Annotated in this window: 182 protein-coding genes and 1 tRNA gene (1 of these 183 cut by a window edge); 97 read left to right on the forward strand and 86 right to left on the reverse strand. The window is 57.5% G+C overall.

From position 1 onward, the window contains the following. Both ahcY and BCF46_RS15105 read right to left on the reverse strand, forming a co-directional pair. Nucleotides 1-593, reverse strand: the 5' end (the start) of a protein-coding gene (ahcY, locus tag BCF46_RS15100) for an adenosylhomocysteinase (RefSeq protein WP_121026070.1). Its footprint begins 793 nt before the window's first position; the window shows 593 of its 1,386 coding nt (coding positions 1-593); it begins with the start codon at nucleotides 591-593; its stop codon lies beyond the left edge, outside the window. 64 nt (nucleotides 594-657) lie between these two features. Continuing rightward, complete coding sequence (locus BCF46_RS15105) at nucleotides 658-972, reverse strand: S-adenosyl-L-homocysteine hydrolase (RefSeq protein ID WP_211332826.1); 315 nt, start codon at nucleotides 970-972, stop codon at nucleotides 658-660. Nucleotides 973-1,045: 73 nt separating this feature from the next. Here BCF46_RS15105 and BCF46_RS15110 point away from each other — a divergent pair, with 73 nt between their 5' ends. Together BCF46_RS15110 and BCF46_RS15115 are read left to right on the forward strand one after the other, a co-directional pair. Then, a complete protein-coding gene (locus BCF46_RS15110) occupies nucleotides 1,046-1,636 on the forward strand; it encodes an HD domain-containing protein (RefSeq protein WP_121026073.1) in 591 nt (196 codons plus the stop codon). Beyond that, the gene (locus BCF46_RS15115) at nucleotides 1,633-2,106 is read left to right on the forward strand and encodes a GNAT family N-acetyltransferase (RefSeq protein WP_245990174.1); all 474 of its coding nucleotides are present in this window, start codon (nucleotides 1,633-1,635) and stop codon (nucleotides 2,104-2,106) included. The genes BCF46_RS15110 and BCF46_RS15115 overlap by 4 nt, the downstream gene beginning before the upstream one ends. A gap of 153 nt (nucleotides 2,107-2,259) precedes the next feature. Here the strand turns inward: BCF46_RS15115 and BCF46_RS15120 are convergent, their stop codons facing one another. Then, nucleotides 2,260-3,132 carry a LysR family transcriptional regulator gene (locus BCF46_RS15120; protein WP_121026076.1) on the reverse strand — a complete coding sequence of 291 codons (873 nt, stop codon included), beginning with the start codon at nucleotides 3,130-3,132 and terminating at the stop codon, nucleotides 2,260-2,262. 104 nt (nucleotides 3,133-3,236) lie between these two features. Here BCF46_RS15120 and BCF46_RS19800 point away from each other — a divergent pair, with 104 nt between their 5' ends. Both BCF46_RS19800 and BCF46_RS15125 read left to right on the forward strand, forming a co-directional pair. Continuing rightward, nucleotides 3,237-3,401, forward strand: a complete 165-nt coding sequence (locus BCF46_RS19800) for a hypothetical protein (RefSeq protein WP_162848086.1) — start codon at nucleotides 3,237-3,239, stop codon at nucleotides 3,399-3,401. Continuing rightward, a complete protein-coding gene (locus tag BCF46_RS15125; RefSeq protein ID WP_121026079.1) occupies nucleotides 3,395-3,643 on the forward strand; it encodes a DUF6552 family protein in 249 nt (82 codons plus the stop codon). The genes BCF46_RS19800 and BCF46_RS15125 overlap by 7 nt, the downstream gene beginning before the upstream one ends. On the opposite strand, the gene BCF46_RS15130 is transcribed toward BCF46_RS15125, so the two are convergent. From BCF46_RS15130 to BCF46_RS15140, 3 genes are all read right to left on the reverse strand, one after another. Then, nucleotides 3,633-3,959 carry a hypothetical protein gene (locus tag BCF46_RS15130; protein WP_121026081.1) on the reverse strand — a complete coding sequence of 109 codons (327 nt, stop codon included), beginning with the start codon at nucleotides 3,957-3,959 and terminating at the stop codon, nucleotides 3,633-3,635. The genes BCF46_RS15125 and BCF46_RS15130 overlap by 11 nt on opposite strands. Beyond that, complete coding sequence (locus BCF46_RS15135) at nucleotides 3,956-4,510, reverse strand: ActR/PrrA/RegA family redox response regulator transcription factor (RefSeq protein ID WP_121026084.1); 555 nt, start codon at nucleotides 4,508-4,510, stop codon at nucleotides 3,956-3,958. Before BCF46_RS15135 ends, BCF46_RS15130 begins: the two co-directional genes overlap by 4 nt. 87 nt (nucleotides 4,511-4,597) lie before the next feature. Further along, on the reverse strand, nucleotides 4,598-5,218 hold the full coding sequence (locus BCF46_RS15140) for an SCO family protein (protein WP_121026088.1): 621 nt from the start codon (nucleotides 5,216-5,218) through the stop codon (nucleotides 4,598-4,600). A gap of 99 nt (nucleotides 5,219-5,317) precedes the next feature. Between BCF46_RS15140 and regB the strand changes: the two genes are divergently transcribed. From regB to trxA, 8 genes are all read left to right on the forward strand, one after another. Beyond that, complete coding sequence (regB, locus tag BCF46_RS15145) at nucleotides 5,318-6,706, forward strand: sensor histidine kinase RegB (RefSeq protein WP_121026608.1); 1,389 nt, start codon at nucleotides 5,318-5,320, stop codon at nucleotides 6,704-6,706. A 65-nt stretch (nucleotides 6,707-6,771) separates the two neighbouring features. Beyond that, nucleotides 6,772-8,340 (forward strand): PAS-domain containing protein, encoded by a 1,569-nt coding sequence (locus BCF46_RS15150; RefSeq protein WP_170157950.1) that lies wholly within the window; start codon nucleotides 6,772-6,774, stop codon nucleotides 8,338-8,340. Nucleotides 8,341-8,383: 43 nt separating this feature from the next. Further along, nucleotides 8,384-8,914: a tRNA (adenosine(37)-N6)-threonylcarbamoyltransferase complex ATPase subunit type 1 TsaE gene (gene tsaE / locus BCF46_RS15155; protein WP_121026094.1), complete on the forward strand. Its 531-nt coding sequence runs from the start codon at nucleotides 8,384-8,386 to the stop codon at nucleotides 8,912-8,914. Next, nucleotides 8,911-9,927, forward strand: a complete 1,017-nt coding sequence (locus BCF46_RS15160) for an aminoglycoside phosphotransferase family protein (RefSeq protein ID WP_121026097.1) — start codon at nucleotides 8,911-8,913, stop codon at nucleotides 9,925-9,927. Before tsaE ends, BCF46_RS15160 begins: the two co-directional genes overlap by 4 nt. Continuing rightward, entirely contained in the window at nucleotides 9,920-10,615 is a 696-nt protein-coding gene (locus BCF46_RS15165) for a nucleotidyltransferase family protein (protein ID WP_245990176.1), read from the forward strand. Before BCF46_RS15160 ends, BCF46_RS15165 begins: the two co-directional genes overlap by 8 nt. After that, the gene (gene addB / locus BCF46_RS15170) at nucleotides 10,608-13,523 is read left to right on the forward strand and encodes a double-strand break repair protein AddB (RefSeq protein WP_121026100.1); all 2,916 of its coding nucleotides are present in this window, start codon (nucleotides 10,608-10,610) and stop codon (nucleotides 13,521-13,523) included. Before BCF46_RS15165 ends, addB begins: the two co-directional genes overlap by 8 nt. Beyond that, nucleotides 13,520-16,858, forward strand: a complete 3,339-nt coding sequence (addA, locus tag BCF46_RS15175) for a double-strand break repair helicase AddA (protein ID WP_121026103.1) — start codon at nucleotides 13,520-13,522, stop codon at nucleotides 16,856-16,858. Before addB ends, addA begins: the two co-directional genes overlap by 4 nt. A gap of 66 nt (nucleotides 16,859-16,924) precedes the next feature. Continuing rightward, nucleotides 16,925-17,245: a thioredoxin gene (gene trxA / locus BCF46_RS15180; RefSeq protein WP_121026106.1), complete on the forward strand. Its 321-nt coding sequence runs from the start codon at nucleotides 16,925-16,927 to the stop codon at nucleotides 17,243-17,245. Nucleotides 17,246-17,319: 74 nt separating this feature from the next. Here the strand turns inward: trxA and BCF46_RS15185 are convergent, their stop codons facing one another. Continuing rightward, nucleotides 17,320-18,639, reverse strand: coding sequence for an ammonium transporter (locus tag BCF46_RS15185; RefSeq protein WP_121026109.1), 1,320 nt, complete (start codon nucleotides 18,637-18,639; stop codon nucleotides 17,320-17,322). Between the two features lie 23 nt (nucleotides 18,640-18,662). Then, nucleotides 18,663-19,001: a P-II family nitrogen regulator gene (locus BCF46_RS15190; RefSeq protein ID WP_121026112.1), complete on the reverse strand. Its 339-nt coding sequence runs from the start codon at nucleotides 18,999-19,001 to the stop codon at nucleotides 18,663-18,665. A 257-nt stretch (nucleotides 19,002-19,258) separates the two neighbouring features. On the opposite strand from BCF46_RS15190, the gene BCF46_RS15195 reads away from it, so the two are divergent. Continuing rightward, nucleotides 19,259-21,460 carry a transglycosylase domain-containing protein gene (locus BCF46_RS15195; protein WP_121026115.1) on the forward strand — a complete coding sequence of 734 codons (2,202 nt, stop codon included), beginning with the start codon at nucleotides 19,259-19,261 and terminating at the stop codon, nucleotides 21,458-21,460. Here BCF46_RS15195 and BCF46_RS15200 read toward each other — a convergent pair. Together BCF46_RS15200 and BCF46_RS15205 are read right to left on the reverse strand one after the other, a co-directional pair. After that, entirely contained in the window at nucleotides 21,457-22,050 is a 594-nt protein-coding gene (locus BCF46_RS15200) for an MlaC/ttg2D family ABC transporter substrate-binding protein (RefSeq protein ID WP_170157951.1), read from the reverse strand. The genes BCF46_RS15195 and BCF46_RS15200 overlap by 4 nt on opposite strands. Next, nucleotides 22,043-22,795: an MlaA family lipoprotein gene (locus tag BCF46_RS15205; protein ID WP_121026121.1), complete on the reverse strand. Its 753-nt coding sequence runs from the start codon at nucleotides 22,793-22,795 to the stop codon at nucleotides 22,043-22,045. Before BCF46_RS15205 ends, BCF46_RS15200 begins: the two co-directional genes overlap by 8 nt. Nucleotides 22,796-22,978: 183 nt before the next feature. On the opposite strand from BCF46_RS15205, the gene BCF46_RS15210 reads away from it, so the two are divergent. The 6 genes from BCF46_RS15210 to BCF46_RS15235 are packed head-to-tail and all read left to right on the forward strand — an operon-like array spanning nucleotide 22,979 to nucleotide 28,774. Further along, on the forward strand, nucleotides 22,979-24,715 hold the full coding sequence (locus BCF46_RS15210) for a type I secretion system permease/ATPase (RefSeq protein WP_121026123.1): 1,737 nt from the start codon (nucleotides 22,979-22,981) through the stop codon (nucleotides 24,713-24,715). Next, nucleotides 24,712-26,013, forward strand: a complete 1,302-nt coding sequence (locus BCF46_RS15215; protein ID WP_121026126.1) for an HlyD family type I secretion periplasmic adaptor subunit — start codon at nucleotides 24,712-24,714, stop codon at nucleotides 26,011-26,013. Before BCF46_RS15210 ends, BCF46_RS15215 begins: the two co-directional genes overlap by 4 nt. Nucleotides 26,014-26,025: 12 nt before the next feature. Further along, nucleotides 26,026-26,490: a RidA family protein gene (locus BCF46_RS15220; protein WP_121026128.1), complete on the forward strand. Its 465-nt coding sequence runs from the start codon at nucleotides 26,026-26,028 to the stop codon at nucleotides 26,488-26,490. Further along, complete coding sequence (locus BCF46_RS15225; RefSeq protein WP_121026131.1) at nucleotides 26,487-27,242, forward strand: glycerophosphodiester phosphodiesterase family protein; 756 nt, start codon at nucleotides 26,487-26,489, stop codon at nucleotides 27,240-27,242. Before BCF46_RS15220 ends, BCF46_RS15225 begins: the two co-directional genes overlap by 4 nt. A gap of 30 nt (nucleotides 27,243-27,272) precedes the next feature. Continuing rightward, nucleotides 27,273-28,478 (forward strand): GNAT family N-acetyltransferase, encoded by a 1,206-nt coding sequence (locus BCF46_RS15230; RefSeq protein WP_121026134.1) that lies wholly within the window; start codon nucleotides 27,273-27,275, stop codon nucleotides 28,476-28,478. Continuing rightward, nucleotides 28,475-28,774 (forward strand): 4a-hydroxytetrahydrobiopterin dehydratase, encoded by a 300-nt coding sequence (locus tag BCF46_RS15235; protein ID WP_121026137.1) that lies wholly within the window; start codon nucleotides 28,475-28,477, stop codon nucleotides 28,772-28,774. Before BCF46_RS15230 ends, BCF46_RS15235 begins: the two co-directional genes overlap by 4 nt. 30 nt (nucleotides 28,775-28,804) lie before the next feature. On the opposite strand, the gene BCF46_RS15240 is transcribed toward BCF46_RS15235, so the two are convergent. Together BCF46_RS15240 and BCF46_RS15245 are read right to left on the reverse strand one after the other, a co-directional pair. Then, nucleotides 28,805-29,317: a GNAT family N-acetyltransferase gene (locus BCF46_RS15240; protein WP_121026140.1), complete on the reverse strand. Its 513-nt coding sequence runs from the start codon at nucleotides 29,315-29,317 to the stop codon at nucleotides 28,805-28,807. Nucleotides 29,318-29,479: 162 nt separating this feature from the next. Continuing rightward, on the reverse strand, nucleotides 29,480-29,968 hold the full coding sequence (locus BCF46_RS15245; protein ID WP_121026143.1) for a peroxiredoxin: 489 nt from the start codon (nucleotides 29,966-29,968) through the stop codon (nucleotides 29,480-29,482). Between the two features lie 79 nt (nucleotides 29,969-30,047). On the opposite strand from BCF46_RS15245, the gene BCF46_RS15250 reads away from it, so the two are divergent. Beyond that, entirely contained in the window at nucleotides 30,048-31,250 is a 1,203-nt protein-coding gene (locus tag BCF46_RS15250) for an NAD(P)/FAD-dependent oxidoreductase (protein WP_121026145.1), read from the forward strand. Next, nucleotides 31,247-31,807: a 16S rRNA (guanine(966)-N(2))-methyltransferase RsmD gene (rsmD, locus tag BCF46_RS15255; RefSeq protein WP_121026149.1), complete on the forward strand. Its 561-nt coding sequence runs from the start codon at nucleotides 31,247-31,249 to the stop codon at nucleotides 31,805-31,807. The genes BCF46_RS15250 and rsmD overlap by 4 nt, the downstream gene beginning before the upstream one ends. 44 nt (nucleotides 31,808-31,851) lie before the next feature. On the opposite strand, the gene BCF46_RS15260 is transcribed toward rsmD, so the two are convergent. Continuing rightward, complete coding sequence (locus tag BCF46_RS15260; RefSeq protein ID WP_121026152.1) at nucleotides 31,852-32,889, reverse strand: TRAP transporter substrate-binding protein; 1,038 nt, start codon at nucleotides 32,887-32,889, stop codon at nucleotides 31,852-31,854. Between the two features lie 196 nt (nucleotides 32,890-33,085). On the opposite strand from BCF46_RS15260, the gene recQ reads away from it, so the two are divergent. From recQ to BCF46_RS15290, 6 genes are all read left to right on the forward strand, one after another. Next, complete coding sequence (gene recQ, locus BCF46_RS15265) at nucleotides 33,086-35,125, forward strand: DNA helicase RecQ (protein ID WP_121026614.1); 2,040 nt, start codon at nucleotides 33,086-33,088, stop codon at nucleotides 35,123-35,125. 45 nt (nucleotides 35,126-35,170) lie between these two features. Next, complete coding sequence (yaaA, locus tag BCF46_RS15270; protein ID WP_121026155.1) at nucleotides 35,171-35,953, forward strand: peroxide stress protein YaaA; 783 nt, start codon at nucleotides 35,171-35,173, stop codon at nucleotides 35,951-35,953. A gap of 129 nt (nucleotides 35,954-36,082) precedes the next feature. Beyond that, on the forward strand, nucleotides 36,083-37,567 hold the full coding sequence (locus BCF46_RS15275; RefSeq protein ID WP_121026158.1) for an FAD-binding oxidoreductase: 1,485 nt from the start codon (nucleotides 36,083-36,085) through the stop codon (nucleotides 37,565-37,567). A 4-nt stretch (nucleotides 37,568-37,571) separates the two neighbouring features. Next, a complete protein-coding gene (locus BCF46_RS15280) occupies nucleotides 37,572-37,979 on the forward strand; it encodes a hypothetical protein (protein ID WP_121026161.1) in 408 nt (135 codons plus the stop codon). Next, entirely contained in the window at nucleotides 37,976-39,031 is a 1,056-nt protein-coding gene (locus BCF46_RS15285) for a hypothetical protein (protein ID WP_121026164.1), read from the forward strand. Before BCF46_RS15280 ends, BCF46_RS15285 begins: the two co-directional genes overlap by 4 nt. Further along, the gene (locus BCF46_RS15290; RefSeq protein ID WP_121026167.1) at nucleotides 39,032-39,292 is read left to right on the forward strand and encodes a hypothetical protein; all 261 of its coding nucleotides are present in this window, start codon (nucleotides 39,032-39,034) and stop codon (nucleotides 39,290-39,292) included. A gap of 51 nt (nucleotides 39,293-39,343) precedes the next feature. Here the strand turns inward: BCF46_RS15290 and BCF46_RS15295 are convergent, their stop codons facing one another. Then, nucleotides 39,344-39,964: a hypothetical protein gene (locus BCF46_RS15295; RefSeq protein WP_121026170.1), complete on the reverse strand. Its 621-nt coding sequence runs from the start codon at nucleotides 39,962-39,964 to the stop codon at nucleotides 39,344-39,346. Nucleotides 39,965-40,177: 213 nt separating this feature from the next. Here BCF46_RS15295 and BCF46_RS15300 point away from each other — a divergent pair, with 213 nt between their 5' ends. The 4 genes from BCF46_RS15300 to BCF46_RS15315 are packed head-to-tail and all read left to right on the forward strand — an operon-like array spanning nucleotide 40,178 to nucleotide 43,972. Continuing rightward, nucleotides 40,178-40,867, forward strand: a complete 690-nt coding sequence (locus tag BCF46_RS15300; protein ID WP_147436003.1) for a hypothetical protein — start codon at nucleotides 40,178-40,180, stop codon at nucleotides 40,865-40,867. Continuing rightward, entirely contained in the window at nucleotides 40,864-42,372 is a 1,509-nt protein-coding gene (locus tag BCF46_RS15305) for a hypothetical protein (protein WP_121026176.1), read from the forward strand. The genes BCF46_RS15300 and BCF46_RS15305 overlap by 4 nt, the downstream gene beginning before the upstream one ends. Beyond that, on the forward strand, nucleotides 42,369-43,133 hold the full coding sequence (locus BCF46_RS15310) for a hypothetical protein (RefSeq protein WP_121026179.1): 765 nt from the start codon (nucleotides 42,369-42,371) through the stop codon (nucleotides 43,131-43,133). The genes BCF46_RS15305 and BCF46_RS15310 overlap by 4 nt, the downstream gene beginning before the upstream one ends. Beyond that, nucleotides 43,130-43,972 carry a DUF4123 domain-containing protein gene (locus tag BCF46_RS15315; RefSeq protein WP_121026182.1) on the forward strand — a complete coding sequence of 281 codons (843 nt, stop codon included), beginning with the start codon at nucleotides 43,130-43,132 and terminating at the stop codon, nucleotides 43,970-43,972. The genes BCF46_RS15310 and BCF46_RS15315 overlap by 4 nt, the downstream gene beginning before the upstream one ends. Here the strand turns inward: BCF46_RS15315 and typA are convergent. Next, nucleotides 43,969-45,786: a translational GTPase TypA gene (gene typA / locus BCF46_RS15320; RefSeq protein WP_121026185.1), complete on the reverse strand. Its 1,818-nt coding sequence runs from the start codon at nucleotides 45,784-45,786 to the stop codon at nucleotides 43,969-43,971. The genes BCF46_RS15315 and typA overlap by 4 nt on opposite strands. 289 nt (nucleotides 45,787-46,075) lie before the next feature. On the opposite strand from typA, the gene BCF46_RS15330 reads away from it, so the two are divergent. Further along, entirely contained in the window at nucleotides 46,076-47,296 is a 1,221-nt protein-coding gene (locus BCF46_RS15330) for a helix-turn-helix domain-containing protein (protein ID WP_121026191.1), read from the forward strand. A 399-nt stretch (nucleotides 47,297-47,695) separates the two neighbouring features. After that, entirely contained in the window at nucleotides 47,696-47,866 is a 171-nt protein-coding gene (locus tag BCF46_RS19805; protein WP_170157952.1) for a hypothetical protein, read from the forward strand. A gap of 92 nt (nucleotides 47,867-47,958) precedes the next feature. Here the strand turns inward: BCF46_RS19805 and BCF46_RS15340 are convergent, their stop codons facing one another. Next, entirely contained in the window at nucleotides 47,959-48,192 is a 234-nt protein-coding gene (locus tag BCF46_RS15340; protein WP_121026196.1) for a hexameric tyrosine-coordinated heme protein, read from the reverse strand. A 56-nt stretch (nucleotides 48,193-48,248) separates the two neighbouring features. Further along, the gene (locus BCF46_RS15345) at nucleotides 48,249-49,007 is read right to left on the reverse strand and encodes a hypothetical protein (RefSeq protein ID WP_211332827.1); all 759 of its coding nucleotides are present in this window, start codon (nucleotides 49,005-49,007) and stop codon (nucleotides 48,249-48,251) included. 87 nt (nucleotides 49,008-49,094) lie between these two features. Here BCF46_RS15345 and BCF46_RS15350 point away from each other — a divergent pair, with 87 nt between their 5' ends. After that, the gene (locus BCF46_RS15350; RefSeq protein ID WP_121026199.1) at nucleotides 49,095-49,637 is read left to right on the forward strand and encodes a MarR family winged helix-turn-helix transcriptional regulator; all 543 of its coding nucleotides are present in this window, start codon (nucleotides 49,095-49,097) and stop codon (nucleotides 49,635-49,637) included. A 119-nt stretch (nucleotides 49,638-49,756) separates the two neighbouring features. Continuing rightward, nucleotides 49,757-50,365, forward strand: a complete 609-nt coding sequence (locus tag BCF46_RS15355) for a hypothetical protein (protein ID WP_147436004.1) — start codon at nucleotides 49,757-49,759, stop codon at nucleotides 50,363-50,365. 300 nt (nucleotides 50,366-50,665) lie between these two features. On the opposite strand, the gene BCF46_RS15360 is transcribed toward BCF46_RS15355, so the two are convergent. After that, nucleotides 50,666-51,283, reverse strand: coding sequence for a dihydrofolate reductase family protein (locus tag BCF46_RS15360; protein ID WP_121026205.1), 618 nt, complete (start codon nucleotides 51,281-51,283; stop codon nucleotides 50,666-50,668). A gap of 170 nt (nucleotides 51,284-51,453) precedes the next feature. Here BCF46_RS15360 and BCF46_RS15365 point away from each other — a divergent pair, with 170 nt between their 5' ends. The 5 genes from BCF46_RS15365 to BCF46_RS15385 are packed head-to-tail and all read left to right on the forward strand — an operon-like array spanning nucleotide 51,454 to nucleotide 53,816. Next, nucleotides 51,454-52,116, forward strand: coding sequence for a TetR/AcrR family transcriptional regulator (locus BCF46_RS15365; RefSeq protein ID WP_121026208.1), 663 nt, complete (start codon nucleotides 51,454-51,456; stop codon nucleotides 52,114-52,116). A gap of 2 nt (nucleotides 52,117-52,118) precedes the next feature. Further along, nucleotides 52,119-52,598, forward strand: coding sequence for a VOC family protein (locus BCF46_RS15370; protein WP_121026210.1), 480 nt, complete (start codon nucleotides 52,119-52,121; stop codon nucleotides 52,596-52,598). Then, on the forward strand, nucleotides 52,591-53,127 hold the full coding sequence (locus tag BCF46_RS15375) for a GFA family protein (protein WP_121026213.1): 537 nt from the start codon (nucleotides 52,591-52,593) through the stop codon (nucleotides 53,125-53,127). Before BCF46_RS15370 ends, BCF46_RS15375 begins: the two co-directional genes overlap by 8 nt. Beyond that, on the forward strand, nucleotides 53,120-53,425 hold the full coding sequence (locus BCF46_RS15380; RefSeq protein WP_121026216.1) for a DUF6958 family protein: 306 nt from the start codon (nucleotides 53,120-53,122) through the stop codon (nucleotides 53,423-53,425). Before BCF46_RS15375 ends, BCF46_RS15380 begins: the two co-directional genes overlap by 8 nt. A 43-nt stretch (nucleotides 53,426-53,468) precedes the next feature. Continuing rightward, the gene (locus BCF46_RS15385) at nucleotides 53,469-53,816 is read left to right on the forward strand and encodes a VOC family protein (RefSeq protein ID WP_121026218.1); all 348 of its coding nucleotides are present in this window, start codon (nucleotides 53,469-53,471) and stop codon (nucleotides 53,814-53,816) included. Here BCF46_RS15385 and BCF46_RS20115 read toward each other — a convergent pair. The 3 genes from BCF46_RS20115 to BCF46_RS15395 form a co-directional block, all read right to left on the reverse strand. Next, a complete protein-coding gene (locus BCF46_RS20115; protein WP_281272105.1) occupies nucleotides 53,813-53,938 on the reverse strand; it encodes a hypothetical protein in 126 nt (41 codons plus the stop codon). The two genes, BCF46_RS15385 and BCF46_RS20115, sit on opposite strands and share 4 nt — an antisense overlap. Before the next feature lie 387 nt (nucleotides 53,939-54,325). Next, nucleotides 54,326-54,697 carry a GFA family protein gene (locus BCF46_RS20215; protein WP_121026221.1) on the reverse strand — a complete coding sequence of 124 codons (372 nt, stop codon included), beginning with the start codon at nucleotides 54,695-54,697 and terminating at the stop codon, nucleotides 54,326-54,328. A gap of 496 nt (nucleotides 54,698-55,193) precedes the next feature. Beyond that, entirely contained in the window at nucleotides 55,194-56,606 is a 1,413-nt protein-coding gene (locus BCF46_RS15395; protein ID WP_121026224.1) for an RtcB family protein, read from the reverse strand. A 279-nt stretch (nucleotides 56,607-56,885) separates the two neighbouring features. Between BCF46_RS15395 and BCF46_RS15400 the strand changes: the two genes are divergently transcribed. Continuing rightward, nucleotides 56,886-58,445, forward strand: a complete 1,560-nt coding sequence (locus tag BCF46_RS15400; protein ID WP_121026226.1) for an RNA repair transcriptional activator RtcR family protein — start codon at nucleotides 56,886-56,888, stop codon at nucleotides 58,443-58,445. A 333-nt stretch (nucleotides 58,446-58,778) separates the two neighbouring features. On the opposite strand, the gene BCF46_RS15405 is transcribed toward BCF46_RS15400, so the two are convergent. Together BCF46_RS15405 and BCF46_RS15410 are read right to left on the reverse strand one after the other, a co-directional pair. Next, nucleotides 58,779-59,534, reverse strand: a complete 756-nt coding sequence (locus tag BCF46_RS15405) for a truncated hemoglobin (protein ID WP_121026229.1) — start codon at nucleotides 59,532-59,534, stop codon at nucleotides 58,779-58,781. Nucleotides 59,535-59,723: 189 nt separating this feature from the next. Next, a complete protein-coding gene (locus BCF46_RS15410; RefSeq protein WP_121026232.1) occupies nucleotides 59,724-60,659 on the reverse strand; it encodes a pirin family protein in 936 nt (311 codons plus the stop codon). Nucleotides 60,660-60,847: 188 nt separating this feature from the next. Between BCF46_RS15410 and BCF46_RS15415 the strand changes: the two genes are divergently transcribed. Then, on the forward strand, nucleotides 60,848-62,368 hold the full coding sequence (locus BCF46_RS15415; RefSeq protein WP_121026620.1) for a VOC family protein: 1,521 nt from the start codon (nucleotides 60,848-60,850) through the stop codon (nucleotides 62,366-62,368). Nucleotides 62,369-62,464: 96 nt separating this feature from the next. After that, a complete protein-coding gene (locus BCF46_RS15420) occupies nucleotides 62,465-62,791 on the forward strand; it encodes a GNAT family N-acetyltransferase (protein ID WP_121026235.1) in 327 nt (108 codons plus the stop codon). Between the two features lie 84 nt (nucleotides 62,792-62,875). Here BCF46_RS15420 and BCF46_RS15425 read toward each other — a convergent pair whose 3' ends face one another. The 3 genes from BCF46_RS15425 to BCF46_RS15435 form a co-directional block, all read right to left on the reverse strand. Continuing rightward, a complete protein-coding gene (locus tag BCF46_RS15425; RefSeq protein WP_121026238.1) occupies nucleotides 62,876-63,415 on the reverse strand; it encodes an NADPH-dependent FMN reductase in 540 nt (179 codons plus the stop codon). Next, entirely contained in the window at nucleotides 63,408-64,583 is a 1,176-nt protein-coding gene (locus BCF46_RS15430) for a low temperature requirement protein A (protein ID WP_121026241.1), read from the reverse strand. Before BCF46_RS15430 ends, BCF46_RS15425 begins: the two co-directional genes overlap by 8 nt. Nucleotides 64,584-64,697: 114 nt before the next feature. Next, a complete protein-coding gene (locus tag BCF46_RS15435; RefSeq protein WP_121026243.1) occupies nucleotides 64,698-65,639 on the reverse strand; it encodes a ring-cleaving dioxygenase in 942 nt (313 codons plus the stop codon). Between the two features lie 117 nt (nucleotides 65,640-65,756). On the opposite strand from BCF46_RS15435, the gene BCF46_RS15440 reads away from it, so the two are divergent. Together BCF46_RS15440 and BCF46_RS15445 are read left to right on the forward strand one after the other, a co-directional pair. Continuing rightward, the gene (locus tag BCF46_RS15440) at nucleotides 65,757-66,674 is read left to right on the forward strand and encodes a LysR family transcriptional regulator (RefSeq protein WP_121026246.1); all 918 of its coding nucleotides are present in this window, start codon (nucleotides 65,757-65,759) and stop codon (nucleotides 66,672-66,674) included. 137 nt (nucleotides 66,675-66,811) lie between these two features. After that, nucleotides 66,812-67,132, forward strand: coding sequence for a DMT family transporter (locus BCF46_RS15445; RefSeq protein ID WP_121026249.1), 321 nt, complete (start codon nucleotides 66,812-66,814; stop codon nucleotides 67,130-67,132). A 270-nt stretch (nucleotides 67,133-67,402) separates the two neighbouring features. Here BCF46_RS15445 and BCF46_RS15450 read toward each other — a convergent pair whose 3' ends face one another. The 4 genes from BCF46_RS15450 to dapE all read right to left on the reverse strand — a co-directional run bounded on the left by BCF46_RS15450 (nucleotide 67,403) and on the right by dapE (nucleotide 72,841). Further along, on the reverse strand, nucleotides 67,403-68,761 hold the full coding sequence (locus BCF46_RS15450; protein ID WP_121026252.1) for a lytic murein transglycosylase: 1,359 nt from the start codon (nucleotides 68,759-68,761) through the stop codon (nucleotides 67,403-67,405). 64 nt (nucleotides 68,762-68,825) lie between these two features. Then, nucleotides 68,826-71,069 carry a ribonuclease R gene (gene rnr / locus BCF46_RS15455; protein ID WP_121026255.1) on the reverse strand — a complete coding sequence of 748 codons (2,244 nt, stop codon included), beginning with the start codon at nucleotides 71,067-71,069 and terminating at the stop codon, nucleotides 68,826-68,828. Nucleotides 71,070-71,100: 31 nt separating this feature from the next. Continuing rightward, nucleotides 71,101-71,700 carry a TIGR04282 family arsenosugar biosynthesis glycosyltransferase gene (locus tag BCF46_RS15460; RefSeq protein ID WP_121026258.1) on the reverse strand — a complete coding sequence of 200 codons (600 nt, stop codon included), beginning with the start codon at nucleotides 71,698-71,700 and terminating at the stop codon, nucleotides 71,101-71,103. Next, on the reverse strand, nucleotides 71,693-72,841 hold the full coding sequence (gene dapE / locus BCF46_RS15465; protein WP_121026261.1) for a succinyl-diaminopimelate desuccinylase: 1,149 nt from the start codon (nucleotides 72,839-72,841) through the stop codon (nucleotides 71,693-71,695). Before dapE ends, BCF46_RS15460 begins: the two co-directional genes overlap by 8 nt. Nucleotides 72,842-73,187: 346 nt before the next feature. Between dapE and BCF46_RS15470 the strand changes: the two genes are divergently transcribed. After that, nucleotides 73,188-73,835, forward strand: coding sequence for a Hint domain-containing protein (locus tag BCF46_RS15470; RefSeq protein WP_121026264.1), 648 nt, complete (start codon nucleotides 73,188-73,190; stop codon nucleotides 73,833-73,835). Here the strand turns inward: BCF46_RS15470 and BCF46_RS15475 are convergent. Further along, nucleotides 73,832-74,170: a hypothetical protein gene (locus tag BCF46_RS15475; RefSeq protein WP_121026623.1), complete on the reverse strand. Its 339-nt coding sequence runs from the start codon at nucleotides 74,168-74,170 to the stop codon at nucleotides 73,832-73,834. The two genes, BCF46_RS15470 and BCF46_RS15475, sit on opposite strands and share 4 nt — an antisense overlap. 35 nt (nucleotides 74,171-74,205) lie before the next feature. Then, on the reverse strand, nucleotides 74,206-75,033 hold the full coding sequence (dapD, locus tag BCF46_RS15480) for a 2,3,4,5-tetrahydropyridine-2,6-dicarboxylate N-succinyltransferase (protein ID WP_121026267.1): 828 nt from the start codon (nucleotides 75,031-75,033) through the stop codon (nucleotides 74,206-74,208). Nucleotides 75,034-75,121: 88 nt separating this feature from the next. Here dapD and BCF46_RS15485 point away from each other — a divergent pair, with 88 nt between their 5' ends. After that, complete coding sequence (locus tag BCF46_RS15485) at nucleotides 75,122-75,925, forward strand: LOG family protein (RefSeq protein ID WP_121026270.1); 804 nt, start codon at nucleotides 75,122-75,124, stop codon at nucleotides 75,923-75,925. Nucleotides 75,926-76,032: 107 nt separating this feature from the next. Here BCF46_RS15485 and BCF46_RS15490 read toward each other — a convergent pair whose 3' ends face one another. The 5 genes from BCF46_RS15490 to BCF46_RS15510 all read right to left on the reverse strand — a co-directional run bounded on the left by BCF46_RS15490 (nucleotide 76,033) and on the right by BCF46_RS15510 (nucleotide 80,578). Continuing rightward, complete coding sequence (locus BCF46_RS15490; protein ID WP_121026273.1) at nucleotides 76,033-76,722, reverse strand: phytanoyl-CoA dioxygenase family protein; 690 nt, start codon at nucleotides 76,720-76,722, stop codon at nucleotides 76,033-76,035. A 107-nt stretch (nucleotides 76,723-76,829) separates the two neighbouring features. Beyond that, nucleotides 76,830-77,714, reverse strand: coding sequence for an esterase-like activity of phytase family protein (locus BCF46_RS15495; RefSeq protein WP_121026276.1), 885 nt, complete (start codon nucleotides 77,712-77,714; stop codon nucleotides 76,830-76,832). Further along, nucleotides 77,687-78,517 (reverse strand): penicillin-insensitive murein endopeptidase, encoded by an 831-nt coding sequence (gene mepA / locus BCF46_RS15500; protein WP_425454430.1) that lies wholly within the window; start codon nucleotides 78,515-78,517, stop codon nucleotides 77,687-77,689. The genes BCF46_RS15495 and mepA overlap by 28 nt, the downstream gene beginning before the upstream one ends. Nucleotides 78,518-78,543: 26 nt before the next feature. Beyond that, nucleotides 78,544-79,947, reverse strand: coding sequence for an MFS transporter (locus tag BCF46_RS15505; protein ID WP_121026279.1), 1,404 nt, complete (start codon nucleotides 79,945-79,947; stop codon nucleotides 78,544-78,546). A 103-nt stretch (nucleotides 79,948-80,050) separates the two neighbouring features. Then, complete coding sequence (locus BCF46_RS15510; protein WP_121026282.1) at nucleotides 80,051-80,578, reverse strand: thioesterase family protein; 528 nt, start codon at nucleotides 80,576-80,578, stop codon at nucleotides 80,051-80,053. A 127-nt stretch (nucleotides 80,579-80,705) separates the two neighbouring features. Here BCF46_RS15510 and BCF46_RS15515 point away from each other — a divergent pair, with 127 nt between their 5' ends. Beyond that, complete coding sequence (locus BCF46_RS15515) at nucleotides 80,706-80,993, forward strand: YggT family protein (protein WP_121026285.1); 288 nt, start codon at nucleotides 80,706-80,708, stop codon at nucleotides 80,991-80,993. 10 nt (nucleotides 80,994-81,003) lie between these two features. On the opposite strand, the gene msrA is transcribed toward BCF46_RS15515, so the two are convergent. From msrA to BCF46_RS15530, 3 genes are all read right to left on the reverse strand, one after another. Next, complete coding sequence (gene msrA, locus BCF46_RS15520) at nucleotides 81,004-81,642, reverse strand: peptide-methionine (S)-S-oxide reductase MsrA (RefSeq protein WP_121026288.1); 639 nt, start codon at nucleotides 81,640-81,642, stop codon at nucleotides 81,004-81,006. Between the two features lie 81 nt (nucleotides 81,643-81,723). Continuing rightward, nucleotides 81,724-82,782 carry a M48 family metallopeptidase gene (locus tag BCF46_RS15525; protein WP_121026291.1) on the reverse strand — a complete coding sequence of 353 codons (1,059 nt, stop codon included), beginning with the start codon at nucleotides 82,780-82,782 and terminating at the stop codon, nucleotides 81,724-81,726. 3 nt (nucleotides 82,783-82,785) lie between these two features. After that, on the reverse strand, nucleotides 82,786-83,850 hold the full coding sequence (locus BCF46_RS15530) for a YjgN family protein (protein ID WP_121026294.1): 1,065 nt from the start codon (nucleotides 83,848-83,850) through the stop codon (nucleotides 82,786-82,788). 130 nt (nucleotides 83,851-83,980) lie between these two features. On the opposite strand from BCF46_RS15530, the gene BCF46_RS15535 reads away from it, so the two are divergent. Beyond that, a complete protein-coding gene (locus BCF46_RS15535; protein WP_121026297.1) occupies nucleotides 83,981-84,889 on the forward strand; it encodes a D-amino acid aminotransferase in 909 nt (302 codons plus the stop codon). Continuing rightward, entirely contained in the window at nucleotides 84,886-85,587 is a 702-nt protein-coding gene (locus BCF46_RS15540; protein WP_121026300.1) for a sulfotransferase-like domain-containing protein, read from the forward strand. Before BCF46_RS15535 ends, BCF46_RS15540 begins: the two co-directional genes overlap by 4 nt. 143 nt (nucleotides 85,588-85,730) lie before the next feature. Here the strand turns inward: BCF46_RS15540 and BCF46_RS15545 are convergent, their stop codons facing one another. Continuing rightward, nucleotides 85,731-86,957, reverse strand: coding sequence for an argininosuccinate synthase (locus BCF46_RS15545; protein ID WP_121026303.1), 1,227 nt, complete (start codon nucleotides 86,955-86,957; stop codon nucleotides 85,731-85,733). Nucleotides 86,958-86,988: 31 nt separating this feature from the next. On the opposite strand from BCF46_RS15545, the gene BCF46_RS15550 reads away from it, so the two are divergent. Continuing rightward, on the forward strand, nucleotides 86,989-87,861 hold the full coding sequence (locus BCF46_RS15550; protein WP_121026306.1) for a hypothetical protein: 873 nt from the start codon (nucleotides 86,989-86,991) through the stop codon (nucleotides 87,859-87,861). Continuing rightward, the gene (ilvA, locus tag BCF46_RS15555; protein WP_121026309.1) at nucleotides 87,858-89,105 is read left to right on the forward strand and encodes a threonine ammonia-lyase IlvA; all 1,248 of its coding nucleotides are present in this window, start codon (nucleotides 87,858-87,860) and stop codon (nucleotides 89,103-89,105) included. The genes BCF46_RS15550 and ilvA overlap by 4 nt, the downstream gene beginning before the upstream one ends. On the opposite strand, the gene BCF46_RS15560 is transcribed toward ilvA, so the two are convergent. Then, nucleotides 89,102-89,404, reverse strand: coding sequence for an Hpt domain-containing protein (locus BCF46_RS15560; protein ID WP_170157953.1), 303 nt, complete (start codon nucleotides 89,402-89,404; stop codon nucleotides 89,102-89,104). The genes ilvA and BCF46_RS15560 overlap by 4 nt on opposite strands. 134 nt (nucleotides 89,405-89,538) lie before the next feature. On the opposite strand from BCF46_RS15560, the gene BCF46_RS15565 reads away from it, so the two are divergent. Beyond that, complete coding sequence (locus BCF46_RS15565; protein ID WP_121026315.1) at nucleotides 89,539-90,855, forward strand: PP2C family protein-serine/threonine phosphatase; 1,317 nt, start codon at nucleotides 89,539-89,541, stop codon at nucleotides 90,853-90,855. Nucleotides 90,856-90,870: 15 nt separating this feature from the next. On the opposite strand, the gene BCF46_RS15570 is transcribed toward BCF46_RS15565, so the two are convergent. Beyond that, complete coding sequence (locus BCF46_RS15570) at nucleotides 90,871-91,311, reverse strand: NUDIX hydrolase (RefSeq protein WP_121026318.1); 441 nt, start codon at nucleotides 91,309-91,311, stop codon at nucleotides 90,871-90,873. Between the two features lie 100 nt (nucleotides 91,312-91,411). On the opposite strand from BCF46_RS15570, the gene hslO reads away from it, so the two are divergent. From hslO to BCF46_RS15610, 8 genes are read left to right on the forward strand one after another with little or no spacing between them, the layout of a single operon-like run. Continuing rightward, entirely contained in the window at nucleotides 91,412-92,410 is a 999-nt protein-coding gene (gene hslO / locus BCF46_RS15575) for an Hsp33 family molecular chaperone HslO (RefSeq protein ID WP_121026321.1), read from the forward strand. Next, complete coding sequence (locus BCF46_RS15580) at nucleotides 92,397-92,996, forward strand: CoA pyrophosphatase (protein ID WP_121026324.1); 600 nt, start codon at nucleotides 92,397-92,399, stop codon at nucleotides 92,994-92,996. Before hslO ends, BCF46_RS15580 begins: the two co-directional genes overlap by 14 nt. A gap of 2 nt (nucleotides 92,997-92,998) precedes the next feature. After that, entirely contained in the window at nucleotides 92,999-94,138 is a 1,140-nt protein-coding gene (locus BCF46_RS15585) for a CCA tRNA nucleotidyltransferase (protein WP_121026327.1), read from the forward strand. Continuing rightward, nucleotides 94,135-94,719, forward strand: a complete 585-nt coding sequence (locus tag BCF46_RS15590) for a LysE family translocator (RefSeq protein WP_121026330.1) — start codon at nucleotides 94,135-94,137, stop codon at nucleotides 94,717-94,719. The genes BCF46_RS15585 and BCF46_RS15590 overlap by 4 nt, the downstream gene beginning before the upstream one ends. 38 nt (nucleotides 94,720-94,757) lie before the next feature. Then, entirely contained in the window at nucleotides 94,758-96,599 is a 1,842-nt protein-coding gene (locus tag BCF46_RS15595) for an ABC transporter ATP-binding protein (RefSeq protein ID WP_121026333.1), read from the forward strand. Beyond that, nucleotides 96,596-98,467 carry an ABC transporter ATP-binding protein gene (locus BCF46_RS15600; protein WP_121026336.1) on the forward strand — a complete coding sequence of 624 codons (1,872 nt, stop codon included), beginning with the start codon at nucleotides 96,596-96,598 and terminating at the stop codon, nucleotides 98,465-98,467. The genes BCF46_RS15595 and BCF46_RS15600 overlap by 4 nt, the downstream gene beginning before the upstream one ends. A gap of 6 nt (nucleotides 98,468-98,473) precedes the next feature. Next, nucleotides 98,474-99,670, forward strand: coding sequence for a class I SAM-dependent RNA methyltransferase (locus BCF46_RS15605; RefSeq protein WP_121026339.1), 1,197 nt, complete (start codon nucleotides 98,474-98,476; stop codon nucleotides 99,668-99,670). Between the two features lie 21 nt (nucleotides 99,671-99,691). Next, nucleotides 99,692-100,465: an ion transporter gene (locus BCF46_RS15610; protein ID WP_121026343.1), complete on the forward strand. Its 774-nt coding sequence runs from the start codon at nucleotides 99,692-99,694 to the stop codon at nucleotides 100,463-100,465. On the opposite strand, the gene dxs is transcribed toward BCF46_RS15610, so the two are convergent. Genes dxs through BCF46_RS15640 form a run of 6 tightly spaced genes read right to left on the reverse strand, consistent with a single transcriptional unit; the run spans nucleotide 100,462 to nucleotide 105,675 of the window. Further along, nucleotides 100,462-102,390, reverse strand: coding sequence for a 1-deoxy-D-xylulose-5-phosphate synthase (gene dxs, locus BCF46_RS15615; protein WP_121026345.1), 1,929 nt, complete (start codon nucleotides 102,388-102,390; stop codon nucleotides 100,462-100,464). The two genes, BCF46_RS15610 and dxs, sit on opposite strands and share 4 nt — an antisense overlap. A gap of 12 nt (nucleotides 102,391-102,402) precedes the next feature. Then, a complete protein-coding gene (locus BCF46_RS15620; protein ID WP_342768437.1) occupies nucleotides 102,403-103,263 on the reverse strand; it encodes a polyprenyl synthetase family protein in 861 nt (286 codons plus the stop codon). A gap of 5 nt (nucleotides 103,264-103,268) precedes the next feature. Then, nucleotides 103,269-103,511 carry an exodeoxyribonuclease VII small subunit gene (locus BCF46_RS15625; RefSeq protein WP_121026348.1) on the reverse strand — a complete coding sequence of 81 codons (243 nt, stop codon included), beginning with the start codon at nucleotides 103,509-103,511 and terminating at the stop codon, nucleotides 103,269-103,271. Next, on the reverse strand, nucleotides 103,504-104,445 hold the full coding sequence (locus tag BCF46_RS15630; protein ID WP_121026352.1) for a histone deacetylase family protein: 942 nt from the start codon (nucleotides 104,443-104,445) through the stop codon (nucleotides 103,504-103,506). Before BCF46_RS15630 ends, BCF46_RS15625 begins: the two co-directional genes overlap by 8 nt. A gap of 9 nt (nucleotides 104,446-104,454) precedes the next feature. Further along, nucleotides 104,455-105,156 (reverse strand): response regulator, encoded by a 702-nt coding sequence (locus BCF46_RS15635; RefSeq protein ID WP_121026631.1) that lies wholly within the window; start codon nucleotides 105,154-105,156, stop codon nucleotides 104,455-104,457. 6 nt (nucleotides 105,157-105,162) lie between these two features. Further along, nucleotides 105,163-105,675, reverse strand: coding sequence for a MarR family winged helix-turn-helix transcriptional regulator (locus BCF46_RS15640; RefSeq protein WP_121026355.1), 513 nt, complete (start codon nucleotides 105,673-105,675; stop codon nucleotides 105,163-105,165). Between the two features lie 151 nt (nucleotides 105,676-105,826). On the opposite strand from BCF46_RS15640, the gene BCF46_RS15645 reads away from it, so the two are divergent. Next, the gene (locus BCF46_RS15645; RefSeq protein ID WP_121026358.1) at nucleotides 105,827-106,696 is read left to right on the forward strand and encodes a branched-chain amino acid aminotransferase; all 870 of its coding nucleotides are present in this window, start codon (nucleotides 105,827-105,829) and stop codon (nucleotides 106,694-106,696) included. Between the two features lie 341 nt (nucleotides 106,697-107,037). After that, a complete protein-coding gene (locus BCF46_RS15650) occupies nucleotides 107,038-107,328 on the forward strand; it encodes a DUF3892 domain-containing protein (protein WP_170157954.1) in 291 nt (96 codons plus the stop codon). 47 nt (nucleotides 107,329-107,375) lie between these two features. Here the strand turns inward: BCF46_RS15650 and BCF46_RS15655 are convergent, their stop codons facing one another. From BCF46_RS15655 to BCF46_RS15670, 4 genes are all read right to left on the reverse strand, one after another. Then, complete coding sequence (locus BCF46_RS15655; protein ID WP_121026364.1) at nucleotides 107,376-107,564, reverse strand: hypothetical protein; 189 nt, start codon at nucleotides 107,562-107,564, stop codon at nucleotides 107,376-107,378. Between the two features lie 90 nt (nucleotides 107,565-107,654). Then, complete coding sequence (locus BCF46_RS15660; RefSeq protein ID WP_121026366.1) at nucleotides 107,655-107,990, reverse strand: DUF1294 domain-containing protein; 336 nt, start codon at nucleotides 107,988-107,990, stop codon at nucleotides 107,655-107,657. A 1-nt stretch (nucleotide 107,991) separates the two neighbouring features. Then, on the reverse strand, nucleotides 107,992-108,936 hold the full coding sequence (locus BCF46_RS15665) for a DMT family transporter (protein WP_121026369.1): 945 nt from the start codon (nucleotides 108,934-108,936) through the stop codon (nucleotides 107,992-107,994). After that, complete coding sequence (locus BCF46_RS15670; protein WP_245990183.1) at nucleotides 108,937-110,088, reverse strand: HupE/UreJ family protein; 1,152 nt, start codon at nucleotides 110,086-110,088, stop codon at nucleotides 108,937-108,939. Here BCF46_RS15670 and BCF46_RS15675 point away from each other — a divergent pair. Together BCF46_RS15675 and BCF46_RS15680 are read left to right on the forward strand one after the other, a co-directional pair. After that, nucleotides 110,087-110,896, forward strand: coding sequence for a DUF4198 domain-containing protein (locus tag BCF46_RS15675; protein WP_121026374.1), 810 nt, complete (start codon nucleotides 110,087-110,089; stop codon nucleotides 110,894-110,896). The two genes, BCF46_RS15670 and BCF46_RS15675, sit on opposite strands and share 2 nt — an antisense overlap. 252 nt (nucleotides 110,897-111,148) lie before the next feature. Continuing rightward, on the forward strand, nucleotides 111,149-111,490 hold the full coding sequence (locus BCF46_RS15680) for a DUF2794 domain-containing protein (protein ID WP_121026637.1): 342 nt from the start codon (nucleotides 111,149-111,151) through the stop codon (nucleotides 111,488-111,490). Here the strand turns inward: BCF46_RS15680 and BCF46_RS15685 are convergent. From BCF46_RS15685 to BCF46_RS15695, 3 genes are all read right to left on the reverse strand, one after another. Further along, nucleotides 111,487-112,314 (reverse strand): C40 family peptidase, encoded by an 828-nt coding sequence (locus BCF46_RS15685; RefSeq protein WP_121026377.1) that lies wholly within the window; start codon nucleotides 112,312-112,314, stop codon nucleotides 111,487-111,489. The genes BCF46_RS15680 and BCF46_RS15685 overlap by 4 nt on opposite strands. Then, nucleotides 112,311-113,708 carry a leucyl aminopeptidase family protein gene (locus tag BCF46_RS15690; RefSeq protein ID WP_121026380.1) on the reverse strand — a complete coding sequence of 466 codons (1,398 nt, stop codon included), beginning with the start codon at nucleotides 113,706-113,708 and terminating at the stop codon, nucleotides 112,311-112,313. The genes BCF46_RS15685 and BCF46_RS15690 overlap by 4 nt, the downstream gene beginning before the upstream one ends. A gap of 79 nt (nucleotides 113,709-113,787) precedes the next feature. After that, a complete protein-coding gene (locus tag BCF46_RS15695; RefSeq protein WP_121026384.1) occupies nucleotides 113,788-114,168 on the reverse strand; it encodes a hypothetical protein in 381 nt (126 codons plus the stop codon). 145 nt (nucleotides 114,169-114,313) lie between these two features. Between BCF46_RS15695 and BCF46_RS15700 the strand changes: the two genes are divergently transcribed. From BCF46_RS15700 to BCF46_RS15710, 3 genes are read left to right on the forward strand one after another with little or no spacing between them, the layout of a single operon-like run. Continuing rightward, entirely contained in the window at nucleotides 114,314-114,961 is a 648-nt protein-coding gene (locus BCF46_RS15700) for a carbonic anhydrase (RefSeq protein WP_121026386.1), read from the forward strand. A gap of 24 nt (nucleotides 114,962-114,985) precedes the next feature. Further along, nucleotides 114,986-115,963, forward strand: a complete 978-nt coding sequence (locus tag BCF46_RS15705; RefSeq protein ID WP_121026389.1) for a sodium-dependent bicarbonate transport family permease — start codon at nucleotides 114,986-114,988, stop codon at nucleotides 115,961-115,963. 3 nt (nucleotides 115,964-115,966) lie between these two features. Further along, nucleotides 115,967-116,278, forward strand: coding sequence for a P-II family nitrogen regulator (locus tag BCF46_RS15710; protein ID WP_121026392.1), 312 nt, complete (start codon nucleotides 115,967-115,969; stop codon nucleotides 116,276-116,278). A gap of 1 nt (nucleotide 116,279) precedes the next feature. On the opposite strand, the gene BCF46_RS15715 is transcribed toward BCF46_RS15710, so the two are convergent. Together BCF46_RS15715 and BCF46_RS15720 are read right to left on the reverse strand one after the other, a co-directional pair. Then, nucleotides 116,280-117,920: a DUF4139 domain-containing protein gene (locus BCF46_RS15715; protein ID WP_121026395.1), complete on the reverse strand. Its 1,641-nt coding sequence runs from the start codon at nucleotides 117,918-117,920 to the stop codon at nucleotides 116,280-116,282. A gap of 66 nt (nucleotides 117,921-117,986) precedes the next feature. Continuing rightward, the gene (locus tag BCF46_RS15720) at nucleotides 117,987-119,009 is read right to left on the reverse strand and encodes an aspartate-semialdehyde dehydrogenase (protein ID WP_121026398.1); all 1,023 of its coding nucleotides are present in this window, start codon (nucleotides 119,007-119,009) and stop codon (nucleotides 117,987-117,989) included. Between the two features lie 151 nt (nucleotides 119,010-119,160). On the opposite strand from BCF46_RS15720, the gene BCF46_RS20175 reads away from it, so the two are divergent. Then, nucleotides 119,161-121,839, forward strand: coding sequence for an FkbM family methyltransferase (locus tag BCF46_RS20175; RefSeq protein WP_121026400.1), 2,679 nt, complete (start codon nucleotides 119,161-119,163; stop codon nucleotides 121,837-121,839). On the opposite strand, the gene BCF46_RS15730 is transcribed toward BCF46_RS20175, so the two are convergent. The 7 genes from BCF46_RS15730 to BCF46_RS15760 all read right to left on the reverse strand — a co-directional run bounded on the left by BCF46_RS15730 (nucleotide 121,836) and on the right by BCF46_RS15760 (nucleotide 127,906). Beyond that, nucleotides 121,836-122,564 (reverse strand): glycosyltransferase family 25 protein, encoded by a 729-nt coding sequence (locus tag BCF46_RS15730; RefSeq protein ID WP_170157955.1) that lies wholly within the window; start codon nucleotides 122,562-122,564, stop codon nucleotides 121,836-121,838. The two genes, BCF46_RS20175 and BCF46_RS15730, sit on opposite strands and share 4 nt — an antisense overlap. After that, a complete protein-coding gene (locus BCF46_RS15735; protein WP_121026406.1) occupies nucleotides 122,561-123,622 on the reverse strand; it encodes a glycosyltransferase family 4 protein in 1,062 nt (353 codons plus the stop codon). The genes BCF46_RS15730 and BCF46_RS15735 overlap by 4 nt, the downstream gene beginning before the upstream one ends. A gap of 51 nt (nucleotides 123,623-123,673) precedes the next feature. Continuing rightward, nucleotides 123,674-124,042: a hypothetical protein gene (locus BCF46_RS15740; protein WP_121026409.1), complete on the reverse strand. Its 369-nt coding sequence runs from the start codon at nucleotides 124,040-124,042 to the stop codon at nucleotides 123,674-123,676. 8 nt (nucleotides 124,043-124,050) lie between these two features. Continuing rightward, nucleotides 124,051-124,737, reverse strand: coding sequence for a cupin domain-containing protein (locus tag BCF46_RS15745; protein ID WP_121026412.1), 687 nt, complete (start codon nucleotides 124,735-124,737; stop codon nucleotides 124,051-124,053). Between the two features lie 89 nt (nucleotides 124,738-124,826). After that, nucleotides 124,827-125,795 (reverse strand): DMT family transporter, encoded by a 969-nt coding sequence (locus BCF46_RS15750; RefSeq protein WP_121026415.1) that lies wholly within the window; start codon nucleotides 125,793-125,795, stop codon nucleotides 124,827-124,829. A gap of 10 nt (nucleotides 125,796-125,805) precedes the next feature. After that, nucleotides 125,806-126,912, reverse strand: a complete 1,107-nt coding sequence (leuB, locus tag BCF46_RS15755; RefSeq protein WP_121026640.1) for a 3-isopropylmalate dehydrogenase — start codon at nucleotides 126,910-126,912, stop codon at nucleotides 125,806-125,808. A 67-nt stretch (nucleotides 126,913-126,979) separates the two neighbouring features. Continuing rightward, the gene (locus tag BCF46_RS15760) at nucleotides 126,980-127,906 is read right to left on the reverse strand and encodes a LysR family transcriptional regulator (protein ID WP_121026418.1); all 927 of its coding nucleotides are present in this window, start codon (nucleotides 127,904-127,906) and stop codon (nucleotides 126,980-126,982) included. A gap of 92 nt (nucleotides 127,907-127,998) precedes the next feature. Between BCF46_RS15760 and BCF46_RS15765 the strand changes: the two genes are divergently transcribed. After that, nucleotides 127,999-128,943, forward strand: a complete 945-nt coding sequence (locus BCF46_RS15765) for a Rossmann-fold NAD(P)-binding domain-containing protein (protein ID WP_211332829.1) — start codon at nucleotides 127,999-128,001, stop codon at nucleotides 128,941-128,943. Here BCF46_RS15765 and BCF46_RS19630 read toward each other — a convergent pair. The 3 genes from BCF46_RS19630 to BCF46_RS15780 form a co-directional block, all read right to left on the reverse strand. Continuing rightward, the gene (locus tag BCF46_RS19630; RefSeq protein WP_147436005.1) at nucleotides 128,842-129,762 is read right to left on the reverse strand and encodes an endonuclease/exonuclease/phosphatase family protein; all 921 of its coding nucleotides are present in this window, start codon (nucleotides 129,760-129,762) and stop codon (nucleotides 128,842-128,844) included. The genes BCF46_RS15765 and BCF46_RS19630 overlap by 102 nt on opposite strands. Before the next feature lie 50 nt (nucleotides 129,763-129,812). Beyond that, nucleotides 129,813-130,742: a hypothetical protein gene (locus BCF46_RS15775; RefSeq protein WP_245990186.1), complete on the reverse strand. Its 930-nt coding sequence runs from the start codon at nucleotides 130,740-130,742 to the stop codon at nucleotides 129,813-129,815. Between the two features lie 213 nt (nucleotides 130,743-130,955). Then, nucleotides 130,956-131,963, reverse strand: a complete 1,008-nt coding sequence (locus BCF46_RS15780) for a helix-turn-helix domain-containing protein (protein ID WP_121026426.1) — start codon at nucleotides 131,961-131,963, stop codon at nucleotides 130,956-130,958. A 134-nt stretch (nucleotides 131,964-132,097) separates the two neighbouring features. Here BCF46_RS15780 and BCF46_RS15785 point away from each other — a divergent pair, with 134 nt between their 5' ends. Further along, nucleotides 132,098-133,117, forward strand: coding sequence for an alpha/beta hydrolase family protein (locus BCF46_RS15785; RefSeq protein WP_121026429.1), 1,020 nt, complete (start codon nucleotides 132,098-132,100; stop codon nucleotides 133,115-133,117). 69 nt (nucleotides 133,118-133,186) lie between these two features. On the opposite strand, the gene leuD is transcribed toward BCF46_RS15785, so the two are convergent. Then, complete coding sequence (gene leuD, locus BCF46_RS15790; RefSeq protein WP_121026432.1) at nucleotides 133,187-133,792, reverse strand: 3-isopropylmalate dehydratase small subunit; 606 nt, start codon at nucleotides 133,790-133,792, stop codon at nucleotides 133,187-133,189. Further along, nucleotides 133,792-135,198, reverse strand: coding sequence for a 3-isopropylmalate dehydratase large subunit (gene leuC, locus BCF46_RS15795; protein ID WP_121026435.1), 1,407 nt, complete (start codon nucleotides 135,196-135,198; stop codon nucleotides 133,792-133,794). Before leuC ends, leuD begins: the two co-directional genes overlap by 1 nt. Nucleotides 135,199-135,438: 240 nt before the next feature. Here leuC and BCF46_RS15800 point away from each other — a divergent pair, with 240 nt between their 5' ends. Then, on the forward strand, nucleotides 135,439-136,854 hold the full coding sequence (locus tag BCF46_RS15800; RefSeq protein WP_121026438.1) for a mechanosensitive ion channel family protein: 1,416 nt from the start codon (nucleotides 135,439-135,441) through the stop codon (nucleotides 136,852-136,854). A 1-nt stretch (nucleotide 136,855) separates the two neighbouring features. On the opposite strand, the gene BCF46_RS15805 is transcribed toward BCF46_RS15800, so the two are convergent. After that, the gene (locus tag BCF46_RS15805) at nucleotides 136,856-137,074 is read right to left on the reverse strand and encodes a helix-turn-helix domain-containing protein (protein WP_121026441.1); all 219 of its coding nucleotides are present in this window, start codon (nucleotides 137,072-137,074) and stop codon (nucleotides 136,856-136,858) included. After that, nucleotides 137,074-137,604, reverse strand: a complete 531-nt coding sequence (locus BCF46_RS19875) for a hypothetical protein (RefSeq protein WP_211332830.1) — start codon at nucleotides 137,602-137,604, stop codon at nucleotides 137,074-137,076. The genes BCF46_RS15805 and BCF46_RS19875 overlap by 1 nt, the downstream gene beginning before the upstream one ends. A gap of 123 nt (nucleotides 137,605-137,727) precedes the next feature. Between BCF46_RS19875 and BCF46_RS15815 the strand changes: the two genes are divergently transcribed. Next, on the forward strand, nucleotides 137,728-138,198 hold the full coding sequence (locus tag BCF46_RS15815) for a hypothetical protein (protein WP_121026443.1): 471 nt from the start codon (nucleotides 137,728-137,730) through the stop codon (nucleotides 138,196-138,198). 57 nt (nucleotides 138,199-138,255) lie between these two features. On the opposite strand, the gene BCF46_RS15820 is transcribed toward BCF46_RS15815, so the two are convergent. Then, complete coding sequence (locus BCF46_RS15820) at nucleotides 138,256-138,675, reverse strand: c-type cytochrome (protein ID WP_121026446.1); 420 nt, start codon at nucleotides 138,673-138,675, stop codon at nucleotides 138,256-138,258. A gap of 173 nt (nucleotides 138,676-138,848) precedes the next feature. On the opposite strand from BCF46_RS15820, the gene BCF46_RS15825 reads away from it, so the two are divergent. From BCF46_RS15825 to BCF46_RS15845, 5 genes are all read left to right on the forward strand, one after another. Further along, nucleotides 138,849-139,601 (forward strand): SDR family NAD(P)-dependent oxidoreductase, encoded by a 753-nt coding sequence (locus BCF46_RS15825; protein WP_121026643.1) that lies wholly within the window; start codon nucleotides 138,849-138,851, stop codon nucleotides 139,599-139,601. A 5-nt stretch (nucleotides 139,602-139,606) separates the two neighbouring features. Beyond that, nucleotides 139,607-140,143 carry an isopentenyl-diphosphate Delta-isomerase gene (idi, locus tag BCF46_RS15830; RefSeq protein WP_245990188.1) on the forward strand — a complete coding sequence of 179 codons (537 nt, stop codon included), beginning with the start codon at nucleotides 139,607-139,609 and terminating at the stop codon, nucleotides 140,141-140,143. Nucleotides 140,144-140,348: 205 nt separating this feature from the next. Next, nucleotides 140,349-140,744, forward strand: coding sequence for a ribosome silencing factor (rsfS, locus tag BCF46_RS15835; RefSeq protein ID WP_245990190.1), 396 nt, complete (start codon nucleotides 140,349-140,351; stop codon nucleotides 140,742-140,744). Nucleotides 140,745-140,755: 11 nt separating this feature from the next. Then, complete coding sequence (rlmH, locus tag BCF46_RS15840) at nucleotides 140,756-141,226, forward strand: 23S rRNA (pseudouridine(1915)-N(3))-methyltransferase RlmH (RefSeq protein ID WP_121026449.1); 471 nt, start codon at nucleotides 140,756-140,758, stop codon at nucleotides 141,224-141,226. A gap of 87 nt (nucleotides 141,227-141,313) precedes the next feature. Continuing rightward, a complete protein-coding gene (locus BCF46_RS15845; RefSeq protein ID WP_121026452.1) occupies nucleotides 141,314-141,574 on the forward strand; it encodes a spike base protein, RCAP_Rcc01079 family in 261 nt (86 codons plus the stop codon). 4 nt (nucleotides 141,575-141,578) lie between these two features. Here BCF46_RS15845 and BCF46_RS15850 read toward each other — a convergent pair whose 3' ends face one another. After that, nucleotides 141,579-142,808, reverse strand: a complete 1,230-nt coding sequence (locus tag BCF46_RS15850) for a polysaccharide pyruvyl transferase family protein (protein WP_121026455.1) — start codon at nucleotides 142,806-142,808, stop codon at nucleotides 141,579-141,581. Then, entirely contained in the window at nucleotides 142,802-144,028 is a 1,227-nt protein-coding gene (locus BCF46_RS15855; protein ID WP_147436007.1) for a Coenzyme F420 hydrogenase/dehydrogenase, beta subunit C-terminal domain, read from the reverse strand. The genes BCF46_RS15850 and BCF46_RS15855 overlap by 7 nt, the downstream gene beginning before the upstream one ends. Nucleotides 144,029-144,121: 93 nt before the next feature. Between BCF46_RS15855 and BCF46_RS15860 the strand changes: the two genes are divergently transcribed. Beyond that, a complete protein-coding gene (locus BCF46_RS15860) occupies nucleotides 144,122-145,429 on the forward strand; it encodes an oligosaccharide flippase family protein (protein ID WP_121026462.1) in 1,308 nt (435 codons plus the stop codon). Beyond that, a complete protein-coding gene (locus BCF46_RS15865; protein ID WP_121026467.1) occupies nucleotides 145,426-146,325 on the forward strand; it encodes a hypothetical protein in 900 nt (299 codons plus the stop codon). The genes BCF46_RS15860 and BCF46_RS15865 overlap by 4 nt, the downstream gene beginning before the upstream one ends. On the opposite strand, the gene BCF46_RS15870 is transcribed toward BCF46_RS15865, so the two are convergent. Both BCF46_RS15870 and BCF46_RS15875 read right to left on the reverse strand, forming a co-directional pair. After that, nucleotides 146,322-148,553 (reverse strand): hypothetical protein, encoded by a 2,232-nt coding sequence (locus BCF46_RS15870; RefSeq protein WP_121026470.1) that lies wholly within the window; start codon nucleotides 148,551-148,553, stop codon nucleotides 146,322-146,324. The two genes, BCF46_RS15865 and BCF46_RS15870, sit on opposite strands and share 4 nt — an antisense overlap. 192 nt (nucleotides 148,554-148,745) lie before the next feature. Continuing rightward, nucleotides 148,746-149,321, reverse strand: coding sequence for an acyltransferase (locus tag BCF46_RS15875; RefSeq protein WP_121026473.1), 576 nt, complete (start codon nucleotides 149,319-149,321; stop codon nucleotides 148,746-148,748). A 176-nt stretch (nucleotides 149,322-149,497) separates the two neighbouring features. On the opposite strand from BCF46_RS15875, the gene BCF46_RS15880 reads away from it, so the two are divergent. Beyond that, nucleotides 149,498-150,796 (forward strand): O-antigen ligase family protein, encoded by a 1,299-nt coding sequence (locus tag BCF46_RS15880; RefSeq protein ID WP_121026476.1) that lies wholly within the window; start codon nucleotides 149,498-149,500, stop codon nucleotides 150,794-150,796. After that, nucleotides 150,793-151,752 carry a glycosyltransferase family 2 protein gene (locus tag BCF46_RS15885; protein WP_170157957.1) on the forward strand — a complete coding sequence of 320 codons (960 nt, stop codon included), beginning with the start codon at nucleotides 150,793-150,795 and terminating at the stop codon, nucleotides 151,750-151,752. Before BCF46_RS15880 ends, BCF46_RS15885 begins: the two co-directional genes overlap by 4 nt. On the opposite strand, the gene BCF46_RS20220 is transcribed toward BCF46_RS15885, so the two are convergent. The 4 genes from BCF46_RS20220 to BCF46_RS15905 form a co-directional block, all read right to left on the reverse strand. Next, the gene (locus BCF46_RS20220) at nucleotides 151,707-152,279 is read right to left on the reverse strand and encodes a glycosyltransferase (protein WP_121026482.1); all 573 of its coding nucleotides are present in this window, start codon (nucleotides 152,277-152,279) and stop codon (nucleotides 151,707-151,709) included. The genes BCF46_RS15885 and BCF46_RS20220 overlap by 46 nt on opposite strands. Continuing rightward, nucleotides 152,168-152,599 (reverse strand): glycosyltransferase family protein, encoded by a 432-nt coding sequence (locus BCF46_RS15895; RefSeq protein WP_121026485.1) that lies wholly within the window; start codon nucleotides 152,597-152,599, stop codon nucleotides 152,168-152,170. The genes BCF46_RS20220 and BCF46_RS15895 overlap by 112 nt, the downstream gene beginning before the upstream one ends. A gap of 88 nt (nucleotides 152,600-152,687) precedes the next feature. Next, nucleotides 152,688-153,248: a polysaccharide biosynthesis/export family protein gene (locus BCF46_RS15900; RefSeq protein ID WP_147436008.1), complete on the reverse strand. Its 561-nt coding sequence runs from the start codon at nucleotides 153,246-153,248 to the stop codon at nucleotides 152,688-152,690. Between the two features lie 50 nt (nucleotides 153,249-153,298). Next, nucleotides 153,299-153,994: a sugar transferase gene (locus BCF46_RS15905; protein ID WP_121026491.1), complete on the reverse strand. Its 696-nt coding sequence runs from the start codon at nucleotides 153,992-153,994 to the stop codon at nucleotides 153,299-153,301. Between the two features lie 290 nt (nucleotides 153,995-154,284). On the opposite strand from BCF46_RS15905, the gene BCF46_RS15910 reads away from it, so the two are divergent. The 9 genes from BCF46_RS15910 to BCF46_RS15950 all read left to right on the forward strand — a co-directional run bounded on the left by BCF46_RS15910 (nucleotide 154,285) and on the right by BCF46_RS15950 (nucleotide 162,625). Beyond that, a complete protein-coding gene (locus BCF46_RS15910; protein WP_147436009.1) occupies nucleotides 154,285-155,295 on the forward strand; it encodes a GumC domain-containing protein in 1,011 nt (336 codons plus the stop codon). 9 nt (nucleotides 155,296-155,304) lie between these two features. Next, on the forward strand, nucleotides 155,305-156,114 hold the full coding sequence (locus BCF46_RS15915; RefSeq protein WP_121026496.1) for a CpsD/CapB family tyrosine-protein kinase: 810 nt from the start codon (nucleotides 155,305-155,307) through the stop codon (nucleotides 156,112-156,114). 280 nt (nucleotides 156,115-156,394) lie between these two features. After that, nucleotides 156,395-156,679: an LbetaH domain-containing protein gene (locus tag BCF46_RS20125; protein ID WP_281272106.1), complete on the forward strand. Its 285-nt coding sequence runs from the start codon at nucleotides 156,395-156,397 to the stop codon at nucleotides 156,677-156,679. Then, on the forward strand, nucleotides 156,679-157,557 hold the full coding sequence (locus BCF46_RS15925) for a glycosyltransferase family 2 protein (RefSeq protein WP_121026502.1): 879 nt from the start codon (nucleotides 156,679-156,681) through the stop codon (nucleotides 157,555-157,557). Before BCF46_RS20125 ends, BCF46_RS15925 begins: the two co-directional genes overlap by 1 nt. A gap of 70 nt (nucleotides 157,558-157,627) precedes the next feature. Further along, complete coding sequence (gene gpmI, locus BCF46_RS15930; protein ID WP_121026505.1) at nucleotides 157,628-159,148, forward strand: 2,3-bisphosphoglycerate-independent phosphoglycerate mutase; 1,521 nt, start codon at nucleotides 157,628-157,630, stop codon at nucleotides 159,146-159,148. Next, entirely contained in the window at nucleotides 159,145-160,272 is a 1,128-nt protein-coding gene (locus tag BCF46_RS15935; RefSeq protein ID WP_121026508.1) for a murein hydrolase activator EnvC family protein, read from the forward strand. Before gpmI ends, BCF46_RS15935 begins: the two co-directional genes overlap by 4 nt. 7 nt (nucleotides 160,273-160,279) lie before the next feature. Beyond that, nucleotides 160,280-161,623: a S41 family peptidase gene (locus tag BCF46_RS15940; protein WP_121026511.1), complete on the forward strand. Its 1,344-nt coding sequence runs from the start codon at nucleotides 160,280-160,282 to the stop codon at nucleotides 161,621-161,623. 36 nt (nucleotides 161,624-161,659) lie between these two features. Then, the gene (locus BCF46_RS15945; RefSeq protein WP_121026514.1) at nucleotides 161,660-162,142 is read left to right on the forward strand and encodes an RNA pyrophosphohydrolase; all 483 of its coding nucleotides are present in this window, start codon (nucleotides 161,660-161,662) and stop codon (nucleotides 162,140-162,142) included. Between the two features lie 9 nt (nucleotides 162,143-162,151). After that, nucleotides 162,152-162,625 carry a hypothetical protein gene (locus BCF46_RS15950; protein ID WP_121026517.1) on the forward strand — a complete coding sequence of 158 codons (474 nt, stop codon included), beginning with the start codon at nucleotides 162,152-162,154 and terminating at the stop codon, nucleotides 162,623-162,625. Nucleotides 162,626-162,686: 61 nt separating this feature from the next. On the opposite strand, the gene gltB is transcribed toward BCF46_RS15950, so the two are convergent. Beyond that, nucleotides 162,687-167,225, reverse strand: coding sequence for a glutamate synthase large subunit (gltB, locus tag BCF46_RS15955; protein ID WP_121026520.1), 4,539 nt, complete (start codon nucleotides 167,223-167,225; stop codon nucleotides 162,687-162,689). Nucleotides 167,226-167,377: 152 nt separating this feature from the next. Continuing rightward, entirely contained in the window at nucleotides 167,378-168,811 is a 1,434-nt protein-coding gene (locus BCF46_RS15960) for an NAD(P)-dependent oxidoreductase (RefSeq protein WP_121026523.1), read from the reverse strand. A gap of 210 nt (nucleotides 168,812-169,021) precedes the next feature. Between BCF46_RS15960 and BCF46_RS15965 the strand changes: the two genes are divergently transcribed. Next, complete coding sequence (locus BCF46_RS15965; RefSeq protein ID WP_121026526.1) at nucleotides 169,022-169,825, forward strand: undecaprenyl-diphosphate phosphatase; 804 nt, start codon at nucleotides 169,022-169,024, stop codon at nucleotides 169,823-169,825. Here the strand turns inward: BCF46_RS15965 and BCF46_RS15970 are convergent. Further along, entirely contained in the window at nucleotides 169,816-170,805 is a 990-nt protein-coding gene (locus tag BCF46_RS15970) for a complex I NDUFA9 subunit family protein (protein ID WP_121026529.1), read from the reverse strand. The genes BCF46_RS15965 and BCF46_RS15970 overlap by 10 nt on opposite strands. A 179-nt stretch (nucleotides 170,806-170,984) precedes the next feature. Here BCF46_RS15970 and BCF46_RS15975 point away from each other — a divergent pair. From BCF46_RS15975 to BCF46_RS15995, 5 genes are all read left to right on the forward strand, one after another. After that, nucleotides 170,985-171,070: transfer RNA gene (locus BCF46_RS15975), tRNA-Leu, on the forward strand. A gap of 567 nt (nucleotides 171,071-171,637) precedes the next feature. After that, the gene (locus BCF46_RS20225; protein WP_425454429.1) at nucleotides 171,638-172,141 is read left to right on the forward strand and encodes a recombinase family protein; all 504 of its coding nucleotides are present in this window, start codon (nucleotides 171,638-171,640) and stop codon (nucleotides 172,139-172,141) included. An 85-nt stretch (nucleotides 172,142-172,226) separates the two neighbouring features. Next, nucleotides 172,227-173,969, forward strand: coding sequence for an SIR2 family protein (locus tag BCF46_RS15985; RefSeq protein WP_170157959.1), 1,743 nt, complete (start codon nucleotides 172,227-172,229; stop codon nucleotides 173,967-173,969). Further along, the gene (locus BCF46_RS15990) at nucleotides 173,966-174,595 is read left to right on the forward strand and encodes a hypothetical protein (protein WP_121026535.1); all 630 of its coding nucleotides are present in this window, start codon (nucleotides 173,966-173,968) and stop codon (nucleotides 174,593-174,595) included. The genes BCF46_RS15985 and BCF46_RS15990 overlap by 4 nt, the downstream gene beginning before the upstream one ends. After that, entirely contained in the window at nucleotides 174,588-177,020 is a 2,433-nt protein-coding gene (locus BCF46_RS15995) for an AAA family ATPase (RefSeq protein ID WP_121026538.1), read from the forward strand. Before BCF46_RS15990 ends, BCF46_RS15995 begins: the two co-directional genes overlap by 8 nt. Before the next feature lie 144 nt (nucleotides 177,021-177,164). Here BCF46_RS15995 and BCF46_RS16000 read toward each other — a convergent pair whose 3' ends face one another. Both BCF46_RS16000 and BCF46_RS16005 read right to left on the reverse strand, forming a co-directional pair. Then, nucleotides 177,165-181,100, reverse strand: coding sequence for a HEAT repeat domain-containing protein (locus tag BCF46_RS16000; protein ID WP_211332831.1), 3,936 nt, complete (start codon nucleotides 181,098-181,100; stop codon nucleotides 177,165-177,167). A gap of 425 nt (nucleotides 181,101-181,525) precedes the next feature. Next, complete coding sequence (locus BCF46_RS16005; RefSeq protein WP_170157960.1) at nucleotides 181,526-182,890, reverse strand: ISNCY family transposase; 1,365 nt, start codon at nucleotides 182,888-182,890, stop codon at nucleotides 181,526-181,528. Nucleotides 182,891-183,061: the final 171 nt, after the last annotated feature.

Below are 183,061 nucleotides of genomic sequence, written 5' to 3' on the forward strand. Positions count from 1 at the left end.
AGATCATAGAGACGGTGAACACCCGTGGTGGTCTCCTCGGAGACACCCTTGATCTGGTCGCGCATCTTGGTGAACCAACCGGGGCTGGCTTCCATGCGCTTCTTGATCTGGGCTTGAATGGCTTCTTCTTCCTCGGAGGTCGCAACGCCAAAGGCTTCGCCGCCTTCGATGCGAGCACCCAGAAGAATATACAGCGTCGCGTCGCCGCCATCGTCGAGGATCAGGTTCGGGCCGTCAGGGAACATGAAGGATTTGTCGAGGTAGTCCCAATGCTCTTCCAGAGACTGGCCTTTGATCGCGAACACAGGCGTGCCGCCAGCCGCAATCGCAGCCGCAGCGTGGTCTTGCGTCGAGAAAATGTTGCACGACGCCCAGCGCACGTCAGCGCCGAGTGCCACCAATGTTTCGATCAGCACGGCGGTCTGGATGGTCATGTGCAAAGAGCCAACGATGCGCGAGCCGGCCAGTGGCTGGCTTTCACCGTACTCGGTACGCAGCGCCATCAGGCCCGGCATTTCGGTTTCAGCAATATCAAGCTCTTTGCGGCCAAAGGCGGCAAGGTTGATGTCTTTGACGATGTAGTCGTTGGCCATTGTATCACGGTCCTCATGGGAATTTGCGCTTCGCGTAACAGCTAAACGCCCCGATCTCAATAGGTCACGACCCTGTGGTGCCTTGTTCGTTGGGCAAGCCAGCCATCAATGCGTCAGCATCCATACGGGGTGACCAGTTGTCGCCTTGGGCCAGCGCGCAGCTTGTCCCGTTATCGTTGTAGCTCACCACGGTCCAAGTCCCGCCAATACCTGACGCCCAGACGATTGTGCCGTCTTCGTCCATCACAGCGGGGGTTTCGTCATACCAATCGACAAGGGACGCCTCCATCTCTTCCGTGGCCATGCAGACCACGTCGTCCTGCGCGAACGCAGGCAAGGTGCTAAGGGCAAGTACAGCGGCTGTAAAAAGCGGTTTCATCGTTTTCTCCTTCGGGGGTAGAACAGTGAAACCGCGCAGAAGTTCCGGACGATCACGAAAAGGTGGGATAGACATGAAACAACCCCGCGCATGGCAACGTATGCTGTCCGGCCGCAGGCTGGACCTGCTGGACCCGACCCCGATGGACATCGAGATCGAGGATATCGCCCACGGGCTGGCCTTCGTGGCGCGCTGGAACGGGCAGACCATGGGCGAATTCGCCTATTCCGTGGCGGAGCATTCCGTGCTGGTCGAACGGCTCTACTCTGTCGCAAACCCCAATGCGCCGGTGAAATGGCAACTGGCCGCCCTGCTGCATGACGCGCCGGAATACGTGATCGGGGATATGATTTCGCCGGTGAAAAACGCCGTGGGGCCGGGATATGCAGAACTCGACGACCGGCTGACCGCCGCGATCCACCTGCGCTTTGGCCTGCCTGCAGCGATTCCGGTGGCGGTGAAAAAGCAGATCAAGAAGGCCGACAAGCTGTCCGCGTGGCTGGAGGCGACGCAGATCGCGGGGTTTTCCATTGAGGAGAGCAACAAATTCTTCGGCGCACCACGTGGCAGCATACCCCTGCCCGACAAGCTGGTCCCGCGCCCGCCGATGGAGGTGAAGGCGGAGTTTCTGGCCCGCTTCAACGCATTGTCGGAAGCGTTGTGATTATCCGCAGGGTGAAGCCGCAAGACCGCGACGCCATGACTGCGATCCTGAACGAGGTCATCGCGATTGGTGGCACCACCGCCTATCAGAAGCCGATAGGCCCATCGCATTTCGACCGGTTTATCACTCCCGAAGATGACCAGACTTTTCTGCATGTGGCGGAGGCTGATGGCGAGGTTGTCGGCTTTCAATGGATGAGCCCCGACAAGGAAGGAATGGGGATCATCGCCACCTTTGCACGACCCGGAACCGTGCAACGCGGTATCGGCTCGGCGCTGTTTCAACAGACGCTGAAATGTTGTCGTGACGCAGGGTATACGCTGCTCGATGCCACCATCCGCGCCGACAATACTGGCGGGCTGGCCTACTATTCCAAGATGGGGTTCGAGGACCATTCGGTGACCCGCGCGGTGCCTTTGGCCGACGGAACACCCGTGGACCGCGTCCACAAGCGGATGCACCTGAGGTAACCCATGGGTTACGCTGCACTGTAGCGGTCGTTAACCAGCTTTTGCAGGCCCGCAAGGCGATGGCCCTCCGTGCGTTTACACCTGTTTCGGGGTGGTTAACTCAATCAAATCAAAAAGCGGGTGTTTTTGATTTGATTAGCGCCGCAGCCATATTCATCCCGCCGCCGATTTCAGCCATCTGGTGAAGGTTTTCAGCGCGTCCGACCGAGGCACAGGGCGGGTCGCTAGGTAGTAGCCGAGCGTGGAAACCGGCGCTTCTTGCAAGCAGACCAGCGAGCCGCGTTGCAGGTCGCCCTCCACCATGGCGCGGGTCTGGATGGACAAACCAGCGCCCGCCCGCGTTGCCGACAGCACCAGCGAATTGGTGGGCAGGTCGGTGCTGGGGGTACAGGACAGGTCCAGCCCGACCTCCTCGGCCCAGACGCGCTGCTCCATCCGTCCGGCCTCGAACACCCATGGCAGGGAACACAGGCCCAGCATGGAGGTGTCGGTCGCTTTGGCCGCCAGTTCAGGGCAGGCCACGACGACATAGTTGGCGTGGACCAACAGCTCCGCCTCTAGCCCTGCCCAGTCGCCGTGACCGTAGCGGATCGCCAGATCGAAGCCGTCGCGGCGCATGTCGACGACTGCGTTGGACGGCTGCAAGGCGACCTCTATGTCGGGATGCTCTGCCCAGAACGCGCCGATGCGCGGCATCAGCCAGTTTTCCGCGAAGGTCGAGGTTAACGCGACCCTTAGCGGCTGGTTCTGCCGCAGCGCACGGATGTCGCGCACGCCGCTGGCAATGGTTCCAAATCCCTCGCCCAAGGACAGCGACAACGCCCGCCCAGCCTCTGTCAGCGCCATGCCGGTGCCTTCGCGGAAGGCCAGTTCCGCGCCGAACTCCGCCTCCAGCCCGCGCACATGCTGGGCGATTGCAGCATGGGTGACGTTCAATTCCCGCGCTGCCGCCGAGAAGCTACCAAGCCGTGCGGTGGCTTCGAACGCCTTGAGCGCTGACAAAGACGGAATATCGCGCCAATCCATCAGATATATGAAAGTTGAACTAACATATGTGAAATCATACTGACGTGCATGGCAAAGGCAAGAGGCGCATATTGGGTCATCACTTCATAGAAGGACTACCACCCATGTTTAGTATCATCGCCGAAAGTATGCTCACAGCCATCCGCCGCCGCGCGGACTTTCCCGATCATCTGAAAGATCACGCCGACCGCTATATCCGCAGCCCCCGCGCGGCGCGGCGGGACGGCGTGTCGCGACGCTCCGAGCGGTATGGACGCGACCTATGGTAGCGACCTCCCTCGGAGTGCTGGACCGTGAGGCCGCCACGTTTGCCCTGAAATGGGCGGCCTCACTGGTCCAGATCGCAGGCTACACCACGACAGCGTTCGGGATGGCACCTTTAAACATCTACCTGTTTCTAGTCGGCCTGATCGGCTGGTTCGCCGTGGGTGTTCTCTGGAAAGACCGCGCCATCATGCTGATCCACGCCGTCGCACTGGCGGCGATGGGGGCGGGGCTACTTAGCAGCTAAGCCCTGCGCTACCTGCTGCGTTGGTCCAGCCGCGGAACTCCCCCGCGGCGAAGACCAGCGTGGTGCCGTCGGGCCATTCGACCTGTTGCCTGCCGCCCGCGCAATCGCGCGTGGCGGTGGGTCCGCGTCCGACCAGTTTGGTCATGGCAGGGACGGTGGAATGATCCGTGCGCCCGAAATCAATACGCTGCGCGCGGTCGGACAGTTGAACACCGTTCGCATCAAGTGTGTAGGGGATCGGGTCTGAGCGCGGTGCCGTTGGGACCGTCGGGGCGCAGGCCGCCAGCAGCAGGACAGCCGCCAGCGCACGTTTCATTTCGGCGACCGCTTGGCGAGGATGCGTTGCAGTGTACGGCGGTGCATGCTCAGACGGCGCGCGGTTTCGGAGACGTTGCGGTCGCACAACTCATACACCCGCTGGATATGCTCCCAACGCACACGGTCGGCGGACATCGGGTTTTCCGGCGGGGGCGGCAACTCGTCACCATTGGCCAAAAGCGCGTTGGTGACGTCATTGGCGTCGGCGGGCTTGGACAGGTAGTCCGTCGCGCCGATCTTCACGGCAGCAACTGCGGTGGCAATCGCGCCGTAACCGGTGAGCACCACGATCTTGGCGTCTGGCCGCTTCTCGCGCAGCACTTCGACCACATCGAGACCGTTGCCGTCACCAAGGCGCAAATCAATCACGGCATAGGCAGGCGGACGGGCCGTTGCGATGGCGCGACCGCCGGCAACAGTCTCAGCCATCTCGGGGGCGAAGCCGCGTTTTTCCATGGCACGTGCCAATCGGCGCAGAAAGGGTTCATCATCATCGACAAGCAGCAACGAATTGTCTTCGCCAATCTCTTTTAGCGCATTGTCGCCCATGGAAAATTCCTTGAATTGCTGCTCTGTTACAAGGTTTAGGTCGCAAGGGGAGGCACGTCAAACATTACTGCGACAGCCTGCCGCGCATCAGCTACCCGCTTGGGCGTAACATTGGACGGTATCAGCGATCTGCTCGGACGTGGTTTCGCGGCGGAAAAATTCGACAAAGCCTTTTTCCGGCAGCACCAGATAGGTGAAGGTCGAATGGTCCACTAGGTAGTATTCCGGATCGCCGGGCTGCTTTTTGTAGTAGGTTTTGTAAGCCTGCGATGCGGCCTTCACTTGCTCTGCCGAACCGGTCAAGCCAAGCATTTTGGGGTGCATCACCTCGGTGAACTCGGCGACGACCTCTGGCGTGTCTCGCTCTGGATCGACCGAGATGAACAGCGCACCCGCATCGACGCCACGCTCCGCCAGCACATCCAGCGCTTCGGCGTTGCGTGCGGAATCCAGCGGACAGACATCAGGGCAGAAAGTGTAGCCGAAATAGACCAGCGTAGGCTCGGTGATTACATCCGTGTCGGTCACGGTTTCACCAGTTTCGCTGACCAGTTCGAAGGCACCGCCAATATCACCACCAGCCACGGCGGAGGACCGGCAGGACGCAAACTCGTCCCCGCCACCACGGTTCAGCAAAACATAGGCTGCGGTTCCACCAAGCATGGCAACGACAAGCCCGATCGCGGTGGCTGAATATATCTTGTTCATGAGGGTACTCCGCAGACAATTGAACGCGTTAGTTGATCCCCTATCCCGCGCGAGGTATCAATCTGCCATTATGACGCTGCCCCTCACTTCTTCGCGATGATGGTAGACACCTCGCTTGGCCTCACAGTCGCGGGTGCGCGGGACGGTGTTGTCCGGCTTCGTACGCTTATTATTTTGCGATGGTTTGCCGTGTTCGGCCAGATCTTTGCCGTTGCCGTCGCCAGCTTCTTTCTTGATCTGAAAATCGAGCTTGGCCTGTGTTTTATGGCAATCGGGGCCTCGGTCATTACCAATCTCGTGGCGCATTTTGTGTACCCGGAGAACCGCCGCATGCCAGAGCGCGAGGTTCTCATCACCCTGCTGTTTGATATTAGCCAGCTTGCGTTCCTGCTGTATCTGACCGGTGGTTTGAACAACCCGTTTGCCCTGCTGATGCTGGCCCCCGTGACCGTGTCCGCAATGACGTTGCGTGCTGGCTCTACGTTTTTCCTTGGCGGGCTTGCCGTGTTGCTGGTGACACTTCTGGCCTACTACTACGTCCCCCTGCGTAGCGACCTTGGGTTCGTGCTGCGTATGCCCCAGCTATTCGTGGTGGGGTTTTGGGTCGCCATGGTCATCGGCATCGGCTTTCTAGGCATTTACGCCGCGCGTGTGACTGCAGAAACCACCTCTATGAGCCAAGCATTGCTGGCCACACAAATGGCACTGTCTCGGGAGCAAAAACTGACGGATCTGGGCGGCGTGATCGCGGCGGCGGCGCATGAATTGGGCACGCCGCTCGCCACCATCAAGCTTGTCAGCGCGGAGCTTCTGGACGAGTTGGAAGATCAGGACCTGCGCGAAGACGCAGCCTTGATTCGTGACCAAGCGGATCGTTGCCGCGATATTCTTCATTCGATGGGCCGCGCCGGTAAGGATGACCGTCACCTACATACAGCCCCGCTGAGTTCGGTAATAAAAGACGCAGCAGAGCCGCATATGAACCGCGGCAAAACACTGCATTTCCAGTTCGGCCCCAAGCAGGGAGCGGACGACAAGACCCCCAACATCTACCGACGTCCCGAAATCATCCATGGGGTGCGCAACCTGATACAAAACGCGGTGGACTTCGCGGTGTCGCAGGTCTGGATCGAGGTGAAGTGGAGCGATCATGAGGTAGCGGTGCGGGTTCTGGATGATGGGCCGGGCTACCCCTACGGCCTGCTTGGCCGTATCGGTGATCCGTTTATCAAGCATGGCGGCAAGCGAGAGAAAGACGCCTCCAGACCCGAATACGAAGGCATGGGGCTTGGCCTGTTCATTGCCAAAACCTTGCTGGAACGGTCCGGCGCCAAGATCAGTTTTGCCAATGGGTCTGGTCGCCAAAAAAACCCAAGCGCCCCCCGATATGGCGCAATCGCCGAGGTGATCTGGCCAATCGACACCATCGTGGAGTCGCGCAACGGCACCTCGAAGCCACTGGGCGAAAACAAACCCAACGAGTTTTAATCTACCCTTAATGAATCTGCGTTCAGGTCATCGCCAAACCGATGTCAGCATCAAAGGCGACCCTGATGGCAGAATTATTGTTCGAATACGCAGCGATCATGGCGCTTGGCATCCTTCTTGGCGCGATGATCGCTTACTCTTGGGCCAAACTTCGCGCACCGACAGGGCGTATGTCGAAAACCCAACTCGAATTCCGCTTTGAGAATCGCGAACTGGTCGGGGCCTGCACCCGCGCGCGCCGCTCGCTCAGCCTCGAAGATCTTGACGAAGACATCTACCACCAACTGATTGACCGGCTGTCCAGAGTATTCCCCGATTTGCCGCGGCGACTGAATGATGCCGCCAATCACAACGCCAGATTCCGGCTATGCGAAGCCACCCAAGCCGGCCCCGCAGAACTGGACGTGGAAGCCCATGGCAGTATCGTGCGTCTTCGGATATCCGGCATCGCGGCCCCCCTATCCCGCAAGGTTTTGGTGGATAGCGATCAGGCCACTGCCGCCGCGTCAGAACTGGCGGTGTTACGTGCCACTGCCGACGCCGCACCTTACCTGTCATGGCGCGAGACCGCAGAAGGGACCGTGGATTGGGTCAACAAAGCCTACGCCGCCACGGCCGAGCAAGCGAATATCCCGCAAACCGGCGAGACATGGCCACCTGCGCGCTTGTTTCATGGCGGGCAGGTGGCACAGACCGGCGACGAACCCCAGCCAAAACGCTCCACGCTGGAAATGGCGTCTGGCATCCACAAGACCTACGAAGTCCTGCGCTTTGGCAGCGGCAATGGGACACTGAATTTCGCCATCGACGTTGGCGCAACCGTCAAGGCCGAGGAAACGCTGCGCAGCTTTTTTCAAACACTTACGCAGACCTTTGCCGTGCTGCCCATCGGGCTGGCTATTTTTGACCGGTCGCGATCACTGGTGATGTTCAACCCCGCCCTGATCGACCTCACCAATTTGGAACCGGAATGGCTCAGCGCGCGTCCGACGCTGTATGACTTCGTGAACCAGCTTCGCGAAAAACGTATGCTGCCGGAGCGTCGTGATTTTGCCGATTGGCGCAAAAAGATCACCGAGCTGGATAAATCAGCCGCTGATGGCACCTATTGCGAGACATGGACGCTACCCACAGGCCAAACCTACCGCGTGACAGGTAGGCCGCATCCCGAAGGTGCCGTCGCTTTCCTGCTGGAAGACATTACCGCCGAGATGAGCCTGACCCGCAAGTTCCGCCGCGAGCTGTCAATGAACCAAGCATTGCTGGATCACCTGCCCGAAGCATTGGTAGTGTTCGCCGACGATGGCGTGATCACCATGACCAACGCGGCATATGATGCGATGTGGGGAACCGACCCGGAGGATCCGCTAAGCCAAATCACGATCACGGATGCCGCGCGCCTCTGGCAGGCCAACAGCGCCCCCAATCCCGTTTGGGGTGACGCGCGGGATTTTGTAAGCCAACGGGGCGACCGTTCCGAATGGACCGACACCGCAACCCTGACCAACGGGCTGTTCGTGACGTGCCGGTTTCAGCCTTTGACGGGCGGCGCCACCTTGGTCGGGTTCACCACCACACATCAAAACGCACTCCCGCCACAACGATCTACACATCTAGCGGCGATTTCGTCCTGATCAGCGCTTGAAGGCAGGACGGGTTGGCGTAAGACTGCGCGCTATGACACCTCCCGCCTCATCCCAGCACCCCTCAGACGAAACGCTGTCCGTTTGGACGCGGGATTTGGCACGCCCGGAGGCGACCGCAGCACTTGCGCGCGCGTTCTCAACCATTGCTGCACCGGGGCTTTGCGTGTTGCTCAACGGCCCCGTTGGAGCGGGGAAGAGTTTCTTCGCGCGCAGCGTCATCCAGACCCTAATGCAGCGGAATGGCGAAGTGGAGGACGTCCCCTCCCCAACTTTCACGCTGGTGCAAACCTACGAGTTGGGCTCGTTGGACGTGTGGCACGCTGACCTGTACCGCCTGACAAATCCCGATGAATTGATCGAACTAGGGCTGGAGCAAGCCTTCGACACCGCGCTGTGCCTGATCGAGTGGCCCGACCGGCTTGGCGGCTTGCGACCTGACGGCGCGATCGAGATGACCTTGACGCCGAGTCTCAGCGGCGAAGATCGCCGTGACATGCGGATTACCGGGCCTGAACACCTGATTGGCCGCCTGCAAGCGGCGATGGAAAGCACTGCAGAATGACCCGAACCCGACACGATCTGGCGCAGGATTTTCTTGCCACTACAGACTGGCGCGACGCGACGCGGGTGCCCTTGGCAGGCGACGCCTCGAACCGCAGATACGACCGTATAATCGCGGACGGACTCCCCCCTGCCGTGTTGATGGATGCGCCACCCGAAAAGGGGGAGGACGTTCGTCCGTTTACTGCGATCGCGCGACATCTGACGAGTCTGGGGCTTAGCGCCCCGACAATTTACGCCGAGGACATCGCGCACGGATTTTTGCTAATCGAAGACCTTGGCGACGACCTGTTCGCACGTGTTGTGAAAGCCCGGCCTGAACTCCAAAAACGGCTCTATCAAACCGCAATCGATGCGTTGATCATAGCTCAACAAGCCAAACCACCTGTGCTTGCACCATACGACGCCAAAGCAATGGCTACGACGGCGATGCTGCTTACCGACTGGTATCTGCCGCATGGCACGGGCCGCGCGACCTCTGACTCTACACGTCGCGAATTTGACCGGTTGGTTAGTGATATGTTAGCGCGGAATATGACCGATGACGTGGTTTTGGTGCAGCGTGACTACCATGCCGAGAACCTGCTCTGGCTGCCCAGGCGAGAGGGTGCCGCTCGTGTTGGGTTGCTGGATTTTCAAGACGCCATGCTAGGGCATCCAGCCTACGATCTTGCCTCATTGCTGAAAGATGCGCGACGCGACGTGGATCCGCACGTGCAACGCGACATGCTGCGCTATTACATAGCGCAAACCGGCGCGGATGCCGCGAAGTTTCCCGCGGCTTATGCCGCCTGTTCGGCACAGCGAAATCTGCGGATCATGGGCGGTTTCGCGCGGCTTTGCGTCCGGGGTGGAAAACCGAACTACCCCAATCTGATGCCGCGTGTCTGGGGCAATTTGGTGGATGATCTGGCTCATCCCGCGTTGAAAGAACTGCGCTATTTCATCGAAACCCACGTTCCTGCGCCCAGCGTAGATGTCATCGCCCGCATCAAGGCCGCAGCACATGGGTGAACCAACCGCTGCCATGGTTTTCGCCGCAGGGTTCGGCACGCGGATGGGCGCATTGACCCAAACCCGCCCGAAACCGCTGATCGAAGTTGCCGGGCGCGCGTTGCTTGACCATGCGTTGGAGGTAGCCCACGCGGCGGGCCTGCGCGCGATGGTCAACGCACATTACAAGGCCGAGATGGTCGCGGCGCATTTACAGAAGCGCCCCGAGGTGGAGGTAGTGATTGAACGGCCCGATATTCTTGATACGGGCGGGGGGTTGAAGGCCGCTTTGCCACTACTGGGCGGTGACCCCGTGTTTACCTTGAATTCTGACGCTGTGTGGGCGGGTCCGAACCCGCTCGATTGCCTGCGCGACGCATGGCGACCCGAACAGATGGGCGCGTTACTGCTGCTGGTCCCGCTGGAGCGCACCGTCGGGTACACCCGCGCAGGCAACTTCGCCGCTGATGCGCAACACCGTTTGACGCGCGATGCTGGTGGCATGGTCTACACAGGCGCGCAGGTGCTGCATACCGGCGGGCTGGCGGATATTGATGAGGCGAGCTTCTCGCTTAACGCTCTGTGGGATCAGATGCTGCCCGAACACCAGCTTTTTGGTATCGAATATCCCGGGTTTTGGGCTGATGTCGGCACGCCGGATGGCATCGGGTTGGCGGAGAAAATGCTGGAGCAACACGGCCATGTTTGACCCCACCGATCGCCCCCGTGTTTTCGCACTACCTTGCGGTGTGGATTTCCCAGCAGCCTTGGTTCAGGGCTTACTGGATCGCATGACTGGCACGGCACCACACGAGATGGCGAAGGTGCAGCTATTCGTGAACACCGCCCGCATGCAACGCCGCATCCGCGCCCTGTTTGCGCAGCAAAATGCAAGCTTCCTGCCACAACTGCGACTGATCACTGACCTGGGGCGCGACGACGTAGGCGCAGATCTTCCCGATGCGGTAAATCCGTTGATGCGACGATTGGAACTTGCGCAATTGGTGCGCAAATTGATCGAGGCGGAGCCTGATGTGGCGGCGCGCGCGCATACCTTTGATCTGGCAGACAGCCTCGCCGCGTTGATGGAGGAGATGCAAGGCGAGGGGGTGCATCCTGACCGATTGGGCGAGTTGGACGTCGAAAGCCATTCCGCCCACTGGGAGCGTAGTCAAAAGTTTTTGAGATTGGTGACCAAGTTTTTCGCGTCTGACCAGCCATTGAATGCCGAAGCGCGGCAACGCGTGGTGGTGAACCGGTTGATCGCACGTTGGGCGGAAACGCCACCGGCCCATCCGGTGATTATCGCCGGCTCAACCGGATCGCGGGGCACCACAAGGTTGCTGATGGAGGCGGTGGCGAAGTTGCCAGAAGGCGCGTTGATTTTGCCCGGATTCGACACTGATATGCCTGAAATCGTGTGGAACCAGTTGGATGATGATCTGGCCAGCGAAGACCATCCGCAATATCGGTTCCATCCGTTGCTTAGGGCGTTGAACCTGACAAAAAACGACGTTTCACTTTGGCATGACACCCCACCAGCCAGCACAGAGCGCAATGCACTCGTGTCGCTGGCGCTGCGCCCTGCACCTGTGACCGACGAGTGGCTGCTGGAAGGCCCTAAGCTGCAAAACTTGGCCACGGCGACCAGTGCAGTGACGCTGATCGAGGCCCCAACGGCCCGCCACGAAGCGCTCGCCATTGCACTGCGACTGCGCAAGGCCGCCGAGGGTGGCCAAAGTGCCGCCCTGATCTCACCCGACCGGATGCTGACCCGTCAGGTTACCGCCGCCCTACAACGCTGGGGGATAGAGCCGGACGACAGTGCCGGCATTCCGCTGCCCCAAACGCCAAGCGGTCGCATTTTGCGGCAAACGGCGGAGTTGATGGGGCGTAAGCTGCCGTCGGACAAATTGCTGGCCTTACTAAAACACCCGCTGGTGGCACATGGAAACCGAGGTGATCACCTTAAGCGCACCCGCGATCTTGAGCTTGAGCTGCTACGGGGCGGGCCACCCTTTCCGTCCCGCGACGACGTTCTGGTGTGGGCGGAGAAACGCAAATCTGACGAGGGCGCACAGATTTGGGTCACTTGGGTCTGGAACATCCTTGACGCGTTGGCCGCGTGTGCGCCCGCCCCGCTTCCAGAACTGCTGGAGACCCACATCGCGTTGACCGAGCAGCTTTGCACGGATGTCTTATGGGACAAGCCAACCGGCGAAGAGGCCACAAAAGCCGTCGCCGAGCTGCGCGAAGCGGCGGACGCGGGGGGCGAAATGAGTTGCGCCGACTACGGCGACCTGATGCATTTCGTGCTGAACCAGCATGAAGTCCGCGACCCGAATGCGCCGCATCCCGGCATCATGATTTGGGGGACGTTGGAAGCACGGGTTCAAGGCTCTGACATGGTGATCCTTGCAGGGCTGAACGACGGCGTTTGGCCGGAACTTCCCGGCCCTGACCCATGGCTGAATCGCCAGATGCGCCGCGACGCGGGGCTTCTGTTGCCGGATCGGCGTATCGGATTGTCAGCGCATGATTTCCAGCAGGCGATTGCCGCGCCCGAAGTGTGGTTGACCCGAGCCAAACGCAACGCGGAGGCCGAGACCGTTCCGTCGCGCTGGATTAACCGTCTGACCAACTTGTTGAACGGGCTGGAAGGCGAGGGCAAACCGGCGTTGGAGGCGATGCTGGCGCGGGGCGCGGAATGGGTGACGCTTGCCGCGACGCTCGACACCCCACGCGTGCAGGTTTCACCCGCCCGGCGTCCATCGCCGATCCCGCCTGTCGCTGCTCGCCCCAAAAAACTACCTGTCACGCAGATTGAGACGCTGATCCGCGACCCCTATGCAGTCTACGCGCGCTATGTGCTGCGGCTGCGTCCGCTCGATGCGCTGCATGCCTCGGCGGATGCGCCGTTGCGTGGGTTGGCCCTGCATGATGTTTTGGAGCGTTTCATTGCAGACACCGCGACCCACCTGCCGGAACACGCCGCCCAGAAACTGACTGATATGGCCGATGAAATTTTCGCGGAAATGGTCCCATGGCCCGCAACCCGCGCCATGTGGCGGGCCAAATTGGCCCGCGTAGCACCGTGGTTTATCGACACTGAACATAACCGCCGCCAATATGCCCGACCCTTGCGCCAAGAAGACAAGGGCGGCGTTATGCTGGACGGTATGGATTTCACCTTGGAAGGCCGCGCAGACCGCATCGACGAGGCCACTGACGGGGCGTTGTTCTTGTATGATTACAAGACGGGGGCTTTGCCGACGAAGGCGCAACGCGAGCACTTCAACAAGCAACTTCCACTATTGGCTGCAATTGCCGATCGCGACGGATTTAAGGGTCTAACACGGCGCAAAGTGATCGCTGCGGACTATATCGGGCTTGGCTCCGATCCCAAACAAGAGGGCGACCGGTTCGACTTCGGCGATCTGGATAAAGTTTGGGAGGATCTGACAGCATTGATCGGCGCCTATATGGAACCCGACAAGGGGTTCTCGTCGCGCCGTGCGGTGTTCGAGACCCGCTGGGAGCAAAACTACGATCACCTCGCCCGCTTTGGCGAGTGGGATGAGACCGACGACGCGGTGGCGATGGAGGTGGGGCAATGAGGCGGGACGCGGCCACGCAAGCGCAGGTTGCTGCGGCCAATCCGAAGGCATCGACATGGCTCGCCGCCAATGCGGGATCAGGCAAAACACGGGTGCTAACGGACCGTGTGGCGCGGTTGCTGCTGGATGGTGTGCCACCACAGCGGATTTTGTGTCTAACATACACCAAAGCAGCCGCCTCCGAGATGCAGAACCGCCTGTTCCAGCGCCTAGGTGACTGGGCGATGATGCCCGACGCCAAGTTGCGGGAAAGCCTGACGGCGCTAGGTGCGTCCGAAATTGCTCCGAATGTACTGTCCGACGCACGGCGGTTGTTCGCGAAGGCAATCGAGACGCCGGGCGGGTTGAAAATCCAGACAATTCACTCGTTTTGCGCGTCTCTGCTACGCCGGTTCCCGCTGGAAGCCGGCGTATCGCCCGCTTTTTCCGAAATGGACGATCGCGCCGCGAAAGCCTTGCGCGAAGACGTGATGGAGGAGGTTGCATTGCAAGCGCCCGACGCCATGGCCGCCTTCGCCCAATACTTCAGCGGCGCGGAGATGGACGGGTTCTTGCAAGAACTTCTAGGGCGCAAGGAGCTGTTCACCCAAGTCACCTCGGACGCCGACCTGCGCGCGGCGGGTGGGCTTGCCGCTGGTCTGACCGAAGACGCGATTTTACAATCTGTTTTTCACGGCAACGAGGCCGCGATGCTACGCGACGCGGCGGCCGTGCTGCAAAGCTGCACAGGCAAGACCGACATGGCGCTTGGGCAAAGCTTGGCGATGCTGGATTGCTCCACCCCCAGTTTTTCATTGCTGACGCAGTTGGAAAAACTGTTCCTGTCGGCGTCCGGCAAATCCGAAGGTTTACCGAAGGCGCATCCACCGACCAAGGGCGCAAAAGATGCGCTTGGGGCCTTGTTAGACCCTTTTGATGCGCTTCGAATGCGTGTCTCAGAGGCGCGCCCAATGCGGCAGGCACTGGCGGCCCATATGCGCAATGTGGCGCTGCACAGGTTTGCGCAAGCCTACCTGCCGCGGTTGGAGGCGCATAAGCAGGCGCACGCATGGCTCGACTTTGACGACCTGATCCTAAAGGCACGCGGGTTGTTAACCGATCCAAATGTCGCGGCGTGGGTTCTGTTCCGGCTGGATGGCGGCATTGACCATATTCTGGTGGACGAGGCGCAGGATACCGCACCGCGCCAATGGGACGTGGTGCGCTTGCTGGCGCAGGAATTCACCGCCGGACAGGGGGCCCGGGCAGACACGGAGCGGACGATCTTCGTGGTCGGCGATCAGAAGCAATCCATCTACTCTTTCCAAGGGGCTGACCCCGATGAGTTCGAAGCGATGCGCGCGCATTTTGACAAAAAACTGAGCGCCATCGGGCAGCCGTTGCAGCGTCAGGATTTGTTGCATTCGTTCCGGTCTTCAAAGGCGGTTTTGAGTCTGGTGGACGCCAACTTCACCGGCGACCTGATGCGCGGCATGGGCGACCGTGTGGAGCACGTGGCGTTCAAGCAAGACCTGCCCGGTCGGGTCGACCTGTGGGACTGGATTGACGAAACCGAAAAAGCCGAGAAGAAGGAATGGTTTGATCCGGTTGATACTGTCGGCGATGACCATCATTCCGTCATTTTAGCCCGCCAGATCGCCGCAACCATCAAAGACCGGCTGCTGCATGGGCAGATCACCGAAATCAAGCGCGTGAACGGGCAGGACGTTCCGGATACGCGCCGGATTGAGGCAGGGGATTTCCTGATCCTTGTCCAGCGCAGATCGACCCTATTCCACGAGATTATCCGCGCTTGCAAGGATGCGAACCTGCCGATGGCGGGTGCTGATCGGCTTAGGATCGGGGCGGAGCTTGGGGTAAAAGACCTGACCGCGCTAATGCGCTATCTGGCGACGCCGGAGGATGATTTGTCGCTGGCCGCCGTGCTGCGATCCCCCCTGTGCGGAGTGTCGGAAGCCGAACTGTTTGATCTTGCCCATGGCCGCCCAAACTACCTGACCCGCGCGCTTGAGGATCAAAAAGACCGGTTCACGCGGGTGAACGCCATGTTGCGCGACCTGCGCGACAATGCCGACTATCTACGCCCCTACGACCTGCTGGAGCGCGTGCTGACCCGTCACAATGGCCGCGAGAAGCTGCTGGCGCGGCTGGGCATTGAGGCTGACGAGGGCATTGCAGCACTACTGGATCAGGCGATGGCCTATGAGCGGGCCGACATCCCGTCACTGACCGGATTTCTGGAATGGCTGGCGCGTGACGAGGTGACGATCAAACGCCAGATGGACAGCGCCGGTGACGCCATTCGGGTGATGACCGTGCATGGGGCAAAGGGGCTGGAAGCGCCGATCGTGATTTTGCCCGATACCGGTCAGGTGACCAACACCGTGCGCGATGACGTTTTGCATCGCGACGGGGTGGCGTTCTGGAAGGCGGGCTCTAAGGACATGCCTGCGGTTCAAATCGAGCTGACTAACGAGATCAAAACCCGTCAGCGCGAAGAACGGATGCGGCTGCTTTATGTGGCGATGACGCGGGCAGAAAGCTGGCTGATTGTCTGTGGCGCGGGCAAGCCTGCGAAGCTGGACGATGGTGGTTGGTATGCCGTGGCAGAAGCGGGAATGGCGGCGGCTGGCGCGAATGACGGGCGACTGGAGCATTTGCAATGGCCCGCAGACGTGACCACCCGCGAGGCGGACGTTTCAGTTGAACCCGCGGCCTTGGCCGATTGGATCATGACCAAAGCTCCCGATCGACCAGAGACATCAGAGCCGCTTTCGCCGTCGAAACTGAACGGCGCGAAAGCGTTGCCCGACCCCAGCGGCAATGCGTTGTCGGAAGACGACGCCAAGTTGCGCGGAACGGTCTTGCACCGGTTGCTGGAACACCTGCCACATGCCACCGACCCCATAGATCTGGCGAACCGCTTGGGCAGATACGGCCCGAATGATGAAGACCTGCTGCCGCTGGCGCAATCTGTTCTGGCCGCGCCAGCGCTTGCTCATATCTTCGCGGATGGGAGTTTGGCAGAGATCACGCTGACGGCAAAATTGCCCTCGCTTGGCGGGCAATCTGCCTTGGGCACCATCGACCGGTTGATCATCGACGGCGACCGAATCCTAGCCGTGGACTTCAAGTCGAACATGGTCGTCCCAAGCACGCCGGAAAAAACTCCGTCGGGCATTTTGGCACAGATGGGGGCCTATCTGGAGATGCTGGAGCAACTGTATCCGGAAAAATCTATAGAGGTTGCAATCCTTTGGACACAAACAGCGCAATTAATGACGCTTCCGCACGACATCGTGAGGTCGGCACTGGTCGCAGCCCATACATCTTGACGTGCGCCCTTGGGATACCTAGGTTCCACTCAACCTTAATCACACACATTTTGGAGGGCTAATCACATGGCCACCGTCGCAGTAACCGATGCAACTTTTGATGCCGAAGTCCGCAACTCTGACATTCCTGTCATGGTCGACTTCTGGGCCGAATGGTGCGGTCCTTGCAAACAAATCGGACCAGCTTTGGAAGAGCTATCTTCTGAGTACGAAGGCAAAGTCAAAATCGTCAAAGTGAATATCGACGAAAACCCCAATGCTGCTGCAGCGGTCGGCGTCCGCTCCATTCCAGCATTGTTCATGTTCAAGGACGGCGAAGTCGTCTCGAACAAAGTCGGCGCTGCTCCGAAATCCGCTTTTGACGGCTGGATCAAAGAGACTATCTAAGCTGATCACTTAATCGAATAGATAAGGGCGCAGCCGGTTGGCCGCGCCCTTTTTCTTTGCGTAGAGGTTAGCGCCTAGTTTTTGAACTCTGGGTACGCCTCCATACCCAGCTCTGCCATGTCGAGGCCCATGACCTCGTCCTCCTCGGAGACGCGGATACCCGTGGTCGACTTCAAGATGAACCAGATCACGCTGGACACCGTGAAGACGAACACGCCAACCACGGCAATCGCGTAAAGCTGCGTGCCAAGGCTTGCGTCGCCGTTGGTGAAAGTCACTGCGATGGTGCCCCAGATACCCGCCATCAAGTGAACAGGTATCGCGCCGACCACGTCGTCGATTTTCAGCTTGTCGAGGAAAGGCACCGCAAAGACCACGATGATGCCGCCCACCGCGCCGATCAAAGTCGCGGCACCCAGCGATGGGGTCAGCGGCTCCGCAGTGATGGAAACCAGACCGGCGAGTGAGCCGTTCAGCACCATGGTCAAGTCGACCTTCTTGTAAAGCAGTTGGGTCAGGATCAGCGCAGCCACAGCCCCACCGGCCGCCGCCGTGTTGGTATTGGCGAAGATGCGGCTGATGTCTGCCACGTTACCAGCGGTGTTCATGTACAGCTGAGAGCCACCGTTGAAGCCGAACCAACCCATCCACAGGATGAACGTCCCCAACGTTGCCAGCGGCAGGTTGGACCCCATGAACGGAACCGTTCGGCCGTCTTTGTATTTGCCGATGCGTGGACCAAGGATCAACGCGCCAGCCAAAGCCGCCCAGCCCCCGACCGAGTGCACAACAGTGGACCCCGCAAAATCCTGGAAACCCATCCCGTCAAGAAAGCCGCCGCCCCATTTCCAAGAGGCCTGGATCGGGTAGATAAACGCAGTCAGCACAACCACGAAGGCCAAGAAGGGCCACAGCTTGATCCGCTCGGCCAACGCACCGGACACGATCGACGCGGTGGCGGCGCAGAACATCAGCTGGAAGAAAAAGTCGGAACCAACAGAGGCGTAGGTCAGATCAGGTTCGGAACCCTCAAGGCCAACATTCTCAAGGGATGTCGTGGAAAATGCGCCAAGGAGACCGTCCATGCTCCAGCCATCCCCCGGATACATCAGGTTGTAACCGACAAGGTAATACGCAATCGCCGACAGCGCGAAGAGCGCGATGTTCTTGGTCAACTGCATGGTCACGTTCTTCGAGCGGACCAGCCCCGCTTCCAACATGGCAAAACCCGCCGCCATAAAGAAGACAAGGAAGCCCGCCACGAGGAACATAAACGTGTTCAGGATGAAGCCGATTTCGGCGAAGGTCGGAAGCGCGTCCGCATCTTGCGCCAGCCCCATGGTCGGCTGCGCGATAAGCGCGACAACAACGGGCAGTGTTCTAGTGAGTTTCATATGTCTTATCCCCTTGCGGCGCCCTAAAGCGCATCTTCATTTGTTTCACCGGTGCGCACGCGGACGGCTTGCGTCACGTCGAGCACAAGGATTTTGCCATCCCCGATTTTGTCCGTGCGCGCGGTGGATGCGATGGTCTCGACCACTTGGTCGGCCATGGCAGCGGTCACCGCGATCTCCAGCTTTACCTTCGGCACAAAGTTCACGGCGTATTCCGCGCCGCGGTAGATTTCCGTGTGACCTGACTGAGAGCCAAAGCCCTTGATCTCGGTCACCATCATCCCGCGCACGCCGATGGCGGTCAGCGCCTCGCGGACCTCCTCCAGCTTGAACGGCTTGATTGCTGCAATGATCAGTTTCACTGTCTTCCCCTTCAAATTTGCCCCGATTGCCGGGGCGCGTCTGGGTTAAAGACAGTCGCTGCACGTGACCGCAGCAATGCTGTGGACCCTGATTTTGGAGAAAATGCTGCTCTGCGGCATGAATTCTTGCACAAATTTTAGCCGCTGCACGCTAATTAAGCGAAATTGAGACGAAGCCTGCACAGACTTCCCCTCCACATCTGTCCCAAGCCGCCCTATATTGATCCCAACAAAAAGCAGCTTTGAAGCGCAGGTACATGAGCAATTCTGGAAGAAAGAAGCCCCCTTTGGTGGCCGAAAAACGCTATAGCAAAGCCGCTAAGGCGAAACCGAAGCCAAAGGCCAAGCCGAAACCCCGCGTGACCAAGCGCAAGGCCGCGCCGCGCAAGCGTGGCGTTATCGGGTGGATTCTGTTCCCGTTTGTCTGGACCTTCCGGCTGATCTGGCGGCTGACATGGCGGATCACCGCCGTCGCCGCGATCCTGCTGGCCGCTGCCGTGGCCTATACCTATGCGCAACTCCCTCCGGTTGAGGAATTGCTGGACGGGCGGACCCGTGGCTCGGTCACGGTTCTGGACCGCGAGAACGTGGTTTTCGCATGGCGGGGTGACAATTTCGGCGGTGCGGTCCGCGCGGAATCCGTGGCGCCTGCGTTGAAAAACGCCGTGGTCGCGACCGAGGACAAGCGGTTCTACTGGCATCTGGGCATCTCGCCGCGTGGTATCGCATCGGCGATGCGCATCAACATGCGCGAGGGGCGCAAACCGTGGAAAGGCAACGGCGGCTCGACCCTGACGCAACAAACGGCCAAGCTGCTGTGCCTTGGTGTGAAGTTTGACCCCACCAAATGGAAGAACGAAACAGAATACGAAGCCGACTGCCGCCGCACCACATTGGCCCGCAAAGGCAAGGAAGCGCTCTACGCGCTGGCGATGGAGGCCAAGTATTCGAAGAACGACATCCTGTCGATCTATCTGAACCGCGCCTATTTGGGCGGCGGCGCGCGTGGGTTCGAGGCCGCATCGCAAATCTATTTCGGCAAACACGCCGCCAAAGTCAGCATCCCGGAATCTGCAATGCTGGCGGGCTTGTTGAAGGCCCCGTCGACCTATGCGCCGACAAACAACCTGCAACGCGCCCAAGATCGCGCGGCGACGGTCCTGAAGCTGATGCGAGAGCAGGGTTATATCTCGTCTTCCGACGAAGCAGCCGCGAACGCCGCCCCTGCGACCCTGTCCAAAGCCGCGCAAGCGCGGGCCGGTGGCTATTTCGTAGATTGGGTGATGGACACCGCGCCGGACTTTCTGGCGAACGATACGACCGAAGACGTGATGATCCGCTCCACCTTCGACACGCGCCTGCAAAAGGCCGCGGAAGACGCGCTGGATTACATCTTCGAGGAAAAAGTGCGCGAAGGCTCCGAAGCGCAGGCCGCGATTGTGGTCATGTCTGCCGATGGCGCGGTGCGCGCGATGGTGGGCGGGCGTCAAGCGAAGGTCTCTGGCGCGTTCAACCGCGCAGTGCAGGCCAAGCGGCAAACCGGATCGGCCTTCAAGCCGTTCGTCTATGCCGCCGCGATGGATTTGGGCTTCCAGTATGACAGCATTGTGGTGGATGAACCCTTCACTATCAACGTCCCCGGCTCGGGCCCCTACACGCCGAAGAACTATACACGCAACTTCAAAGGCGAAATGACGCTGACCGATGCGCTGGCGCAGTCCATAAACACCGTAGCCGTGAAAGTGTCCGAAGCCGTGGGCCGTGACAACGTGCGCGATGTGGCCGAAAGATTCGGCATCGACAATGAACTGGCCGCCGGCCCCGCGCTGGCGCTTGGCGCGTCTGAAAGCACACTGTTGGAGATGACAGGGGCCTACGCAGGCATCCTGAACGGCGGGCGTGCAGTATCACCTTACGGCATTCGCGAACTACGCCTGAAAGGCGACCAGGACGCGCTGTTCGGCCAAGGCGGCGGCTACGGCGAGCGGGTTATCACCGAAAGTGCCGCGCAACAGCTCACCTACATGATGTACCGCGTCGTCAATGACGGCACGGGACGGCGTGCGAAGCTGGGCGACCGCGAAGTCGCGGGCAAAACCGGCACCACAAGTGCCGCGAAGGATGCTTGGTTCATCGGTTTCACCGCTCAGTATGTCGTGGGCGTCTGGATGGGGTATGATGACAATACCCCGCTAAACGACGTGACCGGCGGAGGATTGCCGGCGGACATTTGGAAAGAGACCATGGTGCGTGTAACGGACGGCCTTCCGGCGGAACCGCTGCCCATGATCCGGCCGGCAAATCCACCGCGCGTGACGCGGCCAGAACCCGTCCAGCAGCCCCGTGTGGCGCAAAGCAGGCGTGGCAACACGCAAGGCAACCAAAATTTGGAAAACGTCACCGAGCAGATCATCCGCGATGTGGGCAATCTGCTCGGGAAACTGTTAGGCGGGAATTAACCCAGCTTTTTGAGGTCGGCGGTCAGCGCGCCGATGTCGCCGCGCCGCTTGTCGAGCATGGCACCGATTTCGGCCCGCTCCGAGGTCAGCGTATTCACGCCCTCGATGATGATATTGAAGATCTTCGGCTTGCCGGATTTGTCCGACACAAGCCAAGTCACCTTGAACGGCGCAGAACCACGCAACTTGGCGGTGGACTTGACCTCCACGTTGCTTTTCGACGCGCGAGAGCCTTCGACGATGATTTGACCACCGACGAACTCGTTGAAACGCTTGCCATATTTGCGAGTGAAGTAACCTTTGAAGGCGGACACAAACGCCGAAACCTCAGCCTTGCTGGCACTACGGCGTGCAGGCCCAAGCGTCGTCAGGGCAATGATATTCACGTCGGCATACCGCTCGAACACGCGCTGGAAATCACGCAGCATCGCATTCTCGGACTTGCCCGAAGCGATGATCTTGTTGATGTCGCCAACTGCGCTCTCGACAAGCTTTTCGGCGGCAGAGCCGGACAACGCAAAGGCCGGAAGCGGCAGTGTCAGCGCAGCAAGGCTTGCGACGAATGTACGACGTGAAAAGAGATTATTCATTACCATAGACGTCCTCATAGGGGTCAATATAGTCCGGCTGCGCCCCGCCCGAGAGCTTGAAGCGCCGGTTTTGCAGATAAAGAAGCCGCGCCTGCGCGTAGCCGTCTTCGCTTTCATATAGAACCGAGTCTACCAAATCTGAATAGCGGTAGCGATCACCAAACCGTGCGGCCACGCTGGCACCGGTCCCGGCACTTCTTAGCGGGCCGTCTACGGCAAAATTAAGCGGGTTCATCAAAATATCCACGACCCGACCTGCAGCATGGCGCTCGGTCGATGGCCCGACGAGTGGAAGTTCCAGATACGCGCCTTCAGGCGCCCCCCAGACATGCAACGTCTCGCCAAAGTCGGTACGACGATTTTCCAAGCCTGCTTCCGTGGCCACGTCGAGCAGACCACCAAACCCGAACGTCGTGTTCATAAGGAAACGGAACGTGTTGTGGCCTGCATTCTCGATGCGAAATTGCAGCAGGTTGTTGAGTACTTGCCCCGGCAGATTCAGGTTGGACGCGAAATTCGACACGCCCGTGCGCACAGGTGACGGCACGAATGAGCCATAGCCATTTGATGCAGGACGCACCAACGCCCTATCAATCGAAAGATTGGCGGCATGGGTGTCGCGGTTCTGATCTTCGATAGGATCGTTAATCCCAACACCAATGGGGGCAGCGGTGCACCCGGCAACCACAACGGCCACAAGCACGGCGCAAATCCGCTTCGACAAAACATATACCATTTTATTCATTTGCCCCCATCCGGGTCGTCTAAAGTCCAAGTGTGGCGCTATATGAGACGATGTTGCAAAGTTCCAGATATTCAAGCCACGGCCTAGCACTCTTTATAACAATAGAGGATTGAAAGGCACAATCGAATGTCGATATCACAACGCACTGGCGCGATGCATGTAAAATAGGGTTAGAACTTTCGCATGAGAAGAGAGCACAACCACCTTGGCCGAGCCGAACTAATTGCCGCGCGCCGCGAAAGCCGCCCGCTGTTTATTGCCGCATTTGTCTTCAGTATCTTTGTGAACCTGTTGATGCTGACCGGCCCGCTTTACATGCTTCAAGTCTACGACAGGGTTCTTGGGTCACGATCCGAGGAAACGCTGGTCGCCCTGTCGATCTTGGTCGTGTTCCTCTATGCCATGATGGGCCTGCTGGACTACGCCCGTGGCCGCATCCTGTCACGGATCGGGGCGCGGTTTCAGGATAAGCTGGACCGCCGCGTCTTTTCGGCGATGCAGCGTAAATCCAACCTTGCCCCGCAATCCGGCGACAACAACACCGGCTTGCGCGATTTGGAATCGGTGCAAACCCTGCTGTCCTCCCCCGCGCTTCTGGCGTTGTTCGACATGCCTTGGACCCCCGTTTTCGTTGCCGCCATCTTCATTTTCCACCCCTGGCTGGGCTATCTGGCCGTCGCTGGAGGCACGTTGCTGGTCATCTTGACCCTGATAAACCAACGCATGACGCGTCAGCCGCAACTGGAAGCCGGAATATCCAGCCTTCAGGCAAATCGCCTGTCCGACGAGATTATGGAAGAGACCGAAGTCATCGCCGGCCTTGGCATGCGCGAGGCTAGTTTTGACCGTTGGCAGGTACTCCGCTCCGAGTCGCTGCAAAAATCCATACTGAAAGCCGACCGCGGTGGCGCCGTCACAGCCACAACCAAGACGCTTCGGCTGTTTTTGCAATCGGCGATGCTGGGCCTTGGGGCCTATCTGGTGCTGCAAAACGAAATGACCGCAGGCGCAATGATCGCGGGCTCTATCCTGCTGGGCCGCGCACTTGCCCCAATTGAAATGGCCATCGGCCAATGGGCATTGGTGCAACGCGCGCTGATGGGTTGGGAAAGCCTCAAAGCGCTATTGTCCGAGGTCGCCATTTTGCCAGACCGCACACCCCTGCCACGCCCGGAAGCACATCTAAGCGGCGAGCAGATCACCGTTATCCCGCCCGGTGAGAAACAGGCCACGCTGCGGATGGTTTCCTTCGACCTGCCGCCCGGACAAGCCATGGGTGTGATCGGGCAATCCGGCGCGGGCAAGTCCACATTGGCCAAAGCGCTCACCGGCATTTGGCCGACCGCTGGTGGCAAGATACGTCTTGGTGGTGCTGCGCTGGATCAATACGACCCCGACACATTGGGAAGCCATATCGGCTATCTGCCGCAAAAGGTGACGTTGTTCGACGGTACAATTGGCGAGAACATCGCGCGGCTTCAGCAAAACGCCGACCCGAAGGCCATCATCAAAGCCGCCCAAAAGGCGGATGCGCATGAGATGATCCTGCGCCAGCCGCAAGGCTATGACACGCATATCTCCGCCACGCGGGGTCGGATGTCCGGCGGCGAATTGCAGCGCATCGGGCTAGCACGCGCCTTGTATGGCGAACCGGTTTTGCTGGTTTTGGACGAGCCGAACTCAAACCTCGACAATGACGGCTCCGTCGCATTGAATACCGCCATTCGTGCGATGAAGGCCGACGGTGGTTCGGTTATCATCATGGCGCACCGCCCCTCTGCCATCGTCGAGTGCGAGCTGTTGATGGTTCTGGAACAAGGCCAACGCCGTGCCTTCGGCCCCCGCGACGAAGTTCTGAAAGGCACCGTGGCCAACCACAAAACCATTGCCGAGAAATCCGGACCGGGAGGCGTAACATGACCGACGCAAAGACATGGTCCGCCCGCCTGCCCGTAAGCATCGGTCTGGCTGCCTTGGTGGTGCTGCTCGGCGGCTTTGGCCTGTGGGCCGTTGAAGCCAACATCGCAGGCGCAATCATCGCACCGGGGCGCATCGAGGTCGACCAGAACCGTCAGGTGCTGCAACACCCCGATGGCGGCGTGGTCGCTGCAGTTCCCGTGCGTGAAGGGGATCGCGTAAAGAAGGGTGACCTGTTGGTTAAGCTGGACGACACCCGCCTGCGGTCTGAAATGCTGATCGTTGAAGGGCAGCTGTTCGAGATCCTCGCGCGCAATGGCAGACTGAAAGCCGAACGCGACGGGACACGCGAAATCACCTTTGACCCACTGTTGCTTCAGGCCGTGCAGTCCCGCCCACAACTCACGGAGCTTGTAGACGGCCAGCAACGGTTATTTGAAACCCGCGTGGACTCTGCCAATCAATCAATCGAACAACTCGAAAAGCGCAAAGCACAGATCACAAATCAGGTGGACGGGGTACGAGCCCAGCAACAGGCGTTGGAAACGCAACTCAGCCTGCTGCAAGAGGAATTGTTGGCCCAACAGGGTCTGCTCGACAAAGGTTTGGCGCAATCCAGCCGTGTTTTGGCATTGCGCCGTGAAGATGCGCGCCTGCGTGGGACGGTAGGGGAATTGACTGCCTCCGTCGCTGAAAACGAGGGCCGGATCACCGAGATCGACCTTGAAATCCTGCGCTTAGCCACCCTGCGCAAGGAAGAGGCGATCACCCAGCTACGCGACCTGCAATACCGCGAATTTGAGTTGCGCGAACAACGCCTTTCGCTGCAAGAACGCCTGTCTCGCCTTGATATTACCGCACCGGTTTCAGGGTTGATTTTCGGCCTTACGGTTTTTGCCGAACGCGCGGTAATTCAACCCGCCGAAGCGCTGATGTTTATCGTACCGCAAGACCGCCCGATGGTGATTACCGGTGAAATAGAGCCGATCCATGTAGACGAGGTCTATCTGGGTCAAGACGTCACCCTGCGCTTTGCCACCTTTGACGCCCGCACCACGCCGGAGGTGTTCGGCACCGTCTCGTCCATCTCTGGCGACGCATTCCGCGACGAGGCAACGGGCCGCAGCTTCTACCGTGTCGAGATGACTTTGAAAGAAGGCGAGATCGACCGCTTGGGCGATGTGGACCTTGTACCGGGGATGCCGGTGGACGGTTTCATCCGCACCGCCGACAGATCACCGATGACATATCTGCTGAAACCTTTTACCGATTACTTCAATCGCGCCTTCCGCGAGACCTGAACGGAGATCACCATGTCACATCACGAAACCCGCCTTGCCGAACTTGGCGTCACCCTGCCCGACGCCCCTGCGCCCGCCGCCAATTATGTGCCGAGCGTTATCGTTGGCGACACGGTGTATATCTCCGGCCAGATCAGCCAGAACGACGACGGGTTCATCACCGGAAAAATCGGTGCAGACCTGACCGTCCAGCAAGGGGCCGCAGCCGCCCGCACCTGCGCAATCTCGCTTCTGGCGCAACTGAAAGCCGCTTGCGGTGGTGACCTGAGCCGCCTTGTGCGCGTTGTGAAGTTGACCGGATTTGTGAACTCCACACCCGATTTCACCGAGCAGCCGAAGGTTATAAACGGCGCGTCGGATTTCCTTGTCGAAGCACTGGGTGACGCTGGAAAACACGCCCGCTCCGCCGTGAGTGCTGGTGCGTTGCCCTTCAACGTCGCCGTCGAGATCGAAGGCATTTTCCAGATCAAACCATGACCCTGCCCGCCGCGTTCTTTGCGGGACCGATCACGCATCGGGGATTGCACGACCGCTCCAAGGGCGTGATCGAAAACTCTATGCCTGCCTTCAAGGCGGCCATCGGCGCAGGCTACGGGATCGAGCTGGACGTGCAACTGTCTTTCGATGGGCAATCCATGGTGTTCCATGACTACGACATGGCGCGTCTGACCGGCGAGGGTGGCCCGATCCAGACCCGCACCGCCGAGACCATACGGGGTATGACGCTCAGCGATAGCGACGACACGATCTTCGACCTGCCCGCCGTGCTGGACCTTGTCGGCGGGCGCGTCCCGCTGCTCATTGAGTTGAAAGACCAAGACGGCGCGATGGGCCCGAATGTCGGCCCGTTGGAACGCGCCGTTGCCGATGCGCTAGGCGGCTACCGTGGCGACGCCGCGGTGATGTCGTTCAACCCGCATTCGACAAGAATGATGTCGGAACTCTGCCCCAACCGCCCCCGCGGACTGGTCACCAGCGCCTACAAGCCGTCCGACTGGGCGCCCCTATCAACCGAGGTGTGCGACCGCTTGCGCGACATTCCTGACTACGAGCGGAGCACGGCCTCGTTCATCTCGCATGAGGCCGCCGATCTTGGCCGCCCCCGTGTGGCAGAGCTGAAGGCCAAGGGCGCACAAATCCTGTGCTGGACGATCAAAAGCCAGGCGCAGGCGGACGAGGCTTTGAAAATCGCGCAAAACATCACCTTCGAGGGGTTTATCCCCGCTTGACCCCACATCTTGAAGGCCCATCTTTCAGTCATGCATGACGGGACCGATGATAAGGCGGAGACGCAGGTAGAGATCAGCGTGATCGGGAGCCTCGCGCAGATTGATGCCGCCGATTGGGACGCCTGTGCTTGCCCAGAGGCCGCAGATGGTCGCCCTGTCGACCCCTTCACCACGCACAGGTTTCTGCTGGCTTTGGAACGCTCTGGGTCCGTTGGCGCTGGCACCGGTTGGCAACCGCAATACCTGCTCGCCCGCCAGAACGGCACGTTGATCGGCGCAGCGCCGCTATATGCCAAAAACCACTCGCAGGGCGAATACATCTTCGACCACAACTGGGCGCATGCCTTCGAGCGCGCGGGCGGAAACTACTACCCCAAGCTGCAAATGGCCGTACCGCATACTCCCGCCACAGGCCGCAGGCTTTTGGTGAAGCCCGAACACGAAGCGGTGGCGCAATCTGCGCTGGTGCAAGGTGCTGTGCAACTGGCGTCACAAAACCACGTCTCGTCCCTGCACATTACGTTTTGCACCGAGGGTGAGGCCGAAGCAGGCACGCAGATGGGCCTGATGCCAAGGCTCAGCCAGCAGTTCCACTGGGTGTCGAGCGGGTACGCCAGTTTCGACGATTTCCTTGCCTCGCTGTCGGCGCGCAAACGCAAAAACATCCGCCGCGAACGCGCGCAAGCGGCGAAGTTTGGCGGCAGCATCCACGCGCTAACCGGCGACCAGATCCGGCCTGAACACTGGGACGCCTTCTGGTTGTTCTACCAAGACACCGGTGCGCGCAAATGGGGGACGCCCTACCTCACCCGCGCGTTCTTCGACGAGGCACAGGAAACCCTGCGCGACGACATGATGTTGCTACTGGCGGAGCGTGACGGGCAGTACATCGCGGGCGCGCTGAACTTCATCGGGCGCAACACGCTTTACGGCCGCTATTGGGGCTGCATCGAGGACCACCCCTGCCTGCATTTCGAGCTGTGCTATTACCAAGCCATCGACTGGGCGATCACCCATGGGCTGACCCGTGTCGAGGCGGGGGCACAAGGCGCGCACAAGCTGGCACGGGGGTATTTGCCGGTCGCCACCCATTCGCTGCACTGGATTGCCGACGAAGGCTTCCGCGACGCGGTGCAGCAGTTCCTTGATGCAGAACGCGCGGCCATCGACGAGGATATCGAGATCATGACCGAATACGGCCCGTTCAAGAAATCTGACCAAAAGGTGGACCCATGACCGACGCCCTCAGTGACGACGCTCGCAAAACCGACCTTCAGGAACTGTTGCAAAACGGGTGGGAAACCCATCCCGACCGCGACGCCATAGTCAAAACCTACAAGTTCAAGAATTTCATCGACGCTTTCGGCTTCATGACCCGCGCCGCCATTCATGCGGAAAAGCTGAACCACCACCCTGAATGGTCCAATGTCTATAACAAAGTGGAGGTCACATTGATCACTCATGACGTAGACGGTTTGTCAGAGTTGGATGTGATACTGGCGCGAAAAATGGACCGATTGCGAGAGAGCTAAATGCAAAACACCCTACCAATACGGCAATATCTAAAGAATTTGGTGTTCAAGGTAGACGAGATACGGGTCCAATTCTGGAGGATTTGCGTTCTCGGAATAACGCGGAATATACCTAAATCCGTATTTTTCATACATGGACAGCATCGCAGTATTGCCCGTTATCGTATCTGCATAAATAAGTTTGCAGCCCATATTTCGCGCTTCTGCAATTCTCATCTCAAAGAGCTGCCGCCCCAATCCCAAGCCCTGCGCGTCACGTCGAACATACATACGCTTAAACTCGGCTGCATCAGGACGAATTTTTCGAATAACACCGCAGCCAACTAGTGTTCCGTCATCCAGCGTTGCCAACAGCGAGCGCCCATTTGGTGGTGTCAGGTCGTCCATATGCGCCATCGTGTCGGCAGCCAACTCAGTAGCAGAGTGGAGCGGCCCCCCTGCGTTTACTAACTTGTCGATCATGACCTGATAATATTCCCGCATCAGGGCTTCAAACCCCAAGGGATCAGGTAATTCTGTGACAAATTTTAGCGTATAACCCATGTTATCTGTTAGTAATCTATTCGGCGCAATGCAGACACCTAGATATAAAAATATGGCCCTCCATTGTGGGCTCCCAACCGTCTCTCGAGCCGTTACTGCCCGCGCAGACACAAGTTCTAACACTTGGAAAAGGCCCCACCATTCCGGCGGGGCCTTCGTCTTTTACAAACTGTCGAGCAGCGCCTCGCCGCCGGAGACTTCGCACACACCGGGGCTTTCCTCGGCTTGCAGGACTTTCACCACCCCGTCCTCGGCATACATCGCGTAGCGCTTGGAGCGGGCAATCAGCCCGGCGGGTGGCGCGTCGAAGTCCATGCCAATCGCTTTGGTGAACTCGGAGCCTGCGTCGGACAACATGCTAATGCCAGCCTCGGATGCACCTGTGGCCTCGCCCCATGCCTTCATCACGAACGGGTCGTTGACCGATACGCAAACGATCTCGTCCACGCCCTTGGCATCGAAATCGCCCTTGGTGCGGATGAAACTTGGAACATGGGCGGAATGGCAGGTCGGGGTATAGGCCCCCGGCACAGCAAAGATCACAACCTTGCGGCCTTTGGTCAGGCTGGACAAGGAAACCGCTTCCGGCCCCTCGGCGCCTAGTCGAATAAGATTTACGTCGGGCAGTGTGTCGCCTGTGGAAATGGCCATGTCGTTTTCCCTGATTGAGTTTTGGCTCCCCTTACATATAGGTTCGCAGCGAACGCTAGACCAGAGAAAGGCACTCTGCATGAGCCATATTGTTGTGATCGGCGCGGGGCAGGCCGGGTCTTCATTGACCGCCAAGCTGCGCAATTCAGGCTTTGACGGGGACATCACGCTGATCGGGTCCGAGGTCGTGCCGCCCTACCAACGCCCGCCGCTGTCTAAGGCATACCTGCTAGGTGAGATGGAGAAGGAACGCCTGTTCCTACGCCCCGAACAGTTCTACGTGGACCAAAACATCACCCTGCGCCTTGGCGCCCCCGTGACGGCCATCGACCCGGCGGCGAAGACAGTCACCGTCGCAGGCGAAACGCTGCCATATGACCAACTTGCACTGACCACCGGCTCCAACCCGCGCCACCTGCCCGCCAGCATCGGCGGCGCGTTGAACGGTGTGCATGTAGTGCGCAGCCTTGATGATGTGGACGTCATGGGGGCTGATATGGCCCCCGGCAAACGCGCCTTGATCGTCGGTGGCGGATATATCGGACTGGAAGCGGCTGCCGTCGCATCCAAGATGGGGCTGCAAGTCACCGTGATCGAAATGGCCGACCGCATCCTGCAACGGGTCGCGGCCCCCGAAACCTCCGGCTACTTCCGCAAACTGCACGAAGCACATAGCGTCGATGTCCGCGAAGGTGTCGGGCTAGACCGCTTGCTGGGCGAGTCCCATGTCAGCGGTGCAAAGCTGACCGATGGCAGCCATATCGACGTCGACTTGGTGATTGTTGGTGTCGGCATCACGCCGGGTGACGCACTGGCGGCAGACGCTGGGCTGACCATCAACAACGGCATCGAAACGGATACCCACGGCCGCACCTCCGATCCGAACATCTGGGCCGCTGGCGACTGCGCCTCCTTCCCGTGGCAGGGCGGGCGCATTCGGCTGGAGTCGGTGCAAAACGCCATCGACCAAGCAGAACTGGTAGCCGAGAACATCATGGGCGCGGGCAAGGAGTACGCTCCGATGCCGTGGTTCTGGTCCGACCAATACGACGTCAAGTTGCAGATTGCGGGGCTGAACACCGGCTACGACAAGATCGCCGTGCGCCATATCGGCGACACGGTGTCCTACTGGTACTACAAAGGCGATAAGCTGCTCGCCGTCGACGCGATGAACGACCCGCGCAGCTACATGATCGGCAAGAGGTTGATCGAGGCGGGCAAAAGCCCCTCGGCTGTTGAGATCAGTGACCCCGACACCGACATGAAAGCGCTGCTCAAGTGAGGATCATCGGCGGCATCCACCGCTCCGTCGCCCTCACGCCCGTTGGCAAAGGCGATGAGGCGGGCCACCTGCGCCCCACCACCGACCGCATCCGCGAAAGCCTGTTTAACGTGCTGGCGGGCGGGCGCTATGGTGACCCCGTAGACGGCGCACGGGTGCTGGACCTGTTCGCAGGCACCGGCGCGCTTGGGTTGGAAGCGCTGTCACGTGGGGCTAGTCAGGTTTGCTTTATCGAGAAGGGCCGCGCGGGCTATAAAATCCTCAGCAAGAACATCGCCAAACTGCGCGCGGGCGAGGTCACAAATGCCCTGACATGGGACGCCACGCGCCTGCTTGCCAATCCGTACAAACCGTTCGATCTGGTGTTCCTTGATCCGCCCTATGGCAAGGCCCTCGGCCCCGCAGCGCTCACCAATGCCAAGGCGCAAGGCTGGATCGCCGACGATGCGCTGATCGTCTGGGAAGAAGAAAGCCCGCAATCCGCGCCCGAGGGTTTCGCGGTGTTGGAGAGCAAAAAATACGGCTCCACCCACATCACGTTTCTGGAGACCGCATAGAAAAAGCCGCCCCGAAATTCGGGGCGGCTGGGTACTGGTACTCGTTACTTAGGTAATAACTGGCCTTCGGCGACAAAGCCTCTGGCATCCTCTACAAGTGCTGCCCCATCGAGACCCTTCTCAGTCGCTTCGACGATCCACTCTGCGGTGACTTCTTCGCCAAGCGCCATGATGCGGGCCGTTTCTTCCTCGGACAGAACGCCGATTTCGTTGCCGTCAGCTGTCATCACCTGCTTGCCAACCACATCACCCTCGTCATGAGCGCGACCGGCCCAAGCGGATGCGAACTCGCCAGAGTTGGCGTCGATTATAGCCTTCAAATCAGCGGGCAGGCTGTCGTATTTGTCCTTGTTCATCGCCCAGATGAAATACAGGTTATACAGCGCCTGATCACCTGCCACGTCGGTGTGGCTGTCGGTCAATTCGTCCAGCTTCAGCGAGGGCGACATTTCCCACGTGATCACTCCACCATCCACAACGCCTTTGGACAGCGCCTCGGGGAACGCCGGAACCGGCATGCCGATTGGCGTGGCACCCATTTTATCAAGCAACAGCGTTGCAGGGCGCGACGGGCCGCGCAGTTTCAGACCATTGAAGTCCTCGACCGTTTTGATCGACGGGCCTTTCTTGTGCACGATACCTGGCCCATGCATGTGTGCCGCGATCAGGTGCACGTCCTTGAAGTCGTCCATCAGGTATTTCTGGGTGAATTTCCACGCGGCCACCGATGCGGCCTCGCCGGACTTGGTGGTCATGAAGGGCAGTTCCATGGCCTCCGCCTCGGGGAAGCGTCCGGGCTGGTAGCCGGGGATCACCCAGCCGCCATCCACCGCGCCGTCGCGGATCAGGTCATACTGGTTCGGGGCTTTGCCACCCAATTGCATGAACGGGTACAATTCCACTTTAATGCGGCCATCCGAGTCCTTCTCGATCTTGTCCGCCCATGGCTGCATGAAATATGTTGGGTTCGCCGATTTTGGGGACACGAAGTGCTGGAAACGTAGTGTCACGTCCTGTGCGAAGGCCGTCGAGGCGCTCGCCATGGTGAAAAGGGCGAAAGTCGTGGTTTTGAGAAAGGTCATCTTAAGACCTCCTTTTGCAAGATCGATTAGCGACGCTTTAGCTGCATCGCAGCAAGTATGTAAGTAGTGATAGTCTTTTTGCAAGTCATTCGCAAAAACTTCTTCTAGATGTAGTGGTCGCGGGTATTGTTTGCACAAGTAAAATATGGGAGTTTCGGTCAAAATCGAGCAAATGACAAAAACAGGCGAAACCCCCATGCAAGACCCGCAAACGCTGCTGGCCGATATATTCGGATTCGACGCCTTCCGTTCCGGCCAACGCGACATTGTGGATGCCGTTTGCGCAGGAAAGAACACGCTCGCCATCATGCCGACAGGCGGCGGCAAGTCGCTGTGCTTCCAACTGCCCGCCCTTGCCCGCGATGGTTTGACTGTCGTGATTTCACCGCTGATCGCCCTGATGCGAGATCAGGTCCGCGCCTTGCGGGCGGCTGGCGTTCAGGCCGGTGCTCTCACCTCCGGCAACACGGAAGAAGAGACCGACATGGTCTTCGACGCGCTGCAAGCAGGCACCTTGAAGCTGCTCTACATCGCGCCAGAACGCCTTGCCTCAACTGGCACCCGAGACATGCTGAGCCGCGCCAATTGCACCATGATCGCCGTGGACGAGGCGCATTGCGTCAGCCAATGGGGCCACGACTTCCGCCCCGACTACCTGCGCATCGGCGAACTGCGCCGCGCCCTTGGCGTGCCGCTGGCCGCCTTCACCGCGACAGCCGACGCCGAAACCCGCGAGGAAATCGTCACCCGCCTGTTCGACGGGGTACAACCCGAAACCTTCATGCAAGGCTTCGACCGCCCCAACCTGAACCTCGCGTTCGAGGTCAAGGACGGTCCCCGCCGTCAAATCCTCGACTTCGCCAATGCGCGTCGCGATCAGGCGGGCATCGTCTACTGCGGCACCCGCGCCAAAACCGAAACGCTGGCTCAAGCCCTGCGCGAGGCTGGCCATTCCGCCTGCCATTATCACGGCGGCATGGACAAGGACGACCGCCGCGACGTGGAGCGTCGTTTCTCCCAGGAAGACGGCCTTGTCGTCGTCGCCACCATCGCGTTCGGTATGGGCGTCGACAAACCCGATATCCGCTGGGTCGCGCACGCGGACCTGCCGAAATCCGTCGAGGGCTACTATCAGGAAATCGGCCGCGCCGGTCGCGATGGCACCCCCGCGGATACGCTGACGCTCTACGGTCCCGACGACATCCGCTTCCGCCGCCAACAGATCGACGAGGGCCTTGCCCCCGACGACCGCAAAGCCGCCGACCACGCCCGCCTGAACGCGCTGCTCGGGCTGGCCGAGGCGCTGGAATGCCGCCGCAAACCTCTGCTGGAATATTTCGGCGACACCGACATCACCTGCGGCAACTGCGATCTATGCGAAAAGGCCCCCGACACGTTCGACGGCACGGTCGCCGTGCGCAAAGCGCTGTCCGCCATCCTGCGCACCGGCGAATATTTCGGCGCGGGGCACCTGATCGACATCCTTCTGGGCAACTCCACCGACAAGGTGCAGGCCCGTGGCCATGACCAACTGCCGACCTTCGGCATCGGCGGCGAATACGACAAACGCGGCTGGCAGGCGGTGTTTCGCCAGATGATGGGCCGAGACCTGATCCGCCCCGACCCGTCCCGCCACGGGGCCTTCCGCATGACCCAAGCCGCCCGCCCGATCCTGCGCGACGAGGCGACGATCACACTGCGCAAAGATACCATTAAGAAGGGCGCGAACCGCCCTGCCGTCAAAACGCTGGTCTCCGACGAGGACGCGCCGCTACTCTCGGCCCTCAAGGCCAAGCGCCGCGCCTTTGCCGAGGCGGCCCGCGCGCCCGCTTATGTGATCTTCAACGACAAAACGCTGATCGAAATGGCCGAAACGCGGCCCGCCGATCTGGACGAATTCGCCCGCATCTCCGGTGTCGGCGCCAAGAAGCTGGAAAGCTTCGGCGCAGCCTTCCTCGAAGTCATCAACGGCGCGCCAACCCCAGAGTTGCACCCGACCCGCCGCAAGCTGGCAGGCCGCGACAGCGGCGCGCTTTATGACCAGTTGCTGGAGGCGCAGGCCAACCTGTCACGCGGCCCCGAGGGCTACGACAAACCCCTCAGCTGCTCCGCCTCCCTGATCGCCAAGGTGGCAGAGGTCAAACCAAGCGACACCACCTCCATGGCCCGCCTTCTGGGCGACCGCCGCGCGGAGCGTTTCGGCGAGGCGTTCCTGAATGTGCTGAAAGCCTCTTGAGGCGACGGCCAACCCGACTACATTGCCTCCCAAAGGAGACCGCCTATGCTGACTGTGATTTCGCCCGCCAAGAAACTGGATATGTCCGCCGTGGACGTCACCCCGACTCTGCCGGAGTTCCAGACACAGGCGAACGAGCTGGCCAATGTGGCACGCAAGCTGTCCGTCAATAATCTGCGCAAGCTGATGGACATCTCCGAAAACCTCGCGACGCTGAACCGCGACCGCTTCCGCGATTTCGCCGACGCCAGCACACCCGAGAACGCCAAAGCCGCGATGTATATCTTCGCAGGTGACACCTACACGGGCCTTGAGGCCAAAAGCCTCGACCAAGACGAAATCACCTTCGCCCAAGACCAGCTGCGCATCCTGTCCGGCCTCTACGGCCTGCTGAAACCACTCGACGCGATCCAGCCCTACCGGCTGGAAATGGGCAGCCGCCTGAAAACAAAACGCGGCAAATCGCTCTATGACTACTGGGGCAGCACCATCAGCGAGGCGCTGAACGCGCAGGCGAAAGACGTGCAAACCGATACGCTGATCAACTGCGCCAGTCAGGAATATTTCGGCGCGGTGAAGCCCGACGCGTTGACGCTGAATGTCGTCACCCCGCAATTCTACGAGGACAAGCCCGGCGGCCCAAAGATCGTCAGCTTCTTTGCCAAGCAGGCCCGTGGGGCCATGGCGCGGTTCATCATCCAGAACCGCCTGACCAAGCCGGAGCAAATCCGCGACTTCGACACCGGCGGCTATGCCTACCAGCCGGATCAATCCACACCGGACCGCCCCGTCTTCCTACGCGCCGAAGCGCTTGCCAAGGCTTCCTAGTTTGCCAGCAGGTGGCAACGCATCTTTTGCCAAACAGATAGAATCCGCTTAATCTGCCGCTAACCGTTACAACCTCCGCGAAAATATCAACGACGGGGTCGAAACAAAAGACGGGGCAGAGGACACCAGATGAGCAATACAAGACGCGCATTCCTGCTCGGCACCGGCGCTTTGGCTGGCGCATATGCAACCCGCAAATATTACACCACGCCCGACCCGTCCGGTCGTCTGCTTGGTGGCGTCTCGAATGATCCGCTTGTCCTCAATGACGCGTCCGAGTTGTCGCCGACGCGGGTGGCCAAGCATCTCACGCTCACTGACCGGTTTGAGACCCCGCAAATTGACGCGCTTAGGGCCGAGCTGACCGATGCCAAACAAGCGGGCCGCCCTGTCATCGCCTCCGCCGCGCGGCATTCGATGGGCGGGCAAAGCATGGCCGTTGCTGGCACCACCATCACCATAGACCACGACTGGCTGGAGATGGACAAAACCGCGCTCACCTATCGCTGCGGTGCTGGTACCCGCTGGTCCACCGTGATCGCCAAGCTGGACGCGGAAGGGTTCTCCCCCGCCGTCATGCAGTCCAACAACGACTTTGGCGTGGCCGCTACGTTTTCGGTCAACGCCCATGGCTGGCCAACGCCCTATTCCGGGATGGGGTCGACCGTCACCAGCCTTCGCATGATGCTGGCCGACGGGTCCTATATCAACTGCTCGCGCGACGAGAATGCCGACATCTTCTTCGCCGCAATGGGGGGCTACGGGCTGTTTGGCGTGATCACCGACATGACCGTCAAGATGGTGTCCAACTCCCGCCTGCAACCGACCTTTGAGAAGATGGACGCCGAGCTGTTCGGCCCCCGCTTCGTGCAAGCCGTCAAGGGGGGGACAGGCGTGCAGATGGCCTATGGTCGCCTCGATGTCAGCAAGGACCGTTTTTTCGAGCGGGCGATGATGATCACCTACCGCCCAACCCAGGACCAAAGCGACCTGCCCCCCGCCCCCGGATCGGGCTTTATGTCCAAAGCGGCGCGGTCGGTCTTCCGCGCACAGCTCGGCTCCGACAGCGCCAAGCATCGTCGCTGGTGGTTCGAGTCCGGCCTTGGGCCTTGGATCGGCGGCGGCGAGGTCACCCGCAACACGCTGTTGAACGAGCCGGTCATCACGCTGGATGACCGCGACGACACCCGCACCGACATCCTGCACGAATATTTCATCGCCCCCGACAAATTCGCAGGCTGGATACATGCCTGCCGCGAGGTGATCCCCTCAAGCTATCAGGAGCTGCTCAACATCACGCTGCGCTATGTCGCCCAGGACGGCGAAAGCTGGCTCAGCTACGCACCCGCCGACCGCATCGCCTGCGTGATGCTGTTCTCTCAGGAGAAGACCCATCGCGGTGAGGAGGACATGAAACGCATGACGCAGGAACTCATCGACCGCACGCTGGATCTGGGCGGCAGCTACTACCTGCCCTACCGCCTTCATGCGCGCCAAGACCAGATCATCAAGGCCTATCCCGGCCTGCGCCCCTTCGTGGCCAAGAAACGCGCCATGGACCCCACCAACCTGTTCCGCCACGCGATGTGGGACACCTACATGGCAAGGGGTTAACCCGATGACCACATTGCGCCTGATCACACTCGGCTACTTCGTCTCGCTGCTCATCGCGGCGTCGCTGAACTACCTGCCGATCCCCGGCATCATCGACGACCAAGGCTACGCCTTCGGCATCTTCGCGCTGGATGTGTTCGACGATCTGCTGCACGTGGCCTCTGCCCTCTGGGCGCTGGCCGCCGCGCTGATCTCGCACCGCGCCAGCCGCATCTTCCTGACCTATTTCGGCGCGTTGTATTTCGCCGACGGCCTGCTCGGCCTCGCCACAGGTTCCGGCTTTCTGGACGCGGGCATCCTGATCTACGGCTTCTATGAATACCCCAGCTTCGCGATCAAGCTCGCCGCCAACATCCCGCACCTGTTCTTAGGTGGCGTCGCCCTTGCCGCCGCCTATTTCGGCCGCAAATGAAGCGCCTGCTCAAATGGCTCGGGCTTGCCTTGCTAGCACTGGTCCTGCTGATCGCCACGCCCATCACCTACACCGAAACCATGTGCCGCGGTACACCGTTGGAGCAAGCCGAGGCGAAATACATAACCGACCCCGCATGGCAGCGGGCCGAGGCGCGGACCTACCTGACCTACCCCGAATGGCACATCGTCTACGCCTATGAAGGCTATGCCGAGGTGCTGAAACGCGCCGACCCGCATAACTTTCCCTACACAACAGCCGTTACAGGCTTCTGGTCCTCGCTTTGCGCGTTGACCGAAAAAGCAGATGAGTTGGGCGAGGCAGGCACCGACGCCAAGCTGACGATCTACACCATCGGTGCCAGCTTCACGCTGGAGATGCTGTTCAAGGCCGCCTACGAGGAAACCATCGGGCGCGTCGCCTCTTGGACCTCCGACACCTCGCCTCAAGACAAGGTCGAGATGGCGATGGCCGCCGACTACGCCACCTTCCTGCAGGAAATCCCGTGGTACAAATACGACTTCGACGCATGGTACGCCAAGCTCATGGCCGCCCCTACGGAAGGCATCCGATCCTATGAGCGCCGCGTCGCACTGGGCATCGAGTGGAAAGCCAAGGCCGCCTACGCGCGCCTCATCGCCAAGGCCGCAGGTGCGGTGGGCGTGGACGAGCTAATCATGCGCATTGCCATCCAAGGCGTCACACCCGACGATCTGACGGCCTATCCCGAGATCACCGTGATCTCTAGCGAGGGCGGCACCATCATCGCCGAAGTCCCCCGCTACCGCACCTTCACCAAACTCGTCGAAAAGCTCCTCTTCGACTACAGTCAGGCCCGCATCGTGGAAATCGCGGGCAATGACGACATCCTAATCAGCCTCGACGCCCGCGCAAATCCTGTCCTCCGTGACCATCTGAACGTGCTGTCCATTACCAATCGCGTTGGCTTTTACGAACGAACCCGCGTGCTGGTCGCCATGAAAGTCGACCAGTTGCACACGCTCACCCCCACATTGAAGCTGACCGGGCTGGAGCACATATATGACTACTAGATGCGCCCGATCCTGATCATATGCACCATCGTTGCCGCGTGGGTCGCCTTGGCACTTGGTGCCATGCTCACCGGCACAATCGCCACGGCGGCGGTCCCCAAAGGCACCCGCATCCCCGCAAATGTCGCAATCATCGGCACCGCCCCCGGCTTGCTCATTCTGCGCAGCGATGATCCGGACTACGTGAGCAAACTATATAAAGCAGGCGCGGCCTTCGTGCTGCCTGCCCGCCGCAAGACCTGCCTCGACCTGCAACGCTGAAGACGCAGGGACACGCCCTATCTCCATTTGGTCAAAAATACTCAAATTCCATCAGCAGCCGAACAACCCGCAATCTCGGTATTTCAGAACCGCCTCAAAGGTCTTCGGCAAAGTGCCGGACGGCTGAAGAATCTCCACCGTCGGCACGACAAGTTCCACCACGGTCCCGTCCTCGGAAATTGTCCCGTTAGAGCTTTCCACTTCCAGCGCACGCAAGCGCATCACAATCTCCGAGCCCTCAAGTCCGCCGGTGATCATTCCGAACATCGGATTGTCAGCTGACAATTCCGCCGGCTTGCCCTCGATATTCTCAAAATCCAGCGGAAGGCTGATCTTCAACCGCTCGTCATCCAAACGCACGAACACCATCTCGCCAAGAAACGGGTCTTCTTTTTTCGCCGCATCGGCTTGCTCGATCGCCTCGTCGATGGTCATCGTATCTCGGGATTTGCACGACACGCTTTCCGGCGTCTCGATCTTCTCTGCCTCGGGTGGGCATAGCCCGGCACCCTGCTCGCCCGTCATCTGCATCATATCGAACAACTGCCGCCCCAGAACCATGGTTGTGTCGGCGGTGATCACCTCATCCTCGCCAATGGTGACATCGGATTCGACGTCCAGACACGCGGCCAAGGGCAGCATCAGAATCAGGGCAAGTCTACGCAATAACATCGGCTGGTCTCCATTAGGGTCCGGCAGATAATGCCCGCGATAGGCGCGCATGAAAAGCGGCAGGCCCCAGATCGCCGTGAAAAAGCTTTGTGCATCGCCGGCGTAGCCCTAGAGTACTCTCAATTGGAAAATTTTATTTACCTTCTCCCCAATTTTGGGAAACTATAAATGCTTGTTTCTAAAGTATTATCTGAGCGCGGCACGGAAGCCCTCATGCAAGAACGAGTCGCCGACTATGAACAGCGTGCCCTCGGCTACCTGAAAACCACATTCCCCCTGCATCACCAGTTGCACGGCAACGATACGGAATTGGCACTTGTTCGCGCAACCTACCAAACGGCGCGACGGCGCGGCATCAAACGCATACGCGATCATCTGCAATATCTGGGCCTGACCGTCTATCTCGGCGCCGGTTTCGAGCGCAATCCATTGCATCTTCATCCCGTCAGGCGGGCGGGTTGGCTGGCGCCTGACGGGACCGCCCATCGGATATCGAACTTTGACATGCTGTTCGCATGGGCAGAACGCTGGCAGGAACTCACCGCGCTGGACTGCGAAGAATGGCCGTCGCAAAGCCTCTATGACGAGGTGTTGCGCCTTGGCGCGTGGCCGGACGAGCGTGCCGTATACGAAGCCCTCTGCACGATCTGGCCCAATCGCACGATGGCGGTGCCTCAACCCGATTTGCTGGATTTCATCCGCGAAACCCAGGCCTTCGCCCAATCCATGGCTCTGCCGCAGGAAGAAACAATCTTGTGGATCACGGCGGCACTCCAATTGGGCAGTCGTTTTGCGCAAGACCCGCGTTATCAACCGCTCGCTGCGAAGCTGCACCCGAACAGCAATGCCCCGCGACCAACCGCCAAGAGTATCATGGCTGATCTGAAGGCTGCATCCACATGACCAATCCCGCAGATGCACAAGCCACGGCGCAAGCCACCGGGGAGGGCGAAGTTGAAAGCGCCGCGATCTCCTGCCCCGCCCCTTGCGTTGTCACAGTTGTCACACGCGCAGGCGAAGTGCCCGTCGAAGGCGTTTACGTCGAGGGCGACGGCGCACGCATCGGCGTAACCAACAGCAACGGGCTCGCCATGGGGATGGTTTCAACCTGTGACGGCACGACAACCATAAAGGTGATCTATGAGAACGCCGACGCTCGGGTGAAAAGCGAGGAGGCCACGTTGGAGGTCACCGGCCTGACCCTGCCGCTCACCAGTGCCACCGGCGGGCAGGCCCGCAACTTCATCGCCAAGGTGCAGGACGTGTTCGGCTCCGGCGATGGCGGCTTCCCCGGCGACAAGGATTTCGAGGACACCTATGACGGCGCAGCGCAGGTATCCGTGGTCGCAGGCACCCTGCATGTGACGATCAAGCTGGCCACGATCTCGCTGGTCGTGCCCTACCGAAATCAAAACGATTCCGCCGAAACCATCAGCAACGTGGCGCAGCGCGGCGCAATTCTGTGTATGCCAACCTCGGGCGAGATGCAGGGCCAGTACTGGGGCATCGAGAAGGTCACAGCCGCCACCACCACGACACCTGAAACGCGTGCCGACATCACCCGCTACGACATCATGATGGAGGCTTATAACCGCAACACCAACGGCTTCCGGCTAGGCGTTTTCCCGCGCCACTGGCAGAACTGGGACAACCTGCGCGCGGCGGTCCGAACGCTCGTCGATGCCTCGCACCCCAATACTTACTCCGTTGGCAGCGGCCCCGCAGGCGGCAACGTTGAAACAATTCCCAGCGCCTACGCGGACGGGCTGACGGAACTTTTGGGCAAAGGCGTGCCGACTGTGACCTCCACTTACGCGACAGACGGCCATGTGATGATCGTCACTGGCGCGGTGGTGAAACATGACGACGAGTCCGAATGGCTGATCCTGAACGACCCGAACGGCACGTTGTCCAGCACCGACTCGATCTATGGTGATCTGGACGTCCAGAACCCTGTTGGCGCGCGCGGCACCTCTACGGCGGCAGTGATAAACAGCGCGCCAGATGTGCGCGCGGTGCAGGAGGTCCTGACACGGACCGGCCACTACACGGGGCCGACCAACGGCGTCATAAACGAGGCAGACCCCAACGATCCCACCATCGCCGCCATTCGCGCCTTCCAAGGCCGCAATGGCGACGGGCGCGTCGATCCCGGCGGCGGCGCAGAACGGCGGATGAACGCCCAGATCGACCGCGGTACCAGCTCTAAATACTCGAATGTCGAGAATGAGCGGAACGGTGCAAATGGTGACCGCGGGCGTCATGTCTACTATAATGGCGGAACCGAAGGCGCGCGCGCAGGTCAGTTCAGGCTCAAAGGCCAGCCGTGGAGCTGCGTCGTGGAGCCTGACACAGATCTGACCACCACCGAGATTGCCGACCGCCTGAACACAGGAACACGCCGATGAAAAAGTCACTGATCCTTTGCGCCACACTGGCAAGCCCCGCCATTGCGGGTGATGCAACATGGAGCGCCTGCGACGGTGCCTGCACGGTGACCCAAGACGCACAGGGGGCGACGGTCGCCTTTCAAAGCGGGGCCAAAACTACCCTTCCGGATCTGCTGTTCGCGCATGGTCAAAAGCCAACCGAGTGCCTGAACACAGCGCTGGCCTTCACCAATGCTGACGGCACTATGGTGCAACTGTTCAACCTGGATCCCGAGGCAGAAACGCTGACGCCCGCCAAACAGCTAGAGATGGAAGACGTCACGGTCTTCCCGGACTCCGCTTACCTGTCTTGCGACGGCAAACGGCTGATTGCGCAGGATGTGTATGGCAACGGTGGAGAGGTCATCTTGTCCACCTATGAAGGCACGTTCATCGCGCCCTCGGTTGACGAGACCAATTGGCTTACTACCGCCGCTGGGGGCCGCTACGGGGTGGAGGTCGTGCTCTCCGACACATTCAACGGCTACCGCGTCGTGGATTTCGAGACCGGCACGGAAGCCAAGTTTGAAGCGCTCCACGAGATTGACCAACCGGTGTTCGGGGAACACGGCGAATTTGCCCTCATCCGCCATTCCGTCACGCCAGTTGTCACTGACATCTACCGCCTAGCCGACGGGGCGCTCCTCCTGTCCCTCGACGAGGCAATGCCCGGCGGGCAGGCCTTTATGGTCGATGACGCGGGCAAGTTGGTCACCATGCCAGACCCTGCACAAAAATGAGGAATGCATCGGTTTTCGTCTTCCAGTTGGATTGCGAGAAAGATGGACTAACCTATCACCGGATGGCCGTCGCAAGCGGCCCAAGCCAAACACCCGCACAAAACGCTGCCGAGGCTTTATGTCAAAGCCTTGGCCAGACCGTAACAGGCGCAACCGCGACACCGCTGAACAAGGCAGGGCTGTCCGCCGCCCGTGAAATGGCCACAACGCTTACCGAAGACACAAATGCAGCGCTTGGACCGGACTACTTTGCACGGGTAGAGGATTGTGACAGCACCCGCCCGTTTGCGGCCAGAACGCTAGAGATGTCCCCGCTTGACGGCAGCACCGACGACATTGTCCCGGAGGAGTTCACCCCTTTCCTGTTCGACGACGCTGGAACCTACGCGCTGCTGGATGGGGCGTTGATTATGGGATTGCCGGAACGGCTGGAAGCCTCCGGCCTGCCCTTCGCCTGCCTCTATGACGGTGACGCTGCCGAAGAATTCGCCGACAGCGCGCCCTATATCGTACAACTCGCCCCCGATGCGACGCTAACGCGGGCGCTGTTCTCGAAGTTCAAAAAAGACGGCATCCAACGCGGGTTTTGGGCGGACGAGGCGGGTATCATCGTGCAAAGCCCCGCCAGCCTGCGCGCCCTACGGCGCCACTTCCGGCGCTTCACATATCTTGAGGGTGAACACGGGAAACGCGTGTTCTTCCGCTTCTACGCGCCAGTAACCCTACGGGCCCTGATCGCGAATATGGAGCCGGAAGACCTTGCCGATTTTGGCAAAGGGATCACGCGGTTTGTCTGCCCCGGCAAACCTGCCGGGGCGTTTATCTTAGAACGCTCTTAAGCTGCACGCGACGCACGTTTGCGCTCGTGCGGGTCAAGGTGACGCTTGCGCATACGGATGGCGTTCGGGGTGACCTCAACCAGTTCGTCATTGTCGATATAGGCAATCGCCTCTTCCAGCGACATGCGCACAGGTGTGGTCAGGCGCACCGCTTCGTCGGTACCGGAGGCCCGCACGTTGGTCAGCTTCTTGCCTTTCAGCGGGTTCACTTCCAGATCGTTCTCGCGGGAATGCTCGCCGATAATCATGCCCTGATACACAGCCTCCTGCGCGCCGATGAAGAACTTGCCACGGTCTTCAAGGTTGAAGATCGCATAGGCCACGGAAACACCGCTTTCCATCGAGATCAGAACACCCGCGCGGCGGCCAGGAATGGTACCCTTGTGTGGCGCCCACTCATGGAACACACGGTTCAGAACACCGGTCCCGCGCGTGTCGGTCAGGAATTCGCCATGGTAGCCGATCAGACCACGCGACGGCACATGCGCGATGATGCGGGTTTTGCCCGCGCCCGCAGGCTTCATCTCGGTCATCTCGCCCTTGCGAACACCGGTCAGCTTTTCGATCACCACGCCGGAATATTCATCATCCACGTCGACAGTGACTTCTTCGATTGGCTCGTGACGCACGCCGTCAATTTCTTGGAACAACACCTGCGGGCGAGAGATCGACAGCTCGAACCCTTCACGGCGCATGTTTTCGATCAAAACGCCCATCTGCAATTCGCCACGACCGGCAACCTCAAAGGCGTCTCCGCCCGGGGTGTCGGAAATCTTGATGGCGACGTTGGACTCGGCCTCTTTCATCAAGCGGTCACGAATGACGCGGGACTGCACTTTCTTGCCGTCCTTGCCCGCCAACGGGCTGTCATTAATCCCGAAGGTCACAGTGATAGTCGGCGGATCAATCGGCTGCGCGGGAAGCGCGTCGCTCACGTCCACGGAACACAGCGTATCAGCCACAGTCGCCTTGGTCATACCGGCCAGCGAAACAATGTCACCAGCTTCGGCCACATCAATAGGCTCTTGGGTCAAACCGCGTGCTGCCAGAATTTTCGTAGCGCGGAACTGCTCGACCTTGGTGCCATCAAGTGACAGGGCCTTGACGGTTTCGCCAACTTTCAGGGTGCCCGTTTCAACACGGCCCGTCAGAAGGCGACCAATGAACGGGTCGGCGCCCAACGTAGTCGCCAACATGCTGAATGGTTTGCCGCGATCAGCAACCTGCGCAGGGGCAGGCACGTGCTCAACAATCAGGTCCATCAGTGCGGACAGGTCTTTGCGTGGCCCGTCAAGTTCCATATCAGCCCAGCCAGAACGGCCAGAGGCATACATGGATGGGAAATCCAGTTGATCGTCCGTCGCACCAAGGTTCGCGAACAAATCGAAACATTCGTCCAAAGCACGGTCCGGCTCGGCGTCGCCTTTGTCTACTTTGTTCAAAACCACAATCGGACGCAAACCCAAGGCCAGCGCCTTGGAGGTCACGAATTTGGTTTGGGGCATCGGGCCCTCAGCCGCATCGACCAGCAGCACAACACCGTCCACCATTGACAAGATACGCTCCACCTCGCCGCCGAAATCGGCGTGGCCGGGAGTGTCGACGATGTTCATACGAATGCCCTTCCACTCAACCGAGGTGGCTTTGGCAAGAATCGTAATCCCGCGCTCGCGTTCCAGATCGTTGCTGTCCATGGCGCGCTCTGCCACGGCTTGATTTTCACGGAAAGAGCCGGATTGCTTGAGCATTTCGTCCACAAGCGTCGTTTTGCCGTGGTCAACGTGAGCGATAATCGCAATATTGCGAAGGTCCATTAGACTAACCTTGTAAGGAGTGTTTGCGCGCGACCTAACGCACTAAGCCTACAAACGCCAGCTAAAACGGGTGAAGTGGGCAGGTGACGCATGTGGGGGCTAGGAAAGTCCGGTTTGCAAACCAATTCGCCTACATCGGCCTCATTTTAGACGTTGAGTACGCGTTCGGTCTCATGTTGGACAGGAATATGGAATGTACATTGTCCGTTTCCGCAGGGGCGGACAGATTTTGGGGCACTAACCGCATCGGCCCTCTGGCCTACTCGCACGGTTTGATGCAGCTTGCGGCATGGACCTAATCATCGCGGAAATGATCAGTACGGCCACCATCGCCATTGCGGTGTTCGGTATCGTCTTCTGTCTCATGCAGGCAGAATTTACCCGCGTGAGCCGCAGTTTTGCGGCGTTTCTTGCCGCGGTCGCCGTGAACAACCTGCCCGGCGTACTCAATCGCTTATTCCAGTCCACGCAAAACATGCATCTTCAGCCAGCTGACCTGATCTTATGGTTGTCCAGCTCATTGTGCCTTGCACCGCTGTTTTGGATCTATGTCGTTACCTTGACGTCATCAGCGCAGAAGGGTCCCGCGCATCTTTACCGACACTTTGTGCTGCCTGCACTGGCGGTGCTGGTCGGATTGGTCATGATCCTATCGCCACAGGGTCTATGGGCGGAGGTCATCACCGAAGATATCTTGCAAACCTACGGCTGGTGGTCTGGGCTGATAGTGGCGGCCGCGCTTTTGGAGTTAGCAGTCTATCCACAAATGGCCATCTACCTGTTCTTGATCATACGCCGCATGATGCGCTACCGCCTTTTGCTGCGCGATGTATACGCCAGTACCGAAGAGCACGAAATGCGTTGGATTTATGTGATTGGCGGTTTGGGGGCGCTCTTCTGGGTGGCTCAGGCGCTTATTTTGCTGATCGCCTTCGACTTGGAACAGCCCCGCACACCGCCTGCAGTCGTGACCATTGCCGGTCTGGCGGGTCTTGGCTTGGTGGCCACAATGACCCTCTGGGGGCTGCGGCAACGCCCGCCCTTGGTGCCCGACCCCGACGACAGACACCCACCCGAAAACGCCGAAGATCAAACGGGCGAGAAATACGAAAAATCCGCCCTCAGCACGGAGGCATCGACACGCATCGCGCGAAAACTTCGTGCTGCTATGGAAAAGGACCATTTGCACCGGGACCCGAACCTGTCGCTATGGGTTTTGGCCCGGCACATCGGGGCTTCTCCAAATTACATTTCCCAGACCCTGAATGAGGTAGTCGGCGAGAACTTCTTTGATTTCGTCAACGGCTACCGCATCGCAGAAGCCAAGGCGCGTCTCGCTACAACCGACGACTCCGTGTTAACGATTACCTACGATGTCGGCTTCAACGCGCGATCCTCGTTTTACAACGCCTTTAAGCGTGTCACCGGCGAGACCCCCACACGTTATCGCAAAACACTGTCTCATCGTGATGGGATGGACGACGTCAGGGACGGATTGCGCGACTTCTGATCCCATCTCGATTGATCAGAAAGGACCCTCAATGAAAAGATACCTAGTTTTAGCTGTGCTTGGACTAAGCGCATGTGAATCACCCGCTGAGATATCAGCACGCGAACAACTCGACGCCGCCTGTGTGGCCGGAAACCTTCAAGCCTGCACTGCCGTTCAACAGAGAGTTGCCGCAGAAAATCAGGCCCTTGCAACCACCGCTGCAGGATTCTGATAAACGCAGCAACGCATCTGAAAATAACTTTTGCCAGCACAGGAAGGTTTTGGGCGGTTGCAACGGGAAGGAATTCATCGTTTGCACCGCTCGGCCCCTCACTCCGCTATCCTCAACTCGAAACGCGTTTGGTGAGTACCAGAAGGTTTCCTCTCCAATAATCTGCCCCGCAATGGAGCAGACCCGTGACGAGCGACCGCAAAGGGCTGGATCTTCTGCGCATGATCTATCCGTTCTCTGAAACCAGCCTAAGCTGCGACACAGAAAATCGGCAAACTGGGCTCGAAATCGCGATCGCGCCATTGTCTTGGGCATGGAACCGGCGCCATCCGCATCTACGCCAACCGGAAGGGTGATCCGGTATTCACCACAAAGGTTTACTGCACTTTTTATGTCGGTAGTAATCCGTGTTGAGCCATTGCGAGACGCTAAGTTCAGCGGCTTGCCCCTATGATGCCTTCCAATAGGCGTTGGCCTTTGCGATCGTTTGAAAATGCGTGGCGACCACGGATGACGCGAGGATCAGGGAATTGGCGTCATGCTCGTATACGCTTCGCAGCTCGGCGCGAATTTCCGGGTCAGGTTGCGTCATTTTGACAGCGACGCGAGACATCTTGACGGCGAGTTCATAGCCCTCTTGTGGGGTAGAGGTAATCAGGGATGGAAGCCAGACATCAGACATAACATATTCCTTTCTTGGAAGAGGTGAGCCGCGACGATGCACGGCTCTTGAAGCGCTTAATCGAGCCTACCGGGTAAGCTAAGATCGCCGGATGCTACGTCAAAGACATCGACAACGCAAAGCAGCGGTGAATGGATGTTGGCGTTCACGCGTAGGGCGGCTGTGACGCCATCATATGCAGCACCTTGCAGGTCAACATCGTGGTTGAATGCAACGTTGACTGCTATTTCAGGGCCATCAAAAATCGGGGTAAAACCTGGGCTATCCAAGAAAATCGGAAAGCCTGGCCATGTTGCCGGTAACCTCGGTGTGGTGCCTTCGGGGATGTCGCGCACCGCCAATGCACCAGCACCGCATGCCTCGGTTGGGGATAGAACAACCCAATGGCTGTGCCAGATAACACCGTCATTCGATGGATCGCCGTCCAGGTTTTCGTCATATAACGGCGTGTCATCAAAATCTGGATGGCTGGTCGCGGCCAATGCAAGGATGCCAGTCCCACCTTCGAATCCAACCGAAGAAGGATCAAGCGACGTCGGCCAGACATATGACAACACGTCAGAGCCCCCCACAGCCCCTGTCGCCGTGGGTACATCGGAACCTGCGACTCCGTTTGTCGTCATGTGGAAGGTGACCGTGTTGGCGTTGCGATGCGCATGTGCGCCAAGAATATCGAACGCTGCAATCTTTGAAGCGTCTGCGTCTGACAAGATCGCACCGTCTTGCTTAACGGCATGGCCATGATCACCTGCGGCGAACACCATACTGGCTGTTAATGTGAGCGTCGCAAACAGGGGAATGAATTGGCGTTTCATGTGATGTCCTTTCAATGATATCGACTCACTATTAGTATCGAGTCGAAACTATTGCAATGAATATTTCGAGTCGATACTACTTGAGATATGAAGCAAGACTTAGAAATCCGAGAACTGATCAATCGCCTCACGCGCCTTGATGCGGCGACCGCATGGGGCGGCGATTTGAACCCGACCCAACGCGCTGTTCTGGACTATCTCGGGCGGGCCAATCGGTTTTCGCGCAGCCCCTCGCATGTGGCCGAATATTTAGGATCTACACGCGGGACCGTGTCGCAATCTTTCAAGTCGTTAGTCCAAAAGGGCTACGTGACCGAGCGCCGATCAAAGCTTGATAAGCGCGCGATTAGCTTTGAATTGACTGAGACTGGGAATGCCGTCGCAAGTGCACAGAATCCTTTAACCATTGCGTTGGCTGATTACCCGGAAGGCGAGAAGGATAACCTATTGGCATCTCTGAGGGGGGTGCTTGGGGCAATGCTATCGCAAAATAAGAGTCGTCCGTTCGGGATATGCAGCTCATGTATGCACCACGAAACGACATCCAATGGCGGCTATTGCAGGTTGCTGTCCAAACCGCTTCTACCGTTCGAAACACATCAGATTTGCTATGAACACGAAACCACGTGAACTGTCTGACGTCAGCGCAACTCGAGATCGCCAAAGCGCGGGGTACCACGCTCGTCACCGTGCGAACTCAGTTTCAGAGAATAATGGAAAAAACCGGCGCGCACAGTCAGGCCGAGTTAATGCGAAACACGCTCGCCATCAGTCAGTTTTTCCAAGACATGGCTCCGATTGCCGATGTCGCAGGCCACCCGTTCAGAAAGCAGTTCGATATTATACGCCCCGGTGGTCGCAGCCTGGACGTTACGTTGGCTGGCGACATGTCAGGTTTGCCGGTAATAATCTTGTCGACCTTGTGCCGTCACACCTATCCAGCGTGGTACGAAGAGGAGTTGGCCAACGGCGGAATTTTAGCAATTCACATGTGGCGACAAGGACATGGGCGCAGCGATCCGTTGCCAAACGGCAGCGACATTGTGCAAGGTATGGCCGACGATCTTATCGCGCCATTGGATCAACTCGAGATCAAGCGCTGTCCGGTGACTTGCTTCGACGCCTCTCTGGTCGACATGCCGGGCGTCAGCTTAGCGCTAGAGGAAGCGTTGTTAGGCTCAATTGCGCAAGGCATCGAAGAGAACTGCCGAACGCTGCACGACGCATTCGGAGACTGGACGGCCGACCTCTTGGCCTGCCCATTGCCGCTAGAGAGATACATGGCGACGAAGACCCTTGCATACCGCTGGAAGACATCAAGCAGGCCATCCAGAACCACATCCCTCGCGCCACCTTAACGGTGGTGAAAACAGCGGCTATATGATGGCCTACCGCAGCCCACAGGTACTTATCGACCGAGTCCGGGCAGCTCATGGGATGCAGGATTAGCCCGGCGATACTCACAACCCAATGGCACCCTAAGAGCAGGTATCCGGCTCGAAACAGAGGTCCGCAACTTGAGCTCAGTGCGCCCATTCCGTGCATGATTCATCAATGTCTGTTCTACGGGCAGGGCAGACATTGGCGACAACGCTATAAATGCTGGCTTTCGAAACCAGACGGTCACCAATGGCCATTCTACGCAACCGGCAAAAGCACTATTCTTTCAGAGCAAACGACCCGACCTTCACGTCTCCAGCTGCTCGGTAGCGGGCCATGGTCACTCCGGTTGTCGACGTTTGTGTGTCCGCCAGTTCAAAACCCTGTGGTATCGCTCCACCGCCAAACAGTCGCTTACCCGACCCCAGAACGACCGGAAAGGTCCAGATAAACAGCTCATCCGCCAGTAGGTTTTCAAGTAGCGTCTGGATCAACTGGCTGCTGCCTTGCACGCTAAGTGGCAGGCCGTCACCTCGTTTCAGTTCTGCGACACCCTTCGCGACATCGTCGGTGATCGCCTGACTGTTCTCCCAATCCAGCGCGGCGGATGACGAGGTGGCAACATATTTGGTGGCTTTGTTGAACTTTTGAGTGACGGGATTGTCGTCGCCTGCATTCGGCCAGTGGGCCGCGAAAATGTCGTAGGTCTTGCGTCCAAGAAGCAAATCATACTCCTCCGACATGGCTCGCCCCATAACCTCTCCCATCATGTCATCCCAATAGGGCTGCGACCAGCCGCCGAGCGTAAACCCGCCAGATGTATCCTCGTCCGGTCCACCGGGCGCCTGCATCACGCCATCGAGGCTCATGAAGGTCTGGATTTTGATCGGTCTCATGTTGTGCTCCTATCCATCAGGCGTCGAGTTTGTCTGCGTGATCAGTGAAGGTCCGCTCATTCGCCATCGGAACCGCGAGAATGAAACCGTCGATGTAGCCTATTGCCTCTTTCCATTCGGGTTTGTTGTTTCGTTGACAGCATACCGACCGTATAGTATGTATATCAATTATGTCAAGACCGACCAAAAACTCCCCTGAGCGCGGTGATGCGCGGACACGGCTGCTGGAAGCCGCCCGCGATGTGATCCGCAAGAAGGGTTTCGCAGCGACTTCTGTTGATGATTTGTGCCAGTCGGCAGGGGTGACGAAGGGCGCATTTTTCCACCACTTCAAAACGAAGGACTCGCTTGGAGTGGCTGCGGCAAACTACTGGGCGGAGACAACCAGTGCCTTTTTTGCTAGCGCACCCTATCATGAGCCGGACGATCCGCTGGACCGGATTTTGGCGTATCTTGATTTCCGCAAAGCGATCATCGACGGCGAGACCTTCGAATACACTTGTCTGGTCGGAACCATGACGCAGGAGGTGCATGACAGCGCCCCAGCGATCCGCGATGCCTGCTCCGACAGCATCTTTGGTCATGCCGCGACTCTTGAGGCTGATATTCAAGCGGCCCAAGAGCAGCGCTGCATCAATGTGGACTGGTCCGCCGAAAGCCTCGCCCGTCATACGCAAGCTGTTCTTCAGGGCGGTTTTATTCTTGCCAAGGCCGCTGGCGATCCAAACCTTGCCCGCGAGAGCGTTGATCACTTGATCCGATATTTCCGCCAGATTTTTAACGTCGCTGATACGGCGTCACAGAAGGAATACGCTAAACCTAAGGAGACTTGAAAATGGATCATGCGTCCAAAGTGCGAACCTGTTTCTGGTTTGAAAAAGGCGGTGTAGATGCGGCCGAAGAGTATGTTTCTCTCTTACCGAACAGCAAGATTGATGCCGTCCGCGACAGCGGTCGTCCCGATGACCCGATGATCGTAGAATTCACGCTTGCGGGCGCGCCGATGATGATCCTGACGGCAGGGCCGCACTATGAATTGACGCCTGCCGCGTCGATCAGCGTTCTCACCGAAAATCAGGAGGAAACCGACCGACTTTGGGCCGCGTTAACTGAGAAAGGTGGTGAAGCCCGACGGTGTGGGTGGTTAGTGGATCGCTTCGGTGTGTCTTGGCAGATCGTGCCGAAACGTTTGCCGGACCTTCTGGCTCACACGGATGCGACCATTGTGCAGCGCGTCAGCGAAGCCATGATGCAGATGGGCAAGATCGACATTGCGGCGCTTGAGGCAGCGGCGAAGGTGCCAACTCATGGGTGACAAAACCGAGATCGCATGTTCCTGCGGGCAGACTCGCCTTGAAGTGCGGGGCAAGCCTATCGCCAGTGTCGAGTGCTGCTGCTTGTCGTGCCGCGAGGCCGCCGCGCGGATGCAGAAACTTGATGGCGCGCCGCACATCCTGACGGATTATGACACCACGCCCTTCGTAATGTATCGGAAGGATCGTGTGCAGTTCGTGGCAGGGACCAAAAACCTCGCATCGTTTCGCCTGAAAGCTGACTCATCATCGGAACGGGTGATCACCACTTGCTGCAACTCTCCAATTTATCTGGATTTTAAGCACGGCCACTGGTTCAGCCTTTACGGCGCGCTCTGGCCCGAAGGCGCGCTACCGCCGCCCGAAATGCGCACGATGGTGTCGGACTTTCCCGATGGCACGCATCTGCCGAACGACATTCCCAATGCCAAGAAGCAGAGCCTTGGTTTCTTCGCCAAACTCTTCGGTGCGTGGGTCGCGATGGGATTCCGCACTCCAAAAACACCCGAGACAGGAGAGATCAATGTCTGATGCAGACGAAAAGATTGCTATCGAGAGCATCACGTCCCCCGGTAGGACCGAACGTGTGAACCGGGCAAAATACATGGCGATGCGCGAGGCCTTCCTTCCGGTGCTACCGACCGAAGCCCCTGGAATGACCGTCGCCGAGGCGAAGGCCGCGCTGCTTCCGAACCTGTCGCAAGAGCTGTTTCCCGGCGGAGAGAAAGCGGGTTGGTGGCTTAAAGCCGTGCAACTCGATTTGGAGGCCAAAGGCGTGATTGAGCGCGGCGGCAAGGGGCCAGTCCGGCTGTTCAAGGCAGAAAAATAGGCGCTACCGAGATCCCTAACCAGCGACAGCATGGAGCAAAGCCATGAAGATCAACCACATATTTCTCAGCATCAACGCACGGGATTTTGTAGTGCAGTCCAACTGGTGGACAAGGCTCATCGGACGGCCCTGGGACCAGGAACCGATGCCTTCCTGCCACGAATGGAACCTGACCGACGACGTGCTGTTCCAAGTGCTCGATAGTGGCGAAAATCACGGCAGCACGAGAGTGACCTTGCATGTCCACAGCCTCACTGCCGAGATCGAACGCCTCAAGAGCGCAGGCATCGACGTGCCGGAGCCGGTGAAGATAGAAGGCTTCGAGACCTTGCGCTACGCCGAGTTTGCCGATCCCGAAGGCAATACAGTCGGGCTGCTAGACGGAAGCTAACCTAGGCGATCCAGACATTCGCGCCAGCTTTCTTTATAGCCGTTGCGGCTATCGGCGTTGTCGATCACGGCCTGCCCCGCCTTCGCAAAAGTCACAGTCGAACTGCGTTGCGGCAAAGGCATTTGGTCCCCATCAGCGCCTAACCTTTGCCAGATTGGGCCACGCCTTGAAGGCAGGCCGACATCGAAGTGTTCAGCCTGTTCGCCGACCGTTGCGTCGCCCTTCGCAAGCTTTGCGATGATCTCGCGACTCGTAGGATCGCGAGCGCGGCAAGGGGTACGCTGAACCGATCTGTTTCCATTAGTTTGTAGTCATCTGTGCAACTAGTAGCTGCGCAGTTGATGAAGTATTGGCCAGATTAATCGCCAGTTGTTCAGAACTGGTCCTTTCGCAGGGCCAAAACCATCAGGTTTTGACCGATTTTGGTATCAAATTTGATGCTCGCGTTGCTTCACCGGGTGGTCACTATGCAGGACAAAGCTGCCATCTGTAGGCCACCATTAACTTAGTTACATGTCCCAAACTCTTCGGCAGTCTTCAAAGACCTTCTGAAATGGCTCATCCACCAAATCTACCGCGAGCGATCCTGCGCAAAGAAATTTGACGTCGGGCATTTTTGAGGTCGCCTTGTACAATGGAGAACCGCAATCGCCACAAAACGAAACCTCAACCGTGTTACCGGCATCAGATTTTGTTTGATAAGTTTTGACATTGCCGCGCGGGGAAAACGCTTCGGATGGCACTGCAATTTGTGGAAGGTGGCCACCTCCAGATATCTGCTGGCAGTCACGACAGTAGCACCGGATTGCAAACTTCACATCATTGGAAAACTCGTATCTTGACGCACCACAAAGACAACGACCACTCACGATGGAATTCATCCAATTTCCTCTCTGGTTGGAAGAGTTTCTTTTACGCTAACCGGAAACATCAGATCAGCAAAGTGAGGTAGGCCATAGGCTCAACGCCAAATCTTTGCTGCGACCGCGAGCGGAGTGACTGCTTGAACCTTTGCTACGCTGGCGAGGCATCACTTAAACAATCACTGCTGAGTGGCGGTATTCCGAGAGATCGCTAGGCGACGCATCTACCAAGTCACAAGTACGCGAAAATATGTTTGCTCATTCAATAAAGTGGCTACTTGCCTTCGGCTTGCCGTCTGTAATCCTCGGAATCAAACCACCCCCGCGACGCCTTTACCTTGAGGTCGTCACCAACCTCCCACTCTTCCCAGCCCCGGACGTATAGTGGATTTCCACTGCTAGCGTCGTGGCCATTGATTGCCCAAACGAAAATCACTTTGGCGATGCTCAAGCGCGCCTGACAGCTTTTCCATCAGATAAGCCCAAATTCTATAAATCTGGGCTTATCTACATCTTATCTTCGACCCTTTGGTCGACGTACAAAGCGAGGCATCTCTCCCGCCATGATACATCCGTAAGGATCAATCCAATCCACAATCTCGGCCAAATCTAGCGACTCGATCTGGGCAGAAACCGCAGCCGCCGGTTTGTAGCTTGACGGAAGCTCAGACGCGTCAACCTTGCCTGCATGGAAGCGCACATCAAGACCAACGGTTTCCTCAATCAACGCCTCATTCGCAGTCTTTGCACCCAACCTGCGCATGTGCTCTGTCCGCGACCAGTTCCGGCCCGCACCATGTGGGCTGAAGCCCAAGGCATGAGACGCATCTTTGCCCCGAACAATCAACACCGGCTCCGCCATGTTCAGCGGAATGATGGTACGTCCTTGCGGATCAGCATCTGCCGCAAAGCCAAACCAACCCGGCGTTGCACCTTTGCCGTGCAGATAGATATCGCCGCGCCGGAAGACAAAGTTATGTTCATTCCAGAACCTTTCACCCGCAGATGCGCCTGACGCTTCCATCGTTGCCTGATGGATTGAGTTGTGGTTGGTCTTTGTCCACTTACGAATGAGCTGCAACGCATCCCAATAGGCGCGCCCATCGTCGCTGTCAGCGGGTATCCAAGCGTTTTGCTTCAAGGTTTGCGGCGAATGACGGCGACGGTATTTCTCCGCGACCTCCATCCCAGCCTTATAGAGCTTTGCGCCCGGACCACGTGACCCGTGATGTGTAATCAAAGTGGTATGGCCCGTTTGGCGTGACCGACCAACGAACAGAAAATGGTTCCCATCGCCCTGCGTCCCCATCTGTTCTTGCGCGGCGCGAATGGTTTTCGCGTTATTCAAGAACGGGTTGGCACGAAAAGCATCCAACAAATCAAGTGATACAGTGAAGCGTTGGCCTTGAGGCCGCCCACCGGGGCCGAAATGCGTAACTTTGGATGCTGCGTCCAAAACGGTCGCGGAATCTGCGTCACCCAAGTCTGTCAGCATAAGCGAGCAACAGATGTCAGCTGAGTGCATTCCAGGGTGGATTGCATTTTGTGCCGCAACAACACCGCCTACCGGAATAGTCCCGATAGGGCCTGCAGGGCAGGCATCAGGCATGATTGCCCCGCCAATAACGGTCGGTGTCCGCATGACCGCACGCATGGTTTCGCGCACTTTGAGAAGGTTTTTCTCTTCATCTGCATCGGCAGGAATCAGGTTCTCGTCAAATGTGACCGCACCATCCTCGTGCAATTCAATATGCTCAGGTGGGATGGGGATTTCTGATGCCAATTTCGCACGAATGTCTGCAACATCAACACCGTCGTCCTGCATCCGATTGGCGCGGCCTAAAAGGTCGGGGAACTGTGGCCCCGGTAGGTGCCCCCAGTTTTTCAAATCACGGCCAGTCAAACGCGTTATTGTCAGGTCTTCCATAGTCTTATCCTTTGGTCATTGCTCCCCGGCGGGGTGACGGTTCCGACGCAGCGGATTGGGAATAGGCCCAATCCGCTGCCTTTCCGGATGCGAATTCATCCGTTTGCTCTGCTTGCTCTCTTTCGGTGGATCAGTTTTCGCATTGTTTGATATCGGCCCAAAGACAAAAGCGAATTCCGTGTAATTCATTGATATTATGAATATTTAATTGGATTTGCGTTAATCAGCTCAGCTAGATACGATATAAAATAATCGTATTGTATTATTTTGGATCATTAGATGCGTAACGTCGTTCTTGGATTTTTGGGCACTCAGCTCGACCGCGGCAAAAGAGGCGGCTGGAAGCCCACACTAAGCCTATGCCAGGTGGACGGCTTCACCGTCGACCGTCTTGAACTTCTATATGACAAAAAATTCAGCCGCATCGCCAACGGGCTGAAAGCCGAGATCGCACTGATATCACCAGAAACCGAGGTGATCCTTCATCACATGGATATGGATGATCCATGGGATTTGGAGGAGGTTTACGCCAAGCTTTTCGATTTCGCCCAAACTTATGGATTTGATGAAGATCGCGAGAGGTATCATATTCACCTGACAACAGGGACACATATCGGTCAGATATGTTGGTTCCTTCTGTCAGAGTCGCGCCATATCCCTGCCGCGTTGATCCAAACTGGACCACCGCGTGGCGAAGCAACGACAGGCACGTTTGATCTGATTGATCTGGACCTTGGCCGATACGACGCAATTCAACAGCGGTTCGATCAGCAAACACGCGAATACGGGGACTTACTCAAAGGTGGGATCGAAACCAAGAACGCGACTTACAACAATCTGATCGACCGTGTGGAACAGGTCGCTGGTCTGTCTGATGCACCAATTCTGCTTCTAGGCGAATCTGGAACTGGTAAGTCAGAGCTTGCACAACGAATTTACGAACTCAAGCTACAGCGCCGCCGTGTGAAAGGACGTTTGGTGCAAGTGAATTGCGCGACGCTTCGCGGCGGTGGTGCTATTCCGACCCTTTTTGGTCAACGGCGGAGCTATACCGGACAAGCCGGAACGGAACGCGCAGGGCTTTTGCGCGAAGCCGACGGTGGTGTGTTATTCTTGGATGAAATCGACGAACTTGGTTTGGAAGAACAAGCGCTTCTGCTGCACGCAATTGAGGCGGGTCGATACTATCCGCTTGGGTCTGATTCCGAAGTGACAAGCCGGTTTCAAGTGATCGCTGGTGCCACGAATGACCTGACAGCCCTCGCGGCTGCCGGGAAATTCCGGCTCGATCTGCTATCACGCCTCAACCTTTGGACATTCCGTTTGCCCGCGTTACGTGATCGACCGGAAGATCTTGATGCAAACTTACGATACGAGCTGACCCGTGCAGAGAAGGCACTTGGGATCAGAGTTGGGTTCAATGCGGACGCCTCAGATGCTTGGCTTCGGTTCGCAAAAGCGCCAACAACACTATGGCCCGGAAACTTCCGTGATTTTAGTGGTGCTATCTTGCGGCTTTGCACACTTGCGCCGCGTGGTCGCATCACCCGCGCGCAAGTGGATGAAGAGATATCAACTCTACAACGCAGGTGGCGTGCGGCAGACAGCGACGCTGACGGCAAAGTCATCGCTAATTTCGTAGATGTGACGTTAGATCCTTTTGATATCCCCCAGTTGGCAAATGTCATTCGTACTTGCCAAAGATCGAGTTCAATAAGCGAGGCTGGTCGCATTATTTTTGCCGTTTCAAGAGAAGAACGCGCAAGCCGCAACGATGCTGATCGTCTGCGCAAGTATCTTGCAAGATTTGGCTTGGTGTGGGCAGATTTAGTGGGGTGATGATCAGGTAGAGGCCCGAATGGCGCAATGTTGTTGCCATCAGGTCCCCAGTTGAGGAAGGCGTGGAATCCCAAGTTAACGCGTTTGCAGACATTCATCGCAGGCGCAGAATTTTTCACACTGGGCTCAAAGCGGACTTCGCTACGCTTAGGGCAAACTCACCTTCCCAGTCACATATCGCCTATCTCAGTCCAATAATGGTTGGCATCGTTTTTTTACTAAATTCAAGCACACCCAAACCCCAATCAGTGGGGCTTGGGTGAAAAATTGACGATATTCCATTTGTCTAATACCGCCGGTAGGTCCGTACTTGGGACGATCAAATCCCGATAGTCACATCATCAGGGCCTTGTTAACGAGGTTTTCTTTTCCAAGGTAATTTGAAACATCGACCCCTCGCTCCTCGAGCGCGCTGCTAATTTCTTCTTCGGATAGAGCCTCTATCGCCTCTTTCGACATCTTCAAGAAATTGACCTTTTTCTTAAGAGGCCCGTTGGTTTTACCAAAGACGTTACGGTCTTCGAAGTCGAACTCCGTCGCATATTTGGTCATAAAGTGGCCCAAGAATGTGTTGATGCTTGTCCTGACACGCGGATCGTCGGTCATAACGTCCGCAGATGCATCAAGCGTGTCCAACATCAGTTGCGTCCACCTCTCTGCGCCCTTGTCGTTCATTAGCTGCATCGCATTATGCGTGTGGTGAAAGTTCAGCCGAAAATCGGCTCCATGATAATATGGGCCACCGCCCATCACATCTATCCACATGGCGGCCTGCGTGTTGACATGATGACCAATGCCACCAACCCGCTCGAAAACGGATGTGAACCAGTCTTCATCCTCAAAGACGCGCTCGTAGAATCTTTCAACGATTTTAACGATCGGACGTTGACCCAGCACCGAATAGAGTTGCCAGAACTGAATGGGCTTGGATGCACTCTCAGGAGCGCTCAAGGACACGATTTCCGGAACACGGTACGCGTTCTTTGGGAGCAGGTCTTTGGTGATTGCCGAAGCAATGTAATCACGCTGCGTTTTCTCGGTCATGTACCCAAGCTGTGTTGGGTGGTTTTGACTTACAAAATCTTTCATTGGTCGCTCCTTTCTTGCAATTTTCAATGCAGGTTTTTGGCCTCTCTCAGACCTAAAGACGTTTTGTTCCCCGATGGATCACGCTTGTCGTGTAGTTTGGAGGTGCCCGGGGGCATTGTTGCGGTTCATGACCTCGCGCCTTTGAGATGGCGGGACCGGTTCGATCATTTTAGTCGGCTTGGACCGCGATCAACCCGGCAACGGGATAAACTCGTCACGGTCGTTTTCGGGAAGATCGAACAGACCGACGCCCCAACGCGTAGCGCGCCATTCTTCTTTGGCTGCTTCAATCTTGTCTTTGCTGGACGCCACGAAGTTCCACCAAACGTGACGTGGCCCGTTCAATGTCGCCCCGCCAAGCGCCATGAGGCGCGCACCCTGCGGGCCTGCGGCCACGGTGATCTTGTCGCCTGGACGGAACACCATCATCTGACCCGCCGCAAAGTCCTGACCTGCGATGTTGACCGCTCCTTGCGTAACATAGAGCCCGCGATCCTCATGATCATCGGGCAGCGGAAAACGCGCATTGGGTTGCAACGTGACATCAAGATAGAAGGTATCCGAGAACATCGTCGCAGGCCCGTTCTCGCCATAAGCCGTGCCTAGGATGAGCTTAGCATTGATGCCCTCCGCTTCGATCTCTGGAATCGTCTCTTTGGCGTGGTGTTCAAAAATCGGGTCCATATCTTCTTTATCTTCAGGCAATGCCATCCAGGTCTGAATCCCAAAAAGCGAATGCGGCCCGCTTCGTCCTTCATCCGATGTGCGCTCCGAATGGGTCACGCCTTTGCCTGCAACCATCCAGTTCACCGCACCGGGGCGGATGATCTGGTCAGTGCCAATACTGTCACGATGATGGAAATCGCCTTGATAGAGATAGGTCACGGTGCCCAAGCCGATATGCGGATGGGGACGTACGTCGATACCTTGGCCAGTCAGGAACTCCGCAGGACCCGCCTGATCGAAAAAGATAAACGGCCCGACCATCTGACGTTTTGGCGCGGGCAAAGCTCGCTTGACTTCAAAACCGCCAAGGTCGCGCGACCGTGGAATAATCACTGTCTCGATAGCGTCCATCCCGATTTCATCAGGATTTCCGGGGATCAGGGTAGGGTTCCAGCTCATAACAATCTCCTATCAAACCTTGGATTAATATGGACAGCCAGCATGAACATTGTAACCACTTCGGCGTTCGCCACAAAAGAACACGGCGTTCGGCAAGACCCCATTAGAGATAGCTAAGTCAGTGGTTAACTTGAGACTGGCATCAATGCCGAGCCACTATGAACAAACCAGATGAGAGGGAGACCATGATGACCACGGGTATTCATCATGTGACGGGTATCACTGCCAATGTGCAAGCGAACGTGGACTTCTATGCGGGCTTTCTAGGCCTGCGATTGGTGAAACGCACCGGTGGGTATGAGGATGCCGAACAACTGCATCTATTCTACGGGGACGCAGCAGGATCGCCCGGCTCGCTTGTCAGTTTTTTGGTTTGGGAAGGCGGCGGGCGTGGTCGCGCCGGTCATGGACAGGTGGCAGAGATCGGCTTTGCCGTTCCGTCTGCCAGTATTGGTGACTGGATTACCCGCGCGATGAGTGCACAAATCACGGTCGAGGGCCCAAAGCGCGAGTTCGGTGAACCTGTGCTGCGCCTCAAAGATCCTGACGGTTTAAACATCAAGCTTGTAGGCATTGATCGGAAATCACAGGCACCGCTGCCCGATGCAAATGCTCCGACGCACATACATTCCGTGACGCTGTTGTCCGAGACCCCCGATAAGACGGCTGAGTTTGTCTCTCGTTTCGGGTATCGCGAAGAACGGGTTGAAGGCGCAGTTCATAGGCTGGTTTCGGACAGCGATGTCGTTGACGTGCGCGATGCTTCCGGCTTTGTTCCTAGCGTTTCCGGTGCGGGTATTCTGGATCATGTGGCATTCCGGGCTTCCGACGTTGGGGCTGTGCGCGAAATGCGACTTGCCATGAAAGGCATCGCCGGCATTACCAACGTCCATGATCGCAAGTACTTTCTGTCGCTGTATGTCCGCGAACCTGCCGGCACGCTGATCGAATACGCCACCGACGCGCCTGGGCTCACAGTCGACGAACCTCCAGAGCATCTGGGTGAGACATTGTTTGTGCCGTCACACGACATGAACCGCGCAGAAGATTTAAAACTTATCTTGCCCCAGTTCGCCCTTCCGGGTGAAGAAAGATTCCCAATGCGTGACCTTCCTTTCATACACCGCTTTCACCAACCAGAAGACCCTGATGGCAGCACCATTGTGTTGCTGCACGGAACAGGCGGCAACGAGTCCGATTTGATGCCAATGGCTCATAAGATCAATCCGCGCGCTACCCTTCTTGGGGTGCGTGGACGCTCGACAGAGGAAGGGATCAATCGCTGGTTCCGCCGCTTTGATGCGGTGACTTACGATCAAGCCGATATTCGCGCGGAAGCTGAAGCATTCGCGGCTTTTGTTGAGGGTGCAATAACCGGATACGGTCTGGATCCGCAAAGCATGACGTTCCTCGGCTATTCCAACGGCGCGAACCTGTTGGGAGCAGTTATGCAACTGCACCCCCACATTGTGCGGCGCGCCATCCTGCTTCGTTCGGTTCATGCGCTTACGGATAGTCCAGCAAATGATCTCGCGGGCTTAAGCGCGCTGATGCTGAACGGGGCAGACGATCCGTTTGGAAGCTTGTCGCCAGCGCTGGATCTGGCTTTGCGAAACGGTGGGGCGACAGTAGACGCGCACACGGTATCAGCGGGACATGAGCTGACGTCAGAAGACATTGATCGAGCAAAGGAATGGCTTGGGCTCTGAATCTCGTTGGCCGCTTGATATGTCTACACCTAGCAGTTGAGACGGTCTTAGTCATAACTCCGGCAACGGGGCGAGCAACTTTAGGAGGAGGCAAAAATGCCCGAACTTGTAATTACAAAGGAAAATCGGGGCGAACATCACGGTCGTTATGTCGCTCGTTTTGACGGTGTCGAGGCTGAGGGGGAAATAACGTTTACCAAACGCGGCCCCGATATTATCGGTGCAGATCACACGGGTGTGCCAGACCCGATGGCTGGGCAAGGTGTCGCCAAGGCGCTGCTAGACTTCATGCTGACTGACGCACGAGACAACGGGTTTCGCATAATTCCAATTTGCCCATACGTGCGCAAACAGTATGCGCGCCATCCCGAATGGGCAGACCTGTTCACAACTGCTCCCGGGGAAGCCCCCAAACCTCTGTAGCAGTACCCGAACTCGTGCGTATCCAGGCGCTGCCCACTGATTTTAAGGGGCTGCGAGACATAACGGTGCCGCAGCTCGTTGTTGTCAGATTGCCCGAGAGAACCCCGCTAAGAACTTGGACAGGTGGTCGCGTGTGCTCTCATCCACAAGGTTTCCACCCTCGTCAAATAGCGGCTGCGCACGTGACACCATAAGGCGCCCTTCCATCCACGGTCGTGTGCGCAGTGTGCGCAAGACCGGCAGCCAGTGGTCTTGCCCCAACACCGTGCCGAACCCGCCCGGAGATGCGCCGATGACCGCCACTGGTTTCCCCACAAACATTTCCAAGCCCGGCCCGCGCGACATCCAATCTATGGCATTTTTGAAAACGCCCGGAATCCCATTGTTGTATTCTGGCGTTACCAGTAACAGCCCGTCGGCTGAGGCCAGCTGATCCTGCAAGGTTTGGACCGCTTTCGGCAATCCAAGTTCTGCCTCCATATCGGCATCATAAAGCGGCACGTCACGGATTGAACCAATCTCGATTGCGACGCCTTCAGGAACAAGTTCAGATGCCGCACGCAGCAACCCTGTGTTGTAAGATGCGCGGCGCAGACTGCCAGACAGGCCAAGAATGTTAGTCATGTGACATTTCCTTTTGTTGAAGGGTTAACCGTCGGCGAACCAAAGCGGTCAGCACCAGAAGCACAGCGATAAGTTCCAGCGCCATTTGCGGCGCGGCAAACCCGATGAGAAGGATGGTTCCTGCAATCACCGGTAAGGTCCACTGCCACGCGCCGTCGAGGTGCAAGCGGTCTCGGATCAGCCAAAGCGTCCCCACGTAGACTGCGATAGGTATGGCGGTTGCCAATACGGCAACCCGAAGCTCGACGTGAGCCGAATGATCGACGACTTGCAGCATAACGAGCATACCCGCACCAGTCGCGGCTCCTGCGGCAAACAGAACGAAATGGCCGTACCCCCACAAAAGTGCATGGCCCATCTCGTCACCGGACAGATGGTCCTCATCCGTAAAATACAGCCCCCATAGTGAAAACGAAATTACTGCTGACAAAACCGCCAGCCATAGCAATGCAGGGTCCGGGAATGCGGAGCCGTCATTGATTTGGATCATTGCAGTAATAGCGATGAAGGTTTCGCCCAAAACAATGATGTTCAAAAGGCCGTAGCGCTCGATCATATGATGGCGGTGCCAACCTGTTGTGCCGTGTCGTTCTGCAAACACCGGGACAAACAATTCACCGGCAGCGCCGACAATAAATAGCGGCAAATACATCGCCGCCGTCGGCGGCACAAACACGACGAGAGCGACCCAGTAAACCTGCATTGCAACAATGCCGGCTGCGTATCGCAACGCTGTTTTGCGACGTTCGAGATGCGCCCTTGCAGCACCTAACCAAAATACGGCCATTCCCAGTCGCATGACGACAAAACCCAAGAGCGCCAGCCAAATTCGTTCATTCGCAAACACTGCGTTGATGCCCGCCGCCAGCATCAGGGCTCCGAACATGATCACCATCGTTAAAATACGAAATGCAGTTGAATCGTCGTCATATGCCGAGGCGAACCACGTGTAGTTCATCCACGCCAACCAAATCATAAAGAAGCTACACAAGAATCCAATGATACCCTGCAAGCTGTGTGCTCCTTCCACAGCGTGCGCAAGCCCGTGTGCGGCTGCTGCGATTGCGATCACCGATGCAAGGTCAAACATCAGTTCAAGCGGGGTTGCCGAGCGGTGCCCTTCCTTAGGGTCGCGCGCGGGGAAGTGAATAAAATCGTGTAAAATCATATTGGTCCAGTTTCAATGAAGTGAGGGCGACTGCGTATTCACTTCTTGTTAGCAGTTTTGCGTGGAGAATATGAGTGAAGAACGGGCCGCCGGGCGTGTCCGGCGGCCCTTAACTTAGTCAAGTGGCTTGAGACCCGCTTCGATCTCATTGCGGCGATCTTCAAGAAATGGCGGCAATGCGAGACTTTCACCAAGCGTTTCCATTGGCTCATCTACGGCAAAACCCGGCCCATCCGTCGCGATTTCGAACAGGTTTCCACCGGGTTCACGGAAGTACAGGCTTCGGAAGTAATACCGCTCTACCTCTCCCGAACTTGGAACTTGGAGCGCGGTCAGTTTCTTTGCCCACTCGGAAATACTGCGCAAGTCCGGCGTGCGGAATGCTACGTGATGCACGGCGCCCGCACCTTGGCGCGCGGCTTGAAGTTCAGGCTGAACAGCAACATGTAATTCGGCAGCAGCACCGCCCTCGCCCATTTCAAATACATGCACTTTGCCGATGCCATCAGGGCTAGGGTATTCGCGCACTTCCCTCATATTTAGCACTCTCGTTAGCATCACCTGTGTCGGAGCAAGATTTGGGACTGAAATCGTAATCGGCCCCAGACCCTTGATCTGATGCTCAGGTGGCACGGGGCTTCCGTCCCACGGATGTACGTCGTCGTTGCTATCTGCAGTGAAACGAAAACGCTGCCCTTCGGGATCTTCGAAATCCAGCGTTGCGCGGCCATCCAGCACCGTGACCTCGCCGTGCAATAAGCCTGCGACGGCAAGCCGGTCGGCCCAGAATTCAAGGCTTCCCTCGGCAACCCGCAGCCCCGTACGGCTGATGGAGTTTGTCCCTCGGCGCTCTCGTTGGGTTGGCCAATCAAAGAAGGTTAGGTCGCTGCCGGGCGTCGCTTTCCCATCAGCGTAAAACAGATGATAGGCGGATGTATCATCCTGGTTGACGGTTTTTTTGACCAACCGCAAGCCAAGCGTTTCAGTATAAAAGCGCTTGTTTGCAGGGGCATCAGCCGTGATGGCGGTTAGGTGGTGAATTCCAGTCAGATCCATAATGGTCTCCTTTTGCTGGTCTCAATATTGGCTTGAGGACTGTTTCTCACCAGCGATGCAGTATCGAATACGGTGTTCTGTCATTGCGAACGGTCTTTTGTCTGATATGCTTTTCAAATGCGTTACACACTTGATGAAATTGAAACTTTTCTTGCGGTGATGGAACTTGGCACTATCACAGCAGCAGCTGCGCGGCTGAACTTGTCGAAATCCGTCATTAGTAAACGTGTGTCCGATCTGGAGCTCACGCTTGGCGCGGCCCTGTTTCGCCGCAACGCAGGCCGGATCACGCCAACTGAGACTGCACGCAGACTCGATGATAAAATGCGGCCAGCCCTCGCAGATCTGGCAACCGCTGTGGAAAGTGCAGCTTGGGGTGGCCCATCGGACGACACCCTGCGCGGGACCTTATCCATCGCCGCACCGATGAGCTTTGGCACGCTCTATTTGTCACCGATCATAGCACGCTTCGCCGCAAAGCACCCGGAGCTGGACTTGCGCATCGACTACGATGATAGGGCGCGCGATTTGCTGCGTGATGGGTTCGACATTGGTATTCGGATCGGCGACCTGCGCGACACTGCCCTTATGCAACGGAAGCTTTGCGAGGATGAGACCATTCCCTGCGCCAGCCCCGAGTATCTTAACAGGCACGGGCGACCAAACGACATTAGCGACCTGAAAGATCACCAAGTCATTGGCTATCAGCATATGTCGAATGCCAAGTTATGGACACTCGACGACAAAACACCACCTGCACTGACAAGTCGGATTGAAGTAAATAACGGAGAGGCAATGCGCGATATGGCTATCGAGGGGCTTGGGATCGCGATCTTGCCTGCATTCCTTGTTGCCAAGACTATAGCCAAAGGTGAACTGGAACGCGTGTTGCCCAAGTTTAAAACACGCCACTTGCCGATTGTTGCCGTTTGGCCGCCTGTCGCGCCCCTGCCACCAAAGCTCCGTCGTTTTGTTGACCATCTGGCGGTTGAATTGTCGAATGGTCGCCCATGGCAGGTGAGCGAAGACAATTAGATCGCCCTGCGTTTGTCACCCTTAGACGCGGTTCTTGACCAACCGGCTTTCAGGCATTAGCTGATATTCGTCGCGGGACGACCCGCGTTTATTAGACAACTCTGGGACGACCCAGTTCTATACAAAGGAACTGAGCGATGCCCTGGATCTATCTCATATTCGCTGGACTACTGGAAATCGTATGGGCCTTCTTCATGAAGAAGTCGGTTGGATTTACCTTATTTGTTCCATCAGTAATCACAATCGTCACAATGGCCGCAAGCTTTGCACTCCTTTCGCTTGCCATGCGGACACTTCCTTTGGGAACTGCCTATGCGGTTTGGACTGGAATTGGGGCCATCGGAGCATTTGCGGTCGGAATCGTGTTTTTGGACGAAGCCGTAAACCCACTGCGTTTGGCTGCAGCCATGCTCATTTTTGTAGGGATTTTACTTATGAAGGTTTCGAGCGCAGCTTGATAACAACATGTCAGAAGACTGCACCCGCCTGAATTTTCGACCTGCAACAGCGGTTACGAGCGTGAGGAGCAACGGGCCACTTGCTTCGGCATCTGCGCCACAGCGCGTTGGCATGGGCGGATAACAGCAATGGCGCTAGAAAGTATCAAAGGGAAAATTGAATTCAACTCGCCGAGCCGGCGGCGATCCACGGAAACTCCGCATTAACCCACCAGATTCGACGCAGGGTATCGCGACGCACTCAACAGTGTCCGAAGCGTTAACCTTCCGTCACCGCAGCTTTTTCAAAATATCCAAACTCGCATACCCGTCCGGCACCATCCCGATAGACCGCTGGAACCCCCGTACCGCCTCGATGGTCAGAGGTCCGATCTTGCCATCTATCTTCTTCGTATCAAAGCCTTTCGCCGTCAGCAGCCGCTGCATTTCCGTGCGCTCATCGAATTTCAAGGCACGGTCCCCGCGCGGCCAACCCGAGCGGATCGCTGGTCCGCCCTTCAACCGGTCCGACAAATGCCCCACCGCGATCACATAGGCGTCGGCAGTATTGTAGCGCTCGATCACCTCGAAGTTTTTAAAGATCATAAACGCCGCACCCTTCGCCCCCGCAGGCAACAAAATCGACGCTTGCCCGTGGTTGGTGACGTTCTGACCATTCAATCCCTTGATCCCAATCGCCCCCCATTCTGCAGGCGATTTCAGTATCTTGCGGTTTGCCAACGCGTAGTCAAACCCTTGAGGTAAGGTGATCTCCACCCCCCAAGGTTGCCCCTTCACCCAGCCAAATTTCGCCAGATAATTCGCGGTCGAGGCCAGCGCATCCGTCGGATCATCCCCCCAGATGTCACGCTTGCCGTCGCCGGTAAAATCCACCGCGTAATCCAGATAAGACGTCGGGATAAACTGCGTATGCCCCATCGCACCCGCCCATGATCCGGTCATGTTACGCGGGGCCACATCACCCGCCTGCAAGATCTTCAAACCCGCGACCAGCTGCTGTTCGAAAAACTTGGCCCTGCGGGCGTCAAACGCCAACGTCGCCAGCGAGCCGACCAAATCCTTGGAGCCTTTGAACGTGCCATAGGCACTCTCCAGCCCCCAGACGGCAGCTACCACTTCCTTGTCGACGCCATACCGCGCTTCGATCCGGTCCAGCGTGCTGCGATGCTTGGCGACCGCCGCCTTGCCATTGGCAATCCGCACATCGCTAGCGGCGCTGTCGAGGTAGTCCCAAAGCGTCTTGGTGAACTCCGACTGATTGCGGTCCCGTTTAATTACGTCAGGGTCATAGCGAACGCCGCGAAAGGCTCGATCGAAGGTCGTCCTAGAAATGTCCTGTGCCACGGCGCGTGGGCGAAAGGCCTGCACCCAAGCCTCGAACCGCGCGTTGGACGCCGCCAGCTCAACCGGCGCGGGCTCTGCCAGAGCCGGTTCACGCACGATGCCGCGCAGGCGCGGGCGCAAGGAGCGTTCTACCGCCAGCCGCGACGTCGTCGGCAGGATTACCAAAGCGGCCTGCACAACGGGCACACCAACATCTGGCCGCACCAATGGCCGCTTGGATACCTCCGCTGCGATAGCGCTTTTCGCCATGCACAAAGCGACCGCCATCGCACCTAAAACTCTCATGTTGGACACCTGCTCGTGTTCTCTATTTGCAAACAGTCTACCCAGAATTACGGCCCGAGGAAAGCTAACCCCGCTTGCGCGACAGCTTCTTCTTCAGCTTGGCACCTTTGGCCTTGTATTTGCCGGTCTTGCGTCCTTTTGGCGGACCGCCACGACCGCGCCCGCCCGTTTGCGGCAGCGCTTTTCCGTCCAACTCCAGCAATTCCAGCACCAATCCGCCGGTGATCGGAGTGGCCTCCGCCAAACGCACCAGAACCCGTGCGCCAAGTCCGATTACCACGCCGGATTTCTCGCCCCGCAACGTCTGCGCGTCGCGGTCATAGGCGAAGTATTCGCGCCCCAGCGTGCCAATCGGGATCAACCCGTCCGCGCCCGACCCGTCCAACTTCACGAACATCCCAAATTTGGCGATCCCGCTAACGCGGCCCTCCATCTCGGTCCCCACGCGATCCGCCAGATAAGCGGCCAGATAGCGGTCGGTGGTGTCGCGCTCCGCCACCATGGAGCGCCGCTCGGTCATCGAGATATGCTCGCCCGTCGACTTCAGATCGTCATCGACCAGCCCGTCATTGCCAAAATTATGCGCCGAGATCAGCGCACGGTGTACAATCAAATCCGCATAGCGCCGGATGGGCGAGGTAAAATGCGCGTAGTCCTTCAAAGCCAGCCCGAAATGCCCGAAATTCTGCGGCCCGTAATAGGCTTGCGTCATGGAGCGCAGGGCGGAGATGTTAATCAACTCCGCCTGATCCGTCCCCTCAGCCTGCGCCAGAAGCTGGTTCAGATGCCGCGTTTGCAGCACCTGCCCCTTGGCAAGCGTCAGCCCGCTTGCCTGCACAATCTCGCGCAAGGCATCCAGTTTTTCGGGGCTGGGTTCCTCATGCACACGGTAGAGCAGCGGCGTGTTGCGGGCCTTCAACTCCTCGGCGGCGCAGACATTGGCCAGCACCATAAACTCCTCGATCAGCTTGTGGGCATCCAGACGGTCCCTGAACGCGACCGAGATCACCTTGCCGTCGTCATCCATCGCAATGCGCCGCTCCGGCAGGTCCAGTTCCAAAGGTTGCCGCCGCCCACGCGCGGATTTCAGCGCCTCGTATGCGGCAAACAGCGGCGCGATCACACTCTCCATCAACGGCGCGACCTTGTCATTCGGCGCGCCGTCCTGCCCCGCCTGAACCTCTTCGTAATTCAACGACGCAGGGGAGCGCATCAGCCCGCGCGTAAATCTGTGCGACAGCTTGTTGCCTTGCGAATCCAGCACCATGCGCACGGCCATACACGGGCGTTCAACCCCCTCATGCAGCGAGCACAAATCGCCCGACAGCGCCTCCGGCAGCATCGGCACCACGCGGTCGGGGAAATAGGTAGAGTTGCCCCGTTTGCGCGCCTCAATGTCCAGTTTCGAGCCGGGCGTCACATAATACGCCACATCCGCAATCGCGACCCAAACCACATGCCCGCCCTTGTTCTTCGGGTCGTCGTCGGCGTGGGCGTAACACGCATCGTCATGGTCCCGCGCATCGCTGGGGTCGATGGTAACCAACGGCAGTTCGCGCAAATCCTCGCGCTTGCCCAGCTTGACGGGCTTGGCGTTCTCGGCCTCCGCAATCACATCATCAGGGAATTCATCCGGTATCCCATGTTGGTGAATGGCAATGAGCGAGACCGCCCGCGGCCCCGCAGGGTCTCCCAACCGCGCCACGATCCGCGCCTGAGGCAACCCCATCCGCGACTTCGGCCCCGTCTGCTCCGCCTCGACCAACTCGCCGTCCAGCGCGCCGGACACGGCCCCCGGCGGCACCCGCCATTCCTTGTCATCGCCCTTGTCGATGGGCGTCACCCGCCCAGCTTCCGCGCCTTTGCGGTAGATGCCTAAAATCTTAGCCGGCCCTGTACCAATGCGCCGGATCAACCGCGCCTCGTAAGCATGATCCTCGCCCGACACCTTGGTCAGGCGGCACAACACGCGGTCGCCTTCGGCCAAAGCCGGATCGCCGTCCTTGGCAATGAACAGAACACGCGGCGGGGCATCATCCACCTCCACCGGCTCCAGAAACAAATCGCCATCCCCGTCCACACCCGTAACGCGGCACACAGACACAGGCGGCAACGCCCCGTCCTCGCGGTAGGTCTTGCGCCGCTTCTCCAGATGCCCTTCGTTCTGCAACTCCTTGAGCATCCGCTTCAGATCAATCCGCGCGGCGCCCTTGATCCCGAAAGCACGTGCAATGTCGCGCTTGTTGGTCTTGGTCGGGTTGTCTTCGATAAAGGACAGAATATCGGCTTTGGTGGGAAGGTTTTTCATAGGTACCGCCTAGCATGCCCCACACGGGACGTCATTGCTTCATCTTGGCATAAATATTCACAGCGCCAAGGTCCGCCACAGTATCAACGTCGCGAAGGACATCAACATAAGCCACCCGCGCCCCTTGCAGCGACGCGACACTGTCGGCCAGCGCATGTTCCGTCGACCAGCGCACCCCGTCGAACAGCCCCGCATGACGCCGCATCCGTTTGAGGCCGACGAGCCAGTACCCGCCATCCGGCGCAGGCCCGAACACGGCGTCCGCCGCGCCCAAAGCAGCGAACGCAGGGGCCACATGCGCGCGCGTAACGCCCGGAATATCCGCCCCGATCACGCAAACCGGCCCCGCGGGCATTGCGTCCATCGCGGCGCCCATCCGGTCACCCAAATCGCCGCGCCCCTGCGCAAGGCGCGGCAAATCCGCAGGCCAGACCCGAGACACCAGCCCCTCCACATCCGGCGACACCGCCAGCACCAAGTCCCATCGCGGATCGCGCAAACGCCGCAGCAACGCGCCCGTCTGGTGGCGAAACCACCACGCCGCGCCGACCATGCCCAGATCCCGCCCCAGCCGCGTTTTCACGCGGCCCGGATGCGGCACCTTGACCATGACAACCAGCGTTTTACGCAAAGTAGTCCTGCAAAATGCGTGTGTAGATGCCCTTGAGCTGATGCACCTGTTCCACCCTCACCCGCTCGTCCACTTGGTGCATGGTTTTGCCCACAAGCCCGAACTCCACCACCGGACAGTGATCCTTCACGAACCGCGCGTCCGACGTCCCGCCCGAGGTCGACATCTCCGGCACCACGCCCGTCTCCGCCTCGACGCTTTTGGCGACCATCGCCGACAACTCCCCCGGCGGGGTCAGGAAGCTTTCGCCCGACACTTGTGTTCTCATCTCGACCACAGCCCCACTCTCGGCGGCGATCTTATCCGCCTCCGCCCGCAGCCACGCGATCAACCCTTCAGAGGTATGGTCGTCGTTGAACCGGATATTCACCGTCGCGCGGCACTCCGCCGGAATGACGTTGTTGGCCGTGTTTCCCGTGTCAATCGTCGTCACCGCCAAGGTGGACGCATCAAAATGGTCGGTCCCCTCGTCCAGCACATGGCTCGCCAAACGGTCCATCAGCCGCGCCATCACCGGCACAGGATTCAGCGCCCGGCGCGGGTAGGCGGAATGCCCTTGCACGCCCTTCACCGTGAAATAGGCGGTCATGGAGCCGCGACGCCCGATCTTCATCATCTCGCCCATCGTGTCAGGGCAGGTCGGCTCGCCCACCAGACAGACGGTCATCGCCTCGCCCTGCGCCTTCATCCAGTCCAAAAGCGCCACGGTGCCGTCCACCGCGTCCCCTTCCTCATCGCCGGTAATCGCCAAAATCACCGCCCCGTCGGGTGGCGTCTCACGCACGAAATCCACCGCTGCGGCAGCAAAAGCAGCCACACCAGACTTCATGTCAGTGGAGCCGCGCCCGTATAGATAGCCGTCTTTGATCTCCGCCCCGAACGGGTCCATCGTCCATGCCGCCTCGTCCCCCAAAGGCACCACATCCGTATGTCCGTTGAAGCCGAAGCTGCGCCCGTGGCCCTTGTCGCCCCAGCGCGCGTACAAGTTCGAAACCCCACCACGATCTACGCGGTTGCAATCGAATCCAGCGCTCTCCAGCAGGCCCATCAGTTCGACCAGCGCACCCCCTTCGACAGGTGTGACTGAGGCGCAACGTACTAATTTTACCGTTAGCTCAACAGGATCAATGGGTTGTGTCATTTCGCTCTCCGCTCAATATGGGCCTCTTTTAGCCTGCCCCTTAGGTCAGGCGCAATCGCAGCGCGGGTCTGAGCATGGCGCACTAAACGAAATCTGAACCATTTCTTCCGAGAGTAACCCCATGATTGACAATAAATACGGGACAACAGCGCAAACAACGCTGAAGGGTTACGAGGCGCAGTTTTTGCTGTCGCAGGGCTGTGCAGCTTAAGATTACCACCAAATACGGCAACAATGCCTTGGTTATTCCATGGAATGATCACGGGCATTTCACGCTTTTGGCGCGAACTAAAGTTACTTCTGCGTCAACCGATAGCCAGTTTGGCTTTGCGTGGGGTACTTAGTAATGAAGCATGTCACTTTGACAATCAACGGACAGGACGCCTTGTTAGGGCATGTCGAGATGTCCCAAACGCTGGCGCTCCGCGCCAATGGCCGCGTTGCCAATGACGGCCAAATCCACCCATCCTTCTCGAATATCAACGATCTGCCAGAAGCACCGGTCAACACCGGCATGATGGCTGATACCCGCGTCGCCACGCCAAGCGGGCCACGCCGCATTGACGAATTATCCGCTGGCGATCTGGTTCTCGACACGCAGGGCCGCGAAGCAAAAATCAATCACGTGCTGACAACAGACGCGCCGCGCAACTCGTTCCTGATGCGCGCGCCGTATTTCGGTCTCGACCAGGATCTTGTTGTCGCTCCTGAACAAAAGATCGTCGTCACGTCGGATATTGCCGAATATCTGTTTGGCGAAGAAACGGTCATTATGCCGGTTTGGGCGTTGAACGATGGCCGCAAGGTTGGCCATTTCGAGACCCGCTCCTCTGACCTGATGTACCAACTACAACTGGACACGCCCGAGCCGTTGGCAATCGGGCGTTGCGCTGTTTCCGCGTTGTATAAAGACGGCGCCACCGAAGGGCGCGTGCTCAGCGACGAAGAAGCCCGCTGCTTCGCAACCGAGCACCGCGTCGGCTTCCAGAACTAGCTGTCACCCTCGTAAAACGCGGTGGTTTGCGCCACCACGACAGAGTTTTCATCAAGCGCGCGCTGCATCAATGCGCGCTCTTCCTCTTCAATGTCATGCCCTTCCGCCAAGCGGTCATCCAACGAGCCGTAGCCCGTGACGTCCAGCGGGGCCAACCCAGCTTGCTTCATCAGCGCCACGGTTTCACGCACCGCTTCCGCCTCGTCCACGCCGCTGGCATAGCACATCAGCGCCGCACCTGACGCCGCATCCGGCAGCCCGTCTTCCTCCTTCCGGCCAACTTCGACCAGAAGGGTGAACACTTTATGCTGCTTCTTTGGTTTATCCTTAACCATCAGCGACTCATGCGCCTCCGTCCAAAGCTCTGCCATTAGTCACGCAGCAACTCGTTGATGCCAGTCTTGGACCGCGTGCGCGCATCCACGCGCTTCACGATCACGGCGCAATACAGGTTCACGCCGTTTTTCGACGGCATAGAACCCGCAACAACCACCGAGTAAGGCGGCACTTCTCCATACATCACTTCGCCGGTTTCACGGTCCACGATCTTGGTCGACTGGCCGATAAACACGCCCATCCCCAAAACAGCACCTTCGCGCACGATGCAGCCCTCGACCACTTCGGAGCGCGCGCCGATAAAGCAGTTGTCCTCGATGATCGTCGGGCCAGCTTGCATCGGTTCCAACACGCCACCGATCCCAACGCCCCCCGACAGGTGCACGTTCTTACCGATCTGCGCACAGGACCCGACGGTCGCCCATGTGTCGACCATGGTGCCCTCGTCGACATAAGCGCCAAGGTTCACGAAAGACGGCATCAGCACCACGCCCGGCGCGATGAACGCCGACTTGCGCACAATACAGTTCGGCACAGCGCGGAACCCTGCGGCTTTCCACTGGTTGTCGCCCCAGCCTTTGAACTTGGAATCAACCTTGTCCCACCAGCCCGCACCCTGCGGTCCGCCATCCTGCTGTTCCATATCCTTGATGCGGAAGCCCAGCAGCACGGCCTTTTTGGCCCACTGGTTCACATGCCACGACCCGTCGCTCTGCTTCTCGGCAACACGCAGTTTACCGCTATCCAACGCGTTCAGCGTGTCTTCAATGGCGTCACGTGTTTCACCCGTGGTGGCGGGCGTGATCGTGTCGCGGGCCTCCCATGCGGCCTCGATAGCAGTCTCTAGCTGAGCGTTGGACATGGTCGGATTCCCTCAATCGTGTCTGGTTTCAAAACTTGAACGCCTATAGACCGAAACGACGCACGCGCGCAATGAAGAGGCAGACATTATGAAAGACGACCACCGCAGGCACCCTATGCGCCACTCCCGTCAGGACATGGAGGAGGTCAAACAGATCCCCGACACGCCGCAGACGCGATCCCCCGCTTACGAGCTGGCCTTCACCGATAATGACTTCATGTGCCGCGAAGAGCTGCGCCCCGTACGCTTGCAGCTGGAATTGCTGAAGCCGCAACTGATGATGGACGAGGCCGGTATCGTCTCGACCATCGTTCTGTTCGGCGGCGCGCGCATTCCCGAGCCCGCCCAAAAACACACTGCCCGCACCGAAACGCTGGCCGAGCTGTCCAAATACTACGACGAGGCCCGCAAATTCGCGCATCTCATGACCGAACGCTCTGATGGCAATCACAACGTGATCTGCACCGGCGGCGGCCCCGGCGTCATGGAGGCCGGCAGCCGTGGCGCACTGGAGGCAGGCGGGCGCTCCGTCGGCCTCAACATCGTTCTACCCCACGAGCAGGCCCCGAACGAATACGTCACGCCGGAGCTGTGCTTCAACTTCCACTACTTCGCCATCCGCAAGATGCACTTCCTGATGCGCGCGTGCGCGATCACCGTGTTCCCCGGCGGCTTCGGCACATTGGATGAAACCTTCGAGGCGCTGACCCTGATCCAGACCGGCCGGATGAACCGCGTGCCCTTCGTGCTGTTCGGCGAGGCGTTCTGGCGCAAGATCATCAACTGGGAGGCGCTTCTGGATGCAGGCACCATCGGCGCCGACGACCTTGAGCTGTTCCATTTTGTCGAAACCGCCGAAGAGGCCATCGCGGTCATTGACGCCCACAAGTAGGGCGGGGTTATCCCCGCCATCGCCTGAGTTATGATCCGGCAGATACGCGCGCCTAAGAAGGGCCGCTATGCGGGACAAATTTGCCGTTCGCGTCCAAATGGTTAAGGTCAAGTTTCGGTATTTTGCCCATGCCAAAACAAGGGCAACGGCAACACAGATGAAGATAGATCAATCCGCAAGACTCTTCGTCCCGATTGGACTGTCGCGGGTTTTGAACAATGAAGTGTCAGCATTTTGAGAATAAGTACGTCGCCTCGTTTGGCATCGCACACCTCGATTGGATAAGTGTTTGCCGCTTTTTCAGCTTGGGCCGACGGAACAATACCGCCTGCATGACTTCCAACAGCGATTTCCATAGCGCCATTGGATTGGTTTGCATCATCGAGGTGAACGCGAACAAAAAGCATGCCATCCAAAACAGTCTCAGGTGGTTCACAGTGCCAAGTACCTGATTTTTTTGTCCAATTGTGATACCCTTCGATATCTACCCTGTCGTTAACAGCTATGACGCGATCTTGATGCCACGGAACGCCCCAATTGGCGCTTTCTGATTTATTGAAAGCGACAGTGCGGACAGGCATCGCCATTGGATCGAGCCGCTGGATCGAAGTGAGCAAGGAGCTGTTCTTCGAAAGAACCGCATCTAATGCCGCAGATGAGCCAAGCCTTTGGCCAGCTTTGGAGCTATTCGCAGTAGCCTTGTCCAAAAGCGCAAGGTCGGCATCCGAGACGGAATCCCGAAGCCAAACGCGGCCATATTGGTCAAATTCATCTTTGAGTATTCGATCCGTTGCCATTTTTGTCCACGCATTTTCTAACGACCTGAGCAGACTTTAGCTGCGCTGCCGAATGATGTCACTTCGGGCTCAAACCCGACCTCCACACACCAGCACAAGAACCCACCTCACTGCACCAACCGGTACTCCACCAACTCGGTGCGCTGGAAAAACTTGAAGTTGTCGTCCGAGATCATCGTCACCCGGATCGCCCCTTCCGGCGTGGCCCATACGGCAATGCCCTCCAGATTGTCATGGGTGCCGCCAGTTGTTCGCAACAGTTCGCGCTCGTCGGTCAGCGCGTTGCGGCTTAGCTTGAAGCTGCGCACGCGGCTGGCGAAGCCGCTTAGCCCTACCAGTTCCCGCTCCAGCAGATACAGTCGCCCGTCTGGCCCAAAATCCGCACCAACCGGCAAAAAACCGTCCCGTCGCGGAATACTTAATGTGCGGTCCCAACGCCCGCTACGGTAGCGAAACACAGGAAACGGGCGGTTCAAATTTCCAGACCGTTCCGGCAGCGTATACAGCACCCCCGACGCATCAATTGCCAACGCTTCAAGCGACGAGTTGCTTTGCAAACTGTCGCCCCACGGGATGTCCGGCAAGGGGCGCGCTGCAGCTCGTGGACTGTCATAAGCCATGACGCGGTGCGTGCCTTCAAATGAGATATAGATCGTGCCAGTTGCCGATATCGCCACCCCTTCGGCGTCTGTGCGATAGCTGATCAGGGGCGTACCCTCTGGGTTGAGAATCTTGGCAAACCGCAGGTTATCCAGCCCGCGAATACGGCCCCCGTCGCGCAGGATGCGACCCTCCGCGATCATGCCTTTGTCGGTGGTCGTCGTGAAGCTCACGCCATTACGGCTCAGCTCCAGTGACGAGAAGCCGCCAAAGCCCTCCACAGGGCTTTGCCACAGATACCGACTGACAAACTCCAGCGATTGCGCACAGGCAATCCCCGCAGAAAGCCCGAGGGCAGCGAGCGCTAGTTGGAGTTCAGAACGCCAACACATGCTTTTGGTAGATCAGCTAACCGCAATTCGCGCCGCTTCTTCGCCTTTGGCGGGTTCTTCGGCGGCGGTGGCGGGTTCAGGATGTTGTTCACCCATTGCTGGGCATCTGCGCAGCCGTCACCAGCGGGTGGCGGGTCTTGATTCACGCAACCGCGCGATCCCTTCGGGCAGCTCAGGCGCACATGGAAATGGTAGTGATGCCCCCACCAAGGCCGGATTTTGCGCAGCCATGCGCGCTTGCGCTTGCTGCGGGCCTTCTCGTCCTTGCACATCTGCACCTTCGCACCGGGGAAGACGAAAATCCGCGCCACCCGCGGGTCACTCGCGGCGGCTTTCAGGATTTCATGATGCGCGCGGGTCCATTTGTCGTTCACATAAGCCCCGCCTGCGCGGCGCATGGAGATGGCGGAAATATTCTCACGCTGGTTGCGGCTCAGGTTCACGCGGCCCACAGGGTTCATCCAGATGTCCGCGTCCAGCCCAAGCTGGTGGCTACGGTGGCCCGTCAACATCGGCCCGCCACGCGGCTGCGAGAAGTCACCGAAATACAACCCCTTCCAGCCCTGCTTCACTGCGACGCGGCTTAGCTTCTGGCTAAAATCAATCAACTCGGGGTGGCCCCAATTGCGGTTGCGAGACAGGCGCATGGATTGCCATGTCGGGCCACTATCGGGCATCTGCACCAAGCCGGCGGCGCATCCCTTGGCGTAAGAGCCAAAGGCCGCAGCCTTCTGTGCAGAGCCATCCCGTTTGGCCCCGAAATACTGCTTTGCAAGTTTCTCCGCGCTGACCGATCCGGTCATGCAGACCAGCGCCAGTGCTACACCTATCAGATGTCGGATTCCCATACCGCGTCGTCCTCTCCGTCTGGTTTCACCCAGAGTAACAGGACCAGCCCCAAAAGGAAGAGGCCGATCAGCGGGGTCACGCCAATTCGTTGGGATCCAGATGCTGCCGACACCCCGGCAATCAACGCAGGCGCAAGGAACGACGTCGCCTTGCCGGCCAATGCGTAAAGCCCGAACGCCTCGGTCATGCGGTTCGGGTTCGCCTGTCGCACCATCATCGTGCGTGATGCCGACTGCACCGTTCCACCGGCCGCGCCCACTAGGATACCGGCGAAATAGAACGCAATGTCCGAGGTCGTTCTGCCTGCGACAATTCCCTCCTCGGAAACAGCGACGCCGTAGATCGAAGTCGGAGTGATCATAACGATCGAAATCGCCGCAAAGATCAGCGCGACAATCGACACGACAATCACCGGCTTCGGGCCAAATTGGCTGTCGGCGTGGCCACCCAGATATGCTGCGATTGCCCCGCTTATCACAGCCAGTATTCCAAACACGCCCGTGTCAACGACACTCCAACCCAGAACGCCAACCGCGTAAAACCCCCCGAAGGTATACATCCCGTTCAGCGCGTCACGATACAGCATGGAGGACGCTAAGTAGTTCGCGAGGCTTGGGCTTTTCGGCAGCTTGCGAACGGTACGCCCCAAGTCCTTCAACGCCTCGGCGACCACGCCCTTTACGCGGGCGGGGCGGTCTTGCGGGTCTCGGACCCATAAGAAAAACGGAACCATGAAGACAATGAACCAAATGGCCGAGAACACGCCGACAAAACGGGTTCCTTCACGCAAGTCCGGATCCAGTCCACCGATGGGCGGCAATCCGATCAATGTCCGGCCCTCGCTGTTCTCCGCAAGAAACAAAAGCGCAAAGACCAACGCCATCAACCCGCCAAGATAGCCTATGGCCCAGCCAGAGCCGGAAATGCGCCCGATCTGTTCGCGGGTGCCCAAATCAGGCAGCATCGCATTGGTGAAGATGGTCGCGAACTCCATACCGACCAGGCCGATTATGAACGCGCCCATAACCAGAGGCATGCTGAACCCTTGTGGGTCGGCATACCAGGTGCTGGCCGCTCCGACGGCATAGAGAAGTGAGAAAGCCCAAATATAGGGAAGTCTGCGACCGTTGCTATCCGCCAATGCGCCAAGAACTGGCGCCGAAATCGCGATCAGCAATCCAGAGATCGCCAGCACCCAACCCCATGCGCTTTGCGCACTGGCCTTCGCCATGTCCACTTCCATGCCGTCGCCCACATATCGTGCGGTCACAACCTCGGCAAAATAGGGGCCAAAAATGAATGTCAGCAACAGTGTATTATACGGCTGGGAAGCCCAGTCGAACATAAACCATCCCCATATGCGCTTCTCGGCAGAGGTCGCCATACTTACATTTTTCCCAGCACTGTAGCTCTGTCCTAGGGCTATCTAACTGCACGAAGCAAGGAATAACTTACCCTGCAAAACTGACGTAGACGTCACTTGAGAACTAGAATGGGGGCCACGGGCGCTGCGCTTCGGCATCCGTCCAGGCTTTGATCCATGCAGGCACCTCCGGCACTTCCATCTCCAAAGACAGCGCGCGCATGACCTCCAGAGGAGGCACGATGCCGTTCTTACCGGTGATGGCGGTGCGATAGAGAATATGCGACGTCGCCTCGCCGCGAACGCGCATGGATTGCTCCAGATACAGGAATTTGTCATCCCAGCACACCGCCCGCGACCGCATCTCGATCCGGTCGAACATCCGAACGCGGCGCCGGTAACGCACAGTTGCGCCCGCCATGGTCATGCCCCAGCGGTGCTCTTTCAGCGCCCTGATCAAACCCACGCGCGCGCCCAGAGGCATCCGCCCCATATCGTAAATCGTCAAGGTTCGACCGTTGTTCAACTCGCGCCAGATATCCAGATCCCATGGCCAGCAAATGTGGTGGGACACATGCGTATCAAGCGGCCCAAGTGGTGGGTCGTTACGATGGCGCAGGAATTGGAAAAGCAGGCGTAATATCGGATACATGGCGGCTCCTTGGTTGCCCTGACACATGCCTTACTGGGCAGCAGCGTCAACCAAGACATCGCGTCACACCTTGCACGCAGACCGAACGACGCTTACCTACTCCGCAACCTTTGACCGGAGCACCCGAATGACAAGCTTGTTTCAAATCCTGATGATGATCCTCGGCGTCGTCCGAACCGTTATCATCATCCATTTCATTATGAGCTGGCTTATTAGTTTCGGGGTGCTGAACATGCGCCAGCCGATCGTCGCCCAAATCTGGGACGGGCTGAATCGCCTGCTAGAGCCGCTTTATGGCCCGATCCGCCGTATGCTGCCGCAAATGGGCGGCATAGACCTCAGCCCCGTCGTGGCATTGCTGGGTATCTACGCGCTGCAAATCATCCTCAGCAATAACGCCGCGTTGTTCTACTAAAACCCGGCGCTCAGTTCGCGAACGGAGCAGCTTTGCCCCAAAGCTGCTTCACCCGCTGGTCCCGCCCGCAGGCGGTGCGATACTTCTTGTAGGCAACGGCCTTTGACCGTGGCCCGAAACGGGTGATCACGATCTTGGATTGCTTGTAGTAATCCTGATGATACGCCTCGGCAGGATAAAACGCTGTCGCGTCGCGGATCGGGGTCACGATCTTCTTGCCCAATGCCGCCTCAGCTGCGGCCTTTGAGGCCTCCGCAGCCTTGCGCTCCGCAGCGTTGTTCACGAAAATCGCAGTTGCATAACTTTCGCCACGATCACAAAACTGCCCGCCTGCATCCGTCGGATCGACCGAGCGGAAGAACAAGTCATACAGCGCCCTTGGGTTGGTCTTTGACGGGTCATAGTCGATCTGCACCGCTTCCAGATGACCCGTGCCGCCAGACACCACCTGCTTGTAGCTCGGGTTTTTCACGCTACCACCGGTAAAGCCAGACACCGCCTCACTCACACCAGCGACAGTTTCAAAGTCACTTTCCACGCACCAGAAGCAGCCCCCCGCGACGGTAATCTTGGCGGCTTCGGCCTGTTGCACGGCAATCCCGCCTGTCAAAGCAAGGGTCAGCATGATGGTGTGGCGGATAAAGGTCATGGGTCTTTCCTCGGGGTTGATACCCCTAGACCTAGCGTCCCTATCACGGCGTGCAATTAAAACCCGCGTGATGATCCGCGATCAGAGCCCGTCGATGAAGGCGTCGATGGCTTTCACACGCTCTTGGCTGGACGGGTGGGTAGACGTCCACTGCGCAGGCTCTTGGTCTGCGTATTTTTCGCTAAGCTTCTCGAAAAACACCTTCAAACCGGCCGGATCAAACCCGGCCTCGTCCGATAGAGTCAGCCCGAATTCGTCCGCCGAGGTTTCCTGCCTGCGGCTGAACGAAAGTGACAACAGCACGTTCCCCTCCAGCACAACGTCTTCCAAAATGGGCCCGACGTCACCGGCCAGAAAAGCGATCAGGATGTAGGTGCTAAGCGAGCGGTAAAGCCGCCTTAACCCGTGTTCTTCGACCACATGCCCGATTTCGTGGCCTAGAACCCCTGCCATCACGTCCGGCTCCGGGAACTCGTTCACAAATGCATCCGTCATCACCATCGTCCCGCCGGGCAGCGCGAAGGCGTTCGGTCCCATTCCCGGCACGTCGCGGAACAGCAAATCAAAACTGTGCCGCTCCTGCACGTCTTGCGGAAGGGATTGCACCAAGCGGTGGTAGATCTTCTCCACATCCGCTTTCTGCTCGTCCGACAACTTCGAGGGTTCCGCCATGGTGAAGTCGATGGTCTGCATGGACCCCACATCAATCTGCTCGATCACCGCGGGCGGGGTAAAGGCAATCGCAACCGACGCCATGATGTCCAACCCGTAGCGCCACAATACCCACGCGGCGGCCAGACATATCGCTACGACACCAATCAGGCGCGCGTTGAAGCCTTCGTAATGGTGCAACATCGAGCCACGGGTTTTGCCCGTCAAAGCCTCGATTGCGTCATGGTCACTGGTCTCGAAAACCGCACCGTCGGGGAACGTCACCTTACGCGGAGCGGTGCCCAGAGGCGGGTCTATCTGCAACTCCGACAGATATGCGCTGCCCAGCACCGCACGCTCGTCGTTTTGGATATCGACCCACAGGTCCTCGCCCCCCTCACGCGTCAAAAGACGCGCGGGTTGGCGGTAAGAGGAACGCGCCGCGTAAGCATGGCCACGAAGGCCCCGAAGTTGCGGCGCGTCACTCATCGCTTAGATCGGCAAGCCGACGTCGATACCTTCGAGATCCGTATAGGCATCGCCGAGCGCACCGCCAGCTTCTTGCTGCTGCGTTACGAAATCATCCATGGACCCGCCCGGAATGAAGCCCGTATGCGCCGCCAGATAGCGCGCCATGCGCACCTGCGCCCACGGCAGCATCAGGAACAGCGTGCAAATCACGACGACCATGTTCGACACGGCAAGCCACAACAGCCGACCCGCGGTCACGTTGGATGCAAACTGGTGGCCGCCTTCCAATGTGGTGTTGTTGTAAACCGCATTGCGGGTCAGCGCCTGATAGATGAACGCCGCTGGCAGGAACGCCACGAAGAACAGCAGGTAGAACAACCCGACAACCTTCATCACCTCAGACGGTGGGGCGTTTGGATTGTCCATCGCCATGGCAAACTCGGTGAAGCTGAAACCCGACAGGACAGCGCCAAGGAGCCCGACCACAACGATCCAGACGATCGCCACAAGGAACGCTTTGTAGAACGGGCCAAGGCCGACCTCCATTTTGAACTGGGCTTGACCCAGCTTGTGGTTGTTGATCGAGAAACGCTTCATCGCACGATCCAAAATCGGGAAGGTCGTATAAAGCGTCAGCGCCGTCAGGATCGGATAGATAATGAAGGTCAGGAACGCTTGGCCAACCGACCCGACAAACCCGAACCGCACGTTCGAGAAGCTGGACATACGTGCATTAAAAATCATCGAGCGGACGATCAACCAAGGGAAAACGAACAGAAGGCCGATCAGCAGCAAAAGCCCCAGGATTGGCAAAACTGATGCAACGACCTGGAACACGATCACAGCCGCGATAACGATCAGTCGACCGATCAGGATTTGTTTGCCTGTGGCGTGATAGTCAAAGTTTCTGCCTTCGACATAGGTGTGGTTGTAGAAATACTTCTTAGCCCGAACTTTGGCCCAAGCCGAATAGATGCCGATCGTCACGATGCTCAACAGCAAATTCACGATCCAGATCCCGAACCATTCCTTGGCGTTGCCGGTAAAATCAAAGGGCTTTGCGCCCTGCGGTAAGCTTTCACTCATTGTAAATTCCCTCTGTTCTATGAATTTTGTTTTGCCAACGTGATAAACAAGCCGGAGTCGTTTGTGAATCCTAAGAATTCCACTGGCCCAAACTTAAAATTCAGGCTCTATGTCGATGCAGGAGGCCCCAATGACAGATCACCAGACCACACACCAAGCCGAAGAAGACGCCCGCAACGACGAGATTTTGATCTATGTCGACGGCCAGTTGAAACCCAAAGCCGAGGCCACGGTCTCCGTCTATGACAGCGGCTTCATGTTGGGCGATGGCGTCTGGGAAGGACTGCGGCTGTATAACGGCACATGGGCGTTTCTGGACGAGCATATCGACCGCCTGTTCGAAGCCGCCAAAGCCATCGACCTTGATATCGGCATGGACCGCGATGGCGTCATCGCCGCGCTTGAGCAGACCCGCGAGGCCAACGGCATGACCACCGACGCGCATGCCCGCCTGATGGTCACGCGTGGCGTGAAGCACCGCCCGTTCCAGCACCCTGCCTTGTCCCGCTCCGGCCCGACCTTCGTGATCATCATGGAGCATTCAACACCGAAACTGCCTCGCCCGATCCGGCTGGCCACCGTTCCGCATCTGCGCGGCTTGCCGATGACGCAAGACCCGAAGCTGAACTCCCACAGCAAGCTGAACTGCATCCTTGCGTGTATCGCTGCCGAAAAAGCCGGCGCGGACGAGGCGCTGATGCTGGACCTGCATGGCTTCGTGAATACCACCAACGCGTGCAACTTCTTTGTGGTGAAGAAGGGGGCCGTTTGGACCTCCACCGGTGATTATTGCATGAACGGGATCACCCGCCAGAAGGTCATCGACCTGTGCCACGCCAACGGCATCCCGTGCTTTGAGCGGAACTTCTCGCTTGTCGACACCTACTCAGCCGACGAGGCTTTCCTGACAGGCACTTTCGGTGCGCAAACACCTGTGTCGGAAATCGACGGACGCCAGATTGGCACCGGAGAGCTTGGTCCTGTCACCACCCGCCTGCGCGCACTTTATAAAGAGCTGGTAGAAAGCCAAACCACATGAAGATCGCCATGTGGTCCGGCCCGCGCAACCTGTCGACGGCGATGATGTACAGCTTCGGCAACCGCGCCGATTTCGAGGCGGTGGACGAGCCGTTCTACGGCGCCTATCTGCACGCAACAGGCATCGAACACCCGATGGGCGCAGAGGTCATTGCCTCGCAAGACACCGACCCCGCGAAGGTCGCAGCCGCTTGTGCGGCGGAACCCGAACAGCATCGCTACATGAAGCACATGCCGCATCACATGTTGGACTCGGTGCCGCTGGAGTGGACTACAGATTGCGTCAATATCCACTTGATCCGCCACCCCGCCCGCGTGATCGCCAGCTACGCCGCCAAGCGCGAGAACCCGACGCTGGAAGATATCGGCTACGTGCAGCAAACCGCGCTTTACGACAAGATCGGCGGCTTGGTGATCGACAGCCATGACATTCGCGAAGACCCCGAGGCCGCGTTACGCATTTTGTGCGACGCTATCGGCCTGCCTTTCTCGGATGCGATGCTGCATTGGCCCGCTGGTCCGAAGCCCTTCGACGGCGTTTGGGCGTCGCATTGGTACGGCGCGGTTCACCGATCCACCGGCTTCGCGGGGCCGGAGGGGGAGTTGCCTGAACTGGACGGAGAGGCGGCTGAATTATGCGAAAAAGCCCTGCCGCATTACGAAGCGCTTAAAGCCCGCAAACTGCTAATCGCATCATAAAGGGCGGGTTTCTGATTTGATTGAGTTTACCAAACTTCAATACCTGTAAACATAAAACAGGAAAACCGAGCCAGATCAGTCAAAGATAGTTAACGCGGAAAAGCCCAAGGTAACCCATGGGTTACCTTGGTTTTCAGGCCGGATTACTTCTTCAAACGCTTGTCGCGTGCCGCGATCAGCTTCAGACGCAGCGCGTTCAACTGGATAAATCCAGCCGCGTCCTTCTGGTCATACGCGCCTGCATCTTCCTCAAACGTCACATGCGCTTCGGAATACAGCGAGTGATCCGACCACCGCGCCACAGTCCGCGCCAAGCCTTTGTAGAGCTTCAACCGAACGGTGCCGGTGACATGTTCCTGAGATTTGTCGATCAGCGCTTGCAGCATTTCGCGCTCTGGCGAGTACCAGAAACCGTTATAGATCAGCTCCGCATATTTCGGCATCAGTTCGTCTTTCAGGTGCGCAGCCCCACGGTCCAGTGTGATCGACTCGATCCCGCGATGGGCTTCCAGCAACAACGTGCCGCCCGGTGTCTCGTAGACGCCGCGCGATTTCATACCGACGAAACGGCCTTCGACCAGATCAAGACGACCGCAACCATGCTTGCCGCCCAGCTCGTTCAGCTTGGTCAGGATCGTCGCGGGGCTCATCGCTTCACCGTTGATCGACACAGCGTCACCGCGCTCGAACCCGATTTCCACGAATTCCGGCTCGTTCGGCGCGTCTTCGGGGTTCACCGTGCGCTGGTAGACGTAATCTGGTGCCTCATCGGCGGGGTCTTCCAGAACTTTGCCCTCGGACGAGGTGTGCAACAGGTTCGCATCGACCGAGAACGGCGCTTCGCCGCGTTTGTCTTTGGCGATCGGGATCTGGTTCTGCTCGGCAAATTCCAGCAAGCGGGTTCGCGAGGACAAGTCCCATTCGCGCCAAGGGGCGATCACTTTGATATCGGGGTTCAGCGCGTAGGCGGCCAATTCGAACCGCACTTGGTCGTTGCCTTTGCCCGTCGCACCATGTGCCACGGCGTCGGCACCGGTCTCAGCGGCAATCTCAACCAGACGCTTGGAAATCAGCGGGCGGGCAATCGAGGTGCCCAGCAGATACAGGCCTTCGTAAACTGCATTGGCGCGGAACATCGGGAAGACGAAATCACGCACGAATTCTTCACGGACATCCTCGATATAGATATTTTCCGGTGCGATCCCCAGCAGTTCGGCTTTCTTGCGGGCTGGCTCCAGTTCCTCGCCCTGCCCCAAATCGGCGGTGAACGTCACCACTTCGCAGCCATATTCGGTTTGCAGCCATTTCAGGATGATCGAGGTATCAAGGCCACCGGAATAGGCGAGCACTACTTTTTTAGGGGCGGACATTTGGGCGTCTCCGACTGAGCTTAAGGTCGCCATGGGCGATAGCGCCAATGTCACAGGGGTGCAAGGGCGTGCATGGTCGCGATTGACCCAAGGGCTGTTTAACCGCAGGGTCGCGACAAAGCAAAAAGACGGACACAGGGGCACTATGCGGCAAGCAATCGACATCTTCAGCTATGGGCTGACACAGCTATTCGGGAACTTTGGCACCGCGCTTCGTTTGACGGGGCTGGTTTGGATCTTGGCCAGCCTGTTGGTCTACGTTTTGGGCTATGCGTTGATCGGTGCGCCTATCGGTGCGATGGCCATCCGCCCCGACGTCGAAGGCCAGATGCCTGAGCTGTCGGCTACGTTCACAACGCTGTCCTTGGTTATCAATTTGCTCGCAGTTGCGTGGGTTTCCCTGATCTGGAGCCGCTATTGCCTTGGCGCTGACACGCCTTCCGGGGTGATCCCATCGCTGAAAGGCGTGCCCTTTGGTGGATTTCTGATGACCCTGATACTGGTCGTAGCCTCTGTCGGAGCAGCGGCTTTCGTGTTGAGCTCGTTAGGATCACTAGCGTTACCCTACATCCCATTTCTTGTTGGCATATTCGTCTATCCGATCATCGGTGCTTGCATTGTGATCTGGCTGTTCCTGAAAATCGGCGCGGCCCTACCCGCTGCCGCCGCCGGTCAGGTGTTGTCTCTGGCACAGGCATGGTCCGGCTCTCGCGACAACGGGTTATGGCTGCTGGCGATCCTGGCCGTCGTGTTTGTGACGCTGCTTTCGGTGCCTGCGGCCATGCTGTCCGGCCTGCTGATTCCCAGCAATATCGCCAATGTCGTGATCTCGTGGATCATCGTGATGGTTGGCACAGGCTGGCTTGTTGCCATCTTCCGCCTCATCCCGCCGGTGCCGAAATGACCGACTTCCCCACCGCCGCTCGCGCGGCTTGCGACGCGATGCGCTCGTTGTTTGATGCCACGCCGCTGCAACACAACGACTATTTGTCAGATCTGTACGACGCACAAATTTACCTGAAGCGCGAAGACCTGTCGCCGGTGCGGTCCTACAAGATTCGCGGGGCGTTTAACGCCATGTCGAAGCGGCGCAAAAGCCACCCTGACCAACGCAATTTCGTCTGCGCCAGTGCTGGGAACCACGCACAGGGTTTCGCCTTTGCCTGCCGCCATTTCGGCGTCACGGGCGAGGTGTTCATGCCGATCACCACACCGCAGCAAAAAATCGAGAAGACTCGCGCCTTTGGTGGCGAGTTCGTGAAAATCCGACTGACCGGTGACTATTTCGACCAGACCCTGAGCGCCGCGCAAGATCATTGCGCCGAAATTGGTGCACACTTTCTGTCCCCCTTTGACGACCCCGATGTCATCCTGGGCCAGGCCTCGGTCGCTGTCGAAATTGAAGCCGTTATGCCGAAGATGCCGGATATGCTGCTGCTGCCCGTAGGCGGCGGCGGGTTGTCTGCCGGGGTCACCCGCTATTTCGACGAGGTCGGTGCCGACATCTCGTTCCGCTATGTGGAGCCCGCAGGCGGCGCGTCTTTGGCCGCCGCTTTGGCTAAAGGGAAACCTGTAAACCTGCCCCAAATAGACACCTTCGTTGACGGCGCGGCGGTCGCGCAGGTTGGGCAGCACACCTTTAAAGTGCTGAAGCATGTCGACCCAAGCCACGTTCTAATGGCCCCCGAGAACCGCATCTGTGGTACAATGCTACGGATGCTAAACGTTGAAGGCATCGTGCTGGAACCAGCCGGTGCGTTGGTCATCGACGCACTGGACGAGCTGGCGGACGAGATCAAAGGCAAAACCGTGGTTTGCGTGACCTCTGGCGGGAATTTCGATTTCGAGCGCCTGCCCGAAGTCAAAGAGCGCGCCCAGCGCTACGCTGGCTTGAAAAAATACCTGATCTTGCGGATGCCACAGCGCCCGGGCGCGTTGAAGGACTTCCTGGCTCTGCTTGGTCCTGACGATGATATCGCCCGTTTTGAGTATCTTAAAAAATCCGCCCGAAACTTCGGCTCGGTTCTGATCGGAATCGAAACCAAAGACGCCGATGCCTTTGCACGCCTGTTCCAGTCCATGACCGATGGCGGGTTCGAGCATCGGGACATCACCAATGACGACGTGCTGGCGGATTTCCTGATCTAGTCCTGCAAGCCTTCTAAAAACACGGATTTCGACTGTTGGTATAGCGTTAACAAATCACCGAGTTGCGCAACGTCGGGCGTATTTTCCATCTCGTCGCATAGGGCGCGAAAACTCTCGAACCCAAGATTGGCGGCGCTGCCTTTCAGGAAGTGAAGACCGGCGGCGAATGCGTCCGGTGTCTGGCAGGACAGCTCCGCCAGTTTTTCCTCCACCTCGTCCAAGAACAGACTGGTGATTTCGTAAAAATCATCCTCGCCCAAATCGTCTTTCAACTCATTTACTCGTGCCCAATTCAACATTTCGAAAATCCCACGTGCAAAATTGATAGCGCCAAGCTGCTGGCCGGAGATTAAGGATTGGTGACTGCTCGAATTGTAATCAATCAAATTTGAACATTCACGTCCCCTTAAGCTTCCCGCCATTCTGTGCGGACATGTTACGTAAAAATTCTTCGGCATTTGCCGCGCCCCCCACGCACCAAATCGACGCCCTTGATTGGGAAGACGGCAGCGATACAAACCCTGCGTTTCCACAGCGGGTTCTGGTCGTCGATGACAGCCGCATGCAGCGGCGGCTGCTCTCTGCCAACCTGCGAAAATGGGGCTACGAGGTGCTGGAGGCAGAATCGGGCGTTGAAGGGCTTGCCCTGTGCGAAAAACATGACGTGTCGCTTATCCTCAGCGACTGGATGATGCCCGGTATGTCGGGGCCGGAATTTTGCCGCGCTTTTCGCAGCATGGCACAAGATGGCTATGGCTATTTCATCTTGCTGACCAGCAAAGGCGGTAGCGGCGAAATCGCTGAAGGCTTGAATTCCGGCGCGGATGATTTTCTGACCAAGCCAGTGAATTCGGGCGAGTTGCGTGCGCGACTGCGCGCCGGTGAGCGGGTCTTGCAAATGCAGGCCGCGCTGATCGACAAGAACGACATCGTCAACACCGCGCTGAAACGGATCGAGACGCTCTATGACGCGCTCAATCACGATCTGTCGGAGGCGCGACACCTTCAGCAATCCCTTGTCCGCGAAACCGATATCGAGCTTCCGGAAGGCCGCATTGCGTTGAACCTGACACCCAGCGGCCATGTCGGTGGTGACCTTGTTGGGCAGTTCCGCGTGAATGACCATCAGATCGGGCTGTTCTCGCTTGATGTGTCCGGCCATGGCGTCACCTCCGCGCTGATGACGGCGCGGTTGGCGGGGTATTTAAGCGGGCTGACACCAAGTCAAAACATGGCGCTCAGCAAGCTCGATAATGGCGAATTCAGCGCCCGAGACCCTGCCGATACAGTTAGTGATCTGAATGAACTGCTGCTGCGCGAATTGGAAACCGAGCATTACTTCACCATCGCCTTGAGCATTGTAGATATGACAACTGGTCTGATGCGCACGGTGCAGGCCGGCCATCCCCACCCCGTTCTGCAGCGGCGCGGGGCCCCGCTAAAGCTGCTTGGGGAAGGCGGCATGCCCATCGGGTTGATCCCGGACGCGCCTTTCGCGTCCTTCGAGACGCAGCTAATTCCGGGGGATCGGCTGGTTCTGCATTCCGACGGGATTACAGAAGCAGAGTCTCCGAGCGGCGAGATGCTAGAAGAAGAAGGGTTCGGCGCGATACTGGACGCCACGCGCGATCTCGGCGGGCAGGAAACACTGGATCATTTGTTGGGCAAGCTGCGTGCATATACCGGCGCCACTGAATTCGACGACGACGTATCTGCGTTGATTTTCGACTATGACGGGCCAGCTCCCTGACATCCCGCATACGTTTTAGAGGCGGAACAGTTCGCGCACGAAATGGCGGTCGCCTTCATTGCCAAGCAGCTTTGCCGCATCCGCAGGTGACATCCAGACCGCGGAGTGATCCGGTTCGATCGGCGGGCCGCGTTGCAAAACGGGGCGCGCGATGTAGACGCTGCACAGCTTTTCGGCCCAATAGCCATATTCAGGCATATAAACGAACCGCCGAAATGCCCCGAGCTTGCGGGGGTTTGCCATGGTCCAACCGGTCTCTTCCATCACCTCGCGATGCAGGGCGGGAATCGGGTGTTCGCCGGGATCAATGCCACCGCCGGGCAATTGTACCTCGGGGGCGTCACCGTCTTGGATTGTTGTCAAAAGATCTTCACCGTTCCACAAGATCGCATAGGCGCCGGGCCGCCGCCGATAGGGCTTACCGTGTTGGAAGGTCTCGCCAAAACGCCTGATCATTGTGCAACTCCGCCATGCTTGAAGCGCCTACCCCTTGGGGAATGGATTGTCGCGCCTATCTAGACACGGTATGCCAAGCCCCTAGGCGTAAGGAAACCCCATGACTCTTGGACAAAAAATCGCGTGGGACGACACCGTCCTGCCCTTCCAGTTGGACAAAATCGACATCCGTGGCCGCGTCGCGCGGTTGGATGGCGTATTGGACCTTGTACTGGAGCAACATGACTACCCGCCGTTGGTAGAAGCGATGGTGGCAGAGGCCGCCTTGCTGACCGCAATGATCGGGCAGACGATCAAGTTGCGTTGGAAGCTGTCGCTGCAAATTCGCGGCGACGGACCATTACGGCTGATTGCAACTGATTATTATGGCCCGACCGAGGACGGCGAGCCCGCCCGTATTCGCGCCTATGCAAGCTACGACGCGGAGACGATTGATCTTGATGCTGACCCGTTCAGTCAGATCGGCAAAGGGTTCTTTGCGATCCTGATCGACCAAGGCAACGATATGAAGCCTTATCAGGGTATTACTCCGCTGGCCGGTGGCAGCCTGTCTGCCTGCGCAGAAACCTATTTCGCGCAGTCCGAACAGCTGCCGACCAAGTTTTCGCTAACTTATGGCCGCTCCACCGAGCGGGGCGAGGCGGAAAGCTGGCGTGCGGGCGGCGTGATGTTGCAACATATGCCGAAAGCCTCGCCGCTGATGGCGAAGGACGACGCCGCGAGCGAAGACGGTTTACTGACAGCGGACGACATCTTGGATGGCGACGCCTCGGAGAACTGGACCCGCGCGTGCATCTTGCTTGATACGGTCGAAGAGTTGGAGCTGATCGGCCCAAGCGTGGCCCCGACGGACCTGTTGTACCGCCTGTTCCACGAGGAAGGGCCGATCGTCTATGACGCCCAACCGGTCAAATTCGGCTGCACCTGCTCGGAAGAAAAAGTGCGTCAAAGCCTGTCGATCTATTCGGCCCGCGACCTTGGACATATGACCAAGGAAGACGGCTCGCTAACGGCGGACTGCCAGTTCTGCGGCGCCCATTACGTAATGGACCCGAAGACCGTTGGATTCGAGGCCGAGACCTCTGATGACGGGAAGTGACCTGATCAAAACAGTAGAGGCCGCGCTGGCAAATCCCGGCGCGGCCACCTCTGATTTTGACCTGAACCCGAATGTGGTTTTGCCGGAGACCCGCGTTTTGCGGGACGCGGCGGTGTTGGTGGCTTTGATGCCTGCGGATGACGGGGCGCGGCTGATCCTGACGAAACGATCCTCGGCATTGAAACACCACCCCGGCCAGATCGCCTTTCCGGGCGGCAAGCGGGACGGGGATGAAACACTGGCGACCGCCGCGTTGCGCGAAGCCGAAGAGGAAATCGGGCTGGACCGCAAGCAGGTGCGCCTCATCGGGACACTGCCACCCCATGAAACCGTGACCAGCTTTCAGGTGACGCCGCATGTCGGCGTGATTGACGGGCCGTTTGACCCCGTGGCGGAGCTGGGTGAAGTCGCGGAAATTTTTACCGTACCATTGGCCCATGTTCTCAACCCCGACAACTATGTTATCGAAGGGCGTCGGTGGCGCGGCCAGCGGCGGCAGTATTTTGTGGTGCCATATGGCCCCTATTACATCTGGGGGGCGACGGCGCGGATGCTGCGGTCTTTGGCCGATCAGGTGCGGCTGTGACTATGATAACCGGCGACTGGCTTTTGGCCCCCGCAACGCAAGCGGTGTTCGACGCGGTAGAGACGACCGGACATCAGGGATATTTCGTCGGCGGCTGCCTGCGCAACGCCCTGCTGGGAACGCCTGTCTCGGATATCGACATGGCCACCGCCGCAACGCCGGACGCAGTAAGTGCGGCAGCGGAAAACGCAGGGCTGAAGGTTGTGCCAACGGGGATCGAGCACGGGACCGTGACGGTCGTCTCCGGTGGCGTCCCGCATGAAATCACCACCTTCCGCCGCGATGTAGAGACCGACGGGCGGCACGCGGATGTAGCGTTCTCGACCTCGATGGAGGACGACGCCGCACGGCGGGATTTCACCATGAACGCGCTTTATGCGGACCGGAACGGGGCGGTAACCGACCCTGTCGGCGGGCTGCCCGATTTGGACGCACGGCGTGTGCGCTTCATCGGGGATGCGGAGGCGCGGATTGCAGAGGACTACCTGCGTATCCTGCGGTTTTTCCGGTTTCATGCGTGGTATGGCGACGTTTCCCAAGGGTTGGATGCCGATGGCCTTGCCGCCTGTGCTGCGGCTGCGGACGGGCTGGAGCAATTGTCGGCGGAGCGCATCGGGGCGGAGATGACAAAACTGCTGAACGCGCCCGACCCATCGCCTGCGATCGCGGCCATGGCACAGGCCGGAATATTGGCGCGGGTTATGCCGGGGGCCGATGCAAAAGCGCTGCCGATTTTGGTGCATATTGAAGACGGGCAAGATCCGAACATGGCGCGGCGCGCGGCATGTTTGGGGGGCGAAGGACTGAAAGAGCAATGGCGGCTTTCCAATGCCGTGGCCGCGGAGATTGCATTGCTCAGGGACTTGATCGGAGCGGATACAGGTTTGGCAGAGATCGCCTACCGCCACGGCGCGAACACCGCGCGGGACGTCGCATTGCTACGCGGGGCGCTGTTCGAGCAGCCGTTGCCGGACGCGATGCAACGTGAAATTGCGGCAGGCGCGGGGGCGGTATTCCCCGTGAAAGCCGCCGACCTGATGCCGGAGTTCGACGGGCCAGCTTTGGGGGCTAAACTCAAAGAGTTGGAAACCCGCTGGATCGCGTCCGGCTTCGTATTGACCAAAGCCGAGTTGCTTGGATGAGTTTTGATCCGCTCTATGCCTTCGTCTTTGCGGGGCTGTTTTCACCCGGCCCGAATGTCATTTTGCTGACCACCTCTGGCGCACGGTTCGGGTTTAAACGCACCTTGCCGCATGTGCTGGGCGTGGCGTTCGGGGTGGGCATCACCTCGGCACTGACAGGGTTCGGGATTGGCGCGCTGTTGCTGGCGCAACCGGCCCTGACCTTTGTGCTGAAATGCCTCGCCGCCGCGTGGATTTTGTGGATGGCGTGGAAGCTGTTCCACTCCACCAGAGGACCGCAGGCGCAAGGACGCGACAGGCCGTTTACCTTTATTGAGGCGGTATTGTTTCAGTGGGTGAACCCGAAAATCTGGGCGATCGCCATGGCGGCGTCTTCGGGCTACGCCATCGGGTTGCCGCCGGTGCAGGAAGCCTTGCGGCTTGGCTCGGCGTTCTCGGGGATCAACCTGTTCGTGTGCCTGTTCTGGACCTTCGCAGGGTCACTTCTGGCAGTGCTGATGACGCGGCCCGCGTGGTGGCGCGGGTTCATGAGCGTTATGGCGCTTGCATTGGCGGCCTCGGCTGTCATGGTTTTCCTCTAACACTCGGCCTATATAAAGGGGCTGAGACAGAGGTGTGAATGTTCCGGTTTCTAGAAAATCTGGTGGACCCCTACGGGCCCTATGACGAGGTGGACGCCCCGCCGCGCAAGCTGTGGCCGTTCCTGAAGTCATACTCACAGCCGTTCAAAAAGGTGTTCATCTGGGCCGCCGTCTTGTCGCTGGTGGTGGCCGTGGTCGAAGTCGGGTTGATCTACTACATGGGCCGCGTCGTGGACGTGATGTCGAGCGGCGAACCTGCGCAGGTGTTGGAGCAATACGGGCTGGAGCTGATCCTTGTCGCCCTGTTCATTCTGTTCATCCGCCCGCTGATCCAAGCGGCGGATGTGGGCATCCTGAACAACGCAATCCTGCCGAACTATGGCACGCTGTTCCGCTGGCGCGCGCACAAACACGTGCTGCGGCAATCGGTGGGCTGGTTCGAGAACGACTTCGCCGGACGCATCGCCAACCGCATCATGCAAGCACCCCCCGCTGCGGGCGAAGCGGTGTTTCAGGTGTTCGACGCGATCACCTTCTCGCTGGCATATATCATCGGCGCGTTCATCCTGCTGAGCGACGCGGACCCGCAACTGGCTATCCCGTTGGTGCTGTGGATGGTGCTTTACGCGTGTTTGGTGTCGTGGACGATGAAGCGAGTCGGGCCTGCCTCGAAGGCGTCGTCGGACGCGCGGTCGATGACGACGGGGCGTGTGGTGGACAGCTACAGCAACATCCACTCGGTCAAGCTGTTCGCGCATCATGACGGCGAAGTGCAATTCGCCAAGGAAGCCATCGAGAAAGCCCGCCAGACCTTCGCCCGCGAGATGCGAATTTTCACCATCATGGACGTGATGCTGGTGACGCTGAACGGACTGCTGATCGTCGGCGTCGTTGGCTGGGCGATCTGGCTTTGGGCGCAAGGCAGCGCATCCGTGGGCGCGGTGGCAGCGGCAACGGCGCTGACCTTGCGGCTGAACGCGATGACCGGCTGGATCATGTGGGCGCTGTCGTCGTTTTTCCGCTCGCTTGGCGTTGTGTCCGAAGGGATGGAGACGATTGCGCAGCCGATTACACTGGTGGACGCGCCGGATGCGAAGCCGCTGGAGTTGAGCGACGGTGTGGTAGAATTCAACGCGCTGACACACCATTACGGGCGCGACAAGGGCGGGCTTGAGAGCCTGTCTCTGCGCATTGGTGCGGGGGAGAAGGTCGGGCTGATCGGTCGCTCCGGCGCGGGGAAATCGACCTTGGTGAAACTGCTGCTGCGGTTTTACGACCCCGAAGGTGGGCGGATCGAGATTGACGGGCAGGACATCACGAAGGTGACGCAAAACAGCCTGCGGCATGTGACGGGAATGGTCAGTCAGGACAGCTCTTTGATGCACCGCTCGGTTCGCGACAACATCCTGTATGGGCGCCCCGATGCGTCGGAGGCCGAGATGATCGAGGCCGCGAAGCGCGCCGAGGCGCATGAGTTTATTCTGGACCTGAGCGACCCTGAAGGGCGCAAGGGTTACGACGCCCATGTCGGCGAGCGTGGGGTGAAGCTGTCCGGTGGGCAGCGGCAACGGATCGGGCTGGCGCGAGTGATCCTGAAGGACGCGCCGATACTGGTGCTGGACGAAGCGACGAGTGCGCTGGACAGTGAGGTGGAAGCGGCCATTCAGGACACGCTTTATGGCGTGATGGAAGGGAAAACCGTCATTGCTATCGCCCACCGTCTGAGCACAATTGCGCATATGGATCGGATCGTAGTTTTGGACGACGGCAAGATTGCCGAGGAAGGTACCCACGCCGCGCTTTTGGCGAAGGGCGGGCTATATGCAGGATTCTGGGCGCGTCAGTCGGGCGGGTTCCTGAATACGGATGCGGCGGAATGACGGGATTTTTTAGTAGATTATTCGAACCGGTGCTGACCCGTTTGGGCGACAGTATCGACCCGTTCCGCGAGGCCGAGACCGCGCCGCCCCGCACCCTATGGGCGTTTTGTAAATGGTGTCTTGCGGGGTCGTGGCCGGTGCTTTTGTTAGCCTCGGTCTTTTCGGCGCTGGCTGGCACGATGGAGGCCGTCACGGCCATGTTGCTGGGCTGGGTCATCGACGCGGTCTCGGTCACAGGGCCAGAGGGGTTCTTTGCGCAGAACTGGACGCTGATCGCGCTGTTCGTGGGCTTTTTCCTGATCGTCCGGCCGGTGTCCTTCGGGGTGAGCGCGGCCTTCAACGGCATCGTGGTACCGCCGAACGTCTACCCGCTGATCCAAAGCCGCCTGCACCGCTGGACGCTGGGCCATTCGGTCGACTATTTCGACAACGACTTCGCGGGACGCATCGCGCAAAAGCAGATGCAGACGGCCCGCGCGCTGACCGAAGTGACGGCGGAGGCGATCAACGTCGTGGCCTTTGCGTTGGCGTCGATCATGGGCTCGGTCCTGCTGCTGGGTACGATCAGCGGCTGGGTCGCGTTGGCGCTGGCGGTTTGGCTGGCAGGCTACATCCTGATGATCCGCTGGTTCATGCCGCGTATCCGCAAGCGGGCGGCAGCGCGGGCGGGCGCGCGCACCATGGTGACGGGGCAGGTGGTCGACACGATCACCAACATCAAGACGGTGAAGCTGTTCGGCCATTCACAATTCGAGGACGAATCCGCCCTGAACGCCATGTCTGTGCTGCGCGACCGCGCGTTGGAATTCGGCCGCCTGTCCACCGGTTTCCGCTTTGCCTTGATGGCGGCGGCGGGGGTTTTGCCGGTGCTGCTGATCGGCGGCACAGTGATGTTATGGCAGTCGGGGATTGCCACGACCGGCGACATCGCGGCGGCGGGGGCAATCTCCATCCGCATCGCGCAGATGACGGGCTGGGTCAGTTTCTCGCTGATGGCGATGTATGCCAATGTCGGCGAGGTGGAGGACGGGATGCGCACGTTGACCCCGCCTCACGCCTTGCTGGACGCGGAGGAAGCGACGCCGTTGCAGGTGTCGTCGGCGGAGGTCGAGTTCGACCACGTCACATTTCGCTATGGCCGCGAGGCGGGGGGGATCGACAACGTCTCCTTGCTGATCCCGTCAGGGCAGAAACTGGGGCTGGTGGGCGCATCCGGCGCGGGCAAATCAACCTTGGTGAGCTTGCTGCTCAGGCTCTATGACACCGAAACCGGTGCCGTGCGGATCGACGGGCAGAACGTGTCGGAAGTGACGCAGGAAAGCCTGCGCCAGAGCATCGGGATGGTCACGCAGGAAACCGCGATGTTCAACCGCTCCGCCCGCGACAATCTGATGTATGGCCGCCCAGACGCGACCGAGAAGCAGATGATCGCCGCCGCCAAGCGGGCCGAAGCGCACGACTTCATTCTGGAGCTTGAGGACCACAAAGGGCGCAAAGGCTACGACGCGCATCTAGGTGAGCGGGGCGTGAAGCTGTCAGGCGGGCAACGTCAACGGGTAGCACTCGCGCGGGCTTTGCTGAAAAACGCGCCGGTTCTGGTGCTGGACGAGGCGACGAGTGCGCTGGACAGCGAGGTGGAAGCTTCCATCCAACACGCGCTGGAACGCGCGATGGAAGGCAAGACGGTGATCGCCATCGCCCACCGGCTTAGCACGATTGCGCGAATGGACCGGATCGTGGTGCTGGAAGAAGGCCGCATCGTCGAGGACGGCACCCATGCGGAACTGCTGGCGCAGGACGGACGTTACGCGGGCTACTGGCGGCGGCAGTCCGGCGGGTTTATAGGCATTGCAGAAGCAGCCGAGTAAACGCCCATGACACAGACCATTCTACGACTGAACCACAAGGGCGAAGGCGTGCCAGACGCGGGCGCCCCGATCCCGCGCGTGTTGCCGGATGAGGTGGTAGAGGACGGGCGCATCGTGACGCCTTCTGTTGCGCGGGTGGCGGCCCCTTGCCGACATTTCAAAAGCTGCGGCGGCTGCGCGATGCAGCATGCCAGCGATGATTTCGTGGCGGAGTGGAAGACGGATGTGATCCGGCTGGGGCTTTCCGCCCGGGGGATCGAGACGGATATACGGCCTATTCTAACCTCGCCCGCGCAATCGCGTCGCCGTGCGACGTTGCACGGGCGGCGGACCAAGAAGGGCGCGATGGTCGGGTTTTTCGGGCGCGGCTCTGACGCGCTGATCGAGGTGCCGGATTGCAAGTTGCTGGACCCCGCTTTGATTGCGGCGTTTCCAGTTTTGGAAGAACTGACCGTCGCTGCGGCTTCGCGGAAAAGCACTGTCGGGCTGGTCGTGACCTTGTCGGAAGGGGGTCTGGATGTGGATATCCGTGACGCCAAGCCGTTGGAGCCGCAGGGCATTCTGGAAATGGCAGCCTTGGCGGAGCGGCACAAACTGGCACGGCTGAGTTGGGACGGGGAAGCCGTGGCGACCCGCGAACCACCGATGCAGAGTTTCGGCAAAGGCAAGGTCGCGCCGCCGCCCGGTGCGTTTTTGCAAGCGACAGCGCATGGGCAGGCGGCGTTGTTGGCCTGCGTTCAGGAGGCCTTGGGGGATGCCAAACAGGTCGTGGATCTGTTCGCGGGTTGCGGCACGTTTACCCTGCCTGCCGCCGAAAAGGCAGAGGTCTGGGCGCTGGAAGGCGAGGCCGCGCTGATTGACGCTTTGGATGCTGGATGGCGCAAGGCCGTGGGGTTGAAGAAAGTGAAGTCCGAGACGCGCGACCTGTTCCGCCGCCCCGTATTGCCGCAGGAATTGCGCAAGACGGATGCAGTGATCATTGACCCGCCGCGTGCGGGGGCGGAGGCGCAAACGATCGAATTGGCGCAGAGCAGTGTGAAACGGATTGCAGCGGTGTCGTGCAACCCGATCTCGTTCGCGCGGGACGCGGAAATCCTGATCGCAGGCGGATATCACCTTGATTGGGTGCAACCGGTGGACCAATTCCGCTGGTCCTCGCATGTGGAACTTGCGGCGCAGTTCAGCAAACCCCATATGGGCTGAAACCCATAGACCGGAGCCTTCATGTCCCTGCGCGCCCGCACGCAAGCCATCCTTGACCGCCCACTGACCAGAAACTTCATTCTGGGCGTGATCCTGTTCAACGCGATCATTCTAGGGCTGGAAACGGTGGAGCCTGTGATGGCTGTCGCAGGACCGTTGATCTTGGCGTTGGACATGATCTGCCTTGCGGTTTTCGTGGTGGAGATTGCCGCCAAGCTGTTCGCACAACGGGGGCAATTCTTCCGCAAAGGCTGGAACCTGTTCGACTTCGTGATCGTCGGGATCGCGCTGGTCCCCGGCTCCGGCGCGTTCTCTGTGCTGCGGGCGTTGCGCGTGTTGCGGCTGTTGCGGGTGCTGTCGGTCGCCCCCTCCATGCGCCGCGTGGTCGAAGGGCTGGTGACCGCCCTGCCCGGCATGGCGTCGGTCTTCTTGCTGATGGCGTTGCTGTTCTATATCGGCGCGGTGGTCTCGACCAAGCTGTTCGGCGCGGCCTTCCCCGACTGGTTCGGGACGCTGGGCCTGTCGGGCTACACGCTGTTCCAGATCATGACGCTGGAGAGCTGGTCCATGGGCATCGTGCGCCCCGTCATGGAGGTCTACCCCTACGCGTGGGTGTTCTTCTTGCCGTTCATTCTGGTGACGACATTTGCGGTCGTGAACCTGTTGGTGGGCCTGATCGTAAACTCGATGCAGAACGCCCATTCGGAGGAAGAGCACGCCGCGACGGACAGCTATCGCGACGACGTCATGGCACGGTTGAACGAAATCGAACGGCTCATCAAAGCCCGCAACTAAGCGCGGCGGGTGGCCATGTCCGCGATGCCCAAAGTTTCAAGCACCTTGGTTTCGATCTGGGGCGCGTTCATGGCGGCGGCGGCGTACATGTCGGAGGGGCTGGCCTGGTCGATAAAGATATCGGGCAGGACCATGGAGCGGTATTTCAGACCTCTGTCGAACACGCCGTTCTCGGCCAGCAACTGCGCCACGTGAGAGCCGAAGCCGCCGATGGCGCCTTCCTCGATGGTGATCAGCGCCTCGTGGTTGCGGGCAAGGTTCAGGATCGCGTCCTCGTCCAGCGGCTTGGCGAAACGGGCGTCGACCACGGTGGGGGTGATCCCCTTGGCGGCAAGGTTTTCGGCGGCTTTCATCACCTCTGACAGGCGAGTGCCGAAAGACAGGAGGGCGACGCGGTTGCCCTCTTGGATCAGGCGGGATTTGCCGATCTCTAATATCTGGCCCTTCTCGGGCATCTCGACGCCGACGCCTTCACCACGCGGGTAGCGGAACGCGATGGGGCCGTCATCGTAGGCCACGGCGGTGGCGGTCATGTGGACAAGCTCGGCCTCGTCGGCGGCGGCCATCACGACCATGCCAGGGAGGTTCGCCATGAAGGCGATATCGAAGCTGCCTGCGTGCGTTGCCCCATCAGCCCCAACCAGACCAGCACGGTCGATGGGGAAGCGGACGGGCAGGCGTTGCAGGGCGACGTCGTGGACGACTTGGTCGTAGCCGCGTTGCAGGAAGGTCGAATAGATCGCGCAGAACGGCTTCATTCCGCCCGCCGCGAGACCGGCGGCGAAGGTGACGGCGTGTTGCTCCGCGATGCCCACGTCGAAGGTGCGGGACGGGTAGCGTTCGGCCATTAGGCCAAGGCCCGTACCGTCGGGCATGGCAGCAGTGACGGCGACGATTTTCGAGTCCTCAGCGGCGTGATCCACCAGCGCCTTGCCAAACACGGAGGTGTAGCTGGGCGCGTTGGAGGGGGTTTTCTTTTGCTTGCCGGTGACGAAGTCGAACTTGGCGGTGGCGTGGCCGCCATCAGCGGCGTTTTCGGCGGGGGCGTAGCCTTTGCCTTTGGTGGTGATCGCGTGGATCAGCACGGGACCGTCGGCGCGGGATTTGACGGTGCGCAGGACGGCGAGCAGTTGTTCCATGTCGTGGCCGTCGATTGGGCCGACATAGGAAAAGCCGAGTTCTTCAAATAAGGTACCGCCGACGGTTGCGGCTTTGAGCAGCTCCTTGGCGCGGCGGGCCCCCTCTTGGAAGGGAGGCGGCAACAAGGAAACAGCACCTTTGGCGGCAGCTTTGAATTCTTGGAACGGCGCGCCTGCGTAGAGGCGGGACAGGTAGGACGACATGGCACCTGTGGGCGGTGCTATGGACATTTCGTTGTCGTTGAGGATGACAATCATGCGCTTGCCAAGGTGGCCCGCGTTGTTCATCGCCTCGTAGGCCATGCCAGCGCTGATGGAACCGTCGCCGATTACGGCGATGCAGTCGCCGATGCCATGCTCCGGCGCGCCACCAAGATCGCGGGCGACGGCCATGCCAAGGGCGGCGGAAATGGAGGTGGACGAATGCGCCGCACCGAAGGGATCATAGGGCGACTCGGAGCGTTTGGTGAAGCCGGACAGCCCGTCCTTCTGGCGGATCGTACACATCTGGTCGCGGCGTCCGGTGACGATTTTATGCGGATAGCACTGGTGCGATACGTCCCAGATCAAACGGTCTTTCGGAGCCTCGAACACGGCGTGAATCGCGACGGTCAGCTCGATAACACCAAGCCCCGCACCAAGATGTCCACCGGTCTGCGAGACCGCGTAGACAGTTTCCAACCGCAACTCATACGCGAGCTGCGTCAGCTCGGCGTCGGACATGCCCTTCATGTCAGCGGGGGTTTTGACCCGATCCAGGAGGGGCGTCTGCGGTCTATCGCTCATCTGCGTTGTCCTTCACGTGTCGCGGTCAACTACGAACCGCGCCGCTGCTTTTAGGTTGTCCGCCGCGTCACCGTAAGGGGAAAGGGCGTCGCAGGCTTGCACGACCAACTCGTTCGCGCGGGCCTTTGCGCCCTCCATACCAAGGAGTGACACGAATGTCGCCTTTCCGGCGTCAGCATCTTTTTGCAGGCGTTTTCCTGCTTTTTCCGCGCAGCCTTCGATATCCAAGATGTCATCGGCGATCTGGAAAGCAAGGCCAAGCGCTTGGGCATATTGGCGCAGCGGGGCTGGATCGGCCTCAGCAAGGATCGCGCCTGCCTGCCCTGACCACTCGATCAATGCGCCGGTTTTGCCCGCTTGCAGGCGCGTGATTTGCTTTAGCGTTAAGGGTTTTTCAGCGGACTCGGCGGCAATATCGAGCGCTTGGCCCAGCACCATGCCCTGCGCGCCAGCGGCTTTCGCCATCGACGAGATCAGCGCGAGGCGAACTTCGGCATAGGCGTCCATATTCGACAGCAGCTCAAAGGCCAGTGTTTGCAATGCGTCGCCGGTGAGGACGGCGGTTGCTTCGTCCCATTGGACGTGGACGGTCGGCACGCCACGACGCAAATCGTCGTTGTCCATGCAAGGCAGGTCGTCGTGGACGAGGCTGTAGGCGTGGATCATTTCAATCGCGGCAGCGGCCTGATCGGCCATTTCGGGCGCAACGTCATGCAAGCGCGCGCTTTCCATCACCAAGAACGCCCTGAGCCGTTTGCCACCAGTACAAGTGTAGCGCATGGCGTCTGCGATGACGCCGTCCAGAGGCCGCATCGCCTCGTTCAGCGCCGCTTGCACACGGGTTTGCGCGTCGGTTAAAGCGTCTTGGAACACGGGATTTACAGGCCTTCGACTGGCGTGGTTCCTGTGGCTTGGCCGTCACTGCCAAGGGTGATCTGGGCCACTTTTTCTTCGGCCTCTTTTAGTTTGGCCTCGCAGCGTTTCTTCAGCTCCGCACCGCGCTCATACAGCTTGATGCTGTCGTCGAGTGGCACGTCGCCGCGTTCCAGTTGGCCCACGACTTGCTCCAGCTCGGCCATGGCCTGCTCGAAGCTCATTTCGTCTACTTTTGTGTCAGCCATGGGTGCCTCGCTTGATCAATACTTCCAGATGCGCGCGCGTAGACGCGGCGAGGGCATCAAGATCATATCCGCCTTCCAGAGTCGAGACGACGCGGCCTTCGCAATGCGTATCGGCAACATCGCACAAGGCTTGCGTCGCCCACGCGAAATCGGCCTCGTCCCAGTTCAGGTTGGCCAGCGGATCATTGCGGTGCGCGTCGAAGCCTGCTGAAATCAACAGGAGTTGCGGCTTGAAGTCGTTGAGGGCGGGGATAACCATGCGCTCGTAGGCTTTGCGAAGCTCCGCGCCGCCGGAATTTGCCTGTAGCGGGATGTTAAGGATGTTACCTGACGCCCCCGTTTCATGAGCGGCACCAGAGCCGGGGTAAAGCGGCATCTGGTGGCTGGAGATGAACAGCGTGCGCGGCTCGTCCCAGAGCAGGTCTTGTGTGCCGTTGCCGTGGTGGACGTCGAAATCGACGATGGCGACGCGCTCCAGCCCGTGGGCATCCAGCGCGTGTTTGGCGGCGATGGCGATATTGCCGAACAGGCAGAACCCCATCGGTGTTTGCTTTTCGGCATGGTGACCCGGCGGGCGCATGGCGGCGAAGGCGTTTTGAACCTCGCCGCCCAGTACCATGTCGACGGCCTTGGTCATGGCCCCGACACCGCGATAGGCGGCTTTGAGTGAACCAGCCGACATATGTGTGTCAGCATCAAGCGAGATAGAGCCGGACGCGGGTGCCGCAGCCTTTACCGCGTCGATATGGGCCTGCGGGTGAACCCGCAGAATCGCCTCATCCGTGCCTATAGGGGCATCGAGCCGCTGCACACCACTTAGGTCCATCGCATCCAGCGCGGAATAAATCGCCATAAGCCGGTCGACCCGTTCGGGATGCCCCGTCGGCGTGATGTGGTTCAGGCAATCGGAATGGGTCAGCAGAGCGGTCGTCATTGGTTTTCCTTAGTCTGGCGCAAGCATGTAGCCGGAGCCGCGCACCGTTTGAAGGTAGCGGGGTTGTTTGGGGTCGGCCTCGATCTTACGACGCAGGCGGGTGATTTGAACGTCCACCGCGCGTTCCTGTGCTTGGCCTCGGTCACGGCCCAGATCTTCGACCAGTTTGACGCGGGAGACCGGCTCCCCCGGACAGGCCGAGAAAATCTTCATCAATTGCACCTCGGTTGCGGTTAGGCGGATTAGATCTTCCCCGCGCCACATCTCCCCGCGCTCGATGTCATAGCGGATGTCACCCAAGGACAGGGATTTCGGGGCCTCAACGAGGTCTTCGGTTTGGGGCACGCGACGCAGGATCGCGTTGATCCGAAGCAGCAATTCCTTCGGCTCGAACGGCTTGGGCAGATAGTCGTCCGCCCCTGCCTCCAGCCCGGAAATCCGGTCGCTGCTTTCTCCTTTGGCAGTCAATAGCAGGATCGGGGTGTCACGCGTTTGACGCAGCTCTTTAGTGAAAGTGATACCGTCATCGCCCGGCATCATCACGTCCAGCACGATCAGGTCGAAATCCAGCCCCTCTAACAACCGACGCGCGTGGTCTGCATCGCGCGCGGAGGTGGTAAAGAACCCGTTGCGGCTTAGGAACTGCTGGATGAGTTTGCGGATACGTTCATCGTCATCAACGATAAGTAAATGAGCGTCGTTTTGGGACAAGGCCACTTATGAGCCCTCCTTAAATGTCTGAAAATGCCGGCGCATTTCAGGGTCCATGATTTGCTCAAGCACTTGGCGAAAGCCTGCAACTGCGTCTGGCCCGGCGTCACGATAGGCTGCACGCATACGGCCGCGCTGCGCCTCTGATAACTCTTTTTCCAACTCCTGGCCTGTTTCGGTCAAGAAGAGGTGGCGTTCGCGGCGATCTTGCTTGCCGATGCGGCTTTCGACAAGGCCGTCTTCGATCAACGCCCTTAGCACGCGGTTTAGCGATTGCTTGGTCACGCCCAGAATATCGAGCAGGTTGTTCACCGTGTTGCCGGGACTGCGCTTGATGAAGTGGATCGCGCGGTGATGCGCGCGGCCATAGGCATATTCTTGCAAAATGCGGTCAGGATCGGCGGTAAAGCCGCGATAGGCAAAGAACATCGCCTCAATGCCACGCCGCAACTGGTCGTCGGTCAAAAACAACAGGCTTTCCCCGCTGATAGGCGCTTGACCCGTCCCTCGATCTGACATGCGGCTACTCCCTGACGTCTTCTTGCTGGGGATCAGTTTATGTCAGCCTTGTTGACTTTCCAAGTATCGAATGGTAGCGAATCGCCAGTTTAGTGAAATATTATGTCCGAAACGGGCCTTTCACACGCAACAAATGAAAAAGGATGAAGCAATGGCTGGTGGATATGACGATCGTGACGGCGTCATCTGGATGGATGGCAAGCTGGTGGACTGGCGTAGCGCCAACGTCCACATCCTGACCCACGGGCTGCATTACGCGTCCTCTGTGTTCGAAGGCGAGCGCTGCTATAACGGCAAAATTTTCGAAAGCCGCAAGCATTCTGAGCGCCTGCTCTATTCGGGCGAGCAGCTGGACATGCCGATCCCCTACACCGTGGACGAGATCGAAGCGGCCAAATACGAAGTATTGAAAGCCAACAACCTGACCGACGCCTACGTGCGCGTGGTGTGCTGGCGCGGCGCAGGTGAAGACATGGGTGTCGCATCCGCCAAAAACCCCGTGCGCATGGCCGTGGCCGCGTGGGAATGGGGTGCCTATTACGGGGACGCCAAGATGAAAGGCGCGAAGCTGGACATCTCCAAGTGGAAACGCCCCTCGCCCGAAACCATCCCGTGCTTTGCCAAGGCGTCCGGTCTCTACATGATCTGCACCATGTCCAAGCACGCGGCAGAGGCCAAAGGCTGTTCAGACGCGATGATGTTCGACTATCGCGGCTATGTGGCCGAGGCGACGGGCGCGAACATGTTTTTCGTGAAGGACGGCGAGGTGCATACACCGAAGCCCGACTGCTTCTTGAACGGCATCACCCGCCAGACTGTTGTGGGCATGTTGAAAGACCGCCAGATTACCGTTCACGAGCGGCACATTATGCCCGAAGAGCTGGAAGGTTTTGAGCAGTGCTGGCTCACGGGTACGGCTGCCGAAGTGACACCCGTAGGGTCCATCGGTGACTACAACTTTGAGGTCGGCGCAATCGCGCGCGATATCGCGGAAGGCTACGAGAAGCTGGTTCGGGTTTAATAGGTGTGGATAATTTCACTTTGTTCTCAGTTTGTTTCCAATGTTTTCCACAGAGCCTAAACTCTTGATTTGACTCACAGAATCGATTCTGATTCAAAGATGTAGCTACAGTTGGGCTTCATTCGCACAACATATAGGGGTGATGAGTTTTTCATCGCCCCTATTTAGCTTAAAAAATCCAACGCATATATGGGCTTAGTTCTGTCAACTACTAAATGTTGTAGGTACAGCAAATTGTTGTGTTGACGCTACACTAGCCAAACACGTATTTTTTAATTGGTTCGGCCCAACTGTAGCAAGCTAACGCTGGACCATTTTTGTAACCAAAAATGGAGGCCAAAATGGCTAACCAAATTGACTGTATCGAAAAACAAGACCGCTATGATCCATCTGAGGCAATTGTCTCAGTGGGTGGACGGAATGCTGACGGCACGAGGTGGAGCATCTCTCAGAAGGAAGCGATCCAGCGGATCAAGTCCAGACAGAATGAGTTCTACGTCTCAAAAAATGGGCACCGTGTGAATGTGCTGGTGGCGACGAGCCGCTTCGGAAATGAATACATCAAGACCGAAAACGATGATCACGAACCAAACAACCTACTTGAGCTTCAGAGCTGTAGGGTTGCTGCATAATTCCAAAGAGCGAGGGTACCCTTTCTGTTTAGCATGAATCTGCGTAGCTAAGCCTTAATCCCGCGCTCTATTCTGGAATACTGCTGAGGCCGTACCGAATCTTTCGGTGCGGCCTTTTTGCGGCGTTGCAGCGCGAGAGTTGCGGAGCTTGGCAAGTCTTTGAGTTGCAAGGCAAATGCGTAGCGTGCTCCGGCCTTGGCGGACGATGGGGATGGCTTGTCGAGGACGTGTCTCATGCAAGTGTCTCCTTTTGGTTGTCGGATCACCCTAGCACAAATTTCCGCGGAATTGGAGGTCTGGAATACCCGACATCGCCAAAGCCGCGGCTAGAGCAGGCCCTGAACAAGATCCACACCTTGCCAAATCAGCGCCCGAACTTGCGGGAATGCTACGAAGACAACGGCCAGAACTTGCAACCAAACGATCAGATTTAGCTGGCGCGCGAAGGGTTGCTTCACCGTCTTGTGGCGTAATCGACGTTGGGCGAGCTTAGCCGCCGGAGTGCCCCCGACAGCGGACCACAACAGCAGATTGGATTCGCTGACCCGCCGACCACGGGCACGGGAGCGGCGCTTGTCGAATGCGAACAGGATGTAGGTCAGCAGGTTGACCAAACCCAAATAAGCGGCGGCGATCGCCAAAGGCAGCAGGGAATCTGGCATGCTATCCTTGAGGCGTCATGGCTTTGCGGGCTTGCTTGCGGTCTTTGCCCAGCTTGCCTTCGCGCCAGATGATCAAAATGCCGGCGCAAACGATCAGCGCGATGCCGATGAGCATCACGCCCGTCGGCACTTCGGCGAAAACGAAGTAACCGATACCAAGGGCGAGCAGGATCGAGAAATACTCGAACGGGGCCACCACGGAGGCGGCAGCGTAGCGGTAGCTGGACGTCAGGAATATCTGACCGATTCCGCCACACAAACCCGCCCCAATCAGCGCCGCAGCCTCGGGGCCGGTGGGCCAGACCCAGCCGAAAGGAAGCGTCAGAATGGACAAGCTGGATGCCGTGACCGCGAACCAGAACACAATGGCCGAGGTCGGCTCTGACATAGTCAGTTTGCGCACGAAAACATGCGCCAAGCCTGCCATGACCGCTGATCCGAAGGCGAGGATCGCACCGATGGCCAGATAAGGATCAGTTGCGCCATCCGAGAAGGCCGTCAGGCGGGGTGACATAATAATCAAGACACCGACCATACCCAGCGCCACGGCGGTCAGGCGAAAGGCGCGCACCTTTTCGCCCAAGAACATGGCCGCGAAAATGACCACCAAAACCGGCTGCGCGTATTGGATGGCTTTGACCTCGGACAACGGGAGCAGGCCCAACGCCGCGAACCCCATGGACATCGCTGTGACCCCAACGAGACCACGCCAAAAATGTCCCAACGGGTTGTCGGTTTTCAATCCCGTGCGCAATTCCCCTCGCAACGCGATCCAGCCCAGAATGATCGGCAACCCGAAGAAGGAGCGGAAAAAGACCGTCTCGCCCGGTGGAACGCGGACGGAAGCGATTTTTATCAGCGTCGCCATCGCCATAAAGAAAAACACCGCCCCCAGCTTGGACAGAATTGCGACTGCCGTGTTCGGCTTGGGCGCAGGGGTTACCATCTAAAGGAACACCCTCTCCACCGCCCAGTAAGCCCCAATGATCGCGATGAACACGGACGCCGGGATAGAGATGCGGGCGCGGTACCACGGCTTGTTGCCGAACCAATATCCCACGGCCAAGAAGGCCAACGCAATAACCGTAAGCTGGCCGACTTCAACCCCGACGTTGAAACCGATAAGCCCCGCCACGAAGCGGCCCGGCGCGAGGCCGAATTCCCCCAAGACGGATGCGAAACCCATGCCATGCAACAGTCCGAAGGCGAAAATCACGATGGGCCGCCACCATGTAATGCGGCTTGTGAAGATGTTCTCAACCGCGACGTAGACAATGGACGCCGCGATAAGCGGCTCCACGATGGCCGGATTGACCGAGACGTAGCCAAGGCTCGCCAGCGCCAACGTAATCGTGTGCGCTATGGTAAAAACGGTGATTTGTGTAATCAGCGGACGCAGACGCAGTGACAGGAAGAACAGGCCCAAGACGAACAGGATATGGTCAAGACCCTTGGGAATGATGTGGTCGAAGCCGACAGCGATATAGCGCAGGAAGACCGATACGGTACTCTCGGTAGCGGAGCCTGTCCGAGGCAAATGCTCGCTGAGCACGCCGTTTTCCAAGTAGCCCGCATAGGCGTCGTCGCCGCTCTCAGCTTGGCGGACGATTATCGGGCCATTGGCTGCCTGCCAACCGGCGCGCACATCGCTACCGTCATTCGGCAACACCCCGGTTAACGTCACTGTCGTATCACGTGGCAGCTCCACATTCGGCTGGTCGACGACCTCGACGTTGACCAACTCCAAAGCAATGGGAGCGTCGCCAGCCAAGACCTTAAATCCTTGGGAAATGTCGGGCCATGCTGTCTGAAACCGCGATGATAGCTCGCTGGAAGGCAATGCACGCAGCGCATCGTATTGCTCCGCCTCTGGTGCCTCGTTGGTATCTTGCAGGCCCTCTAGATCAATACCGGCAATCAAGGACTCTGCGGTCATGCGGATCGTCAACTCGACCTTGTCGTCACTCAAAGTTACATCGGCAATTGCAGGCCTGATCTCATGAGCCGCCAAAAGGGACGTCATTGTGAACAGCCCCAGCATTGACATCACACCCAGTTGCACCAGCATGTGTTTTAACTTTTCTGAAGGAAATGCCATGTCGCCTCGTCGTATTAGCACCGCAGTCGCTTTGATCTTGTGGGCGGCCAACGCGCACGCCCACGAATTCTGGATTTCTCCCGAGACCTACGTGACCCCGAAAGGCGGCGAGGTTCAAGCCCAACTTCGGGTGGGTCAGGAATTTGGCGGGGCGTCCTATGCCTTCAACCCCAATCGGTTCGAACGCTTCGATCTGGTGATCGGCGATCAAGTCATCCCCGTTGACGGAAGGCTTGGGGATACGCCCGCCTTAAACATGCCCGCGCCTGCCGAGGGCTTGATCACCATCGTGCATGAAACCGGTGACAATCTGCTCAGCTATAAAGGTATGGAGAAGTTCACGAAATTCGCCAAGCACAAGGATTTCGAATGGGCGGTTCAGCGCCATGCGGAGCGCGGATTGCCAACCGAGCGCTTCATGGAACGCTATCGCCGTTACGCCAAAAGCCTAGTTGCGGTGGGTGACGGCGCGGGGGCCGATCGCGAAGTTGGAATGAAAACCGAGATCGTTGCGCTGGCCAACCCATACACCGATCAGTTGGATATGTTCCCTGTGAAGGTCCTGCTGGACGGTAAACCAAGGGCAGACGCGCAAATCGAGCTTTTTGACAAAGACCCTGAAGGTGAGGTCACGATCACACTGCATCGCACCAATTCGGAAGGCATCGGCACATTTCCTATTCAGGACCGCCATGAGTATTTGGTGGACGCCGTAGTGCTACTACCGTTGGACGCCGGCGATCCAACCAAGTTTCCTGTCTGGGTATCGGCATGGGCGTCGCTGACGTTCAAGGTTCCTGATTGGTAGATTGATCCCACGAAAATCAAAACCCCCGGCCTGACAACCAGACCGGGGGCTCTTATTTGTGTAGCACCCGACACGGCGATCTGGGTGGGGGCTGATCACACCGCATCGGGCTTGAGTTAACACTCGCTACAAGGTGTGTATCGGCGGTAACTGCGGCGTCATCGGGGACGAGGCGTGGTCATGCTCGGGTCATCGCGCGGCTTTTTGAAGGCAAAGCTTGATTTGAAACGAAACGCGGCCCACGATATCACCATGAACCAAAATGCGCCGATCCCATTTCGCCCAAGCCAATTTGACAAGGTTGCGTTTCAGCGGCGTGAGTTGGGGGATATTCTGACGGTCTATGGTCGTATGGTTGCTGCCGGTGAATGGCGAGACTACGGCATCTCAATGCAAAAGGAGGTGGCCGTGTTCTCGATCTTTCGACGCGCGGCGGAACATCCCATTTACCGGATAGAAAAACGGCCCAAACTGGCCACAAAACAGCAGACCTATGCTGTAATAGGCATGGACGGGCGCATTCTGAAACGCGGGGCGGATCTTCGGCAGGTTCTACGTGTGCTTGAGAAAAAGTTGATCCGCTCGGTCGACTAGAGTCGCTTGACCGAAGTTACCGACCCGTCGCCCGCAGCCTTGATCCGAACTATTGCGTCAGACAACGGCTCGTAGGCCACGGCCATATGATAAGCGTTCGCGTGCAAGATCATATCGTCGCCCGACACCAGCGCCACATGGCCTTTCCAGAAGACCAAATCACCACGCTGCGCGTTCTCTAGCGCCACGGTTTGGCCCAGTGCCGCCTCCTGCATGTCACTGTCGCGGGGGCAGTCCATCCCGCAGCTACGCCACGCGATTTGGACAAGACCAGAGCAATCAATGCCGTGCCGCGTTCCACCACCCCATAGATACGGCGCGCCCAAGTAAAGGCCCGCGACTGATACCGGATCGTTCATGCGTTGCTCAATCGGAAGCAGGTGCATCGTTGGGACATAGGAGCCGTTGGAAAGACGGGACCACGTTCCCTCCTCCTCCGTCACCTGCACTTCGGAGGCAAGGTAAAGCGCGCCAGTATTCATCAGCTTCATATTCGGGCCGGGGTACATATGCGTGCAAGGCACCGAAACCCAATGGCTGGCCTTGCAGGGCTGGCTGAGCCGGCTTTCGCGAACATAGCCGCAATATCCGTCATGCTGCGTTTGTCCGAATGCAAAGCCGTCGCGGCGTTCCAGCACTTTGAACAGGTCGCCGTAGATAAGTTGCGATGTGCGTCGCCCATCGGGTTCACCGGTGATGTCCGCGAAAGCAGTATCGCATTGGGTGACTTCCCCGTCGGTATAGAGCGGGGCGTCCACCTCTCCTTTGAGATAACCGGCGGCGACGCGACTATTGGCAGGCGTAAGTCGTTTGTCGCGGGTCATAGGTTCAGCGCCTTTGGTAGCGATGCAAGAATGGCGCGGGCGCCCATTCCGACACCACCTTTAGGGCGACCCGGGGCCGCAGTCGGTTGCCAGCCATAGATGTCAAAATGCGCAAAACGTGGCGTGTTGGTCACGAAACGGCGCAAAAAAAGAGCCGCGGTAATCGTACCTGCGAACCCGCCCTTCGGCGCGTTGTCGAGGTCGGCAATGCCCGGTTCGATCAATCGCTCGTAAGGGTCATGAAACGGCAACTCCCAGACCGGATCGCACACTTGGCGCGCGCCTTCGCGCAACGCATCAGCAAATAGGACATCACCCGTGAAGAAGGGTGAAATATCAGGGCCAACCGCGACGCGGGCTGCCCCAGTCAGCGTGGCCATGCAAATCATCAAATCAGGCGGTGTTTCATCTGCAAGCGCCAATGCGTCGGCAAGAACCAAGCGGCCCTCGGCGTCTGTGTTGTTAATTTCAACCGTCAGACCCTTTCGGGAGGTCAGAATGTCTTGCGGGCGGTAAGCATTGCCGTCGATGGAGTTCTCAACCGCGGGAATCAGAACCCGCAATTGCAGCTTCAAATCCAGCGCCATGATCATATGGGCCAAGCCTAACACTGTTGCACTGCCGCCCATGTCTTTCTTCATCAGCCCCATCGACGCGCCCGGCTTGATGTTGAGCCCGCCTGTGTCGAAGCATACACCCTTCCCGACAAGCACCAGCGTAGGGCCCCCGGTGCCCCAGGTTATGTCGATCAACCGGGGTGGCGTTGCGGAGGCGCGACCGACGGTGTGGATCATCGGAAAGTTCTGCTCCAGCAGCGCATCACCTGTTACCACATTGATTTTTGCGCCATGCGATTTTGCCAGCGCGCGCGCTGCGGCTTCCAGCTTGTCCGGCCCCATGTCAGAGGCGGGTGTATTGATAAGATCACGGGTAAGAGCCTCACCGGCAGCGATGGCTTCGATGCGATCTCTGTCCACCCCGTCGGGGCAAACGAGCCGTGCATCGTGAGGCGGCTGGGTGCGGTAGGTTTCAAACGTATATTGCGATAGCAACCAGCCCAGCGCGTGCTCGTCCAACTCTTTTGCCGTGTGCTCACTCGTGATTTGGTACGTTCCGGCGGGCAACTTTGTCGCGACAGACGCCATTGCAAAGCGCTCTCGGGCCTGCGATTTGGCATCGCCCAACCCTGCCAAGGCCATCGCGATAGCCCCGCCCGCACCCGGAACGGTACAGACCGCACCCGCGTTTGCTTTGAAGCCCTGTGCTTCGACCCAGACGCGAACATCGTCCGATTGGGTATCCAGCCAGCCGCCTAGCGCGTCTGCACCCAACGCCCAAAGCGGAACCGCGCCATCATTGGCATCGGCGAAATTTAGCCTCGTGTGATCTTGCATGATGTTTGCCCTGCTGCTGCATGCTCAGCCTACTGCTTGCGACGCAATCCGCAAGTATAGGCAAGGCCATCCTCTGCGCCTAAGCCGGAAATTCTTGCATATCCCCCACAGCACTAAGCGACCGGTCCGCAATCCGCTGCAACCTATTGAGCGTTGCGGCCAGCGAAACCCCCTCGCGCAAACGGCCACAGGTCGCCACATCATCTGCCACACGGGAAAACGTCGTCATCCCGATATTATCTGCGGTTCTAACCAGATGGTCGGCCTGACACGTCAGAATATCCATGTTTTGCGCGATATACGCATTTTCGATCTCGATCATGCCTTTTACCAAGTCTTCCATGGCATTGGTGATCAGCGTTTCTGCGCGCATCTCTCCCATGGAGACACACAGTTCCACCAAACGGTCAGGATCCACCCGTACCGGTTCCCGCATTTCAAGTTTTAAAACGTCTTGCATACTGCACCCCAAATTTCATGCCCCCACAAAGCACGGGCTGACCATCGGGCCAGAAGCTGAACAATGTCTTTCCCTTCCTGCGAGTTTTCCCTCGAATTTCACGTCAATTGTCCTTAGTTATGGTCCAAACTTTCAGAGGGACCCCATGAGTCAGTCAAAACCCCTACCGTCCTACCTGATCACCCGCTATCACGGCTGGAAGGCGACCACCTATGCCGACAACGAGCCTTGGTATCGCAATCTGGCAACCAACGGGCAAAACCCGCGGGCCATGGTGATTTCATGCTGCGACAGCCGCGTGCATGTAACCTCCATCTTTGGTGCAGAGCAGGGCGAGTTCTTCATCCACCGCAATATCGCCAACCTTGTGCCGCCATATAATCCGGATGGCGAGTATCACGGCACCTCAGCCGCCATTGAATACGCGGTGGGTGCGCTCAAAGTCGCTCATATCATCGTGCTGGGGCATTCCAATTGTGGCGGCGTCAACGGCTGTCATGACATGTGTTCCGGCCATGCGCCCGAGCTGGAAGAAAAGACCAGCTTTATCGGACGCTGGATGGACATTTTGCGCCCCGGATACGAGCGCGTGAAAGACATTGAGGACGAGACGGAGCGCCGCCGCGCCCTGGAAAAAGAAGCGGTATTGGTATCCTTGGAAAACCTTGCGGGCTTTCCGTTCATCGCCGCCGCGATGGACCAAGGCCTGCTAAGCCTCCACGGCCTGTGGACAGACATTGGCGAAGGCGGGCTGGAGCACTACGTGTCGGGGACTGGGTTCGCCCCGGTTTAGACCCTAACCCGCCGGAGGACCCAAATGGGCGACGTGCTATCACTGGCAGCTGACAACTTGCTGTCCCCTCTGATCTTGTTCTTCGTCTTGGGGGTTCTTGCGGCATTCGCGCGATCCGACCTGACCATCCCCGAAGCCGCCGCGAAGGCGTTGTCGATTTACCTGCTGTTTGCCATTGGCTTCAAGGGTGGCGCATCGGTTGCCGCGCATGGTGTGGACGCTGGCCTGATCCTGTCATTGGTTGCCGGCGGTGTGCTGTCCGCCGCAATCCCTTTCGTCGCATTCGCTCTTTTGCGGGTAATGACGCAACTCAGCACCACCGACGCCGCCGCCGTCGCCGGCCACTACGGCTCCATCTCTATCGTGACATTTGTGGCCTGCTCCACGGCTTTGACCGGACGCGGCCTAGACCCCGAGGGATACATGGTCGCCGTCGCAGCCATCATGGAAGCCCCAGCGATCCTATCCGCCCTGTGGCTGGTATCGCGCAAGGCGGGTGGCAGCCAGATGGACAGCGGGTTGTGGCGGGAAATACTGTTGAACGGCTCCATCGTGCTGCTGATTGGCAGCTTCGTGATTGGCGCGATCACGGGCAAAGAGGGGCTGGAGAAAATCGCCAGCTTCATCGTCTCGCCGTTTCAGGGCGTTTTGTGTCTATTCCTGCTGGATATGGGCCTTGTTGCGGGGCGTGGGCTGCGTGACAGCGGCAAATATTTGACCCCCGGCGTGTTCGCTTTCGGCATGCTGATGCCTTTGGTCGGTAGCTGTTTCGGCCTTGCGGCCGGAATGCTGCTGGGACTGTCCACCGGTGGTGTTGCGCTGTTCATGACCCTGTGTGCATCGGCCAGCTACATCGCGGTGCCAGCGGCCATGCGTGTGGCGTTGCCCGAGGCCAACCCGTCCATCTACCTGACGCTATCCTTGGGGATTACCTTCCCTTTCAACCTGACCCTCGGCATCCCGACCTATATCGCGATTGCCAGCCAAGTAACCGGAGGATGACCCATGCAAACCCATGACGCCAAACGCGTGGTGATCACCATCGAAGCCGTAATGGAAAGCCGCCTGACCGACGCCCTGCAAACGGCGGACGTGACGGGCTATTCCATCCTGCCAGTGCTTGGCGGCTCGGGCCGATCCGGCCCATGGAGCCGTGAGGGACAAGTCAGCCGTGCGGGCGGCATGGTGCAGGTCATTTGCATCGTGCATCCCGACAGGCTGGATAAGCTGCTCGACGCGGCCTTCGCGGTGGTCGAGCGGCATATCGGCATTGTCACCGTGACCGACTGTCAGGTGCTGCGGGCGGAACGATTTTAGGTCAGGGCTGCCAGAACAACTGCTGCCCTTCGGGCCAGTCCATATCGACATTCACGCGCACAGTTTTTGTCTCGCCCGGACCGACGTCGAGATTCCAGACGGACACACCGCGCTTCTGCTCGAAGTCACGCTCGTCCGGTGACGGTCGGGCGCTGACGGAAATGCTGAGGTCTTCCTGCTCCGCATAGGGCAGCGCGAAGATTGTCTGAACCTGCTCTGTTGTGGCCAAAAGGTTCTCCACCGAGAATTCCATCTGCTGCACGCGGGTGCTGCTGGAGGTCAGGAAGCCACGGTCGCCAGTGTCGTTGTCGAGCAATTTATACTCGAGCCGCAAGCCTTCGAGGGTGCCGAAGGAGACCTCCGCCTTGTCGCCTGCGGGGACCAGCGGCAGGGCGCTGCGTCCGACGAATACGCCATCACGGAACACGGACATTTGGCCCGGCAGGAACGGTTCCTGCGTGGAGTTGGTGAACTCCGCCATCAGGAACGCGGTTTTGTCGAAGCGAGGTGCTGCGCGGTTGAACTCGCGGGCGTCGAAAGTGAAGTCATCTAAGGCAAGAATCAACTCGCCGCCGCCCGTCGCAAGACTGACAGGCTCGGGATATTCGTAGGTGACAGACAGGCCGTCTATGACCGCTTGGGCGCGGGGGGCCGCAAGAGTCGGCTCTGGAGCGAGATCTTCGCGGGCCAGTTCGCTGTATTCGGCCTGTGGCGCTGATCTGACCGACCCATACCCCGCCTTCCCCTTGGCCTGAATGAACGCCTGAGATGGATACGGCTCCGTCGGATTGACCTGCGCGAAGGGGTTCGCTGTGGACAAAATTAGGTCGACATCGGACCACAACTCGCCCGTGGACTGCTGCATGACGACCTTACGCTCCATCGCGACGGTAGCGTCGTCGCCACGGGTCAGGTTCAGGTCGTAATCCGCCCGCCAGCCTGCGTTATAACTCAGAGTATCCAATGTCAGATTGACCGGGCCCGCGCTTGCGGCCTCGACCGACAATGCCAGCATGGTTACAGAGCCCGTTGGCGGGGACAAACGGCGTAAGTCCAGTTCGGCTTGTGCGAGGGCCTTCTTGGCCTCGTCACGGGCTTTTTCGTCTTCGCGCAAAGCGACTGAGGCGGCATATTGCTGGGTCCATGCTTTCGCCAGTTCATCCGCAACCATGTCGCTTGCCGCGCGCATGGCCTCGGCATCGGTCCCTGTCAGTGAAGCACCGGTTAGCGAGCGAAGATACGCGTTCTTCGCGCCTTGCGCTTCGACGGAAGCTTGGCCGCGCACGACAATGTCTTCCAACGCCTGCAAGGCATTCTTGGTGGCCTCGACACGCTCGGACGCGGCGGTTTGCTCGGGCGAGTAAGCCGCTTTCGGGTCACTCAAGAAATCGTTCAAAACCTCCATCGCGCCAATTGCAACGCCATCCGGCGCGCTCACGCGAGGCGGGCCGTCGCTGCTGCCAGCCTGATAGGGAACCAGTATCCGGTGTTTGCCTTGCGGCAGGTCAGCCGCAATGACCCGCGTGACCGTCGCACCTTGCGGATAGACGGTGACGGAAGTGACGGGCGCAACCAACTGAAAGTCCTCGGCGTAAGCAGCGGAAGACAACAGGGCGGCGGATAGGGCAAGGGAGCGGAGCATAGAAAAAGGGCCTCAAATCAATTGATCTGAGGCCCAATGTTTCGTGTCAGGAGAGGCTTTGCAAGCCTAGCCTTTTTTCAAGCACCGCGTGCCCAGCGTTTCGGCGATTTGCACAGCATTCAGCGCGGCACCCTTGCGCAGGTTGTCGCTGACGCACCATAGGTTGATACCGTTGTCGATGGTGCTGTCCTGACGGATGCGGGAGATGAAGGTCGCAAAATCGCCGACGCATTCAACGGGCGTGACGTAGCCACCGTCTTCACGCTTGTCGATCACCATGACGCCGGGGGCTTCGCGCAGGATGTCGCGAGCCTCGTCTTCGTCCAAATGGTCTTCGAACTCGATGTTGATCGACTCGGCGTGACCCACGAAAACCGGAACGCGGACACAAGTCGCGGTGACCTTGATGTCCTTGTCGACGATTTTCTTGGTTTCAACGACCATCTTCCACTCTTCTTTGGTGGAGCCGTCCTCCATAAACGTGTCGATATGCGGGATCACGTTGAACGCAATCTGCTTGGTAAACTTGCTTGGTGGTTTGTTATCGACGGGGTTGTAGATCGACTTGGTTTGATCCCACAGCTCGTCGATGGCTTCTTTGCCTGCACCGGAAACCGACTGGTAGGTGGAGACGACAACGCGCTTGATCCGCGCACGGTCATGCAACGGCTTTAGCGCCACGACCATCTGCGCGGTTGAGCAGTTGGGGTTGGCGATGATGTTCTTCTTGGAATAGCCCATCACGGCCTCGGGGTTCACTTCCGGAACCACCAACGGCACGTCAGGGTCGTAGCGGTAGAGCGACGAGTTATCGATCACCACACAGCCAGCTTTGGCAGCGATAGGCGCATACTTTTTCGTGGCCTCGGAGCCCACCGCGAACAGCGCGATGTCCCAGCCGGTAAAGTCGAAGGTATCAAGGTCTTTGGTTTTCAGGGTTTTCTCGCCGAAGGAAACTTCGGTGCCGATCGAGCGACGGGAGGCCAGAACCTCGATTGTGTCCACTGGGAACTGACGTTCATCCAGAATGTTCAGCATCTCGCGACCCACGTTGCCCGTGGCGCCTACGACGACGATTTTGTAACCCATGATCCCTTTGATCCTTCTATAGGTCTTGTTTCAGACGGGGCCTGATACTCCTTTGAGGGCCAATGGGAAAGGCCCATGTTGCCCCAGCCTTGCCGCGCTGCGCAAAACTGCGTTACACAGATCGCTAAAGTAGCCATATGTGAGCCTTTTCTTGAGCAACCCGACAGACCTAGATCTGGCCCAGTCGACCGAGAGCGGAGGCAAGCTGTTTGCCCGCCTGTGGCGTGGGTACTTGCGCAAACACTGGATGCTTTTCGTGCTGGCCTTCGTGTTCATGGTCATCGAAGGCAGCACCTTGGGTGCGCTGAGCTACATGCTTCAGCCGATGTTCGACCTTGTGTTCGTCGAGGGTCAGGCAAGTGCCATCTGGTGGGTTGGCATCGGAATCTTCGCGCTTTTCGTCATCCGCGGCATCACCGGCATCATCCACAAAAGCATTCTGACCGGCGTGTCCTTCCGTGCGTCGACCGAGGTGCAGGTCGACCTGCTGCGGCACACGCTGACGCTTGATAACGCGTTTCACTCCCGCACTTCGCCCGGCTCCATGATCGAGCGGGTTCAGGGGGACGTGACTGCGATCCAAACCCTTTGGAACATGATCCTTGTGAGCGCTGGCCGCGACCTTATCGCCTTGCTGTCGCTTCTGGGCGTGGCCTTGTCGATTGACTGGAAATGGACGCTGGTGGCGATCATTGGCGCCCCGATGCTGGTGATCCCCAGCTTGCTGGTCCAACGCTATGTGCGGCGCAAATCGAACTACCTGCGCGACGTGGCTGGCAAACGGACCACCCGTCTGGACGAGGTTTTCCACGGTGTCACCCCGATCAAGCTGAACCGGATGGAACAATATCAGGTCGAGAATTTCTCCGGTCTGTCAGATACTTGGGTAAAGGCGACGATCAAAACCACCATCGGGCAAGCCACCGTGCCAGCCTTGGTAGATTTCGCCGTGGGCTTCGGCTTTTTCTGCGTGCTGCTCTACGGCGGCCCGCAGATCATTGCCGGCGAAAAGACCATCGGCCAGTTCATGAGCTTCTTCACCGCTATGTCACTGGCCTTTCAACCCATGCGCCGTTTGGGCGGAGTTTTGGGCTATTGGGAAATGATGATCGCCAGCCTCAGCCGCATCTTCGGGCTGTTTGATACACAACCCGCCGTGGCGGATCGAACATCTACCGAAGCGGTGCTGGATGGCTCCTCCATCGTCTTTGACAACGCGTCGTTGTCCTATGGCGACAAAGCGGTGCTAAACGGCCTGAGCTTCACCGCGAATTCTGGCACCACCACAGCGCTGGTTGGTGCGTCAGGAGCGGGCAAGAGCACCGTGTTCAACGTGCTCACCCGTTTGGTTGATCCGGCGAGCGGTAAGATCACCATCGGGGGGGTGGACGTCAAAGACATGCCCCTGTCGCAATTACGCGGCTTGTTCTCGGTCGTGTCGCAAGACGCCTTATTGTTCGACGAAACGCTGCGCGAGAACATCCTTTTGGGCCGTGAAGACGTCGATGACGCGCAGCTAAAACAGGTGCTGGACGATGCCCATGTCAGTGATTTCCTGAAAGACTTGCCCGACGGGTTGGAAACCGCCGTTGGCCCACGTGGCAGCAACCTGTCAGGCGGGCAGCGCCAACGTGTCGCCATTGCCCGTGCGCTGCTGCGTGACACACCGATTCTGTTGCTGGACGAGGCGACCAGCGCCTTGGACGCCGAATCCGAAAAGGTGGTGCAGAAGGCATTGGAACGGCTTTCCAAAGGCCGCACGACGCTGGTTATTGCTCACCGCTTGTCCACCGTTCGCGATGCGGACCAAATTCTTGTGCTTGATCACGGCAAGCTGGCGGAAAGCGGGCCGCATGACGAGTTGATCGGCAAGGCTGGTATCTACGCCCGGCTGCACGACTTGCAATTCCAAACAGGCACCAAGCCTTTCACCGGAGATATCCCCGTGACGTCCAAGACTTTCACGCGCAGCACTGGCTCCGGCATCTGGCGCAGCCTCAACGGTAAAGAGCGCAATCTTGACGATGCCGATGACAAATTGCCTTTCGGCCATTTTGCCCCGAATGCGATACAGCGCGGCATGATTTCACTGGGCAAATCAACCCCGCTCAAGCGCGGGGTGTTTCGTGGTGGGTGGACTTCTTCGGTGCTGGCTGCCGGACGTGGAAAGCTCGATATTCACTTCCGCGACTGCGCCTACCGCATCCGCGGCGAGAACAACCTTATCGAATACGGTCTTCTTCTGAACCCGGACTATAACGGCGAGGATCTGGACTTTCTGACAAAAGACGCGCCGGTTGATGCCAACTTCTTAGATCTTGGCTGCAACATCGGGCTGTATGCCCAGCCCATGGCCCGTAGTGCGCCGCAAGGCCGCACGCTTGCCATCGACGCAAACCCGTTGATGGTGGACCGTCTGACGTGGAACGCCGAGGCCAGCGGGTTGGACAACCTGACCGTGATCCACTGCGCTGTCAGCGATCAGGAAGGGCGCGGCGACCTGCAAATCCGCAAGGATGATCTGGCAATCGTTGCAGTTGAAGAAACACCCGACGGGGAAATGCCTGTGCGCCGTTTGGATGCCTTGCTGGAAGAGCACGGGATTACGGCGATCTACGGTTTGAAAATCGACATCGAAGGGCATGAAGACAAAGCATTGGTGCCCTTCATGGAGACCGCGCCCGACGCATTGCTACCGCACCGGATTGTCATCGAGCACCCCTACCCTGACGCGGATTATCCCGGCTGCACCAAGGCGTTCGCAGCGCGTGGATATATTTTGGTCACGCGTACCCGAAACAACTCGCTATACGAGCTACCTGCCGCTTAAGTGTGCTTGCGCGAAAGCGTTGCGACTTGGTTCCGGTAGGTCCAGCGCTTCGCCGCGGCGATCAGTTTTTGCCACAAGCTCCGCTTGCGCGACACCGTGCTGCCACCTGATTCCTGCGTCAGATCGGACACCCCCGACGGCACAACGCAATGCGGACGTACACCGGTCTCCCAGAACAGCTGAAGAAAGCCGTCCACAGGCCGGTCGATCTGCTGGCAAGCGGCAAGCAACGTGCGGGCCGCATCTAGGCTGACCAATTGCGCCGAAGTCCGTAGTGGTATCACATGAGGTCGGATCACAGCGGTTGGGCCCGACTGTTCCACGACCGAAAACGGAAGTTTGACTTCGCGTACCTGAAGCTGAATGTAGCCCAACGTCGCGATGTGCGCCTCTGCCATCGTCAAGGCGGCGCTAAATGTCGGCGTGTCGATGGAAACGTCATCTTCGAGAATGAGAGCCGTTTGAAGGCCATTGTCGACCATATAACGCCAGACACTGCGGTGACTTTCAAAACAGCCGACTTCACCCATAGACAGCGAGAATGGATAAGCGGGCTGAAACAATGCAACATCCGATATAAGCCGGTCACGCGCCGCCGAGTCCATCGCGGCGCCGTCGCAAGCAGGCCAGATGCGCGCTGGATAGGGCGATTCCTGCATGATGGTTTCAACATGAGGGCGGCGTGCAGAGGCGCGTTCCAGATGGATGATAAAGGTTTCGGTCACTGGCGGGATGCCTCGTTCCAGAGCTGTTGATAGACGGCGTTTATGCCATCGACCTCGGTTTGAATTCCATAGCTATTGCGGGCGACTTCTAAGGCATGGCGCGACATCGTCTCAAGTCTGTCCGGATTGTCGAGCAGGTTTTCCACCTTGGCAGCCGCACCGTCGACATCGCCAAGCGGCACAACATGGCCCGCATCACCCTGAGCGGAGAACGCGCGAAAGTAGCCGGTATCTGTCGCTACAAACGGGACGCCTGATGCCATCGCCTCCAACGGTGTCATTCCGTAGCCTTCATAGCGCGGCAACGGCACCAGAAGGCTAAGGCCACGCAGCACTTTTCGAAGTTGAACAGACTCTATTTCACCGGGAAACAGGATTCTATCCTTCAAGTTCGCCGCAGCGACGCGGGCCTTAAGGTCTCCCAGAAACGCATCGTTCGACCCGCCAGCGCGACCGATAACCAAAGCCGTGGTGTCAGGCTGGGACGGCAACACGCGGATCATCGAGTCAACAAACTGATCGGTGCCCTTCTCTGGCCTGATGCGCCCGACAGTTGCAATCCCGCGCTTGCCGGGAAAACCGGTGGCAGCCCACGCCGTGGCGCGATTATTCGCGGGGTGGAATGTTTCGGTATCGACGCCATGCGGGACCACCGCGCGGACATGTGGGACATATTCTGACGCGGCTTCGGTTGTGGCGATCACAGCATCCATGCGAGAAATCAACCAGCGCGGAAAAGCAGAATGCCGACGCTGGGCGGCAGAGGTGAAAACAATTCGGATCGGCAAGCGAAGCACGTCCCGCGCCCAGATGGCAGCCCGCATCTCGGTGTTACGCCGCACATGCCAGATCGAGAACGGATACCCATCGGGTGCCCTGCGCGACAGCATACGAGCAGTTTTCAGGTCAATCGGGTCGGGGCAACCAGGCAAGGAGTGTCCAACAAGCCGAAGATCGAAGCCTTTTGCTTGCGCACGCACCACTCCGGCGGCAGTCGCAGACACGCCAGTAAAATTCTTGTTGAAGTTTGTCACGAAGAGGAGCGGCGTCTGAGTCATGTCTTTTGACTACGCGAGGCGGGCCAGACGCGCAAACTGTAAGCAAAGCGGTCAGCGCCTGAGTGCCGCAACGATGATCAACGCCCACCCCAACAAGCCTTGGCTATGAGCAGACAGGTTGGCATCAAACTGGAATGTCAGGAGGCGAACGACATGAAGTGGCCCCAGAGGCCAGCCCACGACAAATTGCGCGGGCAAACCGTCGATAATCAATCGGTAATATTGATAGTAGATTTGCGGTGACAGCCATACGAAGCCGAAGAACAATACGATGCCAATCGCAAGACGCAGGACAAGTGGCCGTCGGGCGCTTAGCCGCCAAGACGCGTAAATCCAGCCACACGCCAGTGCCACTGACAACAAAAGCAACCCGGCTTGTTGCGGTCCAGTTAGTGTAAAAAAGCTGTCACCTTCATACAAATCAGGCTCTATTCATGCATAAAGTCAGGTTTTGTTGCGTAGAGAAGATGCCCAAGTTTCATCCACACGCGCGTACCGTTCTGACCCGCTTTGGCACTGAGGCGCGCGCCTATCGGAAGTCTAAGCCAGTCGTGTTTTTCCAAAACATCGCCACCCTCGACTGCCGAACCTTCAAGAATTAGCACTTCCGCACCACCCGGGAGATCCAGTTCAATCGAAGCGTCAGCCTCCCATGCTTCAACGCGAACCTCTTCACGATCATCGCGGAACAATACCGCGCTTCTTGCCCCAGAACGGCTGGCATCAGGCAACAGATCAACCTTGTTCATATCCACAGTAACTGCGGTACGGTCGTCCATATCAAACTGCCATAGCTTCACGAAAATAATACATCCCTCATCGGACCCCGGCGTGTGGCTGGTGGTCGGCGGGTTTCGGACGTATGTGCCGACGGGAAAATCGCCGTGCTCGTCTTGAAACACGCCGTCCAGCACGATGAACTCTTCCCCGCCCGTGTGTGTATGTGCCGAAAAGTGGCTGTCTGGTGCGTACCGCACAATTGTCGTCGCGCGCGCAACTTCGTCCCCGATGCGGTCTAACATGCGCCTATCGACGCCCGGCATGGGCGACGCGACCCACTCGGTTTGGGTTGAATGAACTAAGGCGCGTTTTGAGAAGTGTGAGTTCAGGTCCATGTCGGCCTCCAAAAAGAATTTGGCCAACGCTAGCTGTCACTGGCGCAAACGCAATCCGACCACACGACTAAGTGAAACTTACACGCAACTTATTTGGGGGAAGGCTTCTTTTTCTTCGGGTGCAATGGCCACAAAAAAGGACCGATACGCGGCGATGTTCCAGTTTCAGGACGGGACCGTGTGCGAAGAACCGGCGTCTCGGACGTCGTAGAGCGGCTTTCGCGAAGGACAATATACAACCCGCTCGCAATGATGATTGATGAGCCGACAAGCGTGCCCATATCTGGGTATTCGTTGAAAAAGAAGGCACCATAAGCCGTCGCCCAGAGAATCTGGCTATATTGCATGGGCGCCACTATCACCGCTTCGCCAGTGTTGTACGCGGCGATCAGGAAGCGGCCCCCAATCCACGCGAAAACCGCAACAATGGCAATACGCCCGAGATCTTCAATCGGCATTGGTACATAGACAGTAGGCAAAAGCGCACCCATTACCAAAAAGTTTGCCATCATTGGGTAGAGCATAATGACAACCGTGCGCTCCTCGCGCCCGATCTTGCGCACTATGACCGATGCAAACGCACCGCCAACGGCGCAGGTAAGTGCTGCTAAATGCCCCAGCCCCAACTCCGTTTCACCGGGGCGAAGAACAACCAATACACCGCAAAGGCCTACCAAAACGGCAATCCAACGCCGAAGGCGCACTTCCTCCCCGAGGATCGGTATGGCGAGAACCGTGATGAGCAATGGAGATGCGAAAATGATGGCGTAAACCTGCGCCAATGGCAGCACGGAAAACGCATAGAATGCCGAGAAACCAGTGACGACCGCGGCAATAGTCCGTGCCAACATCCAATAAGGGTGGCGCGGGATGAGTGTGCCATGGGTCTGATCGCGCAGCAGCCAAAGCGTTGCCAACGGAAAGCTTAGAATAACCGAGAAGAACACGATTTGTATGGGCGAGTAGGTCGCGCCCAAGACCTTGATCACGACATCATGCGAGGCGAAAACCCCGAACGCAACCAGTGCGAGCAATGCGCCTTTGGCGTTCGGGTTCATCTTCTAACTCCTACAGGCTGGCGTCGAGCGCCTCTAGAATGACATCGCCCATCTGTGTGGTCGAAATTGGCGTGCCGTCTTCCGGACCCATCAGATCAGCGGTGCGCGCGCCGTCAGCCAACACTTTTTCGACGGCTTTCTCAAGGCGGGTAGCCTCGTCACCTTGGTCGAACGAGTAACGCAGAGCCATCGCAAAGCTGAGAATACACGCGATCGGGTTTGCTTTGCCTTGGCCAGTGATGTCTGGGGCGGAGCCGTGGACGGGCTCGTAAAGCGCCTTTGGGCGACCGTCAGCATTGGGCAGACCCAGCGACGCGGAGGGCAACATGCCAAGAGAGCCTGTCAACATGGCGGCGCAGTCAGACAGCACGTCGCCGAACAGGTTGTCGGTTACAATGACGTCGAATTGCTTTGGCGCACGAACCAGCTGCATGGCGCCGTTGTCGGCGTACATGTGGGACAGCTCCACATCCGGGTATTCTGTTTCGTGGATTTCGGTAACCACGTCGCGCCACAAAATGCCCGATTCCATCACGTTGGCTTTTTCCATGGAGCAAACCTTGTTGCCCCGCTTGCGGGCCAACTCGAACGCGGAGCGGGCGACACGCGCAATCTCGGACTCGGTGTAGCGTTGAGTGTTGATGCCCACGCGCTCGTTGCCTTCTTTGTGAATGCCGCGCGGCTCACCGAAGTACACGCCAGAGGTCAGCTCGCGCACGATCATGATGTCGAGGCCGGACACGATGTCCTTCTTCAACGAGGAGAAATCCGCCAAGGCGTCGAAGCACTGGGCAGGGCGCAGGTTCGAGAACAGGTCCATCTCTTTGCGTAAGCGCAGCAGGCCGCGCTCTGGTTTAACCGAGAAGTCCAGATCGTCGTATTTCGGGCCGCCAACGGCACCTAGAAGAACAGCATCGACTTCCATCGCGCGGGCCATGGTCTCATCCGACAGCGGCACGCCATGTTTGTCGTAAGCAGCACCGCCAACCAGATCGGTTTCCACATCGAACTTCAGGTCACGCTTTTCGCCAAACCAGTCGATGATACGCGTCACTTGCGCCATGACTTCGGGGCCAATGCCGTCGCCCGGCAGGATCAGGATGGAAGGGTTGGACATGAAATGCGCTCCGTCAAGAAATGAGTCCTCAGCGGGGTATAGCGCACGGCCCATGGGGTCAAGGTTGCTAGGGTGAATGCATGATAGGGATAGAGCTGTCTTGTGATAAAACAGGCTTCAATCCGTCCTCCAGAATCTTCCATACCGCAGCGACTCTGGGCGTGTGTCTTAGCGCCTCATGAGTCGTCAACCATAGCTCCAGGCCTGGGACCGGGAAGCGAGGGAGAACTTCCTCAACTTCAGGAAGTTGCGTGCCAAGAGTGCAGGCCATCACACCAATTCCGGCTCCAGCGCGGATCATCTCGCAATGGACCTGTTGCGAGTCGCACCGGAAAGCAAAATCATGTCGGGTCAACTGCCAACCCAACTCTGCGGCTCCACGAATGAACCTCTCCGAGCGGTCATAGCCCAACAGATCATGACTCATAAGTTCTTCAATGTTGATAGGCGTGCCGTGACGATCTAGGTAACTTTTCGCCGCGAAGAACCCAAGTTTCAGAATCCCGATCTTTTTCGTAACGACTTCCAATTGAGTTGGGCGATACATGCGGACCGCAATGTCAGCCTCCCGGAATAATAGATTTTCGCTGAGGTCGGTTGAATTCAGTTCAATCTGGATATCTGGGTGTGCCACGCGCAAACGCGCTAAGATCGGCGGTAAGGAATACATCGCGGTAAATTCGCTGGCAGTAATTCGGACTGTGCCTTGAAGCGAGTTGTCGTGGCCTGCAGCCGCAGTCGCCAATCCAGATGCCGCCTCGGACATTGCCTTGGCGTGAGGCAAAAGCGCCTCTCCCTCAGTGGTGAGACTCAATCCCTTCGGCTGACGATAGAAAAGCGCAATCCCTAGTTGCACCTCCATTGCTTTCACCTGCCGACCCAAAGTTGGCTGGCTGACGCCCAACGTCCGCGCAGCCCCCGACAGCGAACCTTCGGCCACAACGGCCAGAAAGGCTTGGATCAAAGTCCAGTCAAGTCGGTCAATACGTTCCATTCATATATGAATATCAGACCTTCGAATTTTGGCAATTTCATTTCATATCTGAATAGTCGACCCTGCGGAAACCCAGTTCAGGAGATTGTCACATGACTAAAACTGTTCTCATCCTTGGCTCAAATGGCCGGTTCGGTCGCAATGCTGCTGCCGCTTTTTCATGGGCGGACTGGGACGTTATCCGGTTTGATCGCACCTCAGACGCGCTTCCGGATGCCGCTTGGGGCGCGGATGTCATCGTCAACGCATGGAATCCCGCATATCCGGATTGGGCAAGGCTGGTGCCTGAGTTAACCAAACAGGTGATTGATACGGCCAAGGACACCGGCAGCACGGTTCTGATCCCCGGCAATCTTTACAACTACGGCAGCGCGATGCCGTTGGAGTTGCGCGAAAGCACTCCGCATCATCCAACTGGGCCACTGGGCCAGATTCGCGAGGACATGGAGCGCGCATATCGTGACGCAGGCGTCAGGACGATCATCCTGCGTGCGGGTGATTTTATCGACACGTGCGCCAGCGGGAATTGGTACGACAAGGTTATCACTGCGAAGATCGGTAAGGACGTGGTCAACTACCCCGGCGATTTGGACACGCCCCATGCATGGGCATTCTTGCACGATTTGGCCGACGCCACCGTAATGCTGGCCGAACAAGCGCCGGATCTGCCGGAATTCTTCGAGATCAATTTCCCGGGCTACACTTTGACAGCCCGCGAATTGCACCGCGCCTTGGAAGAAGCGACGATGCGCCCCTTATCCCTTCGTCAGATGCCGTGGTGGCCAATACAGATTGCCAAGCCTTTTTGGCCCATCGCCAAACCTCTACTGGAAATGCGCTATCTATGGGACACGCCACATGGCGTTGTCTCGGACAGGTTCACTGAACTTCTACCGGACTTCCGGCCAACCCCGCTGGATGAAGCGATCGCGGCTTCACTTCCAAACAATGTCGACCCAGACCGGATAGTGCCGAGAACCGTCGGGACTTTGCGGCGTCCGCTCAACTTCTGCTGCCCGAACGCCAAAGCGACGTGAGGGCAATACGTAATCTACTCTGAGCGCCAGCCCGTTTGACCATTCCGCCGTAGTCATCCCGTTGGCATGGGTCGGCTTTGGGTCTTGTAGAAGGGGGTGACCCAACAGACTGTGAAGGGTGGGTTTATGCCCCTCACCGCCTGCAAGATCGTTGTTCATCGTCCCGAGCAGAACAAACGGGTTCGTCCGAAACTCTGGTCTTTCAATATAGCGACGCCAAAACCGAAGCTCGGCCGCGTTACGTAGGCCGTTGCGATCCTCAGGTCCGTCAAAGGCCGGTGTTGTAACGTGAGACGTCAGAATGTGCAGCGGCCCGCTTGGTGTTTGGATGGCCACATCCCATGCCGCAACAGAATGCAGCGGCAAGACTGCAAGGATGTCGTCTGAGTAATAACCATCAGCAGGCAAACCCGGCTGCTTTTGATCACGCCACAATGTGCTGCTCAGATTTTTTGTCCCGTCAACTGCGAATGGAAGCCGCGACAGCAGCAGCATCCCGGCCTGACCCGCAAAATCACTATAACCCAGCATGTCCCTTGGCTCACCAAATTTGCCATTTCGATCCAGATCAAAGCTGCTGTCGATCCCGGTGTTGGGCCGTGTGATGAAGGAGTGGGCCATCTTATGCCCCATATCCGCCAATCGCTGCTGGATCAGCGTCACCGCAACTTGGTCGTAGTCGAAATCAACATTCTGGAGCACCGCGATATCAGGAGCGATACTCGCGATCAGCTTTAGTTCGACATCAGTTTCGTTGCTCATCAAGTCTCGCACAAGCAAGCCCGGCCCGTCGCGAGACAGGCCGGTGTGATATGTCATGATACGGTAGGTGTCAGCCGCTGCAGGTAACGCCGCGACAAGCAGAAAGACTAGGCCGGTAGCAAGCCAGCAGCCACAGCGCGCGCTCCACGCATCCGCTTTTCGTCGATCATGTCGGCGATACGGTTCATCGCAATGCCGCGCATAAACAGACTTGCCGGAAGGAACGCCCATATGGAAATCATCCAAACCAAAGTTTGCGGCGAGTCCATCATCGACGCATTGAATAGCCCCGAGGCGGATCGCGCCACGGCTGGGGTCAAGAATGGCAGGAAGAACCCTAATGCGATGTTAAAGCGTGCATCGCGATTCAAACGCGTCACCACATCCGCACCCATGGTCGGGTCAAAGGTTGGCAGGTTTGTCCAGAAGTTGAAGGCCTGCGTGCGGTTGGGCCAACCCAAAACGCGCAGAACGATCAGGAAAACAGCAAGTGTCAGCAAGGAAACAAGGTAGCTTAGTCCAACAGCCGCACGCATCAGGTTCATATGCTCTACGTTGGTTTGATCAGGGACCAGCAACATGATCAGGCGAACCGGGCTATACGGAAAGTCGATGACGTAGCCGATGAGGTGCCCAACCGCTTGAACGAAGCGGGTTAGCGTCGTTGGCTCATAGAGACCACGGAAAATAATCGAAAGCAGGAAAACCGTCACGAAAAGCGACAGGAAGCGGACGCGGTTGAACGGTGGCGCGTTGCGAAATTCAATAAGGCATGGGTAGGTGGAGCCGTATTCGATGAGCGTAATCAAACCCGCAAAGAGTCCAATCAACACAACCATTTGTGTCGTGTCTTGCGTCACTCCCGGTAGCAAAAGAGATGGCGTACAGATCAACAGCACGACAAACATTGCTCGGGCGACCGCGCCTGTCAGGCGTGATACCACGTCGATAAACCCCTCAACCCGAGCGGGCCCGATACTTTGCCGAACCCTATCCCAGAAAGATGATCCTTTGGCTTCTGCCGAAAGGTGCCTCATTTTCGCCCCAGTTTTGCCTAATTTCCCTAAGTCCTTCAACTATTCACTAAGACTCGAGGATTTTATGGGGAGATTCCGTGGTATTCTTGTGTCACTGAAAAACCGCCGCGAGCGCATATAGGCGAAAATCCGCCACACCCCGCTAGATATAGAGCGAAACATGTCATCAATGTGCAAGCGCCGCATAATCTGAGGCGTCCATGCGTTAACCATTTATCCGGTTTTGGCCCGTGATTTTAGCCATTGGCTTGGGGCTGCCTGCTTGATCCTCAGAAACTCGCGGTTGAAATTTGACTTGGTGTTAAAGCCGGCCGTCAACATCGCCGAGGTCACACTCTCGCCGTTTTGCAAGGCTTCGCAGGCTACCTCCACTCGGCGGGCATTTATGTAGCGCGACACGTTCTCACCCGTAGAGCGGTTGATCGCCCCTGACACCGCCTTAATCGGCAAGATCAACCGTCGCGCGATTTGATTGAGTGTCAGGTCGGGGTCTAGATAAAGCTTCTGCTGCATCATAAGCGCCTCTAGGCGAGCCATGATTTTTGCGTCCTCTACCGGATCGACCTGAATCTTGGACTCCGTCTGATCATCATCGTCGGTTTCCTGCCTCCATAGGCTGCTCGACAAACTCAGCGCGCCAAGCAGCAGCAACATCCCGGTAGACGAAACCGTGACGATCCAAGGCTGCCATTCACTCTGCCCCATGATCTGCGCCAAAACGATGGCCGCATCCCCAAAGGACGACACAATCAAGGACACACCAATGATACGCCAGATCAACCCCGGCACGTGACCCGCCGACAATCGCGTGATCGGCAACGCATCAGAGCCGCGCGACGACACCACCAGAATGGCGGCACCATAGCCGACGAACACTGCGGGGATTAGGAAGTCGAGTGGCGTGCGGGCATAAACCACACAAAACGCAATAAAGATCGGCACCAATGCGTGGGGTAAGTGTCGCCGTAGGTCAAATCGGCGAACTGCTGACGTCTCGAACGCCACCCACGCTAATGGTGGGATTGCTGCCGCCGTGATCGGTTGAATGGCCAACGCCCAAGCCACGCCATAGTGCTGGCCGAGCGAGATAATGAGGCTCTGTAACGCGCTTTGCAAAAGTAACGCTGCGATGAAGCTGCGGCCCCGTCCATCAACTAAGAGCTTCAGGAACAGGAAGCCCAGCAAAAGGCTTCCGAATAGTGGGATGGGCAAAACGGGCATGTCAGTGGTCCTTTCCTCACCCTTGCTAGTCCCAGATCGCGTTCTGCTCGACCTCAAACCGGTTTTGGGACGCCTTCCTCACCGGTTTTTTTGCATGACTGCTCCAGACGCATCACACATTCAGGAGTAACACGATGAAATATGCTACAACCCTCGCCGTACTGGCATTTGCCCCCACTATTGCCCTAGCCGAACCGAATACCGGCATGGCGGATTTCACCTATAAGGCGGCACATCACGGCAAGCCGGTATCCTCAGTCCTCTGGTATCCGTCGAGCGATGACGGGAAAACGACCCGCGCGGCAGAGAACGCCGTGTTCTACGGCGTTGACGTCGAGCAGGACGGCCCACTGTCCGAGGGCGGCAAACTGCCCGTGATCCTGTTGTCGCACGGGCTAGGTGGCAACTGGCGGTCCCTCGCGTGGCTGGCGGAAGATCTGGCCGGCCAAGGCGCGCTGGTGATTTCCATGAACCATCCGGCCAGCTCGACATTCGATTTCGACATGCGGGAGGGGCTGAACCACTGGACCCGCGCTCGGGACATGTCGCGCGCCTTGGACAAACTGATGGACGACCCAACATATGCGGCCCGCATCGACTCCAGCCGCATCATGGCGGCGGGCTTTTCATATGGCGGCTGGACCTCGCTTTCCCTGGGCGGCGTGACCGGCAACCTTGCAGGAGAAATCGCGGAATGCGACGCGCAAGGAGAGGCGTCGTCCCACTGTGCCGATCTCAAGAAGGCCGGTGTCACCTTTGGCGATCTTGATCCCGGCATGTGGAACGCATCCTACAAGGACGCGCGGATCACCCATGTGGCGGCGATGGACCCCGCCCTGCATCACGGCTTTACCAAGGCCAACGTCGCGGAACTGGATGCCGACACCGTCTTGATCGCTCTGGGGGAAGGCGCAGACCGTTTGATTGCCACGGATTTTGACGCAAGTGGCTTCGCCGATCTGTTGCCGGAAGCCCATGTGTTGCGCATCACGCCTGCCCGCCATTTCAGCTTGTTGCCGTTATGCAAACCAGCCGGAGCGGCGATCCTGAAGGAAGAGAACGACGACCCTGTGTGCACCGACCCCGACGGCGCCGATCGTGCGAACATCCATCAGCAAGTTATTGATGCCATTGCCGCGCAGTTGGGGCTTTAAAAGAAAAATGGCCAGCTCTTATCGGAGCTGGCCATATTCAATGATTAGTTATTCAACGGTTGGTTAAAGTCAGACCCAAGGGCGTTCGGCGCCGGCCTTGGCTTCAAACGCTTTGACGCTCGCGACTTTTTCCAAGGTCAAACCGATGTCGTCCAAACCATTCATCAGGCAGTGTTTCTTGAAGCTGTCCACTTCGAAGCTGAACACTTCGCCGTCAGAAGTCGTCACAGTTTGCGCCTCTAGGTCGATGGACATGCGGGCATTCGCACCCTTCTCCGCGTCCTTCATCAGCACGTCGACCTGTTCTTGTGGCAGAACGATAGGCAGAATGCCGTTCTTGAAACAGTTGTTATAGAAAATGTCGGCGTAGCTGGGCGCAATGACGCAGCGGATACCGAAGTCTTTGATCGCCCAAGGCGCATGCTCACGCGACGAGCCACAGCCGAAGTTTTCGCCAGCGACCAAGATTTCGGCCTCACGATACTGCGGTTTGTTCAGCACGAAATCGGCAATCTCGTTGCCTTGGCGGTCAAAGCGCATCTCGTCGAACAGGTTTGCCCCAAGGCCCGAACGCTTGATGGTTTTCAGGAACTGCTTGGGGATGATCATATCGGTGTCGATATTGACCAGCGGCATGGGCGCAGCAATGCCGGTGAGGGTTTCGAACTTGTCCATTACATGATCTCCCGAACGTCAGTCAGTTTTCCGCTGATCGCGGCGGCGGCGGCCATGCCGGGGGACACGAGATGCGTGCGGCCCTTGTAGCCTTGGCGGCCTTCAAAGTTGCGGTTGGATGTCGATGCGCAACGCTCGCCCTCCGCCAGTTGGTCAGGGTTCATGGCAAGGCACATGGAACACCCAGCCAGACGCCATTCGAAACCGGCGTCTTTGAAGATGTCAGCCAAGCCCTCCTCTTCAGCCTGCGCACGCACCAGACCCGAACCCGGAACGATCATTGCCCGCAAGCCGTCTTTGACCTTCTTGCCTTTCAAGATTGCAGCGGCAGCGCGCAGATCCTCGATACGACCATTGGTGCACGACCCGATAAAGACGGTGTCAATTTCAATATCGGACAACGCCATGCCGGGGGTCAGGCCCATATAGTCGAGCGAGCGTTGAACTGCCTCGACCTTGCCACCTTTGAAGTCGGACGGCGACGGCACCTTGGCAGTGATTGGCAGAACGTCTTCGGGGGAGGTGCCCCAAGTGACCGACGGCGCGATGTCTTCGCCTTTCAGGGTGATGACCTTGTCGAAATGGGCACCTTCGTCGGTGAAGAGTGTTTTCCAGTAGGTCACAGCAGCTTCCCACTCGGCACCTTTCGGTGCGTGGGGGCGGCCCATGCAGTATTCATACGTCTTCTCGTCTGGCGCGATCAGACCAGCGCGAGCGCCGCCTTCGATGGCCATGTTGCAGACGGTCATGCGGCCTTCCATGGACAGGTCGCGAATGGCTTCGCCGCAATACTCGATAACATAACCGGTGCCGCCAGCGGTTCCTGTCTCACCAATGACGGACATGGTGATGTCCTTGGCAGTCACGCCGGGCTTCAGCTTGCCGGTGATCTCGACCTTCATGTTTTTGGATTTTTTCTGGATCAGCGTTTGCGTTGCCAGAACATGTTCCACCTCGGACGTGCCGATACCGTGGGCCAGTGAGCCAAACGCGCCGTGGGTGGCGGTATGGCTGTCGCCGCAAACCACGGTCATGCCGGGCAGGGTCCAGCCTTGTTCGGGGCCGACGATGTGCACGATGCCTTGGCGCACATCAGAGACGGGATAGTAGTGCAGGCCAAATTCCTTGGCGTTCTTGTCGAGCGCCTCGACCTGAACGCGGCTGTCTTCGGTCATGGTTTTCGCGTTCGCGCGATCCAGTGTGGTTGGCACGTTGTGGTCCGGCACGGCGATAGTCTTGTCCGGCGCGTGAACCGTGCGGCCCGCCATGCGCAGGCCTTCGAAGGCTTGCGGCGACGTTACCTCGTGGACGAGGTGGCGGTCGATATAGAGCAGGCAGGTGCCATCTTCGGCCTCGTGGGCAAGATGGGCATCCCAGATTTTATCATAAAGCGTCTTGGGGGACATGATGGTCCTCTCCCGAATTGGTGAAGTGAAGGTTTGACAGGGAGCGGGCGCTTATAGGTGCGCGCGCACGGAAAACGTCGCGCCGTAAAAGCGTTCGCGCAGTCGCGCGCGGTCGTCGATGTCAAACACGAGTGTCATGGAACATGCGATACACCTGCGCGTTGAGTCTCGCAAGGTCCAGTGCTTGCGGGATTGCGTCCTGCGTGCGAGGCTCGAAAGAAAAAGAAACAAGGGAGCAACATGGCAGATGATACCGGCATTGGCGGGGCCGCGACCCCCTCGGTAGATGGCACATCTGCCCCCGTGCAAGACAACGGTCCGGGTCTAGTTCCCGATCTTGCGACCCAGCCAGTGACCGAATTGGTCGATTTGGGGGAGTCGTTGATCGCGCAAGCGGACACTCTGCTGGCGTCGATGCTGCGCCCTTGGAATGCTTACCAGATAGGAATTGTCGTAGCACTTTGGGCGTTTGCACACGTCTTGCGCGCCGTGCTCGGGCCGCCCATTCGCAACTGGATGGGAACACGCGAAGGCTGGCCGAAATGGCGCATGCGCATTCTAGCGGTCGTTCATCAACGGCTGAGGTCCATTTTCTTCGTCATCCTGCTGTGGCTTGCAGTGATTGTCATGCGCGAGTTCACATGGCCGAGCCGGTCGTACCTGCTTGGCATTGTCGCCACACTTGCGACCGCATGGCTTTTTATTGTGTTCGTCACGCGGCTGATCCGGTCAAGGTTCCTGCGGCGCACCGTGCGCTATGGCGCGTGGACCTACGTCACGCTGCATATCCTTGGCTTAACCACGGATGCCGCGCGCCTGCTGGACAGTGCCGCCCTTGAGGCGGGGGAATTTCGCATTTCGCTGCTGTTGGTCGTGCAGGCCGTGGTTATCCTCGGCATATTGATCGCATTGGCGCGGTTCTTCACCGTTACGACGTCCAAGCGCATCCAGACGAACGAGGACATATCACCGTCGATGAAGGTGCTGTTCGTCAAGGTGCTGCAAATCGCCTTTTACGGCATTGCGTTCTACATCGGGGTGAAGGCCATTGGCATTGATCTGACTGGCTTGGCGGTCCTGTCCGGTGCTATCGGTGTGGGTCTTGGTTTTGGTCTGCAAAAGGTTGTATCGAACCTCGTGTCAGGCGTCATCATTCTGTTGGACAAGTCGATCAAGCCGGGCGACGTGATCTCGCTGGGGGAAACCTTCGGTTGGATCAACACGCTGGGCGCCCGCTACGCGTCGGTCGTGACCCGCGACGGCAAGGAATACCTGATCCCGAACGAGGACTTGATTACCAACCAGGTGGTGAACTGGTCGCATTCGGACGATTTTGTTCGGCTGGATATCTTTTTTGGCACCGCCTATGGCGATGATCCGCATGAGGTCCGCAAACTGGCAATCGCCGCCGCCAAAGGAGTGGAACGCGTGCTGAGCTTCAAGGCCCCCGTTTGCCATATCGTGGGATTTGGCGACAGTTCAGTGGATTACATTCTGCGGTTTTGGATTCGCGACCCCACACAAGGGCTGACGAACATCCGTGGCAACGTGTATCTCGCTCTATGGGATGCGTTCAGCGAGAACAACATCTCCATTCCGTTCCCACAACGGGAGGTAAAGATGTTGAGCGATTCCAGCGAGGCTCCAACGGATTGAATCAGACAGCGGCCTCGGTGGGGACCGCTTCGATCAAATCCCCTGGTTGGCAATCAAGAACTTCGCAAATCTTGGCCAACGTCTCAAACCGAATGCCTTTGACTTTGCCGGATTTCAGCAAGGAAATGTTCTGTTCCGTTATCCCGACACGCTCTGCCAACTCACGGGACCGCATCTTGCGCAGGGCCAGCATGACGTCGAGGCGGACTATAATTTCCATTACACGAACCCTTTGTTTTCCTCGGCGGCGCGAGAAGCCTCAAGCATGGCCCAGCCGATGAGCAACATCAGTACCCCGCCGATGAGATAGCCGATACCACTGGATGACACCCCGATGGAGACCGAGATGTCTTCAGAACCTAATGTCATAAGGATGGACCAGATCGGCTCTTGCAAGAAGCGAACGACAGGGAGGGCAACGAGCCCAAACCCAAGATTACGAATGGTGTTGGCGCAGTCGCGGGACAAGTAATTTTGACTGGCATACAGATCGAACAGAATGCGCGCCTGCCATAAAAGATATAGCTGCACCGCAACTGAGACCAACCCTATGCATAGCATGGCCCGAACGGTGCCGTCTGACAGCGCCCGCGCGTCTTCAAGATCGGGCGCGCTACTTAGCAAAACGGCATGACCCGCCTCAATATCTATAAAGAAATAGGTAACGCCAAGCACGGTGGCGATCATAAGCACCATTGTGAGAAAGCTTAGGATACGTGCACTGCGAGCGACAGAAATGTGACCAGTCATGTTTTCCCTTTTCGAATCATTTTTTATTGTTTTACATTAAATTTTTAATCTATCAAGGATCATTAGATGAAACTATCATGGCTATTACTTCTAGGGTTGTGCGCCTGCAGCAGCTTTTCACCCATGGCAATGGTGCGCCTTGCTGCATTGTCGCCGCTAGAGGTAGACCCCGCCGATATCGCCGTCGCGCTGAGCTTGCCGGACGGGGTCACATTGCCCGCGGGGGCTGCCGCCATTGAGATGTCGGCCGAGCAAACGGAGCTACGCAAAACCTCTAACGAACGCTACGTATTAGGTGCGCGGCCTGACACGAATGGCGGCACTGTGTACCAGCTCGCAAAGGACGACTTTCAGCGGTTTAAGCAACAACAGGCTCTGATCTCTAGCTGGGAGGAGGCGGACTCAGACGCCACCCATGGATCGTTCTCGGTTAGCTTAACTGGGTGCCGCACTGAAGTTGGGCCGCAACCGGACGGTGTTGTCACCGTTTCGATGCGCACCGCATCTGACGGGACTTTCTTCCCAGTGATACGCAACCTACCGTGGTCCGAGGTTCTAAGCGAAACAAACCTGTCGGGCCTGCCCACTTGCTAAAACGTGAAACGGCGGCCCCAGAGAGGCCGCCGTTTGAAATTGACTAGTTGGGCCAGATCAGCTTTCGGGGCTGACCGACACCAGATAGGCCCAGATGTTTGCAGCGTCGTCCGCGTCTTTCAGCTTGAAGGACATTTTGGACTTGGCTTTCGAATCGTCAAGCTTGTCTTTCAACCAGTCTTTCGGGTTTGCAACATAGGCGACAAACTCTGCCTCGTCCCATGCCAAGCCAGTTTCACCAACCGCAGCGAGAGACTTGCCATATTTGAAGTCGCCAACGCCAGCCGTACGGCCAGGAAGACCAAACAGGTTCGGACCGGTTTTGCCGCCCTTGACGATGGAGTTGTCCCCGTCTGCGATCATATGGCACGACTTGCATTTCTTGAATTCTTTTTCGCCTGCAGCGGCGTCGCCTTCGGCAAATGCTGGCGCGGCCAGAAGTGTGGTGGCCAGTGTTGCGATTGCTACAAATTTCATGAGCTTGAGCTCCCTTTCGTGGCTATTAGTTCACATATATTAAACGCATGGGCGGATGAATACTGCCGAAAACTGAAAATTTTTCGTGAGCGGGGCAATTTGCCGCCATCTCGCCAAAACCAAACGCTTGGGATAGGACGGGGACAATGCTCGAATCCAACGGAGAAACCCACATGACCAAACGTGTTGCTATCGTAACAGGGGCCGCTCGCGGGATCGGCTTGGCCACGACCAAGTTGCTTCTGGAAGAGGGTGCCACTGTCGTCATGGTGGATTGGGATGGTGATACGCTGATAGACGCCGCCAAAGACCTTGGCGATGTACTGCCTTTGGATTTGGACGTCTCCAAGCCTGATGATGTGACCACTATGGTGGCCGAGACGCTGAAAGCGTTCGGACGCATTGATCATCTCATCAACAACGCTGGCGTCGCGGATTTCGGGCCAATGGCCGAAACGGACTTCGAACGCTGGCGCGCCGTTATGTCAGTGAACCTTGACGGGGTGTTTCTGTGTACCCAAGCCGTTGCACCTGAGCTAAAGAAAACCAAAGGTAGCGTTGTCAATATCGCTAGCATTTCGGGGCTGCGAGCATCTACTTTGCGGGTTGCCTACGGCACGTCCAAAGCGGGCGTCATCCAGCTAACCCAACAACAAGCGGTAGAGCTGGGCGAGTTCGGCGTGCGCGCCAATTGCATCGCGCCCGGCCCTGTGCGCACCAAGCTGGCAATGGCGGTTCACAGCCAGGAAATCATCGACGCATATCACGACGCAATCCCGTTGAATCGCTATGGCACCGAAGCTGAGATTGCCAATGTCATCGCATTCCTGTGCTCACCCAAGGCCAGCTTTGTAACGGGGCAAACCATAGCCGTGGATGGTGGCTTTGAATGCACCGGCGTGGGCCTGCCGGCGCTAAGGGGCTGACGTCAATGAGCGGCGAGAACCAAAACATGATCCCCGCTTGGGTGGATGGCACATTGGTGCCGGTCGAGAAGATGCACGTTCACCAAGAAGGGCTGCGCCACAAAGCCGTGTCAATTTTCATTATGGACCGCGACAAGGTACTGATCCAGCGGCGGGCACTGTCAAAATATCACACGCCGGGGCTTTGGGCGAACACCTGCTGCACCCATCCGCTCTGGAACGAAGTACCGTTGGATTGTGCGGTTCGCAGGTTGCACGAGGAGCTTGGGATCACTGGCCTGGAGCCTGTATTCCGCGACCATCTGGAATATCGCGCTGATGTTGGCAACGGCCTGACCGAGCATGAGGTAGTTGATGTGTTTATGGCGGAGGCGCCTGACGGACTACAGTTCGCACTCAACCCAGATGAGGTGATGGAGGTGCGGTGGATCAGCGTTTTCGACCTTCAGAGCGAAGTAGAACAACATCCGGAGCGATTCACCGCATGGTTGCAGATTTACCTGAAGGATCATGCCGACCGCATCTTCGGCAGCCTTGTTTAAGCTTGAATAGGGCGGGTTTGTAGAACTATTGGCGGAATTATGGGCATATCTGTGCCGCAGTGCAGCGCTACGGCTTGAACAAGTTGTTCCACACCTGTAAGCGCGCGGATTGAGATTTAATCGTCACACTGCTATCTTATAGCCATGATGCGCCTATTCTTGGGCGCCTGCACAGGAGGTTTGAGCTCTGTCTCAACATTCAAACGTGGCCGCAAACGCCGCCACTTCGACGGCCAAAGCGGCCCCCGAAAAAGACCCGGGCACCAGCGAGGAGCTGCTGGCACGGATCGTAGAATTTCTGGAAGAGGAAAAAGCCGAGGAGCTGGTGCAGATTGATCTGCGCGGGCGCTCTCAGATTGCTGACTACATGGTAATCTGCTCCGGTCGGTCGACCCGTCAGGTCACGGCACTTGCCGAAAAGCTGGCGGATACGATCAAGCTGGACTTTGGCCGGTTCTCGAAAATGGAGGGCAAGGCGCAAGGCGACTGGGTTCTTCTTGATACTGGCGATGTGGTTATCCACATCTTCCGCCCAGAGGTTCGCGAGTTCTATCAACTCGAGAAGATGTGGCTGCCCGGCGGCACCGCAGAGATCGAGTAACGAGCGACCGCATGAGGGTCACGATCTGCGTAATTGGCCGCCTGCGGGCGGGGCCAGAGCTTGATCTCATCAAGGACTACCTTCAGCGATTTGACCGCACGGGCCGCAACCTAGGGTTGGGGCCTGCACAGATCATCGAACTGGAGGACAAGAAAGGCGGCGGCTCGGCTGCCGAAGCCGTCCTGCTGGAACGCGCAATTCCCAAAGGGGCCACGATCTGCACCATGGACGAGCGCGGCAAGGTCATGACCTCCCCCGACTTTGCCAACATGCTCGGGGGCTGGCGTGATCAGGGCGTGGGCGATCTGGCCTTCGTCATTGGTGGCGCGGACGGGCTGACCAAAGAGCTGCGCGCGCAGGCCGACACATCGCTGTCATTTGGGAGAATGGTCTGGCCACATATGCTGGCGCGCGTGATGCTGACCGAGCAGCTTTATCGCGCTGCGTCCATCCTGTCCGGATCACCCTACCACCGCGCCTGAAGGCTTACTGCGCACGGTGCTATCATCGCTTCTTAACGCTGGCCTGCCACAACCCCTGCTGATTTCTCTCATGTCAGGATACGAATTATGGACAGCTTTTCCGCATTCCCAACGACCCCGATCTCCCCCGCTCGTTCGGCCAGTACAGTGGTGCCAAACGATACCCGTGATCTACCCCATATCAGCCGCGCGCTTTATGTCGGGCAAACCGGTGCCTTGTCAGTCGAGATGGCAGATGGGGACGTGGTGACGTTTGAGGGCGTGCCCGCGGGCAGCATGTTGCCGATCCGCGCGTCTAAAGTCAGGGCAACCGGTACGACTGCCGCCGCGGTTCTATCGCTTTGGTAAGGCTCTAAAGCCTCTCATCCATCGCACGCCACTGGTGACCGGGCGCTACCAGCGTCTGGTCACCGGACCGCTTTCGCAATGCCACCTCGCTGATCACACGAGCCAATGCGTCAGTATAGTCGCGCAAACGGTCTTCCCCAACCAACCTGGCGATCTTTGTCTGATGCGTCAGGGCTTTGCGGTTTCTGAACCCACTTAGAACAGACTGCACCAGCGCTTCTTGACCAGACGCGCGGCAATCGACGGTTGCGTCATAGCCAAGCGACCCGAACAGCCCCGCGAATTTCCCGCTATATGCCAACGGCACGACCGGCACATCCGAAGAGAACGCGGCGATGCAGGCATGCATCCGCGCACCTACGAAGAAATCCAAACCAGCGATATGCGCCTTTGCCATGCCGGGTGACTTGAACGCAGGGGCGACTGTTACATCCGGAAACTCTTTTTGCAGGCTCAATGCTGCGGCGTAGTCATCCTCTAACGGGGCCTGCGGGCAGATGACATGAGGCACCAATACGACGTCAGGGCGTTCGGGCAAGGCCAATAGCTGACCAATCAAGTCGCGCATCGTTGCAGGGTAATCCGCCAAGAGCTGGAATTGGTTACGGCCCGTGTAGCCACCCGCCATCAACAGGCCCGAGACGTTCAACCCGATGGCAGGTCGACCCCGTGTGGGACTGACACCCTCAGGCGGGAGACGCAAAGCAACGTCGCTTGCAGTAACCACAGGCCGCGTCACACCCAACGCACGAAGCGCGGCTGTGGAATGCTCATCCCGCGTGGCCACAAGTAGCGCACGTCGAATCAGGTCACGCGCGAACGGACGGGAGAGCCATGAGGTGAACGGGCCGAAGGTTTGCGGTGCCAACACCACCGGGCAGCGCGACATATGTACGAGATATTTCAAATATATCATACGGCTAAGGCGCTTTGGCCCATAAATGTCCGAAAAGCTGTCACCGGCCCCGATATCAAGCATCACGTCGCATTGCCGAAACATCGCCATGACCTGTCGGGGGTCTTTCATAATCTCGCCCGTTAGATGCCGGATCGTAATATCGGGGCCTTCGACGTAAGTGGGCCGCTGGCCGACCCAATCGAATAACGTCACCGAAATCTCGACACCCGTGGCGCGCGAAATACTGCGCAGAATATCGATTTGCCCGACAGTCAACGCACCTACCCCAAGGTTATCAGAGTGTGAGGAATGGAAGAGTAGCCCGACAGTCAGCATGGGCCTTCTTCCTTAACTGGCCGTTGAGACGCACGGCGGATCATCCCCCCGAAGTTGCGGACAATGTCTGATACCGAAGCGCGGCGGGCCATCGTCCAGAGCCCCATGCCACGATAGCGCGGGAATGGACGGCCCATAAGCCAAAGCGCAGCTAAGCGTGCCAGCAGGACACGCCTGCGCCGCGTCTGGCCGGGCTGAACGTCGGCAAGTGCGGTTAAGTCGTAGGGGGACAGATCAAGATGTCCCGATAGTTGCGCTGCCTTTACTCGTGAATGCCCCTCTTGGGTACGACACAGCACGAGGCTTTGTCCGGGCTGGTCGTCGAAGCTGGGATAGCCATGGGCGTCTGATTGCCACGCATCTGCGAACACAACATCTGCAAAAACACCGCTGCCGTCTGCGCAGAGCTTGCACCGGTGCTGCACTCTTTTGGAAAGAGTTGCGCCCCAACTTTCTTCATAACTGATGCTGCGCTGCGTTCCGTCCTTCAGCGTTGCAGTTGCACGACCCGGCCAACCTTCGGCACGGTGCTGGAATTGCGCCACATCTGAGGGCTTCACGCTCATGTGGCGAAGGATGTCTTGGCCGCCCTGAACAGACGGAACCCCAGCGCAGAAGAAAGACACTAATATAGGCACCATCCGCGCGATTTCGACATCCTCTTGGCGCAGGGCATAAAGCGCCGACACGTCACACGGCTTGCCAACGAATGCGAAGCGGCGCGCACCACCACGTAGACTGTCGAGGATATCCAACGGGCTCGACGGTGCGTAACGTGACCCCGCCGCCCCGCGTATGTCACGGATGCTTGTTGAAACCGTGGTTACATTTGCCAGCGGATTTAACGGGTCGGCGGTCACATGGATCACCCCATCGACTTGCTGGGATTTAATCAGCGATATCAGAAAACCGGACAAAGCGCCGCCTGATGCTGCCCGATGGCGCAAAGCCTTATTGTTGGAAAATCCGATCTCGGCGGAAACATATGGCCCCCAGATTGGATCCAATTTGCGCCCGCGTCGCAGGCTTTCCTGTCCCACGCTCGGGCAGATACGCGATAGCTTGAACTGCTCTGACGGATGCAATTCGCGGGAAAATCGTGGGCGCAAGAAGCCGTCTTTGTCGGTTTCCATGCGGGCAGCAGAAGGGGCAACCGCCGCGCAGCCGCCGCAACCTGCGCAGAGGCCTTCGGCCAAGATCTTTGAAATATCGTGGGGCAAGTCGGGCCAGCTTTCGTGATTTCAGAAACGCATTTACCACTCGTTAAACACCACAGTGGTTAATGGGCCGTAAACTTAAACTGGAGCGCCCACTTGATCCGCATCACAACCTTGCTGTCAGGCCATGGTCTCGCAGCGCTTTCGACTTTGGCGCGCAATCTTGTGCTGGCGCGCATTTTGGGACCACAGGACTATGGCGTGGCAGTGGCATTGGTTGTTGTCATTGCTGCGGCGGAGCTGACGACGACTTTAGGCCTGCCTCAACAGATTGTTAGCCACAAACATGGCGCAGGCCGCCAATTTCAAGCGACACTTCACACCGTGCAGATCGCAAGAGGATTACTGGGCGCTGGCATCATATTGCTGACTGCAACTCCGCTTGCCAACGTGCTGGGTGCACCCGATGCGGCCCCGATACTAAGAACCGCGGCCTTGGTCCCAACTATTTTAGGCTTTATCCATCTCGATCCGTTCCGCGCACAACGCCATCGGCGTCATCTGCCGCAAATCTTAGTACTTGCCGTTCCTCCGATGGTTTGTGTCTTAGCAATTTGGCCAATGTCAGGATGGCAAGACGGACCTAGCCTCATGCTGGACCTGCTACTGGTACAGGCATTTATGAGCGTCGCAATCTCACATTTGATTGCCGTGCGACCCTATCGTCTGAAGTTCCACATGAGCCAGATTCAGCAAGTCTTGCGATATGGTCTTCCGCTCGCCGCCAATGGCATCCTCATGTTCGCGGTTCTCCACGCCGAAAAACTGATCGCCGGGGCCGGATTGGGGTTGGTTGAAATGGGCGTGCTGGCCATGGGCTTCACGCTAACGCTGACCCCCGCGTTAATCATGGCGCGCAGCTTTCAGGCTTTTTACCTGCCCAAGCTGCGCAATGAGCGCGAGCAGGTCTTGGGGTTGGCGATGATGCTGGGCGCGTCACTTTCCGTAGTGTTGACCACGCTGGTGCCCTTATGTCTTCCCGTCTTGGGGGCGGGCTTTGGCGGGTTGGCAGAGCTCATCCCCATTCTAAGTTGCCTTGCCGCGCTGCGCCTGCCTAAATCCGCATTGGCGACCGTAGCACTTGCCGAAGGGTGCACCAATTTGCCGGCTGTTGCGAACCTTCCCAGAGTGCTGGGCACCCCGTTAGTCTGGCTAGCCCTTGGTTGGGGTGGCGATGTCAAAACTTTATTGGTCATCGCGACAACGGCCGAAGTCGCAGGGGTAGGACTGGGCATCTTGATCTCCCGCACCAAGCAACTTCCAGTTCGGGCAACCGCAATCGCCGCGCTTGTTGGTGTGCTTGTCTTGTCTGGACAGCATGGGTTAGCGATCTTCGCATGTGGCATAGGATGGATGCTATATGCGTTCAGTCCGACCCCGTTTCTAACGCGTCGCACCACATGACGTTGGCAATCCATATCGGCTATCACAAAACTGCCACGACGTGGTTGCAACAACGTGTCTTTGTGCCGGAGATGGGTTTCGCCCCTTTGCTGGATCACAGTGAGGTCGATCGTCTGATTATCCGGCCGCATGATCTGGATTTCGAACCTGAACCGGCGCGTCAGGTGCTTACGGACCGACGGAAGGACGCACCTTCTACTGCCTGTGCTGTCGTGTCTTCGGAAAACTTGTCCGGACATCCGTTTTATGGCGGACGCCAAAGCGCAGCACTTGCACGGCGACTACAAAGCGTGGCCCCCGACGCGCACATTATTGTCACCGTTAGATCGCAGGAAACCATGCTGCCCTCGGTCTATCTGCAATACTTGCAACGCGGTGGTACATTGAGTCATCAGGAATTTTTCGCTGGCGCTAGGGGATATGGATATCCGGCATTTGAGCTGGAGCATTTCTGCTATGATCGTCTGGTTTCGCTTTATCAGTGCCTGTTCGATTTCGTTCACGTTATAACGTATGAACAGTTGGCCAATGCACCGAACCAAGCGTTTTTGGATCTAGCCAAATCACTCGATCATCCGATACCGGCAATTTCGAAAACTGGGGCGAAGCGGGTTTCCGCATCGTTGCCGCAAGCAGTTGTGCCGCTGCTGCGTAGGGTTAACCAAACCCGCAAGTCTACGTTGAATCCAGCCCCCGCGGTTGCTCTATCGCGGGAGCCGGGCTGGATGTATCGCGCTCTGACTGCGAGCGCGAAGCTGCGTGTGGCAAAGCCGCTGTTGAAAGCCCGCCCCATCGATGCCTACGTGAGTGAATGTTTCAAGAGCGCATTCACCGACAGTAACCAACGGTTGGGCCAAATTACGGGCGGGCATTTGGATCTGTCGGCATACCCCTAGGTCGCGTCAGCGCCGAGTTTCCACGGATCGGCATTCACCATAGCGGACGGGCCACCCAAAGACTTATATGCCCCACCAGCGGGATCGCTGCTGTCACTGTTGGCACTTTTCCAAACGGTGAGTTGGTGGATCGTGCCTTCGACCTGATAAGATCCGCTAGCCGTCGCCAAGAGCAGTAAAATCCGGTTAGTCGGTAGTAAGCCGGAACCAGGAATAAATACCTCGCTCATCACTTGAACCCCATCCAGCCATATCCGCACAAAACCTGCACTCATGTCGACTGACAGCACAATACGGGACCGCACAAGGTCGGTCATAACCCCCGATGCTGTTTGCACGTTGTTAACCTTCACCGCCCCGTCAGCGTCCCGGACACGAACGCGCAGACTACCGCTGGGGAGAACCTCTAGCTTCAAGTAGTTTCCTGTCGTCGTCATCAAAGTACGAGACCCCGAGGATGGCACAATCATCGCTACATCCAAAGCCAGCTGAATGCTGCTGACACCCGGCCCGAGCGTGACCGTATCCCTGAAATGAGGTCCGGACGGGCCAGCAACAAAGCTGGGCGCCGACGCGACCAGTGTGTTGGCCAAGACGGTAGCGGATGGAAGTGGGCGCACGCCGATGCCATCAATCCGCTCCGCACCTACATCCACGATGGGCCAGTTCTTGTAGGTCTGGGCGTAAAGGTCTTCAGGGAATTTCACAGCGCCGGTCGCGCCACCTTCGCCAAAACTGATAACATCGGTTGCGCCAAACAACCCTGTTTCCGCGAAAATGCGCACGCGACCTTGGACAAGCTCGGCCCGCGAGGCGGGTACTCCGTTGATCTGCCAACCAAACACATCGGTCCAATGCTCAAAACCCACCCCCAAGGCTGTTTCATTGCGTGCCTCGCGTAACGTGGTGATAGGCCCGGCGCTGGACCACACCTCGACATAAGAGCCGGACGGCTCCCATATGCACATGTCAAACTCTGGAATACTCCAACCGGTTAGCCCGCTGGATTGCAGGATTGCGTGAGCTGTCAGTCTTGAATACATCGCTGCCCCGTCGTCGTGATCGCCAGCAGGGTGGCTTTGATCGATCCAACCGCCTGATCCATCAGCCTCCCCGTTGCGGTAGGCCAACGGCTCCAGCCCAGATGGTAGGAACCAAGTCCCAGCATGCACATTGCCGACCATATTGCGCCACGCCACCCGCGCGTCTTGCTTGTTGCTAAGATTTTCCTGCATGGCACCCAACGCCGTAACGGTCGCGTTTTGCATGTCTTCGGTAATGTCGAAGCGGTGCGGTCCGAACGGCACCCAGCGCGTGTGGGCAGGATCGTAAAGTTCGCCAAACCAATGATCCGCGGTGTAGCTGCCACTTGCGCCGTAGCTGATCTGTGCCGGGAATCCGATCGGGCTGCCGTTCAACAGCTTGCCAGTGAACAGTGGAAATAACGCATCGTCATAGTTTTCTGCCAGCGCACCGGCGGAGGCGAACCACGACACCACCGGGAGGCCGACATGCTGACCATCGGCTGTCGCAAACGCATGCAGAGCCGCATCGTCTAGCCAGCTTCGGCCTGTGTTGCTGTCATCCACCAGCTCTCGGAAACCTGTTCCAGAAACCGCATGAAACACGATGGCAACCTTGTCATCGGGGCGCTCTGCCAGAAACACATTTGCCATTGCCGCAAGCGCGGCTGTGTGCGGGTCATCATCGGTGAGGTGCTTAATGACAGGAGCGCCGTCCATCCAGATGGTCTGCATCATGTCGTCAGCCAAAAGCTGCTCGGGCGGAATTTTATCATGAGCCAAAGAGCGGATACGCACCACCTCAGACTGTCCCCAAAGCGCCACCACATGGCCCACACCGAAACGATTGGCACCAAGGGCGCGGGTGACCGGCTCAGATTTGATGCGCACCTCCGGTCTGATCCAGTTTGCGCGACGTGAATGGCTGGCGGTGGCCCGCCAGTTGCCACCTGTTGGAATATCCGCAACATCTGCCCAGTTGGTGGCGGTGCCATCCTCACACAGGAACCTTAATTGCACGGTTTCGCCTTCGGTACCCGATCCACTTAGAGGAATTTCCGCAGTATCACGCCCGAACGCTGCGCCGCTGTCAAACAAGGTCCGGTCGCGCGAAAACGGGTTGAGCGTGATATGTGTCAGCGCAACAAACGGGGTGGCGTCCGGTACCTTTAGTTGCCTCACAGTCAGTCCAAGAAGTATCGTCATCTAGCAGCCTTTCCCGCGCATCCGCCAGAAAACGGGGGCAAGAGGCCGAACCAACAGGTGCAGCAGAGCGCCCCCATCAGGTGCGAAGCGTCTCTTAAATGTGGTTTACAGGCCAAAACCGCCTGTCATCGCATCGCCATTAGTACAGAACGCAGGGGTGTTGCGCGCGGACGGCGGCAGCGGACGCACCCGCTAGGTAAGGCCAGCCTGCGCCAGTCGTGCTTCACGGGTGTCCGCGTCGTTCAGTCGCCCGAAGAGGCCAGTTGCGATATCTTGTCTGATAACTCGAGCAGGATTTCCGGCAACCAGACAATGTGCCGGCACATCCTTTGTCACAATCGCACCCGCCGCAACGATTGACCCGTCGCCAACTCTGATACCGGGCAACACCACCGACCGCGCGCCGATAAAGCAATTTCGTCCGACCCAAGTGTGCAGATAAAGACCTCGTGTTCGGTCGTGGGTTAGGATGCAAGCCTCGAACGCGACGTAACTTGTCTCACCGATGTGAACTCCGATGGGAAAGGTTCGGTCCAGCCGCGCGGATAAGGAAAACTCCGCGCTTGGATGAATATTCATGCCGAACAGGTGTGTGTACATCATCCGCTTGATACCAACCAGCGCGGAACGAAGAAGCCGAAGCCTGTTCAGACCCCGTCGCTTTGCTTTTTCAGGCAAGGCGCTCGAGATCTGAACCGAGTTTTCCAAGGCTGCGCCTGCGCTTTGGCAGGGCCGGACTGGGGACTCGTCGCATATGAGGTCGTCCATGCGATATTTCTCTCCATCCACGCAATTGCCCCTTTATTGGGGCGGGGTCTCAAGGACCTGCAATCATTTAGCTAAAACTCTATGAATCTTTGGTTAATTCGTGATGAAGAAACACGTTAACCAGTCGTTATCCAATCCGACGCATCCTGTGCCTGTCCTACAAAAGTAAGCCGCACATGCCACGTCGAAGCCTCGCACGTCCCGACAACAAACTGTCCCCTCTTGTGGTCCTCTATATCGTGGCGGTTGCACTACCGGTGCGCTATTCTATCGGGTCGCTACAAATGACTGGCTTGCGTACATTTCTGGCGCTCGTGTTTATCCCATTACTACTAGGCTACTGCCGAAACCGCCCAACGAAAGGCCTGTCCACCGATATTCTGTTCATGCTGTTCGCTTGCTGGGCAATGGTGGCCTTCGCCCAAACTTCCCCGGCTCATGTAGTCGAAAACAGCGGCGCACTAGTGTTGGAACTGTTGGGCGGCTTTCTGATTGCACGTAACTTCGTACGCAGCGCCCACCAATTCCGCGCGACGATCAAGGTGATCCTAATAACAGTTCTGCTGTCCCTACCGCTGGCTTTGGTCGAGAGCATCACAGGGCATCCGCCGCTGATCATGCTGGTAGATTCAATACCAGGTCTTACCTCTGTCGTGCCCATTTCAATCGAGCCACGATTAGGCCTAGAGCGTGCACAGGTCCTGTTCGCGCATCCCATCCACTACGGGTTGTTCACTTCCACGCTGACATCGCTGGTATTTGTCGGGATGGTCGGTTCTTGGTCATTATGGACTCGAACCTTCGGATTGGGCGTCGCGATATTCGCCAGCTTCCTTGCCCTTTCAAGTGGCGCATTTCTGTCGGTGCTGCTGCAGGTGTTCCTAATCATCTGGGCGCTCGTCTTTCCACTGAGGCGTAAGCGCTGGCTTCTACTGGCGGCTCTTTGTGTTCTCGCTTACGTCACTGTGGATTTGATTTCCAACAGGACGCCCGTGCGGGTCTTCTTCAGCTACGCCACCTTTTCAGCCCACAATGCCTATTGGCGCGGAATCATATTCGAGTGGGGTATGCTTAATGTCTGGCAAAACCCGTTATTTGGGATCGGATTAAACGACTGGAGTCGGCCGGATTTCATGCGATCCGACAGCATGGACAATTTCTGGTTAGTTCTCGCAGTCAGGTACGGGGTGCCGGGGTTTGTGTTGTTCGCCTGCGCCTATATTTTCGGCCTTTTTAGGGTCGCATACGCAGCCTTGCCAGCAGAGTTTCAGGCCATTCGGCTAGCTTGGGTGGTCTGCTTCATAGGCCTGACCTTTACGCTCTGTACCGTTCATATCTGGACGTCGATCTATTCCTTCGTGTTCTTCTTGTTCGGGGCGGGATTATGGTTGCTGGATCCGGTCACAACATCTGGAAAGGCGCGACCCAAGCGCGCTACACCCCTATTCACCCGCTTTGCATCGGCACCCGTATGACCGCCGTCATGGGATGCATAATCGTCACCTACAACTCGGCCGGCTATATCCTCGATTGCCTTCAAAGCCTTGCTGAAGCGAACGGCGTGGCACTGAAGTTAGTTCTTGTGGACAATGCATCATGCGATGCCACGGTGCGGGTAATCGAAGAATGGACCTCACGGAATAATCTTGAGCTTTCTCTCATCCAAACATCGAAAAACGTAGGCTTCGCGGCCGGGGTGAATTTGGGCCTAACGCAGCTGCTTAAGGATCCAACTTTAGACAGGTTCTGGATACTCAACCCCGATTGTACCGTACCGCCACGTACCCCTGCCGCGTTGGCCTCCAAGCCGCTTCCATTCGCGTTATTGGGTGGTCGAATTGTGTACCAAAAGCCCATGTCACAGATTCAAATAGACGGGGGTCGGGTCAACTCGTGGACAGGGGCGACCCAAAACATCAATATCGGGAAAAATCCGGCGACTACCCCGCTGCCAGACACGGCAGCCCTCGACTTCATTTCTGGTGCCAGCATGGTAGCGTCGCGTGAGTTCGTGCAGCAGGCAGGCCTCATGCCGGAGCAGTATTTCCTGTATTACGAGGAGGTCGATTGGGCCCAAAAACGTGGGGAGCTCCCGCTGACCATTTGTGAGGACGCAACTGTTTACCACAGTGCGGGTGCTTCTATCGGTTCGCCAACGCTTAGCCGCGGACCGTCTCCTGTTTCCGCATATTTCAAACACCGCGCGCGGATGATGTTTATGGCCAAACACCACCCCTTGCGACTGCCGGTTGCGTATCTTTTCGGATGGGGAAAAGTACTTCAACACGCTCTACGCAGCCAAATCGCACCCATTCCAGCCATACTAAGAGCCTTGCACGGACTCCCAGCAAGCAGGAAGATCAGCGCGGCGGTTGGGTCTGGAGGTCACGCCGCGACGAAGCTCTTGATCCGATGGACTAGGCGGTCGTAACGCGGATTGCGCTCTGACACAGGCGGCTCAATAGTCTGATCCAAGAGGCTCGAAATTTCGCTAACCTCCCAAGCAACACGCAGGCCGGTCTGCCCTTCGAACGCAGCGGCCGTCGCAAGTTGATGATCGTTACGGTGTTCCCCTAGACGTGCGTGGCGCGGCACTAGGATAATAGGTCGATCAACAGACTTTGCCGCAATAATAGAGCCTATTCCAGCATGGGAAACCACAACTCTCGCGCGTTCAATGAAGGTCGAAAACTGCTCGCTCGAAAGTGATCTATAGGCTTCGCATCCGAGGGGCTTGCTCGCGTCACCTGTCTGCAAGACGACGCGCTCTTCGTGGGTTTTGGCCCATTCTATCATGTGTCCAATCAGGCGCGGAAACGGCAGTTGCGTGCCTACGGTAACAAAAATCAAAGCACTGCTCCAACATAGACCGCACCGGACCGTTCCGACACGGTCTCCCACTGTGTCATCCAAAGGTCTGCAAAGCACCGCGTAAGACGGCCTGACAAAGACATACACTCGGCATTGGCAATTGAGTCGATCCAAACCGTTCGGCAGCCCAACAACTTCGCCACGATCAGCGCCAATGCCCCTGGCGCAGCGCCGGTAGAGACCACGACATCCGGCCTGACGCTCCGCACAAGCCGCCATGCCGCCAGAAGTCCCAGCACCAAACGACGAGGCGTGCGCAGATTGCAATCCGGCACACGAAGCACCGTTGGCTCGCCCACATCAGCGCTGCAAGCATACACTACCTCTGCGTCTTCCATCGCCGCGTCCAACAATTTCAACTGCTGCCAGTGGCCGCCACCTGAAGATACCGCCAAAATTCGCGCCATAGTCATATTCCTCCGCAAAGTTTGCATGAAAATGTTTGTGAACCGAGAATTGATCCGACCGCTGGCGATTGAGCCTTGCCTCGCCAGATCATTCGAACAGCCGTCGCTGTGGAACAATCACCACGTCACCCGGCACAAGCAGGAAGCTCTTTCCGCCGTCGCGCATCAGTTGTTTCACATTCACGCGGTAAGTTACGATCGCCCCGCCTGCGGCGGCCGTCCGCCGTACCTGAACCCGTTTCGTTGCGGCAAACGGCGTTGTTCCACCAGCCTGAGCCAAGAACTGCATTAGCGATGAACCCAGTGGCAATTGTTGCTTTCCGGGCGCTCCGAGTTCCCCCATGCCAAACACTGTGATGACCTTTTGCGACACCTGCGCAGTTGTGACTGTCCGCATCGGGGCTTCGGGGCGCGCTACGGATGCGACGGCCACGTGCAAGCTGGGGCGTTGAACGAAATTCGGAGCCAGACCTGCGGTCAGAGCCTCGCGAACGTGGGTCAAGGTCCGACCAGCTGCCGCGATCTGACCCACCATAGGGAAAGCAATGGTTCCATCCGGCAGGACCAGCGCATTGCGGTTCAGGCTATTGTCCTCAATAACCTCGATCCGCAACATATCGCCGGGCTTCAGAACATACGGTTTGGCCAAAGCCGGCCCTGCCAACAACAGAGCAACGCACACGAGTAACCGCAAACCACTCAATGTCCTGTCCCCAACAAGACCACACCGAACGTGCGTCCGATCAATGACAGGTCAGAAAACAGACCCAATTCGCGCTCATACATCGCGTCATATTTCGCGCGCGAGACAAAACTTTCGTCGTTGCGACCAAGCACCTGCCAAGGACCGGTAAGACCTGGTCGCAACTTGAAATACGCGCTGCCGGGGTACAGAATCGCCTGCTCTTGCAAAATCGGGCGCGGCCCGACTAAGGACATATCGCCAAGCACCACATTCCAGAGCTGGGGCAATTCATCGAGTGAGGTCTTGCGTAGCGCCTTACCGATATATGTAACGCGTGGGTCTCGGCGCAGTTTTTGATTTTGCTGCCACTCGATGGCTGCACGCGGATCTTGCATCAGAATTTCGCTCAGACGCCGTTCCGCATCCACCCGCATCGTGCGGAGTTTGAACATTCGAAACATTTTCCCACCGCGCCCGACCCGTGGCTGAAAATAGAAGGCGGACCCACCATCCAACATGGCAAGACAGGCACCTAAAAAAACCAGTGGAACGGAGATTGGCGCAGTCACAATCACCAAAATAATATCCAAAGTCCGCTTCCAGAAGAGAGCATAAGACGCCCCTGAAGATTGCGATTTCACCACCGGCACATGATGGGTGTCCACGACAGATCTTGCTGTCTCGAATTCGGTTGTTGGTCGAGCATCCATCAGGTCATCCGTCTCCTGTTCTGTTGCGGTCCGCACATCGAAGCGGCGGGTTGCGACAAAGAAGAACTGAGATGAATTAATTATGTCTTAAGTTTTCAAAGGTCTGAATACGAAGGGAAATTGCAATAAAATTTGGACGGGATTTAAGGATGTTTGATTGGCGATATTGGCGGTGGGAGATTATCCGCAACGTGCCGCTTGCCGTTGTGGTAGCGCTATTGATTGTCACTTTCGGGTGGATGGGATTGAATATTCTCCCGCCAAAATACACCGCCTCCGCTCGCGTTGTTTTGGAGCGGCAGATCGGCATGGTCAGCACATCTAAAGTGCAGCGCAGTTCGGAAGAAATGCAGCATTTGCAAGTCGTGGTTCATACGCTGAAGGCTGCAATGAACGACATTGATCCAAAAGCGAAACTGGCCGAAATCGATGAGAACTTTGACCTGAAGGTCGAGTCTTCACGCGACAAGCCGACCTACCTTTTTGTCCAATCAACTATGCCAAGTCCTGCCGCCGCGATTGGACTTGCGAACTCCTTGGCGACCCGTGCGATGGCGATGAGCGACGCCACGCAACAGGCAGAGATCGATAGATCGCTAACCAAGCTTCGTACGGTGCTCGCTGGAAACCTGAACCGATTAAATTTGGTGCGCGAAACTCTGAGCGCGCACCTTAGCGAAGCGCCAACGACCGAGATTGACGACCTTCGCGCCCGCGCGTCCCAGCTTCGCGCCGAATTGCTGAAAATATCCGCTGACACACCAGTACAAAGCCCCGCTCTTAAGAAACTTTACAGCGAACTTTCCGCCGCGCGCGGCTTGTATTCTGACCTCCATCCGAAAATCCGTTTGATTCGCACCCGTATCGCGCGCTCAGAACGCCAAAGCCTCGTTGGTCAACCAATTGAAGGATTACAAAAACAGCTGCATGACCTCGAAGCGCAAGTCATCGCGGGCAGAGTCTTCCAAGAAAAATCTCATCAGTTGGAGCAAGAGGTCGGCACCGCTAACACCGCAACCAAGCGCGCCCAAGACAAGTTAAGCAGCGCAGAACGCCTCAGCGAATCCAATCGGATGCAGCTTAAGGTCGTACAGGATGCCGCCCTCACCGGACGCAGTCAGGAAGAGATACGTGCTTGGTTGCTTGCAGCGGTAACGCTTGCTTCTTTGCTGGCGGCGATTGGCGCGGTTGCTCTTCGGATCAGGCTTGATCGGCACCTTCGTCACCCGCGCGACTTACACCGTGCTCTCGGATTAACCCCTTTCGCAACCATTCCCGATCTTGGGCCGAGCCTCGGTTAGGAGACCGCTTTGGAACACCTCATAAACACGGACGAAATCCTCCGTTCAACACAGAGCACACCGGATCCCACCTCGGGTTTGCCTGACACAACTGACCTTGCGGACCCGCACAAAAGCTGGAGCCGGCTAAACGAAGTGAAGCTGGACCCTGTTGTGCTGAAGCGTCACCACGTCAAAACGGTCAAAGCAAGCGACGCTTCGGCTCCGTTCGACAGGCTTCGGACCAGAATGCTCAGCCACATGCGCGCCGCGGGTCACCGACGTGTCGCAATAACATCGCCCACCAGCGGGTGCGGCACGTCAACGGTCGTCGCCAATCTGGCGCTTAGCCTTGCGCGACAGGATGACCTGCGCGTCATGGTTGTAGACTTTAACCTTCGAAGCCCCAGCTTGATCCAGATCTTCGGATTGCAAGAATCCGGTCCGCGATTCTCGGTGCTTGCCGGCCATCGGCGGAATTTTGACAGCACGTGCTTGCGCGTCGGATCAAATCTTGGGTTGAGCCTCAATGCCACCGTTATGGACGATGCGGCGGAGCGTTTGGCGCACATCAAAACATCCGCGCTACTTGACCATATCGAGCGCGACTTCGCACCAGACATAATGATCTTTGACCTTGCAGCCCTGAGCCCCATGGACGACGGAATCGCCGCGCTTTCCTTGGCGGATTGTGCGTTGCTCATTGCACGAACAGATCGCTCGACCGCAGCAGAAATTGACATTTCTGAACGTATGATCGCCGAGAACACCACCTGCTTGGGCGTTGTGCTAAACGCATGCCGCTTCTGCGACCCACACAGCAGGTACGCTGATGACTAACACTGTCATTTCTAGTCGTTTACGGCCCCGAAAACTGGCTCTAACAAGGGGAAATAGGCTTTCTCGCTTTCTACTCTCTATAGTCGATCCGCGCGCCTATCTGCATGGTTTGAAGTTGCTAAACCATTACAACCAAACTCACGTGATCCCTCGCCGGTCTATCACCACAGGCCCAAATGCTGCGATCAGTCCGACTTGCCAATTTGCAAACCCTGAACGCATCCAACTTGGGTCACGGGCACATGTTGGCGCAGGGTGCTATCTGTGGGCCGGTCCGCATTTGGGCAGAATTGACGTCGGCGATGATCTGCTACTTGGGCCAAACGTCCTGATCACGGCGGCCAACTATCGTTTTCGCGATGGTGAGCCAGTTTCAGATCAATCCATGGACGAGGCAAATGTATATATTGCCAACGATGTTTGGATCGGTTTTGGCGCAATAGTGCTTCCAGGAACCGTTATCGAGGCCGGGGCCGTAATCGCTGCTGGCGCGGTGGTGCGCGGTCATGTCGGCGCTGGCGAGATATTCGCAGGAGTTCCTGCCGTTAAGGTCGGTCACCGCTAATGAATCCCAAAGCATCGGTCATTATTCCGCACTACGATGACAAAGACAGGCTATCCTTATGCTTGGCCTCACTAGAGCGCTGCTGCGACCGGGCTAAAGTCGAAATCATTGTTGTCGATAACGGCCAACCCCGCCTAGATACGGCCTTTATCAACAGCCACGGTGACATACGCTTTCACTATCAACCAGAAGCAGGCGCGGCGCAGGCGAGGAATGCCGGAATCCTGCTATCAAGGGGACATATCCTCATTTTCACAGACAGTGACTGTGAAGTGGCGCCCGACTTCCTGACTAAAGCACTTTGCGTAGGGGCGACGCGAGACATCGCGGGCGGAAGGGTACTGTTGTCGACAACGGGCACCGGGCCCACCAACGCCATTCAAGCGTTCGAGCAGGTATTCTCCTTCAACCAGCGTCGCTACATCGAAGATCAGGATTTCTCGGTCACGGCCAACCTCGTCACGAACGCAGAGGTCTTCCAAACCGTCGGGCCATTCCGCGCAGGCGTTTCCGAAGACTATGATTGGTGTCAACGTGCAACGGCTATTGGCTACAAGCTCGTTTATCAACCGGACCTGATCGTTAGCCATCCCTGCCGCACATCATGGGATCAGCTAAGATCGAAATGGGTAAGGGTCACCGCCGAGACATATGGCACTCACCTAACAAACAACGGTGCAAAAACCCGGTGGATCGCCCGTGCGTTGATGATGCCGCTCTCTATTGTCGCGCACACACCTCGTGTCATTTGGTCACCTGCACTGACGACACCCAAAGAGCGCGCGGGCGCGCTGACCACACTCGCACGGCTGCGGCTATGGCGGATGGCGGAAATGATCCGATTGGCAGCGAGACGCGGTGCTGCCGAAACGAGGTGAGCAAAAAGGCGGCGGTTGAAGCCTCAGCCTGTGCCGCCTAGAAGAGGGTAGACCTAAAGCGAGCTTGCACATGTCCACTCCAAAACCAGTTGTTCTTTGTATCCTCGACGGTTGGGGATTGTCTGACACCACAGAAGCCAACGCCCCAGCGCTCGCCAAGACACCTACATTTGACCGGCTTATGGCAACCTGCCCCAATGCAACTTTGATCACGCACGGGCCAGATGTCGGTTTGCCAAAGGGGCAGATGGGCAACTCTGAAGTCGGGCACACCAATATCGGGGCGGGTCGCGTTGTGGCGATGGACCTTGGTCAGATCGACCTCGCCATTGAAGAAGGCACATTCCAACACGAAGCCGCCTTGGAAAAATTTATCTCCAAGTTGAAGGAAACCGGTGGCACCGCGCATTTGATGGGTGTCGCGTCTGATGGCGGTGTGCATGGCCATATCACCCACGTTATCGCGGCGGCAATCGCACTGAGTTCTGCAGGAATAGACACTATTTTACACGTCATCACAGATGGCCGTGATGTCGCTCCAAAATCGGCACTTGGCTACATCGACACGCTTGAACGCGATTTGCCGGACAATGTTCGCATAGCCACCGTTTCGGGCCGCTACTACGCGATGGACCGTGACACACGTTGGGAACGTGTGGAATTGGCCTATAAGGCTATTATGCTGGGTAAGGGCGATACAGCGGCCAGCGCCAAAGACGCGGTTAAGGCGTCTTATGCCAAAGACAAGAACGACGAATTCATCGTGCCATCCGTCATTGGTGGCTTCCAAGGCGTGAAAGATGGCGACGGAGTCTTTTGCCTCAACTTCCGCGCTGACCGTGCCCGTGAAATCCTCTCCGCCATTGCCGATCCGAAGTTTGACAGCTTCGACGTATCTTCGCGCCCGAAGCTAGCGGAATGCCTCGGGATGGTGGACTACTCCACCGCCCACAACGCGTTCATGACGACGGTCTTCCCGAAGAAGAAGATCAGCAACACGCTTGGCGCTTGGGTCGCACAACACGGCCTGCGCCAGTTTCGTGTGGCAGAGACTGAGAAATATCCCCATGTCACGTTCTTCTTGAACGGCGGCAAAGAGGTCCCGGAAACTGGCGAAGACCGGCATATGCCAAAGAGCCCAAAGGTTGCGACCTACGATATGCAGCCGAAAATGTCGGCAGATGAGGTCACCGCCGATCTGGTTGGCGCAATCAAAGATCAATACGATTTGATCGTGGTGAACTTCGCCAATCCCGACATGGTTGGCCACACGGGCGATCTTGCCGCCGCTATCGCTGCCTGCGAAGCGGTGGATCAGGGTCTAGGCAAAGCTATTTCGGCCCTTGATGAATTTGGCGGCGCCATGATCGTGACAGCCGACCACGGTAATTGTGAAACGATGGTCGACCCCGCCACCGGCGGTCCTCACACAGCCCACACGACAAACCTTGTTCCGGTTATTCTTTACGGAGGCCAAGCAAATGTATCTTTGGTTGACGGCAGATTGGCCGATCTTGCCCCGACGCTGCTTGAACTGATGAACCTTCCCAAGCCGGGCGAGATGACTGGAGTGTCGTTGATCCGAACATGAAGCAGCTGCTTATTGCCCTGACCTTGCTGGCATTGACTGGCACTGCGGTCGCCCAAAGCGACCCGATCACGACTGCGAAACGCGCAAGCCAAATGCTTGACGACGCCGCGAATAGCCTTTCAAACGCCGAAAGCGCCTCTGACCGCGTAGGTGCACTGACCGAAACTGTGCGTGCCTACGAAGAGGGCTTATCAGCACTGCGCGAGGGTCTTCGCCGTGCGTCGATTCAGGAACGCAGCATTGCACTGGTTTTCGAGGCCAAACGTGATCGCTTGTCTCGACTGCTTGGGGTTCTGCAAACCATCGGTACGTCTCCAGCGCCACTTTTGATGATGCATCCGACCGGGGCAATCGGCACCGCACGTTCCGGGATGATCCTGTCCGAAGTGACGCCGGCCCTGCAAAATGAGGCTCTCACGCTGCGCAGCCAGCTTGAAGAAGTCCGCGATATCCGCAGTCTACAGCAAAGCGCCGCGACCCAACTCACCAAGTCGCTGTCGGAGGTTCAAATCGCGCGTGTGGAGCTATCCAAAGCGATTGCCGACCGCGTGGAGTTACCGCGAAGCTTTACCAACGACGCCGACAAAATGCGCGCGTTAGTCGAAAGCAGCGACACCCTTCAGAGCTTTGCCTCTGGCCTGACGGATCTAAATCCATCTGATCTGAACAATCCCGCAGATTTTGAGACCGCCAAGGGCAAGCTTTCGCTACCCGCGGCCGGCATCATACTTCATCGCTTCAATGAGACCGACGCATCCGGCATTACGCGTCCCGGCATTGTGCTTGCAACCCGCGCTCAATCGTTGGTTACAACCCCTTGGCCCGCCACGTTGCGCTACTCTGGCCCGCTGCTCGACTACGGCAATGTGGTCATTTTGGAGCCAAGCAAGGGGTATCTACTGATTCTGGCAGGCGTTGATCAAACCTTTGGTGAGGTCGGTGAAGTCCTCGATCAGGGCGCACCTGTGGGCTTAATGGGCGGTTTGCCCCCCAATCCTGACGCTTTTTTGATCACTGCAGCCAAAGGTGGTGGCGGCAATCAGCAAGAGTCGCTTTATATAGAACTTAGACAAGGCGACGAACCGGTCGATCCGGCCACTTGGTTCGCCACGAACAAGGAATGACGTCCGTATGAAAAAATTTCTAATGGCAGCCACACTGGGCACCGCCGCAAGTGTTTTGGTAACCACGCAATTCGCGGGCCCATTGATCGCACAAGAAGCGGAAAAAAAGTCGACGGTATATGAGCAATTGGACCTGTTCGGTGACATCTTCGAACGCATCCGCGCCCAGTATGTGGAAGACGTTGACGAGGGTGAGCTGATTGAGGCCGCCATCAACGGGATGCTGACCTCTCTTGATCCGCATTCGTCTTACCTGCCACCTAAAGACTTCGACGACATGCGCACCCAAACGTCGGGCGAATTTGGCGGCCTTGGCATCGAGGTCACGCAAGAAGACGGCTACGTCAAAGTGGTCTCGCCCATGGACGGCACACCCGCAGACGAAGCGGGCATGGAGTCAGGTGATTTCATCACCACCGTCGATGGTAAAAGCCTGCTGGGTCTGACCTTGGAAGAAGCTGTTGAGATGATGCGCGGGCCGGTCGGCTCCGAGATCCTTTTGATGGTTGTGCGCGAAGGCGTGGACGAGCCGTTCGAAGTCTCCATTGTTCGTGACACGATCAAATTGACGGCGGTGCGAACGCGCCTCGAAGGCGACTCTGTGGTGCTGCGTGTGACCACGTTCAATCGGCAGACATTCCCGAACCTCAAAGAGGGGCTGGCCAAGCAAATCGAAGAGGCTGGCGGCGAAGACAAGGTCAATGGCATCGTTCTTGATCTACGCAACAATCCGGGTGGGCTGCTTACCCAAGCCATCGCTGTGTCGGATGCCTTCCTTGATAAGGGCGAGATCGTTTCGACCCGTGGCCGCAATCCACGCGACAGCGAACGCTACAACGCGACCGAGGGCGATTTGTCCAACGGCAAACCGATCGTGGTGCTGATCAACGGCGGCTCCGCCTCGGCATCCGAGATCGTTGCTGGTGCGTTGCAAGATCACCGCCGTGCGGTGGTCGTCGGTGAAAAGAGCTTCGGCAAAGGGTCAGTGCAAACAGTCGTGCCAGTGCGCGGCGATGGTGCCATGCGCCTGACCACATCGCGTTACTACACGCCGTCGGGCCGCTCCATTCAGGCATTAGGCGTGTCCCCTGACATCATCGTCGTACAACCGCCCCGCAAGCCGGTAGAAGACGAGGCCGACAAAGACACACAGCGCAACGGTCGCTCCGAAGCCGATCTGCGCGGATCACTCAGCAATAATGACAGCATCTCGGAAGATGAGCGTGCGCTGCTGGAAGCAGAGCAAAAGAAGGCTGAAGAAGTCGCCAAACTGCGCGAACAAGACTACCAGCTGGCTTATGCTCTTGATGTGCTGAAGGGCCTGAGCGCTCTGGCACCTGCTGACAAGTAAAGGAATGGGCGGGGTTGTTCCCGCCCGCCATTTGCCATGACACCTGAAGAAATTTCGAAGTTACCATACCGCCCTTGTGTGGGTGTTATGCTTGTGAACGATTCCGGTCTGGTCTTCGCCGCCCAGCGCATCGACAGCGATGTGGCCGCTTGGCAAATGCCACAAGGTGGCATCGACAAGGGGGAATCCCCTGAAGTCGCTGCCCTACGGGAGCTGGAAGAAGAAACCGGTGTACCTGCGCAACTGGTAACGGTTGAAGGCCAAACCGAGGATTGGGTGCCATACGACCTGCCGCTCGATCTCGTCCCCAAAATCTGGAAGGGCCGCTTTCGCGGGCAGGAACAGAAGTGGTTTCTATTGCGCTTTCACGGCACCGACGCGGATATCAACATAGAAACTGAAATCCCCGAATTCTCGGAATGGCGTTGGGTGGACACTGAAACATTGCTCGGCAATATCGTGCCGTTCAAACGGGACGTTTACGCGAAAGTGATCGAAGCTTTTCGACCGCTCCTGTAAGATCGCCGGATGAGCAAATACTTCACCATTGCGGCCACGGCTTTTGCCCTCGCCGCCGGTCCCGCGAGCGCCTTATCCTGCCTTCCAACACACCCCACCGCTGCGTTTAATGCCGTCGCAGAGGCAGAGGAAAGCTTTATCGTCCTCCATGGGGAGTTTGAGTTTGATGTCAAAAAGGTGCCTGACGTAAACGCACCACCTGTTGCGGTTAAAATACCAACAATCTTCAAAGGGAAGTTGCTAACAGGGGGCGGTTTTACCGACGAGATCGAGGTGCCCGTCACGCTCGCCTTGAATTGCGCAGGTCCGTGGTGCGCACGCGTGTCGCCCAAAACCGACTATCTGGCCTATGTGCTACAGACCGAAGACAAGCTGATCTTTAACGTCGACCCGTGCTACGCTTTTGCGTTCTCCAACCCCGAAGACAAGTATATCGAGGCCATCGAGCAATGTGCGTCTGGCGGCGATTGCACCCCGAAATAATAGCTTTTGGACAAAAAAGGGCGGGAAAAACTCCCGCCCTCGATTTGTTAGTCTCGCCGAATTACTCAGCCGGAATAGCCTGATCCTCAAGGCTCAACGGCGCGGGAATATGGATCAGCATTTCTTTCGGGCAGATTTGCACGAAATTGGCTTTCTCCACATCCCAGTCCTGCAAGATGCGGGTCGCTTTTACACTGCCCGTCTCGCGCGCATGCTCCTCGATCAACCCTTTAAGCTGGTCTTCCCAATGATCCACGGTCACAGGGCAGGTCACCAGCGTTTCCATATTCATCAGCGGGGTCGACTGCCCATCCGGATCGTACAAATACGCCATCCCGCCCGTCATACCGGCCCCGAAATTCGCGCCGATTGAGCCAAGGATAACCGCCACACCACCGGTCATATATTCGCACCCGTTGGTACCGCAGCCCTCGATCACGACCTTCGCGCCGGAGTTCCGGACGCCAAACCGCTCTCCCGCACGTCCGGCGGCAAACAGGTAGCCGTCAGTTGCGCCATAAAGCACGGTATTGCCGATGATCGTGTTGTCATCCGCCTTCAGCGGGCTGCTTTGCGACGGGCGCACAACAATGCGGCCACCGGACAGACCTTTGCCAACATAGTCATTGGCGTCGCCAAAGACTTCCAGCTTCAGACCCGGCGCGGCAAAAGCCCCAAGCGATTGACCGGCAGAGCCGGACAGTTTCACCGTCAGATGGTCCGGCTGCAAATCGTTGCGCATCCCGAACCGTTGGACGATGTGGCTCGACGCCCGCGTGCCAATCGTCCGAAGCGTGTTCTGCACGGCGTAAGACAACTGCATCTTCTCGCCATCCTTGAAGAACGGTTGTGCGTCATTCACGATCTGCGCGTCCAGCGTGTCAGGCACCGCGTTCCGCTCTTTGGAGCGGTCGTAAACGATACGATCAGCCCCATCGACGGTGATCAAAAGCGGGTTCAGGTCCAGATCGTCCAGATGTGCAGAGCCACGCGAAACCTGCGTCAACAGATCAGCGCGACCAATCACTTCTTCCAAAGACCGTGCACCAATCGAGGCCAGAATCTCGCGCACTTCCGTCGCGTAGAAGGTGATAAGGTTCACCACCTTGTCGGCACTGCCCGTGAACTTGTCACGAAGCGCTTCGTCTTGCGTACACACACCAACAGGACACGTGTTCGACTGGCACTGACGCACCATGATGCAGCCCATGGCGATCAGCGCAGCAGTGCCGATGCCGTATTCCTCGGCCCCCATCATCGCCGCCATGACGATGTCGCGGCCCGTGCGCAAACCGCCATCGGTGCGCAAGGTCACGCGCCCGCGCAGGTTGTTCATCGCCAACACCTGATGCGCCTCTGTCAGGCCCATCTCCCACGGCAAGCCCGCATATTTGATCGACGTCGCAGGCGACGCGCCCGTCCCGCCATTATGGCCGGAAATCAGGATCACATCAGCTTTCGCCTTCGCAACACCCGCCGCGATCGTGCCAACACCGGACGCCGCAACCAGCTTCACTGTCACCTTACAGCGCGGGTTGATCTGCTTGAGATCGTAGATCAGCTGCGCCAGATCCTCGATGGAGTAGATGTCGTGATGCGGCGGGGGCGAGATCAGCGTCACCCCCTTGGTCGAGAGCCGCAGCCGCGCGATCAGGTCGGTGACCTTCATGCCCGGCAATTGCCCGCCTTCACCTGGTTTCGCCCCTTGGGCAACCTTGATCTCCAGCTCTTCACAATGGTTCAGGTACTCGGCGGTCACACCAAAACGACCCGACGCCACTTGCTTGATTTTCGCAGACGGGTTGTCGCCATTCGGTTCCGGCACGAAATGCGCGGGGTCTTCCCCGCCTTCGCCAGAATCCGACTTCGCGCCGATCCGGTTCATCGCCACGTTCAGCGTTTTGTGCGCCTCTGGCGACAACGCGCCCAAGGACATGCCCGGCGTCACGAACCGTTTGCGGATGGACGTGATGGACTCCACCTCATCCACCGAAATCGGCTCGCCCAGCGACTTGATATCCAACAAATCGCGCAAGTGAATGGGCGGGTTCGCCTTCATCGTCTGGCTGTATTGCTTCCACATGTCATAGGACGCGCGGTTGCAGGCCGCTTGCAGCATGTGCATCGTCTGCGCTTCCCAAGCATGCTTCTCGCCCGAACGGCGCGACTTGTAAAAGCCGCCGATTGGCAGAACAGCAGTCTCGGCGCGCCAACCGGATGAATGGACCTCCGCCGCTTTTTTCTGAATGCCGGACACACCGATACCGGAAATCCGAGAGTGCATCCCCGGGAAAAACTCCGCAACCATCGCGCGCGACAGGCCGACAGCCTCGAAGTTCAGGCCACCACGGTAGGACGAGATCACCGAAATACCCATCTTCGCCATGATCTTCAGCAAACCTTGGTCGATGGCATTGCGGTACCGCGCCACAGCTTCGGTCAGCGACCCTTCCAGCAGACCGCGCTCAATACGGTCGGCAAGGGAATCCTCCGCAAGATAGGCGTTAACGGTTGTCGCACCGCAACCGATCAACACCGCGAAATAATGCGGATCAATACACTCAGCGGACCGCACATTGAGCGAGCAGAACGTCCGCAAGCCCTTGCGTATCAGCCAACTGTGCACCGCAGACGTCGCTAGGATCATCGGCATGCCGACACGGTTTTCATTCTGCCCCTGATCGGCCAAAACGATGTGACCCGCGCCAGAACGCACGGCGTCCTCTGCCTCGTCCCGAATGCGGTCCAACGCTTCGCGCAACGCGCTCTGGTCACCATCCGCGTCAAAGGTGCAGTCAATCGTGACCATCTCGGCATTGAACTGCTCGGTCAACTTGTCGAACTGCGCATTCCCGATGAACGGGCTTTCCAGCACAAGAATCTCCGTCTGCGACGAATCCTCGTCCAGCACGTTCTTGAGGTTCCCGAACCGTGTTTTCAGACTCATCACGCGGAATTCGCGCAAGCTGTCGATTGGCGGGTTGGTAACCTGGCTAAAGTTCTGCCGGAAGAAGTGGCTCAACGGGCGGTATTTCTTGGACAGCACCGCAGACGGGGTATCGTCCCCCATCGAAGCAATCGCTTCCTTCGCGTCGTCAGCCATCGGCGCAAGTATCTGCTCCAACTCCTCGATGGAGTAGCCCGCCGCGATCTGGCGCTTGCGCAACTCGGCCCCAGTGAAGAGAGGCTGCTCTTGTACATCCAACGTGATTTTTTCAAGATCGGTGATTTTGCCGACCCAGTCACCGAACGGCAGCGCCGCCGACATTTTGTCTTTCAGCTCTTCGTCGTGATACAGTTCGCCCTTGCCCATATGGACACCGATCATCTGACCCGGACCCAATGCGCCTTTTTCGCGCACAGTCGCCTCGTCAAACGGCACCATGCCCGTCTCGGACCCCGCAATCAGCAAGCCGTCGCCCGTCACCGCATAGCGCATGGGGCGCAAACCGTTCCGGTCCAAGCCAGCACACACCCAGCGCCCGTCGGTCATCGCCAACGCCGCAGGACCATCCCAAGGCTCCATCACCGAGTTGCAGTAGGAATACATATCCTGCCACGCCTTCGGCATTTCAACCGCTTGCCTGGACCAAGACTCCGGCACCAGCATGGTTTTCGCCATCGGGGCCGAACGGCCCGCACGGACCAAAACTTCAAACACCGCATCCAAAGCGGCAGAGTCAGACGAGCCACCCGGAACGATCGGCTTGATATCCTCCGCACGATCCTCGAACGCACCGGACGCCATGCGGATTTCGTGGGACTTCATCCAGTTCAGGTTGCCCTTCAGCGTGTTGATCTCGCCGTTATGGGCCAACATCCGGAACGGCTGCGCCAGCCACCATTGCGGGAAGGTATTGGTCGAATAGCGCTGGTGGTAGATTGCGAACGCACTCTCGAAACGCTCGTCCATCAGGTCGGGATAGAACTCCGCAACCTGCTCGGCCAGCATCATGCCTTTATAGATGATCGAGCGGCACGACAGTGACGCCAGATACAGCGTCGGCACTTGCGCGGCCAGCGCGGCCTTCTCAATCCGGCGACGGATCACGTATAGCTCGCGCTCAAACTCTTCCTCCTCAACACCTTTGGCGTTGGAGATCAGGATCTGCTCGATCTCGGGCCGCGTCGCGTTGGCCTTCTCGCCCAGACAGGCGACGTTCACCGGAACGTGCCGCCAGCCGTAGATGTTGTAGCCCATGCGCAGAACTTCGGTCTCGATAATCGTCCGGCAGGTTTCCTGCGCCCCGTGGTCGGTGCGCGGCAGGAACACCTGACCAACGGCGATCATCTGGTCCTTCTTCGGCTTGTGGCCAGTGCGTTCAATCTGGTCGTAGAAAAACTCGACTGGAATTTGCACGTGGATACCCGCGCCATCACCCGTTTTGCCGTCCGCGTCCACAGCACCGCGGTGCCAGATCGCCTTCAGCGCGTTGATGCCGTTCTCGACAACCTTGCGGGATTTCTTACCGTCGATGGAAACGACAAGGCCCACACCGCACGAGGCATGCTCGTCCTCGTCGCGATACAACGAGTTCTCCGCCATCCAGCGGCGTTTCTCTTCCTCGTGGGCCACCCAGTCTTGGTCAAACTTGGTCATGCTAAAGGCTCCTTAGTATGGAAGTGTTTGTTGAGTGGTCAGCGGCGCTGGCCATATTATTCTTTGGAATGCTGCACTCGCAGAACGTCGTACGAGCAGTGCGCGTCGTGCCGGAGACAAAACTCCAGCCACTTCTTTTGGTCGCAGGCACATCACTCGGCAGCTACCTGCGCTTCTGCGTTGATTTGATCCATGATCGCCTCGGCGGCTTCGCGCCCGTCGCGAATTGCCCAAACCACAAGGCTGGCACCGCGCTGAATATCGCCACACGCGTAAACGCCCGGTAGGGACGTCTCGTGGGTTTGGAAGTCAGCTTTCACGGTGCCCCAGCGGGTAACCTCCAGTTCTGGTACATCCCAAAGCGTCGGTAGAGCTTCCGGCTCGAAGCCCAGCGCCATAATCACAAGATCGGCGTCTTCTACATAGTCAGCGCCTTCGATGATCTCGGGGCTTTGACGACCAGACGCGTCTGGTGCACCCAGACGCATTTTCGAAACCATGACGCCTTCTACGCTATCGCCAGCAAAGCCTTTCGGAGCAGAGAGCCAGACGAACTCGACGCCCTCTTCTTCCGCATTAGCTACTTCGCGCTGCGAACCGGGCATGTTCGCCTTGTCGCGACGATATAGGCATTTTACCGAAGTTGCGCCCTGACGAATAGACGTGCGCAGGCAGTCCATGGCTGTGTCACCACCGCCGATGACGACAACGCGCTTACCTTCAGCGTTAAGCTCACCGCTGTCGAATTCCGGAACGGAATCGCCAAAGCTCTTGCGGTTCGACGCGGTCAGGAAGTCGATGGCACGCACGATCCCCTGCGCCCCGACACCGGGTGCGGGCAGTTCGCGGGACTTGTAAACACCCGTCGCAATCAAAATTGCATGGTGAGTTTTTTGCAGTTCGGCGAACGTGATGTCCTCACCGACGTTACAATTCATCTTGAAAGTCACGCCGCCCTGCTCAAGCTGGTCGATGCGCTTCATAACCACGTCTTTTTCCAGTTTAAAGCCGGGGATGCCGTAGGTCAGCAAGCCACCCGCGCGGTCGTAGCGGTCGTAAACGGTAACCTGCACACCTTGGCGGCGCAGCATGTCGGCGGCGGCCAACCCACCCGGTCCGGCACCAATGATGCCAACTCTCTCGGGACGTTCCTGCGACGGTGCGGCGGGCTTAACCCAGCCGTTTTCCCATGCGGTATCCGTGATGTATTTTTCGACGGACCCGATAGTGACCGTGCCATGACCGGATTGTTCGATCACGCAATTGCCTTCGCATAGGCGGTCCTGTGGGCAGATGCGACCACAGATTTCCGGGAACGTGTTGGTCGCCTGAGCTAGCTCATAGGCTTCTTGCAGACGACCCTCGGCTGTCATGCGCAACCAGTCAGGGATATTGTTGTGCAGCGGACAATGCGACTGGCAATAGGGCACACCACATTGGCTGCATCGGCCTGCTTGCTCTGCCGCTTTCTCGGTTGCATATTCTGCGTAGATCTCGTTGAAATCATGCGCGCGCAGGTCCGGAGGCCGTTTGTCCGGCATATCACGTTCTACGTTTACAAACTGCAACATTCGCTGCTTGGCCATTTCAATTCTCCCGATCTGAGATGCTTCTGTAATTCGATAATGAGGGAAATAAAAGTCACACATGCTGACCTATTATTCACTTTTCTACGTTGGATACGGAAAATATGGCCCACATATCTCATATTTAGGTCAATAAAAGTTACCTACTTATGTTCTTCTCATTTATTTCCCTGCCTTTAGGTTGAAGAAAAATGATTCGAGGCGCGGCAGATGTCCCTATTTCAACTCATCCTTGTTGCACTGATACAAGGTCTGACCGAGTTCCTGCCGGTTTCGTCCTCTGGGCATCTAATTTTGCTGCCCAGCCTGACCGGAATGGAGGATCAGGGGCAGACGATCGACGTCGCGGTGCATATTGGCACTCTTTTTGCCGTCATCATGTTTTTCTGGGCAGATGTAAAAATCGCCATCGCGGGCATTGGGAGGTTGATCAAGGGCAAGGTCGATACTCAAGGCGCGCGCCTAGCGTTGTATCTAGGCATCGCCACCGTTCCCGTCATCATATTTGGTCTATTCCTTAAGCTAACCGGGCTAGACGAAATGCTCCGCTCCGTCGCTCTTGTTGGGTGGACGATGCTTATTTTCGGGCTGGTGCTTTACTGGACCGACCAAAAAGGGGCGACATCGAAAACAGCGCCGGATTGGTCACCGAAGGACGCGTTCATCATGGGGCTATGGCAAGCCATGGCACTAGTCCCGGGAACATCGCGATCAGGTGCCACCATCTCGGGCGCACGCCAATTGGGCTATGCCCGCGAAGACGCCGCCAAGTTGTCCATGCTCATGTCCATTCCGACCATCATCGCATCGGGTTCAGTGCTTGGTTTGGATGTAGTAGCGGACGCCAACATGCAGTTGGCAAAAGACAGCTTGATCGCAGCAGTCTTCGCCTTCTTCGCAGCATTGTTGGCGCTGAGCCTAATGATGCGCCTGCTGAAATCAGTCAGCTTCACGCCATATGTAATTTATCGGATATTCCTTGGTGGCGCGCTTCTGGCGTACGCCTATTCGTGATCCGTGCGAAGATTCTGGGCAGATTCCTTGATCGCTTCGTACTGACCCGACGGACGGAAACGCCACAGATAGTTCGGCAGAATCACCTCAAACGCAGTCGGCTCAATCCCCAAGTCCGCAAAACCCTTGGCGCCATCGGCAACGATGTTGTCATGCGCGAGGTTTCGCACTTGATCACGGGTCAGCGGCGCTGCGATTAATCCGCCACTAAGCTTACTAACAATATCAAATGATGTGCCCATAATCCGTGCCACAAAGAACGGAATATTCACGACCAAACGACGGCGACGCACAATGTCCAACATAGAATGCATCAGCTCGCGGAAGGTTGCTACCTCTGGTCCACCCAACTCGTAGATACCCGGCACCGCTTCACCCAGAACACCCATTACTGCCGCTTTCGCGACATCATCCACGTAGACCGGCTGAAATTTCGTATCCGCGCCTACGACAGGTAAAACCGGACCAAACCTCGACACGGACGCGAAACGATTAAAGAACTCGTCCTCCGCGCCGAACACAATCGACGGGCGTAAGATAACAGCCTGCGGGAAGTGTTGCAAAACGCCTTCCTCGCCCAAAGCCTTGGTCTGCGCGTAGGTGCTGTCGCCATTTTCGTCCGCACCGATAGCAGAGATATGGACCAAGCGTCCAATACCGTGTTCCGAGGCAATCCGCGCGACGCGTTCCGCACCTTCGTGCTGGACCGCATCAAACTGGTTCTTACCAGAAGGTGCCAAAATGCCCACGCAGTTCACAACCGCGTCTGCCCCGTACATCACGGCGCGCACCGACGCGTCATCGCGGATATTGCACAAAACAGGTTCGACCTGCCCAACCGTGCCGTAAGGTTTCACGAAGATCGCTTCGTTGGGACGGCGCACAGCGACACGAACCCGCCAGCCTTCTTTGGCCATTCGACGTGCGACGTAGCGCCCGACAAAACCTGATCCGCCATAAATGGTGACGAGCTTCGACATGGTATTTCCCTTCAAGGCTGGCTGTATTTGGTTTACCCAGCCAGTTTTCGCCAGACAAGGCGCTTTTCACCCCTCCAGCCCCACATATACGTATAAATCGCCACAAACATTCGTCGCTGCCACCGAATCCCGTTGACACCTGACATGTGCGGACTTAATCACCGCCCACCAATACCTGTGCCCAGGTGGCGGAATGGTAGACGCGCCAGCTTCAGGTGCTGGTGTCCGTATGGACGTGGAGGTTCGAGTCCTCTCCTGGGCACCACTTTTTCTATAATTAGTATTATTTTTCAATTATTTAAAGATAAATTGATGTGGCGTGCCCACCTTTGTGTCCACCCTAAGTGCGACAGTTATCAACACCCAGATATCAGCGATATGATTCTCACTTTGCTTTGAATTCGCAAGTTACTGCGACGCCTTCCTGCTGAGGGTTCTTTTGCATTAATTTCCGTTTGTTTGAAGATACCCGCTCAGTTGAATTGGAGGCATAACATGGCACCTGCTCAACCCATCCAAGCATCACCGCTTCCCAAAGACGTTATTCTGTTGGCTGTCCAGCCAGTACTGTCGATATCCACTGTCCTACCGCGAAGTAAGTGATCGTCTGACGGAGCGAGGGATGTCGGTGGACGCAGCGACTGTTTACCAATTGGTACAAAAATTCGGCCTTGAGATCCAAAAGCGCACATCTCCGCCTTGGAGCGAAGTTTATGATATTTGCAACAACCCGAAGCGGCCATAAGAACAAGGCTCATGGATTGGTGCATAAATCAGGTGCGCAACGTTTCTGTCTGGTGTAGGTTTTTACATGCTTATTGGTTACGCCAGAGTGTCCAGCAAGGGACAGTCCCTCGATCGCCAGATCGGTGCATTGAACACAGCCAAAGCGGACAAGATCTTTCGTGAAGTGGCGTCAGGCCGGACAGTCAAAGGCCGGCCCCAGTTGGAACGCGCCATCGATGCTTTAGGGGCAGGGGACATTCTTGTCATCGCTGAATGGGACAGGGCAAGGGCATCCTGGCCTTTCTTTCAGCTTTGGCTGAAGACGAGCGAGAGCGGATCACCCGACGCGCTAATGAAGGCCGCCAAATCGCTATCGCCAACGGTACTAAGTTTGGACGAAAGCCAAAACTTACAGACCATCAGTGCCAACTTGCCCGTGATCGCATGGCGAACGGAGAAACCTGCCGCGCGATTGCATTGGATTTGGGTGTGGCTCACACCACCATTTCAAGACTACGATGATGGAAGCTGGCGTGGAGCGACCGACACCAACAGCGGAGAGCGGTCACTCGTATTCATGTCTGCCGCGACCAACTATCCGAAAAATTGAGTTTTTATACATCAATGTTTTACAACGCACTCGATCAACCCTAGGTATATAAAGGTAGTGTGTATAAATTCGAAGGCAGTTTAGATTGGCGGACGAGCAGACAGCGCACGATATTTCAATTGTTGAGGTCCTCGGGAAGTTTGAACAAGATTTTGCAACCTTCTTTAGAGCGGTGGAAAATGGCGAGTTCGCATTCTGGATCGGATCAGGCATTTCGCGGAAGGCGCCAGATCTAGAAGATCTTCTGAGAAAAGCCGCGGAATTTCTTCGAGAAAAAGCGCTCACAGAAGGTGGCCAAGGAAAATTCTCTACGGCACTACGTGAGTTTCTAGAAATTGCAGAATGTGAAGCAGATCTTTTGGATGATTGCATCCAGGACCCGTACTCTCAATGGCCTGATCAAGAAGCTATTACCAAACGGCTTCGAAACAAGTATTCTGAGATTCTTGACCTACGTATTCCTGATGAGGACAGCGACTATATATTGTGGGACGCGATAGAAATCCGCGAAGCATTCGATAATCCGCCAGCTCCGGCCATTGAACATCTCTGTATTGCCGCGCTTGTACTTGAAGGAGTCGTCCGAGACATTGCGTCAGCGAACTGGGATACTTTCATTGAACAAGCAGTGGAAAAGCTAAGTTCCGGCGCGCCAAATGTCCTCCAAGTTGTTGTTGATCCAAACCAACTTAGAACCGGACACGGGCGAACGAGGCTTCTAAAATTTCACGGATGTATTGGTCATGCTACAGACGAACCGGATACTTTTCGGAAATATCTCACAGGAAGTACAACACAAATAACAGAGTGGTTTAACACTCCACTTTTCGCAGCAGTTCGAAATGAAATTGTTGGCATAGCGACCAATCAAAAGGCTCTTGTAATGGGCCTTTCAATTCAAGATCAAAACTTGCACCAAACTTTTTCGACGGCAAAACAAGCCAACCCCTGGCCTTGGCCCTGTGAACCAAATGCTCCAGGATATGTCTTTTGCCAAGAAAGTTTAACTCCAGGGCAGCGTGCAGTTCTAAGGCTCGTTTATCGAGACAGTTATGATGCCAACTCTGCAGGCATCAACGCCAGCGCGCACCTACGAGCTTGGCCAGAACAAGTTCTAATTGCGTTACTTTTACAGCTAATATTTGACAAACTCGACTATTTGATGAGTGAGTGGATCACTAGCATAGGCAAGGCTGACTTTGCCATTGAACTCAACGCTTCATGGAAAGAGTGCCGCAATTACATAGCCAGTTTAGCAACTGACGACCGTCAGGCTTTCTTTGATCAGGCACAGATGACATGGCCACGCTTGCTAGCGATGTATCGTAGAGGGGCCGTTCCACATTCTGCTGGTGCTTACGAGGCAGTAAGCGCAACTTCATTCTCTCAACTCGCTGGTGACGAACTCGCACGCGAGTCGCAGTTGGGCAAGCTCGCGCTCAGTTTGTGTTTAGTAAACTATGGCAGGGCAGAGGGTCTCTGGACGCTTTCGCCCGCCCAGAGCGACGAAATCGAGAGCGGCTCCTTTACTGTCAACGGGACTTGGGCGGGTGCAGAGCCAAGGCCAGTCTTTATCATAAAGTCTATAACAGAAGCCATTTTGCTGGAGAAAGATGGCGCATTTGAGGGGCAAGGTGCTATTGTTGTCCACGCGGACAATCTGTGGCCGCAGCTTCGCCCCGATGGAGGAAGCGCGCGTAGCCCACGTTCTTCGCCGGGGCGCAACGCGACCGTACGCACTACTCATATAAGTTTAGAGGCTTTGCTGGATAAGTGTGACAATCTACAAAACCTAAACACCGAATTTGTTGCAGAGGCATCCATATGAATGATTCACCTCTAGTCAAAATGGTAGCTGATCGGTTAATCGAAGCAGGCTATGGACAGCTGGCTACACCATTCCGCATAGCTTCCGTCGACTTCAACTTCACTTTAGCTTTCCGAGGAAATGCTAGGCGAGCAAATGATCTTGTATTGATAGTGGATACCACGACTGGAGAACACGGAGATCGCGATGCCAAACGTGTTAGCCAAAGAATCGCTGGACTAGGTCGAGCGCTAGATGTTTCTCAGTCAAGGCTTGTGATCACAGCAATATTGGTTGGTGCAATGTCGCATAGTAGTGTTGAGGATTTATCCGAAAACTGCCGAGTTCTCACTGTTGATAACATTTCGACAAATCACATCGATGAAGCAGCACGCCAAAAAGCTAGGCGTCAACTAGGGGATAGGATAAGCGTGTTGTTACCACTAACGCTGCCTGAAAGCTCTGCAGTCGGCGATGGCGATGATCAGTCAGCAATTGAGCAATTGCGAATGGCTGTTCCAGCGGCAATGGACCAAGATTTTATCAGCAGGGTTCTTGAGGCCTCTGAAATTGGAAAAGAAGCTGTCGAAAAAAGTCTCATTTCTTCTCTTGAAGACTCTCTAGAAAAGGAGGAGAGCGATGTCTGATTTTTTACTGAAAAGCCTATCAGTCAAGAATTTTAGAAGCATAAAAGGTACCATAAACGTCCCTCTCGACGCAAATGTGGTGCTAGTTCATGGAGAAAATGGGGCCGGAAAGACTAGCCTGCTTTCAGCTATTGAGCTGGCTCTAACAGGTAAAGTGCAATCACTTTTGCGAGCAGATCGTACCTATTCAACTCAGCTTCTTTTTCGTGGAGCAACTGATGGAAGAGTTAGCGTTGCAGTAGATGAACAAGGCGAGAGCAGAGAATTCGGATCTTCGATCAATGAAAATGGTATTAATACCCTCTCAAATTTTGAAGATGACTTAGCCGATTTCTTCAGCGAGAGAGCCTTTCTACCGCAGGCCTTACTTAGTCAGCTACTTCAAATTTATCAAGAATCTAGTTCCAGTATGGACTCGCCTCTGGCAAGGTTCGTGGGAGATCTATTAGGTCTCGACCGCCTAGATGCTCTCGAGGGCGGTCTCCAAATGCTTAAAGATGTTCGCAATATCCGTAAGAGTTCTGAGACATGGGTGGAAGTTGAATCAGAGGTCGATAGGCTGAACGTAAGCTCTAAAAGTAAGTCGATTTTTCGAGCAGAGAGTCAGGGGAAAATTGATGCGCTGCTTTTGGAGTTGCAGGAGCGCTTGCTAGTTTTTGAATTAGACAAGGAAGCGTCGGAAAACAACTTCCAAGAACTTATTGAGCTGGCGCTTATCCCCGCACATGAACAAGAATTGCGTAGTACTATCAGGAGGCAAAGGGAGCTTTCGGCCATTCGTCAACAAATCGAAGCGGCGAGTACTTTCTCTCAGGCTGATTATGCATCTATGTCGTCCGAAGCAGTGGAAGTGTCTAGTGCATATGAACTTTGGAAGTCCAACCATCTAAACACTATTGAAGGCTTGGAAAAACGCTTTCTTTATCTTCTCCCTCGTTCTTCTCTAAGCGGCGACTTTTTGGAGTTCTGGGAAGAGTCGCTCAAACACTTGACCACCGAAAAAGAACGTATTGAAAAACGATTATCCGCTGCAAGAGCAGATCGCACGGACTCTAGTGTGGATAGAGAAGCAGTTAGTGTGTCCGAGAAGCAGCTCAAAATAATTGATGAAGAACTTTCAACCATCCCATCAAAGTCGGAAAATTTAGCGTCTCTTCTTGCGGAGTTAAGTGGTTACATTAATGATGAAATATGTCCTGTCTGTGATCGTGACTTTTCGGAACTTGAAGCTGATAACCTTACAGAACATGTTCATAGTAAGGTCCGCCACTTATCAGCTTCCGCTGAGAGACTGCTGGCATTGGGTCGGGCGCGTAACGACGAAGAGACACGATTGCGGTCGGCCAGTAAGAGAATTGACGAAAGGCAAGCTCGGCTCCTGCCAGACGAAGAAGTGAATTCTCTCGAAAGGCGGCATAGCGACGTTCAAGCAGTGGTCCTCGCGACGAAGGATTGCTCCGATATACTCGAACGCGGCAGATCTCTAAGGGCGATGGAAGTGGGAACTCGCCGCAGATTGAGTGACTTCCAATCTATGAATTCAACACTCACTGCGGCGCGCGAAACGCTGCAAGCTTTTGCATCAGATATTGGAGTGGATTTGAGTCTTTTGAAAGATTCTCTCTCCAATTTGGATGCACATATAGGCGAAGTCCTTTCAGCACGTGAGAAGGCACATCAACGTTGTGCCTCAGCTCAAACCCGAATTCGTGAACTGAAGAGCGACCTTCTGCGTTTGGTTGACGAGCGTAGTGCGCAAGATGCCGAAATCGCAGAGTTAGAAGGCGAATTAAAGAGGACCACGAATGCATTCGAAAGAGGTCAAGACTTAAGGAAACAAGCCGCAGATTTGCGCACGATCGTTGATAGCGTTCGGTCAGGCATTATCCGAAGTGAGTTCAATGATCGGTTGAACCATTTGTGGCGTGACCTTTTCGTTAGACTAGCTCCAGACGAGCCATTTGTTCCCGCATTCAGTGTGCCAAAATCCAGAACAGAGCGTCTTCAGCCGAAATTGATAACAAACTTTCGAAATGGTGGAGACGCGGGAGGGACACCCGGTGCCATGTTAAGTGCCGGTAACCTCAATACTGCCGCACTCACGCTATTTCTTGCATTGCATCTTTCTGTGCCTCAGAAGCTGCCATGGCTGATTTTGGACGATCCTGTCCAGTCAATGGATGATGTTCATATCTCGAACTTTGCCGCACTCCTTAGGACGCTTTCCAAAGAACACAATCGACAGGTAATGATCGCTGTCCATGACAGACAGCTATTTGAGTATCTGCGCCTGGAGCTTAGCCCGGCATTCCCAGAGGATACCCTTCTCACACTTGAAATGGCGCGCAGCGAAGACCAAGATACAAGATGCTTAGCCCAAAGAATATCCTTCAAAGCTGACTCGACCTTTGGGCAAGTCGCTTAAGGGACGACAGTACCTTTAATATGGTCGCATGAGATGAAGTAATCAGCCTCCGGCAAACAAGGGGCGGTTGACAATAGGTACATCACAACACCGCCACAGGTGAGGGTAAGTAGGGGTTGCGGGCTGATTGCAAAAGATCAATGTCTATCTGCTTTCGATCCGAGCACTCAACCAGCTCTGAACAGCGCGACGAGTTCTTATGTCTCCGAGATCATCCAGCACGCTCGCTGGTAACGTTTCCCCCTCAGTGAGATCGAGAATACGTCTCGCGGGATGATCACTTATGAGAAGATCCAACAGCCCACGAGCCCGGTTTGCGTCTCGATCCAACAGACCAAATACGCCGATCAAGATAAGCGCACGGCGGCGAGCCGAATGCGCAACTCCCTCCATGATCTCAACTACATTGTCGACCTGTCCATGAACGGCAATCAAAGCGCAAAGAGAGGCAGCCAATGGCGCTGCTCGTTCCAACAAGTCCTCTTCGGTGATATCTTCGAGAATAGAATCTTCAACACGATCTGCCCAGACTAATGCATTAATGGCATCCACGCGTACCCACTTCAGCTTCTGATTTGCGGAGAGTGCCCAAATGGCTGCGCGGACGTCCGGCCCGCAACACTGCGCAGCAGTTTCTAGGGCAATACTGCCAAGAGCTCGGTCATCGGTTCGCTCTGAAAGCTGCACGAGTAATTTCCCGATCTCATCGCTCAAGTTTCCATATTCAGCGAGTCTTTTGATCGCCTCGAAGGCAATTGGATAGGAAGGGCTTTCATAATATTGTGGGGAACTGTTCGACCAGCTATCCCGAATGAGGCTGCGAAGGGCTTCAACGTGATCCGCGTGATGCCTGCCATTTAATTGAGCAACCAGTGCACGCCTTACCCGGCTTCCCGGATCAGACGCCAACTGAAGCAATTCCTGAGGGAGTGGGTCCTCTAGTCTCGGAGCCAGATAATTTAGAGCTTCCTCGCGGGCACCCGCCCTTGCATGATGTAGAGCAATCCTCACCAACTCATCATCTTGGATTGTAACAGCTGCCTGTGCTGCCGCGCGAGACAGCTGGCCATCTGATGTCTCAAGCAGCCAGCGACGAATAGCATCAGATGGCTTGGATCCGCTAGAAATCATCACTGGGACAACCTTGCTCAATGGCCCACAACGCAATGTGCTAGTTGCGTCAACAAGCACCGATAACGCCGTAGGCCCGACCGCTTTTGGAAGCTTATCTTTCAACGGCACCGCCTTGAATATCTCCAAAGAGCTATCCGCGAGCTTCTTCAGAATTGGCTTAAGCCGTTTTTTACGATCCTTCTTTCTAGCACACCAGCCGCTCGCTTCTCGTAAATCGACCAGAAGCTGAACCAATAGATCCGGATTTTTGGCCAATCTCTCAAAACAGTTCGCGAGGGTCGCAGGCGATCTGACCAAGGCACAATGGACCAGTGTTTTGCGTAAATGGGCGTCATCTGGATTGGACAGAATGCGATCTTGCAGAACAGGTGCCATTCCTTCAGACCAATGCGTCCTGGCTGCATCCCATGCACGCGCCTCGTTTTCAGTGCCAGATGTCAGAACAAGAACGGCACTTGCTTCCTCCAGCGTGGTTTGCCCACGGGATGTACAGATGTCGCTCGCCCAAGCAGACATCATTTCTGAAATACGACGATGCTCGGTCAGTTCTTGCCAACGTCCAAGCGTGCGGAGATAGGAGACATAGGTTTCCACAAAAACACCTGCAGCGTACCCATCACCCTCATGGTGTGACTGGTAGCCTTCTTCGTGGGCCTCGTCTCGTTCACCATCCTCGATCGCGCGCCATTCTTCCCGCCCCGTATCGTCATAATCGGAGTTAAGCTGTGCCAGTTCGTCTAGAGCACCATCAAGAACTGGCTTATAGCCCACCAAATCGCGGACGGCGCCTGTGGCGATGACGCTGACATTGCCATCAAAGCCAGACCCAACCATCTTTTGGGCCACAGCTACAAATGCAGGCGTGAGTCCTGGCGAGATTCTATCCAGCTTTTTAGCGAAATTGTTTCCATAGCCAATTTGATCCCTTGGCAACTGCTCTCGCACAAATCTATCTGCGATGACAAAAGACCGTTCATCGTCTGATACGCGGGTATACCAAGCATCTTCGAAATGAGGCGGTTTCCACTTTCTGAAGAAAAGCTCTCCGCCCCTGCGAATGCCTTTGATCAACCAACGCGCAAGCTCTGAGGGGGTGGAATGATTTGTCCCTACATCTGAAGCAAGTTGAAGAACGGATCGAAAATCTGATTCTGGGTCCACGAGGCTTTCTTCCAGCCAAGCATCAATTGCGTCGTAGGTCTCCCGCGCAACGGTAAAGTCCACACCGTCGTCGAATTTGAGAAGCTTTTTGACCTCATTTAGTGATCTAGCGGCCGTTTCGATACACCATGCCTGCTGCGGCCCTTTAACGAGTGTAAGAGCGTTCACGAGCGTCTGAAGTGCCATTTCGCTCACGCCCGCATTCTTTTTTATAAATTTCTCAAATCCGGCTCTGACGCTCGGATGGGCGAAACTCACTGATTGATTAGGTTGGCGCAAGTGCCGCGTCGCGACCATTCGGTCCACCAATTTCTCGAGTGTATTCGACAAGGCTGGGTCCAATGTGCGCAATTGCCTGTTGAGCGCTGTCAATTGGCTGCGGTCGAATTTTGTTCTTGCGGCCAGCAACCCCCAAATAAGAGCAGGTGCCCCTGCATCCTCACATTCCCCAAGATATGATCCGACGACACCTTCCACCGCGTCACGATGCGCCAACGCCTTGAGGCGCTGAAACATCTCACGATCATTTTCTTTGGATTCTTGCCGATCTGCCAAATGGGTAAAGAAAAGATCGATTTCATAGGGCGTTTCCAACGCGCCCAACGCATCTTTTCGAAAGGCCAAAGCCTTGGATTGCAGATCAGGTGACAGTTGATCTAACCTCCTATCAAAAATCGTTTTGAGTTGGCCGTCGCGATAGTGATCCGCACTCAGGACAACGGACCAAGGTCGAAGCAACGTCTCGGCATCTGATTGTCCAAGCATGTCGGAGCGAGACGTGATGACGTATTGATGATGTGCGTGTGCAGACCGCAGTAGTTTGGGAAGCTGTTCTGTCCAGGCATCTGAACCCCCACGAAGACTGTATTGTCCCCATGGGTCTTCGATGTAAAAAAGTTTTGGCCCGCAATCGGCCAACGCGCGCGTACTAGATGGCCCATCCCCAACATTAACCTGTACGATCTCCGGTGCCGTCGCGCCTTGTCGGATATGATCCAAAAGGGCGAGTGCAGTTAGCGTTTTGCCCGTTCCCGATGGACCCTTGATAACGACGGCATTCCTTTCTGCAAAAGTGTCTTTGAGATGATCGAAATTTGAGGAAGGGACAAAGGCCTCTAAAGCCGGAGCGCTGGCCAGATAACCGTTATATTCACGAATGACTTGTAAAAGATCTTCCTGCCTCCATACGCCAGGCCCTGTACCTCGCATTCTGGAGAGGGCCTCGTCTCTCAGTTTGGTGCGACAACTATCGTGTTGGCTGCTGGGAACACGGAGCAAGGTGCCCAAAATGTCTTTGATCTCGAGATCCAATGTCCGCTCGTTTAGAGCACCCCATATTGCAACGCGGCCTTCTGGCGTGTGGGGTAATACCTTTGAAAGACTCTTTGGAAAGGTTTGAGCCTCTGGCCACTCCTCTAACCCGCGGACGGCAAGGTTGCGTGCTTCGCCTTTCGTATCGGCGCTTGTTATAAGAAGATAGCGCGTCTTCGCATTCTCCAAATGATGTTTGGCTGGTCTTCGTTTGGTGCCATGATTCAGCAAGGCTTTAAACGTCGACAACGACCATGGCTCAGTGTTGCGGAGCTTGACCTGTATCATCAGCTTGTACCCACCAACTGTGTTTGCGCCGACCTGAACAAATCCAGGTTCAGAAGAGTCCAGATCGACTTCCAGATCCTCATCATTTACGGGTTCTAGTGTAATTTGGATCGCAGATTTGCTGATAAGCAGCAATTTAAGCGCGACAAAAACTGAAACATCGACTTGGTAATCAAAACCATCCAATGCAGCTTTAGCTCCAAGTGCTGACGAGGTATTTGTGCACCCGCTCAAGACGGGTCACCCCCATAGCGGGGTCGATTAGAATGCTTGTCGTAAAAAACCTTCATTTTTTGAAGCGGATCCGTGAATTAAAAGAGGAAAGCGTTATCTGTCATCACATTCATAGTCTATTGATGGTGTGATGATCTACCGTGGAATCTAAAGATGGCTATCTCACAATCTACGTCAAATTATACGACAGTTATGAAATAGCGGGGCGGCAGGTGTTCCAAAGGTTAGCAGAAACTTTTACCACCTGTCCATGTTGCAACCAAGTTAAAATGTCCTTCGTTGCGCAAAGTAGAAATGTCCCACTAGGAGTTACGTGAGCATGGCTGGGCAGGGCGGAGACCTAAGGTATCGGAGCGCTGAACAGCCATGCGGTTAGATTATTCCGCGGCATGTTTTGATGCTGCCTCTGCCTTCTCCTTAGCGCGTTTCGCCAGCTTTGAGTTCCAGCCATTGTTGCGTTTGCCGGTCGGCTGATAGCGCGTTGCTTGCTTACCTGCGCACCGTTTTTTTGGAGGCGCCTTGTCCTGTTCAGCTTTGATGTGTTCCAGCACAGCACCGAGGCGCTTGTTCTCTGTGATCGCCGCATGCGTTACGCGCTGATCCTTGTCGAAGACAGAGTAGGGGATCGAAACATCCTTCCAACGCACGTCAAAGCTACCGTCCGGGAAAGCATATGTGTCTACGTATTTGCCCGGCAGACCGCGCGTTAGCTCATTCTCAGCCAGGATGATCCGCTTGCGCTCGTAGGAGAACGCCAGTTGCGGTCCAACAACGCGTTCATCTCTAAAGCAGAAGACATCCCGCAGCCGATCTGGCTCAAGGTTCATCGGCCTGTGCAGGTTGTTTGCACGACGCGGGGCCTTTGCAAACTTGGTGTTGTAGCGGTCTGTGAAGGCAGGCAAAAACGCGTTGGCAGCATCCATATCTGAGATGCCAGCTAGCCTGAGTTCTTTAACCAAGCGATCCTGCAATGTTCGGTTGGCGCGCTCAACGCGGCCTTTAGCCTGAGAGCTGTTTGCGCAAAGGATCTCGATGTTTAGAGCGTTCAAAGCGCGACCAAATTGGGTCATGCCATGCCCAGATTTGGCAGATTGATTGGCCACACGGAAGACGGTGTGCTTGTCGGAGTAAAACGCGACGGGCCTGCCATGCGCAGCCAGATATAGATCAAGCGCCTCAAAATAGCTGAACGTGCTCTCAGAAGTCACAAACCGCAGTTGCATCAGCGTGCTGGTCGCATCGTCTATGAAAACGAGCAGGGTGCACGGCGGTCCGCGATCTTCAAACCAACGATGGTCCGAGCCGTCGATCTGGATCAGCTCGCCCAGACATTCCCGGCGCAATCGCGGTTGATGAAATGTGCGCCGTTGCTTGCGTGACAGCCAGATCCCGGCATCTTGCATCCACTTGCGCAGTGTCTCGCGTGAGACCTTCAGGCCATGATCTTCTGCCAACTTCTCAGCGGCGAATGTTGGCCCAAAGTCGATATAGTTCTCTTTGACCAACGTCACCGCGAACTCACGGACCACAGGATCGATCCGGTTGTTCGATCTGCGACCACGCGCTTTGTGGCGGACCGAACCAGGACCGTCAGTCTGGAAACCCTTCAGCAGTCGATGAACTTGCCTTCGGCTCAGTCCCAACACGTTGGCCGCCGTCACAGCTGTCATTCGACCTTGTGTCACTTGGCTCAGCACTTCAATGCGGTTCAGCTCGCGTTCGCTCATGATCACCAATCCCACGGCCACACTCCAATCCTGCTTCAACAGGGAAGTGTGACACTTCTACTTTGCAGATGTGGGACATTCTAACTTTGCGGTGTGAACTCACGCTGAAGCGCAGTTCCTGATTTAACCTTTTACTCCAATCGGTTCCGTAACTCCATCAGTTCGCTTTCAAACACCTCTAAGGGT

The sequence above is a fragment of the Litoreibacter meonggei genome (assembly GCF_003663885.1).
GTDB lineage: Bacteria > Pseudomonadota > Alphaproteobacteria > Rhodobacterales > Rhodobacteraceae > Litoreibacter > Litoreibacter meonggei.

Excerpts from the sequence above, each read along its gene's own strand:
- BCF46_RS15785 (WP_121026429.1), top strand. The coding sequence starts at position 132,098 with ATGAAATATGCTACAACCCTCGCCGTACTGGCATTTGCCCCCACTATT.
- BCF46_RS15125 (WP_121026079.1), top strand. The coding sequence starts at position 3,395 with ATGGTAGCGACCTCCCTCGGAGTGCTGGACCGTGAGGCCGCCACGTTT.
- BCF46_RS19875 (WP_211332830.1), bottom strand. The coding sequence starts at position 137,604 with ATGACTGGTCACATTTCTGTCGCTCGCAGTGCACGTATCCTAAGCTTT.
- BCF46_RS15950 (WP_121026517.1), top strand. The coding sequence starts at position 162,152 with ATGAGCAAATACTTCACCATTGCGGCCACGGCTTTTGCCCTCGCCGCC.
- BCF46_RS15415 (WP_121026620.1), top strand. The coding sequence starts at position 60,848 with ATGACCACGGGTATTCATCATGTGACGGGTATCACTGCCAATGTGCAA.
- BCF46_RS19630 (WP_147436005.1), bottom strand. The coding sequence starts at position 129,762 with ATGACATATCACACCGGCCTGTCTCGCGACGGGCCGGGCTTGCTTGTG.
- BCF46_RS15805 (WP_121026441.1), bottom strand. The coding sequence starts at position 137,074 with ATGGAAATTATAGTCCGCCTCGACGTCATGCTGGCCCTGCGCAAGATG.
- mepA (WP_425454430.1), bottom strand. The coding sequence starts at position 78,517 with ATGACCGGATCGGTCAGCGCGGAGAAACTTGCAAAGCAGTATTTCGGG.
- BCF46_RS15680 (WP_121026637.1), top strand. The coding sequence starts at position 111,149 with ATGAACCAAAATGCGCCGATCCCATTTCGCCCAAGCCAATTTGACAAG.
- BCF46_RS15765 (WP_211332829.1), top strand. The coding sequence starts at position 127,999 with ATGACTAAAACTGTTCTCATCCTTGGCTCAAATGGCCGGTTCGGTCGC.
- BCF46_RS15750 (WP_121026415.1), bottom strand. The coding sequence starts at position 125,795 with ATGAACCCGAACGCCAAAGGCGCATTGCTCGCACTGGTTGCGTTCGGG.
- BCF46_RS15870 (WP_121026470.1), bottom strand. The coding sequence starts at position 148,553 with ATGACGATACTTCTTGGACTGACTGTGAGGCAACTAAAGGTACCGGAC.
- BCF46_RS15630 (WP_121026352.1), bottom strand. The coding sequence starts at position 104,445 with ATGACGACCGCTCTGCTGACCCATTCCGATTGCCTGAACCACATCACG.
- BCF46_RS15895 (WP_121026485.1), bottom strand. The coding sequence starts at position 152,599 with ATGGCGCGAATTTTGGCGGTATCTTCAGGTGGCGGCCACTGGCAGCAG.
- rnr (WP_121026255.1), bottom strand. The coding sequence starts at position 71,069 with ATGAAAAACCTTCCCACCAAAGCCGATATTCTGTCCTTTATCGAAGAC.
- addA (WP_121026103.1), top strand. The coding sequence starts at position 13,520 with ATGAGGCGGGACGCGGCCACGCAAGCGCAGGTTGCTGCGGCCAATCCG.
- BCF46_RS15780 (WP_121026426.1), bottom strand. The coding sequence starts at position 131,963 with ATGCCCGTTTTGCCCATCCCACTATTCGGAAGCCTTTTGCTGGGCTTC.
- BCF46_RS15990 (WP_121026535.1), top strand. The coding sequence starts at position 173,966 with ATGAATGATTCACCTCTAGTCAAAATGGTAGCTGATCGGTTAATCGAA.
- BCF46_RS15400 (WP_121026226.1), top strand. The coding sequence starts at position 56,886 with ATGCGTAACGTCGTTCTTGGATTTTTGGGCACTCAGCTCGACCGCGGC.
- leuD (WP_121026432.1), bottom strand. The coding sequence starts at position 133,792 with ATGGACAAGTTCGAAACCCTCACCGGCATTGCTGCGCCCATGCCGCTG.
- BCF46_RS15685 (WP_121026377.1), bottom strand. The coding sequence starts at position 112,314 with ATGACCCGCGACAAACGACTTACGCCTGCCAATAGTCGCGTCGCCGCC.
- BCF46_RS15210 (WP_121026123.1), top strand. The coding sequence starts at position 22,979 with ATGAGAAGAGAGCACAACCACCTTGGCCGAGCCGAACTAATTGCCGCG.
- BCF46_RS15710 (WP_121026392.1), top strand. The coding sequence starts at position 115,967 with ATGCAAACCCATGACGCCAAACGCGTGGTGATCACCATCGAAGCCGTA.
- BCF46_RS15225 (WP_121026131.1), top strand. The coding sequence starts at position 26,487 with ATGACCCTGCCCGCCGCGTTCTTTGCGGGACCGATCACGCATCGGGGA.
- BCF46_RS15800 (WP_121026438.1), top strand. The coding sequence starts at position 135,439 with ATGGCAGATGATACCGGCATTGGCGGGGCCGCGACCCCCTCGGTAGAT.
- BCF46_RS15700 (WP_121026386.1), top strand. The coding sequence starts at position 114,314 with ATGAGTCAGTCAAAACCCCTACCGTCCTACCTGATCACCCGCTATCAC.
- dxs (WP_121026345.1), bottom strand. The coding sequence starts at position 102,390 with ATGAGCGATAGACCGCAGACGCCCCTCCTGGATCGGGTCAAAACCCCC.
- BCF46_RS15645 (WP_121026358.1), top strand. The coding sequence starts at position 105,827 with ATGGCTGGTGGATATGACGATCGTGACGGCGTCATCTGGATGGATGGC.
- BCF46_RS15240 (WP_121026140.1), bottom strand. The coding sequence starts at position 29,317 with ATGGGTTATACGCTAAAATTTGTCACAGAATTACCTGATCCCTTGGGG.
- rlmH (WP_121026449.1), top strand. The coding sequence starts at position 140,756 with ATGAGGGTCACGATCTGCGTAATTGGCCGCCTGCGGGCGGGGCCAGAG.
- BCF46_RS15510 (WP_121026282.1), bottom strand. The coding sequence starts at position 80,578 with ATGTATCCGATATTACGCCTGCTTTTCCAATTCCTGCGCCATCGTAAC.
- BCF46_RS15650 (WP_170157954.1), top strand. The coding sequence starts at position 107,038 with ATGGCTAACCAAATTGACTGTATCGAAAAACAAGACCGCTATGATCCA.
- BCF46_RS15655 (WP_121026364.1), bottom strand. The coding sequence starts at position 107,564 with ATGAGACACGTCCTCGACAAGCCATCCCCATCGTCCGCCAAGGCCGGA.
- BCF46_RS15435 (WP_121026243.1), bottom strand. The coding sequence starts at position 65,639 with ATGGATCTGACTGGAATTCACCACCTAACCGCCATCACGGCTGATGCC.
- BCF46_RS15290 (WP_121026167.1), top strand. The coding sequence starts at position 39,032 with ATGCGCCCGATCCTGATCATATGCACCATCGTTGCCGCGTGGGTCGCC.
- BCF46_RS15535 (WP_121026297.1), top strand. The coding sequence starts at position 83,981 with ATGACAGATCACCAGACCACACACCAAGCCGAAGAAGACGCCCGCAAC.
- BCF46_RS15160 (WP_121026097.1), top strand. The coding sequence starts at position 8,911 with ATGACCCGAACCCGACACGATCTGGCGCAGGATTTTCTTGCCACTACA.
- BCF46_RS15345 (WP_211332827.1), bottom strand. The coding sequence starts at position 49,007 with ATGAAACGCCAATTCATTCCCCTGTTTGCGACGCTCACATTAACAGCC.
- BCF46_RS15690 (WP_121026380.1), bottom strand. The coding sequence starts at position 113,708 with ATGCAAGATCACACGAGGCTAAATTTCGCCGATGCCAATGATGGCGCG.
- BCF46_RS15330 (WP_121026191.1), top strand. The coding sequence starts at position 46,076 with ATGGACCTAATCATCGCGGAAATGATCAGTACGGCCACCATCGCCATT.
- BCF46_RS15660 (WP_121026366.1), bottom strand. The coding sequence starts at position 107,990 with ATGCCAGATTCCCTGCTGCCTTTGGCGATCGCCGCCGCTTATTTGGGT.
- BCF46_RS15775 (WP_245990186.1), bottom strand. The coding sequence starts at position 130,742 with ATGAGGCACCTTTCGGCAGAAGCCAAAGGATCATCTTTCTGGGATAGG.
- idi (WP_245990188.1), top strand. The coding sequence starts at position 139,607 with ATGAGCGGCGAGAACCAAAACATGATCCCCGCTTGGGTGGATGGCACA.
- BCF46_RS15285 (WP_121026164.1), top strand. The coding sequence starts at position 37,976 with ATGAAGCGCCTGCTCAAATGGCTCGGGCTTGCCTTGCTAGCACTGGTC.
- BCF46_RS15735 (WP_121026406.1), bottom strand. The coding sequence starts at position 123,622 with ATGACTCAGACGCCGCTCCTCTTCGTGACAAACTTCAACAAGAATTTT.
- BCF46_RS15235 (WP_121026137.1), top strand. The coding sequence starts at position 28,475 with ATGACCGACGCCCTCAGTGACGACGCTCGCAAAACCGACCTTCAGGAA.
- leuC (WP_121026435.1), bottom strand. The coding sequence starts at position 135,198 with ATGTCCCCCAAGACGCTTTATGATAAAATCTGGGATGCCCATCTTGCC.
- BCF46_RS15550 (WP_121026306.1), top strand. The coding sequence starts at position 86,989 with ATGGGCGATAGCGCCAATGTCACAGGGGTGCAAGGGCGTGCATGGTCG.
- BCF46_RS15865 (WP_121026467.1), top strand. The coding sequence starts at position 145,426 with ATGACGTTGGCAATCCATATCGGCTATCACAAAACTGCCACGACGTGG.
- dapE (WP_121026261.1), bottom strand. The coding sequence starts at position 72,841 with ATGACACAACCCATTGATCCTGTTGAGCTAACGGTAAAATTAGTACGT.
- hslO (WP_121026321.1), top strand. The coding sequence starts at position 91,412 with ATGACTCTTGGACAAAAAATCGCGTGGGACGACACCGTCCTGCCCTTC.
- BCF46_RS15405 (WP_121026229.1), bottom strand. The coding sequence starts at position 59,534 with ATGAAAGATTTTGTAAGTCAAAACCACCCAACACAGCTTGGGTACATG.
- BCF46_RS15245 (WP_121026143.1), bottom strand. The coding sequence starts at position 29,968 with ATGGCCATTTCCACAGGCGACACACTGCCCGACGTAAATCTTATTCGA.
- BCF46_RS15995 (WP_121026538.1), top strand. The coding sequence starts at position 174,588 with ATGTCTGATTTTTTACTGAAAAGCCTATCAGTCAAGAATTTTAGAAGC.
- BCF46_RS15560 (WP_170157953.1), bottom strand. The coding sequence starts at position 89,404 with ATGTTGAATTGGGCACGAGTAAATGAGTTGAAAGACGATTTGGGCGAG.
- BCF46_RS15525 (WP_121026291.1), bottom strand. The coding sequence starts at position 82,782 with ATGAGTGACGCGCCGCAACTTCGGGGCCTTCGTGGCCATGCTTACGCG.
- BCF46_RS15935 (WP_121026508.1), top strand. The coding sequence starts at position 159,145 with ATGAAGCAGCTGCTTATTGCCCTGACCTTGCTGGCATTGACTGGCACT.
- BCF46_RS15695 (WP_121026384.1), bottom strand. The coding sequence starts at position 114,168 with ATGCAAGACGTTTTAAAACTTGAAATGCGGGAACCGGTACGGGTGGAT.
- BCF46_RS15105 (WP_211332826.1), bottom strand. The coding sequence starts at position 972 with ATGAAACCGCTTTTTACAGCCGCTGTACTTGCCCTTAGCACCTTGCCT.
- BCF46_RS15295 (WP_121026170.1), bottom strand. The coding sequence starts at position 39,964 with ATGTTATTGCGTAGACTTGCCCTGATTCTGATGCTGCCCTTGGCCGCG.
- BCF46_RS15350 (WP_121026199.1), top strand. The coding sequence starts at position 49,095 with ATGAAGCAAGACTTAGAAATCCGAGAACTGATCAATCGCCTCACGCGC.
- BCF46_RS15925 (WP_121026502.1), top strand. The coding sequence starts at position 156,679 with ATGAATCCCAAAGCATCGGTCATTATTCCGCACTACGATGACAAAGAC.
- BCF46_RS15960 (WP_121026523.1), bottom strand. The coding sequence starts at position 168,811 with ATGGCCAAGCAGCGAATGTTGCAGTTTGTAAACGTAGAACGTGATATG.
- BCF46_RS15425 (WP_121026238.1), bottom strand. The coding sequence starts at position 63,415 with ATGACTAACATTCTTGGCCTGTCTGGCAGTCTGCGCCGCGCATCTTAC.
- BCF46_RS15470 (WP_121026264.1), top strand. The coding sequence starts at position 73,188 with ATGAAGCATGTCACTTTGACAATCAACGGACAGGACGCCTTGTTAGGG.
- BCF46_RS15275 (WP_121026158.1), top strand. The coding sequence starts at position 36,083 with ATGAGCAATACAAGACGCGCATTCCTGCTCGGCACCGGCGCTTTGGCT.
- regB (WP_121026608.1), top strand. The coding sequence starts at position 5,318 with ATGGTAGACACCTCGCTTGGCCTCACAGTCGCGGGTGCGCGGGACGGT.
- BCF46_RS15120 (WP_121026076.1), bottom strand. The coding sequence starts at position 3,132 with ATGGATTGGCGCGATATTCCGTCTTTGTCAGCGCTCAAGGCGTTCGAA.
- BCF46_RS15965 (WP_121026526.1), top strand. The coding sequence starts at position 169,022 with ATGTCCCTATTTCAACTCATCCTTGTTGCACTGATACAAGGTCTGACC.
- BCF46_RS15250 (WP_121026145.1), top strand. The coding sequence starts at position 30,048 with ATGAGCCATATTGTTGTGATCGGCGCGGGGCAGGCCGGGTCTTCATTG.
- recQ (WP_121026614.1), top strand. The coding sequence starts at position 33,086 with ATGCAAGACCCGCAAACGCTGCTGGCCGATATATTCGGATTCGACGCC.
- BCF46_RS15715 (WP_121026395.1), bottom strand. The coding sequence starts at position 117,920 with ATGCTCCGCTCCCTTGCCCTATCCGCCGCCCTGTTGTCTTCCGCTGCT.
- BCF46_RS15440 (WP_121026246.1), top strand. The coding sequence starts at position 65,757 with ATGCGTTACACACTTGATGAAATTGAAACTTTTCTTGCGGTGATGGAA.
- BCF46_RS15310 (WP_121026179.1), top strand. The coding sequence starts at position 42,369 with ATGAAAAAGTCACTGATCCTTTGCGCCACACTGGCAAGCCCCGCCATT.
- BCF46_RS15905 (WP_121026491.1), bottom strand. The coding sequence starts at position 153,994 with ATGGATGCTCGACCAACAACCGAATTCGAGACAGCAAGATCTGTCGTG.
- BCF46_RS15430 (WP_121026241.1), bottom strand. The coding sequence starts at position 64,583 with ATGATTTTACACGATTTTATTCACTTCCCCGCGCGCGACCCTAAGGAA.
- ilvA (WP_121026309.1), top strand. The coding sequence starts at position 87,858 with ATGACCGACTTCCCCACCGCCGCTCGCGCGGCTTGCGACGCGATGCGC.
- BCF46_RS15340 (WP_121026196.1), bottom strand. The coding sequence starts at position 48,192 with ATGTCTGATGTCTGGCTTCCATCCCTGATTACCTCTACCCCACAAGAG.
- BCF46_RS15605 (WP_121026339.1), top strand. The coding sequence starts at position 98,474 with ATGACACAGACCATTCTACGACTGAACCACAAGGGCGAAGGCGTGCCA.
- BCF46_RS15760 (WP_121026418.1), bottom strand. The coding sequence starts at position 127,906 with ATGGAACGTATTGACCGACTTGACTGGACTTTGATCCAAGCCTTTCTG.
- BCF46_RS15585 (WP_121026327.1), top strand. The coding sequence starts at position 92,999 with ATGATAACCGGCGACTGGCTTTTGGCCCCCGCAACGCAAGCGGTGTTC.
- BCF46_RS15205 (WP_121026121.1), bottom strand. The coding sequence starts at position 22,795 with ATGAATAAAATGGTATATGTTTTGTCGAAGCGGATTTGCGCCGTGCTT.
- BCF46_RS15530 (WP_121026294.1), bottom strand. The coding sequence starts at position 83,850 with ATGAGTGAAAGCTTACCGCAGGGCGCAAAGCCCTTTGATTTTACCGGC.
- BCF46_RS19800 (WP_162848086.1), top strand. The coding sequence starts at position 3,237 with ATGTTTAGTATCATCGCCGAAAGTATGCTCACAGCCATCCGCCGCCGC.
- BCF46_RS15220 (WP_121026128.1), top strand. The coding sequence starts at position 26,026 with ATGTCACATCACGAAACCCGCCTTGCCGAACTTGGCGTCACCCTGCCC.
- BCF46_RS15640 (WP_121026355.1), bottom strand. The coding sequence starts at position 105,675 with ATGTCAGATCGAGGGACGGGTCAAGCGCCTATCAGCGGGGAAAGCCTG.
- BCF46_RS20215 (WP_121026221.1), bottom strand. The coding sequence starts at position 54,697 with ATGAATTCCATCGTGAGTGGTCGTTGTCTTTGTGGTGCGTCAAGATAC.
- BCF46_RS15815 (WP_121026443.1), top strand. The coding sequence starts at position 137,728 with ATGGCAATGGTGCGCCTTGCTGCATTGTCGCCGCTAGAGGTAGACCCC.
- BCF46_RS15165 (WP_245990176.1), top strand. The coding sequence starts at position 9,920 with ATGGGTGAACCAACCGCTGCCATGGTTTTCGCCGCAGGGTTCGGCACG.
- BCF46_RS15580 (WP_121026324.1), top strand. The coding sequence starts at position 92,397 with ATGACGGGAAGTGACCTGATCAAAACAGTAGAGGCCGCGCTGGCAAAT.
- msrA (WP_121026288.1), bottom strand. The coding sequence starts at position 81,642 with ATGACCTTTATCCGCCACACCATCATGCTGACCCTTGCTTTGACAGGC.
- BCF46_RS15410 (WP_121026232.1), bottom strand. The coding sequence starts at position 60,659 with ATGAGCTGGAACCCTACCCTGATCCCCGGAAATCCTGATGAAATCGGG.
- BCF46_RS15490 (WP_121026273.1), bottom strand. The coding sequence starts at position 76,722 with ATGGCAACGGATCGAATACTCAAAGATGAATTTGACCAATATGGCCGC.
- BCF46_RS15720 (WP_121026398.1), bottom strand. The coding sequence starts at position 119,009 with ATGGGTTACAAAATCGTCGTCGTAGGCGCCACGGGCAACGTGGGTCGC.
- BCF46_RS15200 (WP_170157951.1), bottom strand. The coding sequence starts at position 22,050 with ATGAATAATCTCTTTTCACGTCGTACATTCGTCGCAAGCCTTGCTGCG.
- BCF46_RS15450 (WP_121026252.1), bottom strand. The coding sequence starts at position 68,761 with ATGAGAGTTTTAGGTGCGATGGCGGTCGCTTTGTGCATGGCGAAAAGC.
- tsaE (WP_121026094.1), top strand. The coding sequence starts at position 8,384 with ATGACACCTCCCGCCTCATCCCAGCACCCCTCAGACGAAACGCTGTCC.
- BCF46_RS15885 (WP_170157957.1), top strand. The coding sequence starts at position 150,793 with ATGACCGCCGTCATGGGATGCATAATCGTCACCTACAACTCGGCCGGC.
- BCF46_RS15110 (WP_121026073.1), top strand. The coding sequence starts at position 1,046 with ATGAAACAACCCCGCGCATGGCAACGTATGCTGTCCGGCCGCAGGCTG.
- BCF46_RS15300 (WP_147436003.1), top strand. The coding sequence starts at position 40,178 with ATGCAAGAACGAGTCGCCGACTATGAACAGCGTGCCCTCGGCTACCTG.
- BCF46_RS15495 (WP_121026276.1), bottom strand. The coding sequence starts at position 77,714 with ATGTGTTGGCGTTCTGAACTCCAACTAGCGCTCGCTGCCCTCGGGCTT.
- BCF46_RS15595 (WP_121026333.1), top strand. The coding sequence starts at position 94,758 with ATGTTCCGGTTTCTAGAAAATCTGGTGGACCCCTACGGGCCCTATGAC.
- BCF46_RS15880 (WP_121026476.1), top strand. The coding sequence starts at position 149,498 with ATGCCACGTCGAAGCCTCGCACGTCCCGACAACAAACTGTCCCCTCTT.
- BCF46_RS15135 (WP_121026084.1), bottom strand. The coding sequence starts at position 4,510 with ATGGGCGACAATGCGCTAAAAGAGATTGGCGAAGACAATTCGTTGCTG.
- BCF46_RS15385 (WP_121026218.1), top strand. The coding sequence starts at position 53,469 with ATGAAGATCAACCACATATTTCTCAGCATCAACGCACGGGATTTTGTA.
- BCF46_RS15315 (WP_121026182.1), top strand. The coding sequence starts at position 43,130 with ATGAGGAATGCATCGGTTTTCGTCTTCCAGTTGGATTGCGAGAAAGAT.
- BCF46_RS15515 (WP_121026285.1), top strand. The coding sequence starts at position 80,706 with ATGACAAGCTTGTTTCAAATCCTGATGATGATCCTCGGCGTCGTCCGA.
- BCF46_RS15305 (WP_121026176.1), top strand. The coding sequence starts at position 40,864 with ATGACCAATCCCGCAGATGCACAAGCCACGGCGCAAGCCACCGGGGAG.
- BCF46_RS15540 (WP_121026300.1), top strand. The coding sequence starts at position 84,886 with ATGAAGATCGCCATGTGGTCCGGCCCGCGCAACCTGTCGACGGCGATG.
- BCF46_RS15565 (WP_121026315.1), top strand. The coding sequence starts at position 89,539 with ATGTTACGTAAAAATTCTTCGGCATTTGCCGCGCCCCCCACGCACCAA.
- BCF46_RS15230 (WP_121026134.1), top strand. The coding sequence starts at position 27,273 with ATGCATGACGGGACCGATGATAAGGCGGAGACGCAGGTAGAGATCAGC.
- BCF46_RS15130 (WP_121026081.1), bottom strand. The coding sequence starts at position 3,959 with ATGAAACGTGCGCTGGCGGCTGTCCTGCTGCTGGCGGCCTGCGCCCCG.
- BCF46_RS15355 (WP_147436004.1), top strand. The coding sequence starts at position 49,757 with ATGCGAAACACGCTCGCCATCAGTCAGTTTTTCCAAGACATGGCTCCG.
- dapD (WP_121026267.1), bottom strand. The coding sequence starts at position 75,033 with ATGTCCAACGCTCAGCTAGAGACTGCTATCGAGGCCGCATGGGAGGCC.
- BCF46_RS15395 (WP_121026224.1), bottom strand. The coding sequence starts at position 56,606 with ATGGAAGACCTGACAATAACGCGTTTGACTGGCCGTGATTTGAAAAAC.
- addB (WP_121026100.1), top strand. The coding sequence starts at position 10,608 with ATGTTTGACCCCACCGATCGCCCCCGTGTTTTCGCACTACCTTGCGGT.
- BCF46_RS15820 (WP_121026446.1), bottom strand. The coding sequence starts at position 138,675 with ATGAAATTTGTAGCAATCGCAACACTGGCCACCACACTTCTGGCCGCG.
- leuB (WP_121026640.1), bottom strand. The coding sequence starts at position 126,912 with ATGTCCAACCCTTCCATCCTGATCCTGCCGGGCGACGGCATTGGCCCC.
- BCF46_RS15670 (WP_245990183.1), bottom strand. The coding sequence starts at position 110,088 with ATGGCATTTCCTTCAGAAAAGTTAAAACACATGCTGGTGCAACTGGGT.
- BCF46_RS15475 (WP_121026623.1), bottom strand. The coding sequence starts at position 74,170 with ATGGTTAAGGATAAACCAAAGAAGCAGCATAAAGTGTTCACCCTTCTG.
- BCF46_RS15665 (WP_121026369.1), bottom strand. The coding sequence starts at position 108,936 with ATGGTAACCCCTGCGCCCAAGCCGAACACGGCAGTCGCAATTCTGTCC.
- BCF46_RS15875 (WP_121026473.1), bottom strand. The coding sequence starts at position 149,321 with ATGGACGACCTCATATGCGACGAGTCCCCAGTCCGGCCCTGCCAAAGC.
- BCF46_RS15485 (WP_121026270.1), top strand. The coding sequence starts at position 75,122 with ATGAAAGACGACCACCGCAGGCACCCTATGCGCCACTCCCGTCAGGAC.
- BCF46_RS15260 (WP_121026152.1), bottom strand. The coding sequence starts at position 32,889 with ATGACCTTTCTCAAAACCACGACTTTCGCCCTTTTCACCATGGCGAGC.
- BCF46_RS15945 (WP_121026514.1), top strand. The coding sequence starts at position 161,660 with ATGACACCTGAAGAAATTTCGAAGTTACCATACCGCCCTTGTGTGGGT.
- BCF46_RS15150 (WP_170157950.1), top strand. The coding sequence starts at position 6,772 with ATGGCAGAATTATTGTTCGAATACGCAGCGATCATGGCGCTTGGCATC.
- trxA (WP_121026106.1), top strand. The coding sequence starts at position 16,925 with ATGGCCACCGTCGCAGTAACCGATGCAACTTTTGATGCCGAAGTCCGC.
- BCF46_RS15590 (WP_121026330.1), top strand. The coding sequence starts at position 94,135 with ATGAGTTTTGATCCGCTCTATGCCTTCGTCTTTGCGGGGCTGTTTTCA.
- BCF46_RS15610 (WP_121026343.1), top strand. The coding sequence starts at position 99,692 with ATGTCCCTGCGCGCCCGCACGCAAGCCATCCTTGACCGCCCACTGACC.
- BCF46_RS15600 (WP_121026336.1), top strand. The coding sequence starts at position 96,596 with ATGACGGGATTTTTTAGTAGATTATTCGAACCGGTGCTGACCCGTTTG.
- BCF46_RS15545 (WP_121026303.1), bottom strand. The coding sequence starts at position 86,957 with ATGTCCGCCCCTAAAAAAGTAGTGCTCGCCTATTCCGGTGGCCTTGAT.
- BCF46_RS15280 (WP_121026161.1), top strand. The coding sequence starts at position 37,572 with ATGACCACATTGCGCCTGATCACACTCGGCTACTTCGTCTCGCTGCTC.
- BCF46_RS15850 (WP_121026455.1), bottom strand. The coding sequence starts at position 142,808 with ATGCTGACTGTCGGGCTACTCTTCCATTCCTCACACTCTGATAACCTT.
- gltB (WP_121026520.1), bottom strand. The coding sequence starts at position 167,225 with ATGACCAAGTTTGACCAAGACTGGGTGGCCCACGAGGAAGAGAAACGC.
- BCF46_RS15570 (WP_121026318.1), bottom strand. The coding sequence starts at position 91,311 with ATGATCAGGCGTTTTGGCGAGACCTTCCAACACGGTAAGCCCTATCGG.
- BCF46_RS15370 (WP_121026210.1), top strand. The coding sequence starts at position 52,119 with ATGGATCATGCGTCCAAAGTGCGAACCTGTTTCTGGTTTGAAAAAGGC.
- BCF46_RS15745 (WP_121026412.1), bottom strand. The coding sequence starts at position 124,737 with ATGGACCTGAACTCACACTTCTCAAAACGCGCCTTAGTTCATTCAACC.
- BCF46_RS15675 (WP_121026374.1), top strand. The coding sequence starts at position 110,087 with ATGTCGCCTCGTCGTATTAGCACCGCAGTCGCTTTGATCTTGTGGGCG.
- BCF46_RS20115 (WP_281272105.1), bottom strand. The coding sequence starts at position 53,938 with ATGCCTTTGCCGCAACGCAGTTCGACTGTGACTTTTGCGAAGGCGGGG.
- BCF46_RS15140 (WP_121026088.1), bottom strand. The coding sequence starts at position 5,218 with ATGAACAAGATATATTCAGCCACCGCGATCGGGCTTGTCGTTGCCATG.
- BCF46_RS15705 (WP_121026389.1), top strand. The coding sequence starts at position 114,986 with ATGGGCGACGTGCTATCACTGGCAGCTGACAACTTGCTGTCCCCTCTG.
- BCF46_RS15625 (WP_121026348.1), bottom strand. The coding sequence starts at position 103,511 with ATGGCTGACACAAAAGTAGACGAAATGAGCTTCGAGCAGGCCATGGCC.
- BCF46_RS15195 (WP_121026115.1), top strand. The coding sequence starts at position 19,259 with ATGAGCAATTCTGGAAGAAAGAAGCCCCCTTTGGTGGCCGAAAAACGC.
- BCF46_RS15825 (WP_121026643.1), top strand. The coding sequence starts at position 138,849 with ATGACCAAACGTGTTGCTATCGTAACAGGGGCCGCTCGCGGGATCGGC.
- BCF46_RS15445 (WP_121026249.1), top strand. The coding sequence starts at position 66,812 with ATGCCCTGGATCTATCTCATATTCGCTGGACTACTGGAAATCGTATGG.
- BCF46_RS15185 (WP_121026109.1), bottom strand. The coding sequence starts at position 18,639 with ATGAAACTCACTAGAACACTGCCCGTTGTTGTCGCGCTTATCGCGCAG.
- BCF46_RS15845 (WP_121026452.1), top strand. The coding sequence starts at position 141,314 with ATGGACAGCTTTTCCGCATTCCCAACGACCCCGATCTCCCCCGCTCGT.
- BCF46_RS15505 (WP_121026279.1), bottom strand. The coding sequence starts at position 79,947 with ATGGCGACCTCTGCCGAGAAGCGCATATGGGGATGGTTTATGTTCGAC.
- BCF46_RS15940 (WP_121026511.1), top strand. The coding sequence starts at position 160,280 with ATGAAAAAATTTCTAATGGCAGCCACACTGGGCACCGCCGCAAGTGTT.
- gpmI (WP_121026505.1), top strand. The coding sequence starts at position 157,628 with ATGTCCACTCCAAAACCAGTTGTTCTTTGTATCCTCGACGGTTGGGGA.
- typA (WP_121026185.1), bottom strand. The coding sequence starts at position 45,786 with ATGGACCTTCGCAATATTGCGATTATCGCTCACGTTGACCACGGCAAA.
- BCF46_RS15215 (WP_121026126.1), top strand. The coding sequence starts at position 24,712 with ATGACCGACGCAAAGACATGGTCCGCCCGCCTGCCCGTAAGCATCGGT.
- BCF46_RS15970 (WP_121026529.1), bottom strand. The coding sequence starts at position 170,805 with ATGTCGAAGCTCGTCACCATTTATGGCGGATCAGGTTTTGTCGGGCGC.
- yaaA (WP_121026155.1), top strand. The coding sequence starts at position 35,171 with ATGCTGACTGTGATTTCGCCCGCCAAGAAACTGGATATGTCCGCCGTG.
- BCF46_RS15375 (WP_121026213.1), top strand. The coding sequence starts at position 52,591 with ATGGGTGACAAAACCGAGATCGCATGTTCCTGCGGGCAGACTCGCCTT.
- BCF46_RS15420 (WP_121026235.1), top strand. The coding sequence starts at position 62,465 with ATGCCCGAACTTGTAATTACAAAGGAAAATCGGGGCGAACATCACGGT.
- BCF46_RS15360 (WP_121026205.1), bottom strand. The coding sequence starts at position 51,283 with ATGAGACCGATCAAAATCCAGACCTTCATGAGCCTCGATGGCGTGATG.
- BCF46_RS15365 (WP_121026208.1), top strand. The coding sequence starts at position 51,454 with ATGTCAAGACCGACCAAAAACTCCCCTGAGCGCGGTGATGCGCGGACA.
- BCF46_RS15380 (WP_121026216.1), top strand. The coding sequence starts at position 53,120 with ATGTCTGATGCAGACGAAAAGATTGCTATCGAGAGCATCACGTCCCCC.